Annotated in this window: 200 protein-coding genes, 3 rRNA genes and 13 pseudogenes (1 of these 216 running past the window's edge); 81 read left to right on the top strand and 135 right to left on the bottom strand. The window is 71.4% G+C overall.

The genetic code is table 11. From position 1 onward, the window contains the following. Positions 1-52: 52 nt before the first annotated feature. On the bottom strand, positions 53-451 hold the full coding sequence (locus CCZ36_RS13630; RefSeq protein ID WP_128817748.1) for a hypothetical protein: 399 nt from the start codon (positions 449-451) through the stop codon (positions 53-55). Between the two features lie 72 nt (positions 452-523). Here CCZ36_RS13630 and CCZ36_RS13635 point away from each other — a divergent pair, with 72 nt between their 5' ends. Beyond that, a complete protein-coding gene (locus tag CCZ36_RS13635; protein WP_128817749.1) occupies positions 524-1,459 on the top strand; it encodes a TetR/AcrR family transcriptional regulator in 936 nt (311 codons plus the stop codon). A 40-nt stretch (positions 1,460-1,499) separates the two neighbouring features. Here CCZ36_RS13635 and CCZ36_RS13640 read toward each other — a convergent pair whose 3' ends face one another. Next, the gene (locus CCZ36_RS13640; RefSeq protein ID WP_335755844.1) at positions 1,500-2,438 is read right to left on the bottom strand and encodes an NAD(P)-dependent oxidoreductase; all 939 of its coding nucleotides are present in this window, start codon (positions 2,436-2,438) and stop codon (positions 1,500-1,502) included. A 110-nt stretch (positions 2,439-2,548) separates the two neighbouring features. Between CCZ36_RS13640 and CCZ36_RS13645 the strand changes: the two genes are divergently transcribed. Then, the gene (locus tag CCZ36_RS13645; protein ID WP_443069841.1) at positions 2,549-3,514 is read left to right on the top strand and encodes a GlxA family transcriptional regulator; all 966 of its coding nucleotides are present in this window, start codon (positions 2,549-2,551) and stop codon (positions 3,512-3,514) included. A 13-nt stretch (positions 3,515-3,527) separates the two neighbouring features. Here CCZ36_RS13645 and CCZ36_RS13650 read toward each other — a convergent pair whose 3' ends face one another. Next, on the bottom strand, positions 3,528-4,385 hold the full coding sequence (locus tag CCZ36_RS13650) for an NPP1 family protein (RefSeq protein WP_128817750.1): 858 nt from the start codon (positions 4,383-4,385) through the stop codon (positions 3,528-3,530). 514 nt (positions 4,386-4,899) lie between these two features. On the opposite strand from CCZ36_RS13650, the gene CCZ36_RS13655 reads away from it, so the two are divergent. Next, entirely contained in the window at positions 4,900-5,949 is a 1,050-nt protein-coding gene (locus CCZ36_RS13655) for an aldo/keto reductase (protein WP_069737129.1), read from the top strand. 18 nt (positions 5,950-5,967) lie between these two features. On the opposite strand, the gene CCZ36_RS13660 is transcribed toward CCZ36_RS13655, so the two are convergent. Then, entirely contained in the window at positions 5,968-6,663 is a 696-nt protein-coding gene (locus CCZ36_RS13660; RefSeq protein ID WP_128817751.1) for a class I SAM-dependent methyltransferase, read from the bottom strand. Between the two features lie 25 nt (positions 6,664-6,688). On the opposite strand from CCZ36_RS13660, the gene CCZ36_RS13665 reads away from it, so the two are divergent. Next, positions 6,689-6,955 (top strand): hypothetical protein, encoded by a 267-nt coding sequence (locus CCZ36_RS13665; protein ID WP_237302657.1) that lies wholly within the window; start codon positions 6,689-6,691, stop codon positions 6,953-6,955. Positions 6,956-7,004: 49 nt separating this feature from the next. Here the strand turns inward: CCZ36_RS13665 and CCZ36_RS13670 are convergent, their stop codons facing one another. Next, positions 7,005-9,593, bottom strand: coding sequence for a bifunctional FO biosynthesis protein CofGH (locus CCZ36_RS13670; protein ID WP_128817752.1), 2,589 nt, complete (start codon positions 9,591-9,593; stop codon positions 7,005-7,007). 150 nt (positions 9,594-9,743) lie between these two features. Here CCZ36_RS13670 and CCZ36_RS13675 point away from each other — a divergent pair, with 150 nt between their 5' ends. Further along, positions 9,744-10,502, top strand: coding sequence for an HAD family hydrolase (locus CCZ36_RS13675; protein ID WP_128819480.1), 759 nt, complete (start codon positions 9,744-9,746; stop codon positions 10,500-10,502). Between the two features lie 21 nt (positions 10,503-10,523). Here CCZ36_RS13675 and CCZ36_RS13680 read toward each other — a convergent pair. Continuing rightward, a pseudogene (locus tag CCZ36_RS13680) lies at positions 10,524-10,616 on the bottom strand (Lrp/AsnC family transcriptional regulator); the annotation flags it as partial. 12 nt (positions 10,617-10,628) lie between these two features. Between CCZ36_RS13680 and CCZ36_RS13685 the strand changes: the two are divergent. Then, positions 10,629-10,754, top strand: a pseudogene (locus CCZ36_RS13685) (SMP-30/gluconolactonase/LRE family protein); the annotation flags it as partial. 111 nt (positions 10,755-10,865) lie between these two features. Here CCZ36_RS13685 and CCZ36_RS13690 read toward each other — a convergent pair. Together CCZ36_RS13690 and CCZ36_RS13695 are read right to left on the bottom strand one after the other, a co-directional pair. Further along, positions 10,866-11,330 (bottom strand): LIC_13387 family protein, encoded by a 465-nt coding sequence (locus CCZ36_RS13690; protein ID WP_237302658.1) that lies wholly within the window; start codon positions 11,328-11,330, stop codon positions 10,866-10,868. Further along, on the bottom strand, positions 11,324-12,580 hold the full coding sequence (locus tag CCZ36_RS13695; RefSeq protein ID WP_128817753.1) for an FAD-dependent monooxygenase: 1,257 nt from the start codon (positions 12,578-12,580) through the stop codon (positions 11,324-11,326). Before CCZ36_RS13695 ends, CCZ36_RS13690 begins: the two co-directional genes overlap by 7 nt. Positions 12,581-12,649: 69 nt before the next feature. On the opposite strand from CCZ36_RS13695, the gene CCZ36_RS13700 reads away from it, so the two are divergent. Beyond that, positions 12,650-13,249, top strand: coding sequence for a TetR/AcrR family transcriptional regulator (locus tag CCZ36_RS13700; RefSeq protein ID WP_128817754.1), 600 nt, complete (start codon positions 12,650-12,652; stop codon positions 13,247-13,249). A 202-nt stretch (positions 13,250-13,451) separates the two neighbouring features. Here CCZ36_RS13700 and CCZ36_RS13705 read toward each other — a convergent pair whose 3' ends face one another. Both CCZ36_RS13705 and CCZ36_RS13710 read right to left on the bottom strand, forming a co-directional pair. After that, positions 13,452-14,936 (bottom strand): peptidoglycan D,D-transpeptidase FtsI family protein, encoded by a 1,485-nt coding sequence (locus CCZ36_RS13705; RefSeq protein WP_069737123.1) that lies wholly within the window; start codon positions 14,934-14,936, stop codon positions 13,452-13,454. 114 nt (positions 14,937-15,050) lie between these two features. After that, positions 15,051-15,896: an LLM class F420-dependent oxidoreductase gene (locus CCZ36_RS13710; RefSeq protein ID WP_069737122.1), complete on the bottom strand. Its 846-nt coding sequence runs from the start codon at positions 15,894-15,896 to the stop codon at positions 15,051-15,053. Between the two features lie 123 nt (positions 15,897-16,019). Between CCZ36_RS13710 and CCZ36_RS13715 the strand changes: the two genes are divergently transcribed. Further along, positions 16,020-17,609: a CehA/McbA family metallohydrolase gene (locus tag CCZ36_RS13715; protein WP_128819484.1), complete on the top strand. Its 1,590-nt coding sequence runs from the start codon at positions 16,020-16,022 to the stop codon at positions 17,607-17,609. A gap of 56 nt (positions 17,610-17,665) precedes the next feature. Then, on the top strand, positions 17,666-18,142 hold the full coding sequence (locus CCZ36_RS13720) for a sel1 repeat family protein (protein WP_069742126.1): 477 nt from the start codon (positions 17,666-17,668) through the stop codon (positions 18,140-18,142). A gap of 86 nt (positions 18,143-18,228) precedes the next feature. Here the strand turns inward: CCZ36_RS13720 and CCZ36_RS13725 are convergent, their stop codons facing one another. After that, positions 18,229-21,150: a GNAT family N-acetyltransferase gene (locus tag CCZ36_RS13725; protein WP_128817755.1), complete on the bottom strand. Its 2,922-nt coding sequence runs from the start codon at positions 21,148-21,150 to the stop codon at positions 18,229-18,231. Positions 21,151-21,276: 126 nt separating this feature from the next. On the opposite strand from CCZ36_RS13725, the gene CCZ36_RS13730 reads away from it, so the two are divergent. Continuing rightward, on the top strand, positions 21,277-22,005 hold the full coding sequence (locus CCZ36_RS13730) for a siderophore-interacting protein (protein WP_069737120.1): 729 nt from the start codon (positions 21,277-21,279) through the stop codon (positions 22,003-22,005). 133 nt (positions 22,006-22,138) lie between these two features. Here the strand turns inward: CCZ36_RS13730 and CCZ36_RS13735 are convergent, their stop codons facing one another. From CCZ36_RS13735 to CCZ36_RS36945, 4 genes and pseudogenes are all read right to left on the bottom strand, one after another. After that, positions 22,139-22,507 (bottom strand): DUF6463 family protein, encoded by a 369-nt coding sequence (locus CCZ36_RS13735; protein ID WP_069737163.1) that lies wholly within the window; start codon positions 22,505-22,507, stop codon positions 22,139-22,141. Between the two features lie 74 nt (positions 22,508-22,581). Continuing rightward, positions 22,582-24,162 (bottom strand): APC family permease, encoded by a 1,581-nt coding sequence (locus tag CCZ36_RS13740; RefSeq protein WP_069737119.1) that lies wholly within the window; start codon positions 24,160-24,162, stop codon positions 22,582-22,584. 248 nt (positions 24,163-24,410) lie between these two features. Continuing rightward, positions 24,411-24,685 (bottom strand): annotated as a pseudogene (locus tag CCZ36_RS36940) (aldehyde dehydrogenase family protein); the annotation flags it as partial. Then, positions 24,567-24,953, bottom strand: coding sequence for an aldehyde dehydrogenase family protein (locus CCZ36_RS36945; RefSeq protein WP_443069808.1), 387 nt, complete (start codon positions 24,951-24,953; stop codon positions 24,567-24,569). The gene CCZ36_RS36945 and the pseudogene CCZ36_RS36940, both read right to left, overlap by 119 nt. A 336-nt stretch (positions 24,954-25,289) precedes the next feature. Between CCZ36_RS36945 and CCZ36_RS13750 the strand changes: the two genes are divergently transcribed. Next, positions 25,290-26,837: a pectate lyase family protein gene (locus CCZ36_RS13750; protein ID WP_128817756.1), complete on the top strand. Its 1,548-nt coding sequence runs from the start codon at positions 25,290-25,292 to the stop codon at positions 26,835-26,837. A gap of 143 nt (positions 26,838-26,980) precedes the next feature. Here CCZ36_RS13750 and CCZ36_RS13755 read toward each other — a convergent pair whose 3' ends face one another. The 12 genes from CCZ36_RS13755 to CCZ36_RS13810 form a co-directional block, all read right to left on the bottom strand. After that, entirely contained in the window at positions 26,981-28,087 is a 1,107-nt protein-coding gene (locus CCZ36_RS13755) for a pectinesterase family protein (RefSeq protein WP_128817757.1), read from the bottom strand. Positions 28,088-28,311: 224 nt separating this feature from the next. Further along, entirely contained in the window at positions 28,312-29,655 is a 1,344-nt protein-coding gene (locus CCZ36_RS13760; RefSeq protein ID WP_128817758.1) for a pectate lyase family protein, read from the bottom strand. Positions 29,656-29,751: 96 nt separating this feature from the next. Beyond that, entirely contained in the window at positions 29,752-30,591 is an 840-nt protein-coding gene (locus CCZ36_RS13765; RefSeq protein ID WP_128817759.1) for a rhamnogalacturonan acetylesterase, read from the bottom strand. Between the two features lie 117 nt (positions 30,592-30,708). Next, positions 30,709-32,043 (bottom strand): ABC transporter substrate-binding protein, encoded by a 1,335-nt coding sequence (locus CCZ36_RS13770; RefSeq protein WP_069737114.1) that lies wholly within the window; start codon positions 32,041-32,043, stop codon positions 30,709-30,711. 55 nt (positions 32,044-32,098) lie between these two features. Next, complete coding sequence (locus CCZ36_RS13775) at positions 32,099-33,664, bottom strand: glycoside hydrolase family 43 protein (RefSeq protein WP_128817760.1); 1,566 nt, start codon at positions 33,662-33,664, stop codon at positions 32,099-32,101. Continuing rightward, a complete protein-coding gene (locus tag CCZ36_RS13780) occupies positions 33,661-34,551 on the bottom strand; it encodes a PmoA family protein (protein ID WP_128817761.1) in 891 nt (296 codons plus the stop codon). The genes CCZ36_RS13775 and CCZ36_RS13780 overlap by 4 nt, the downstream gene beginning before the upstream one ends. Then, on the bottom strand, positions 34,548-35,750 hold the full coding sequence (locus tag CCZ36_RS13785) for a Gfo/Idh/MocA family protein (RefSeq protein WP_128817762.1): 1,203 nt from the start codon (positions 35,748-35,750) through the stop codon (positions 34,548-34,550). Before CCZ36_RS13785 ends, CCZ36_RS13780 begins: the two co-directional genes overlap by 4 nt. Continuing rightward, positions 35,747-36,658 carry a carbohydrate ABC transporter permease gene (locus CCZ36_RS13790; RefSeq protein WP_069737110.1) on the bottom strand — a complete coding sequence of 304 codons (912 nt, stop codon included), beginning with the start codon at positions 36,656-36,658 and terminating at the stop codon, positions 35,747-35,749. The genes CCZ36_RS13785 and CCZ36_RS13790 overlap by 4 nt, the downstream gene beginning before the upstream one ends. Further along, entirely contained in the window at positions 36,655-37,587 is a 933-nt protein-coding gene (locus CCZ36_RS13795; protein WP_069737109.1) for a carbohydrate ABC transporter permease, read from the bottom strand. The genes CCZ36_RS13790 and CCZ36_RS13795 overlap by 4 nt, the downstream gene beginning before the upstream one ends. A gap of 160 nt (positions 37,588-37,747) precedes the next feature. Next, the gene (araD, locus tag CCZ36_RS13800; protein ID WP_069737162.1) at positions 37,748-39,517 is read right to left on the bottom strand and encodes an L-arabinonate dehydratase; all 1,770 of its coding nucleotides are present in this window, start codon (positions 39,515-39,517) and stop codon (positions 37,748-37,750) included. Continuing rightward, the gene (locus CCZ36_RS13805; RefSeq protein WP_128817763.1) at positions 39,514-40,416 is read right to left on the bottom strand and encodes a dihydrodipicolinate synthase family protein; all 903 of its coding nucleotides are present in this window, start codon (positions 40,414-40,416) and stop codon (positions 39,514-39,516) included. Before CCZ36_RS13805 ends, araD begins: the two co-directional genes overlap by 4 nt. Positions 40,417-40,469: 53 nt before the next feature. Further along, positions 40,470-41,126, bottom strand: coding sequence for a GntR family transcriptional regulator (locus CCZ36_RS13810; RefSeq protein ID WP_069737108.1), 657 nt, complete (start codon positions 41,124-41,126; stop codon positions 40,470-40,472). A gap of 341 nt (positions 41,127-41,467) precedes the next feature. Between CCZ36_RS13810 and CCZ36_RS13815 the strand changes: the two genes are divergently transcribed. The 3 genes from CCZ36_RS13815 (at position 41,468) to CCZ36_RS13825 (ending at position 43,720) form a co-directional block, all read left to right on the top strand. Further along, positions 41,468-42,277 carry an NAD-dependent epimerase/dehydratase family protein gene (locus CCZ36_RS13815; RefSeq protein WP_128817764.1) on the top strand — a complete coding sequence of 270 codons (810 nt, stop codon included), beginning with the start codon at positions 41,468-41,470 and terminating at the stop codon, positions 42,275-42,277. A gap of 144 nt (positions 42,278-42,421) precedes the next feature. Further along, complete coding sequence (locus CCZ36_RS13820) at positions 42,422-42,811, top strand: VOC family protein (RefSeq protein ID WP_069737106.1); 390 nt, start codon at positions 42,422-42,424, stop codon at positions 42,809-42,811. Positions 42,812-42,880: 69 nt separating this feature from the next. Then, positions 42,881-43,720, top strand: coding sequence for an aldo/keto reductase (locus CCZ36_RS13825; RefSeq protein WP_128817765.1), 840 nt, complete (start codon positions 42,881-42,883; stop codon positions 43,718-43,720). 207 nt (positions 43,721-43,927) lie between these two features. Here the strand turns inward: CCZ36_RS13825 and CCZ36_RS13830 are convergent, their stop codons facing one another. From CCZ36_RS13830 to CCZ36_RS13850, 5 genes and pseudogenes are all read right to left on the bottom strand, one after another. Beyond that, complete coding sequence (locus CCZ36_RS13830) at positions 43,928-44,413, bottom strand: DUF6924 domain-containing protein (protein WP_069737104.1); 486 nt, start codon at positions 44,411-44,413, stop codon at positions 43,928-43,930. Between the two features lie 6 nt (positions 44,414-44,419). After that, positions 44,420-44,740 (bottom strand): MafI family immunity protein, encoded by a 321-nt coding sequence (locus CCZ36_RS13835; protein ID WP_069737103.1) that lies wholly within the window; start codon positions 44,738-44,740, stop codon positions 44,420-44,422. Between the two features lie 125 nt (positions 44,741-44,865). Beyond that, positions 44,866-45,490: pseudogene (locus tag CCZ36_RS13840) on the bottom strand (phosphotransferase); the annotation flags it as partial. Positions 45,491-45,526: 36 nt separating this feature from the next. After that, positions 45,527-45,697, bottom strand: coding sequence for a DUF397 domain-containing protein (locus CCZ36_RS13845; RefSeq protein WP_370738524.1), 171 nt, complete (start codon positions 45,695-45,697; stop codon positions 45,527-45,529). A gap of 48 nt (positions 45,698-45,745) precedes the next feature. Then, the gene (locus CCZ36_RS13850) at positions 45,746-46,615 is read right to left on the bottom strand and encodes a helix-turn-helix domain-containing protein (RefSeq protein WP_069737101.1); all 870 of its coding nucleotides are present in this window, start codon (positions 46,613-46,615) and stop codon (positions 45,746-45,748) included. A gap of 239 nt (positions 46,616-46,854) precedes the next feature. On the opposite strand from CCZ36_RS13850, the gene CCZ36_RS13855 reads away from it, so the two are divergent. Together CCZ36_RS13855 and CCZ36_RS13865 are read left to right on the top strand one after the other, a co-directional pair. Continuing rightward, a complete protein-coding gene (locus CCZ36_RS13855; RefSeq protein WP_128817766.1) occupies positions 46,855-47,277 on the top strand; it encodes an ATP-binding protein in 423 nt (140 codons plus the stop codon). A gap of 346 nt (positions 47,278-47,623) precedes the next feature. Then, positions 47,624-48,166 (top strand): hypothetical protein, encoded by a 543-nt coding sequence (locus tag CCZ36_RS13865; protein WP_128817767.1) that lies wholly within the window; start codon positions 47,624-47,626, stop codon positions 48,164-48,166. A gap of 21 nt (positions 48,167-48,187) precedes the next feature. Here the strand turns inward: CCZ36_RS13865 and CCZ36_RS13870 are convergent, their stop codons facing one another. After that, positions 48,188-48,442 (bottom strand): DUF6332 family protein, encoded by a 255-nt coding sequence (locus CCZ36_RS13870; RefSeq protein ID WP_079149542.1) that lies wholly within the window; start codon positions 48,440-48,442, stop codon positions 48,188-48,190. A gap of 156 nt (positions 48,443-48,598) precedes the next feature. Between CCZ36_RS13870 and CCZ36_RS13875 the strand changes: the two genes are divergently transcribed. The 3 genes from CCZ36_RS13875 (at position 48,599) to CCZ36_RS13885 (ending at position 51,331) form a co-directional block, all read left to right on the top strand. Continuing rightward, on the top strand, positions 48,599-49,747 hold the full coding sequence (locus CCZ36_RS13875; RefSeq protein ID WP_128817768.1) for a glycoside hydrolase family 43 protein: 1,149 nt from the start codon (positions 48,599-48,601) through the stop codon (positions 49,745-49,747). A gap of 564 nt (positions 49,748-50,311) precedes the next feature. Next, positions 50,312-50,662, top strand: coding sequence for a hypothetical protein (locus CCZ36_RS35690; RefSeq protein WP_234428007.1), 351 nt, complete (start codon positions 50,312-50,314; stop codon positions 50,660-50,662). Positions 50,663-50,845: 183 nt separating this feature from the next. After that, complete coding sequence (locus CCZ36_RS13885) at positions 50,846-51,331, top strand: hypothetical protein (protein ID WP_128817769.1); 486 nt, start codon at positions 50,846-50,848, stop codon at positions 51,329-51,331. Between the two features lie 176 nt (positions 51,332-51,507). Here CCZ36_RS13885 and CCZ36_RS13890 read toward each other — a convergent pair whose 3' ends face one another. Both CCZ36_RS13890 and CCZ36_RS13895 read right to left on the bottom strand, forming a co-directional pair. Then, positions 51,508-52,377: an MOSC domain-containing protein gene (locus tag CCZ36_RS13890; protein WP_069737095.1), complete on the bottom strand. Its 870-nt coding sequence runs from the start codon at positions 52,375-52,377 to the stop codon at positions 51,508-51,510. 176 nt (positions 52,378-52,553) lie between these two features. Continuing rightward, the gene (locus CCZ36_RS13895) at positions 52,554-53,387 is read right to left on the bottom strand and encodes a M23 family metallopeptidase (RefSeq protein WP_069742105.1); all 834 of its coding nucleotides are present in this window, start codon (positions 53,385-53,387) and stop codon (positions 52,554-52,556) included. A 334-nt stretch (positions 53,388-53,721) separates the two neighbouring features. Between CCZ36_RS13895 and CCZ36_RS13900 the strand changes: the two genes are divergently transcribed. Continuing rightward, the gene (locus tag CCZ36_RS13900; RefSeq protein WP_128817770.1) at positions 53,722-54,330 is read left to right on the top strand and encodes a hypothetical protein; all 609 of its coding nucleotides are present in this window, start codon (positions 53,722-53,724) and stop codon (positions 54,328-54,330) included. 179 nt (positions 54,331-54,509) lie between these two features. On the opposite strand, the pseudogene CCZ36_RS36690 reads toward CCZ36_RS13900, so the two are convergent. Together CCZ36_RS36690 and CCZ36_RS13910 are read right to left on the bottom strand one after the other, a co-directional pair. Beyond that, positions 54,510-56,431: pseudogene (locus tag CCZ36_RS36690) on the bottom strand (AMP-dependent synthetase/ligase). 92 nt (positions 56,432-56,523) lie between these two features. Next, positions 56,524-57,819, bottom strand: coding sequence for an acetyl-CoA C-acetyltransferase (locus tag CCZ36_RS13910; RefSeq protein WP_069737086.1), 1,296 nt, complete (start codon positions 57,817-57,819; stop codon positions 56,524-56,526). A gap of 100 nt (positions 57,820-57,919) precedes the next feature. Between CCZ36_RS13910 and CCZ36_RS13915 the strand changes: the two genes are divergently transcribed. After that, positions 57,920-59,242 carry a 3-oxoacyl-ACP reductase gene (locus CCZ36_RS13915; RefSeq protein WP_128817771.1) on the top strand — a complete coding sequence of 441 codons (1,323 nt, stop codon included), beginning with the start codon at positions 57,920-57,922 and terminating at the stop codon, positions 59,240-59,242. A gap of 5 nt (positions 59,243-59,247) precedes the next feature. Continuing rightward, positions 59,248-60,087, top strand: a complete 840-nt coding sequence (locus CCZ36_RS13920) for a MaoC family dehydratase (RefSeq protein ID WP_128817772.1) — start codon at positions 59,248-59,250, stop codon at positions 60,085-60,087. A gap of 230 nt (positions 60,088-60,317) precedes the next feature. Here CCZ36_RS13920 and CCZ36_RS13925 read toward each other — a convergent pair whose 3' ends face one another. The 3 genes from CCZ36_RS13925 to CCZ36_RS13935 all read right to left on the bottom strand — a co-directional run bounded on the left by CCZ36_RS13925 (position 60,318) and on the right by CCZ36_RS13935 (position 63,888). Beyond that, a complete protein-coding gene (locus CCZ36_RS13925; protein WP_128817773.1) occupies positions 60,318-61,442 on the bottom strand; it encodes an HBL/NHE enterotoxin family protein in 1,125 nt (374 codons plus the stop codon). A gap of 30 nt (positions 61,443-61,472) precedes the next feature. Continuing rightward, entirely contained in the window at positions 61,473-62,570 is a 1,098-nt protein-coding gene (locus CCZ36_RS13930) for a hypothetical protein (RefSeq protein ID WP_069737082.1), read from the bottom strand. A 673-nt stretch (positions 62,571-63,243) separates the two neighbouring features. After that, on the bottom strand, positions 63,244-63,888 hold the full coding sequence (locus CCZ36_RS13935) for a TetR/AcrR family transcriptional regulator (protein WP_069737080.1): 645 nt from the start codon (positions 63,886-63,888) through the stop codon (positions 63,244-63,246). Positions 63,889-64,081: 193 nt separating this feature from the next. Here CCZ36_RS13935 and CCZ36_RS13940 point away from each other — a divergent pair, with 193 nt between their 5' ends. Further along, entirely contained in the window at positions 64,082-65,383 is a 1,302-nt protein-coding gene (locus CCZ36_RS13940; RefSeq protein ID WP_128817774.1) for an alpha/beta hydrolase family protein, read from the top strand. Positions 65,384-65,465: 82 nt separating this feature from the next. Here the strand turns inward: CCZ36_RS13940 and CCZ36_RS13945 are convergent, their stop codons facing one another. The 5 genes from CCZ36_RS13945 to CCZ36_RS13965 all read right to left on the bottom strand — a co-directional run bounded on the left by CCZ36_RS13945 (position 65,466) and on the right by CCZ36_RS13965 (position 70,030). Beyond that, positions 65,466-66,854 (bottom strand): dicarboxylate/amino acid:cation symporter, encoded by a 1,389-nt coding sequence (locus tag CCZ36_RS13945; RefSeq protein WP_069737078.1) that lies wholly within the window; start codon positions 66,852-66,854, stop codon positions 65,466-65,468. A gap of 403 nt (positions 66,855-67,257) precedes the next feature. Next, positions 67,258-67,551 carry a DUF4229 domain-containing protein gene (locus CCZ36_RS13950; protein WP_010071144.1) on the bottom strand — a complete coding sequence of 98 codons (294 nt, stop codon included), beginning with the start codon at positions 67,549-67,551 and terminating at the stop codon, positions 67,258-67,260. Between the two features lie 75 nt (positions 67,552-67,626). Next, complete coding sequence (locus tag CCZ36_RS13955; protein ID WP_069742099.1) at positions 67,627-68,166, bottom strand: GNAT family N-acetyltransferase; 540 nt, start codon at positions 68,164-68,166, stop codon at positions 67,627-67,629. Positions 68,167-68,316: 150 nt separating this feature from the next. Beyond that, a complete protein-coding gene (gene mqnE / locus CCZ36_RS13960) occupies positions 68,317-69,480 on the bottom strand; it encodes an aminofutalosine synthase MqnE (protein WP_069737157.1) in 1,164 nt (387 codons plus the stop codon). Between the two features lie 94 nt (positions 69,481-69,574). Continuing rightward, a complete protein-coding gene (locus CCZ36_RS13965) occupies positions 69,575-70,030 on the bottom strand; it encodes an Lrp/AsnC family transcriptional regulator (RefSeq protein WP_010063935.1) in 456 nt (151 codons plus the stop codon). 121 nt (positions 70,031-70,151) lie between these two features. Here CCZ36_RS13965 and CCZ36_RS34765 point away from each other — a divergent pair, with 121 nt between their 5' ends. Then, positions 70,152-70,298 (top strand): hypothetical protein, encoded by a 147-nt coding sequence (locus CCZ36_RS34765; RefSeq protein ID WP_164873450.1) that lies wholly within the window; start codon positions 70,152-70,154, stop codon positions 70,296-70,298. A 10-nt stretch (positions 70,299-70,308) separates the two neighbouring features. On the opposite strand, the gene CCZ36_RS13970 is transcribed toward CCZ36_RS34765, so the two are convergent. Beyond that, the gene (locus CCZ36_RS13970) at positions 70,309-70,992 is read right to left on the bottom strand and encodes a UbiX family flavin prenyltransferase (protein WP_128817775.1); all 684 of its coding nucleotides are present in this window, start codon (positions 70,990-70,992) and stop codon (positions 70,309-70,311) included. Positions 70,993-71,113: 121 nt separating this feature from the next. Between CCZ36_RS13970 and CCZ36_RS13975 the strand changes: the two genes are divergently transcribed. Continuing rightward, positions 71,114-71,746 carry a rhomboid family intramembrane serine protease gene (locus tag CCZ36_RS13975; protein ID WP_069737075.1) on the top strand — a complete coding sequence of 211 codons (633 nt, stop codon included), beginning with the start codon at positions 71,114-71,116 and terminating at the stop codon, positions 71,744-71,746. 24 nt (positions 71,747-71,770) lie between these two features. On the opposite strand, the gene mqnP is transcribed toward CCZ36_RS13975, so the two are convergent. Both mqnP and CCZ36_RS13985 read right to left on the bottom strand, forming a co-directional pair. Continuing rightward, complete coding sequence (mqnP, locus tag CCZ36_RS13980) at positions 71,771-72,691, bottom strand: menaquinone biosynthesis prenyltransferase MqnP (RefSeq protein WP_069737074.1); 921 nt, start codon at positions 72,689-72,691, stop codon at positions 71,771-71,773. Then, on the bottom strand, positions 72,688-74,145 hold the full coding sequence (locus CCZ36_RS13985) for a menaquinone biosynthesis decarboxylase (protein WP_069737073.1): 1,458 nt from the start codon (positions 74,143-74,145) through the stop codon (positions 72,688-72,690). The genes mqnP and CCZ36_RS13985 overlap by 4 nt, the downstream gene beginning before the upstream one ends. A gap of 154 nt (positions 74,146-74,299) precedes the next feature. Here CCZ36_RS13985 and CCZ36_RS13990 point away from each other — a divergent pair, with 154 nt between their 5' ends. Beyond that, positions 74,300-74,656 (top strand): PLD nuclease N-terminal domain-containing protein, encoded by a 357-nt coding sequence (locus CCZ36_RS13990; protein WP_079134068.1) that lies wholly within the window; start codon positions 74,300-74,302, stop codon positions 74,654-74,656. Positions 74,657-74,732: 76 nt separating this feature from the next. On the opposite strand, the gene ccsB is transcribed toward CCZ36_RS13990, so the two are convergent. From ccsB to hemL, 7 genes are all read right to left on the bottom strand, one after another. Next, complete coding sequence (gene ccsB / locus CCZ36_RS13995) at positions 74,733-75,815, bottom strand: c-type cytochrome biogenesis protein CcsB (RefSeq protein ID WP_069737071.1); 1,083 nt, start codon at positions 75,813-75,815, stop codon at positions 74,733-74,735. Further along, positions 75,812-77,638, bottom strand: a complete 1,827-nt coding sequence (gene resB / locus CCZ36_RS14000) for a cytochrome c biogenesis protein ResB (RefSeq protein WP_128817776.1) — start codon at positions 77,636-77,638, stop codon at positions 75,812-75,814. The genes ccsB and resB overlap by 4 nt, the downstream gene beginning before the upstream one ends. A gap of 5 nt (positions 77,639-77,643) precedes the next feature. Then, a complete protein-coding gene (locus CCZ36_RS14005) occupies positions 77,644-78,366 on the bottom strand; it encodes a cytochrome c biogenesis CcdA family protein (protein WP_069737156.1) in 723 nt (240 codons plus the stop codon). 64 nt (positions 78,367-78,430) lie between these two features. After that, the gene (locus CCZ36_RS14010) at positions 78,431-79,033 is read right to left on the bottom strand and encodes a TlpA family protein disulfide reductase (RefSeq protein WP_069737069.1); all 603 of its coding nucleotides are present in this window, start codon (positions 79,031-79,033) and stop codon (positions 78,431-78,433) included. A gap of 67 nt (positions 79,034-79,100) precedes the next feature. Next, entirely contained in the window at positions 79,101-80,363 is a 1,263-nt protein-coding gene (locus CCZ36_RS14015; protein WP_128817777.1) for a hypothetical protein, read from the bottom strand. Positions 80,364-80,809: 446 nt separating this feature from the next. Continuing rightward, the gene (locus CCZ36_RS14020; RefSeq protein WP_069737067.1) at positions 80,810-81,538 is read right to left on the bottom strand and encodes a histidine phosphatase family protein; all 729 of its coding nucleotides are present in this window, start codon (positions 81,536-81,538) and stop codon (positions 80,810-80,812) included. Continuing rightward, positions 81,535-82,842, bottom strand: a complete 1,308-nt coding sequence (hemL, locus tag CCZ36_RS14025; RefSeq protein ID WP_176734574.1) for a glutamate-1-semialdehyde 2,1-aminomutase — start codon at positions 82,840-82,842, stop codon at positions 81,535-81,537. Before hemL ends, CCZ36_RS14020 begins: the two co-directional genes overlap by 4 nt. A 296-nt stretch (positions 82,843-83,138) precedes the next feature. Here hemL and CCZ36_RS14030 point away from each other — a divergent pair, with 296 nt between their 5' ends. Continuing rightward, the gene (locus tag CCZ36_RS14030) at positions 83,139-83,723 is read left to right on the top strand and encodes a hypothetical protein (RefSeq protein WP_073780093.1); all 585 of its coding nucleotides are present in this window, start codon (positions 83,139-83,141) and stop codon (positions 83,721-83,723) included. Between the two features lie 430 nt (positions 83,724-84,153). Then, entirely contained in the window at positions 84,154-84,522 is a 369-nt protein-coding gene (locus tag CCZ36_RS14035; protein WP_128817778.1) for a hypothetical protein, read from the top strand. On the opposite strand, the gene CCZ36_RS14040 is transcribed toward CCZ36_RS14035, so the two are convergent. Next, complete coding sequence (locus tag CCZ36_RS14040; protein WP_069737065.1) at positions 84,419-85,030, bottom strand: TIGR03086 family metal-binding protein; 612 nt, start codon at positions 85,028-85,030, stop codon at positions 84,419-84,421. The two genes, CCZ36_RS14035 and CCZ36_RS14040, sit on opposite strands and share 104 nt — an antisense overlap. A 100-nt stretch (positions 85,031-85,130) precedes the next feature. Here CCZ36_RS14040 and CCZ36_RS14045 point away from each other — a divergent pair, with 100 nt between their 5' ends. The 3 genes from CCZ36_RS14045 (at position 85,131) to CCZ36_RS14055 (ending at position 87,613) form a co-directional block, all read left to right on the top strand. Continuing rightward, positions 85,131-85,952: an AraC family transcriptional regulator gene (locus tag CCZ36_RS14045; protein WP_128817779.1), complete on the top strand. Its 822-nt coding sequence runs from the start codon at positions 85,131-85,133 to the stop codon at positions 85,950-85,952. Between the two features lie 75 nt (positions 85,953-86,027). After that, positions 86,028-86,762, top strand: coding sequence for a Mut7-C RNAse domain-containing protein (locus tag CCZ36_RS14050; protein WP_128817780.1), 735 nt, complete (start codon positions 86,028-86,030; stop codon positions 86,760-86,762). A gap of 92 nt (positions 86,763-86,854) precedes the next feature. Then, entirely contained in the window at positions 86,855-87,613 is a 759-nt protein-coding gene (locus CCZ36_RS14055; RefSeq protein WP_069737062.1) for an SDR family NAD(P)-dependent oxidoreductase, read from the top strand. Between the two features lie 166 nt (positions 87,614-87,779). Here the strand turns inward: CCZ36_RS14055 and CCZ36_RS14065 are convergent, their stop codons facing one another. From CCZ36_RS14065 to CCZ36_RS14080, 4 genes are read right to left on the bottom strand one after another with little or no spacing between them, the layout of a single operon-like run. Continuing rightward, positions 87,780-88,853, bottom strand: coding sequence for an ABC transporter ATP-binding protein (locus tag CCZ36_RS14065; RefSeq protein WP_069737061.1), 1,074 nt, complete (start codon positions 88,851-88,853; stop codon positions 87,780-87,782). Continuing rightward, entirely contained in the window at positions 88,850-89,698 is an 849-nt protein-coding gene (locus tag CCZ36_RS14070) for an ABC transporter permease (RefSeq protein WP_069737060.1), read from the bottom strand. The genes CCZ36_RS14065 and CCZ36_RS14070 overlap by 4 nt, the downstream gene beginning before the upstream one ends. Next, on the bottom strand, positions 89,686-90,648 hold the full coding sequence (locus CCZ36_RS14075) for an ABC transporter permease (protein WP_107403593.1): 963 nt from the start codon (positions 90,646-90,648) through the stop codon (positions 89,686-89,688). The genes CCZ36_RS14070 and CCZ36_RS14075 overlap by 13 nt, the downstream gene beginning before the upstream one ends. A 2-nt stretch (positions 90,649-90,650) precedes the next feature. Then, positions 90,651-91,799 carry an extracellular solute-binding protein gene (locus CCZ36_RS14080; protein WP_069737059.1) on the bottom strand — a complete coding sequence of 383 codons (1,149 nt, stop codon included), beginning with the start codon at positions 91,797-91,799 and terminating at the stop codon, positions 90,651-90,653. 310 nt (positions 91,800-92,109) lie between these two features. Between CCZ36_RS14080 and CCZ36_RS14085 the strand changes: the two genes are divergently transcribed. From CCZ36_RS14085 to CCZ36_RS14095, 3 genes are all read left to right on the top strand, one after another. Further along, positions 92,110-92,850 carry a GntR family transcriptional regulator gene (locus CCZ36_RS14085; protein WP_069737058.1) on the top strand — a complete coding sequence of 247 codons (741 nt, stop codon included), beginning with the start codon at positions 92,110-92,112 and terminating at the stop codon, positions 92,848-92,850. 169 nt (positions 92,851-93,019) lie between these two features. Beyond that, a complete protein-coding gene (locus tag CCZ36_RS14090; RefSeq protein ID WP_128817781.1) occupies positions 93,020-93,631 on the top strand; it encodes an HAD family hydrolase in 612 nt (203 codons plus the stop codon). 81 nt (positions 93,632-93,712) lie between these two features. Beyond that, positions 93,713-94,330 (top strand): dihydrofolate reductase family protein, encoded by a 618-nt coding sequence (locus CCZ36_RS14095; protein WP_128817782.1) that lies wholly within the window; start codon positions 93,713-93,715, stop codon positions 94,328-94,330. Positions 94,331-94,372: 42 nt separating this feature from the next. On the opposite strand, the gene CCZ36_RS14100 is transcribed toward CCZ36_RS14095, so the two are convergent. Further along, positions 94,373-95,566 carry an RtcB family protein gene (locus CCZ36_RS14100; protein WP_069742084.1) on the bottom strand — a complete coding sequence of 398 codons (1,194 nt, stop codon included), beginning with the start codon at positions 95,564-95,566 and terminating at the stop codon, positions 94,373-94,375. Positions 95,567-95,738: 172 nt separating this feature from the next. Between CCZ36_RS14100 and CCZ36_RS14105 the strand changes: the two genes are divergently transcribed. From CCZ36_RS14105 to CCZ36_RS14115, 3 genes are all read left to right on the top strand, one after another. Beyond that, complete coding sequence (locus CCZ36_RS14105; RefSeq protein ID WP_128817783.1) at positions 95,739-96,578, top strand: DUF3558 domain-containing protein; 840 nt, start codon at positions 95,739-95,741, stop codon at positions 96,576-96,578. Positions 96,579-96,775: 197 nt separating this feature from the next. Further along, positions 96,776-97,633 carry a DUF3558 domain-containing protein gene (locus CCZ36_RS14110; protein WP_128817784.1) on the top strand — a complete coding sequence of 286 codons (858 nt, stop codon included), beginning with the start codon at positions 96,776-96,778 and terminating at the stop codon, positions 97,631-97,633. A 211-nt stretch (positions 97,634-97,844) separates the two neighbouring features. After that, positions 97,845-99,317: a DUF2637 domain-containing protein gene (locus CCZ36_RS14115; RefSeq protein ID WP_128817785.1), complete on the top strand. Its 1,473-nt coding sequence runs from the start codon at positions 97,845-97,847 to the stop codon at positions 99,315-99,317. A gap of 80 nt (positions 99,318-99,397) precedes the next feature. Here CCZ36_RS14115 and lysS read toward each other — a convergent pair whose 3' ends face one another. Continuing rightward, positions 99,398-101,164 (bottom strand): lysine--tRNA ligase, encoded by a 1,767-nt coding sequence (gene lysS / locus CCZ36_RS14120; protein WP_128817786.1) that lies wholly within the window; start codon positions 101,162-101,164, stop codon positions 99,398-99,400. 136 nt (positions 101,165-101,300) lie between these two features. Between lysS and argS the strand changes: the two genes are divergently transcribed. Then, positions 101,301-103,073, top strand: a complete 1,773-nt coding sequence (argS, locus tag CCZ36_RS14125; RefSeq protein WP_069737051.1) for an arginine--tRNA ligase — start codon at positions 101,301-101,303, stop codon at positions 103,071-103,073. 80 nt (positions 103,074-103,153) lie between these two features. Here the strand turns inward: argS and CCZ36_RS14130 are convergent, their stop codons facing one another. From CCZ36_RS14130 to CCZ36_RS14145, 4 genes are all read right to left on the bottom strand, one after another. Beyond that, entirely contained in the window at positions 103,154-103,528 is a 375-nt protein-coding gene (locus CCZ36_RS14130) for an antibiotic biosynthesis monooxygenase family protein (RefSeq protein ID WP_443069842.1), read from the bottom strand. A 64-nt stretch (positions 103,529-103,592) separates the two neighbouring features. Continuing rightward, positions 103,593-104,036, bottom strand: a complete 444-nt coding sequence (locus CCZ36_RS14135; RefSeq protein ID WP_069737050.1) for a hypothetical protein — start codon at positions 104,034-104,036, stop codon at positions 103,593-103,595. 95 nt (positions 104,037-104,131) lie between these two features. Then, positions 104,132-105,379: a phospholipase D-like domain-containing protein gene (locus CCZ36_RS14140; protein WP_079149537.1), complete on the bottom strand. Its 1,248-nt coding sequence runs from the start codon at positions 105,377-105,379 to the stop codon at positions 104,132-104,134. 143 nt (positions 105,380-105,522) lie between these two features. Next, positions 105,523-106,929: a helix-turn-helix domain-containing protein gene (locus CCZ36_RS14145; RefSeq protein WP_128817787.1), complete on the bottom strand. Its 1,407-nt coding sequence runs from the start codon at positions 106,927-106,929 to the stop codon at positions 105,523-105,525. Between the two features lie 195 nt (positions 106,930-107,124). On the opposite strand from CCZ36_RS14145, the gene CCZ36_RS14150 reads away from it, so the two are divergent. The 3 genes and pseudogenes from CCZ36_RS14150 to CCZ36_RS36950 all read left to right on the top strand — a co-directional run. Continuing rightward, a complete protein-coding gene (locus CCZ36_RS14150) occupies positions 107,125-107,832 on the top strand; it encodes a DUF4232 domain-containing protein (RefSeq protein WP_128817788.1) in 708 nt (235 codons plus the stop codon). 156 nt (positions 107,833-107,988) lie between these two features. Further along, positions 107,989-108,396, top strand: a pseudogene (locus CCZ36_RS35705) (Scr1 family TA system antitoxin-like transcriptional regulator); the annotation flags it as partial. Beyond that, positions 108,397-108,558, top strand: a pseudogene (locus tag CCZ36_RS36950) (DUF397 domain-containing protein); the annotation flags it as partial. It lies immediately after the preceding pseudogene. A gap of 10 nt (positions 108,559-108,568) precedes the next feature. Here the strand turns inward: CCZ36_RS36950 and CCZ36_RS14160 are convergent. Both CCZ36_RS14160 and CCZ36_RS14165 read right to left on the bottom strand, forming a co-directional pair. Then, on the bottom strand, positions 108,569-109,138 hold the full coding sequence (locus CCZ36_RS14160) for a dihydrofolate reductase family protein (protein WP_128817789.1): 570 nt from the start codon (positions 109,136-109,138) through the stop codon (positions 108,569-108,571). Positions 109,139-109,157: 19 nt separating this feature from the next. Beyond that, on the bottom strand, positions 109,158-109,883 hold the full coding sequence (locus CCZ36_RS14165) for a DNA alkylation repair protein (RefSeq protein WP_128817790.1): 726 nt from the start codon (positions 109,881-109,883) through the stop codon (positions 109,158-109,160). A 156-nt stretch (positions 109,884-110,039) separates the two neighbouring features. On the opposite strand from CCZ36_RS14165, the gene CCZ36_RS14170 reads away from it, so the two are divergent. The 4 genes from CCZ36_RS14170 to CCZ36_RS14185 are packed head-to-tail and all read left to right on the top strand — an operon-like array spanning position 110,040 to position 113,845. Beyond that, positions 110,040-110,897, top strand: a complete 858-nt coding sequence (locus CCZ36_RS14170) for a DUF4253 domain-containing protein (RefSeq protein ID WP_128817791.1) — start codon at positions 110,040-110,042, stop codon at positions 110,895-110,897. Next, positions 110,876-112,912, top strand: a complete 2,037-nt coding sequence (locus CCZ36_RS14175; protein ID WP_128817792.1) for a hypothetical protein — start codon at positions 110,876-110,878, stop codon at positions 112,910-112,912. The genes CCZ36_RS14170 and CCZ36_RS14175 overlap by 22 nt, the downstream gene beginning before the upstream one ends. A gap of 48 nt (positions 112,913-112,960) precedes the next feature. Further along, positions 112,961-113,338: a hypothetical protein gene (locus CCZ36_RS14180; RefSeq protein WP_128817793.1), complete on the top strand. Its 378-nt coding sequence runs from the start codon at positions 112,961-112,963 to the stop codon at positions 113,336-113,338. Positions 113,339-113,356: 18 nt separating this feature from the next. Then, the gene (locus tag CCZ36_RS14185; protein ID WP_069737043.1) at positions 113,357-113,845 is read left to right on the top strand and encodes a hypothetical protein; all 489 of its coding nucleotides are present in this window, start codon (positions 113,357-113,359) and stop codon (positions 113,843-113,845) included. A gap of 12 nt (positions 113,846-113,857) precedes the next feature. Here the strand turns inward: CCZ36_RS14185 and hemB are convergent, their stop codons facing one another. From hemB to CCZ36_RS14215, 6 genes are all read right to left on the bottom strand, one after another. Then, positions 113,858-114,862 carry a porphobilinogen synthase gene (gene hemB / locus CCZ36_RS14190; RefSeq protein ID WP_128817794.1) on the bottom strand — a complete coding sequence of 335 codons (1,005 nt, stop codon included), beginning with the start codon at positions 114,860-114,862 and terminating at the stop codon, positions 113,858-113,860. A gap of 155 nt (positions 114,863-115,017) precedes the next feature. Further along, entirely contained in the window at positions 115,018-116,688 is a 1,671-nt protein-coding gene (locus CCZ36_RS14195) for a uroporphyrinogen-III synthase (RefSeq protein WP_069737041.1), read from the bottom strand. Further along, complete coding sequence (gene hemC, locus CCZ36_RS14200; protein ID WP_069737040.1) at positions 116,685-117,671, bottom strand: hydroxymethylbilane synthase; 987 nt, start codon at positions 117,669-117,671, stop codon at positions 116,685-116,687. Before hemC ends, CCZ36_RS14195 begins: the two co-directional genes overlap by 4 nt. Further along, the gene (locus tag CCZ36_RS14205; protein ID WP_128817795.1) at positions 117,668-119,179 is read right to left on the bottom strand and encodes a glutamyl-tRNA reductase; all 1,512 of its coding nucleotides are present in this window, start codon (positions 119,177-119,179) and stop codon (positions 117,668-117,670) included. The genes hemC and CCZ36_RS14205 overlap by 4 nt, the downstream gene beginning before the upstream one ends. Beyond that, positions 119,176-119,937 carry a redox-sensing transcriptional repressor Rex gene (locus CCZ36_RS14210; protein WP_069737038.1) on the bottom strand — a complete coding sequence of 254 codons (762 nt, stop codon included), beginning with the start codon at positions 119,935-119,937 and terminating at the stop codon, positions 119,176-119,178. The genes CCZ36_RS14205 and CCZ36_RS14210 overlap by 4 nt, the downstream gene beginning before the upstream one ends. Before the next feature lie 257 nt (positions 119,938-120,194). Beyond that, complete coding sequence (locus tag CCZ36_RS14215; protein WP_069737151.1) at positions 120,195-120,485, bottom strand: glutaredoxin family protein; 291 nt, start codon at positions 120,483-120,485, stop codon at positions 120,195-120,197. A 159-nt stretch (positions 120,486-120,644) separates the two neighbouring features. Between CCZ36_RS14215 and CCZ36_RS14220 the strand changes: the two genes are divergently transcribed. The 3 genes from CCZ36_RS14220 to CCZ36_RS14230 all read left to right on the top strand — a co-directional run bounded on the left by CCZ36_RS14220 (position 120,645) and on the right by CCZ36_RS14230 (position 124,237). Continuing rightward, positions 120,645-121,592, top strand: a complete 948-nt coding sequence (locus CCZ36_RS14220; RefSeq protein WP_069742068.1) for an HAD family hydrolase — start codon at positions 120,645-120,647, stop codon at positions 121,590-121,592. Positions 121,593-121,980: 388 nt separating this feature from the next. Further along, the gene (locus tag CCZ36_RS14225; protein ID WP_032766607.1) at positions 121,981-122,760 is read left to right on the top strand and encodes an ECF subfamily RNA polymerase sigma factor, BldN family; all 780 of its coding nucleotides are present in this window, start codon (positions 121,981-121,983) and stop codon (positions 122,758-122,760) included. Between the two features lie 265 nt (positions 122,761-123,025). After that, complete coding sequence (locus CCZ36_RS14230; protein ID WP_069740628.1) at positions 123,026-124,237, top strand: DUF5667 domain-containing protein; 1,212 nt, start codon at positions 123,026-123,028, stop codon at positions 124,235-124,237. Positions 124,238-124,297: 60 nt separating this feature from the next. On the opposite strand, the gene CCZ36_RS14235 is transcribed toward CCZ36_RS14230, so the two are convergent. The 16 genes and pseudogenes from CCZ36_RS14235 to CCZ36_RS14315 form a co-directional block, all read right to left on the bottom strand. Next, positions 124,298-125,386 (bottom strand): lysophospholipid acyltransferase family protein, encoded by a 1,089-nt coding sequence (locus CCZ36_RS14235; RefSeq protein ID WP_128817796.1) that lies wholly within the window; start codon positions 125,384-125,386, stop codon positions 124,298-124,300. Between the two features lie 15 nt (positions 125,387-125,401). Then, positions 125,402-126,490, bottom strand: coding sequence for an NAD-dependent epimerase/dehydratase family protein (locus CCZ36_RS14240; protein ID WP_069742066.1), 1,089 nt, complete (start codon positions 126,488-126,490; stop codon positions 125,402-125,404). Positions 126,491-126,678: 188 nt separating this feature from the next. Then, positions 126,679-126,777: a 30S ribosomal protein bS22 gene (locus CCZ36_RS14245; protein WP_003948845.1), complete on the bottom strand. Its 99-nt coding sequence runs from the start codon at positions 126,775-126,777 to the stop codon at positions 126,679-126,681. Between the two features lie 110 nt (positions 126,778-126,887). Then, positions 126,888-127,100: a helix-turn-helix domain-containing protein gene (locus tag CCZ36_RS14250; protein ID WP_003968329.1), complete on the bottom strand. Its 213-nt coding sequence runs from the start codon at positions 127,098-127,100 to the stop codon at positions 126,888-126,890. Positions 127,101-127,227: 127 nt separating this feature from the next. Next, positions 127,228-128,042, bottom strand: a pseudogene (locus CCZ36_RS14255) (phosphatase). Positions 128,043-128,187: 145 nt separating this feature from the next. Beyond that, a complete protein-coding gene (locus CCZ36_RS14260; protein ID WP_128817797.1) occupies positions 128,188-129,357 on the bottom strand; it encodes an acetoin utilization protein AcuC in 1,170 nt (389 codons plus the stop codon). Continuing rightward, a complete protein-coding gene (locus CCZ36_RS14265; RefSeq protein WP_128817798.1) occupies positions 129,326-130,543 on the bottom strand; it encodes an MFS transporter in 1,218 nt (405 codons plus the stop codon). The genes CCZ36_RS14260 and CCZ36_RS14265 overlap by 32 nt, the downstream gene beginning before the upstream one ends. An 88-nt stretch (positions 130,544-130,631) precedes the next feature. Then, positions 130,632-131,276, bottom strand: coding sequence for an HAD family hydrolase (locus CCZ36_RS14270; protein WP_128817799.1), 645 nt, complete (start codon positions 131,274-131,276; stop codon positions 130,632-130,634). A 72-nt stretch (positions 131,277-131,348) separates the two neighbouring features. Continuing rightward, a 5S ribosomal RNA gene (rrf, locus tag CCZ36_RS14275) occupies positions 131,349-131,465 on the bottom strand. 78 nt (positions 131,466-131,543) lie between these two features. After that, positions 131,544-134,667 (bottom strand): 23S ribosomal RNA (locus CCZ36_RS14280). 297 nt (positions 134,668-134,964) lie between these two features. Further along, a 16S ribosomal RNA gene (locus CCZ36_RS14285) occupies positions 134,965-136,492 on the bottom strand. Together the 16S, 23S and 5S rRNA genes form the textbook arrangement of a ribosomal RNA operon. 705 nt (positions 136,493-137,197) lie before the next feature. Further along, positions 137,198-138,007, bottom strand: coding sequence for a pyrroline-5-carboxylate reductase (gene proC / locus CCZ36_RS14295; RefSeq protein WP_069740563.1), 810 nt, complete (start codon positions 138,005-138,007; stop codon positions 137,198-137,200). Between the two features lie 84 nt (positions 138,008-138,091). Then, entirely contained in the window at positions 138,092-138,814 is a 723-nt protein-coding gene (locus CCZ36_RS14300) for an ABC transporter permease (protein ID WP_032766529.1), read from the bottom strand. Between the two features lie 105 nt (positions 138,815-138,919). Further along, positions 138,920-139,718, bottom strand: a pseudogene (locus CCZ36_RS14305) (ABC transporter ATP-binding protein); the annotation flags it as partial. Positions 139,719-139,840: 122 nt separating this feature from the next. Then, complete coding sequence (locus CCZ36_RS14310) at positions 139,841-140,371, bottom strand: hypothetical protein (protein WP_069740561.1); 531 nt, start codon at positions 140,369-140,371, stop codon at positions 139,841-139,843. A 57-nt stretch (positions 140,372-140,428) separates the two neighbouring features. Continuing rightward, entirely contained in the window at positions 140,429-140,791 is a 363-nt protein-coding gene (locus CCZ36_RS14315) for an SH3 domain-containing protein (protein WP_069740560.1), read from the bottom strand. 134 nt (positions 140,792-140,925) lie between these two features. Here CCZ36_RS14315 and CCZ36_RS14320 point away from each other — a divergent pair, with 134 nt between their 5' ends. Further along, positions 140,926-143,106 carry a protein kinase domain-containing protein gene (locus tag CCZ36_RS14320; protein ID WP_128819493.1) on the top strand — a complete coding sequence of 727 codons (2,181 nt, stop codon included), beginning with the start codon at positions 140,926-140,928 and terminating at the stop codon, positions 143,104-143,106. A gap of 200 nt (positions 143,107-143,306) precedes the next feature. On the opposite strand, the gene ilvD is transcribed toward CCZ36_RS14320, so the two are convergent. From ilvD to CCZ36_RS14340, 4 genes are all read right to left on the bottom strand, one after another. Next, entirely contained in the window at positions 143,307-145,157 is a 1,851-nt protein-coding gene (gene ilvD / locus CCZ36_RS14325; protein WP_128817800.1) for a dihydroxy-acid dehydratase, read from the bottom strand. A gap of 148 nt (positions 145,158-145,305) precedes the next feature. Continuing rightward, positions 145,306-145,926: a TetR/AcrR family transcriptional regulator gene (locus CCZ36_RS14330; RefSeq protein WP_128817801.1), complete on the bottom strand. Its 621-nt coding sequence runs from the start codon at positions 145,924-145,926 to the stop codon at positions 145,306-145,308. Positions 145,927-145,939: 13 nt separating this feature from the next. Beyond that, a complete protein-coding gene (locus CCZ36_RS14335) occupies positions 145,940-146,773 on the bottom strand; it encodes a sugar phosphate isomerase/epimerase family protein (protein ID WP_206515801.1) in 834 nt (277 codons plus the stop codon). A 144-nt stretch (positions 146,774-146,917) separates the two neighbouring features. Continuing rightward, the gene (locus tag CCZ36_RS14340) at positions 146,918-147,868 is read right to left on the bottom strand and encodes a Ppx/GppA phosphatase family protein (protein ID WP_128817803.1); all 951 of its coding nucleotides are present in this window, start codon (positions 147,866-147,868) and stop codon (positions 146,918-146,920) included. Between the two features lie 39 nt (positions 147,869-147,907). Here CCZ36_RS14340 and CCZ36_RS14345 point away from each other — a divergent pair, with 39 nt between their 5' ends. Continuing rightward, on the top strand, positions 147,908-148,771 hold the full coding sequence (locus CCZ36_RS14345; protein ID WP_069740554.1) for a hypothetical protein: 864 nt from the start codon (positions 147,908-147,910) through the stop codon (positions 148,769-148,771). Positions 148,772-148,858: 87 nt separating this feature from the next. Here CCZ36_RS14345 and CCZ36_RS14350 read toward each other — a convergent pair. Next, a pseudogene (locus CCZ36_RS14350) lies at positions 148,859-150,783 on the bottom strand (BACON domain-containing protein). Between the two features lie 219 nt (positions 150,784-151,002). Between CCZ36_RS14350 and radA the strand changes: the two are divergent. Next, entirely contained in the window at positions 151,003-152,415 is a 1,413-nt protein-coding gene (gene radA / locus CCZ36_RS14355) for a DNA repair protein RadA (protein WP_069740378.1), read from the top strand. Between the two features lie 80 nt (positions 152,416-152,495). Then, complete coding sequence (disA, locus tag CCZ36_RS14360) at positions 152,496-153,620, top strand: DNA integrity scanning diadenylate cyclase DisA (RefSeq protein WP_069740377.1); 1,125 nt, start codon at positions 152,496-152,498, stop codon at positions 153,618-153,620. A 226-nt stretch (positions 153,621-153,846) separates the two neighbouring features. Here disA and CCZ36_RS14365 read toward each other — a convergent pair whose 3' ends face one another. Continuing rightward, positions 153,847-154,605: a hypothetical protein gene (locus tag CCZ36_RS14365; protein ID WP_128819495.1), complete on the bottom strand. Its 759-nt coding sequence runs from the start codon at positions 154,603-154,605 to the stop codon at positions 153,847-153,849. A gap of 304 nt (positions 154,606-154,909) precedes the next feature. Here CCZ36_RS14365 and CCZ36_RS14370 point away from each other — a divergent pair, with 304 nt between their 5' ends. The 5 genes and pseudogenes from CCZ36_RS14370 to cseC all read left to right on the top strand — a co-directional run bounded on the left by CCZ36_RS14370 (position 154,910) and on the right by cseC (position 159,575). Beyond that, a complete protein-coding gene (locus CCZ36_RS14370; RefSeq protein ID WP_128817804.1) occupies positions 154,910-155,821 on the top strand; it encodes an A/G-specific adenine glycosylase in 912 nt (303 codons plus the stop codon). A gap of 169 nt (positions 155,822-155,990) precedes the next feature. Continuing rightward, positions 155,991-156,662, top strand: coding sequence for a SigE family RNA polymerase sigma factor (locus CCZ36_RS14375; RefSeq protein ID WP_069740374.1), 672 nt, complete (start codon positions 155,991-155,993; stop codon positions 156,660-156,662). An 83-nt stretch (positions 156,663-156,745) separates the two neighbouring features. Beyond that, positions 156,746-157,413 (top strand): annotated as a pseudogene (locus tag CCZ36_RS14380) (hypothetical protein). A gap of 34 nt (positions 157,414-157,447) precedes the next feature. Beyond that, the gene (gene cseB, locus CCZ36_RS14385; protein WP_128817805.1) at positions 157,448-158,161 is read left to right on the top strand and encodes a two-component system response regulator CseB; all 714 of its coding nucleotides are present in this window, start codon (positions 157,448-157,450) and stop codon (positions 158,159-158,161) included. A gap of 76 nt (positions 158,162-158,237) precedes the next feature. After that, positions 158,238-159,575, top strand: a complete 1,338-nt coding sequence (gene cseC, locus CCZ36_RS14390) for a two-component system sensor histidine kinase CseC (RefSeq protein ID WP_069740371.1) — start codon at positions 158,238-158,240, stop codon at positions 159,573-159,575. 300 nt (positions 159,576-159,875) lie between these two features. On the opposite strand, the gene CCZ36_RS14395 is transcribed toward cseC, so the two are convergent. Next, positions 159,876-160,550, bottom strand: a complete 675-nt coding sequence (locus CCZ36_RS14395) for a M23 family metallopeptidase (RefSeq protein WP_128817806.1) — start codon at positions 160,548-160,550, stop codon at positions 159,876-159,878. Positions 160,551-161,008: 458 nt separating this feature from the next. On the opposite strand from CCZ36_RS14395, the gene CCZ36_RS14400 reads away from it, so the two are divergent. Both CCZ36_RS14400 and CCZ36_RS14405 read left to right on the top strand, forming a co-directional pair. Next, a complete protein-coding gene (locus CCZ36_RS14400; protein ID WP_069740369.1) occupies positions 161,009-161,365 on the top strand; it encodes a trypco2 family protein in 357 nt (118 codons plus the stop codon). Then, complete coding sequence (locus CCZ36_RS14405) at positions 161,362-164,622, top strand: serine protease (protein ID WP_128817807.1); 3,261 nt, start codon at positions 161,362-161,364, stop codon at positions 164,620-164,622. The genes CCZ36_RS14400 and CCZ36_RS14405 overlap by 4 nt, the downstream gene beginning before the upstream one ends. A gap of 94 nt (positions 164,623-164,716) precedes the next feature. On the opposite strand, the gene CCZ36_RS14410 is transcribed toward CCZ36_RS14405, so the two are convergent. Further along, on the bottom strand, positions 164,717-167,245 hold the full coding sequence (locus CCZ36_RS14410; RefSeq protein ID WP_069740367.1) for an ATP-dependent Clp protease ATP-binding subunit: 2,529 nt from the start codon (positions 167,243-167,245) through the stop codon (positions 164,717-164,719). 450 nt (positions 167,246-167,695) lie between these two features. On the opposite strand from CCZ36_RS14410, the gene CCZ36_RS14420 reads away from it, so the two are divergent. After that, the gene (locus CCZ36_RS14420; RefSeq protein WP_069740366.1) at positions 167,696-168,310 is read left to right on the top strand and encodes an SCO3374 family protein; all 615 of its coding nucleotides are present in this window, start codon (positions 167,696-167,698) and stop codon (positions 168,308-168,310) included. On the opposite strand, the gene CCZ36_RS14425 is transcribed toward CCZ36_RS14420, so the two are convergent. From CCZ36_RS14425 to CCZ36_RS14470, 10 genes are all read right to left on the bottom strand, one after another. Continuing rightward, positions 168,289-168,624 (bottom strand): histone-like nucleoid-structuring protein Lsr2, encoded by a 336-nt coding sequence (locus tag CCZ36_RS14425; protein ID WP_006125504.1) that lies wholly within the window; start codon positions 168,622-168,624, stop codon positions 168,289-168,291. The genes CCZ36_RS14420 and CCZ36_RS14425 overlap by 22 nt on opposite strands. Before the next feature lie 144 nt (positions 168,625-168,768). Continuing rightward, positions 168,769-169,338: an amino-acid N-acetyltransferase gene (locus tag CCZ36_RS14430; RefSeq protein WP_069740365.1), complete on the bottom strand. Its 570-nt coding sequence runs from the start codon at positions 169,336-169,338 to the stop codon at positions 168,769-168,771. 9 nt (positions 169,339-169,347) lie between these two features. Continuing rightward, complete coding sequence (locus CCZ36_RS14435) at positions 169,348-169,830, bottom strand: BlaI/MecI/CopY family transcriptional regulator (protein WP_079134363.1); 483 nt, start codon at positions 169,828-169,830, stop codon at positions 169,348-169,350. Between the two features lie 131 nt (positions 169,831-169,961). Continuing rightward, entirely contained in the window at positions 169,962-170,141 is a 180-nt protein-coding gene (locus tag CCZ36_RS14440; RefSeq protein ID WP_006125507.1) for a hypothetical protein, read from the bottom strand. 81 nt (positions 170,142-170,222) lie between these two features. After that, the gene (locus CCZ36_RS14445) at positions 170,223-170,807 is read right to left on the bottom strand and encodes a hypothetical protein (RefSeq protein ID WP_128819497.1); all 585 of its coding nucleotides are present in this window, start codon (positions 170,805-170,807) and stop codon (positions 170,223-170,225) included. A 161-nt stretch (positions 170,808-170,968) separates the two neighbouring features. Continuing rightward, a complete protein-coding gene (locus CCZ36_RS14450) occupies positions 170,969-171,766 on the bottom strand; it encodes a type III pantothenate kinase (RefSeq protein WP_069738707.1) in 798 nt (265 codons plus the stop codon). Next, positions 171,766-172,827, bottom strand: a complete 1,062-nt coding sequence (gene nadC / locus CCZ36_RS14455; protein ID WP_069738708.1) for a carboxylating nicotinate-nucleotide diphosphorylase — start codon at positions 172,825-172,827, stop codon at positions 171,766-171,768. Before nadC ends, CCZ36_RS14450 begins: the two co-directional genes overlap by 1 nt. 160 nt (positions 172,828-172,987) lie before the next feature. Then, a complete protein-coding gene (locus CCZ36_RS14460) occupies positions 172,988-174,673 on the bottom strand; it encodes an L-aspartate oxidase (RefSeq protein WP_128817808.1) in 1,686 nt (561 codons plus the stop codon). Then, positions 174,670-175,689, bottom strand: coding sequence for a pantoate--beta-alanine ligase (gene panC, locus CCZ36_RS14465; RefSeq protein WP_069738710.1), 1,020 nt, complete (start codon positions 175,687-175,689; stop codon positions 174,670-174,672). Before panC ends, CCZ36_RS14460 begins: the two co-directional genes overlap by 4 nt. After that, entirely contained in the window at positions 175,686-176,636 is a 951-nt protein-coding gene (locus CCZ36_RS14470; protein WP_069738711.1) for a Rossmann-like and DUF2520 domain-containing protein, read from the bottom strand. The genes panC and CCZ36_RS14470 overlap by 4 nt, the downstream gene beginning before the upstream one ends. A gap of 168 nt (positions 176,637-176,804) precedes the next feature. On the opposite strand from CCZ36_RS14470, the gene CCZ36_RS14475 reads away from it, so the two are divergent. Beyond that, on the top strand, positions 176,805-177,959 hold the full coding sequence (locus CCZ36_RS14475; protein WP_128817809.1) for a threonine aldolase family protein: 1,155 nt from the start codon (positions 176,805-176,807) through the stop codon (positions 177,957-177,959). Positions 177,960-178,058: 99 nt separating this feature from the next. Here CCZ36_RS14475 and CCZ36_RS14480 read toward each other — a convergent pair whose 3' ends face one another. After that, positions 178,059-178,232, bottom strand: a complete 174-nt coding sequence (locus CCZ36_RS14480; protein ID WP_164873504.1) for a hypothetical protein — start codon at positions 178,230-178,232, stop codon at positions 178,059-178,061. Positions 178,233-178,337: 105 nt separating this feature from the next. Between CCZ36_RS14480 and CCZ36_RS14485 the strand changes: the two genes are divergently transcribed. After that, positions 178,338-179,450: a DUF5937 family protein gene (locus CCZ36_RS14485; protein WP_069738713.1), complete on the top strand. Its 1,113-nt coding sequence runs from the start codon at positions 178,338-178,340 to the stop codon at positions 179,448-179,450. Between the two features lie 28 nt (positions 179,451-179,478). On the opposite strand, the gene CCZ36_RS14490 is transcribed toward CCZ36_RS14485, so the two are convergent. Beyond that, entirely contained in the window at positions 179,479-180,153 is a 675-nt protein-coding gene (locus CCZ36_RS14490) for a response regulator transcription factor (RefSeq protein ID WP_010063746.1), read from the bottom strand. Positions 180,154-180,273: 120 nt separating this feature from the next. Continuing rightward, complete coding sequence (locus tag CCZ36_RS14495; protein ID WP_069738714.1) at positions 180,274-181,476, bottom strand: sensor histidine kinase; 1,203 nt, start codon at positions 181,474-181,476, stop codon at positions 180,274-180,276. A 96-nt stretch (positions 181,477-181,572) separates the two neighbouring features. On the opposite strand from CCZ36_RS14495, the gene CCZ36_RS14500 reads away from it, so the two are divergent. Both CCZ36_RS14500 and CCZ36_RS14505 read left to right on the top strand, forming a co-directional pair. Beyond that, positions 181,573-182,610, top strand: a complete 1,038-nt coding sequence (locus CCZ36_RS14500) for an SAM-dependent methyltransferase (protein ID WP_128817810.1) — start codon at positions 181,573-181,575, stop codon at positions 182,608-182,610. A 53-nt stretch (positions 182,611-182,663) separates the two neighbouring features. Beyond that, complete coding sequence (locus tag CCZ36_RS14505) at positions 182,664-183,806, top strand: NADH-quinone oxidoreductase subunit D (RefSeq protein ID WP_069738716.1); 1,143 nt, start codon at positions 182,664-182,666, stop codon at positions 183,804-183,806. A 37-nt stretch (positions 183,807-183,843) separates the two neighbouring features. Here CCZ36_RS14505 and CCZ36_RS14510 read toward each other — a convergent pair whose 3' ends face one another. The 4 genes from CCZ36_RS14510 to CCZ36_RS14525 all read right to left on the bottom strand — a co-directional run bounded on the left by CCZ36_RS14510 (position 183,844) and on the right by CCZ36_RS14525 (position 187,681). After that, positions 183,844-184,983: a hypothetical protein gene (locus CCZ36_RS14510; protein WP_164873505.1), complete on the bottom strand. Its 1,140-nt coding sequence runs from the start codon at positions 184,981-184,983 to the stop codon at positions 183,844-183,846. 207 nt (positions 184,984-185,190) lie between these two features. Continuing rightward, the gene (locus tag CCZ36_RS14515) at positions 185,191-186,165 is read right to left on the bottom strand and encodes an ABC transporter substrate-binding protein (RefSeq protein WP_069738718.1); all 975 of its coding nucleotides are present in this window, start codon (positions 186,163-186,165) and stop codon (positions 185,191-185,193) included. A 100-nt stretch (positions 186,166-186,265) separates the two neighbouring features. Next, the gene (locus tag CCZ36_RS14520) at positions 186,266-186,940 is read right to left on the bottom strand and encodes an ABC transporter permease (RefSeq protein WP_069738719.1); all 675 of its coding nucleotides are present in this window, start codon (positions 186,938-186,940) and stop codon (positions 186,266-186,268) included. A 3-nt stretch (positions 186,941-186,943) separates the two neighbouring features. Continuing rightward, positions 186,944-187,681 (bottom strand): ABC transporter permease, encoded by a 738-nt coding sequence (locus tag CCZ36_RS14525; protein ID WP_128817811.1) that lies wholly within the window; start codon positions 187,679-187,681, stop codon positions 186,944-186,946. A 153-nt stretch (positions 187,682-187,834) separates the two neighbouring features. Here CCZ36_RS14525 and CCZ36_RS14530 point away from each other — a divergent pair, with 153 nt between their 5' ends. Then, on the top strand, positions 187,835-189,016 hold the full coding sequence (locus CCZ36_RS14530; protein ID WP_128817812.1) for a betaine/proline/choline family ABC transporter ATP-binding protein: 1,182 nt from the start codon (positions 187,835-187,837) through the stop codon (positions 189,014-189,016). A gap of 13 nt (positions 189,017-189,029) precedes the next feature. Here CCZ36_RS14530 and CCZ36_RS14535 read toward each other — a convergent pair whose 3' ends face one another. Continuing rightward, positions 189,030-190,160, bottom strand: a complete 1,131-nt coding sequence (locus CCZ36_RS14535; protein ID WP_069738722.1) for an alpha/beta hydrolase — start codon at positions 190,158-190,160, stop codon at positions 189,030-189,032. A gap of 163 nt (positions 190,161-190,323) precedes the next feature. Between CCZ36_RS14535 and CCZ36_RS14540 the strand changes: the two genes are divergently transcribed. From CCZ36_RS14540 to CCZ36_RS14565, 6 genes and pseudogenes are all read left to right on the top strand, one after another. After that, entirely contained in the window at positions 190,324-192,153 is a 1,830-nt protein-coding gene (locus CCZ36_RS14540) for a phosphatidylglycerol lysyltransferase domain-containing protein (RefSeq protein WP_128817813.1), read from the top strand. Between the two features lie 28 nt (positions 192,154-192,181). Next, complete coding sequence (folP, locus tag CCZ36_RS14545; RefSeq protein ID WP_443069809.1) at positions 192,182-193,042, top strand: dihydropteroate synthase; 861 nt, start codon at positions 192,182-192,184, stop codon at positions 193,040-193,042. Beyond that, complete coding sequence (locus CCZ36_RS14550; RefSeq protein WP_069738725.1) at positions 193,039-193,509, top strand: nuclear transport factor 2 family protein; 471 nt, start codon at positions 193,039-193,041, stop codon at positions 193,507-193,509. The genes folP and CCZ36_RS14550 overlap by 4 nt, the downstream gene beginning before the upstream one ends. Positions 193,510-193,781: 272 nt before the next feature. After that, positions 193,782-194,140 (top strand): annotated as a pseudogene (gene folB, locus CCZ36_RS14555) (dihydroneopterin aldolase). Then, a complete protein-coding gene (folK, locus tag CCZ36_RS14560) occupies positions 194,137-194,748 on the top strand; it encodes a 2-amino-4-hydroxy-6-hydroxymethyldihydropteridine diphosphokinase (RefSeq protein WP_069738726.1) in 612 nt (203 codons plus the stop codon). Before folB ends, folK begins: the two are co-directional and overlap by 4 nt. 74 nt (positions 194,749-194,822) lie before the next feature. Further along, positions 194,823-195,311 carry a DUF3180 domain-containing protein gene (locus tag CCZ36_RS14565; protein ID WP_069738727.1) on the top strand — a complete coding sequence of 163 codons (489 nt, stop codon included), beginning with the start codon at positions 194,823-194,825 and terminating at the stop codon, positions 195,309-195,311. 65 nt (positions 195,312-195,376) lie between these two features. On the opposite strand, the gene folE is transcribed toward CCZ36_RS14565, so the two are convergent. The 6 genes from folE to dacB all read right to left on the bottom strand — a co-directional run bounded on the left by folE (position 195,377) and on the right by dacB (position 203,057). Beyond that, entirely contained in the window at positions 195,377-195,982 is a 606-nt protein-coding gene (gene folE / locus CCZ36_RS14570; protein ID WP_069738728.1) for a GTP cyclohydrolase I FolE, read from the bottom strand. Positions 195,983-196,148: 166 nt separating this feature from the next. Next, positions 196,149-198,209 (bottom strand): ATP-dependent zinc metalloprotease FtsH, encoded by a 2,061-nt coding sequence (ftsH, locus tag CCZ36_RS14575; protein ID WP_069738729.1) that lies wholly within the window; start codon positions 198,207-198,209, stop codon positions 196,149-196,151. A 183-nt stretch (positions 198,210-198,392) separates the two neighbouring features. Continuing rightward, entirely contained in the window at positions 198,393-198,932 is a 540-nt protein-coding gene (hpt, locus tag CCZ36_RS14580) for a hypoxanthine phosphoribosyltransferase (RefSeq protein ID WP_003968263.1), read from the bottom strand. A 108-nt stretch (positions 198,933-199,040) separates the two neighbouring features. Continuing rightward, positions 199,041-200,150, bottom strand: coding sequence for a tRNA lysidine(34) synthetase TilS (gene tilS / locus CCZ36_RS14585; RefSeq protein WP_069738730.1), 1,110 nt, complete (start codon positions 200,148-200,150; stop codon positions 199,041-199,043). Between the two features lie 197 nt (positions 200,151-200,347). Then, positions 200,348-201,481, bottom strand: a complete 1,134-nt coding sequence (locus CCZ36_RS14590) for a zinc-dependent metalloprotease (protein WP_069742450.1) — start codon at positions 201,479-201,481, stop codon at positions 200,348-200,350. Positions 201,482-201,581: 100 nt separating this feature from the next. Beyond that, positions 201,582-203,057 carry a D-alanyl-D-alanine carboxypeptidase/D-alanyl-D-alanine endopeptidase gene (gene dacB, locus CCZ36_RS14595; RefSeq protein WP_206515731.1) on the bottom strand — a complete coding sequence of 492 codons (1,476 nt, stop codon included), beginning with the start codon at positions 203,055-203,057 and terminating at the stop codon, positions 201,582-201,584. Positions 203,058-203,143: 86 nt separating this feature from the next. Between dacB and CCZ36_RS14600 the strand changes: the two genes are divergently transcribed. The 6 genes and pseudogenes from CCZ36_RS14600 (at position 203,144) to CCZ36_RS14625 (ending at position 209,900) form a co-directional block, all read left to right on the top strand. Beyond that, the gene (locus CCZ36_RS14600) at positions 203,144-203,638 is read left to right on the top strand and encodes an inorganic diphosphatase (RefSeq protein ID WP_003968257.1); all 495 of its coding nucleotides are present in this window, start codon (positions 203,144-203,146) and stop codon (positions 203,636-203,638) included. Between the two features lie 188 nt (positions 203,639-203,826). Continuing rightward, on the top strand, positions 203,827-205,530 hold the full coding sequence (locus tag CCZ36_RS14605; RefSeq protein WP_128817814.1) for a threonine/serine ThrE exporter family protein: 1,704 nt from the start codon (positions 203,827-203,829) through the stop codon (positions 205,528-205,530). 133 nt (positions 205,531-205,663) lie between these two features. Further along, the gene (locus CCZ36_RS14610) at positions 205,664-206,617 is read left to right on the top strand and encodes a DUF368 domain-containing protein (RefSeq protein WP_069738734.1); all 954 of its coding nucleotides are present in this window, start codon (positions 205,664-205,666) and stop codon (positions 206,615-206,617) included. Between the two features lie 198 nt (positions 206,618-206,815). Then, positions 206,816-208,099, top strand: coding sequence for an ion channel protein (locus tag CCZ36_RS14615; protein WP_128817815.1), 1,284 nt, complete (start codon positions 206,816-206,818; stop codon positions 208,097-208,099). Positions 208,100-208,307: 208 nt separating this feature from the next. After that, a pseudogene (locus tag CCZ36_RS35710) lies at positions 208,308-208,406 on the top strand (NAD(P)H dehydrogenase); the annotation flags it as partial. 66 nt (positions 208,407-208,472) lie between these two features. Then, positions 208,473-209,900 (top strand): glutamate decarboxylase, encoded by a 1,428-nt coding sequence (locus tag CCZ36_RS14625; protein WP_128817816.1) that lies wholly within the window; start codon positions 208,473-208,475, stop codon positions 209,898-209,900. Positions 209,901-209,915: 15 nt separating this feature from the next. Here the strand turns inward: CCZ36_RS14625 and CCZ36_RS14630 are convergent, their stop codons facing one another. From CCZ36_RS14630 to CCZ36_RS14645, 4 genes are all read right to left on the bottom strand, one after another. Beyond that, positions 209,916-210,743: an ABC transporter permease gene (locus CCZ36_RS14630; RefSeq protein ID WP_128817817.1), complete on the bottom strand. Its 828-nt coding sequence runs from the start codon at positions 210,741-210,743 to the stop codon at positions 209,916-209,918. After that, a complete protein-coding gene (locus CCZ36_RS14635) occupies positions 210,740-211,705 on the bottom strand; it encodes an ATP-binding cassette domain-containing protein (protein WP_069738738.1) in 966 nt (321 codons plus the stop codon). Before CCZ36_RS14635 ends, CCZ36_RS14630 begins: the two co-directional genes overlap by 4 nt. 95 nt (positions 211,706-211,800) lie before the next feature. Next, positions 211,801-212,442 carry a PadR family transcriptional regulator gene (locus CCZ36_RS14640; RefSeq protein WP_069738739.1) on the bottom strand — a complete coding sequence of 214 codons (642 nt, stop codon included), beginning with the start codon at positions 212,440-212,442 and terminating at the stop codon, positions 211,801-211,803. Between the two features lie 15 nt (positions 212,443-212,457). Continuing rightward, positions 212,458-213,765, bottom strand: coding sequence for an MFS transporter (locus CCZ36_RS14645; RefSeq protein ID WP_128817818.1), 1,308 nt, complete (start codon positions 213,763-213,765; stop codon positions 212,458-212,460). 64 nt (positions 213,766-213,829) lie between these two features. Here CCZ36_RS14645 and CCZ36_RS14650 point away from each other — a divergent pair, with 64 nt between their 5' ends. Continuing rightward, positions 213,830-214,837, top strand: coding sequence for a GlxA family transcriptional regulator (locus tag CCZ36_RS14650; protein ID WP_128819503.1), 1,008 nt, complete (start codon positions 213,830-213,832; stop codon positions 214,835-214,837). 7 nt (positions 214,838-214,844) lie between these two features. Here the strand turns inward: CCZ36_RS14650 and CCZ36_RS14655 are convergent, their stop codons facing one another. Both CCZ36_RS14655 and CCZ36_RS14660 read right to left on the bottom strand, forming a co-directional pair. Continuing rightward, a complete protein-coding gene (locus CCZ36_RS14655; RefSeq protein ID WP_128817819.1) occupies positions 214,845-216,302 on the bottom strand; it encodes an aldehyde dehydrogenase family protein in 1,458 nt (485 codons plus the stop codon). Between the two features lie 58 nt (positions 216,303-216,360). Beyond that, positions 216,361-217,224 (bottom strand): helix-turn-helix domain-containing protein, encoded by an 864-nt coding sequence (locus CCZ36_RS14660; RefSeq protein ID WP_069738743.1) that lies wholly within the window; start codon positions 217,222-217,224, stop codon positions 216,361-216,363. A gap of 357 nt (positions 217,225-217,581) precedes the next feature. Here CCZ36_RS14660 and CCZ36_RS14665 point away from each other — a divergent pair, with 357 nt between their 5' ends. Next, positions 217,582-218,079, top strand: a complete 498-nt coding sequence (locus CCZ36_RS14665; protein ID WP_069738744.1) for an ATP-binding protein — start codon at positions 217,582-217,584, stop codon at positions 218,077-218,079. 46 nt (positions 218,080-218,125) lie between these two features. On the opposite strand, the gene CCZ36_RS14670 is transcribed toward CCZ36_RS14665, so the two are convergent. After that, positions 218,126-218,368: a DUF397 domain-containing protein gene (locus tag CCZ36_RS14670; protein WP_003968242.1), complete on the bottom strand. Its 243-nt coding sequence runs from the start codon at positions 218,366-218,368 to the stop codon at positions 218,126-218,128. A 220-nt stretch (positions 218,369-218,588) separates the two neighbouring features. On the opposite strand from CCZ36_RS14670, the gene CCZ36_RS14680 reads away from it, so the two are divergent. Then, the gene (locus CCZ36_RS14680) at positions 218,589-219,104 is read left to right on the top strand and encodes a hypothetical protein (RefSeq protein ID WP_069738745.1); all 516 of its coding nucleotides are present in this window, start codon (positions 218,589-218,591) and stop codon (positions 219,102-219,104) included. A 93-nt stretch (positions 219,105-219,197) separates the two neighbouring features. Here the strand turns inward: CCZ36_RS14680 and CCZ36_RS14685 are convergent, their stop codons facing one another. Together CCZ36_RS14685 and CCZ36_RS14690 are read right to left on the bottom strand one after the other, a co-directional pair. Continuing rightward, positions 219,198-221,324 (bottom strand): FUSC family protein, encoded by a 2,127-nt coding sequence (locus tag CCZ36_RS14685; protein WP_069738746.1) that lies wholly within the window; start codon positions 221,322-221,324, stop codon positions 219,198-219,200. Between the two features lie 38 nt (positions 221,325-221,362). Next, positions 221,363-222,553 carry a DUF2786 domain-containing protein gene (locus CCZ36_RS14690; protein WP_128817820.1) on the bottom strand — a complete coding sequence of 397 codons (1,191 nt, stop codon included), beginning with the start codon at positions 222,551-222,553 and terminating at the stop codon, positions 221,363-221,365. Positions 222,554-222,645: 92 nt separating this feature from the next. On the opposite strand from CCZ36_RS14690, the gene CCZ36_RS14695 reads away from it, so the two are divergent. Beyond that, positions 222,646-224,337, top strand: a complete 1,692-nt coding sequence (locus tag CCZ36_RS14695) for a bifunctional 3'-5' exonuclease/DNA polymerase (RefSeq protein ID WP_069738748.1) — start codon at positions 222,646-222,648, stop codon at positions 224,335-224,337. Positions 224,338-224,412: 75 nt separating this feature from the next. Here the strand turns inward: CCZ36_RS14695 and CCZ36_RS14700 are convergent, their stop codons facing one another. The 4 genes from CCZ36_RS14700 to CCZ36_RS14715 all read right to left on the bottom strand — a co-directional run. Continuing rightward, positions 224,413-225,333, bottom strand: coding sequence for a hypothetical protein (locus CCZ36_RS14700; RefSeq protein WP_128817821.1), 921 nt, complete (start codon positions 225,331-225,333; stop codon positions 224,413-224,415). 77 nt (positions 225,334-225,410) lie between these two features. Continuing rightward, a complete protein-coding gene (locus tag CCZ36_RS14705) occupies positions 225,411-225,920 on the bottom strand; it encodes a SigE family RNA polymerase sigma factor (RefSeq protein ID WP_069738750.1) in 510 nt (169 codons plus the stop codon). Between the two features lie 204 nt (positions 225,921-226,124). After that, positions 226,125-226,985 carry a dioxygenase family protein gene (locus CCZ36_RS14710; RefSeq protein WP_069742439.1) on the bottom strand — a complete coding sequence of 287 codons (861 nt, stop codon included), beginning with the start codon at positions 226,983-226,985 and terminating at the stop codon, positions 226,125-226,127. Positions 226,986-227,157: 172 nt separating this feature from the next. After that, a protein-coding gene (locus tag CCZ36_RS14715; RefSeq protein ID WP_128817822.1) for an alpha-lytic protease prodomain-containing protein crosses the window boundary here: on the bottom strand, positions 227,158-227,442 show its final stretch. The gene runs 1,095 nt beyond the window's last position; only the last 285 of its 1,380 coding nucleotides appear in the window; its start codon lies off the right edge, out of view; its stop codon occupies positions 227,158-227,160.

The raw sequence follows: 227,442 nt of genomic DNA on the forward strand, positions 1-227,442 counted from the left end.
CCGGCTACCGGGAGACAGACGGCCCACTTTCAGCTCTCTCCGGGCTGAGCCCTCACTCCCTGATGCGCGCCTCCGCCCAGGCGCGGGCAGCCGCCACGTCCTGCGTGGCCGACGTCGGGCAGCCCCAGAGTTGCTCACCGCTGTGGATCGCCTCCGCGCGCTCCGCCGGGAGGTCCGCCGGCGCGACGAAGGCGAGCCCGCGGCAGAAGGCCGTGAGGCCGGGCCGGATCGACTTGAGGGTCCGGATGCGGTCGGCGGCGGAGGGCACGTCGCCGGACGTCGGCGGGGTACGCCCCTCCGGCGGTGCGGGCATCAGGAGGATCGCCGCGAACGGCTCCTCGTGGTTGGTCAGGGCGCGCAACTCATCGAGGATCACCGCCTGGGCGTGGTCCATGGGCAGCCCCGAGGCGTCGATCTCCCGTGGTTCCTGTACCGCTCTCCGTACGTCCATCGGGCGACCGTAGCAGCATTAGCGACCACTGGTCACTAATAGGAGCGCGCCTCCCTTGCGTACGCTGCCCCGATGAACAGCACCGGAGGGAACGCGCGGCCCGGACGGCCTCCGCGGCTGAGCCGGGAACGGATCGCCGAGGCCGCCCTGCGGGGGGACGTCGCGACGCTCACCATGCGGGAGCTCGCGACGAGGCTCGGGGTCTCGCACTCGTCGCTCTACCGGTGGGTGCCCGATCGCGACGGCGTGCTGGATCTCGTCAGTGGGGTCATGGTCGAGCGGGTGCTACCGGCGGACGAGCCGGATGCCGAGACCTGGTTCGACTGGCTGACACGGCTGGCGTGGGCGATGCACGACGAGTTCCTGGCGGTGCCGGGATACGCCGCGCACGTGGCCCGGCCGCACCGCCACCACCCCGAGTCGTTCGGGCGGCTGCGCGGCAGAGCGATCGTCGCGTTCCGCGCGGGCGGCGCCGACGCACAGCAGGCCGAGCAGAACTGGACCGTCTTCGGCCACGGTGTGGTCCGGTGGCTGGCCGCCGCGGGCGGTGCCCCGGCGGAGCCGCCGTTCGGCCGCTACCTCGACACGCTGCTGCGCGGTCTGCCCCGCCACGACGAGGCTCGTCCCCCGTCCCGGCCCCCGGAGGCGGCCGCGACCACGACCACCGCCGCCTCCCCCTCCGTCGGCGACGAGCATCTGCTCGCCCTCACCCGGAGCCTCGTGTCGGAATCGGCGAAGGACCGGGAGCGGGCGTGCGAGACGATCTCCGACTGGGTGCGGTCCTTCGACCGCAGGGAGGCCCGCACCCTGGCCTCCCTCCTCGCCTCGGCCGCCGTCCTGGAGCAGGACGCGGACTGCCTGGAGAGCGAGCTGAACGCACTCGGCGAGCTTTCGACGGCGGGCCTCTTCGACGCCGCGGACATCGCCACCCTGCGCCGCCTGCCGCGGGACTCCGTACGCCCGGCCGACGTCGAGCACCTGGACAACCTGATGGAGGAGCACTTCTGACGGCCCCCGTTGCCGCAGCGGCGCGAGGGCTCGGCCGCGGTCAGGCGGTGCCCGCCCCCTTCCTCAGGACCTCGATGACGCTGGCGTAGCTGCTGGATCCGTGGCCCGCGTCGCGGGTGCGTTCCATGGTGGCCTTGAGGAGTTCGGGCAGGGCGTTGTCGAGGCCGCGGGCGGCTGCCGCGTGGAGCAGGTGGTCGACGGTCGCGATCTGTACGTCGACGGTGGCGTCGTCGCCCGGGTAGTGACCGGAGTCGACCTGGGCGGCGTACGTGGTCATGAACCCGGTCACGGCGCTCAGCCAGCGGACGGCGACCGGGGTGAAGGCCGTGGCCTCGATCCTCTCCGCGCCGACGAGGGCCGTGCCGTGCAGCCAGCCGGTCAGGGTGGACCACATCAGGCCGAGCAGCGCGGCGTCGTAGAGGGAGGCCAGGCCGGGTTCGGCGCCCAGGTGCAGGGGGTCGCCCAGGGCTTCCAGGGCCGGGCGGTGGGTGTCGAGGACGGTCCGCGAGCCGCTGTAGAGGAACATCATCTCGGGGCTGCCGACACCCGGCGGGGTGGTCATGATCGCGCCGTCGAGGTAGTCGGCGGAGTGCGAACGGGCCCACACGGCGGCTTCCTGGGCCTGCTCGGGGGAGCCGGAGGTGAGGTTGACCAGGGATGTGCCCGCGAGGGAGTCCGCGACGGGGTCGAGGGTGGCGTGCAGGGCGTCGTGGTCCAGGACGCACACGATGATCAGCGGGCTCGCCGCGACGGCCTCCTCGGGCGTCGCGGCCTGCCGCGCGCCCCGGTCGACCAGCGGCCGCGCTTTCTCAGCCGAACGGTTCCACACGGTGGTCGGGTGGCCCCGCTCCAGCAGGGTGGCGGCCAGCGCCGATCCCATCTGCCCCAGTCCGATGACCGTCACGGCCGCACGCTCGGTACCCATGTCCCGCCAACTCCCTTGCCTCTGCTGCCTCTGCCCACGTCCGGGCCGGTTGATCACGTACGACCACGCTCGCAGGACGGGAAGGCCGGGAGAAGTGACAGCGGTGACGGGTGCCACCAAATTCCTGCCATAGGCTGAGTCGCATGAACGCTGGTTCCGTGGCCGTGGTCGTGACCGAGGAGATGCACCTCCCCTCCTGGGACCTGTACGAACTGAGCATCCCCTGCACGGTGTTCGGGAAGCCGCAGCCCGACCTGGCGGACCCCTGGTACGACCTGCGGCTGTGCGGCATGCGGGAGCCGGGCTCCGCCGCGCACGACGGGGCCGGGCTGTCCCTGCACACCCCCTACGGCCTCGCCGATCTCGCCGCGGCCGACACGGTCATCGTGCCCTCGGTGCCCGACCCCTGCGTGGACGAAGGCCGGCCGCTGCCGCCGGAACTGATCACGGCCCTGCGCCGCGCCCACGACGCGGGTGCCCGCATGGTCTCCCTCTGCACGGGCGCCTTCGCGCTCGCCGAGGCCGGCATCCTGGACGGCCGCCGCGCCACCGCCCACTGGCTGCACACGTCGCAACTCGCGGCGCGCTACCCGAAGGTAAGGGTCGACGACTCGGTGCTGTACGTGGACGACGGCGACGTCCTCACCAGCGCCGGGCTGACCGCCGGGCTCGACCTCTGCCTCCACCTCGTACGCCGCGACCTCGGCGCGCACGTGGCGAACCAGCTGGCCCGCCGGATGGTGGTCCCGGCCCACCGTCCGGGAGGCCAGGCCCAGTTCATCGAGCAGCCCGTGCCCGCCACCGACGACAAGGGGCTGGCACCCGTACTGGACTGGGCCCGGGCGCACCTCGACCGCCCGCTGACGGTCGAGGACCTGGCCCGGCGGGCCGCGATGAGCCCGCGCACCCTCTACCGGCGGCTCCAGGCGGCCACCGGGGTGACTCCGCTGCAATGGCTGCTCAACCAGCGACTGCGGCGCGCCCAGGGCCTGCTGGAATCGACGGACCTGCCGATCTCCCGCATCGGTGAGCTGAGCGGCCTGGGCACCGCGAACAACCTCCGCCACCACTTCCTCAAGCAGATCGGGGTCTCGCCGAGCGACTACCGACGCGCCTTCCCTCCGGCGTAATGGCCCGCAGCCCTCAGGCCCAGGGGTCGAAGGGGATCCCGGCGGGCTTGGAGTTGTTGAGGAGGTTACGGAAGCGGTCGTCCTTGTCGGTGACCTTGATGGTCGCGGCCCCGAAGTCGGCGTTCATGAGCTTGTCGCGCAACTCCGTGCTGGGAAAGCCGTTCCAGTCGACGATCGGGGGGTAGCGCCAGTTGCCGTAGTGGTTCTCCGGCGGCTCGTCGTTGCCGTTGGCGAGCCGGAAGAAGTGCGTGCTCGGACCGTCCTTGTGGTAGACGGCCTTGGGGTGCGAACCGTCGAACCGCACCTGCGAGCGCGGATAGGTCTTGACGGTGCTGTGCTGGGTGGTCGAGACGTAATCCACCTGGTTGGACGCCTGGTTGACCCAGGAGATGACGTGCTCGAAGTCGTGCCGGTGCCCGCCGAGCCCACTGCCGTGGACGGCCTGGTCCTTCTCGAAGTAGCTCGCGTAGACGATGCCGCACCAGCCGTTGTTGCACGTGGAGCGGGCGTACGTCTGGGAGTTGTCCAGGTCCCACCGGTCCCGGCAACTGCCGTTGATCGCGCCGGTCGTCCTGAGCCCGGGAGCGAGGGTGCCGTCCGGGCCGATGGCGGGGGTGGCGTAGCAGCCGTCGCCGTCGTAGTCGTAGGCGGGCGAGAAGGCCTGCTCGTAACTACCCGCGTTCTGGGGGAGGCTGCCCGGCGGGTCGGCGTGGGCGGTGGAGGCGGTGCCCAGCACGAGGAGGCCTGCGGCGGCGAGGGTGGTGGCGGTGCGGCCGACTCTTCGGTTGCGCACGGGAAGTGAGCCGACCACGGCCGGGGCCGCCTTCCTGCGGACCTTACGGGGGAAATCCGGCATCGACGGGGTTCGCATGACTTATATCGCTCCTGACTCGGCAGCACGTCACGACAGGTGTGACTCCCGCAAGAATTGCCCGGGCCATGACAGAAAGAAACGGAAGGCCGCCCCCCGTCTGCCCGGCGTCATCCAGCAGTCGCCCGCCCAGCAAACGATCAAGGAGCAAAGACAACGTGGGTGAACAGGCAGCCGCAGAGCGGAAGAAGAAGCGACGTACGGCTTCACGGAGGACTCATGGCGTGGGGCGAGTGGGAGGAAGGCGAGGGCCCAGCCCGGGCCCGGTACCAAGCCCTGGTGACCGACAAGCACGATCCCTCGTGGGACGCGAAGTAGCTGAAGAGCGCCGTCGCATCCTGGAAGAGTTCCGGCGCTCCCAACCGCCCGTCGCCATGGAAGCGGAGGGCTGCCTCCCGTAAGGACGAGGTCGGGGCGGGCGGCGCGCTTGCCATCGAGTGCGCTCGAAGTCCTACAGTGCGCGCACGGATCCGGATCCCGTCCCAGCCACCCGCACCCACCAGGGAGCTCGACCATGCTCTACCGCACACTCGGCGGCACCGGCATCGAGGTCAGCGCGCACTGTCTCGGCACGATGATGTTCGGTTCGGTCGGCAACCCCGACCACGCCGACTCCGTACGCGTCATCCACGCCGCCCTCGACGCGGGCATCAACTTCGTCGACACGGCGGACATGTACTCCGCCGGTGAGTCCGAGACCATCGTCGGCAAGGCGCTGCAGGGGCGGCGCGACGACGTCGTCCTCGCCACCAAGGTCCACTTCCCGATGGGCGAAGGTCCCAACCGAGGCGGGAACTCCAGGCGTTGGATCGTCAAGGAGGTCGAGGAGAGTCTGCGTCGCCTCGGCACCGACTGGATCGATCTCTACCAGGTCCACCGCCCCGACCACACCACGGACATCGAGGAGACCCTCTCCGCGCTGACCGACCTCGTGCGGGCGGGGAAGATCCGCGCCTTCGGCTGCTCGACGTTCCCGGCCGAGGAGATCGTGGAGTCACACGTCGTCGCCGAGCGGCGCGGCCTCGGCCGGTTCCGGACCGAGCAGCCGCCGTACTCGATCCTCGCCCGGGGCATCGAGCGGGCCGTCCTGCCGACCTGCCGGCGGTACGGGATGGGCGTGCTGACCTGGTCCCCATTGGCCTCCGGCTTCCTGACCGGGAAGTACCGCAAGGGCGGGGCCATCGACCTGACCAGCGGGCGGGCGGCACTGCATCCGCACCGGTTCGACCCGGAGGCCCCGCTGACCGCCGCCAAGCTGGACGTCGTCGAGCAGCTCGTCGCCGTGGCCGACAGCATCGGGACGACCCTGCCCGAGCTGGCGGTCGCCTTCCCCCTCGCCCACCCCGCCGTCACCTCGGTCATCATCGGCCCGCGCACGATGGAACAGCTGGAGGGGCTGCTGAAGGGCTCCTCGCTCACGCTGGACGACGAGACGCTCGACCGTATCGACGCCATCGTCGCCCCCGGCACCGACGTCTACCCGCCGGACGGCGTGTGGACCCCGCCCTCCCTCACCGATGTCGGCCTGCGCAGGCGGCCCGTGGGCGAACGCTCGGCGGCGTGAGCCCGGTAGGAGGCACTTCTACGGTGCTTTCGCCGTGGCCGGCTTTCTCGCCAGGAAGCCGGCCACCGGCCGCTTCGCGCCCTCCTCCGGCGCTTGCAGCGTCTGCGCCGTGATCGCGAAGCCGGCCCGCTCCAGCAGCCCGGCGATCCGGTCCGCGGGCAGTCGGTAGCTGTCGAAGGGTGCGGGGTCGCCGTCGCCGTAGCCGTACGTACGGCGCTGATGCTCCTCCTCGCCGACCCGGGTGACGAGGAGCAGGTGCCCGCCGGGGGCCAGCACCCGGTGGAACTCCTGGTAAACAGACGGCAGTTCGGTCGGCGGCAGGTGGTGGGTGGAGTAGAACGCCAGGACACCGCCGAGTTCGCCGTCGCCCGACTCCAGCGCCGTCATCGAGCCGACCTCGAAGCGCAGCTCCGGGTGTGCGGCGCGGGCCAGGTCGATCATCCTCGGTGACAGGTCGATCCCGAAGGCGGAGACACCCAGTCCGGTCAGGAACGCGGTCACCTTGCCCGGTCCGCAGCCCACGTCCGCCGTCGGGCCGAGACCGGACGCCGTCACGGACTCGGCGAAGGCCGTCAGGACGGCGCGCGACACCGGGTCCAGCGCGCCGGGGTCCTTCACGAAGCGGGCGTAGTCGGTGGCGACGGTGTCGTACGACTGCCGGATCGCGTCCAGGTGCGCGCCCGCTTGCTCATCCCGGAGGGTGGGGTTCGTCATCCCGCGACGTTACGCCTGCCCCGGAGTGGGCGGCTACGGTGACCTGGCCGGCATCTCGGGATGCGGGGGTGCGGAGGAGTACACCGTCCCGAGCAAGGCCTGCGACCGGGACGTCAGCGACAACGCCGTGGTCTCCCCCACCCGGTCCGTGGTGATGGCCCCGTGCCCGAAGGCCGGAAGGAACTACATCCTCGACCTGGGGCTGCCGAACACCGAGGGCGACCACAGCGAAGACATCGAGCGGTTCGTCCGGTCGTACCTGCCGACCGGACTCGCCGCCATGGGCTGCTGAGCGGGGGCGGGGTGGGGGCGACCTCGGGCCCACCCCGCCCACAACTCCCTCAGTTCGGCAGCACCGGCAGCAGCTCCGGCAGGTGCCCGTCCGACGCCGTGGCCGCCGCGATGCGCTCGGCCGGGACCTCGCCGTAGAGCGTCGTACGGGGGCGGGACGGGCGGCCCGCAAGGTCGGCGATGGCCTTCAGGTCCTGGATCGAGCGGTACGAGCCGTAACTCGACCCGGCCATCCGGGAGATGGTCTCCTCCATCAGCGTGCCGCCCAGGTCGTTCGCGCCCGAGCGGAGCATCTCCGCCGCGCCCTCCGTACCGAGCTTCACCCAGCTCGTCTGGATGTTGGTGATGTGCGGGTGGAGGAGGAGCCGCGCCATCGCGGTGACGGCGCGGTTGTCGCGGGCCGTCGGGCCCGGGCGGGCGATGCCGGCCAGGTAGACCGGGGCGTTGGTGTGGATGAAGGGGAGCGTGACGAACTCCGTCAACCCGCCCGTCTCCTGCTGGAGTCGGGCCAGGGTGCGGAAGTGGCCGAGCCAGTGCCGGGGCTGGTCGACATGCCCGTACATCATCGTCGAGGACGAGCGCAGGCCCACCTCGTGGGCTGTTCTGATGACCTCCAGCCAGGTGGCCGTGGGCAGCTTGCCCTTGGTGAGGACCCAGCGGACCTCGTCGTCCAGGATCTCCGCCGCCGTGCCGGGGATGGAGTCAAGTCCCGCTTCCTTGGCGGCGGTCAGCCAGTCGCGGATCGACATCCCGGTGCGGGTCGCCCCGTTGACGACCTCCATGGGCGAGAACGCGTGGACGTGCATGCCGGGGACGCGTTCCTTCACCGCCCGCGCGATGTCGAAGTACGCCGTGCCGGGCAGGTCCGGGTGGATCCCGCCCTGCATGCAGACCTCGACCGCGCCGACGTCCCACGCCTGCGCCGCCCGGTCCGCGACCTGGTCCAGCGAGAGGGTGTACGCGTCGGCGTCCGTGCGGCGCTGGGCGAAGGCGCAGAAACGGCAGCCGGTGTAGCAGACGTTGGTGAAGTTGATGTTCCGCGTGACGATGTACGTGACGTCGTCGCCGACCACGTCCCGGCGCAGCGCGTCCGCGATCCGGCACAGCTCGTCCAGCGCCGTGCCGTCCGCGTGGAGCAGGGCGAGGGCCTGGTCGTCCGTGAGCTTCGTCGGGTCGTCGGCCGCCTGGCTCAGTGCCTGGCGTACGTCGGCGTCGATGCGGGACGGGACCATGCCGGGGGCCGCCGCCTCGCGGAGCGCCTCCCAGTCCCCGTACACCTCGTCGAAGTCGTCGCGGCGGTCGCCCGTGCGGCCCTCGGTGTCGATGGTGGCGTGCAGGTCGGTGCGGCCGGAGGAGGTGAAGCCCTCGTCCGGCTCCTGCCAGGGCAGGCCGGCGGGGATCGCGTCCTCGCGGGCGAGGCCCGTCTCCGGGTCGGCCAGGGCGCGGACGTGCGGGAGGAGCCGGGGGTCGAGCCAGGGCTCGCCGCGCTGGATGAACTCCGGGTAGATGGTGAGGCGTTCGCGGAGCTGGAAGCCCGAGTCCGCCGTCTTCCGGGCCAGTTCGTCGATGTGCGGCCAGGGGCGCTCGGGGTTGACGTGGTCGGGGGTGAGGGGTGAGACCCCGCCCCAGTCGTCGATGCCCGCGCCGATGAGGAGCGCGTACTCGGCGTCCACCAGGTTCGGCGGGGCCTGGATCCGGGCGGAGGGGCCGAGGATGTGCCGGGCCACCGCGATGGCTGCGGCCAGCTCCTCCAGCTCGGCGTCGGGCATGCCGCGCATCGCCGTGTCCGGCTTGGCGCGGAAGTTCTGCACGATGACTTCCTGGATACCGTGGTAGGCGCGGGCCGTCTTCCGCAGCTCGAAGAGGGAGTCGGCGCGCTCCTCGTACGACTCGCCGATCCCGATCAGGATGCCGGTGGTGAAGGGGACGTTGGAGCGCCCCGCGTCTTCGAGCACGCGCAGCCGTACGGCCGGTTCCTTGTCCGGGGAGCCGTGGTGCGGTCCGCCCGGCTCGGACCACAGGCGGGTCGCCGTCGTCTCCAGCATCATCCCCATCGAGGGGGCGACGGGCTTCAGCCTCTGAAGGTCGGTCCAGGTCATGACGCCCGGGTTGAGGTGGGGCAGCAGGCCCGTCTCCTCCAGGACCCGGATCGCCATGGCCCGTACGTACGCGAGCGTGTCGTCGTACCCCTCCGCCTCCAGCCACTCCCGCGCCTCCGGCCACCGGTCCTCGGGTCGGTCGCCGAGCGTGAACAGCGCTTCCTTGCAGCCCATCGCCGCACCCTCGCGGGCGATCTTCAGCACCTCGTCGGGGGACAGGAACATGCCGTGCCCCGCACGACGCAGCTTGCCGGGGACGGTGACGAAAGTGCAGTAGTGGCACCGGTCGCGGCAGAGGCGGGTGAGCGGGATGAAGACCTTGCGGGAGTACGTGATCACGCCCGGCCGGCCCGCGGCCTCCAGGCCCGCGTTCCGGACGCGGGCGGCGGACGCGGCCAGATCCCTGAGGTCGTCGCCGCGCGCCTGGAGCAGGACGGCGGCCTCGGTCACATCGAGGGCGACACCGTCTCGGGCACGTTTGAGCGCGCGCCGCATGGCGTTGGTGGTGGGACGTCCGCTCTGAGGATCGGGATCGGTCATGAACCGAGCATACGAGCGAGGCGCTTGCGCCGGACCAGGGCCTCGGTGGAGAAACCGCCGGTCGGGAGGTGGCCGTGGTCACTCGTGCGGGCCGACTCACCCGGACATGCGCCGCTTGACGGCGTCCGCGCGCCTAATGTCGGAGCGGTGATGGAAACGATCGTCCTCGACATCGGCGAAACCCTCGTACGCGACGACCGGCACTGGGCGTCCTGGGCCGACTGGCTCGGCGTACCACCGCACACGCTCAGTGCGTTGGTGGGCGCGGCGGTCTCCCAGGGCCGCGAGCCCACGGACGCGCTGCGGATCCTGAGGCCCGGCATGGACGTCGAGGAGGCCTGTCGCGCGCGGGCCGCCGCCGGGCGCGGCGAACACCTCGACGAGTCGGACCTCTACCAGGACGTCCGGCCCGCGCTGGGCGAACTGCGGGCCGCGGGCGTGCGGGTCGTGGTGGCGGGGGACGGCACCGCTCGGGCCGGGGAGCTGCTGCGGGGGCTCGACCTGCCCGCCGACCTGGTGGTCACCTCGGACGAGTGGGGCGTACGGAAGCCGGACCCGGAGTTCTTCGCACGGGTGGCCGAGGCGTCGGGCGCGGCCCCGGAGGCGACGCTGTACGTGGGCGACCACCCGGCCGACGACCTGTTCCCGGCCGCCGCGGCGGGGCTGCGGACGGCGCATCTGCGGCGGGGGCCGTACGGGCACTGGTGGGCGGACCACCCGGACGTGGTGGAGACGGCGGACTTCCGCATCGACGCGTTGACGGAGTTGGTGGGGCTGGTGGGGCAGGGGCCCGGTGGTGTGTCATCGGCCCCGGACCCGGGCGCCGCCCCCGAGCCGGGCTCGGCTTCGGCCTCGGCTTCGGTGGAGGCGAAAGTCGTGCGGCGGGGCACGTTGCGGTCGGTGCGCTGAGGCGGTTGCTCCTGGGCGGAGTTACGCCTCGGCCGTGGGCTCCAGCGGTACCGGGCGCTCGAAGAACGTCTCCAGCACGACCGTGGCCTGTGTACCGCTGACCCCGTCGATCCCGCCACGGGCGAAGTGCACCTGGCGGCGGACTGCTTCGGCGCGCCGAACGGGCTGGTGCTCTCGCCGGACGAGCAGAGGCTGTACGTCTCCGACACCAAGGACAACGTGATCCGCGTCTTCGACGTGCGGGAGGACGCGGAGCTGTCGGGCGGCCGGGTCTTCGCGGAGGGCGGGGCGGAGGGCGGGGCTCAGAACGGGGCGGTACGGCGGTCGGCGAGCGCCCGGACGTCCACAGGCCCCGCCCGTACGTCAGTCCGCGGCTCCTCTCCGCAGCGACAAGGCGAACGCGCAGCTGGTGATGGGCAGGATGACGATCGGCGGGGCGGGCAACAGGAGCAGCGCAAGCCCGAAAGCGGCCAGGGAGGTCACCAGGGACACCCGGCCGAAGGCGGTCCGCCGCCGGACGAGGTGAGGGGCGTGGCGGACGGCGGCGAGCATCAGCAGACCACAGGCGATGACGAAGAGAGCCATGGCGATGCTCATGCCGTGGGTGACGTCGAGGGTGGTGCGCTCCAGGCCGAGCAGGGTGAAGGTGGACTCCCGCATCGCCGTGTCGGCCGCACGTTGCTCGGGGGTCGGGGTGGCCGAGGCCCCTGCGGCGGTGAAGGCGAGGTGACCGGCCCCGAGCACGACGAAGCCGTACGCGCCGATCCTGAAGGGCCGTACGGGGTCCGCTCCGGTGGAAGTCCGGGCGGGCAGCGCGGTGTTCACCACTGCTGCTCCTCCTCGATGCCGACGGACCGGCGCCCGGCCCGGGCAGAACCAGGGACCGGGCCGGGCGAGGTCGGGCCGGACGGGGCCGGGCCGGGCGGGGGCTGCCAGCCGAGGAGCGTGTCCAGCCCTCGTGTCGTGACTGCCGACGGCGTGGCCCGTACGGCGAAGTTGCGGACGGAGACCGCCAGGGGATGGGAGAGCCGGGCGAGGTCCCCCATGCGCCGGGAACGGCGGCTGATCCGCGTCGTGCGCCCGTGCCGGGCCTCCGTATAGGCGGCGAGCGCGGCCGGTACGCCGGTGCCGCCCGCGAGGAGGTGCGCCAGGACGACCGCGTCCTCGATGGCCTGGCAGCCGCCCTGACCCAGGTTGGGTGTCATCGCATGGGCGGCGTCACCGAGCAGGGCCACCCGGCCGGAGTGGAACCGGGGCAAGGGCTCGGCGAGTTCGTGGAAGTCGTGGTGGAGGACGGTCACGGGGCCGGGCTCGCGCCGGTCCAGCCGCTCCAGCAGTGCCGGGATCGGATCGTGCCAGGCGCCGAAGCGGCGGATCAGCTCCGCACGGTGGTCGGCCGGCCGCGTACCGGGGCCGGTGACGGCGGTCGCGTACACATAGACCCGGCCGTCGGCGAGGGGGACGATCCCGAACCGCTCCCCCTTCCCCCAGGTCTCGGCGGCCGGGAGCGCGGGCAGGCCGGCGCCGGACAGCACCGCCCGCCAGCCGGTCTCACCGGCGTAGCGCGGACCGGGGTGCCGGGGAAAGAGCTGTCCCCGGAGCGCGCTGCGCAGTCCGTCGGCCGCCACGACCGCATCGGCCCGCAGCTCCCCCGCCGACGTACGCACCACGACCGCACCCTCGGCGGCCTCGACCACCCCGCCCACCGAGACGCCGAGGCGCAGCGCACCGGGCGGCAGGGCGGCGGCGAGGGCGTCGATCAGAAAGCCGCGGTGGACGGCGCGGGCGGGAGGCCCGTAGCGGGAGGCCGTGGCGCCGGTCCGGCTCAGCCACGCCCCGTCGGGGGTACGGAGTCCGAGCACACCGGCCAGGGGCTCGCCCGCCGACACCGCGGGCCCCAGGCCGATCGACTCCAGGGCACGCAGGGCGTTGGGGGCGAGCACGATGCCCGCTCCGATCCCCGTGAGGGCGGAGGCCCGTTCGCACACGGTCACCCGCCATCCGCGACGGCTCAGCGCCACCGCGGCGGTCAGGCCGCCGATCCCGCCTCCGGCCACGACAGCATGTCGAACACCCATAAGGACCGCCTCCCCACGCACGCCCTCTACATCCGTAGAGGGCCGTGGTCGGCACTCTACACCTATAGAGTGCGGACCATGCCTCCTCCCCTCCCCGACCGCCGGGACCTGATCGCCGACACCGCCATCGCCACGGTGGCCGCCGCAGGTCTGCGCGGCCTGACCCACCGCGCGGTCGACACGGCGGCGGGGCTGCCCGTCGGAAGTACGTCGTACTACTTCCGCACGCGATCCGCCCTGATCAGCGCCTGCTACCTCCGCCTGGCCACGCTGACGGTCACCGACGTGGACCGCTGGGAGGAGCGGCACGGGGTCCCGGACCCGGACTCCGCCGCCGAGGCCCTGGCCGCACTGCTGCACCGCTGGCTGACCACGGAACGGGACCGCCAACTGGCCCGTTTCGAGCTGAGCCTGGAGGCGACCCGCCGCCCGGAACTCCGCGCCGACCTGGAGACCGCCGGCCGCGCCGCACGCGCCAGGGCCGCCGCCCTGCTGGCGTCGCTCGGCGCCCCCGATCCGGAACAGGCGGCGGACCTGCTCGTCGCCTGGACGGACGGCCTGCTGTACGACCGCATCGTCGGCGCCCCGGCCGCGAGCCGCCCGGCACCGGACCCGGCCGAACTGGCCCTGGTCGTACGGCGGATGCTCACCGCCCTGCTCGCCCCCTGAGGGCACGAGAACGCGCGCGGCCGTTTCAGCCCGTCCGGCGATTGAGGACGGAACCGTCCAGGTGGGCCCGGGTGGTCCCGGCCGGGAGCATGCGCCCCAGGGCCTCGTCTCGCTCCGCACACCCGAACAGGGGTTCCGTCCTCAAACGCCGGACGGGCTGGGATCACGGGCCCGCGCCGGACGGGCTGAAGTGAGCGCCCCCTCAGTCCCCCAGCACCGCTTGCATCACGCTCTTCGCGATCGGGGCGCCCAGCCGGCCGCCCGAGATGTCCGAGCGGGAGATGTCCATGTCCGTCGGGTCGATGAACACCGCGACCGCCACCGAACGTCCGTCGTCCTTCTTGCCGTAGCTGACGAACCAGCCGTACGGGACCTCGTCGCGGACGTTCACGCCACGCTGGGCGGTGCCCGTCTTGCCGCCGACCGTGACACCGTCGATCAGGGCGCGCTGGGCGCTGCCCTCCTTCGCGGTGTGCTCCATCATCTCCTGGACCTTCTTCGCCGTCTCCGGCGAGACGGCCTGGCTCATCTCCATCGGCTCGTTCTTCTCCAGCGTGGAGAGGTCCGGGCCGCGCAGCTCGTCGACGATGTAGGGCTGCATCAGCTTGCCGTCGTTGGCGAGGGCCGCCGTGACCATCGCCATCTGCATCGGGGTGCTGGTCAGGCTGCCCTGGCCCATGCCGGTGAGGGCCGTGCCGGGCTTGTCGAGCTTCGGCGGGTAGAGGCTCTTCGTGGCGAGCATGTCGCCGAACTCGTCCGCGTACACGTCCTCGTTGAAGCCGAACTTCTCCGCCGTCTCCCGCATCCGGTCCTCGCCCAGCTCGGCGGCGGCGTCGAGGAAGACGTTGTTGCAGGAGTACTGCATGGCGGTCTTCATGGACGCCTTGCTGCACACGGCGTCGCCCGCCTCGCTGCCGATCTTGTTGGAGGAGAGCGGCAGCGGGTACGGCGAGACCGCGTCCGTCCGGGCGTCCACGTCGGTGACCACGCCGTGCTCCAGCGCCGCCGCGGCCGTGAGGATCTTGAAGGTGGAGCCGGGCGGGTACGTCTCGCGCAGCGGGCGGTTGGCCAGCGGCTTGCCCTTCTTCTTCTCCAGCGCGGTGAAGCGTTCGCTCTCCTTGTACGTGATGCCGGCGAAGACCTCGGGGTTGTACGAGGGGGTGGAGACCAGTGACAGCACCTTTCCGGTGCGCGGGTCCAGGGCGACCACCGCGCCCCGGGCGCCCAGGTCCGTCAGTCCCTTGTAGGCGGCCTTCTGCGCCTTGGCGTCGATCGTGGTGATCACATCGCCGCCGCGCCGGGGCTGCCCCGTCAGGACGTCCTTGGCGTGCCGGAAGGCGAACCGGTCGTCCTGGCCGCTGAGGATGCCGTCGTAGGTCCGCTCCAGCAGCGAGGTGCCCCGGGACTGGGAGGCGTAGCCGGTGACGGGCGCGTACATCGGACCGTTCTTGTAGGTCCGGCGGAACGCGTAGTCCCGGCTCTCGGTCTCCTTCGACCCGGTGATCGCCTTCCCGCCGACGATGATGTCGCCGCGCGGGGTGGAGAACCGCTCGAACCGCACCCGGGCGTTCTTCTCGTGCTGGGCCAGCTCCTGGCGGTCGACGTGCTGGAGCCAGTTCACCCGCAGCAGCAGGGCCAGCACCAGCAGCCCGCAGAAGATGGCTATGTGCCGCAACGGCCTGTTCATTCCACTCCCCACCCGGGCGGACCTCCGGCCCGCGTATGCGTTCCCCGGTGAGTAAGGATGCCTTGTCGGCGGGCCCGGTTGCACCGGCGGCCCCGGAGGGCCCCTGCGCGGAGGTCAGAGGTACGCGGCGTACGCGTCCAGGGTCCGCAGCACCTCCGGTTCGTCCGCCGGGGGCAGCTGGAGCACGACCTCCTCGATGCCCAGCTCCGCGTAGTGGGCGAGCTTCCCGGGGCTCGGCAGGACCGCGTACGGCACCACCTGGAGGCTCTTCGGGTCCCGCCCGGCCTCCTCCCACACCGCCCGCAGCTTCGGCAGGGACTGCGTGAGGCCCCCTCCGCCGATGGGCAGCCAGCCGTCGGCGTACTCCGCGATGTGCGCGAACAGCTTCGGGCCCGCGCCGCCGCCGATCAGGGTGCGCGGGCCGTTGACCGGGCCGCGGGGCCGCTGGAAGGGCTTCGGGTGTGCCTCGCTGGCCTGCACCGAGCCGGACGCGCCCGCGTATCCGGTGGGCTCGTCCGCCCAGAGGGCCCGCATCAGCGCCATCCGGTCCCGGACCCGGTCCCGGCGCGTCGCCCACTCCACCCCGTGGTCGGCGGCCTCCTCCACGTTCCAGCCGTACCCGACGCCGAGCGTGAACCGGCCGCCGGAGAGATGGTCCAGGGTCGCCGCCTGCTTGGCCAGGTCGATCGGGTCGTGCTGGGCGACCAGCGTGATGCCGGTGCCCAGGGCCAGGCGCTCGGTGACGGCGGCGGCCTGGCCGAGGGCGACGAACGGGTCCAGGGTGCGGCCGTACTCCCGGGGCAGCTCACCGCCCATCGGGTACGGCGTACGGCGGCTCACCGGGATGTGCGTGTGCTCGGGCAGATACAGCCCGCCGAACCCCCGCTGCTCCAGCTCGCGGGCGAGCCGGACCGGGGTCACCGTCTCGTCGGTGAGGAAGATCGTGGTGCAAATCCGCATCGAAGCCACCTCCGTGGTCGTCGCCGTTCCCTACGGCGTCTTGTTACGTCGTCCTTCTGTACGTCGTCCGTGCGAAGCGCCAACGTAAGCCGTATGTCGGCGAAATCCGAGACCGTGACGGCCATGAACCCCGCCGTGAACCCCGTCGTGAACACCGCCGTGAACCGGCGCGGCCTCCTCGCCGCGACCGCCGCCACCGGCCTGACGTTGGCCACCGTGAACTTCGCCCACGCCGAGGACCGCTCAGAGGGCCGCCCGGGGCCCGGCGCCGACGGCACCCACCGCACCCGGACCGTGCGCGGGACCCTGCCCGCCGGCTCGCCCGACTACGTGTACCTCCCGGTCGAGGTCCCGCGCGGGGCGGCCGAGTTCGCCGTCTCCTATACGTACGGCAGACCGCCCGTCCCGCCCGGCGCCCAGGGCAACGCGCTCGACATCGGCCTCTTCGACGAACGCGGTACGGCCCTGGGCGGGCGCGGCTTCCGGGGCTGGTCCGGCGGGGCGCGCACCTCGTTCTTCGTCCGGTCCGACGACGCGACCCCGGGCTACCTCCCCGGCCCCGTACGCCCCGGAACCTGGCACATCGCCCTGGCCCCCTACACCGTCGCCCCCGAGGGCCTTCCGTACGAGGTGACCGTCACCCTCCGCTTCGGCGAGCCGGCCCGCACGCCCGCGCCGGTCCACCCGCCCGAGCGGGCCAAGGGGCGCGGCCGGGCCTGGTACCGGGGCGACTGCCACGTCCACTCCGTCCACTCCGACGGCCGGCGCACCCCGGCCGAGGTGGCCGCCGCCGCGCGGGCCGCCGGGCTCGACTTCATCAACAGCAGCGAGCACAACACCACCTCCGCGCACGCCGCGTGGGAAGGGCTGTGGGGTGACGACCTGCTGATCCTGACCGGAGAGGAGATCACCACCCGCAACGGGCACGTGCTGGCCGTCGGCACCGACCCGGGCGTCTTCGTCGACTGGCGCTACCGGGCCCGCGACCACCGCTTCGGCCGGTACGCGCACCAGGTGCGGCGGGCCGGAGGGCTTGTCGTGCCCGCCCATCCGCACGCCACGTGCATCGGCTGCACCTGGAAGTTCGGTTTCGCCGACGCCGACGCGGTCGAGGTGTGGAACGGACCCTGGACCCCGGACGACGAGGTCGCCCTCGCGGAGTGGGACAACGCGCTGGTGGCCGCCGTACGGAACCCGGGCGACGGCGGCGACGGACCAACGCGCTGGCTCCCCGCCATGGGCAACAGCGACGCGCACCGCGAGCCGGACCGGGTGGGCCACCCGCAGACCGTCGTCCTGGCCGAGTCGCTGTCGCGGCGGGCTGTCCTCGCCGGCATCCGGGCGGGCCGCTCCTATCTCGCCGAGTCCGCCGCCCTGACCCTGTCCTTCGCGGCGACGGACGGGCGGGGCGGGCACGCGGGCATCGGCGAGCGGCTGCGGGCGGCGGCGGACGCTCCCGTGACCGTACGGCTGGAGGTGTCGGGGGCGGCCGCCGACTGCACGGTGCGCCTGGTCACCGATCAGGGGGTCCTGCTGACCTCCCCGCTGCCCGCGGCGGGTGCCGGCGTGGTGGAGTGGCGTACGACCCCCGCCCACGCCGCGTACGTGCGCGCCGAGGTCCGGCACGCACCGGCCGTCCCCGGGCTGCCGGGCGCGTTCGCGGCGCTCACCAATCCGGTGTTCCTCGACGCGAAGACCGGTACGGCGGGCTGAGAGGCGGGAAGGAACGAAGCACGCCTGGCGGAGAGGCCGGGCGGAGAGGAGCGGGCATGGGACCGGGAGTGGGGCCGGGGCTGGGGTACTTCCTGCTGCCGGCGGGCGGTGCGCTGAGCCTGACCGGGGTGATCACCGGCAACGGCACGCTGATCAGCCTGAGCTGGATCATGTGGGTGCTGGGAATCCTGCTGATCCTGGGCAACCGGTACCGCCGCCCCGCCGATCCGCGCGCGCTGGCGGCCGCGGCCGCGGCCGGGGACGCCCGGGCGGTGCGGGGGTTGCGGACGCTGGCCCTCACCGCCCGTGCCGAGGGGCGCCCCGACACGGCCGAGCGGCTGCTGCGGCAGGCGGTGAAGGCCGGTGACGTGGAGTCGATGTGGGAGCTGGGCCGCCTGGTCGAGCAGCGCGAAGGTCTGGCGGCGGCGGAGCCGTGGTTCCGGATGGCGGCGGAGCGCGGGCACGCGGTGGCCAGGCGGCTGTTCCGCCCGGGCGGCGAGCTGCACCCGGACGGGGCGGACCCGGCTCCGTGACTCCGCTGCGCCGGAGGGCCGTTGAAACAGACGGCCGTGACGACAGATGGCCGTCGCCCCGGAACGTTGTTACGCCCGCGACTCCGTTACGCCAGTCCCAGCGCCGCCCTCGTCAGGAACGCGAGCCGGGCCGTCTTCTCCGGCTTCCGGATCTCCGGGCCCAGCTCGAACCCGATCCGGACCATCCGGGCGATCGCCTTCTCGTTGCGGGTGTCGGGTTCCACGATGACCCGCAGGTGGGACGGGTCGCTGAAGATATAGGCGATGAACGCGGTGAGCAGGGCCTCCGTGTACCCCTTCACCGCTCCTTCGCCCTCGGCGGGGGCGATCAGCAGGTGGACGCCGAAGTCTCCGGGCTGTACGTCGTAGCACTCGCCGACCGGGTCGGCGTCCGGCTCGTACGTCTGGAAGAGCGCGGCCGGGACCCCGTCGCGCAGGGCGAGGTAGGCGTGGTGCGTGGGGAGCGAGTCGACGAACTCGTAGATCTCCCGGACCTGTTCGCGGGTGTGGTCGGCCATGCCCCAGAAGCGGGCCCGCTCCTCGGTGACCCAGCCGTGCAGCAGCTCGGCGTCGGCCGCCGGTTCGACCGGGACGAGACGGACGGTGCCGAAGCCCTCGACCTTCTGCTCGTGGACGGCCGGGCGGAGGGCGGGGGCGACGGGTTCGGCAACGGTCACGGCGGGGTTCTCCTCGGGATGGCGCGTCGTGCGGTGGGACGTCGTGCGGTGGTGCGTCGTGCTGTGGTGCGTCGTGCTGTGGTGCGTCGTGCGGTGCAGCAGGTTCCAGTCCGTGACGACCGGGGCGAGCTCACCCCGTACCCACAGGGGCGTCTGGTCGCGGTGATGGGCGGATCCGGGGACTCCGGACGCGCCGAACGGGACCGCCCACCGGCTGTCCTCGCGACGGGCCAGGTCCCAGACGTACCGGGCGGCCGGGCCCCGGGCGAACAGATCGGTGACGCCGGGGACGCTGGAGGTGGACAGCACGCAGTCGTGGTCGCCCGCGACCCCCGGCCGGATCGCCTCCGCGCCGGAACCGACGGAGCCGAGGGAGCCGTCAGCGCTGTCGGAGCCGGCGGGCGTGCGGTCCGGGAGGGCCTGCCAGGGGGAGAGCCGGTGCACCTCGCCCCACGGGCCGGGCGGGGTTTCCTCGGCCGCCCCCGCGACGGCCTCGGCCGAGGCGGCGACGAGCGCCAGCCGGTCCTCGTACGGCAGGAGTCCGACGGTGAGCAGGCTCTCCAGGGCGTAGCCGATCCGGGGAACGGCGGCGAGCCAGGGGCGGAAGAGCGCGGGGTAGGCGGGCGAGCGCCAGGGGTCGTCCTCGCCCGTGAGGCTCTTCAGGGCGGGGTGGGCGGCCAGCCGGTGGACGACGTCGCCGCGCAGGCGGGCGTAGAGGGTCGCGTCGGTGCTGTCCGCGTCCATGTGGCGGTCCCAGCGCAGCAGCCGGCCCCGGAGGTGGTCGGCGGCGGGGCCGAGGCCGGGGGCCTCGGCGAGCAGGGACAGCAGGGGGCGGGAGGAGGCGAGGAGGGTGTCGGTGTGGACGGCGGCCTGGGCGTCGGAGGTCCAGTCGGTGTCCGCGTCGAGCACCTCCCGGATCCGGCGGGCCCGGTGCGGGGGTGCGAACTCGACGCCGAGCGGGGCGGCGAGGCCGCGCTCGTTCGCCATCACCGCGATCCCGTCGGAGCCGCCGCCGTCGGAGCCGCCGGAGCTGTCGGAGCGGTCGACCTCGGTACGGGGCAGGGGGACGGCCTCGCCCTCGCGCCAGGCGTACGCCGGGTCCTCGGCGGGAACGACCCGCAGCCGGTTGGCGTACGGGCGCACGGGTACGTGCCCGGCGACGCGGTGCAGGGTGCCTCCGGCGGTGTCGGCGGCGAGGACCACGTTGACGGGTTCGACCCAGCGGTCGAGAGCGGTGTCGACATCGGCGACCGTACGGGCCCCGAGCAGCGCGGGGAGCGCGTCGAAGCCGAGCTCGCCGGTGACGCGGGGCGGGTAGCGCAGGCTGATGCCCTCCCCGGAGGCGGTGGACTCGGGGTCGCCTCCGATGATCACCGGCCCCCGGTCCGTCTCGATCACCTCGACCTGCTCCGGCTCCGCCCCCGCCACCTCGATCGTCTCGGTGTGGGCGTGGGCCCGGTACCAGCCGTCCGGGCCGAGCGCCTCCACTCCGCCGTCCGGGGTGCGGCGCAACCGCTCCCGGTAGAGGTCCTGGTAGTCGGCCATGGCGTTGGTGATCGCCCAGGCGACGTGGCCGGTGTGCCCGAAGTGGGCGATGCCGGGGATGCCGGGGACCGCGAGGCCGACGACGTCGAACTCGGGGCAGGCGAGGCGGATCTGCTGGTAGACGCCGGGGTCCTCGATGAAGCGGTGCGGGTCGCCCGCGACGATCGGGGCGCCGGTGGCGGTGCGGGCGCCGGTGAGCAGCCAGCCGTTGCTGCCCGCCGTGCCGGGGCCGTCGGTGGCGAAGAGGGTCATCCGGTGCTCGCCGAGCCGACGGGCCACCTCTTCGCGCCAGAGTTTGGTCGGGAACCCCGCGAACAGGATGTGGGTGGAGAGCCAGACGCCGAGCGGGGTCCAGGGCTCCCAGCGGCCGGGCGCGAGGCCCACGGCGACGAACTCGGGTGCCTGCGCGGCCCCTTCGGCGAGGCCTTCGTTGACGCCGTCGACGTACGCCGTCACCCAGGCGGCGGTCTGCGGTGCGAGGCGGTCGAAGCAGCGGCGGGCGGTGTCGGCGATCCGGGCCCGCCGGACGAACCGGTCCCAGTCGACGGCGTCCGCGCCGAGGTGGGAGGCGCTGGTGCCGAGCACCCGGTGCCGCTCGGTCTCCAGCTGCCAGGCCCGGTCGAGGGCGGTGGCGTGGCCCTGCGCGCGGGCCAGCGCGAGGGCGTCGGCGGCCCGCAGGTGGGGGATCCCCCAGTCGTCCCTGAAGACCTCGTGTCCCCCGGGCTCCTCGCCCCGCGCCCGGTTCCGTCTCTCGCCCGGCCTCTCGCCGTCGACGCCAGCGGTCATCGCCCTGCCCGTCCCCTGCTCCCGGTGGTTTTCAGCCACTCCCCAGCCCCTGAAATTTAGGCTAGCCTAACCTAAAGCGACCCTTTGGGCAGTGGGCCGGGGCGGTAGGAGAGGCTGGGGAGCACCGTGGGGCATGGCTGGGAAGGCGTCGTTCTCAAACTGTTCCGGGGACGGGATTTCACGTTCACCGTGACCGGCGCCGAGCAAGTCACCGACCGCTACCGCCGGGTGCACCTGACCGACGGCGGGCTGCTCGCCGCGACCGGCGGAGCGCACCCCACGATGTGGGTGCGGCTCTGGTTCGAGACGGCCGGAAAACCGCACCAGCGCGCCTACACCCTGGTCGACCCGGACCCCGAGGCCGGGACCTTCAGTCTGGAATTCGCCCTCCACGAGGGCCCCGCCTGCGACTGGGCGCGAGCGGCCGAGGCCGGCGACACGATCGACGCGACGCTCCAGGGCACCGGTTTCACGCTGCCCGACCCGGCGCCGAAGCGGCTCTTCGTGATCGGTGACGCGGCGGCGCTGCCCGCGATCAACTCCCTGCTGGACGCGGTCCCGTCCACCTCGGCGACCATCTGGTTCGAGACCGCGCACGAGGACGACCGGAAACTGCCGTTCCGCCTCGACGAGGCCCACCACACCCTGCACCACGTGGAGCGCCGCGAGGCGGGCGCACACCTGGTCGCCGAGGTGAAGGCGGCCCTGCCGGAGGCGCTGGGCGCGGACCACTCGGACGCGTACGTCTGGGTCGCCTGCGACACGTCGACGACCCGGACCCTGTCGGCGTACCTCCGCAAGGAGCTGGGCCTGCCCAAGGACCGGGTGAACGCGCTGGGTTACTGGCGGCCGTAGGACTCGCGGACCTGACGCCACCGCACGACGAAGGGCCCCGGCGAGCAAGCCGGCCGGGGCCTCTGCGCGCCCATGGACGGCAGCGACCACGCGCCCGTGCACGCAGCGACCACGCGCCCCTGAGTCGCGGCGACTACGCGCCCGTGGACCGCAGCGACCTGCGCAGCAGCACCCCGCCGATCCCCACGAGGCTCGGGAAGCCGCTCTTCGGCATGGCGACCGTGCCCACCGCGCCGACGGCGGCCAGGACGACACCCGCCGCGCGCTGGGCCGGCAGGTCCCCGCGCTCCTCGGCCGAGCGCAGCAGCCGGCCGCCCATCCACAGCGTGGGGGCGGCGGCCATGAACCAGAAGGCGGCGGCCCGGTCGCCCCGGTCGGGGACGGAGCCGACGACGGGCCCCCGCCCGATATCGGCGAACACATCGCGGTAGATCACCGCACCGATGGCGCCATGAGCGATTCCGACCACCTGGAGCAGGCGTCCCGCCGAAGCTCGTGTCATGGCCTCATCGTACGAGCGGACCTCCACGACCGAGGCCCCGCCCCGCGCCCCTCGCCCCTCGACCGCTTTGGACCTCAGTCCTCGACCACGAGCGCCGGCGTCTCCTTCGTGAGGACCTCACCCCGGAAGAACGCCGGGCTGCGGCGCTCCATCGCGACCATCAGCACCACGCCGAGGAGCAGCAGCCCCACCCCGATGACGAACACCGAGCCGACGCCGAACACCGAGGAGCCGGAGCCGTACGCCGGGTCCCACATGTCGTAGAGGGTTTTGGCGAAGACGGCGGCGAGCAGGATGCCGCCGAGCAGCGGGAAGAGGCCCTTGAAGACCAGGTCCCGGGCGGAGCGGGTCAGTTCGGCCCGGAAGTACCAGGCGCAGGCGAAGGCGGTCAGCGCGTAGTAGAAGCAGATCATGAGGCCGAGCGCGTAGATGGTGTCGACCAGGACGTGCTCGCTGACCAGCGTCATCACGGTGTAGAAGACGCCGGTGCCGATGCCCGCCGTGATCGTCGCCCGGCCGGGCGTCTTGAAGCGGGGGTGGACCTTGGCGTACGAGGCCGGCATCGCCTCGTACGCGGACATCGCGAGCACCGTGCGTGCGACCGGGATGAACGTGGTCTGGAGGCTGGCGGCGGCCGAGGCGAGGACCGCGAGGAAGAGCAGGACGCCGAGGCCGGGGCCCATCACCGGTCCGGCGAGGACGGCGAAGACGTTGTCGGAGGTGTCCGGGTTGGCGAGGCCGAGCCCGGAGGTGCCGGAGCCGACGGCCATCTGGGCGGCGACACCGGTGGCGAGGTAGGAGCCGACCAGGACGACCATGGCGATGAGGGCCGCGCGGCCGGGGGTCTTCTCGCTGCCGGTGGTCTCCTCGTTGGCGGTCAGACAGGCGTCCCAGCCCCAGAACATGAAGATGGAGAGGGAGAGGCCCGCCGTGAAGGCGGCGAAGGACTGGACGGCGAAGGGGTTCAGCCAGGACCAGGAGAAGTCGAGCGAGGACGCGAAGTCCGGGCCGCCGCCGCCGGCCTTGCCGAGCGCCATCGTCACGAACAGGGCGAGGACGACCAGCTGGAGACCGACCAGGGCGTACTGGATGCCCTTGGTGGCGGTCATGCCCCGGTAGCTGATCGCGGTGGCGACGGCGACGAGGGCGAGGCAGGTGATGATGTGGACGGGCTTGCTGTCGTCCAGGGCGGCCACCGAAGCGCTGCCGGTGATCTCACCCGCCAGCAGCCAGAAGTACGAGGTGGCGACGCCCGCCAGGTTGGACAGCACGATGATCGTCGCGATGACGAGGCCCCAGCCGCACATCCAGCCGACGCGCGGGCCGAACGCCTTCACCGTCCAGGTGAAGGAGGTGCCGCAGTCCGGCATCGCCCTGTTCAGCTCGCGGTAGGCGAAGGCCACGAGCAGCATCGGCAGGAACCCGGCCAGGAAGACGGCGGGCATCTGCACGCCGACCTCTCCGGCGGTGGAGCCGAGGGTGGACGTCAGGCAGTAGACGGGCGCGACGGTGGAGACGCCGATGACCGCGCTGCCCATGAGGCCGACGGAGTTGCCGCCGAGCCCTTTGCCGCGTACGCCGCCACTGCCACCGTCGGCCGAGGCGCTCCCCCGTACCGTGTCTCCGGCCCGTGGCCGCGCGTCCAGCTGAGTCATGAGAAGGACGCTATGCGCTGCGATATCCACATCCGGAGCGTGAGACTCCAACGTCTCACCCTTGGATGCAACAGCCAACTCCCCCGAAACACTTCATTAATGCAAGGTCACATTCGCGTGAAGCCTTGCAATGCATGCCACTCAGCCGAGCGTGGCGACGTACGGTAACCGTAGCCCTGTCCGTTTTGGGTGGGTTCAAAATTTTCCCGCGCCGCTCAGCGACAGGTTCATCCGGGCCAGACGATCGTCTATGTCTCGCTGTAGGCGTGCAGGGCGTACGAGCCCACGTCCCGCCCCACCCCGCTCTTCTTGAACCCGCCGAACGGGGCCTCCATGTTCCGCCCGACCGTGTTGACGCCGGCCCCGCCCGCAGCCGCCGGGCGACGCGGAAGGCACGGGCGACATCACCGGACCAGACGTAGTCGATGAGGCCGTAGTCGCTGTCGTTGGCCAGCGCGACGCCTTCCTCCTCGTCGTCGAAGGGGACGACCGCCACGACCGGTCCGAAGATCTCCTCGCGGACGACCCGCATGCCGGGGTGCAGCCGCTGAGGAGGGTGGGGGCCACGTAGAAACCCCGGTCCAGGTGGGCGGGCCGGGCGCCACCCGTGACCACCCGCGCGCCCTCCTCCGACCCAGCTCCACATACGCCTCCACCCGGTCGCGGTGGGCGGCGGAGATGACGGGGCCGACGACCGTGGCCCGGTCGGCGGGGTGGCCCACGGTGGCGGCCGCGACGGTGGAATGGGAGCGCTTCCATACGAGCGTTTCCACCGAGGCCCCCGAAGGCATGCGCGCCACCCGGCGGCGCGCGGCGCGCTCGGCGCATCACGCACCCCGATCGACCTCCGCCCCAGCGGCCGATCACCGAAGAAAACCCTCTCACCAGGCAGTTTTCGCGATCGCCAAAGTGTCGCACGGCGCGAGAATCCGGCAGCCGCACGCACCTTGCCAGAGCCGTTCACCCCCTCTATGTTCGCTGGACAGGAACAGGGAAAGCGCTTTCCAGCCGCGGCCGAGAACCCCCTGAGCAACGGAGCCCGAGGACGCGTACGGGAGCGCTCCCTGAATGACATGCACCTGACATCAAGACAGCACCCCGCCACCCGAAGACACAGGGAGACGAACATGAGGCAACCCGTCACACGACGGCTGCAGGCGGCACTGGCCACCCTGGCTCTCGCTGCCGCGGCCGGCGGCATCGTCCTGACGGCGCCCGAGGCTTCGGCCGCGGCCGGCAGCGCCACGGGCTACGCCACCCAGAACGGCGGAACCACCGGCGGCGCCGGCGGGCAGACGGTACGGGCCACCACCGGCACCGCGATCCACACGGCCCTGTGCGGCCGCGCCACCGCCGGCACACCGATCGTCATCGAGGTCGAAGGCACCATCAACCACGGCAACACCAGCAAGGTCTCCGGGGGCAGCTGCAACACGGCCGACGGCGTGATCGAGCTGAAGCAGATCAGCAACGTCACGATCGTGGGCGTCGGCGGCGGCGCCGTCTTCGACCAGATCGGCATCCACATCCGCGAGTCCAGCAACATCATCATCCAGAACGTGACCGTCAAGAACGTCAAGAAGTCGGGTTCCCCCACCTCCAACGGCGGTGACGCCATCGGCATGGAGTCCGGTGTCCGGAACGTCTGGGTCGATCACACGACCCTGGAGGCGTCGGGCGGCGAGTCCGAGGGATACGACGGCCTCTTCGACATGAAGGCCGACACCCGCTACGTGACGCTCTCCTACAGCATCCTGCGCAACTCGGGCCGCGGCGGCCTGGTGGGCTCCAGCGAGAGCGACGTCTCCAACGGGTTCGTCACGTACCACCACAACCTGTACGAGAACATCGACTCCCGCGCGCCCCTGCTGCGGGGCGGCGTCGGCCACATGTTCAACAACCACTACGTGCGGATCAACTCGTCCGGCATCAACTCCCGCGCCGGTGCCCGCGCCAAGGTGGAGAACAACTACTTCGAGGACTCCAAGGACGTCCTCGGCACCTTCTACACCGACGCCGCCGGCTACTGGCAGACCTCCGGCAACACGCTGGACAACGTGACCTGGTCGAGCCCCGGCAAGGACAACAACCCGGCCGGGCCCGACATGAAGTCCACCACCACCGTCAGCATCCCCTACGCCTACTCCCCCGACGCGGCCGGCTGTGTGCCGGACGTCGTGAGCCGTACGGCGGGCGCCGGCAAAGGACTGAAGGTCTCGGACGGCAACTGCGCGACCCAGCCGCCGACCGAGCCCACGCCCGGCCCCACCGACCCGACCCCGGGCCCCACCGACCCCACGCCGCCCGGCGGTACCAACCTCAGCATCGGCGCCGGGTCCGACGGATCGAGCAAGGCATCCGGGACCAGCTTCGGCCATCTGCGGGACGGTGACCTGAACACCTACTGGTCGCCCGCCGGTTCGACCGGTCACGCCTCGATCAAGTGGGACTCCGCCACCGCCGTGTCCTCGGTCGTCATCCGGGAGGCGGCGGGATCCGCGGGCTCCATCAGGGCCTGGCGGCTTCTCGACGCCGACGCCGGGACCGTCCTGGCCTCCGGCGAGGGGGCGGGGGCCGTCTCCTTCCCGCGCACGACCCTGCGGAAGATCACCTTCGAGATCGTCAGCTCGACCGGCACCCCGAAGATCGCCGAGTACGAGACGTACGCGCGCTGACGGGTGGCGCCGGCCGGAGACCGGCCGCGCGGCGGCCGGCTCCGGCGGCCGCCTCCCCGCGCACCGGCAGAGGCCCGCACCCCCCGCTCGACGGGGGGTGCGGGCCCTGCTCGGTGCGGAACGCACGACGGCGGCGCTCCGGATCATCCGAGCGGCCGCCAGTCGCCCAGCCAGCGGGCCGGGGTGTGAGCGCGGGCCTCGGAGGCGCTGAGCTGGGGCCGGTTCGCCGGGACGGTGATCCGGGCACCGGGACCGGTGTTGCGGTGCTCGGCGAAGCGCTGTTCCTGCCACGGGTGGCCGGCGGCCATGGTGGCGTACGGTTCCGACGCGTCGATGCCGGCGCCGAGGCGGCTCTCGCGGACAGTGAGCATCGGGCGCGCGGTCGGGTCGGAGGACGGCACCCAGGGGCGCGCCAGCTTGTAGTACCCGTCGGGGGCCGTGCTGGTCACCCGCGAGCGCAGGACCAGGAAGCCGTGCGGGCCGGCCCCGGCGGTGCTGGGCGCGAAGACGAAGCCGTGGGGCGCTGAGGCCAGGTCGGGGCGGACCAGGGTGCGGAAGTGGCAGCGGTCGTAGACGGCGGAGGCCCGGCCGAAGACGAAGTCCACGTCGCCCTCCACGTAGCAGTCGCGGTAGTACTGCCGGGCGAACACGTCGAGGGAGGGCGAGTCGGCGTACAGCGTGTCCTGGTGGCCCAGGAACCGGCAGCCGTGGAACGCCGACCGGTCGCCCTGGACCTTGACCGCGACTGCCTGGGTGCCGGTGTACTCGGGGTTGTCGGAGCGCAGCCAGTCGTTGGCGAAGGTCAGGTCGCGGGCGGTGAAGCCCTCCGCTCTGATCGTGACGGAGGCCGATCCGCTGGTGCCCAGGGTCCCCGTGCCGTCCGGCCGGGGCGTGCCCGCCGCGTTGCCGTACACCAGGACCGTGTCGCGGGCGTCGGAGCTCGCGCCGATCAGCGTGAGGTCGCGGTGGGCGGCGCCGACGACGACCGTGGCCCGGTGGACGCCGGCGGCGATCACGATGGTGCGGCCGGTTCCGGTGGCCGCGTCGACGGCGGACTGGACGTCGGGGTGGTCGCCCCGGCCGTGCGCGTCGACGTACAGCGTGCGGGGGTCGAGGCGGCGGGCCGGTGAGCCGTAGCGGCCGAAGGGGCGAGGGTCGGCGGCGGACCGGGCGAGGGCGGCCGGTGCGGAGAGGGCGAGCGTGGCGCCCGTGCCGGCGATCAGGGACAGGGCGGTGCGTCGAGTGGGCATGGCGGTACTCCTCCGGACGAACGGCTACGGGTGACGGGCTACGGGTGACGGGCTACGGGAGGCCGGTGAACGGCCCTCTGTGAAAGGCGACTTGTGAAGGGCCGCGAGCGACAGGCGCGGGTAGAACGGTCCCGGATGAACGGCGAAGGGCCGGAGCGGCGCTCTCCGGGGTGATGGAAAGCATGCGGTGCCGCTCCGGCCGGTTCATCGGGGGTACGCGCCGGTCACCGGAGGCCGGACGCCAACCTGCCCGCCCCGGCCTTGAGGCCGACCAGCACGGGGACGGCCCAGGGGTGGTGGACCGTCGTGCGGAGTTCGGGGGTCCAGCCCGCGCCCTCGGCGAGCTGCTCGCCGGGAACTCCGGCGTTGTGCACGGCGATCAGATCGGTCCTGCGGCCGTTGACGTAGTTGTTCTCCGCGGTGAGCGGGGCCTCCGACCACTTCTTCAGGATGGTGGCACGGTCCACGTCGCCGGCGAGGGTGAACGCGTTGTGCTCGGCGACCAGGCGGGACTCGGCGCCGATGCCGTACGAGTAGCCGTAGGAACTGCCGCGCGTGGCCACGAAGTGGTTGTTGTACGAGTCGACCTGGCCGAAGCGGACGCGCGGAGCACGTTCCTTGACGTCCTTGAACAGGTTGTGGTGGAGCGTCACGCGGAGCTTGCCGCGGTCGGTCGCGCCGGCGCTGTCGCTGTTGCCGATGAGCATCGTCTTGTCGTGGTCCTTGAGGACGTTCCACGACACGGTGACCAGGTCGGAGCCGCGCACGATGTCGAAGAGCCCATCGTGCTGCTGGTACAACTGACCGAAGTAGCGCGGCTGTTCGGAGTCGGGGCGGTCGCCGTCGCTGAAGGTGTTGTGGTCGACCCAGACGTTCCGGGAGCCGTACACGACGAGGTTGTCGTACTCCGAGTTCCAGGCGCCCCCGCTGCCGTCCGTGGGGTCCCACTGGGGGAAGCAGTCGTAGGTGTCCTCGAACGAGATGTTGCGGACGATGACGTTGGAGACGTCCCGGACCTGCAGACTGGCGCCGATGATCTCGGGGTTCGCACCGACCCCGATCAGGGTGGTGTTGGACGGGACCCGGACGTTCACGGCGGCCTGCTGGAGCTTCGCCGAGGCCGCGCGGGCATCCTCCAGCGGGCCCTCGGGGACCCGGTCGCTGCCCCACACCGCCGGGTCGTAGGCGGCGAGGTACTTCTCCAGGGTGTAGCCGCCGGTCTCGTACCGCTCGCAGCCGATCGGGGTGCCGTCGGCATCGGAGTTGCCGTGGACGGTGCCGGCGACCCTGACGATCTTGGGCGCGTCGCCCGCCTCCTCGAAGGCCGCGACGAGCTCGGCCCGGTCGGTCACGGTGTAGATGTGCTCGGGTGCGGCGTCCGCGCCCCCGGTGGTGGAGCCTTCCGCGGCGGCCCAGCCGTCCCCGGCGGGCAGTACGGCGCGCTCGATCCCCGTGCCGTGGGGGCCCGGCCGAGGGGCGGCCTGGGCGGGGACGCTCAGCGCGAGGGCCAGCGAGGCGCAGCCCAGAGTGACGGCGACGGCCCGGGTGTGACGCGTGCGTGCGGGCATGGCGAAACCTTCTCTGTGGTCGGAGGAAGCGGAGAGGAGGGGTGGAGGAAGAGAAGAAGAGGGAAGAGGAGAAGGCGCGGCGTGGTGAGGTGCCGGTCAGGCAGGGCCGGCAGGCCCTTCCCAGGTGATCCACTCGTCCGGGACGTGGTCGCCGAGGCGGCGGAGGTCGCGGGCCGTGAGTACGCCTTCGTCCAACAGGGCGCGTGCCGTCATCCGGGCCGCTTCGATCGCGCCCGGCGGCCTGAAGTGCGTGTTGTCCTGCGCGCCGTCGGGGTAGTTGGGCGACTCTCCCGGCTTCAGCCACAGGAAGAGGGGCAGAGTGCCGTCGGGCCCCAGCTGGTGCCAGCGGGCGAGGGACAGTGCCTGGATGTCGAGGAGCGGGACGCCCTCCTCGGCCGCCAGGGCGCGCATCGCGGCGGGGTACTCGCCGTGGGTGGGCCGGGCGGCGCCGTCCGGGCCGAACCGGCGCCGCTCGACGGAGGTGAGGAGCACGGGCCGGGCCCGTCGGGCGCGGGCTCCCCGGATGTACTCGCGCAGGTAGGCGCGGTAGGTGGTGGAGGGGTCGGTGCCGCGGGCCGGGTCCTCGGTCTTCTCGTCGTTGTGCCCGAACTGGACGAGGAGCAGATCGCCGGGGCGGACCCCGCCCAGCAGTGCGGCGAGGCGGCCCTCGTCGATGAAGCTCTTGGAACTGCGGCCGTTCACCGCGTGGTTGGCGACGCGGAGATGGCCGGCGAGGAAGAAGGGGAGGGCCATGCCCCAGCCCGTCTCGGGCGCGGCGTCGGCGGACTTCGCGGCGGCCGTGGAGTCACCGGCGATGTGGAGCGTACGGGGGCGGGGGCGGCCGGCTCCACCGCCGTGGGCGAAGGCCGGCGTGGCGGTGAGGGCGAGGGGGAGGGTGAGCAGGGAGGTGGCTGTCTGTCTGCGGGTGAGTGACACGAGGTGCTGCCTCTCTCGAAGGGCGTGCTCGCGTACCTGCGGGGGGGAGGGGGAGCGGCGGCCGGGCGCGGCCCGGGCCGCCGCCGGTCCGTCATCGGGGCCGGAGGGGGCGGGGCCTCAGCCGTTGCCCAGTTCCTTCCACTCCTTGTTGGCGGCGTTCAGCTCCTCGGCCATCTTGTCCAGGAACTGCTTCGCCGTGATCTTGCCGAGGAGCAGCTTCTGGAACTCCGGCTCGTTGTCCGCCTTGCTGATGTTGTTCCAGTCGGGCAGGTAGTACGGCAGGTCGACGACCTTGGTGGAGCCGTCCGTCAGTGCCTTCGCGGCCAGCGCGGTCGACTCGGTCTCGTTGATCCACGGGTCCTTCGCCGCTTCGGTGTTGGCCGGGATCGCGCCCGCCGCCTCGTTCCATTTGCTGTTGGACTCGTGGGAGGCGGCGAACTCGATGAACTTCCATGCCGCGGTCTTGTTGTCGCTCGACCGGAAGAGACCGAGTCCGTCGACGGGGTTGGAGACCTGCACGCGGGTGCCGCTGTCCCCGATGGGGGCCGGGATGCCGGCGAACTTGTCGTCGCCCAGGGCCTTCGCGTGGTCCTGGTAGGAGCCGAGGTTGTGGCTCAGCATGCCGATGGTGCCGGTGTCCCACTGGGCGACCATCTTGGTGAAGTCGTTGTTGACGTCGGCGGCGGGCGTGGTCCGCTTGAAGAGGCCGGCGTACTTCTCCAGCGCGGCGACGTTCTTGGGGTCGTTGAGCGTCGTCCTGTCGCCGTCCCAGAACTCCGTGATGCCGGACTGCCCGTAGATGGCGTCCAGCGCCTGGGCGATGGAGCCGGCGCCGCCGCGGATGGTGTAGCCGAACTTGTTGTTCCGGGCGTCGGTGAGCTTCTCGGCCGCGGTGTAGAAGTTGGCCCAGGTGTCGGGGGCCTTCAGCCCGGCCTGCTCGAACAGGTCGGTGCGGTACCAGAGCACGCCGTTGTTGGCGGAGGTCGGTACGGAGTAGATGTCGTCGCCCCGGCCGGCGGCCGCTCTGACGCTCTCGACCATGGAGTCGACGAGCTTGCCCTCCAGGGCGGACCCCTTCAGCCGCTTGTTGACCGGTTCCAGGGCCTCCTGCGAGACCATGTTGGCGAGGTAGGCGGTGCCGACTCCGCCCACGTCGGGCAGTCCGCCGCCGGCGATCGCGGTGTCGTACTTGGACTGGACGTCGGCGATGGGGATCGGGACGTACTTCACCTTGATGTCCGGGTGCTGCTTCTCGAAGTCCTTGATGATCTCGGTCCAGATGGCGGTGCGCGGCCCGCCGTTGTTGTCCCAGAAGGTGATCTCGCCCTTGCCGCTCCCCTCCGTGCCGGCTCCGCTGCCGTCGTCACCGCACGCGGCGGCCGTCAGCGCGAGCGCTGCTACGAGGGAGACGGTGGACGCGGTGCGCCCCCGCCGGGTCTTCGAGATGGTCATGGTCGGCTCTTCCCTGTCGGATGTGTCGGGGTGGTTCTGCGCTTCTGCGGGGGGGTCAGTGGGTGGCGCGGAAGGTGGTGAACAGCGCCGTGCCGGCGGGGCCCGTCCCGGCCGGCGCGGTGGCGAAGAGGCCGAGGAGTGCGGCGACCCAGCGCCACGGGGTGGCGGCGAAGACCTGCCCCGAGGGCCGGAAGCCGTCTCCCGTGTCGGCGGAGAAGCGGCAGCGGGCCCCGGCCGTGACCTCGATACGCAACCGGGCCCGGCCGCCGGGCGAGGCGCGGGCCCCGGCCGCGTCGCGTTCGCTCTCCGCGGCGCCCTCGGCGTACCGGTGCACGAGCCGGGACGTCCCGTCCGCCCCGGCCTCCAGACCGATCCAGCAGAAGGCGTCCCCGAGCACGGCCAGGCCCGCCTTGGCGCCCGGCTCGTCGCTGTGCAGTTCGAGGTCCACCTCCACGGTGAACTCCTCGGCGGGCATCCGCTGGACCAGGACGTTGGGCAGCAGCCGCAGGTCGTGCGCGTCCGGCGTGCGGAGGCAGCTGAGGCGCAGCCCGTCGGCGGGGCGCCCGACATGCCCGGGGTCCTCGGACTGCCCGGACTCCTCGGTCCACGCGTCGGGGCAGGGGTTGGCCGTCCACTGCCACTGCTTGCCGTGGGCGCCGCCGGGGAAGTCGTCGTCCACGGCGGGCGCTGCCACGGGCTGTTCGGGGGCGGCCGGTTTACGGTGCGTGGAGACGGGTTCGCCCGCGTCGCCGATGACGGGCCAGCCCTCCGCGTCCCAGTGCATGGGCTGGAGGTGGACGACCCGCCCGTACGCACCGCGTGCCTGGAAGTGCAGGAACCAGTCCTCGCCGGCGGCGGTCCGCACCCAGCCGCCCTGGTGCGGGCCGTTGACGTCGGTGCGCCCCTGGGACAGCACGACGCGTTCCTCGTAGGGGCCGAAGAAGTCCCGCGACCGGAAGGCGCCCTGCCAGCCCGTCTCCACCCCGCCGGCCGGGGCGAAGATCCAGAAGTGATCGTCGTGGCGGTAGAGCTTGGGGCCTTCCAGGGTGAACCAGCCGGGTATCCGGTCGGCGTCGATCAGGGTCCGGCCCTCGTCGAGGAGTGTGCGGCCGTCGGCGCTCATACGGTGCCCGGTCAGCCGGTTCTTGATCCCGGAGCGGGACTTGGCCCAGGCGTGGACGAGGTAGGCCTCGCCGGTCTCCTCGTCCCACAGGGGGCAGGCGTCGATGAACCCGCGGCCGGGTTTGAGCAGGTGCGGCGCGCTCCACGGTCCTTCGACGCGCTCGGCGTTGATCTGCTGGACGCCGTGGTCGGGGTCGCCCCAGAAGATCCAGAAACGGCCCGCGTGGTGGCGCAGGGAGGGTGCCCACACCCCGGCGTCGTGGCGGGGCCGGGCGAAGTCGGCGGCGGGCTCGACGCGGTCCAGGGCGTGCCCGACGAGCGTCCAGTTGACCAGGTCGCGGGAGTGCAGGAGCGGCAGGCCCGGAGCCCGGCCGAAGCTGGACGCGGTGAGGTAGTGGTCCGCGCCGACCCGGACGACGTCCGGGTCGGACCAGTCGGCGTTCAGCACGGGGTTGCGGTACGTGCCGTCCCCGAGGTCGGCGGTCCAGGGCCGGTTCACGGGGTCACCGCCCGTCGGACGTACCCGGCGGCGGCCTCGGTGTCCAGCCTGCCGTCCGCGACGACGGTGACGATCCGGCGTACGACGGTGGCCCCGGCGGGCACGGGCAGCCGTTCGTCCGCCGCGAGGGAGGAGCCGACGCCCGGGTACTCGGTGGTCCGCACGAACCACGGATCGCGTCGGGTCTCCTCGCTCGCCCCGGCGAAGACGAGGGTCCAGCCGTCCCCGGCGAGCGCGAGCCAGTCGGCGGCCCGCCCGTGCACCGCCTCCTCGCCGGCACGGCCCGCGGTGAACACGTCCGGCGGAGCGGCCTCCTTGGGGGCGCGCCAGAAGAAGCCGCCGTAACCGGCTCCGGGGCGGCCGTTGGTGGCGGGGCTGCCGATGGAGAGGTCGTCGGCCGAGTGGTTGGTGAGCGCGAAGGAGAGATCCAGCGCCCAGGCCGTGCCGGAGAGTTCGACGGACTTCACCGTGCGGCGCTCCCGCAGCAGTTCGGCGCCGTCCGCCTCCCAGGCGAGCGACTGCGAGAACCCGCCGGGCCCGTGCCGCTCCAGGCCGAGGCAGCGCTGGACGCCGTGGTTGTCGAGCGCGGTGGGCCCCTGCCCCCGGACGTAGGTGCGCCCGCCCCAGAAGTTGCGGCCGGACACGTCGGGCACGGCGATGGAGACGCCCAGGTGGTGCCGGTGGTCGGCGGGGCGCTCCTGGGTGACGGTGCGGCCGGCGAGCGTGGTGACGGGGTGCAGGCGGGGGCGGCCGTCCGCCGCGGCCCCGTGACCGTAGTGGGCGACCGTGCGTCCGGCGCAGTCGAGGAGTTCGGGCGAGGCGGACTGCGCAGGCTGTACGGGGAGTGCGGACCGGGCGGCGGACGAGGCCGTGGCGCGTCGGTTCATGAGGCCGTCACCTCGCTGTTGCGGGCCCAGGCAATGCCCAGCTCCGAGAAGAGGGCGAGGGATTCGGCCCCGGCGGCGACCAGGCCGTCGATGCCGTGGACCGTACGCCGCGCGCCTCCGCCGGTGGCGTCGTACCGGGTCTCCCAGGCGTCGGCGGGCAGGGCGACGGGCTCGGGGGCGGTACGTACGGCCTCGACGACCCGCATGAACGCTCCGGTGCGCTCCGGCGGCGCCAGGAGCGGGGTGCCCTGCTCCAGATGGTCGACCAGGTTCTCCAGGAGGTCGGTCCGGCCGTGGACGCTCTCGTCGGGGCCGTGGCCGGCACGTTGGATCAGGACGCGGTCCTGCTTGTACCAGAAGGTGATCCGGCCCCGGTCGCCGTGGACGATCACATAGGGCTCCCCCGCCTGTTCCGCGCAGAGGGTGGCGGCGACGGTGACGGGCAGGCCGCCGATGGTGGTGACGCGGACGCAGCTGGTGTCGTCCGCCTCGATGTCATGGGCCCGGAACAGCTCGGTCTCCACGGACAGGACGTCCTCGGCCGCGCCCCGGTCCGCGAGTTCGAGCGCGGTGGCCACGGCGTGCGCCAGCGGATTGGTGAGGACGCCGTCGACCACGTCGGTGGAGCCGATCCTGCGCCGGCCGGACCAGGGCGCCCGGCGGAAGTAGGCGTCGTCGCGGACCCAGGCCCCGGCGGCGCCGATCCCCGTGAGCGTTCCGATCGCCCCGGTGCGGACCAGCTCCTGGATCGCGGGCACGGCGTGCGAACCGAACGACTGGAAGCCCACCTGACAGGCGGTGCCCGCCCGCCGTACGCCGTCGGCCATCCGGTCGTACGCGGCCCAGCTCGCGGCGGGCGGCTTCTCCAGCAGGAGGTGGACGCCCCGGGACGCGGCGGTCAGGGCCAGGTCGGTGTGGGTCGGGATGGGCGTGCAGATGACGGCGGCACGGGCTCCGGTGGAGTCGAGGAGCGCCCCGAAGTCGGCGGACTGTTCCGGTCGGGCGTCGCCCACGAGGTCGAAGGCGGCCAGTTCGTCGGCGGTCAGCGGCTCCAGTTCGCAGATGCCGGCCAGCCGTACCCGGCCCTGGTGCTGGAGCCGGCGGAGGTTGGCCAGGTGCCAGCGGCCGTGGCCCCGGGCGCCGGCCAGCACGACGGGGAGCGGCGCGGCTGCGGCTGTGCGGCGGGTGAGGTCGGTCATCCCTTCACCGCCCCCGCGCTGAAGCCCGTGACGAGCCACTTCTGGATGAACGCGAAGACGATCACCACGGGTACGGCGGCGATGACCCCGCCCGCCGCGAGTGCGCCGAGGTCGACGCTGTCCGCCCCGATCAGGGTGTTGAGGCCGACCGGGATCGTCTGCTTGTCCTGTTCGCTGAGGAACATCAGCGCGAACAGGAAGTGGTTCCAGCTGTGGACGAAGGCGAAGGAGCCGACGGCGATCAGTCCGGGGCGCAGCAGCGGCAGGACGACCGCGCGGAAGGCGGTGAAGCGCGAACATCCGTCGACCCAGGCGGCCTCCTCCAGGGAGACCGGGACGTTCTTGATGAATCCGCTGATCAGGATGATCGACAGCGGGAGCTGGAAGACGGTCTCCGCGATGACGACGCTCCACAGGGAGTTGATCATCTGGAGGTTGCGGAAGATCTCGAAGAGCGGCACGAGCATCAGGGCGCCGGGGATGAACTGCGAGCAGAGCAGCGCCAGCATGAACGCGCCCTTGATCCTGAAGTCGAACCGGGCCAGGGCGTACCCGCCGGCCAGGGCGACCAGGGTGGTGGCGATGAGGGTGGCGACGCCGACGATCATGCTGTTCTGGAAGAAGACGGCGAAGCTGCGCTCGTTCCAGACCTTGGAGAAGTGCTCCCCGGTCATCGGCCAGGGCACCAGCGCGGTGGAGCCGGCGGGCCGCAGGGCGAACAGCAGCATCCAGTAGAACGGGATGAGCGTGAACAGCAGGTAGAGGCCGAGCGGCAGGTAGATCTGCCAGCGCGGTACGTCGTCGAAGGCGCGCTCGCGTCCGGTGCGGCGGCGTGAGGAGGGCGGCGGGCCGCCGGAGTGGACGGGCGGCTGGGCGGCACCGCTCTTCTCGGTGAGTACGGCGGTCACTTGTTGTCGCCTCCGAACTTGCTCAGGCGCAGATAGACGATCGAGCAGAAGAGGAGGATCACGAAGGCGACGGTGGTGAGCGCGGAGGCGTAGCCGAAGTCGTGGCCCTCGATGCCGGTGTTGGCGACGTAGAGCGGCAGCGTGGTGGTCTCGCCGGCCGGTCCCCCGCCGGTGAGGGTGTAGAGGAGGTCGACGTTGTTGAACTCCCAGACCCCGCGCAGCAGGGTCGCGAGGATGATCGCGTCGCGCAGGTGCGGCAGGGTGATGTGGAAGAACTGCCGGAGCCTGCCCGCTCCGTCGACCGACGCCGCCTCGTACAGCTCCTTGGAGACGGACTGGAGGTCGGCGAGGATGAGGATGGCGAAGAAGGGCACACCGCGCCAGAGTTCGGTGACCGTGGCCGCCCAGAAGACGGTTCCGGTGTCCGAGAGCACCGAGGTGCCGTACTCCCCGATCCCGGCGTCCGCGAGGTATCGGCTGAAGCCCGTCGAGGAGTTGTAGAGCAGGATCCAGATGGTGCTGGTCAGCACGCCGGAGACGGCCCAGGGCGAGAAGACCATGGCCCGGGAGATGCCCCGGCCGATGAAGGTCTGATTGACGATCAGGGCCAGCGCGAGGCCGAGCACGAGCTGCAGGGAGACCTGGGTGAAGACCCACTGGGCGCTGAAGCCGAGCGTCGACCAGAACTGGTCGTCCTCGGTGAAGATCCGCCGGAAGTTGTCGAGCCCGGCGAAGCCGTTCCGCCACGGTTTGGTGACGTTGTAGTTCTGCAGGCTGTAGTAGAAGACGCTGAGCACCGGGTAGGCGATGAAGCCCAGCATCAGCAGGCCCGCGGGCGCGATCAGCAGATACGGCAGGCGGCGGGGTGTCGCCGTGCGGCGCCGGGGCGCCTTCGGCGGCGGGGTGGCCACGGCGGCGGGTTGGGCCATGACACGTCTCCGATCTCTGGTACGCGCTCGATGCGCTGGATGTGCGGTCCTGCTGTCGCATGCATGTGCGGAGTGGCTGCCGCCATCCAGGGCGGCAAGCGCTTTCTCATGGCCGCTGGGCGGCCCGGGCGCCCCGCCGCGCGGAGCCCCGTCGCCCGGTTCACCCCACGTACGGGTCGGGCACTTCTCCTTGCCGGGCCAGGAACGCGAAGTCGCATCCGGTGTCGGCCTGGGTGATCTGGTCCTGGTACAGCGCCCCGTAACCGCGCCCGTAGCGGGCGGGCGGCGGGCTCCAGGCGGCACGGCGGCGTTCCAGCTCGTCGTCGTCGACGCCGAGGTGGAGCAGGCGGGCCTCGACGTCCAGGGTGATGAGGTCCCCGGTGCGGACCAGGGCGAGGGGCCCGCCGACGAACGACTCGGGCGCGATGTGCAGGACGCACGCCCCGTAACTGGTGCCGCTCATCCGGGCGTCGGAGATCCGCACCATGTCCCGTACGCCCTGCTTCAGCAGGTAGTCGGGGATCGGCAGCATGCCGTACTCGGGCATGCCGGGCCCGCCCTGGGGCCCGGCGTTGCGCAGCACGAGGACGTGGTCCGAAGTGAGTGCCAGCGCCGGGTCGTTGATCGTGCGCTGCATCTCCCGGTAGTCGTCGAAGACGACGGCGGGCCCGGTGTGACGCAGCAGGTGCGGCTCGGCGGCGATGTGCTTGATGACCGCGCCGTCGGGGCAGAGGTTGCCGCGCAGGACCGCTACCCCGCCTTCCTCGGCCAGGGGTTCGGTGCGCTCGCGGATGACGGCGCTGTTGTGGACGGCCGCCCCGTCGAGCTGCTCGCGCAGGGTGGCGTGCGCGACGGTGGGCCGGTCCAGGTGCAGGACGTCGGCGATCCTGCTCAGGAAGCCGGGCAGGCCGCCCGCGAAATGGAAGTCCTCCATCAAGTACCGTCCGCCGGGGCGGAGATCGGCGAGGACGGGCACCGTACGGGCGATCCGGTCGAAGTCGTCCAGGGTGAGCTTCACCCCGGACCGGCCCGCCATGGCGATCAGGTGGATCACGGCGTTGGTGGAGCCTCCGAGCGCGAGGACGGTCGCGACGGCGTCCTCGTACGCGTCGGCGGTGAGGATGTGCGACAACGTCGTCCGCTGCTTCACGAGTTCGACGATCCGCAGACCGGAACCCGCGGCCATCCGATCGTGTCCTGAGTCGACGGCCGGGATCGAGGAGGCGCCGGGCAGGGTGACGCCCAGCGCCTCGGCGGCGGCCGTCAGCGTGGAGGCGGTGCCCATCGTCATGCAGTGACCGGCCGAGCGGGCGAGGCCGTTCTCCAGCTCCCCCATCTCGCAGTCGCCGATCAGCCCGGCCCGCCGCTCGTCCCAGTACTTCCACATGTCCGTGCCGGAGCCGAGGACCTCGTTGCGCCAGTGGCCCGGCAGCATCGGCCCGGCCGGCACGAAGACGGTGGGCAGGTCCACGGAGGCCGCGCCCATCAGCAGCGCGGGCGTCGACTTGTCGCAGCCGCCCAGCAGGACGGCCCCGTCGACGGGGTACGAGCGGAGCAGCTCCTCGGTCTCCATGGCGAGCAGGTTGCGGTAGAGCATGGGAGTGGGCTTCTGGAAGGTCTCCGAGAGGGTGGAGACCGGGAACTCCAGCGGGAACCCGCCCGCCTGCCAGACGCCCCGCTTCACCGCCTGCGCGCGTTCCCGCAGGTGGGAGTGGCAGGGGTTGATGTCGGACCAGGTGTTGAGGACCGCGATGACCGGCTTGCCGAGGTGCTCCTCGGGGAGGTAGCCGAGCTGACGGGTGCGGGCCCGGTGGCTGAAGGAGCGCAGCCCGTCGGTGCCGTACCACTGGTGGCTGCGCAGCTCCTCGGGCGCTACGGGGGCGGCTTTCCGGTCGTCCGTCTCCGCGACCGCTTTCCGGTGATCCGTCACAGCGCCCACGCCGCTATCTGCTCGGCGACCTCGGCGCGCCGCTCCTGCGGCAGGACCCGGCTCGGTGCGCGTACGTCACGGCGGCAGAGGCCGAGCACGGACAGGGCCTCCTTGACGACCGTGACGTTGTTGGCGGACTGCTCCTCGGCGCGGAGCTCCTCGAAACGGCGGATGCGCTCCCACACCTTCATGGCCGCCACGTAGTCCCCGGCGCGCAGCGCCTCCAGCATGTCGAGGGAGACGGCCGGGGCGACGTTGACGAGGCCGGAGGTGAAGCCGGTGGCGCCGGTGGCGAAGTAGGACGGGGCGTACAGCTCGGCGAGGCCGGCGACCCAGACGAACCGCTCCAGTCCGGCGTCGCGGGCGAAGGCCCCGAAGCGCGCCGCGTCGGGCACCGCGTACTTCACGCCGATGACGTTGGGGCAGCTGTCGGCGAGCGCGGCGAGCCGGTCGCCGGCGAGCAGCGGGTTGCGGATGTACGGGACGACGCCGAGCTCCGGGACGGCCTCGGCGATGGCCCGGTGGTAGTCGACCCAGCCCTCCTGCGCGACATAGGGGTGCACCGGCTGGTGGACCATCACCATCGCCGCGCCGGCCTCGGCGGCGTGCTCGGCGGCGGCGACGGCGGCCGGTACGTCGTGGCCGACGCCCACCAGGACGGTGGCGCGTCCGGCGGCCTCCTCGACGGTCAGCTCGGTGACCAGGCGCCGCTCGTCGGGGGTGAGCGCGTAGAACTCCCCGGTGTTGCCGTTCGGGGTGACGATGCGGACACCGCCGTCGAGCAGCCTGCGCGTCAGGGCGCGGTGGTTCGCGACGTCGATGCTGCCGTCCTCGGCGAACGGGGTCACCGGGATCGCCACGACGTCTGCGAGGGCCGCCTTCAGCGGAGAGAAGTCCATGCGGACCGGCCTTTCGTCGGATTGCTGGTGGTGGTGCGGTTCCAGCAGACGGTTCACGCGGCACCGCCCCCGTCCTCGTCGTCGGGGAAGGCGCGGCGTACGAACGATGCGATGTGATGGTGCAGAGCCGCGGCGGCGGCCTCCGCGTCGTCGGCGAGCGCGAGCCGCAGGATCTCCCGGTGCTCGGCCGCCTCGCGCTCCCAGGAGGGGACGGCCGACCAGGCCACCGTGGAGACGAGGGCCGCCTGGTCGCGGACCTCGTCGAGCATCCGGGCGAGCAGGGGGTTGCCGCAGGGCAGGTACAGGGCGCGGTGGAAATCCCGGTTGGCCAGCGACCTGTCGGCCTTGTCGAGCGCCGAGTCGGCCCGCTCCAGGGCCTCCTGGGCCGCTTCCAACGAGGCCTTGCGGTTGACGGACCGGCGCAGCGCCTCCGGTTCCAACAAGAGGCGTACGTCGTACACCTCCCGCGCCATGGTCGCGTCGACGAGCCGCACGGTGACGCCCTTGTACTGGCTCATGACCACGAGCCCCGTGCCCGCGAGGGTCTTGAGCGCTTCGCGGACCGGGGTCTTGGAGACTCCGAACCGAGCGGCGAGTTCCGTCTCCACCAGCGCCTGTCCCGGTCTCAGCTGCGCGGTGAGGATGGCGTGCTTGATGGCCTCCAGCACGTACTGGGTCCGGGACGGGATCGGGGCAGGGGCGAAGGTCATGGGTGACGGGCTCTCACATCTCGCGTATCGCGTCTCATATATGACGTACGAAGTACGACGCGATGAAGCTAGAGCCGCCCGGAACGCTTCGTCAACGCTTCGGACAGAACAACTTTCGAGATGTTCAGGCCGCTTGACGTAACCTCATGGACTTCTTAGCTTGTCCACGTATGCGAACGCGGTCCACGGCCGTGAAGGAGCGGGGCGTCACGATGCCTTGGGCGCCATGACGTCTTTGAGGCGTCCCGACACGCCTGGGAGTGTCCCGACGCCTCGGGATCCACGACGCCCGCCCGCCCGGTTCCGCGCCGCACCGCACCGCCCCCCGAGGAGACCTCCGTATGCCAGCTCCCCGTACCGTCCTGCTCACCGGCGCCGCGGGCGGCCTCGGCACCCTGATGCGAGGACTGCTTCCCGCGTACGGCTACGACCTGCGACTCTTCGACCTGGTCCCGGTGGACGACGAACCCCGGGCCATCACCGCCGACCTGAACGACCGGGAGGCACTGCGCGAGGCGGTACGCGGAGTGGACGCGGTCATCCACCTGGCCGGCATCTCCCTGGAATCCACGTTCGACAAGATCCTCAGCGCCAACATCCGGGGCACCCACGCGTTGTACGAGGCCGCGCGCGAGGAAGGCGTCCGCCGCATCGTGGCCGCCTCCTCGAACCACGCCGTCGGATACACGCCGCGCCCGCTCGCCGGGGACCCGCCGATCCCGGCCGACGCCCCGCACCGCCCCGACACCTTCTACGGCCTGTCGAAGTGCTTCGGCGAGGACCTGGCCCAGCTCTACTGGGACCGGTACGGCATCGAGACCGTCTCGGTACGGATCGGGAGCTGCTTCCCGGAGCCCACCTCGGTACGCATGCTGTCCCTGTGGATGAGCCCCGCCGACGGAGCCCGCCTCTTCCACGCCGCGCTCACCGCCGAGGACGTCGGCCACACCGTCGTCCACGGCTCCTCCGCCAACACCCGCCTGTGGTGGGACCTGTCCTCGGCACGGGCCCTGGGGTACGCACCGCAGGACGACTCGGAGCCGTACGCGGCGAAACTCATCGCCGAACAGGGCGAGCCGGACCTCGCCGACCCGGCGCAGACCCGTCTCGGCGGCCACTTCGTCACGGATCCGCCGATCTGGCCGCACTGAGGGGTGCTCCGGCGCGGGCACCGATGAGTTCCGGGCCCGGGGCGGGTCATGAGTGGTGGGACGCGTCGAGCGACCGGGACGGCCCGGCTCCCGAAGCGACCGGCAGACCGATCCACCGCCCCACCGACCGAGCGAGGAACCACCATGAACGCCTCCGCGACCGAAAACGCCGACAACATCACCGGGCTGGGGGTCATCCTCGGCAGCACCGACTCCGACGCCCTGATCTCCTGGTACCGCGCGGCGCTGGAGCCCTTGGGCGCCCGCTGGGCGGAGCACCTCCTGATCGTCGGCCCCGGAGCGATCATCGGCTTCGACGAGCGGGACGACGTCGCGGACAAGGCGGCCGAGCCGGGCCGGCAGATGATCAACATCACCGTGCGCGACGTACGGGCTGCCGAGAGGCACCTCAACACCCTCGGCGTCACGTGGGTGCGCCCGGTCGAGGAGGTCGGGGGCGGCTGGTTCTTCTCCACGATCGTGGACCCGGTGGGCAACTACCTCCAGATCCTCCAGGGCCCGGAAACGCCCTGACGCCCCCTGGACACCTCGCACGCCCCCTAGCCTGTCAAGCACATCCAAACCAGGGGGAGTTCAGAAACGATGCCATCGACGACGTTCCGTATCCGCGGAGACCTGACCGTGGGGCGACTGGGCTTCGGCGCGATGCACCTGCCCACCGAGAGACCCGAGGACCGGCCGTCGGCCGTCGCCGTGGCCCGCCGGGCGGTCGAGCTGGGCATCACGCTGATCGACACGGCCCACATGTACGGGGCCGGGGCCAACGAGGAGGTCCTCGCGGAGGCGCTCCACCCGTACCCGAAGGATCTCCTGATCACCACGAAGGTCGGGGTGGTCCGCTCCGCCGAGACAGGCGAGTGGGCCCTGAACGGCCGCCCGGAGTCCCTGCGCGCCGAGGTGGACCACGCCCTGCGCCGCCTCCGCGTCGACCGTCTGGAGCTGCTCCAGCTCCACCGCATCGACCCGGAGACCCCGCTCGCCGACCAGCTCGGCACCCTGCGGGACCTGCGCGACGAGGGCAAGGTGGCCCGGATCGGCCTCTCGGAGGTGACGACCGCCGAACTGGCCGAGGCCCGGCAGATCGTGGACATCGCGAGCGTCCAGAACCGATACAACCTCACCGACCGCGAACACGAGCCGGTCCTCGCGGCGTGCGAGGCGGCGGACATCGCGTTCCTGCCCTGGCGCACGGTCGCCTGGGGCAAGGCGGGCGACCGCGCGGAGGTGGCAGCCATCGCGGCCGAGCTGGACGCCACCCCCACCCAGGTCTGCCTGGCCTGGCTGCTGGACCGCTCCCCGGTCATGCTCCCGATCCCGGGCACGTCCAGCGTCGCCCACCTGGAGGAGAACACAGCGGCGGGGGACATCGTGCTCACCCCGGAGCTGCGGGCACGGCTGGACGGGATCGCGAGGGTGGCATGACCTCGTCGGCACAGCCGGACCCGACACCCGTTCCCGGGCAGAGCGAAACAGCTGGGACAGCTGAACGGGACGGCCGCACGGACGCCCCGCGCGACCCGCAGAACGGCGGCCTCGACAGGCACGTACTCCTCGACAACCGTCACCACCGAGGTGACCCGCGGGCATAGCCGCTGTTGATCGGTCCGTCCCCGGGCCCACCGGGGACGGTCACACGTCCCGGACGACACCATGCGGATCGGAGGCCGCGTCCTCGATGAACTCCGGGAAGTCCACATTGGCGAGCTGAAGGTTTCCGTGGACCATGTGCACGGCATCCGGCACGACACGCACTTCCCGGGGCTGCGGGGAGTCGATGATCTCCTGGTAGTACACCGGGTCGAGGTCCTCGTCATCATCGGCGCCGAGGTCGAGGGCGAGCAGCGGGCGCAAGGGTGAGCGCATGGTGACACCGTCGGCGAGGAACACCACGCTCAACTCTCCGTCCCACGCCGCGGCGGCGAGAGCCTCGTCGCCGGTGACCCCGTCCCACCGCCGGTCGTCGACGAGATGCACCGCCGCCTCCCACCCCTGCTCCCCCTCGACGGCACGCGCCAGCAGGGCAACGACCTCCTGCCATGCGGCGTCATCGGTGTAGTCGGTCCGGATGACGAGAGGCGCCCACTCATCGTCCCGAACGACCTCCGGCAATGTCACGACAGATCATTCCCGCTCGGAAGCCGCGGCGAGGTGACGAAGGCAGGAGGCGGAAGCCTTGCGGTGGGGCGTGTGCGGCTCATCGCTGTAGAGCCGCATCTCACGAGCTGCTCGATCCATGTGCTGCCAGAAACTGAGGGGCAGATCAAGGTCGTCAGCGAGATGGACCATGCAGTCGAAGGCGAGTCCCAGCTCGTTGTGCTCCAGGAACTCCCTCGTCGTTGAGAGATCGATGCCCGGCCGGTGCATGAGGTGGGCCCGGGCTGCGTCGAGATGGGCTCGGGTCCGCTTCCAGCTTGCCTGCAGGGCCTCACGGTCGTAGGTCATGGCATCAGTGTTGCGAGTGTCACCGACCGTTCACCAGCCGTTTATGGACGGCGCATTGCCCGCCCGGGAGATGGACTGCTCGACGCGTCAGGACGGACGCCTACGGGCAGCGGGGCCCGCGCGGCTCACATCCGGGATCTCAGTACGTCGACCTCACAGCCCGGCGCGAACGGATCGAAGCCGCTCGATCAGCCAGCGCACTGCCAGCAGGCTTCGCAACGCCCACCAGGCGCGGATCACTTCGAGGTCGACGTCGCCGCCGTAGCCGACGAGGACGTCGTCGAGGTGCTCCTCGTGTCCGAGCGTGAAGGTGGCAAGGTCGTACAGGGCGTCGCCCCGGCCCGCCTCGGACCAGTCGATGATGCCGGTGACCTCCTCACCTTCGACGAAGACGTGCGCGATCTGCAGGTCGCCGTGCGTGAACACCGGAGTCCACGGCCGGAGCGCGGCCTCGGCGACCTGGCGATTACGGGCCACCAGCTCGGCGGGCAGAAGGCCGTTCCCCACGAGCAACGCGCACTCGACGTCGAGCTCCGCAGCCAGCTCGCCGATGCCTCGGCCTGCCCGGCCGACCCCCGGCGGCAGTGGCGCGTCGTGCAGCTTCCGGATGGCGGCGCCCGCCGCGGCCCACGCCGCCGGTGACCCGGTCGAGGGCCCGCCGAGGCGCCCGAGCGTCGTCCCCGGGACGGCGGAGATCGCCAGCACGGGCGGCTTGCGCCACAGGACCTCCGGCGACGGTCGCGGAAGTCGCCGGGTTTACCGCACGCCGACACCCCTGGACGAGTCCTAGAGGGAGCCGTCCTGAACGGCAGTGACGAAGGCCCGCCACTGCTCGGGGCCGAAGGTGTGCGCGCCGAGGGCGCGGTCCTTGCTGTCGCCGACGGCGACGAGGCCGTCAGGCGTCGGCTGGGTCTCGATGCACGAACCGCCGTTGTCACCGCTGTACGAAGACTTCACCCAGGCACCGTCAGGCAGGCCGTATCGCGCCATCTGCTGTGTCCACCTCTACGCTCTGTTCACGAACTCTCGTTTCACAGCCGAGATTAGCTCCATGGACTGCCGCGATGTGAGTGCTGCCGCACGCAGTTCATCGAAGGCCAGTTGGTAGCGCCCCACGGATTCGTCTTCCTCCAGGTAGAGCGCGCCGTCGAGATACTCAAGGTTGACCACGTCCAGGTCCATCGGGTCGGGATAGCTGTAGACGTTGAAGGGGCCGTCCGCCCCGGCGTGCCAACCCTGGGCAAACGGCACCACCTGAATGGTGAGCTTCGGCGGATTGTTCATCTCCAGGATCTTGTCGAGCTGAGCCGCCATGACGGCAGGCCCGCCGACCTCTCGGCGGAGCACCGCCTCGTCGAGGAGACAGAGGTACTGCGGCGGGCTCTCCCGCGCGAAGATCTCCTGCCGGCTCTTCCGCACTTCCACGTAGGAGTCGATCTCCTCCTCGGTCGCGGTCTTGTTCACGGAGCGGATGACCTCCGTGGCGTACTCGACGGTCTGGAGCAGCCCCGGCACCAGCATCGGCTGGAACGCGAGGATCCGTGCGGCATCCGACTCGATCGACAGTCGCTCCTGAAAGCCGGCCGTGAGTATGTCGCTGTACTGCGCCCACCACCCCTTACGCCTCCCCTCGCGCGCAAGCGTGGTCAGCGCCGTACGCAGCCGCTCGTCCGAGACCCCGTACAGCGCGAGCAGCGCCTCGATCTCCAGCTTGCTGACGCCCTGGCGGCCGTTCTCCTGCCGGGAGATCTTGGGCTTGTCGCCGCCGATACGCTCGGCAGCCTCCTCCATCCTGACTCCGGCCTTCTCCCGGAGCCGCTTCAGCTCAGCACCGAGCCTTCGACGACGCACTGTTGGGCGTGGATGACTTGGCATGCGGGTCCCTCCCCTGACGTCCGTGGCTCAGTGTTACCCGCCGATGACGGGGTTTAGCAACTCCCGTGATATGCACAAGCGTTCACCCACACAGGCGAATCTACAATTTTGCAACTGAAGCGGTTGCGATGACCCCTCAAGACAGTCCACTCTGTTGCTCGCCACGCAAAGCGCTACCGCGACTACCCAGAGTCGCTATGCGTGGGCCCACTCCCCCTGCCCTCACGTCGGAGGAACCCATGACCGCCACCCCCACCACCGAGCCCGACCCGCCCGACTACCACCAGGAACTCGTCGCCCGTCCCGAAACGCTCGCGATCATGCGGCGCATCGTCAGCGCCCACCTCGACCTCTGGGACCTGCGCGAGCTGAGCGACGCCGCCATGCTCTGCGCCCACGAGTTACTCACCAACGTCATGCGGCACACCGGATCCCCGCTCTGCACGCTCACCCTGCGCCGCAGGCCCGACGGCGTACGCGTCACCGTGAGCGACTCCGACACCGCACCGCCCGGGCGGCGCGATCCCGAGTGGAGCGAGGAGAGCGGGCGCGGGGTCCTCCTGATCGCCGCGCTCGCGGCGCAGTGCGGCACGGTGATGCGGCGCGACGGCAAGGACGTCTGGGCCGACATCCGCACCACGACACCGGCGTACGCCACGTGAACGCGAACAGACTTCTGCCACGCACCTACTGGTGTCACGCGGACACCGACAGCGCACCGACCGTGCCACCCCCGGACGACCTCCTCACCACCGCACCGGGCCAGGCCCTGGCCTGGCTCCGCGCATCCGTGCGACGGCGGACTCCCGGGCTCGACCGTGACACCCGGTACCGGGCCAGGCTCTGGCTCGGCGATCGCCACGTCACCGAGGCCGCCATCCGCAGCCTGCGTCGCGGAGAGGGTTACGCCTACGAGCTGCCCGCCGCCAACGGAACCTGGCGCTGGACGGCGTACCCGGTGTCCACCCTCCCCTTGTTACCGACCGACCAGCCACCCAGGAGCCACGCATGACCGACATCGACGCGCGTACGCACCCGCCGACCCCGCCACCCCCTTCGGCGGAACTGCGGGCCGCACTCAGCGAGGCCGGTCTGAGCGCGCGCGTAACGGCACCGGATGCGGATGCGCAGAACCCCGTGCGGATCACCCTCCTCAGCCCCACCGACGCCCGCCAACTGGCCCGCCTCATCCGCACCGGAACCAAGCGCACGCTGAAGGCCGCCCGCACCCTGCGGGAGATCTGCGAGGGGTACCGGATCGGCCTCCCCGGCCTCCGGGTCGAGCAAGGCCGCATCACCCTCGGCCCCATCCGCATCGACGACGCGGCACGGCTGGCCCGGCTGCTCGATGCCGTACCGCAGGCCACCGAACCGCCGAGCACGACCGTCGACGCGACCACCGTCAAGACCCTGCTCGTCCACGCTTTCCCGCAGGCCACTGGTGGCGGCACCCTCTCCGTATCCGTACGGGAGAACACCGCCGACCTCCTGGACCTGGGCTCGATCGACGCCAGGACCGCACGACGCCTGATCCGTGCCCTCCAGTTCTGAGCGGCCTTCCGACCCCGGTCGTCAGTGGCCTTGACGACGCTCGGCGTCGAAGCGATACAGCACCACCACCAGACGCCACACTCCGACCGCCGCGCCCGCCAGGGCTCCCCCGGCCAGTACACCTTTGGATGCCGAACCGGACAGGTCAAAGGCGAAAGTGAGCGCCAGCGCGACGGCAAAGGCCGCGGCGGCGAGGACCGCAGCAGACACCAGGGCGAAGACGATCTCCACCGTCATCGCGTCCTTCTCCCACCGCGACTCGCGCCCCATGTCCATGCCGGAAGTCTCGCAGCAAGTTCAGTCCCCACCGCGGTCATTGACAGGTCTCGCCCCCGGCGGGATTCTGCGAGAGCGCTCTTCTATCGATGTAAATCGTCACCGCCGCCGTCGCCATCCGCCGTCATCGAATCCCCCCACCCAGGAGCGAGCCTCATGAGCGACCCCACACGCAAGCCCCTGCCCAGACCCAAGGCCAAGCCCAAGAGGCCCTTCCGCCGCTCCTCCGCCCTCGGCGCGCTCGCGCTGGTCGGTGCCCTCGCCGCGACGCTCTTCCTGTCGCCTCCCGGCACCGCCCAGGGCGCACCGCCCGCCCGTGAGGCCGCGCCGCAGGGGCAGACCAGCCTGCGGGCGGCCGACCCCAGCGTGTTGCGGGTGGGCAGTACATACGTCGGCGTCCAGTCGACCGGCGGCGGCATCGTCGTACGGCAGGCGTCGTCCACGGACGGCCTGGCCACCGCGCCCGCCCGACAGGTCTGGGCCGACAGCCGGGGGCGCGGGGAGGTCTGGGCCCCCGAGATCGTCATGGACGGCGGCCGGTACTACATCTACTTCACGGCCGGCGTCGGGGCCGCCCACCGCATGTTCGTCATCAGCTCCGCCTCACCGGACAGCGGCTACGGGACCGAGACCCAACTCGCCCTCCCCGACGACACATGGGCCATCGACGGCACCCTGTTCACCTTCGAGGGGCAGCGCTGGTTCGTCTGGTCCGGCTGGGCGGGCGACACCAACGTCGAGCAGAACCTCTACATCGCCCGGATGAGCAGCCCCACCCAGCCCACCGGCGCACGGTACGTCATCTCACAGCCCCGCGAGAGCTGGGAGCGGGTGGTCGGCAACCCGTTCATCAACGAGAGCCCCGAGGCGATCAAGGACCCGAACGGGCAGCTGCACATCGTCTACTCCGCGAACGGCAGTTGGAGCGAGCAGTACTGCCTGGCGGACCTGCGTCTCCGCAAGGGCGGCGACCCCACCCACGTATGGGACTGGTACAAGTCGAACGGCTGCCTGTTCGGGTCCAACCGTGCGACGATGATGGCCGGTTGGGATCCGACGCTCCACGTGAACGGGCCCGGCCACCACACCTTCGTCCTGCTCCACGGAGACATCAACACCAGCCCGCCCGCCGGCCCCAGGTTCCCGTCGATGTACCACGCGGTCGCGAAGGGCACCCCGTACTCCTGGGCCAACCGCCACTGGTACACCGGCACGTTCGTCTGGTGGGGCGACACGACGTACTCCCGCGCCAACGTCCCCGGCCCCACGTCCGACAAGGGGTGGAGCCTGAAGTTCTTCGAGTGACGGGCCGAGACCCCAGGGCCCGACGGGCGCGCCCGAGAGCGCTCTTTCATCGATATAAGTTGGCTTCGTGAAACCGCGCCCATGAACCGCCTACATGAAACGCCGTTCGCGCGCGGATGCCCCAGGAGCAGACCACCAGACTGATTCAAGGCCGTCCGATCCAAGCGCCTTGCATCTCAACTCCCTTCAAAAATAGGGCACCTGGCCAGCTCTCAGAGCGACCGCCAGTCGGCTGATCGGTCGTCAAGGAAACGTTTCCTCCCCGCCGCGACCTGTGTGTATTCTGTGACTGCCAGGGGGAGGCATGAGTACGTCGCGTTCACTCCCCCTGCGCCTATTCAGGTTCACCGGGGGGTATCTATGAATCGCTTTATACGTGCGTGCGCCATATTCGGCGCCGCTCTCGGCATATCGCTGACCACCGCACAGCCGGCATCGGCGAACAGCTTCGGTCCGGTGTTCGCGGACAACGGGGCACACAGCTTCTTCCTGGACGACGACCTTTCGTCCGGACAGAAATCCGGCATGGCTTGGGCACGCACCAACTCGCTCAATCCGACGGACATGACCACAAGCGTCAATGCGACCTACAACAAGCAGGTCGACGTCTGGGCTTACGGGACCTGGAAGCCGACGGGGGACCAGACGCGCTGGTACGCCTGGGCGAAGTGCGTGAAAATGGTGAGCGGCAGCTCGTCCAAGTGCGACCAGTTCACCATTGTCTTCAACCACAAGCTCCCCCACAGCAATTACAAGGCGCTCTCCTGCCACGAGACCGGCCACACCGTGGGCCTGGGGCACGAGTCGGGGAAGAACAGTAGTTTCACGTCCGCGGCCCGCTCCTGCCTGCGCGCGAGCCCTGACCACAACTACTACTCGAACCACGACAAGAGCCACATCAACGGCCGTTACTGATCGGGAGAGGGGAAACTTCTGATGCGTATGCGAATTCTTTCGATCGTCGGCGCCGCTGCCCTGACGCTGGGCGTCACAGCGTGTTCGTCCTCGTCGGACACCGGATCCACCGAATCCGTCCGCTCCGCCGGGGGGTTCTGGGGGTCTCACACGGCTCATGGGTCGTCCGAAGCCGATCCGCCGATGAGTCTCACCGCCATCGCCGAACGCGCGGACCTGGTCGTCCTCGGCACCATTGCGGGAGTGGAAGAGGGCAAGGACTACACCGAGGAGGGGAAGCCTCCGAACCGCACGTCGAACCTGAGCATCGGCGTGGAGCAGTCGAGCGACACCGGTGTGTCCGAAGCCGTGGTCGAGATCACCCGTGACACGGCCACGTCCCTGACCGATATCCAGGCCAACCTGCCGAAGGGGCGCTACGTCTTCTACCTCAGCAGCTGGTACGACGGCCCGGACGGCCCGGTCTACCGCTGCGCTTCTCCCGCCAAGTGTGTGGTCGGCGTCGAGGAGGGGGACCTGGAGACGCCGCGTGATCCGGAGGCGGCGGAGGAGCTGCGGGTGCCTGCGGAGGCCGACCGGCAGAAGGCCGCGAAGAACGACTCCCTGACGGTCGAGCAGGTCTACGACCTGAGCGCGGAAGCTGTGCCGGCCTCGGGCTCCGCGTCCTGACTGTTCACGGCCGAGCCTGACCCTGCCCGGGGACAGCCACCTGCCCCGGGGCACATCCCCTGCCAAAGGGCATCCCCTGAGCAGGACACCCCCCGAGCAGGGTCAGGAGCAGAGGCGGGGAGAAGCAGGGCCCCGGGGGAAGGGCCCCGAGAAGAGGCGGAGCCGAGGCCGGAGCATCAGGCCTCGGCCTCGCCCCACTCCTCCACCGTCACCTCGTCGCCCACCGACAGCTTGCCCGGCCGCACCACGGCGAACTTCGTGCCGAACACCACCCCGCCCGCCGAGAAGCGCCGGTAGCCCGCGAGCGTCCGCAGCGGCTCCGGCCCGCCCCGGGCCCCGGCCTCCTGATCGACCAGCGTGACCGCGCAGCGCACGGCGAGCTTGGTGTAGCCCAGCTCGGCCGCGCCGACGGTCGCGCGGCGGATCCGGTCCTCGGCGTGGGGTTCCGCCGCCCAGTCCTCCCCCTGGCACCCCTCGGGGAGGCTGTCGACGACGACGTTCGGGCGGAAGCGGTCCATGCCCAGCGGCGGGGCGCCGCACTCGGCCAACCGCGTGTGCAGAAGGGCGAGGGAGGCGCGGGACAGCAGGTGGAGGGCGCTGCTGTCGGCGTAGCCGGAGGTGCCGGGGGTCAGCCCGTCGGTCTTCCGGTCGTGCCCCGGCGGTACGCGGACCAGACGGCTCGGGGCGCCGAGGAAGTCCGTGAGCCAGGCCGCGGCCTCGTCGCCCTGGTCGATGCCCCGGTACGTCGCGCCGAACAGGTCGACGTCGCGCTCGGGCGCGGAGGTGGTGACGTCGAGGTGCACCGCGCCGTGACCGTCCCCCGGCTCGGCGGAGGCGAGCGTGAGCCTGCTGCCGTCGGCACTGACGGTGGGCCGGACAAGGGCGAGGCGAGGGTCGCGGCGCTGGGTGCGGTAGACCCCGTCGACGCTGACGACCATGAAACTGCGGTCGTGCGCGAGACCCGCCGGGGTGAGGTGCGTACTGTCCACGGCCGTTCCCGCGCAGCCCTTGACGGGATAGGTGATCAGATCGACGACCGTGGCCATGCGGCCTCTCCTTCGTGCTGCCCTGCCCGCGGATCTGCTGCCGCCGGGCCCGTACCGCAAGGGTGCCAGGCCGGGCGGACGGTGATCGACGCGTTTTGCGCCACACCCAGGGGGGTGTCACCGCGCCGGGCCGCGTGCGTCCCTGCCCCGCGCCGTCTCGGGGCAGGGACCGCGCGTCAGCAGTTCGGGATGACCGCCCCGTTGTTGTCGCGGGCCTCGTCGTTGCCCCAGCGGGAGAGGTAGTACGCGGAGACGTACGCGTTGCGGCCGTTCTTGCCCGCGTACACGACGTCGAGGTCGGTGCGCAGCCACCAGTGGTTGAACTGGGTCGCCGTGCCGACCCGTGCTCCCCACACCTTGCAGTACACGTAGTTGGTCCCGGCGTTGAGGATGCCCTGCGCGTCCGCGGTGTTGGCGGCGGCGTACCCGGTGGCGTTGGCGAAGGTGTCGACCCAGTACTTGCCGCTCCCGCCACCACAACCGTTGTCGCTGGTCAGGTACTTGCTGTAGTACGAGCCGGGATACGGGGCCAGGGAGCGGCCATTGATCACGATGGTCTGGCCGACGCCGTTGTAGAGCTGTTCGTAGTGGATGTGGGCGCCTGAGCTGTTGCCGGTGGAACCGGTGGTGCCGATCTGCTGGCCCTGGCCCACCTGAGCCCCGTTGGCGACGGAGAACGCGGCGAGGTGGAAGTAGTACGTCTTCCAGCCGCCGCCGTGCTCGATGGCGATGTAGTTGCCCGCACCGCTCGGCTGGGAGTAGCGGTACGCGGTCCCGCCGGCCGAGGCGAGGACCGGGGCGCCGGCCGTGCTCCCGCCGTCGGTGCGGACGAAGTCGAGGGCCTGTCTGACCTCGGCGGAGTGGTGGCTGTAGGTCCACTGCTGGCCGCAGGCGTAGGGCGCCTTGAAGTTCGGGGCGGCCGCGGCGGGGGACGCGGTGGCGGTGACGGTGAGCAGCCCTCCGAGGAGCGCGAGCAGGGCCAGGAGGCAGGTGCGGGGCGAGCGTCGCATGGGCGGGGAAGTCCTTCGGGTCGACAACCGGGCGGTGGAGCGCGAGGTGCGATGACGAAGTGCCTGGGCGCGCGATCCGCGGCGTGAAGCGGCTGCGCATCTACGCGAGTTGAACGGCACCAGAGTGCCGCAACCCGGGGCGGGACGACAGACCTGCGCGCCGTGCCTTCCCGGTCGGGCGCGGCGCACCCGCCCACGTGAGGTGCGGGTTCCGGGTCGCAGCCCGGCCCGGAGGAGAGCTGCCTTCACCCGGCGGAGTGGTGTCGGCCGGTGTCTGCGGCGTTCCGGCCCCGCCTTGCTCCGGTCTCGTAGCCGTGTGCAAAACGATGAGCGCATGTCACTGAACAGCCTGCGTTCGCCGGCCCGCCGCGTGGTCCCCGTGCTGCTGGTCGCCCAAGCCGTCTTCCTCCCGTCGCAGGCCGCCTCCGCCGCCCCGCACGCGGTACGCCCTTGCGGTGCGTCCGCCGGGTGCGGCTCGGCCGTCGTCGCCCCTGTCTCCCAGGAGCCGCCGGCCCACGGCGACTGCACCAGTCCGGAACCGGTCGTGTGTCTCATCCGGAGCGAAACCCCGCAGGAACGCGAGATCGCCCGGGGGCAGCGGATGCGGTATCACGCCCTCCTTGAGGACATGGAGCGCACGAAGTGCGCCATGCGCTCCGAGGGGCGCTCGGAGGAGGACATCGCGCGCACTCTGGTCCAGATGCGCAATGACGCCAAGGACGTCGTCCGCGCCGGGATGACCTCGGACCAGATCGCGGAGCTGGAGGCCCGCAACCAGAAGAAGTACGGCAACCCGCTCGGCCCGACCGCCGACCAGCTCCATCTGAAGTACGGATCCTGGGAGAAGGTGTCGGAGGCCGCCACGCGATCGAGTGCGGCCGTGGACCGGGAGCTCGGTCTCGCATTCCGCCACTGTTCCTGCGACGTGCTCCAGGCGGCCTGACCCGGAGCTGACGCCGCTGAAGGGCGCAAGCCGGCCTGATCCCGTCCACAGGATGCGGACAGGTCGAGCACCGCTCTCCTGAAGCGGGTGTAGCGCGTGGCGACGCCCCGGGGGGCGGGGCCCGACCCGGCCCCCGCCCCCGCCGCATGCCCTGCTCCCCCGGCACAACCCCTCCTGCCCTACTTCCGGTACAGCCCCTCGATCTCCCCCGCGAAGTCCCGCGCGATCGCGTCCCGCTTCAGCTTCAGCGACGGCGTCAAGTGGCCGTTCTCCTCCGTGAAGTCCACCGGCAGGACCGTGAACTTGCGGATCGACTCCGCACGGGACACCAGGCGGTTGGCCTCGTCCACCGCCTTCTGGAGCGAGGTGCGCAGGTCCTCGTCGTGGATCAGGTCGCGCATCGGGACGTCCTGCTTCTTGGTCATCCGGCGCCAGTGCTGGAGGCCGTCCGGCTCCAGGGTGATCAGGGCCGTGATGTACGAGCGGTTGTCTCCGACCACCATGCACTGGCTGACCAGGGGGTGGGCGCGCAGCCAGTCCTCCAGGGGGGCCGGGGTGACGTTCTTGCCGCCCGACGTGATGATGATGTCCTTCTTGCGGCCCGTGATCGTCAGGTAGCCGTCCTCGTCCAGCGCGCCCAGGTCGCCCGTCGGGAACCAGTCGTCCGCCAGCAGCGCCGGGGCCACCTCCGCCCGCTCCCCGTCCCAGTAGCCCCGGAACACCTGGCCGCCCCTCAGCAGCACCTCGCCGTCCTCCGCGATGCGTACCGAGGTCCCGGGCAGCGGCCAGCCCACCGTGCCCAGGCGGGGCTTGAGGGGCGGGGTCACCGTGTGGGCGGCCGTGGTCTCGGTGAGTCCGTAGCCCTCGAAGATGCCGATGCCCGCGCCCTCGTAGAACGCGGCGAGGCGCCGGCCCAGCGGGGAGCCGCCGCAGATCACGTACCGGACCTTGCCGCCCAGCGCCGCCCGGATGCGGCGGTAGACCAGCGGATCGTAGAGGGCGCGGGCCGCGCGCAGGCCGAGGCCCGGGCCCGGGCCCGTACCGTGTTCGGCGGCCTCGACCGCCTTGCCGTACCGCTGGGCGATCCGCGCCGCGCGGTCGAACGACGAGGCGCGGCCCATCTTCTCCGCGGTCGCCCGGCCCGTGTTGTAGACCTTCTCCAGGACGTACGGGATGGCCAGCAGGAACGTGGGGCGGAAGCCCGCCAGGTCGGCCAGGAGGTCTTCCGTCCGGATGGAGGGGGCGTGGCCCAGGCGGACCCTCGCCCGCATGCAGCCGATCGCCACCATCCGGCCGAACACGTGGGAGAGGGGAGGAAGAGCAGAGTCGAAGCCGGGTCCTTCGAGACGGACTTGAAGACCGGGTGGAGCAGCTCGATCGCGTTGTCGACCTCGGCGAAGAAGTTGCCGTGGGTCAGGACACAGCCCTTCGGGCGGCCCGTCGTGCCGGAGGTGTAGATGAGGGTCGCCGGGCTGTGCGGTTCCAGGGTGGCCCGGCGGGCCGCGACCGCCGCGTCCGGGATGTCCCTGCCGAGGGACTTCAGGTGGCCGATCGCCCCGGTGTCGAACTGCCACAGGTGCGCCAGGTCGCCGAGCTGCTTGCGCTCCTGGCTGATCAGGCGGCCCTGCTCCTTCGTCTCCACCGCGCACGCCACCGCGCCCGAGTTCTGGAGGATCCAGCGGGCCTGGAACGCGGACGAGGTCGGGTAGATCGGGACCGTCACCAGGCCCGCCGCCCAGGACGCGAAGTCCAGCAGCGTCCACTCGTACGTCGTCCGGGCCATGATCGCGACCCGGTCCCCCGCCCGCAGCCCCTCCGCCATCAGGCCCTTCGCCACCGCCAGCACCTCGGCGGCGAACTCGGCGGCGCTCACGTCCCGCCACGCGCCCTCGGCGTCCTTGCGGCTGAGGACCGGGTCCCCCGGCGCCTCCCGGGCGTTGTCGAACGGGATCTCCGCCAGCGAGCCGCGCTCCACGACCGGCGCGAACTTCGGTACGGAGACCTCCCGGACCCGGCCGTCCGGGCCGCGCTTCTTCGTCGGTTCGACCAGGACGGGCTGCGGAACGGCGGATGCGGATACGGCGGAAGGCGGCGTTGACACGTGCGGCTCCTCGGTTCGGGGGTCGGGCGGGTCGGTTCGCCGGGTCGTCCGTCCGGCAGGGGGAGAGGAAGGGCAGGAAGAGAGCAGCGGGACTACGCGCGCTCCAGAATCGCCGTCACCCCCTGCCCGCCCGCCGCGCAGATCGAGATCAGGCCCCGGCCCGGGCCCTCCCGTTCCGCCAGCAGCTTCGCCAGCGTCGCCACGATCCGGGCGCCCGTCGCGGCGAACGGGTGGCCGGTGGCCAGGGAGGAGCCGGCCACGTTCAGGCGGGTGCGGTCCACCGGGGCCAGGCCCTGCTTCTCCCAGGCGGCGAGGGTGGCCAGCACCTGGGAGGCGAACGCCTCGTGGATCTCGTACAGGTCGAAGTCCTCGATGCCGAGCCCGGCCCGCTCCAGCAGGCGCGGCACCGCGTACGCCGGGGCCATGAGGAGGCCGTCGTCGCCGTCCACGTAGTCGACCGCGCCCGTCTCGTACAGGGAGAGGTACGCCAGCGGTTCCAGGCCCCGGGCCCGCGCCCACTCCTCGCTCGCCAGCAGGACCGTCGCCGCGCCGTCCGTCAGCGGCGTCGAATTGCCGGCCGTCATGGTGGGGTTGGGGCCGTCGGTGCCGAACACCGGCTTCAGGCGCGCCAGTTTATCGGGCGTCGAGTCCGGGCGGAGGTTCTGGTCACGGTCCAGGCCCCGGTACGGGACCACCAGGTCGTCCAGGAAGCCCCGTTCGTAGGCGGCGGCCAGGCGCTGGTGGCTCGTGGCGGCCAGGTGGTCCTGGTCCTCTCGGGTGACCGCCCAGCGGCGGGCGGTGACGGCGGCGTGGTCGCCCATCGACAGGCCGGTGCGGGGTTCGGCGTTGCGCGGGATGTCCGGGACGAGGTGGCGTGGGCGTACGGCGGCGAGGGCCGCGAGGCGGGCGCCCGTCGTCCTCGCGCGGCGGGCGGCGAGCAGGATGCGGCGCAGGTCGTCGTTGACGCCGAGCGGGGCGTCGCTGGTGGTGTCGGAGCCGCCCGCGATGGCCGAGTCGACGGCCCCGAGCGCGATCTGGTTCGCGGCGGCGATGACCGCCTGGAGGCCGGTGCCGCAGGCCTGTTGGATGTCGTACGCGGGTGTGCGCGGGTCGAGCGTGGAGCCGAGGACGGTCTCGCGGGCCAGGTTGAAGTCGCGGCTGTGCTTGAGGACCGCGCCCGCGACGAACGCCCCGACCCGGTCCCCGGCCAGGCCGTACCGCTCGACCAGGCCGTTCAGCGCGGCCGTCAGCAGGTCCTGGTTGGAGGCGGTCGCGTACGGGCCGTCGGAGCGGGCGAAGGGGGTGCGGCTGCCGCCGAGCACCGCGACGCGGCGCGGCTGGGGCGGGGAGAGCGGCACGAACGGGTCCTGGCGCGTCATCGCGACCATCTCGTCTCGGTCGGTCCGGGATTGTTCATCTCGACCAGCTCCTGACTCTTGAGTAACCTTACTTCAGAGTAAATCTACGACCGAGCAGGGAGTCAGGACAATGGCCGATCGCTATCTGCACTTCACCGGCACAGCACCCGGCCGCTTCCTCACCCGCCGGCTCGGCCTGCCGCAGCCCGCCCCGCTGCGCCGCTGGACTCTGGACACCCCGCGCCTGGACGGGCCGCTGCTGCATCTGACCGCCGGAGACTCGGCGATCACCGACGAGCTGGCGAAGGCGCTGGCGACGACGGGCCTGACGGTCGACGCCCAGGCCGCGCGGCCGGCCGGGATCGTGCTGGACGCCACAGGGGTCAGCTCCGCGCGCGGTCTCGCCGAGGTGCACGCGGCCCTTCACCCTGTTGTACGGTCACAGGCTCCCGGTGGCCGGATCGTCGTCATCGGCGCGCCCCCGTCCTTCGAGGACCACCATCAGGCCGCTGCGCAGCAGGCGTTGGAGGGCTTCGTCCGGTCGCTGGGGAAGGAGATCGGGCGCGGCTCCACCGCACAGCTCGTGCGGATTCCGGCCGGGGCCGCGCCGGGGGCCGCCGAGTCCACCCTCCGCTTCCTCCTCTCCCCCCGGTCCGCCTACGTCAGCGGCCAGGTCATCGAGCTGACCACCGCCGCCCCGGACCCCGTGGCCGACCAGGACGCCCCGCTCACGGGGCGCACCGCCCTGGTCACCGGCGCGGCGCGGGGCATCGGCGCGTCCGTCGCCTCGGTGCTGGCCCGCGACGGGGCCCACGTCATCGTGCTGGACGTCCCCCGGGCCCAGGACGACCTGGTGCGCACCGCCGACCGGCTCGGGGCCACCGCCCTGCCGCTGGACATCACCGCGCCCGACGCCGCCGCCCGGATCGCCGCCGCCGCTCCGGACGGGCTCGACGTCCTCGTCCACAACGCGGGCATCACCCGCGACCGCCGCCTCGCCAACATGCCGGCCGAACGCTGGGCCCAGGTCATCGACGTCAACCTGGACAGCGTGCTCCGCACCACCGACGAACTCCTCACCTCGGGCACGCTGAACCGGGGCGGCCGGGTCGTCGCCACCGCCTCCATCGCGGGCATCGCGGGCAATCACGGCCAGACCAACTACGCGGCCAGCAAGGCCGGTGTCATCGGTCTCGTCCGCTCGCTCGGCCCGCGCGCCGCCGCCGGCCACGGGGTCACGGTCAACGCGGTGGCCCCCGGCTTCATCGAGACGAGGATGACCGCCGCCGTGCCGCTGTTCATCCGCGAGGCGGGCCGCCGCATGAACTCCCTCTCCCAGGGCGGGCTTCCGGTGGATGTCGCCGAGGCCGTCGCCTGGTTCGCGCAGCCCGGCTCCGCCGCCGTCAACGGCCAGGTGCTGCGCGTCTGCGGCCAGAGCCTGCTGGGGGCGTGAGAGCGGTGACCTCACTCAGCGCCTCGCTCGTGCGCGGGGCCCTCTCCTCCCCGTTCAAACGCGCCGGGCGACCGGACGCCACCCTGCCCCCGGACCGCCCGACCCGGCCGGCCGCGCCCGTCGCACCCGGGCCCCTGGCGGCGTACGCGAGGATCTGCGGGTTCAGGGAGTCCGGCCCGTTGCCCCTGACGTATCCGCATGTGCTGGCGTTTCCGCTCACCATGCGGCTGATGGCAGGGCGCGCCTTCCCGCTGCCGGTGCTCGGGCTCGTCCACACCTGGATCGAGATCACCCCGCACCGGGCCGTGCAGCCGACGGAACCGCTCGAACTGGCTGTGTACGCAGAGGGACTGACCCCGCACAGGCGGGGCACCGAAGTCACGATGACGACCGAGGCGCGGGTGGGCGGGGAGCTGGTGTGGGAGTCCCGCAGCGGCTATCTGTCCCGGCACGGGACGACGGGGGCTGCCGCGGCTGCCCCGCCCCGCGTCGACCCGGCCGCCGTCGGCGAGCTGCCGGCCCGCACCGAGTGGACGCTGCCCGGTGATCTCGGGCGGCGCTACGGTGCCGTCTCCGGGGACCGCAACCCCATCCACCTCCACCCGCTGACCGCCCGGCTGTTCGGCTTCCCCCGGGCCATCGCGCACGGCATGTGGACCGTCGCCCGCTGCCTGGCAGAAGCCGGGGACGCCGCCCACATCCGTTGCGTACGCGCAGAGTTCAGGGCCCCGGTCCTGCTGCCCGCCACCGTGACGTACGCCGCCGACGCCACCGGGAACGCCTTCGCGCTGCGCGGGGCGGAGGGGCGCGTGCACTTGGCGGGAACGGTGACGCGAGCTTCCTGAAACGGGCCCATCCGCTCCCACCGGCAGGACATCAGGAATCGGTGCGACAGGACGAGAACGTCCTGTCGCACCGATTCTTGAGCCGTCTCATAGGACCTTGAGCACGTCCCGCACGCCAGGTCCCCGCGGTACGCGGCCATCGGCCGATGGATCGTGGTGCCGTCCCACGGCGGGCCGGGGCCGCTCACGGCACAGCCCCGAGCGGCGGGGCGTGGATTTCCGGAGCGCTGTCATCGCGCCATTCGTGGGGGCTTCTGCATCTGGAACCGGATGAGGTCCCCGGTGTGGATGTTCGGCTGGGACACCGTCTCCATTCCGATGAGGGCCTTCCGCGTGTTCCTGAGCTGTTCAAGATTTCGCGGCAGGGACCTGTCGATGGTCCTCAAGAAGGTCTTTCGGAGGAAGTCCGACTGGGTCCTTCCAGCCTTTTCGATGTTGTCGGCGGCGGAGTTCAGCGATTCCTTGAGGATCGTCCAGCTGTTGGTGGTGTTCTGCAGCGCAGTGGCCACTCCGCCCGCCTGGGCGCCGAGGTCTTCCAGTCCGGCACTGCACGCCGTCAGCAGCTTCACCCCGCTTTCGATCCGTTGCTGCTTGGCGAGGAGGTTCCTCTTCTCGTCGTAGAGATTCGCCAGCGCGATCCCGCTGCCGATGCCCCCTGCGGTGCCACCGAGAAGCAGGACACCGCCACCGATGGCCACGGCAAGGCTCAGCCCGCCGGTGAGGAGGGAAGTGCAGCATCCGATGACAATGCATGCCGCACCCGCGAGAATGGCAGCCCCACTCACCCCCGCCCCGACGGTCGCGAGGGTGATCTTCGAGTTCACATCCTCCAGATCTCTCGCCAAGTCTCCCAGAATCCCACTCTCGCCGCCCACCATAGAGTTGATCTCCACCGCGCATTCAGTGAATTCCCGCTTGTCGTCACTGAAGGCGCTGACCATCTTGTCCGTGCTGGACGCGACCCTTCTCGTCTGATCCGTGAATTCGCCCGCCTGCTCCCGCAGGAACCTCAGCGTCTCCACCATGGCCTCCGGATCATGCTCATCCTTGAGAGACTCCGAGAAGGCGCCCAGCGTGACAAAGTAGTTCTCGACCTTGGACAGGAGCGCGATGGACTCGGGCTGCACCGCCCAGAGGTATTTTCCTGCATTTTCTGCCGATTTATCCAGTGCACCCTGAACCGTACCCTGAAATTTCCGGATCTTTTCATTGTCGATGTCGCTGAAGTCCGGCTTCGGCTGCTGCATGATACTGAGAGCGTGCGTCTGCACGAGTGCGGTCAGGGACCCCTGCGCGGCCACCTCCCCTCCGATTTCCTCCTGCTTTTCCAGGGCGGCGACAAGTGCGTCACTCATAGTCTTCTCCCAGTCGTCCAGTAGCGGTTTTCAGTTTCCGGTGATCATGGCGCGCAGTCGCTCCACCTGGCTCTGGACGGTTTTCCACTTGATGACGCTCCAGCTGATCTCCGTGGCCAGCCAGGCGCCTTGGTCCTTCTTCTTCGCCTGCTCTTCCAGCGTCGCCGCGAACGAGGCGACCACCTGGGTCCAGGCGTCTGCGATCTCCTGGGCCGGACGCACCACGTCACGCACGCTGCGGCCGTAGGCACCGCATTCCGAATCGATCTTCTTCACGGTCACCAGGCCCGACTTCAAACCGGCGATCTCCCGGTAGAGCGCTTCGACCTTCGCGCGATCCCTGCGGAGCTTCTGAAGGGCGGCACCAACGGCACCGGACGTGATGTCCTCGATCCCCCCGTGCACATCCTCCGAGGATTCCGGAGCGGATTCGCCGGAGGACGGCTTGTCCTCCTTCTTGCTCTTGCCGTCGTCCTCTCCCTTCTTCTTCGCGGCGTCCTTGAAGATGTCGAGGATGGTGTCGAGGATCTTCCGTGCACCCGCGCCCACCTTGTGGGAGGCGGAGATGACGGCATCCAGGTCCTTCCGCACCTCTTCCTGCATCGCCTCCAACTCCTTGGTCTTGGCGGCGATCCTGCCGTCGTCCCCGGAGATCTTCTTGATCTCGGCATGCGTCCGGCCGGCCAGGACTTCCAGCCGGGCCTCCGTCTCCCTGGAGAACTCCCCGTACTTGTCCGCGAGATCACGGGCGTGCTGCTCGTGCTCCTCGAAAATCGGCATCAGCTCGCCCAGAAAAGAGGCCACGCTCTCCGGGGACTCCACAGACCCCTCATGCAAGCTCTGGAGCAGGTCGGCCGCCCCCGCCATCAGGACAAGCTGGTGGATCACCGAGGGAAGCTGGACACTCCGGTAGGTCCGGGCGTTGCCCCTGACCTCCTCCTGCGCCGTGTTCATGGCGCGCTCATCGCTCGGGTCCGCCGTGCCGACGGACACCTGCGCTTCGAGAACCAGGGCCCACACCTGCGCGACCTGAGCAGCGGTCACCAACTGCTCCAGGGGCTCTTCGAGTCCGACCGGGTCAAGCGTGATCCTGGCCGGAATGCTGGAGGTGAGTTGCGATGACGTCATCGTGTCTCCGTTGGATACTCAAGGACGGGAAGGGCAGCGCAGAGCCGCCCGGTCGAGAACGCTTCTCGACCCGGCGCTCGGATGCGCCGAACGGACGGGCCGGGAAAGAGGAACGGTCAGGAGGCCGGGGGGCGGACGATCGTGTCCTCGCACGGACCCTCGGTGCGGACCACCTCGGCGCGGGTGTCCCACCCGACGCCCGGATCGTCGTCGGAACTGCCCGTGCGTGACCGATGAGCGGGCGCGACTGGTCCGGTCCTCCTCCGTGACCGGCACCAGGCCAACCGCGTCGGCCGGCACCGTCAACTCCGCCGCGGGGGCCGTCTCCACGGAAGGAGGCGAGAGAAGGGGAACGAGGGTGAGGGAGGGCGCGCCGAGGCCACGGCGTTCTTGATCACTATGGCGTTCTATCGGCCGCGCGCCATTCCGCGAAGCCCTTTGTCCCGTGCTCACCCACCCGGGGGAAGGGGTTCACCGCAGAAACGGTCCGCCGCGCTCCGCCGCTCCGAGGTGGAGCGGGAGCACTCAGCCTTCGGTGCGTCAGTGGCAACGACACGGAGGCGGACGCGGATGGCGAAGCCGACAGCAGCGAAGTCCTCGTCCTCCGCGGCTTCCGACAGCCGTGGCCCCGCAGGGGATGCGTCCGCCTCGTGGGCGCGGGAACGCGGAAGGATCAGGCGGCCGGGGGCGTCCACGGCCGGGCGTGCATCAGGTTCTCCAGGCCCGCCCAGGCGAAGTTCATCAGGGTCGCCGCGGCCTCCCGCGCCGAGACGTCCGGGGTGTCGTTGGCCCAGCCCGCCAGCGACTCCGCGGCCCCCACGAGGGCCTGGGCGAGGCCCGCCACATCCCGGTCCGCGAGGGCGGGGTCACTGTGGGCCTCGCGGGCGGCGGCTCCGATCAGGCCCGTCACGAACGCGACGATCTCGTCGCGCATGGAGCCGACCTCGCTGACGAACGGCTCCCCGTGCGAGCGGGCCTGACGGTGCAGGACCGACCAGGCGTCCGGGTTCTCGGCGGTGTGCACGAAGAACGCCCGCAGCCCGGCCCACAGTTGGGCGTCGGCGGGCAGCTCGGGGTCCACCCCGGCCCGTACCGCCTCCAGCAGAGACTGCGCCTCGCGGCGGATACAGGCGGAGAACAGGTCCTCCTTGGAATTCAGATACAGATAGACCAACGGCTTGGAGACGCCCGCCAGCTCCGCGATCTCGTCCATCGACGCGGCGCGGTAACCGCGCTGCCCGAAGGTCCGCACGGCGGCGTCCATCATCTGCTGCTCGCGCACGGCGCGCGGCATCCGCTTGCTCTTCACTGCACCCACGTCCGGCTTCCTCCCCCGCCCCCACTGCCCTGCTCCTCTTCTCACCCTACGGCGACGGGCGGCCGGGCGTCGCAGGGAGCGATCGGGGAGACGGCCGGATGATCCGGCCCCGAGGAACGTCATACCTCGGTCCTACACGGTTCCGACCGCCGTCCGACGCGGGCCGCCCGGGCCGCTGCCTAGCGTTGCGGGCATGACGATCTCCCTTCGCAACCGACGGGCCGGGGCCGCCGCGACCGCCACGGCACTGGCCCTGGCCTCCCTGGCCGCGCTCGCCGGGACGGCCACGTCCGCCTCGGCGTCCGGCCGGGCGACGACGGCGACGGCGACGGAAGCGGCTTTGGCGCCTGCGTCGGCCGCTGCCCCGAAGGCCGTCTCCCCAGCCGCCTCCGGCGACCCCGTCTCCGTCTCCGTCTCCGTCTTCGGGCTCACGCTCCCGCGCCCCACCGGCCCTTACGCCACCGGCCGCGACACCCTCTTCCTCACCGATCACGGGCGCGCCGACCCCTGGGTGCCGGCCGCCGGGCCGCGCCGGTTGCTGGTGTCACTGCACTACCCGGCCCGGCCCGGCAGCGGCGGAGAGCCCGCCCCGTACATGCCGGAAGCCGAGGCGCGGCCGATGCTCGCGCAACGCGGGCTCGACGACCCCGAGTGGCCCGGCCTGGTCGCCGCCACCCGCACCCATTCCCGTACGGCCGCCCGGCCGGCCCCGGGACGCTTCCCGCTGGTTCTACTCTCCCCCGGCTTCGGTACGCCCCGGGCCACGCTGACCGGGCTCGCGGAGGAGCTGGCGAGCCGGGGGTACGTCGTGGCGACGGCGGACCACGCGTACGAGTCGACCGGTACGGAGCTGCCCGACGGGCGGGTCCTCCCCTGTGCCGCCTGCGACGAGGTGGACGCGCAGCCCGACGAGGCCGGGCGGCGCAAGGTGCTGGCCGCCGTCGCCACCGGGCGGGCCGCCGACTTCTCGTTCCTGCTGGACCGGCTGACGGGGCCGCGCCCGGCCTGGCGGCACGCCGGGACGATCGACCCGCGGCGGGTGGGCATGGCGGGCCACTCCATCGGGGGCAACGCGGCCGCCTCCACGATGGCCGCCGACCGGCGGGTGGACGCGGGCGTCAACATGGACGGGGCGTTCTTCGAACCGGTCCCGGCCCGGGGGCTGGGCCGGCGGCCGTTCCTGCTGCTGGGGACCGAGGCGGGGCACGCTCCCGGCGCCGACACGTCCTGGGACGAGGTCTGGGGCCGGCTGGACGGCTTCAAGCGGTGGCTGACGGTCAGGGACTCCGGGCACTTCACCTTCACGGACACCCCGGTGATCGGGGAGCAGCTCGGCATCGTGGACCCGGGCGCCCCGCTCTCCGCGGCCCGTTCGACCACGATCACCCGCGCCTATGTGACCGCGTTCTTCGACCGGAGCCTGCGCGGCCGGCCGGCCCGGCTGCTGGACGGCCCGGCCCCGGCCCATCCCGAGGTGCTCTTCCGGCACCCCTGACGGGGGCGGACATGACAGCGCCCCCGGGCCGTCCACGTACGGGTACGTGGTGGCCCGGGGGCGCTGTCGGATGCGGCGGGCGCTACACGGTGGCGGGCACCGCGGTCTTCGGCTCCGCGTCGCGGATCTCGTCCCGGTCGGCGTCGTCGCCGAAGGAGTCGATCGGGGAGGGCGAGGCGGAGTTGTACGCGTCGTGGTCGAGGATCTTCTCGCGGGCCGCGACGATCACCGGGACCAGCGCCTGGCCGGCCACGTTGGTGGCGGTGCGCATCATGTCCAGGATCGGGTCGATGGCCATGAGCAGGCCGACGCCCTCCAGCGGCAGGCCCAGCGTGGACAGGGTGAGGGTCAGCATGACCGTCGCACCGGTGAGACCGGCGGTGGCCGCCGAGCCGATCACCGAGACGAAGGCGATCAGGAGGTAGTCGCCGATGCCCAGCTGCACGTCGAAGATCTGCGCGATGAAGATCGCCGCCAGCGCCGGGTAGATCGCGGCGCAGCCGTCCATCTTCGTGGTCGCGCCGAACGGCACGGCGAAGGAGGCGTACTCCTTGGGGACGCCGAGGCGCTCGGTGACCCGCTGGGTGACCGGCATGGTGCCGACCGAGGAGCGGGAGACGAAGGCCAGCTGGATCGCGGGCCAGGCGCCCTTGAAGAACTGGAGCGGGCTGACCTTGGCGACGGTGGCCAGGAGCAGCGGGTAGACGCCGAACATCACCAGGGCGCAGCCGATGTAGACGTCGGCGGTGAACGTCGCGTACTTGCCGATGAGGTCCCAGCCGTAGTCGGCGATGGCGTAGCCGATGAGGCCGACGGTGCCGATCGGGGCGAGGCGGATGACCCACCACAGGGCCTTCTGGAGCAGCTCCAGGACCGACTGGCTGAGGGTGAGGATCGGCTTCGCCCTGTCGCCGAGCTTGAGGGCGGCGATACCGGCGACGGCGGCCATGAAGACGATCTGGAGCACGTTCAGCTCGGTGAACGGCGTGATCACGTCGCCCGGCACGATGCCGGTCAGGAAGTCGATCCAGCTGCCCTTGGTCTCCGAGAGCGCGCCGTCCTTCGGCGTGAGGCCGGTGCCGGAGCCCGGGTTGGTGACCAGGCCGATCGCGAGGCCGATGGCGACCGCGACCAGCGAGGTGATCATGAACCAGAGCAGGGTGCGGGTGGCCAGCCGGGCGGCGTTGTTGACCTGGCGGAGGTTGGTGATCGACACGAGGATCGCGAAGAAGACCAGCGGGGCGACGGCCAGCTTCAGCAGCTGGACGAAGAGCGAGCCGATCTCGTCGAGCGCGGTGACGAGCCAGCCGAGGTCCTGGCTGCGGGCGAGCCAGCCGAGCAGCACGCCGAGGACCAGACCGGTGACGATCTGGGCCCAGAACGGGACCCTGGGTATACGGGGACGGGACCCGGAGCCGGAGCCTGTGGGCTGCTCGGCCTCGGGGGCGGTGGACGCGGGGTTCGCGGACACGGACACACTCCAGTGAGGACGCATCGGGACGCACGGAAGCCGTCCGTGCGGTCGTGCGGTGGAACGGGGACGGGGTCGCGGCGCCCGCGTCGGGGGCGGCGCCGCCGCATGATGCCGTATCAGACTTCGCGGCAACAGACCGCGGACATACAGCGGCAGAGATCGACATGCAGGCGCGCCACGAGCGGGATGCTCGCGGCATGGCGGAGGCGCACAGCTGTCTTCACATCGAATACGTTAACACTTGAACTTTGAGAAGCTCAAAGTCCTTCTTTGGCTCACATGTGGCTCTCCGGCCCCGCGTCTGTCCGGAAAACGCCGCGGACCCCGTATCGGAGCAGGTCGCTCCGGTACAGGGTCCGGCGGAAGGAAGAGGTCGCGCGCGGCGCGCGTGTGAGGAACCTTACTGAACGGCGTCCTCACGGGTGCGGTTGGCGTCCAGGCGCGCCTTGGTGCGGTCGACGCCGGCGACGATCTGCTGGGACATCTCGTCGCGCTGCTTGCGCAGCAGCACATAGCTGAGCGGGGCGGAGAGGACGAGGCCGAGGAGGATGACCCAGATCATGTTGGAGCCGCCGAGCCCCGAGGGGATCAGTCCGAAGTGGACGGCGACACCGGCGACGAAGAAGCAGCCGACGAAGATCAGCAGGCGCAACGCCGTGTAACGGATCATCGCGCTCGGCTTGGCAGCGGACACGGCTGGCCCTCTCTTCCCATGGACTGTCGGCACACTTCTGCCCGTCCAGTGAAGCATGGCCCGAATTCTCTCGGTTCAGGGGGTTGCCGCGGCCTCCAGCGGCAGCAGCATGAAGATGTCCTCCCGGTCGTCGCCGGGGGCGACGCGGATGGCGTCCGGGACCCGGCCGACCTCCTTGTATCCGCAGGCGGCGTAGAAGCGGTCGTTGCCGGTGCCGCCCCGGCAGGTGAGCCGGATGGCCTCGATGCCCTCGATGGACCGCGCGGCGTCGGCGGCGGCCGCCATGAGGTCGCGACCGCAGCCCCGGCCCTGGAGGCGGGGGTGGACCATGACCGTGTAGAGCCACAGCCAGTGCCTCATCAGCCGGTGCTCGTTGAGCGTGAGGAAGGCCGTGGCGACGACCTCACCGCCCTCGTCCCGGCCGATCAGGAGCCTGACCGTCCCCCTCTCCATGGCGGCGAGGTGCTTGAGCAGATCGGGCCGGATCTCCTCGGGGGTGACGGGCGGGACGAAGCCGACGGCTCCGCCCGCGTTGGTCACATCGGCCCACAGGGCGGTGATGCCGTCGCGGAGGGCCGGGGTGAACGGGGGATCCAGCTCAAAGGTAAGGGCCATAGAGCCAGATTAGCTATTACGCACGGGGTGGCTCAACCCCGGCCGGAGCGGGACGGAACCCCGGCCGGGACGCGAGGGGCCCCGGCCGGGACGCGCGAAAGCCCCGGCCGGGGACGGCGGCCGGGGCTTTCGTACGTCACGGGATACGTCTCAGACGCGCATGGGCTGCGGCGACTCGCGCAGGTCCGCGTCCGGGCCCGGGTACTCGCGCAGGATCTCGTACCGGGTGTTCCGCTCGACCGGCCGGAAACCGGCGTCACGGATCAGGTCGAGCAGGTCCTCGCGACCGAGCTTGTTCGGCGTACCGAAGTCGTCGGCGTCGTGCGTGATCTTGTACTCGACGACCGAGCCGTCCATGTCGTCCGCGCCGTGCTGGAGCGCGAGCTGGGCGGTCTGCACGCCGTGCATGACCCAGAACACCTTCACGTGCGGCACGTTGTCGAAGAGGAGACGGGAGACCGCGAAGGTCTTCAGCGCCTCCGCGCCGGTCGCCATCGTCGTGCGCGCCTGGAGCTTGTTGCGGACCTTGCCGTCCTTCATGTCCACGAAGTCGTGCTGGTAGCGCAGCGGGATGAAGACCTGGAAGCCGCCGGTCTCGTCCTGCATCTCCCGCAGCCGCAGCACGTGGTCGACGCGGTGACGGTGCTCCTCGATGTGCCCGTACAGCATCGTCGCGGGGGTCTTGAGCCCCTTCTCGTGCGCCAGGCGGTGGATGCGCGACCAGTCCTCCCAGTGGGTGCGGTGGTCGACGATGTGCTGGCGGACCTCCCAGTCGAAGATCTCCGCGCCGCCACCGGTCAGCGATTCGAGACCGGCCTCGATCAGCTCGTCGAGGATCTCGGAGGCCGAGAGCCCGGAGATCGTCTCGAAGTGGTGGATCTCCGTCGCCGTGAACGCCTTCAGCGCCACGTTCGGCAGGGCTTCCTTCAGCGCGCTGAGCGAGCGCGGGTAGTAGCGCCACGGGAGGGTCGGGTGGAGGCCGTTGACGATGTGGAGCTCGGTGAGGTTCTCGTTCTCCATCGCCTTGGCGAGGCGGACGGCCTCCTCGATGCGCATCGTGTACGCGTCCTTCTCGCCCGGCTTGCGCTGGAACGAGCAGTACGCGCACGAGGCGGTGCACACGTTCGTCATGTTGAGGTGACGGTTGACGTTGAAGTGCACCACGTCGCCGTTCTTGCGCGTGCGCACCTCGTGCGCCAGACCGCCCAGCCACGCCAGGTCGTCGGACGCGTACAGGGCGATCCCGTCCTCGCGGGTCAGCCGCTCGCCGGCCCGGACCTTCTCCTCCAGCTCGCGCTTGAGTCCCGCGTCCACCCGTCCGCCTCCCATGTCTCCGTGTATCAGGCTCCGACCCACGGTACTCCCCCACCCCTCGGGCGGGAGGTGCCCCCTCTACGGCGCTCCGCGCCTACGACTCCTCGGGAAGTTCCCCGACCCGGTTCTCCCACTTGGTGGAGAGCACGATCGTCGTACGCGTCCGCGAGACGCCCTTCGTACCGCTGAGGCGGCGGATCGTCTTCTCCAGGCCGTCCACGTCGCCGACGCGCACCTTGAGCATGTACGAGTCGTCGCCCGCGATGAACCAGCAGTCCTCGATCTCCGCGAGGTCCTTGAGGCGGCGCGCCACGTCCTCGTGGTCGGCCGCGTCCGAGAGCGAGATCCCGATCAGCGCGGTGACGCCGAGGCCGAGCGACGCGGAGTCGACGGTGGCGCGGTAGCCGGTGATGACACCGGCGGTTTCCAGCCGGTTGATGCGGTCGGTGACGCTGGGCCCGGAGAGCCCCACGAGCCGTCCCAGCTCGGCGTACGAGGCCCTGCCGTTCTCCCTGAGGGCCTGGATGAGCTGCCTGTCCACCGCGTCCATATGACTGAAACCTTCCATTGTTCAGCAGTACCGCGAGTTTACGTGTAGAATCTAAGGCATGCAGGGCCGACACCCTGCAAATCTTCTAGAACATCCAAGAAACGCTTTCGAATCTTCAGGAGTGAACTTCACCGTGTACACGATCGAGATGGCCTACGCCCGGATGCGCGAGCTGCAGGACCTGGCCAACCGCTCGCGTGCCCACCAGCCCGCCGCCGCGCACCGCGTCGACAAGACCCGCTCCCCGCGCTCGCACAAGAAGCGCTGACCCGGACCTCTCAGTCCTCGGGGCTGCGGGAGCCGCCACCGAGCTCTCCCTCCCAGCGGCGGTACAGCCGGTGTTCCACCCCGGCCGCGTCCAGCACCCGCCCCGCGACGAAATCCACCAGGTCCTGGATGTGCGTCGCGCCCGCGTAGAACGCCGGAGAGGCGGGCAGCACGACCGCGCCCGCCTCGTCCAGGGCCACCATCTGCTTCAGCGTCTGGCCGCTCAGCGGGGTCTCGCGCACCGCGACGACGAGCGGGCGGCGCTCCTTGAGCGTCACGCTCGCGGCCCGCTGGAGCAGATCCTTCGACAGACCGAGCGCCACTCCGGCCACACAGGCCGTCGAGGCCGGCACGATGAGCATCCCCTTCGCCGGGTACGACCCGGAGGACGGCCCGGCGGCCAGATCCCCGGCCGCCCAGTGGCGTACCCGCTCCAGCTCCGCCTCCCCCACCGCGAAGGCGTCCGGATTCCCGTCGGCGCCGCGATCCAGCCAGACCCGCAGGTCCTCGCGCCAGTGCCCGTCCCGGAAGGCGATGCCCGTCTCGTCCAGCAACGTGAGGCGCGAGGCCCGGCTCACCACCAGGTCGACGCTCTCGCCGGCCGCCAGGAGCCCGCGCAGAACGGCGGCCGCGAACGGGGTACCCGAAGCACCGGAGACCCCGACAATCCAAGGCCGTCGCCGCTGCTGAGTCATTGAAGTCCTGGATTCCACACCCGCGAGCCTATCCGGCGCGCCTTCGCGCACGGCACCCGGAACCGGGCGGGCGCCACAGACGTTCTCCGGGTGACGGGCAACCCGGGGGCAGGGGCAGACCATGGGCGATTACTGGACCACCGACCGCACCACGGACCACGGCACCACCGGCAGCGCGCGGGCCCTGACCGCCGGACTTCTGATGGCGGGCTGGGTGGCCCTGCTGTGGGTCCTCGAAGGGATCGACGTCGCCACCGGCCACGCCCTGGACACCTACGGCATCAGCCCGCGCGAGATGTCCGAGCTGCGGGACGTGGTGCCCGCCGCGTTTCTGCACAGCGGCTGGGAGCACGTGGCCTCCAACAGCGTCCCGCTGCTGGTCCTCGGCTTCATAGCCGCCCTCGCCGGGCTCCGCCGGTTCGCCGCCGTCGTATCCACGATCATCGTGGCCAGCGGCCTTGGCGTCTGGCTGACCGCCCCGGAGAACACGATCACGCTCGGCGCGTCCGGCGTGGTCTTCGGGCTGCTCGGCTATCTGCTGGTCCGCGGCTTCGTGGACCGCCGCCCCTGGGACATCCTCATGGGCGTCGGCGTCGCCGTGGTCTACGGCTCGCTGCTCTGGGGCGTCCTGCCGACCCAGTCGGGCGTGAGCTGGCAGGGGCACCTGTTCGGGCTGATCGGCGGTGTGGCGGCGGCGTTCCTCTTCCGCCGCCCGTCCACGCGTCGCGGCCCGGACAACCTGGTCACGGTCTGAGCCGACCCGCGCGTCCGAGACGCGTTACGGGGTCAGGCCCCGCACCAGCAGGTCCAGCAGCGCGCAGGCGAACAGCGCGATGCCGATGAAGCCGTTCACCGAGAAGAACGCCCGGTTCAGCCGGGACAGATCGTGCGGCCGCACGACCCGGTGCTCGTAGACGAACGCCGCGGCGACGACCGCCATGCCGATCCAGTAGAAGACCTCGGCGTCCGTGGCCAGCCCGAACCACACCAGCAGCCCGGTCGTGATCACGTGGCACACCCGCGCGCCCCACAGCGCGGCCGGGATCCCGAAGCGCGCCGGGAAGGAGAGCACCCCGTGCGCCCGGTCGGCCCGGACGTCCTGGCAGGCGAAGATCAGGTCGAAGCCGCCGATCCAGATCCCCACCGCGAGCCCGAGGATCACCGCGTCCCACGACCAGCTGCCGGTCACCGCGAGCCAGGCGCCGACCGGGCCGATGGCCTGCGCGAGCCCCAGGATGGCGTGCGGGAAGTTCGTGAACCGCTTGCCGTACGGGTAGACCACCATCGGGATGACCGCGACCGGCGCGAGCGCCAGGCAGAGCGGGTTGAGCAGGGCGGCGGCGCCCAGGAAGACGGCCAGCGCGACGACGGCCCCGGTCCACGCCGACTTCACCGACACCGCGCCCGTCACCAGCTCACGGCCCGCGGTGCGCGGGTTCCGGGCGTCGATCTCCCGGTCGATGATCCGGTTGGCGGCCATCGCGAAGGTCCGCAGCCCCACCATCGCCAGGGTGACCAGCAGCAGGACACCCCAGTGGATCGTGCCGTCCAGCCGGAACATCGCTGTCAGCGCGGCGATGTAGGCGAAGGGCAGCGCGAAGACCGAGTGCTCGATCATCACGAGCCGCAGGAACGCCTTCACCTTGCCGCTGGAGGGTGCGGGGCCCTGGACGGACGCCGCTTCTGCCGCACTGCTCACAGCCCGTATTCCTTCCAGCGGCGGTCGACCTTCGCCGCCGTCTCCGGGTCGGAGACGACCATCTCCGGCCAGCCGCCGTCCCGGGTGTAACCCTCGGTGGGCAGCTTCTTCGTGGCGTCGATGCCCGCCTTGCCTCCCCAGAACTGCTGGTACGAGGCGTGGTCGAGGTGGTCGACCGGGCCCTCGGTGACCGTGAGGTCGCGGGCGTAGTCGGTGTTGCCCAGCGCCCGCCAGGCCACCTCGTGCAGATCGTGGACGTCGCAGTCGGCGTCGACGACCACGATCAGCTTGGTCAGCGACATCATGTGCGCGCCCCAGATCGCGCTCATCACCTTCTGGGCGTGCTTCGGGTACTTCTTGTCGATCGAGACGATCGCGCAGTTGTGGAAGCCGCCCGCCTCGGGGAGGTGGTAGTCCACGATGTCCGGCACGATGATCTTCAGCAGCGGCAGGAAGAACCGCTCCGTGGCCCGGCCCAGCGGCCCGTCCTCGGTCGGCGGCCGGCCCACCACGATGGACTGGAGCAACGGCCGCTTGCGCATGGTGACGCAGTCGATGGTCAGTGCGGGGAACGGTTCCTGCGGGGTGTAGAAGCCGGTGTGGTCCCCGAACGGGCCCTCGGGCAGCATCTCGCCCGGCTCCAGCCAGCCCTCGATGACGACCTCCGCCTGCGCGGGGACCTGGAGCGGCACGGTCTTGCAGTCGACCATCTCGATCCGCTTGCCCTGGACGAACCCGGCGAAGAGGTACTCGTCGATGTCTCCGGGCAGCGGCGCGGTGGAGGCGTACGTGACGGCGGGCGGGCAGCCGAAGGCGATGGCGACGGGCAGCCGCTCGCCGCGCCGCGCCGCGACCTGATAGTGGTTGGCGCTGTCCTTGTGGATCTGCCAGTGCATCCCGATGGTGCGCTTGTCGTGGCGCTGGAGCCGGTAGAGGCCCAGGTTGCGGACGCCGTTCTCGGGGTGCTTGGTGTGGGTGAGGCCGAGGTTGAAGAACGAGCCGCCGTCCTCGGGCCAGGTGAACAGCGCGGGCAGCTGGTCCAGGTCGACGTCGTCGCCGGTCAGCACCACTTCCTGGACGGGCGCGTCGCCGGACTTCACCTTCTTCGGCGGCACGTGCACCATCGAGCCGAGCTTCCCGAAGGCCTCCCGTACGCCGACGAAGCCCTGCGGCAGCTCCGGCTTGAGGAGCCCGCCGATCTTGTCGCTGATGTCGCTGTACGACTTCAGCCCGAGCGCCTTGAGCAGGCGCCGGTCGGTACCGAAGACGTTCATGGCCAGGGGCATCGAGGACCCCTTGACGTTCTCGAACAGCAGGGCCGGCCCGCCCGCCTTGTTGACCCGGTCGACGATCTCGCCGACCTCCAGGTGGGGGTCGACCTCGACCTTGACGCGCTTGAGATCACCATCGCGCTCAAGAGCCCGGAGCAGGGAGCGAAGATCGTCGTAAGCCATGCGGTCCAGTTTGTCATCCCCGCCCCCGCGGGCCCGCCGGGGCTCCCCCGTCCCGCGCCCCGGATCCTCATCGCCGAGCCGGTACCCTGGCCGCGATACGGGGCAATCGTCCCGCCCGCCGCCACTTCCTGGGGGACGCACCATGAGAGCCCTGATGTTCATCGTCCCGCTGGCGCTGACGATCTACGCGTTCATCGACTGCCTGAACACGACGGAGGAGGACACCAAGCATCTGCCGAAGATCGCCTGGGTCTTCATCATCCTGCTGTTCTGGATCGTCGGCCCGGTCGTCTGGCTCGTCGCCGGCAAGAACCGCCACAACCGGGCCGCGGGCGCCGGGCCCGCCTCGTGGCAGCGGAACAGGCGGCAGCAGTGGGTGGCCCCGGACGACAACCCGGACTTCCTGAAGTCCCTCAAGGACGACCGCGAGCCCGAGGCGGAGACCGAGGAGGAGCCGGGCCGTCGCGACGGCGGTACGGGCCCCGACGACAAGACCCCGCCCACGTCCTGACGGCGCACCACCCGACGCGAAAGGCCCCCCGGACGGGATTCCGTCCGGGGGGCCTTTCGCGTCGTGCGTGGGTTGTTCAGACGCCCGCGTACGAGTGCAGGCCGGAGACGAAGATGTTCACGCCGTAGTAGTTGAACAGCCAGCAGGCGAAGGCGACGAGCGCCAGGTAGGCGGCCTTGCGGCCCTTCCAGCCGGCGGTGGCGCGGGCGTGCAGATAGGCGGCGTAGGCGACCCAGGTGATGAAGGACCAGACCTCCTTGGGGTCCCAGCCCCAGTACCGGCCCCAGGCGTCGCCCGCCCAGATCGCCCCGGCGATGATCGTGAACGTCCACAGCGGGAAGACGGCCGCGTTGATCCGGTACGCGAACTTGTCCAGCGAGGCCGCCGAGGGCAGCCGCTCCATGACCGAGGACGCGAACTTCCCGGGCGTGCCGCCGGAGGCGAGCTTGTTCTCGTAGCTGTCGCGGAAGAGGTAGAGGATCGTGCCGACCGCGCCGAGGTAGAACACGGCGCCGCAGAGGATCGCGGTCGAGACGTGGATCCACAGCCAGTACGAGTGCAGGGCGGGCACCAGCTGATCGCTGTCGGTGTAGAGCGTGGTGACCGCGATACCGAGGTCCAGCAGAACGGTGGTGACCAGCGGGAGGCCGATCCAGCGGACGTTCTTCTTCAGCGCGAGCAGCACCAGGTAGGAGCCGACCGCCACCGTGGAGAAGGTGATGGAGAACTCGTACATGTTGGCCCAGGGGGCCCGCTGCACGGACAGCGCGCGGGTGATGACCCCGCCCGCCTCGACGAGGAAGGCCACCACGGTCAGCGAGACCGCGATCCGGCCGTACAGGTCGCCCTTGAACGTGCCGCCCGCCGCACCCGGGCCGTCGGGCACGTCACGCGTACCGGTGGCGGAGCGGGTGATGACCTCGGGCCGCTCCAGCACGGCCGTGCCACCGGCCTGCGCCTTCACCGCGGGGGCGGCGGCGGAGGCCTTGGCCGAGGGGGCGGACAGCGCGGCGGCCGTGCGGCCGACCTTGCTGCGGCTGCCGAAGACCCACTCCGCGATGTGTGCGAAGAACGCCAGGGTGTAGACGGCCATCGACGAATAGATCAGCACATTGCTGGCTTCGGCCAGGCTCTCGTTGGTTGCGGCGGCGAGATTCACTTCTCAGCCCCTTCGGCAGGTGCTTCGGCAGGGTGTACGGGCCGGCTCCCGGCCTCGTTGGTGGCATCGGTCGCGGCGGACGCGCCGGCCCCGTCCGGTGTCTTCGGCGCTTCCGGTGTCTCCTCCGCGTCCGGTTCCTCCGGGGCGACGGGGGCGACGGGCGCCGTCGTGACGAGGGCGGCCGACAGGTCGCCCAGTTCCTCGGGGAGCTTCGCGGACTCGCTGCGTCCCAGGCCCGCCATCTCCACGACCGTGACGCCGTCGGCGCCCCGGACCGCCCGCACCCACACCCGGCGGCGCTGGATGAACAGCGAGCCGGCGAGTCCGGCGATGGCGGCCACGGCCCCGCCGAGCGCCCAGCCGTTGCCCGGCTGCTGCGAGATCTGGAAGCTGGCCCACTCCTCGACGCCGTCGAAGGTGATGGACCCGGCGCCGTCGGGCAGGTCGAGCTTCTCGCCGGGCATCAGCATCTTCTTGAGCAGCTCGCCGTCCTTGTCCTTGAACTCCTTCATCTTGGACGTGTCGAGCTGATAGACGTTCTGCGCGAGCCCGGAGTCGACACCGAGGGAGCCCTGGTAGGCACTGAGCGCCAGCACCGGGAAGTCCAGCGCCGGGAACTGCGAGAACATCTGGCCCTTGCCGTGACCGGCGAAGGTCGGCACGAAGAACGCCTTGAAGCCCAGCTGGGTCTTCCTGCCGTCCTTGTCCTTGTAGCCGTCCATCACCTTGATCGCGCCGGACGAGGTGATGTTGTTGTCGATCGGCAGCAGCGGCACGGCGGACTTCGAGACGACCTTGCCCCTGCCGTCCCGGACGGTGACGACGGGCGCGTAGCCGTGGGCGATCAGATAGACCTTGGTGCCGTCCACGACGAGCGGTTCGTTGACCTTGATGACGCCCTTGCGCTCCGCGCCATCGGCCCCCTCGGCGTACGTCACCCGGGCCTCGAAGGTCCGCGGGGTGCCGCGCTGCGGGCCGCTCTTCTCGTACGTACCGACGAAGTCGTCCAGGACGAAGCTGAACGGGGCCAGCGAGTCGGAGTCGTAGAGCGAGCCCGACTTGAAGTCGTCGTACTGGGTGAGCGTGTTGGAGAAGCCGTCGCCTTCGACGACCAGCTTGCCCCCCTCGGACTTGAAGAGCTGCCCGGAGGCGAAGGCGATCAGCATCACGATCAGGGCGATGTGGAAGACCAGGTTCCCGGCCTCGCGGAGGTAGCCCTTCTCGGCGGCGACCGCGTCGCCCACCTCGTGGCCGCGGAAGCGACGCCCGCGCAGCATCGCGAGGGCCGCCGCGCGGACCTCCTCGGGCTCGGCCTCCGTGCGCCAGGTGGTGTACGCGGGCAGCCGGGTCAGCCGTTTCGGCGCGCCCGGCGGGCGGCTGCGGAGCTGGCCGACGAACTGGCCGGTGCGCGGCACGATGCAGCCGATGAGCGAGACGAACAGCAGGATGTAGATCGCGGAGAACCACACGGAGCTGTAGACGTCGAAGAGCTGGAGCGCCTCGTAGATCGGGGTGAGCGTGGTGTGCCGCTCCTTGAAGGCCTGCACCTTCATGTCGTCGACGCTGGTCTGCGGGATCAGCGACCCCGGGATCGCCCCGAGCGAGAGCAGGAAGAGCAGGATCAGCGCCACCCGCATCGAGGTGAGCTGACGCCAGAACCAGCGCACCCAGCCGATCACGCTCATCGCGGGCACGCCCGCCCCCGTGTCGGGGCGCTCCTCGCGGGGCGCGGTGGAGAGCTGTTCCCCGGCCGCGCCGTGGGCGGAGCCCGGCTCGTGCTCCTCCTCGCGCTGTCGCGTCGTTGTGCTGTTCGCCTTGCTCATTGGACTCAGATCCCTACAACGAAGCCGCTGGACCAGCTCTGCATGTGCTGCATGAGCGTGGCCCACGCACCGGTCAGCAGCAGGATTCCGGTCACGATCATCATGCCGCCGCCGATCCGCATCACCCATGCGTAGTGGCGCTTGACCCAGCCGAACGCGCCGAGCGCCTTGCGGAAGGCGACCGCGGCCAGGACGAACGGGACACCGAGTCCGAGACAGTACGCGACGGTCAGTATCGCGCCGCGTCCGGCGGTGCCCTCGGTGAAGGCGAGCGTGCTCACGGCGGCGAACGTCGGGCCGATGCACGGGGTCCAGCCGATCCCGAAGAGGGCGCCGAGCAGCGGTGCGCCGGCCAGTCCGGTCACCGGCCGCTTGTGGAAGCGGAACTCGCGCTGCGTCACCCCGGGCAGGAGCCCCATGAAGAAGACGCCCATGAGGATCATCAGGACGCCGAGGATCCTGTTGAACAGCTCGGCGTGCATCTGGAGCTCCCGGCCGAAGTAGCCGAAGAGGGCCCCGCCGGAGACGAAGACGACGGTGAAGCCGAGGACGAAGAGGGCGGCGCCCGTCACCACCCGGCCCCGGCGCGCATCGGCGAGGTCGGTGCCACTGACCCCGGTGACGTAGCTGAGGTAGCCGGGCACGAGGGGCAGCACGCACGGCGAGAAGAAGGAGATGAGTCCGGCCAGCAGGGCGATGGGCAGGGACACCAGCAGGGTCCCGCTCATGACGGTCTCGTTGTACGCGGCCAGCGTGACGGTCTCGTGGGGGGCGGCGAGCGGGATCACCGGATCACTTCTCCGCGATGATCGGGTCGATCATCTTGCGCAGCTCGTCCGCGTTCAGCGCCTGGAGGGTGCGTGCCGCGATCTTCCCGTCCCGGTCGATGACCACGGTGGACGGGATGGCCTGCGGGTTCAGGGTGCCCTTGGGAAAGCGGAGGATGAGCTTGCCGATCGGGTCGTAGAAGCTGGGGTACTTCACCCCGTAGTCCTTCTCGAAGTTGATCGCCTTGTCCCGCTCGGGGTCCCGGGTGTTTATCCCGACGAACTCGACGCCCTGGTCCTTCGTCTCCTCGGAGACCTGCGCGAAGTACTTCGCCTCCAGCCGGCAGGGGCCGCACCAGGAGCCCCAGACGTTGAGCACGACGACCTTGCCCTTGTGGTCGGCGAGGTCGAGCGGCTTGCCCTCCAGGGTGTTGCCGTCGAGCTTCGGCGCGGCCACCCGGTCCGCCTTCGCGACGGTGGAGACGCCTCCGCTGCCGGTGATGAAGTTGGTGTTGCCGCCGCCCCCGGCCTTGTTGCCGTCGCCGCACGCGGACAACGTCAGGGCACCGGCCACGGCGGTGGCGGCGAGCAGGGTGAAACGGCGACGGGACGCGCGGCCAAAGCTCATGTGAAAAGTTTCGCATGGCAGTTTCCGGGGATCTGCGCGCCCCCCTCGGTGCCCGTAAAGCCCCTTGTCAAGCCTGTTTAAAGAAGGAGTTCCAGCCGCCGACGGGCGCCTGTCCGACGTCCAGCGTCCGGAGCTTGGTGAGCACGGCGGGATCCTGGGCGTCGAGCCAGTCGACGTACTGCCGGAACGAGACGAGACGGACGTCGTCCTTGTCCGCGACCTTCTTGATCACTTCTTCCACGGCGTCCATATAGATGCCGCCGTTCCACTCCTCGAAGTGGTTGCCGATGTAGAACGGCGCGCGATTCGACTCGTACGCGCGCTGGAATCCGGCGAGATAGGCGTCGGTCGCCTGCTTTCGCCAGCCGGGATAACGCGAGGGCATGCCCTTGGTCGAATTCTTCGACTGGTTGGCGAGGATGTTGTAGTCCATCGAGAGGACCTCGAAGGAGTGGCCGGGGAACGGCATCGCCTGGAGCGGCAGGTCCCAGACGCCGCCGCGCTTCACGGGCCAGGTCTGGCGGCCGCCGGGGGAGCTGGCGTCGTAGCGCCAGCCCAGCTTGCGCGCGGTCGGCAGGAGGTTGTCCTGGCCGAGCAGACAGGGGGTGCGGCCGCCGACCAGTTCCTTGCGATAGTCGAACGGGAGCGGCTCCTCGTTCTCCCAGCCGGTGTTGGTCCGCCATTCCGTGACGAACGACACAGCCTGATTGATCTCGCTGTGCCATTGGGCCGGAGTCCAGCGCTCCACGGATCCGGAACCGCCGCAGAAATGCCCGTTGAAGTGGGTGCCGATCTCGTGGCCGTCCAGCCACGCCTGACGTACGTACTTCAGCGTGTCCTTGACGTGGTCATCGGTGAGATAGCCGATGTCGGAGGCGCCGCGCGGGTTGTTCGGCGGACGGTAGAGGGACTTCTTCGACTCGGGCAGCAGATAGATGCCGGAGAGGAAGAAGGTCATCGCCGCGTCGTGTTCCTTGGCGAGTTCGAGAAAGCGCGGGAAGAGCCCGTTGCCGACCTCGCCCGCGCCGTCCCAGGAAAAGATCACGAACTGCGGCGGCTTCTGGCCGGGTTCGAGCGGGACGGGGGCCTCGGGCTGATGGGGCTGCTTGCCGGTGTCGGCCGTCGAGCCGTCACCGATCAGCCGGACCTTGTTCTTCGGCGAACCGTTTCCGCTGCCGTTGCCTCCGGTGCCGGAGTCACCCGACCCCGTGCCACCCCGGTCGGCCCCTCCGTCACCGGAGGAGCCCGAGGTGCCACAGGCGGCGAGCCCGATCGCGGCTGCGGCCCCGAGCCCTGCGCCGAGCAGGCCCCTTCGATCGATGTCGCGCATACCGTCCCCATCTGCGGTCGTTTTATCTCAAGCCCATACAAACTGCTGAAGGGTTAGATGGGGCGCGTAACACGTCGGTTCCGTGCATTTAGGGACTTTCTTTACGCTTTACCTTCCGATCGCGACGAGACGCCTGTACGGCTCCCGCACACCCTCACGAGCAACCCTGGAGGGGGACGCGGGAACGGCCCTCCGCAGTTCTGCCACCGGCCCGACCGATCGCGGATCGCGGATCGAACGGACCTCGGATCGACGGGTCGGCTTCCCCACCCCGTCGAACTCATGCGCGGTCGCGGGGATCGTTCGCCGTACCGGCCGGGGGCATCGCCGAGCGTTCGACGCGGGGAGCGGGCGACACGGGAAAAGGGACGGGACCGCCCGCCGCGGTGTGCGGCAGCCGGTCCCGTACGTCCGTCTCGTTCTTGTCGTCGTTCCGTGGCGTCCGACTACGCCCCGAACGCCTTCGACTGGCCCTTCGCGGCCTTCCCCTTCACCGGCTTGGCCCCGGCCAGCAGATGCACGGGCACCAGGTCCCGGGCCGGCTCCGAGTAGCCTACCGAGACGATCTTGTCGCCCCGGTAGGTGAAGCTGGTCAGCGAGGCCAGCGTGCACTGCCGCTTGCGCGGGTCGTGCCACAGGCGGCGGCGCTCCACGAAGGACCGCAGGATCCAGATCGGCAGCTGGTGGCTGACGCAGACCGCCTCGTGCCCGCGCGCCGCGTCCCGCGCCGTGTCGATCGCGCCCATCATCCGGACGACCTGCTCGATGTACGGCTCGCCCCAGGACGGCTTGAACGGGTTGGTGAGGTGCTTCCAGTTGTCCGGCTTGCGCAGCGCGCCGTCGCCGACGCCGAAGGTCTTGCCCTCGAAGACGTTGGCGGCCTCGATCAGCCGGGCATCGGTGGCCAGGTCCAGGCCGTGCGCCTTCGCGATGGGGTCGGCGGTCTCCTGGGCGCGCTCCAGCGGGGAGGCGACGACATGGGTGATGTCGCGCTTCTCCAGGTGCTCGGCGACCCGGTCGGCCATCTTCCGGCCCAGGTCGGAGAGGTGGTAGCCGGGGCGGCGGCCGTAGAGCACACCGTCCGGGTTGTGCACCTCGCCGTGCCGGACCACGTGCACCACGGTCAGCTGCTCGTCGCGGTCGGCGCTTTCGGGGCCGGTGCTCTTCCGGCTCATGCGGTGGCCTCCGACGCGGCGCGGGCGGCGGCGGGCAGGGCGGCGGCGATGCGCTCGACCGCCCGCTCGTCGTGGGCCGTGGAGACGAACCAGGACTCGAACGCCGAGGGCGGCAGATAGACGCCCTGCTCCAGCATGGAGTGGAAGAACGCGGTGAAGCGGAAGACGTCCTGCTTCTTGGCGTCGTCGTAGTTCCGCACCGGCTGGTCGGTGAAGAAGACGGAGAACATGTTGCTCGCGGCCGACACCGTGTGGGCGACGCCCTCCTTGGCCAGCGCGTCGCCCACCAGGGAGCGCAGCTCGGCGGAGACCGCGTCGATCTTCGCGTACGCCGCGTCGTCCAGCAGCCGCAGCTGGGCGAGCCCGGCGGCGGTGGCGACCGGGTTCCCGGAGAGGGTGCCCGCCTGGTAGACCGGGCCGGCCGGGGCCAGGTGCGCCATCACGTCGCCGCGACCGCCGAAGGCCGCAGCGGGGAAGCCGCCGCCCATCACCTTGCCGAAGGTCATCAGGTCGGGGCGGACGCCGTCGACGCCGTACCAGCCGGCCTTCGACGTACGGAAGCCCGTCATGACCTCGTCGGAGATGTACAGCGCACCGTTGGCCGCGCACAGCTCCTTGAGCCCGGCGTTGAAGCCGTCCGCCGGCGGGACGACGCCCATGTTGCCGGGCGAGGCCTCGGTGATCACGCAGGCGATCTCGCCCGGGTGCGCGGCGAACGCGGCACGGACCGCGTCCAGGTCGTTGTAGGGCAGCACGACGGTGTCCCCGGCCGTGGCGCCCGTGACACCGGGGGTGTCGGGCAGCCCGAAGGTGGCGACGCCCGACCCGGCGGCGGCGAGCAGCGCGTCCACGTGTCCGTGGTAGCAGCCGGCGAACTTCACGACCTTGGCCCGGCCCGTGAAGCCGCGGGCCAGCCGGATCGCGGACATCGTCGCCTCGGTGCCGGAGGAGACCAGGCGCACCTGCTCGACCGGCTCGATCCGCGCCACGATCTCCTCGGCGAGCGCGACCTCGCCCTCACCCGGCGTACCGAAGGAGGTACCCCGGGAGACCGCCTCCTGGACGGCGGCGATGACCTCGGGGTGAGAGTGGCCGAGAATCATCGGCCCCCACGAGCAGACGAGGTCGACGTACTCGCGGCCGTCGGCGTCGGTGAGGTACGGACCGGTGCCGGACACCATGAACCGGGGCGTACCGCCCACGGCCCGGAAGGCACGCACGGGAGAGTTCACGCCGCCGGGCGTCACGACGGACGCCCGGTCGAACAGCGACTGCGAAACTGGGGCTTCGTATGAATACGCCACTTTGGTCCTGATCTGCGATTCGGGTGTCGGGGGGCCGGGCCGGGAAATCCCTATCGATCTCGGCCACCGGTGAGCAGGGAGGGCGCTCCCCTCGTATCACGAAAGAGCGTCAGTGCTCTCGCGTCTGCGAAACTGGGGCGTCATAGGGAAAGCTCACACATGCCATGGTGTCAGAGGCACGGACGGTCTTTGCGGACAGGTGTTTCACCGCACGCCCGCGGGGGAGGTCACTGACACGATGATCGGGTTGCGCGGCGGGGGCTGTGTCTCCTAAGAAGTAGTCGGGTGGATGAGATATGCATCGCGGTGGCGGAGTGGGCGAAGGGACCGACGACCTGGGGCCCGAGCCTGCCCGACGAGGGCGGCACCGGCGCAGGGCCGAGCGCGCACAGAGCAGGGGCGCGGAGAGCACGCCGCCCCCCGGGACCAGGAGCGGGGGCGGGATGGGGGTGACGTACAAGTATTTCGGCGCGCCTGACGGCGCCACCGCCGCACGGGTGCCCATCTCGATGCGCCCGGAGGAGCTCGGCGGTGACGAGCTGGGCATGGGCGGCATGTTCACCAAGATCAAGCCGGAGACCGTGGCCGCCATGGTCCTCACCGGCATCCAGGGCATACCCCTGCACAAGGTCCCCCCGCTGGAACTGGTCGTCCTCCACCCCGACTACGCCGTGGTCAAGCTCCCGATGACCGTCGTCGACCCGCTGCGCGGCGTCGGCGAGGAGTCGGTCGGCGCGGCGGCCTTCATCTGGTCCACGGTCCCCGACCGCGGCGGCCCGCGCGACGCGTTCAACGTCTACCAGCTGCTCCACGAGTGGCAGGACTTCTCCCACCGCCTGCACGACGCGGGGCATCAGGCGTACTGCCTGGTCTGGCCCTGACAGCGGCTTCCACGCGGGCAGGCCGCCCCCGCCCATCCGGTCCGTGGCGGCGAACTGCGCCCAAGTAGGCGGTCGCCGTGGCCGACCGTGCGGCCTGCGCCCCGTCGAGCGGTTCGAAGAGGTCGTTCTCGAACAGGTGGGCCAGGTCGGCCATGTGGCCGGTGCCGAGCGGGAAGCTCGCCGGTCGCGGCACGTTCCCGAAGTACGGGACCCGGGCATCGGCGACGTCGCAGGCGTGCACGCGGGGCCGGCCGCGGCCACGTCGAAGCGTTGCGTTCACACAGTCGAACCCGCCCGAACAAGCGCACCCACGCGCACACATCCGGTCACGTTCCAGCCAGACCCTGGGGATGTTTGGCCGACGGCAGGTCTTCAGCCGACCCGCCCGGCACGCCGATGGACAGGACACCAACCATCGAGGAGGTCCGCCGTGGGCGATGTTCTGCTGGCCCTGTCCATCCCCGTCCTGGTCTTCGGCGGCGGCATCTACGCCGCCTGCGACTGCTGGTGGCGCCGCAGGCATCCGGCGCCACCGTCCCCGTACACCCACCGGGCGGCCCGGCTGGCGGAGCAGGAGATGCTGCTGCTGGCCGAGGAGATCGTCGACGACGCGTACGCCACGCTCGGCCCCCTCTACGACGCCCCGGCCGAAGCAAGCCCCACCTCCCCGGGCCCCGGCGGCCCGCCCACCGGGCTCAGCTCCCGCTCGCCCCGCCCGCCCCGCTCCCCCCGGCCGTCCTCCCCGGAGTCCACCCCGGATCGCGCCCCGTCACCGCCAGCAGCCGTTCGAAAGCCGTAGCGCTCTCCGGCACCGGGAACGGCTCGCCGAACATACGCATCTCCCGGGCCTGCGGAGCCATCGCCGCCAGCCCCGGGCCCACCTCGTCCAGCACGCTCCGCTCCGGCACGAAGTCCCCGCCCGTCGCCCGCGCCAGGTCCCAGGCGTGCACGGTCAGATCGCCGAGCACCATGAGCCCCACCGTCCGGGCCGGCAGCCCCATCCGCCCCGTCGTGCCCTCCTCGACGCCCGGCACGCTCCACGCCGCCACCAGCCGGGCCGTCTCGTCGCCGAACCTGCCCCGCCAGTCCCCCGTCACGAACTCCGGCTCCTGGCCGAAATCCACGTCCTCACGGGCCGCGAGCGCCTGGAAGTTCACGACCACCAGAAACAGGTGGTTCAGCAGCGCCCGTACGTCGTACTCGGCGCAGGGCGTGGGGCCGCCCAGTTGCCCGTCGTCGATCCCCCGCACCACGGGCAGGGCCCGGTCCGCGGCCGTCTCCAGCAGTTCACCGATCGTCTGAGTCATGCCCCCACCCTGCGCCGGTCGCCCGGCCCGCGTCTTGAAGAAACACGACAGGGGACACGACCGGCGCGCCGGAGGAGGGCCCGCGGCCTACCATCGGGGCATGACCGCCGGCCCCCGCCGCGACACCCGGGGCATCGTCGACGCCCCGGACCTCTTCGCGCGCGTCCGCTTCCGCCGCCGCGAGCCCGCCGCCGCGCTGCGCCCGTACCTGGAGCACTACTGGCTGATCGACTGGGACCTCGCCGAGCCGTACGCCGCCCACGTCGTCCCGCACCCGTCGGTGAACCTGGTCTGCCAGCGGTACGAGGCCGGGGACAGCCCCCGGGAGCGGTCCGGGTACGCCGAGGTGGCGGGCGTCGACCCCGGGCTCTTCACCCGGAAGCTGGCCGGGCGCGGCCGGGTCTGCGGAGTGCAGTTCCGGCCCGGCGGCTTCGCCCCGTTCGCCCCCGGGCGCCCGGTCTCCGCCTGGACCGGGCAGCGGGCCGACGCCGCCGAGGTGCTGCGGCTGCCGCCACCCGTCGACGCGGTCCTCGGCCCGGACGACGAGGACGCCCGGGTCGCGGCGCTGGACGCCTTCCTGCTGGCGCTGGAGCCGCGCCCCGATCCCCGGGCGGATCTCGCGATGGCCGCCGTCGAGCGGGTCCGTACGGACCGCACGGTCCGCCGGGTGGACGGGCTCGCCCGGGACACCGGACTCTCCGCCCGCTCCCTGCAACGGCTGTTCTCGGCGTACGTCGGCGTCGGCCCCAAGTGGGTCATCCTCCGCTACCGCATCCACGAGGCGCTGGAGGCCGCCGAGTCCGGCCCGGCAGTCGACTGGGCGCGGCTCGCAACGGACCTGGGCTACAGCGACCAGGCCCACCTGGTGCGGGACTTCACCGCGACGGTGGGCGTACCCCCGACGGCGTTCGCACCGCACTGAACCGGCCGGGACGCACCCCCGCGCGCCCCGCCACATACCTGGCAGACCGTCCCGCCCCGGTGGCATCCTGACCGGGTGAACGGACCCGAGATCACCCTCGAAGTAGCCCCCGAGCTGCGGCTCTTCGTCCCGCATGACCGACGCGGCGGGCCCACCCCCCTCGTCACCGACGGCTCCTCGACCCTCGGCCATGTCATCGAGTCCCTCGGCGTCCCGCTCACCGAGGCCGGAACGCTGCTGGTGAACGGCTCCCCGGTGGGCCGCTCGCACGTGCCCGGCCCCGGCGAACACGTCGACGTACGCGCCGTGGAACGCCCCCAGCGGGTCCCCGGCGCACCCCTGCGCTTCCTCCTGGACGTCCATCTCGGCACACTGGCCCGCCGGCTGCGGCTCCTGGGCGTCGACGCCGCGTACGAGAGCGAGGACATCGGCGACCCCGCCCTGGCGGCCCTCTCCGCACGCGAGCGGCGCGTCCTGCTCTCCCGGGACCGCGGGCTGCTGCGCCGCCGCGAGATCTGGGCGGGGGCGTACGTCTACAGCGACCGCCCCAAGGAGCAACTCCGCGACGTGCTCGGCCGCTTCGCTCCGGCCCTGGACCCGTGGTCCCGCTGCACCGCGTGCAACGGAACCCTGGCCGGGGCCGCCAAGGACTCCGTGAGCGGACTGCTGGAGCACGGCACGCAGGAGGCGTACGACGTGTTCGCCCAGTGCACGGAGTGCTCCCGGGTGTACTGGCGGGGCGCCCACCACGGCCACCTGGAGACGATCGTGTCCGAGGCCGTCCGCGAGTTCGGGGGCACACCGGCGTAACGGCGCGCACCAGGCACCACGCACGGGGCGGTCCGCGACGCCTGCCTATCCTTGCCCCGTACCCGATCAGCAGCCGCCCGAGGAGATCCGCCATGGCCGCCACCCCCATCGCCGTCGTCACCGGCGCGAGCAGCGGCATCGGCGCCGCGACCGCCCGTACGCTGGCCGCCGAGGGCTTCCGCGTCGTCCTCACCGCGCGCCGCAAGGACCGCATCGAGGCGCTGGCCGCCGAGCTCACCGATGCCGGTCACCAGGCGACGGCGTACGCGCTGGACGTCACCGACCGGGCGGCGGTCGACGAGTTCGCCACCGCGTTCCGCTCCCTCGCCGTCCTCGTCAACAACGCGGGCGGGGCGCTCGGGGCCGACCCGGTGGCGACCGGCGACCCCGCCGACTGGCGCCAGATGTACGAGACGAACGTGATCGGCACGCTCAACGTCACCCAGGCCCTGCTGCCCGCCCTCACCGCGAGCGGCGACGGCACGATCGTGATCCTCTCGTCGACCGCGGGGCTCTCCACGTACGAGGGCGGCGGCGGCTACGTCGCGGCCAAGCACGGCGAGCACGTCCTGGCCGAGACCCTGCGGCTGGAGATCGTCGGCACCCCCGTCCGCGTCATCGAGGTCGCCCCCGGCATGGTCAGGACCGAGGAGTTCGCCACCACGCGCTTCCGCGGCGACACCGAGAAGGCCGCCAAGGTCTACGCGGGCGTCGACGCCCCGCTGACCGCCGAGGACGTGGCCGACACGATCGGCTGGGCCGTCACCCGCCCCAGCCACGTCAACATCGACCTCCTGGTGGTCCGCCCGCGCGCCCAGGCCTCCAACACGAAGGTGCACCGCACGCTGTGAGCCGGTGAGCAAGGGGCCGGCCCGGGGCCGGTGCTTCTTGATCACTGCGGGCTGCGTGGCCGGGCCGTCGTCTACCTCGGCACCGCCGTGCCACAGGTTCAGGGTCATCACGCGCAGCCCGCTCGCGGCGGCCGGCTTCCCGGCCCTCGCGGACTCACTCCTTCGTCTACCCCTGGACGGACGGGGCGCCGGCTCGCTCGGCGACGAGCACGGGGTGCTCGTGCGGGGTGATCGTGCAGCGTGCTCCCGGAGCCAGGGCGGTCGCCTCCCAGCTGGGCAGGTCGGCCTTGCACGCGACTCCGGAATCGGTGGTGAGGTGCAGCCGGGTGGTGGGCCCGAGGAAGGTCGCCACCCGTACGGTCGCCAAGGTCCCCGCCCCGTCGTCGGCGGCGCCCACAGCCAGCCCCTCGGGGCGCAGCAGGACGTCGACCTCGGCGCCGGCGGCGGGCCGCTCGCCGTGGACGGGCAGCCGCCGCCCGAACAGCTCGACGACCCCGCCGTCCCGGACGGTGCCCGGCAGCCGGTTCATGGTGCCGACGAACTCGGCGACGAACGGCGTGGCCGGGCGGTCGTACAACTCGCCGGGCGCGGCGCACTGTTCGAGCCGCCCGTCCTTCATCACGGCGACGCGGTCCGCCATGGACAGCGCCTCCTCCTGGTCGTGGGTGACGAAGACGGTGGTGATGCCCAGGTCCAGCTGGATGCGGCGGATCTCCTCGCGGAGGCTGAGCCGCACCTTGGCGTCCAGGGCGGACAGCGGCTCGTCCAGGAGCAGCACCCTGGGGCGGATCGCCAGGGCGCGGGCGAGGGCGACACGCTGCTGCTGGCCGCCGGAGAGCTGGTGCGGGTAGTGGCCCTCACGGCCGGGCAGCCCGACCAGATCCAGCAACTCCGCCGCCCGCTCCTTGCGTGTCGCGGCGCCCCGGCCCCGTACCCGCAGGCCGTACGCGATGTTCTCGGCGGCCGTCATGTTCGGGAACAGGCTGTACGACTGGAACACCATGCCGATGTCCCGGCGGTTGGCCGGGACGGAGGTGACGTCCTCGCCGCCCATCAGCAGCTCGCCGCCGTCGGGGGTCTCGAAGCCCGCGACGATGCGCAGCGCGGTGGTCTTCCCGCAGCCGGACGGGCCGAGCAGGGCGACCATCTCGCCCGCGGCGATGTCCAGGTCGAGCCCGTCGAGCGCGACCGTGGAGCCGAACTTCCGGCGCAGTTGCTTGAGGTGCACGGGGACGGTCATGACACGGTCTTCTTTCGGTTCTCGCGGACGGAGCCCGGGTGCGTACGACGGCGGCTGCGGCCACCGGCCAGGGTGGTGAGCAGGAGCAGCAGCCCCCAGGTGATCAGCAGGCTGAGCATCGCGGCCGCCACCGAGAGCTGTGCCTCGGAGTCCTTGATCTCCACCATCCAGACGGAGAACGGGCGGTAGGAGAGCACGGAGGCGACGGTGTACTCGCCGAGCACCATGGCCAGGCTGAGGACCGCGCCGCCCACCACGGCGGTCCGCAGGTTCGGCACGATCACCTGCCACAGGGTCTGGAGCCGGGAGGCACCGAGCGAGCGGGCGGCCTCGACGAGCGTGCGCAGATCGACGGCGCGCAGCCCGGCGTCCAGCGAGCGGTACAGGAACGGCAGGGACATGACCGTGTAGACGAGGACGAGGACCAGCGGGAAATTCTCGTCCCGCAGCATCTGGAAGGTCATGTAGAGGGGCGTGTCGGCCAGGTCCTGTTCCCAGGACAGCACCGTGGTCACCCCCGCGACCAGCGCGATCGGCGGGACGACCAGCGGCATCATGCACAGGATCTCGACGGTCCGGCGCAGCCCGGGCAGATAGAGCGCGACCGCGACCAGGGTCGGCACCATCAGCAGCAGCCCGCAGACGATGGTGGCCAGGCCGAGACGCACCGAGAGCATCAGGCTGGTGGTCAGCCCCTCGGTGCCGAGCCCCTGGGTGTACGCGTCGAAGCTGATGCCCTCGACCTCGTTGACGCTGAACCAGATCGAGGCGCCGATGGGGACCAGGAAATACAGCGCGGCGAGCGGCAGGACGACGGCCCGCGAGGTCAACTTCATCCGAGCCATCGGGCACTCCTGCGCTGCAACGGTATCTGTACGGCCATCACGAGCAGCGCGATCACGACCATGTTGAGGCTCATGGCAAGGGCCAGGTTCTCCTGCCCCACCAGGACGTTGCCGTTGAGCGCGTTGGCGATCTGGATGGTGATCAGCGGCTGCGAGGAGCCGACCATCACGGCGGCGGTGGCGTGCGAGGCGAACGCCGTACCGAACATCAGCACCGCGCCGCCGAGCAGCGACGGCGTCAGCACCGGAACCCCGACGTGGCGCCAGTACTGCCCCCGGGTCGCCCCGCAGGACGCGGCGGCCTCCTGCCACTGGGAGCGCAGCCCGTCGAGCGCGGGCAGCACGGTCACCACCATCAGCGGGACCATGAAGTAGAGGTAGGCCAGCACCAGACCGGTGAAGCTGTAGAGGCTGAAGCCGGTCCGGTCGAGGTGGAGGAGCTGGGTGACGGTGCCGGTCGTACCGAGCGTCGCGATGAACGCGAAGGCGAGCGGCGCACCGGAGAAGTTGGCGAGCACCCCGCTCGCCGAGACGACGATCCCGCGCAGAGCCGGGCGCGGCGATGTGACGACGGCCTGGGCGATCAGCGTGCCGATCACGGTCGCCAGCAGAGCGGTCACGACCGAGAGTTCGACGCTCCCGGTCAGCCCGGTGGCGTACGCCCCGGACAGCGAACCGCTGACGTTCTCCGTGGAGAAGCGGCTCGCACCGCTCTCCGGGTCCAGGACGGTGAACGCCCCGTACACCATGGTCCCCGCGGGCAGCCCGAAGCACACCGCGAGAAACGCGAAGAACGGGACGACGACGGGCCACCGGTGCCGCCGAGCCCCACGGCGGCGGGGGGCGCCATCGCCCCCGGCGGCGGCCGGGGCGGGCGGCGCGGGGGCGGCCGCGCCCGCCACGGGCACGGAGCCCGTGACGGGGGCGGGAAGTGCGGTCTGGTCGGGCATGGTCAGCTGACCGCCTTGCCCCAGCCCTGGACGACGGTCTCCTTGGCCTTCGCCTCCTGCTCCACGGTCGGCTCCTGGGGAGTGCCGTGGACCTCGGGGATCCGGGCGACGGCGGCCTTGTCGGCGCTGCCGTCCTTCTTCATCGCCTCCAGGAGCGCCGGACGGGAGAAGCCCTTGAGCCAGATGTTCTGGCCCTCGGGGCTGTAGACGAACTCCAGCCACAGCCGGGCGGCCGCCGGGTGCGGGGCGTACTTGTTGACGCCCTGGTTGTAGTAGCGCGAGTACAGGCCGTCGGCGGGCACCGCGACCTGCCAGTCGACGCCCTTCGGCTCAAGCTTCTGGCCGTACCCCAGGTTGAGGTAGTCCCAGTCGATCGAGATCGGCGTCTCGCCCTGCTGGATGGTGGCCAGCGTGGACTTCGCGGGAACGAAGTTGCCCTTCTTCCTCAGCTCCTGGAAGAAGTCGAGCCCCGGCTGCGCGTCGTCGAGGGAACCGCCGTTGGCGAGCGACGCCGCGATCACCGCGGCCAGCGCCGAACTGGACTCGGTCGGGTCGCCGTTGAGCGCGACCTTGTTCCGGTACTCGGGCTTGAGCAGGTCCTTGAACGTCTCCGGGCAGTTCTTCACGGCCTTGGCGTCGCAGCCGATGGATATGTAGCCGCCGTAGTTGTTCATGAAGGAGGCGTCCGGCTGCTTCTGCGCGTCCGGGATGTCGCCCCAGCCCTTGACCTTGTACGGCGCGAGCAGGCCCTGCTTCTTGGCCTCCTGCATGTACGAGGTGCCCAGGTCCAGCGCGTCCACGGCCCGCTCCTGGCCCTTGCGCTTGGCCGCCGCGTTCAGCGCGCCCTGGCTGCTGCCGCCCGGGTCCTCGTTGTTGACCTCGATGGCGTACTTCTTCTCGAACGCCGCGATCATCTCGCCGTAGTTGGCCCAGTCCGGCGCGAGGGCGTAGACGTTGAGCTTGCCCTCCTTCTCCGCCGCCGCGACGAGCTTCTCCATACCGCCGAGGTCCGCCGCCGACTCCGCCTCCGCCGCCTTGCTGTCCCGCCCGCCGGCGTTGTCGGGGGCGGAGCCACAACCGGTGGCCACCAGGGCGGTGAGGCCGACGAGGGCCGCGGCGGTCAGGACGCGGCGGGGATGGTGTGCCTTCACGATGCGTACTCCTGGGTCTGCGGCGAGCCACCTGTATGGACAAGCCGTCGTCAGTAAGCGAGCTGAAGCTAGCAGCAGGATGACCGGCAGGTAAAGGCTTCGGAAGGGAAAAAGCGCAGGTCAGAAGCGTTATCAAGACGTAGGTTTACGTTCCTCGAAACTGGTAAGACGCAGGGTTCGCACTTCGGCGGGAGACGCCGATTGCGCGCAGCTCCAAGGATGCGGAACACCTCGCACGGATGACATGATCACCCCTGGCCATCCACCCCCCGCGCCGCCCCGAGGCCCCATGACGCCCCCTAGGAGAGACGTGACCCGACGGCACCAGCAGATCGCCGAGGAGCTGCGCCTCGCCATCGCCGACGGCACCTACCCCGTGGGCTCCGAGCTGCCGTCCGAGTCCGAACTCGCCCTGGCCCACGGCGTTTCGCGGGGCACCCTCCGGCAGGCCTTCGGCACGCTCCAGTCGGAGGGCCTGATCGGCTCCCGGCAGGGCGCCCGCCGCACGGTCCTGTCCACCACCCCCAGCCAGAGCTTCGCCGAACTGCGCAGCTTCGCCCAGTGGGCCAGGGCGGGCGGGCGCACCCCCGGCGGCCTGGTCCTCGGCTCCCGCCACGCGAAGGCCACCGAGACGGAGGCCGCCCAGCTCCACCTCACCCCCGGCGACGCGGTCCTGCACGTCCTGCGGATCCGCACCCTGGACGGCGAACCGGCGCTCCTGGAACGCACGGTGTACGCCGGGTGGGTCGCGGCAGCCGTCGAACGCCTCCCGGACGACTGCGAGTCGGTCACCCAGAGCCTGTACGACGAGGCGGGCGTGGTCATGAGCCACGGCGAACACCACCTGGACGCGGTCGCCGCGGGCACCACGGACGCCCGGGAGCTGGCCGTACGACGCGGCGCACCGCTGCTGCGGGTACGCCGCACCACGACCACCCCGGACGGCCGCCCGGTGGAGACGTCGGACGACCGCTACAAGCCGGAGTCGGTGGTGTTCACCGTACGCAACTCGGTCCAGGCGAACCCGCTGGTACGCACGGCACCGGACTGAGGCCCGGGCCCGCCGCGGCAGCCGACGCGGCTTCCCGCCCCCGGGCCCGCCGCACGCGCCTTCCCTCCCCCCGACTCCCGACCCCAGGAACAGCGAGCCCAGCCATGCCCCCGATCCCCCAGCACGCCCAGCTCCCCCCGCTCCCCGCCCGGCGGCCCTGCTCTGCGACATGGACGGCACCCTCGTCGACACCGAGCACGCCTGGCTGGACACCGTCGCCGGCTTCCTGCGGACGCAGGGCTCCCCGGCCGACGCGGGCACCCTCGCCCCGTTCGCGGGCGCCGCACTGGCCGACGCGGCCGGCCTCCTCGTACGCGACGGCCTCACCACGCTGTCCCCCGCACAGGCGGCGGCCCGGCTGGACCGGGAGTTCACGGCACGGGTGGCGGCGGGGGTGGCCGTCCAGCCGGGCGCCCTCCGGCTCCTGGACCGGGCACGGGCCCTGGGCGTACCGACGGCCCTGGTGACCGCGTCCGAGCGGCACGTGGCCGACCTGGTGCTGGACACCCTGGGCCGGCACCGCTTCGACACGTCGGTTGCCTCGGGCGAGACGGCACGCGGGAAGCCGCACCCCGACCCGTACCTGGCCGCGGCGGCCGCCCTCGGTGTGGCAGCACCCGACTGTCTGGCCGTCGAGGACACCCCCACCGGAGCGGCCGCCGCCCTGGCCGCCGGGTGCCGCCTGCTCGCGGTCCCGTCGGTACCGGGCATCGAACCGGGTCCGCGCACGGTCCTGGTGACCTCGCTGACGGAGGCGGACCTGGCGGACGCGGCGTGCTGAGCCGCGCGCCGTGCGGGTGGCCGTGCTAGTAAGAAGGGCGGCCCCGACCGGCGGGCCCCGAGGTGGAGGAGGGCGCACGCGATGAAGCTGGTGGTGCAGGAGTTCCTGACGCTCGACGGCGTCTCGCAGGGCCCGGGGGCGCCGGACGAGGACACCAGCGACGGGTTCACCCGGGGCGGCTGGTTCGTGCCGCACCTGGACGAGGCGTTCGAGGCCCTGGCCGCCGAGTGGCTGGCCGAGGCGGACGCGTTCCTCTTCGGCCGCCGCACCTACGAGAACTTCGCCCGGGACTGGCCGCGGATGACCGGCCACCCCTTCGCGGGCATCCTGAACGGCCTGCCGAAGTACGTGGCCTCGAACACCCTGACCGAGGCCGGGGCCACGTGGAACCCGACGACGATCCTGTCCGGTGACGTCGCGGCCCAGGTGGCCGACCTGAAACGGCAACCGGGCCGGGACCTCCAGATCCACGGCAGCGCCCGCCTGGCCCAGTCCCTCCTGGCCGCGGGCCTGGTCGACGAACTACGCCTCGCCATCGCTCCGGTGGTGGTGGGCGAGGGCCGCCGCCTGTTCCCGCCCGGCACCACCCCGACGGGCCTGCGCCTCACCGGACAGCGGACGACCCCGGCGGGCCTCTCCGTCCACATCTTCACGGTGACGGGGACGCCGGACTACGCGACGTACGGGGGCGGGGAGTAGGCGGATCTCCCCAGGGGGGATCCGCCTCGAACCGGAAAGGCCTCAGCCCTTGATGCAGATGACCTGCTTGAGCTTCGCGACGACCTCGACCAGGTCCCGCTGCTGCTCCATGACCTGGTCGATCGGCTTGTACGCGGCCGGGATCTCGTCCAGGACACCGGAGTCCTTACGGCACTCCACGCCGCGCGTCTGCTCCTCCAGGTCGCGCACCGTGAACCGGCGCTTGGCCGCGTTCCGGCTCATCCGGCGGCCGGCGCCGTGCGAAGCCGAGTTGAACGCCTTCTCGTTGCCGAGGCCCTTCACGATGTACGAGCTGGTCCCCATCGAACCGGGGATGATCCCGTACTCCCCGGAACCGGCGCGGATCGCTCCCTTACGGGTGACGAGCAGGTCGGCCCCCTCGTACCGCTCCTCCGCCACGTAGTTGTGGTGGCAGGAGATCTCCTGGTCGAAGACCGGCTTCGCCTTCTTGAACTCCCTGCGGACCACATCCTTGAAGAGCGCCATCATGATCGCGCGGTTGTACTTGGCGTACTCCTGCGCCCAGTAGAGGTCGTTCCGGTAGTCGGCCATCTGCGGGGTGTCCGAGACGAAGACCGCCAGATCCCGGTCGACGAGGCCCTGGTTGTGCGGAAGTTTCTGCGCGATGCCGATGTGGTGCTCGGCGAGCTCCTTGCCGATGTTGCGGGAGCCCGAGTGCAGCATCAGCCACACCGCACCATCACTGTCGAGGCAGAACTCGATCATGTGGTTGCCCGAGCCGAGCGTCCCCATCTGCTTCGTGGCACGTTCCTGACGGAACTTGACCGCGTCCGCGATCCCCCCGAACCGCCCCCAGAAGTCGTCCCAGCCCGCCGTCGGGAACCCGTGCAGCCTCCCCGGGTCCACCGCGTCGTCGTGCATCCCCCGGCCGACCGGGATCGCCTGCTCGATCTTGGAGCGCAGCCGTGACAGGTCGCCGGGGAGATCGTTCGCGGTGAGGGACGTCCTGACGGCGGACATCCCGCAGCCGATGTCCACCCCGACCGCCGCCGGGCACACCGCGCCCTGCATCGCGATCACCGATCCGACCGTCGCCCCCTTGCCGAAGTGGACGTCCGGCATGACGGCCAGGCCCTTGATCCACGGCAGCGTCGACACATTGCGCAGCTGCTGCATCGCCACGTCCTCGACCGACGCGGGGTCCGTCCACATCCGGATGGGAACCTTCGCCCCTGGTACCTCTACGTACGACATAACTCCTCGATTCCCCCGAAAAGACTGAAAGCGCAAAACCGGTGCCAAGGTCGGCAAACCCGTCGGCCGACCGGCAATCACAGCAGCGCGTGCGATACACATTGTGTCCATCGGCCGCCTTCGAGCGGCAACTCGTTTTCCGTACCGAAGGGAGCCTGGGACGGTGCGACACATGGCGTACGTACCCGGCGTCGCGCTTCTCGCAGCGCTCGTCGTCGGCTGCAGCGCCGGCGCCGACAGCAACGCGAACGGCGCCGACAGCAAGGCGGGCAGCCCGACGGTCACCCCCGCGCCCCCCGGCAAGTACCTCACCCTGCCCGCCCCCTGCCGGGCCGTGCCGCGCTCCACGCTGAAGGACCTGCTCCCCGGCGCCGCGGAACTGCCCGGGGACCAGCAGGACAAGGTGTTCCGGGGCTCCGCGGCCGTCACGTACGACACGGACCGCAAGGTCGGCTGCAGCTGGAAGGCCGACGGGCCGAACGCCACGCGGAGCCTGTCCATCGACTTCGAGCGCGTCGTCTCCTACGACCCCGCCGTCAGCGACGACGACCGCGCCGACACCGTGTACGCGAAGAAGGAGAAGGCCGCCGGCCTGTCCTCGGCGACCCCCGGGCCGCCCGACGAGAAGGGCGAGGCGGGCGAGAAGAGCGGGACGGCGAAGGATCCGGCCGACGGCGACGCCGACGCCACGGATTCCGCCGGCCCCTCGCCCTCCGGAAGCAGCGGCGAAAGCACCGGCGGGGCCCCCGGAAGCGGCAGCCCGGAGGAAGCCCTCCCCTCCCGCATCCTCGACAACCTCGGAGATGCCGCATTCCTGAAGGATCTGCCCAAAAAGGCGGGTTCCACCGCACAGCACCACACGGTGAGCGTGGTGTTCCGCACATCGAACGTGGTCGTGACCGTCCGGTACGCCGAGCAGCCGGCCCTCGTCACCCAGGTGCCCGACGGCAAGGAACTCCAGGAGAAGGCCCAGGCACTGGCCCGGAAGCTGGCCGAGACGCTCAGCGAATAGACCCCCTCCGAGGAGCCCCCACCGGCCGGATCTCCGGTCTCCGGGGGCTCTCGGCGGCGGCACGGCACATCGGCCGCCCGTCGTACGGTGGCTGTCCGGAAGACGTACCGACCCGCTACCGAGCCCGCCCGTACACCGCACGAACCGAGACCTCCAGCACCGAGGGCTCCCCTCCGTGCCATCCGAGTGAAGGAACCATGCACCGATCTGCCCCGCGCCTGTCCCGCATCCTCGCCTGCGCCGCCGTCCCGGTGATGCTCGTAGCCGTCGGCTGCTCGTCGGACTCCGGCTCCGACGGCAAGAAGAGCGCGGGCTCCTCGTCGTCCGGCACGGCCGGCCCCAAGCCCTCGGAGCCCACCGTCGAGCCGGCGAAGTTCACCGATCTGCCCGACCCGTGCGCCTCGATCGGGAAGAAGACGATCGAGGACCTGGTGCCCGACGCCAAGAAGAAGGGCGGCACGGCGGGCGGGTCCACCGACCTGTCGGTCCGCAGCAGCTGCTCCTGGAACGGCCTGGACGACCAGGGCGTCAAGGGCTCGCAGTACCGCTGGATGGACGTCGGCTTCACCCGGTTCGACTCGGACCAGTCGCTGGGCAGCGGTGCCAAGCGCGCCACCGCGGACTACACGAAGCAGGTCACCAAGGCGAAGGAGTCCGAGGGCGCCGAGAAGGTCGCCACGGAGCCCGCGGCCGGCATCGGCGACGAGGCGACCCTGGTGACGTACGGCCTCAGCAAGACGGACGAGGACTTCGTGTACGCCACCGTCGTGGCGCGTACGGGCAACGTCGTCGTCACCCTGACGTACAACGGCGCGGGCTACGCCGGAGCGAAGACCCCGTCCTCCGGGGACATCGTCAAGGGCGCGCAGAAGGCGGTGAAGGAAGCGGTCGCCGCGGTCGAGAAGACCGCCGCCGGCTCCGAGGACGCCTCCTCGGCCGGCGGCGACGCGAAGGGCGACGCGACAGACGGCTCCGAGGACACGAAGAAGGACCGGGCCGACGCGAAGGGTGACGCCGGGAGCGAGGACAGCCCCAAGTCCAAGGCCAAGTCGTGACCTGACAGCCCCGCGGATCGCCAATCCACAGGTCCAGCACGTGCGTTGGAAAGCCCGGCCCTCCTCGGAGGCCGGGCTTTCCCCCTCCCCGCGCAACGAAACTCGTACACATGTGCCAGGCTGTGCCATCGCTGGACGTGGGTCGTCCGGTTGAACACCGAAGCCGGGCACGGAAGTCGGTTCGAGTACGAGGTCGGGGAGGGGATCGCTGGTGGCCGCGATGCAGCTGACACGCACGCACCGCATACTCATCGGGGTCGTCGTCGCGGGTGCGGTGGTCATCGCCGCGATCGGGTTCGCGGGTTCCTACGCCGCCGTGCGCGAGCTCGCGGAGGAGAAGGGCTTCGGTTCGTTCTCCCTGGTCTTCCCGATCGGCATCGACGCGGGCATCTGCGTCCTGCTCGCCCTGGACCTCCTGCTGACCTGGATGCGGATCCCGTTCCCGATGCTCCGCCAGACGGCGTGGCTGCTGACCGCGGCGACGATCGCGTTCAACGGCGCCGCCTCCTGGCCCGATCCGCTGGGCACCGCGATGCACGCGGTGATCCCGGTGCTGTTCGTCGTCTCCGTCGAGGCAGCCCGGCACGCGGTGGGCCGGATCGCGGACATCACGGCCGACAAACACATGGAGGGTGTCCGCCTCACCCGCTGGCTGCTCTCGCCGATCCCCACGTTCAAGCTGTGGCGGCGGATGAAGCTGTGGGAGCTGCGCAGTTACGAGCAGGTCATCAAGCTCGAACAGGACCGGCTGATCTACCAGGCCCGCCTCCAGGCCCGCTTCGGCCGCAACTGGCGGCGCAAGGCCCCGATCGAGTCGATGATGCCGCTGCGCCTGGCGAAGTACGGGGTTCCGCTCGCCGAGACCGCCCCGGCCGGCCTGGCCGCCGCCGGCATCGAGCCGGTTCTGCTGCCGCCGGTGCCCGTCGTGGCCGACCGCCCGAAGGCCGAGCTGAGCCCCGCCGGGCCGGACGGGGCCGCCGAGCCGGTTCACGCCGAGCTGCCCCACGGACCGCGGCCCAGCACCGAGCACGGGCAGCAGGACGGCCAGGAGCACGGGCAGCACGACCAGGGCCGGCACGACCAGGGCCGGCACCCGGAGCACGCCCAGCCCCACCCTCAGCCCCAGCAACACCCCCACCCTCAGCCCCAGCCCCAGCCCCAGCCCCAGCAACAAGAGCCCCACCCCGCCTCGCTCCAGAAGCAGGACCCGCCCGTCCCGCCCACCCACGACAGCCCCTGGTTCGCCGCCCAGAAGCTGCCGGACAACGGCCACGAGAGCACGTACGACCCGCAGTACGTCGAGGGCCCGGAGCCGGGCCCGGTCCAGATCCCCGCGGGCCCCGGCCGCACCCGGCCGCTCGGTGACGTCGGCACGATCGGCGCGGTCCCGCACCCCCGCCAGGAGGAGCAGGCCCCCGAGCCGCCCGAGGTCCCCGACCCCGAGGAGGCCCCGCAGGTGGAGCAGTGGCCCATGGAGGACACCGACTTCGCCCGTGAGGCGTACGAGGTGTTCAGCGAGTACACGGACGCGCAGGGGCAGTTCCCGTCCGTGGAGGTCCTGGACATCCACCTCGCCGACACGCGCAACGTCCGCCACCCGCGCTCGACGGAGCTGCTCCAGCAGCTGATGCCGCAGTTCAGGGACGCCTACGCGCAGCGGCCGACCGCCGAGCAGCCCGCCTGAGGCACCGGCGTACGACAGACGGCGGAGGGCCGCCGCCCGGGGAATACCCCCGGGCGGCGGCCCTCCGCCGTTGTCGGGTGTTACGCGCCCAGCAGCCCGCGCACCCGGTCCGCCCCCACCGCGAGGAGCAGCGTGGGCAGGCGCGGGCCCGTGTCGCGGCTGACGAGGAGGCGGTAGAGCAGCGCGAAGAAGGACCGCTGCGCGGCCTTCAGCTCGGGCGTCGGCTTGGCGTCCGGCTCCAGGCCCGCCAGCACCTTCGGCACGCCGTAGACGAGCGTGGTGAGCCCGTCCAGCGACCAGTGCGTGTCCAGACCCTCCAGGAGGAGGCGCAGCGACTCGCGGCCCTGGTCGTCGAGCGAGCCCAGCAGCTCCTTGTCGGGCTCGTCCCGGACGATGGTGCGGGCCTCGGCCGGGACCTGGGTGGTGATCCAGTTCTCGGCCCGGTCGAGGCGCGGGCGCGCCTCGTCCAGGGAGGTCAGCGGGTTCTCGGGGTCCAGCTCGCTGAGGATGCGCAGCGTCTGGTCCTCGGCGCCGGCGGTGATGTCGGCGACCGAGGCGAGCGTCCGGTACGGCAGGGGGCGCGGGGTGCTCGGAAGCTCCCCGGCGGCCGTGCGGACGGCCCGGGAGTACGCGGCGGCGTCGGCGGGCAGCACCGTGCCGTCGGCGACCTTGCGGCCCAGCGAGTCCCACTCGTCGTACAGCCGCTGGATCTCCTGGTCGAAGGCGATCTTGAACGACTGGTTGGGCTTGCGGCGGGCGTACAGCCAGCGCAGCAGCGGCGCTTCCATGATCTTCAGCGCGTCGGCCGGGGTGGGCACCCCGCCCTTGCTGCTGGACATCTTGGCCATGCCGGAGATGCCGACGAAGGCGTACATCGGCCCGATGGGCTGGACGCCGTCGAAGACCTCGCGGACGATCTGGCCGCCGACGACGAAGGAGGAGCCGGGCGAGGAGTGGTCGACGCCGCTGGGCTCGAAGATCACGCCCTCGTAGGCCCAGCGCATCGGCCAGTCGACCTTCCAGACCAGCTTGCCGCGGTTGAACTCGCCCAGCCGGACCGTTTCGGCGAAGCCGCACGCCGAGCAGGTGTAGTTCAGCTCGGTGGTGTCGTCGTCGTAGGAGGTGACGACGGTGAGGTCCTTCTCGCAGTTGCCGCAGTAGGGCTTGTACGGGAAGTAGCCGGCGCTGTTGCCGCTGCCGTCGTCCTCGTCGGCGGCGCCGGAGCCCTCGGCGGCCTCCAGCTCGGCCTCGTCGACCTTCTTCTGCTGCTGCGGCTTCTTGCCGCCCTTGCCCTGCGCCGCCGCCGGGTCCTTCTTGGTGCGGTAGCGGTCGAGGACGGCGTCGATGTCGGCGCGGTGCTTCATCGCGTGCAGGATCTGCTCGCGATAGGTCCCGGAGGTGTACTGCTCCGTCTGGCTGATCCCGTCGTACTCGACGCCCAGCTCGTCCAGGGCCGCCGTCATGGCGGCCTTGAAGTGCTCGGCCCAGTTCGCGTACGCCGATCCGGCCGGGGCGGGCACCGAGGTCAGCGGCTTGCCGATGTGCTCGGCCCAGGACGCGTCGACGCCCGGGACGCCGCCCGGGACCTTGCGGTAGCGGTCGTAGTCGTCCCAGGAGATCAGGTGGCGCACGGTGTACCCGCGGCGGCGGATCTCGTCGGCGACCAGGTGCGGGGTCATGACCTCGCGGAGGTTGCCGAGGTGGATCGGGCCCGACGGGGACAGACCGGAGGCGACGACGACCGGTTTGCCAGGCGCACGACGCTCCGATTCGGCGATGACATCGTCCGCGAAGCGGGAGACCCAGTCGGTCTCGGTGCTGGTCTGACTCTCGGCCACGGTCGGCACGTCCTTCTCTCGTCTGTCGATTCCCGATGGGGTACGGACCATTCTCCCAGCTACCCCCCGCAGCGCGAAAACGGCTTTACACCCCGTGGGATACTGGACCGATCCCTCGTACCCCTACGGAAACGGCAGCCAGACCATGGCCTCGGTCCCTTCCCTCGCTTCCACGCTCCAGCAGCAGCTGGCGGACGCCCTGACGGCAGCGCTGCCGGATGCCGGCACCGCGGACCCGCTGCTGCGCCGAAGCGACCGGGCCGACTTCCAGGCCAACGGCATCCTGGCGCTCGCCAAGAAGCTCAAGGGCAACCCCCGGGAGCTGGCCGGCCAGGTCACCGCCGCCCTCCCGGCGGGTGAGCTGATCAAGGACATCGAGGTCTCCGGCCCCGGCTTCCTCAACATCACGCTCGCGGACCGGGCCATCGTCGAGACGCTGGCCGCCCGGGCGGCGGACGGCGAGGGCCGGCTCGGCGTGCCGCTGAGGCCGGAGGCGGGGAAGACCGTCGTCGACTACGCCCAGCCCAACGTGGCCAAGGAGATGCACGTCGGCCATCTGCGGTCGGCGGTCATCGGCGACGCGATGGTCAACATCCTGGAGTTCACCGGCGAGGACGTCGTCCGGCGGCACCACATCGGCGACTGGGGCACCCAGTTCGGCATGCTCATCCAGTATCTGATCGAGCACCCGGGCGCCCTGAAGCACGAGGGCGGCGCCACGGACGGCGAGGCGGCCATGTCGACGCTGAACCGCGTCTACAAGGCGTCCCGGGCGCTGTTCGACTCGGACGAGGAGTTCAAGGCCCGGTCTCGGGACCGGGTGGTGGCCCTCCAGGCCGGTGACCCGGAGACGCTGGAGCTGTGGCAGGGCTTCGTCGACGAGTCGAAGATCTACTTCCACTCGGTCTTCGACAAGCTCGACATGGAGGTCCGTGACCCCGACATCGTCGGTGAGTCCGGCTACAACGACATGCTGGAGGAGACCTGCCGGATCCTGGAGGAGACGGGTGTCGCCGTCCGCTCCGAGGGTGCGCTGTGCGTGTTCTTCGACGATGTGAAGGGCCCGGACGGCAATAAGGTCCCGCTGATCGTGAAGAAGACGAACGGCGGCTACGGCTACGCGGCCACCGACCTCTCCGCGATCCGCAACCGGGTCCAGGACCTCAAGGCCGACACCCTGGTGTACGTGGTGGACGCCCGGCAGTCGCTGCACTTCAAGATGGTCTTCGAGACGGCCCGCCGGGCGGGCTGGCTGAACGAGGACGTCAAGGCCGTGCAGCTGGCGTTCGGCACGGTCCTCGGCAAGGACGGCAAGCCGTTCAAGACCCGTGAGGGCGAGACGGTGCGGCTGGAGGACCTCCTCGACGAGGCGGTCTCGCGGGCCACGGCGGTCGTCCGGGAGAAGGCCGAGAAGGTGGGCCTGTCCGAGGACGAGATCGTCGAGAACGGCCGGTACGTCGGCGTCGGCGCCGTGAAGTACGCGGACCTGTCGACCTCCGCCGTGCGGGACTACAAGTTCGACCTGGACCAGATGGTGTCGCTGAACGGCGACACGTCGGTGTACCTCCAGTACGCCTACGCGCGGATCCAGTCGATCCTGCGCAAGGCCGGGGACGCGGTCCCGGCCGCCCACCCGGAGCTGGAGCTGGCCCCGGCGGAGCGGGCGCTCGGTCTGCATCTGGACCAGTTCGGCGAGGTGCTGGCCGAGGTGGCGGCGGGTTACGAGCCGCACAAGCTGGCCGCGTATCTGTACCAGCTGGCGTCGCACCTGACCACGTTCTACGACCAGTGCCAGGTGCTCAGCGCGGACAACGCCCCGGAGGTCGTCGAGAACCGGCTCTTCCTGGTGGACCTCACCGCCCGGACCCTGCACCGGGGGATGGCGCTGCTGGGCATCCGGACGCCCGAGCGCCTCTGACCGCGTCCGCCGCGCAGGCACGTACGTCGGCCCCGGCACCTGTTCCGCAGGTGCCGGGGCCGATCGCGTACGGGAAGGCCTCAGGGTGCGGTGAGTTCCACGACGACGTCGTAGACCGCCGGGTTCGGGGTGACCGGCTGTTTCGTCTCCTCGCGCGCGGCCCGGGTCCGGGAGGCGAAGTCGGGGTCGGCGGTCGCCGCCTCCCACGCCGCCTGGCTCTCCCAGTGGGAGACGTTGACGAGCTGGAAGCGGGAGTCCGAGGAACGGGCCCGGTGCATCCGGGAGTCGATGAAGCCGGGCTTGTCCCGCATGAGGCGGGCCCGCTGGGCCCACTTCTCGACGAACGCGTCGAGTTCGTCGGCGGCTATCTCGAAGACGTTGATGAAGGTGACGGACGAGTCGGTGGGGTCGGCGGTGTCAGTGGTGTCGGCGGTCACGCCGTTCTCCGTGGTCACGCCGTTCTGCGTGGTTAAGCCGTTCTGCGTGGTCATACGGCAACCCTAGGGTGCTGCCGACCGGCTACTGGGGACGGCCCAGCGCCCACCCCGACACATCGGAGAGCCGCCCGCGCCACAGGGTCAGGGAGACGGGGGTCCGGGACCCGGTGACGAGGGTGACGTCGCGCAGATGGATCCAGCGAGGCAGCCGGGCCGCCCCGGCACCGTCCTCCTCCTCCGCGCGCAGCTCCCGGACGCCCTGGTCGACGGTCTCGGGGAACTCGGCGAGCAGGTCTGCCCCCTCGCCTTCCACCTGACGCAGGCTTCTGGCCCAATCGGCCTTCCATTGCTCGTGCCCGATGACGTCTCCGTGCAGGATGCCACCGGGGTGCGTGAGAGTGAGGGGCAGGCTGGAGCGGGGGTCCTCGTCGAGGAGCTGGATGAGCAACTGGAGCTGGAGGTCGGGCAGGGGTTCGGTGATCACCGCGGCGGACGGTGCGGACGAGGTCTCGGCGGTGGCGCTCATGGGCCCTTCCCCTCACATGTCGGGCGGCGGTCGTCCTCCCCCGTCTGCCCGCCGAACGCGCGGCCACGCCTCGGCAGGCCCGGGGCCTCAGCGGATCAGAGGAAGCGGCGGATCGGTAGGACGGCCGCTTCCCGGGCCCGCTGGAGGAGATCGCGGCGCTTCCACCGGCCGTGCTCGATCAGCACGCTCTTCGCCCGGTCCTCCTCGAAGTGGCCGTCGAGGGTGGCGGTGAAGTCCCGGTCGAGGACGGCGAGCATGACTTCCTCGTCGTGGTCGAGGGAGCGCCGGTTGAAGTTGGTGGAGCCGATGAGCGAGGCGACCCGGTCGACGGTGAGCGTCTTGGTGTGCAGCATCGTCGGCTGGTACTGGTGGATCTTCACTCCGCAGGCGGTGAGGTCCTCGTAGAAGCGCTGCCCGGCGAGCTGGCAGACCCGCTTGTCGGTGTGCGGCCCCGGCAGCAGGATCTCGACCTCGACGCCACGCCGGGCGGCGTCGCAGAGGAGCCCCGTGAAGTAGGCGTCGGGGGCGAAGTAGGCGGTGGTGAGACGGATGCGCTCCTCGGCGGACTCCAGGACGACCCGGATCAGGGTCTGCATGTCCTGCCAGCCGAAGGAGGCGGAGCCGCGCACCACCTGGACGACGGCGTCCCCGTGGTGCTCCTCGTCGATGAAGCGGTCACGCTCGTCGAACAGCTCCGCGTGGCACTCGGCCCAGTTCTGCGCGAACGCGGCGGCCAGGCCGTCGACGGCGGGCCCGGTGACCTGGACGTGGGTGTCGCGCCACTCGTGCTCGTTGCGGGCGTCGCCGCACCATTCCTCCGCTATCCCGACGCCGCCGGTGAAGGCGGTTCGCTCATCGACGACGAGGACCTTCCGGTGGCAGCGGTGGTTCTGCTTGAGCGGGGAGAGGTGGAGGGGCTTGCGGAACCAGGTGACGGTGACCCCGGCGGCGTCCATCAGGTCCAGCTGGTCCTGCTCGATGAGCCGCGACCCGAACCCGTCGAGCATGAGGCGCACCCGGACCCCGGCGCGGGCGCGGTCGGCCAGCGCCTCGGCGAACCGGAGAGCGATGTCACCCCGCCAGTAGACGAAGGTCATCAGGTCGACGGTGTGCTCCGCCTCCTCGATGGCCTTCAGCATGGCTCCGAAGATCGCGTCGCCGTTGCGGAGCGGGACGAGGGCGTTTCCCTCGGTGGCGGCGATGCCGATCAACCGCTCCAGTCTGCGTCTGAGCCGCAGGGACCGCTCCTCGCAGGTGCGATCGTCCAGAGCAGGTAGTTCGCCTGAGGCAGGTCGGTCGTCCGGGGCAGGTCGGTCGGTGGATTCGGCAGCAGTGGCGGACATGGATCACCTGTGGGCGCGGGGCGGGGCGGCCGGCACCGTCGTCGTGCGGCGGTGCGGCTGCCAGAACCTCGCAGACTGTACTCCCGCTTTCTGGACATGCGTACGAAAGCCTATCGGTCCGCCACCGGGACGGACCGCACATCTCACGGCTGACCGGCGCGCTCCCAGCCGTGGCCGGGGCCCCCGTGCACGTACTCCGGACGCCCCTTCATCCCGCTCAGGCGGAACGGCTTCCCGTGGTCGTCGATCCGCAGCGTCCCCTCGTTGCCGCCGCTGCTCCACTCCAGCTCCAGGTACCAGCTGACGTCGTAGTTCACGGCCGTCATCTCCAGGTTGAAGACCTCCACGTCCTCGGACGACACCTTGTACGGGAAGTCCACCGCCGGAACCTCGATGTCCCCCTGCTTCCCCGGCACCGCCCGGAGGGTGGGGTGCCCGGCGTCGAGGCCGGCGGCGAAGGTCTGCGGGGTGATCCCGCTGCCGCAGCCGTTGCCCATCAGATACGCCGACCAGGGCAGCGGTGCCTTCCGGGACACGACGCGGACGTTCATCCCCTTCAGGACGACCGCCTCGCGCGAGGTCCCCTGCACGGTGAGCTGGAGCCGGGTGACCCCGCCCTCGACCCCGCCGTACGACTCCGCCCAGCCGCGCCGGTCCTGCGGTGCGGGCGGCGGGTCGAGCTTGTCCGGGCCCTGGTTGACCAGAAAGTGCTGCCCGCAGGGTTCATCCCAGTTGTACGAGGAGATGTTGACGGTCGGCGGAGCGCCGAGGCCCGTACCGCCGGCGCCCGCCGCACCGCCACCGCTCTGCGGCTGCCCCGGCCCGGAACCTCCCGGCTGCTTCGCGGACGGCTGCCCGGACGGGGAAGCGGACGCGCCCGCCGAGGAGCCGGACGGGCTCGGGCTCGCGGAGGGCCGGGGCGTACCGGAAGCGGAGCCTTCCGGAGCCGCGGCGAGGCCCCCGCCCGCGTCCTCCACCCGGTCCGCGGCGCTCCCGCCGCCGTCCTTCCCCGACCCGACGAGACCGACGGCGACGATGGTGCCGGGCACGAGGAGCGCGGCGACTCCGGCGGCGGCGATGAGCACCCGCGTACGCCGGGAGAGCCGGGCCCAACGGGAGCCAGGGCCCGACTCGGGTTCCCAGCGCACCTCCGGTGCCCGGCGCACCTCGGGTGCCCGGGACGGCTCAGGTTCCCCGGACGGCTCGGGCTCCCGGGATGCCGGGGTCGGCTCACTCGCCTCGCCCCTCCCGGGAACGGCGTCAGGCACGACAGCAGGCGCGGCGGCTCCCGCCGGAGCCCGCCGCCGGGCCGCGTCCGCCACGATCCACCGCCGGTGCACCTCCACCAGCTCGTCGCCCGACGCCCCGCACAGCCGCGCGAACCGCTCGATCGGCGCGTACTCGTTCGGCACCGCGTCCCCGTTGCAGTACCGGTGGAGGGTCGACGTACTGACGTGCAGCCTCCCGGCCAGCACCCCGTAGCTACGCCCCGAACGGTTCTTCAGTTCCTTCAGCAGGGCCGCGAAATGCTCGGCCTCAGGCGTCGCCACGACGGCGTTCCCCTCCCTCGTCCGTCCCGGAACGGCGTTCCAGGGACGCGGAATTCCCGCAGGTCACCGTACGCGTAGACGTTCCAGCATCCCCAATGGTTCGGCAGGCGTTGCGGCCGGATTCCGCCACCCCACAAGCTCGGACCAGACCACAGCAGGACCGCAGATCAACCGAGTACGGGGAGTACCACCGCCATGCGCACCAACCGCATCCGCACCACCGCCCTCGCCGCCACCGCCCTCGCGGCCGCCCTCTCGCTGACCGCCTGCGGCGGGGACGACAAGGCCATGGGGACCAAGCCGGCCGTCGCCGCCGAGACGGCGACCCCTGCGGCGACGAACACCGACGGCAAGGCACCGACGGACGCGCCGGAGGCCGGCGCACCCGAGACGCAGACCGTGCCCACCGAGGGGAAGCACGCGGGCGGCAACGGCGACAGCCGCGCCAAGAAGCCGGAGACCGCGCAGAACGCGGAGGCGGCGGCCTCGATCCCGGCCTGTACGCCCAAGAACTCCACGATCAAGGTCTCCTCGGTGAGCCGCCCGATCAACCACCTGCTGCTCACGGTGACCAACACCGGCTCCAAGGACTGCGCCGCGTACTACGCGCCGTTCCTCCGCTTCGACGACGCGCAGGCGGTGTACCCGATCCTCGACGACAGCAAGCCGCAGTCGGTCGTCGTGCTCTCTCCGGGTGAGAAGGCGTACGCGGGCATCGGCCTGCTCGGCGAGCCCGGCGAGAACGAGCCGGTCAAGAGCGACAACCTCGGCGTGATCATGGTCGACAAGAACAACAAGCCCAAGGGCGAGGCCACGCTGAAGCTCCCGGCGGAGACGTACACGGACAGCCTGGGCTTCGTCACCTACTGGCAGTCGGACATCGAGACCGCACTGATGTTCTGAGCGTACGAGGCGCCCCGGGCCAGTGCCTGACGTGCCGTAACCATGCGCGACCCGTACAGATGTGTTGTACGGGTCGCGCATGCGTGAAGCGAGGTCCGGGGTGGGAGGGGGAACCGTATGCACCCCAGAAAGCGGCAGCGCAAAAACGCGTCGACGATGAAGCTCGTGGGCAAGCTCCTGGCCCGGTTCCGCGCCGAGGCGGGCATGACCCAGGTCGAACTGGCCCTGGCGGCAGGCGTACAGGAGGGCACGATCGCCTCCATCGAGCAGGGCAGACGCTCGCTCGTGCCGGATCTGGCGGAAACGATCGACGATCTGCTGGACACCAAGGGCGCGTTGGCGACGGCGGTCGACAACATGCCGGAATACGACCTGATTCCGCTGTGGGCCGAGCACTACCTCAACATGGAGCACGAGGCGCTGGCGCTGTCCTGGTACGACAACCAGGTCATCCCGGGCCTGCTCCAGACGAAGGCGTACGCGGACGCGGTGTTCAGCAACGAAATCCCCGCCTACAGCCCGGAGGAGATCGAGACGCAGACAGTCGCCTACGACTGGCGGAAGTCGAGCTACAGCTCCGACGAAGGCGGGGCCTGCGTCGAGATCGCCGCGCACCCCGCCGCCGTCCACGTCCGTGACTCGAAGGACATCGAGGGCCCGACATTCACCGTCGCGCCTTCCGCTTGGTCGGCGTTCGCCGCCTACGCGGCCACCGCCACCGCCTGACGCTCTCCGGTCATCCCGCCCGGACCGTCTCGTAACGGAGCAGGACGACTCCGTTCCCGAAGGTCCGGGTCTCCAGCAGCCGGAGCATCTGCCGCTCCTCCGCGTCCCGGAAGAAGGGGCGGCCCCGGCCGAGGATGACGGGGTGGATGTAGATCCGGTACTCGTCGATCAGATCGGCCTGCCGAAACGACTCCAGCAGATCTGCCCCGCCGACCACCAGATCCCCCGAGGCGGCGTCCCGCAGGCCGCGCACCTGCTCGGGGTCGACCTCGTGCAGCAGGGTCGCGTTCGGCCCCACGCTCTCCAGCGTCCGCGAGAAGACGAACTTCGGCATGTCCCGCCAGATGCCCGCGAATTCGGCCATCGGGCCCTCGTTGTCCGGGTCCTGATCGGCGGTCGGCCAGAACTCCTCCATCAGCTCGTAGGTGACACGCCCTTCCACGAACCCGCCCATGGTCCGGAAGTAGTCGTTGAAGTGCTGGTGCACCTCCTCGTCGACCGTGTGCCAGTCGATGTCCTGGTCGGGCCCTTCGAAGAAGCCGTCGAGGGAGAGCGAGATGGACGTGACGATCCTGTTCACGGAGACTCCTGGGGGTTCGTTAGGTGACTCGCGGGGTGGCTCGCGAGGTGGCTTCTTCCTGGCGTCGCACCATCTCGGCGATCCAGGCGGGCGCGTACGGGGACGTGCAGTTCGGCGGGGCCGGGTAGTCCTTGAGGACCTCCAGACGCTCACCGATGGCGATGGCACGGGCGCGGTGTCCGGGGTGCTGGATGCCGATCTGGGCCAGGCAGTGGTTCATCGCCCACTGGAGCCGGTCCGGGGCGTCCTTCATCTCCGCCTCGACGGTGTCCAGCAGCCCGGCGAGGTCCAGCCCTTCGGGCTTCTTCACCACCCGCTCGGTGGTCAGCGCCCACCCGGCGCTCGCGACCACGGGGTCGGGGTCCTCGGTCCAGGCGAGGCGCAGCTCCTCGGCGTGCGGGCTCTTCTTCACCACGTAGTTGACGAGCCAGTCGTGCACCTTGGGGGCGCGCGCCTCCCGGAGCATGGTGTCCAGCTCCTCGCGCCCGAAGGCCTTCGGGCGGCAGATCAGGAGCGCCAGGAGGCGGGCCGCGGTGTCGTCAGTGGCCCAGAGGTCGCGGGCGAGGTCCTGCTGCGTCTTGAGCCGCTTGGCCAGTGCGCGCAGCCTGCCGAGGTTCACGCCGTGGTCGTCGCCGTGCCGCTCGTTGACCGCGCGCGTCTTCGGGTTTTCCAGCCCGGCCAGCTCCGCCATGACCTGCGCCGCAGTCGTTCCGGTCGTCCCGGACTTCGCGGTCCCCGCTGTCATCGCGGTCTCCTTCCCGTGGCCGTGCTCGCGTCGCACGGCATTTTTCAGCCTATGACCGACAGGGGCCGCCCGCTCCCGCTCGGCCTCCGGTCGGCACAAGCTGTCCGTAACCGCTGTCCGTACCCACTGTCAGTGCCCCCGCCTAGGCTCCCCATCATGGCGACGCTCCCGAATCCTCTGCCCTCCCTGGCCTCCTCCGGCCTGGATCTCCCGCCCGGCTCCCTCGTGGACGCCACGCTGGACGGCCCCTGGCACGAGCCGCTGCTGTGGTACGCGGACGGCCCGGCGGCCCCGCGCGACTGGCCGGACCTGCGGGCGGCCGGGCGGCGGCTCGGGCTGCTGCCGGTGCTCGTCACCGGCGGCTCGCGCGACCAGTGGCCCGAGGACTGGGACCTCTGCCCGGACGACACCTCGTATCCCGGCGACCACGACGCCGACGAGGTCCTCGCGGGGTACTGGACGGACTACGCGGACGATGAGGTCGGCGGCGTGACGGCCGACGAGACCGGCGAGGAGAGCAGGGAGGACGGGGACAACGGGGAACAGTCCGGCGGCGCCGGCTCCTGGCCCGGCCTCGCGCCCGTCCCCGCCCGGGAGGCCCCCGAGGACCCGGACGCGGTGGCGGCAGGGCTCGCGGGAGTCATCGCCGCCGACGCCGACGCATGGCTCGGCGGAGCCCGCATCGCCCTCGTCCCGGCCCGCCGCAGCGCCGACATACCGGCGGCGATCGGCTGGTCGGGCCCGATGAACCACGAGAACGACGTGGCCCGGCTCTGCGCGGTGCTCCGCTCCTGGGAAGACCGCTACGACGCCCGGGTCGTGGTGCTCGGCTTCGACACGATGATCGTCTCCGTGGGCCGCCCGCCCGCCACGATCGAGGAGGCCCGCGCCCTGGCCGCCGAGCACTACGCGTTCTGCCCGGACAACATCGACCAGTCCCCGCCGTACGACCTCGACGCCTACGCCGAGAAGGCCGTGCTCAACCAGGAAGCGTGGTCGTTCTGGTGGGACTGAGCACGGACCTCGGCAAAATCAAGGCCTGGTGGCGCACGCTCGGCGGCGACCGCTTCGCCGTCCTGCCTCCCCCCACCCGCGGCCGCTACACCCAGTCGGACGGCCACGAGGACGCGGCGGAGATGTTCGCGTCCCGGGGCATCGCCACCGACACTTCCTTCGCCTACTGGCACTGGCAGTCCCATGACGCCTTCGCCCGCTCCGGCGAACTGACCGGCGTGCTCTACCTGCACTGGGGCGGCGACCACGCCACGGTCGCCGCCGGTCTCGGGGAGGGCCCGCCCGGCTACCGGATCGTCGACAACGGTCCGCAGGGGGCCTTCCAGCTGGACAAGGTCACGGCGACGGACGCCGACGGGCTGCCCGACCCCGAAGACACCGCGGGCGTACGCCAGTTCCTCGCCCGCGTCGACGAACCGCGCAGCCGGAGCACCCGGTCCACGGAGTACGACCCGCTGACCGCCGCCGAGGAACGCTGGCTCCACGACCGGCTGGCGGACCCCGTGGACCCGGCCACCGCCCACCGCTTCGCCGCCCCGCTGGAACACCGGCGGGCGCTGACCCCGGACGAGACGGCACGGCTGCTGTCCGCCTGGCGGGAGACGTACGCCGGACGGCTCACGGCGTGGCGCGGCTGGCGTTCCGTGCTCCTCGCGCTGCTGCGCCAGGAGCACCCGGAGGCCTGGGAGGTGGCCGCCGAGCTGGGAGCCGACGCGTCCCACGCCCTCGCCGCGCATCCGTCCCCGCGCTCGCTGGAGCTGCTCCGTGCGTGGGCGCTGACCGGTGACGGCGGTGCCGTACGCGGCTGGTTCCGCGCCCACCGCGCCCTGCGCGAACCGGACCCGGTGCGCGCCGCCGCCGCGCTCTCCGAGGAGCTGACGGCGCACACCGCACCCGAGACCGCGCAGACCGGCCTCCTCCACGCGCTGCGGGAAGCCGTCACGGCCGAGCACCGCACCCCCCGCCCGCCCACCTCCGACGGGTTCTTCCCGCTCCTGCTCTCCACCGTCCGGTTCGCCACGGACGAGCGGCTGCCGCGCCCGCTGCGGGTCGCCGCGGCGAAGGCCGCCGCCGACACGGCCGGCCGCGTGCGCGAAGCGGCCGGCCGACTCACCGACCCCGCCGAAACGGCCGACGCACTGGCGGCCGTCGACCGCTACGAGACCGCCCGCGACGACCTCCTCGCGGGCACCGGCCCCGACCTCACCGGCTACGAGGGCGGCCTCGGCGACATCTGGCACCGCTACCGCACCCTCGCCCCGTCCGACGTCCAGTGGCTCCGCGACCGGCTGGCCGACCCGTCCACCGGCGTCCAGGGCATCGCGTTCTGCCTGGAGTTGCTGTACGCCCACGGCGAGGCCACGGAGACGGAACTCCAGGCGCTCCTCCCCCGCTGGAAGAAGGAGCTGACCAAGCAGTACCGCACCACGTACACCGAGTGGCGCCATCCGTTGGTCACCCTGACCTGCCTGGCGCTCGACCTGGAACACCCCGCCGCGGCCGACCTGCTGGCCTGGTGGGCGAAGCCCAAACCGCTCTGGAAGGGCCCGGTCCGGCTGCTCACCCACCTCGGCGCGCCCGACGAGGAGAAGGCCGCCGAGCTGTGGGAGTTCATCGTCTCCGGCGGACACGACACCGGGCACCTGACGACCTGGGTGCTGCTCCGCGCCCGCCTGGACGGCACCCACCCCCTGCACGTCGCGGAGCGGCTGATCGACGAGCCGGGCATCCGCGCGTACGTCCTGCACCGCGTCCTGATCGGGGTCGCCGACCCCGCCCAGCCGCTCTGGCACTACGCGATCGACCCGCGCAGCCACAGCTGGTGGCACCGCGCCCAGGAGGTGGCCGACCACCCCGCGCTCTCCGCCGGGGCCCGCGCGATCGGGCTGAAGGCGGCCCGCGAGCACTACGTCACGCGCCGCCCGGACCAGGTGCGCCCGGCCCTCACGGAAGGCGAGGTGAACGCGGCACGCGCCTGGCTGGCGGCCCGCGCCGACCGGACCGCCGCCGACTGAGCCCTCGTACTCATGCGGGCGGCGGCCCCGCACGGTTCACTCGGAGACATGAGCGACGACAGGCCCGGGACCGCCCCCGCACCCGCCCCCGACGAGACGCCCGACCCCCGTGCCTGGATCGCCCCGCTGATCTCCACGGTCGTCACCGTGCCGCTGGGGCTGCTCGCCCTGCTCTACGGAGCGCTCTCCCCCATGGAGTGCGACTCCTGCAACGGCGCGGTGGCCGACCGCTTCCACGACAGCTGGATGATCGGGTGGACCGTCCTGTGGATCGGCCTGCTCATCGCCCTGGCCGTGCTGATCGCGAGCTGGGCGGTCCCCCGCCGGCTCCGCTTCGCCGCCCGCCGCGTGGGGCTGGCCCTGGCCGCGCCCGCCACCGTGGGGGTCACTTTCGTAGCATTCATGGCACTGGTCGACTGGCCCTGACAGAAAGTGTCCACCCCCATGAACGACACGAGCGTCCCGACCACGACGGAAACCGCCTCCGCGACGGAAGCGGCCGAGGTCGCCGAACGCCTGATAGCCGAGTTCCGCGCGCTGCCACCGGGCAACGACCGCAAGCGGGAGATCATCACCGAGCTGGACGACAACGCCCAGGCGCTGCCGTTCCTCGTCTCGGTCGTCGCGGACCCGGGCGAGTACGACCTGGCCCGGGTCGAGAGCGCCACCGTCCTGCGCCTGTGGCCCCCGGCCGATCCTGCTCTGCGCCACGAAGCGGGCCGCGCCCTGCTCACCGCGCTGCGTGATCCGGCGGAGGACCTGGTCCGGCAGTACGCGGCGATGTCGCTGGCGCCCTACACCGACGACCCGGTCGTCGCCACGGTCCTGGACACCACCGCACGGGCCGACGAGGACCCGCTCGTCCGGGACAGCGCACGCTTCTCCATCAAGGAGGCCCACCGGCTCCAGGAGACCGGAGCGGGTGGGCCGTGATCACGCGGGGGCTCAGCCCCTGCCGCGTCCGAGCCACTGGGCCGCCTCGGTCGCCCAGTAGGTGAGGATCATCTGCGCCCCGGCCCGCCGGATCCCGGTCAGGCTCTCCAGGATCGCCTTGTCCCGGTCGATCCAGCCCTTCTCGGCGGCGGCCTCGATCATCGCGTACTCGCCGCTGATCTGGTACGCCGCGACCGGCACGTCCACGGACTCCGCGACCTTGGCGAGGATGTCCAGATACGGTCCGGCGGGCTTCACCATGACCATGTCCGCACCCTCGGCCAGGTCCAGCGCCAGCTCCCGCAGCGACTCGCGGGCGTTGGCCGGGTCCTGCTGGTAGGTCTTGCGGTCGCCGGTCAGCGAGGAGCCGACGGCCTCGCGGAAGGGGCCGTAGAAGGCGGAGCTGTACTTCACGGTGTAGGCGAGGATCGACACGTCCTCGTGGCCGGTCTGGTCCAGGGCGTCCCGGATCACGCCGACCTGACCGTCCATCATCCCGCTGGGGCCCACCACATGGGCCCCGGCGTCCGCCTGGACCTGGGCCATCTCCGCGTACCGCTCCAGGGTCGCGTCGTTGTCCACCCGGCCGTCGGCCGTCAGGACCCCGCAGTGGCCGTGGTCGGTGTACTCGTCCAGGCAAAGGTCCGACATGATCACCAGGTCGTCGCCGACCTCCTCGCGGACCGCGCGCAGGGCGACCTGGAGGATCCCGTCCGGGTCGGTGCCCGCCGTGCCCCGGGCGTCCTTCTTCCCGTCCTCCGGCACCCCGAAGAGCATGATCCCCGAGACCCCGGCGGAAGCCGCCTCGACGGCCGCCTTCCGCAGGGTGTCCAGGGTGTGCTGGTGCACGCCGGGCATGGCCGAGATGGCGACCGGGGCGTCGATGCCCTCCCGGACGAACGCGGGGAGGATCAGGTTCGCGGGGTCGAGCCGTGTCTCGGCGACCATCCGCCGCATCGCCGGGGTCGTCCGCAGCCGCCGGGGGCGGGAACCGGGGAAGTTCGCGTACGCAGTCATCCTTCGACGATAGACCCGTACGCCCCACGGTCTTACCGACACCGGTGCCGGGAAAGGCCCGCGAACAGGCCCCTGACAGGGCCCACACGCCCGGCCCGGAAAGGCGGCGGGCCCGGCCGCCGAAGCGACCGGGCCCACTCACCCGCGTACTGCCGTTACGTCGTCGTCCGGCGTCTGCGCGCACCGGGGCGGCGCTCGCTCGGCCGGGTCACCGGGTCGCCGGCGTCCTTCGCCGCGTCCCGGCGCTGCGCGCCGAAGGCGGCGAGCGCCTCGGCGAGCTTGTGCACCGACGGCTCGGGGGACAGCACGTCCACCCGGAGGCCGTGCTCCTCGGCGGTCTTCGCGGTGGCCGGGCCGATGCACGCGATCACGGTCACGTTGTGCGGCTTGCCCGCGATGCCGACCAGGTTCCGCACCGTCGAGGACGAGGTGAACAGGACCGCGTCGAAGCCGCCGCCCTTGATCGCCTCGCGGGTGTCGGCCGGCGGCGGCGAGGCGCGGACCGTGCGGTACGCGGTGACGTCGTCGACCTCCCACCCCAGCTCGATCAGCCCGGCGACCAGGGTCTCGGTGGCGATGTCGGCGCGCGGCAGGAACACCCGGTCGATCGGGTCGAAGACCGGGTCGTAGGGCGGCCAGTCCTCCAGCAGCCCGGCGGCGGACTGCTCGCCGGAGGGCACCAGATCCGGCTTGACGCCGAAGTCGATCAGCGCGGCAGCCGTCTGCTCGCCGACGGCGGCGACCTTGATCCCGGCGAAGGCCCGGGCGTCGAGACCGTACTCCTCGAACTTCTCCCGGACCGCCTTGACGGCGTTCACGCTGGTGAAGGCGATCCACTCGTAGCGTCCGGTGACCAGGCCCTTGACCGCGCGCTCCATCTGCTGGGGCGTACGCGGCGGTTCGACGGCGATCGTCGGGACCTCGTGCGGCACCGCACCGTAGGAACGCAGCTGGTCGGAGAGCGACGCGGCCTGCTCCTTGGTACGCGGGACGAGCACCCTCCAGCCGAACAGCGGCTTGGACTCGAACCACGCGAGCTGGTCGCGCTGGGCGGCGGAGCTGCGCTCTCCGACCACGGCTATGACCGGCCGGTGGCCCTCGGGCGAGGGGAGCACCTTGGCCTGCTTGAGGGTCTGGGCGATCGTCCCGAGGGTCGCCGTCCAGGTGCGCTGGCGGGTGGTGGTGCCCGCGATCGTCACGGTGAGCGGAGTGTCGGGCTTGCGGCCCGCCGAGACGAGCTCACCGGCGGCGGCCGCGACCGCGTCCAGGGTGGTGGAGACGACGGCGGTCGCGTCACTCGCGCCGACCTCGCTCCAGCACCGGTCGGAGGCCGTACGGGCGTCGACGAAACGGACGTCCGCGCCCTGCTCGTCGCGGAGCGGCACCCCGGCGTACGCGGGCACGCCGACGGCGTTCGCGATGCCCGGGACCACCTCGAAGGGCACCCCGGCGGCGGCGCAGGCGAGCATCTCCGCACCCGCGTCGCCGTCCAGACCCGGATCGCCCGCGACGGCACGGACCACCCGCCTGCCGCCCTTCGCGGCCTCCATGACAAGATTGGCCGCATCCCTGAGAACGGGTACACCGGCGCTTGTTGACGAGACGTCAACAAGCGTCAGCTCAGGCGTGCTCACGCCTTCCCGCGCATGGCTGCGAACGACGTCGAGCACATCGGGCTCGGCGACAAGGACGTCCGCGCTCGCGAGCGCTTCGACAGCGCGCAGAGTCAGCAGTCCCGGGTCGCCGGGACCGGCGCCGAGGAAGGTGACCTGGCCTTGGGCGGACAGGGCCGGAAAGTCGGATGCGGCGGGGCCGGTGGGGCTCAAAGTGCTCGCTCCCCCATAAGACCGGCCGCACCCTTGGCGAGCATCTCGGACGCGAGTTCGCGACCGAGGGCCGCCGCGTCGTCGTGCGACGTGGGGACGGGACCGGTGGTGGACAGCTGTACCAGCGAGGAACCGTCGGTGGAACCGACGACTCCGCGCAGGCGCAGTTCGTTGACAACATGCCCGTCGGCCAGGACGTCGGCCAGCGCACCCACAGGTGCGGAGCAGCCGGCCTCCAGGGCGGCGAGCAGGGCGCGCTCGGCGGTCACGGCGACCCGGGTGTACGGGTCGTCGAGCTCGGCGAGCGCGGCGGCGAGGTCGCCGCTGGACGCGGCGCACTCGATCGCCAGTGCTCCCTGGCCGGGAGCGGGCAGGACGGTGTCGACCGGCAGGAAGTCGGTCACCTCACCGCTCCGCCCGAGACGGCTGAGCCCGGCGGCGGCGAGGACCACCGCGTCGAGCTCGCCGTCGCGCACGAACCCGATCCGCGTGTCGACGTTGCCCCGGATGGGGACGGTCTCGATCCGCAGTCCGTGGGAACGGGCGTACGCGTTGAGCTGCGCCATGCGGCGCGGCGAACCGGTGCCGATGCGGGCGCCGTCGGGCAGCTGCTCGAAGGTCAGCCCGTCCCGGGCGACGAGCGCGTCGCGCGGGTCCTCGCGCTGCGGCACGGCGGCCAGCACGAGGTCGTCGGGCTGGCTGGTCGGCAGGTCCTTGAGCGAGTGAACGGCGAAGTCCACCTCGCCCCGCGCCAGCGCCTCGCGCAGGGCGGCGACGAAGACGCCGGTGCCGCCGATCTGCGCCAGGTGCTCGCGGGAGGTGTCCCCGTACGTGGTGATCTCGACGAGCTCGACGGCGCGCCCGGTCACCTCGCGGACCGCCTCGGCGACGAGCCCGGACTGGGCCATGGCGAGCTTGGAGCGCCGGGTGCCCAGCCGGAGCGGCGCGGCGCCCCGCGCTTCCGGCGATGAGTTGTCGGTCATGACCGCCCTCTATTCGGGTCGTTCAGGTCGGCCCGGGAGACGGCGGCCACCGTCTGCGGGTCGAGGTCGAAGAGTTCTCGCAGCGCGTCCGCGTACCCGGCGCCGCCGGGCTCGCTGGCGAGCTGCTTGACCCGCACGGTGGGCGCGTGCAGGAGCTTGTCGACGACGCGGCGCACGGTCTGGGTGATCTCGGCGCGCTGCTTCTCGTCCAGGTCGGGGAGGCGGCCGTCCAGCCGGGCGATCTCGCCGGCGACCACGTCGGCGGCCATGGTGCGCAGGGCGACCACGGTCGGGGCGACGTGCGCGGCGCGCTGGGCGGCGCCGAAGGCGGCCACCTCGTCGGAGACGATCGTGCGGACCCGGTCCACGTCGGCGGCCATCGGCGCGTCGGCGGACGCCTCGGCGAGCGACTCGATGTCGACGAGGCGCACCCCGGCGATGCGGTGGGCCGCGCCGTCGATGTCGCGCGGCATGGCGAGGTCGAGGAGGGCCAGCCGGACCGGGCCGGTGGACTGGGCGGGCACGGTGGCCCGGGGCGGCGCGGTCACCGGACCGGCGTGCGCGGCGGAGGCGGCGGAACCGTTCTCCACCCAGGCGGCATGCTGGTCGACGTCGCCCGGGGCCGGGGCGACGGCGGTGACCGCAGGTGCTTCGGGCGCGGCGTCCAGGGTCACACCCAGGGCGTCGGCGAGGGCGTCGGCGGTGAGCACGAGGCCGGTGGAGCCGGTGCAGGAGACGACGATGTGGGCACGTGTCAGTTCGTCGCCCACCGCGGACATCTCGACGGCGCGGGCGCGCACGGCGGTGTCGTCGCCCTGCTGGAGGATCTCCACGAGGCGGTCCGCGCGGGAGCGGGTCCGGTTGGCGACGACGATCTCGGCGACACCGGTGCGGGCGAGGGTCGCGGCGGCCAGCGAGGACATCGAGCCGGCGCCGATGACCAGGGCGCGCTTGCCCCCGGCCCACAGGGCGGGGTCGGCCCCGGCGGCGAGCTGCTGGAGCCCGAAGGTGACGAGCGACTGCCCGGCCCGGTCGATCCCGGTCTCGCTGTGGGCGCGCTTGCCGACCCGCAGGGCCTGCTGGAAGAGGTCGTTCAGCAGCCGTCCGGCGGTGTGCAGCTCCTGGCCGCGCGCGAGCGCGTCCTTGATCTGGCCGAGGATCTGGCCCTCGCCGACGACCATCGAGTCGAGCCCGCAGGCCACCGAGAACAGGTGGTGGACGGCCCGGTCCTCGTAGTGCACATAGAGATACGGAGTGAGCTCCTCGAGACCGACGCCGCTGTGCTGGGCGAGCAGGGTGGAGAGCTCGGCGACGCCCGCGTGGAACTTGTCCACGTCGGCGTACAGCTCGATGCGGTTGCAGGTGGCCAGCACGGCGGCCTCGGTCGCGGGTTCCGCGGCGAGGGTGTCCTGGAGCAGCTTGGCCTGGGTGTCGGCAGCGAGGGACGCCCGCTCCAGTACGGAGACGGGGGCGCTGCGGTGGCTCAGCCCGACGACGAGGAGGCTCATGCGGGCATCACGGCGGGCATGTCCCCGTCGGGTCCTTTCCGGCCGGTGGGCGTGGCGCGCATCGGGGGCGCGCCCTCGTCCTCGGCGGTGGCGTCCTCGCCCGCCTTGCGCTGCTCGTGGAACGCGAGGATCTGGAGCTCGATGGAGAGGTCGACCTTGCGTACGTCGACGCCCTCGGGCACCGACAGGACGGTCGGCGCGAAGTTCAGGATGGAGGTCACCCCCGCGGCGACGAGCCGGTCGCAGACCTGCTGGGCGGCGCCGGGCGGGGTGGTGATCACACCGATGGACACACCGTTCTCGCTGATGATCCGGTCGAGGTCGTCGGTGTGCTGGACGGGGATCCCCGCCACCGGCGTACCGGCCATGGCGGGGTCGGCGTCGATCAGCGCCGCGACGCGGAAGCCGCGGGAGGCGAAGCCGCCGTAGTTGGCGAGGGCCGCGCCGAGGTTACCGATACCGACGATCGCGACCGGCCAGTCCTGGGTGAGCCCGAGCTCACGGGAGATCTGGTAGACGAGATACTCGACGTCGTACCCGACACCCCGGGTGCCGTAGGACCCCAGGTAGCTGAAGTCCTTGCGCAGCTTCGCCGAGTTGACGCCGGCCGCCGTGGCCAGCTCCTCGGAGGAGACCGTGGGGACCGATCGCTCGGAGAGCGCGGTCAGGGCGCGCAGGTACAACGGAAGTCGGGCGACGGTGGCCTCGGGAATTCCTCGGCTACGGGTCGCCGGTCGGTGAGTTCGGCCAGTTGCCACGGTGCTCCTGCGGGATGAGCGGGGCTGCAGGCGGCCGTATGTCCCAAGACCGCCCCGTCGAATGCAGGCTATGTCTTTGTGAACGCGTGCACAAAGATTGTGTCCGTTTTGTCCGGTCAAAGTGACCGGGGTCACGCGCATTCCCCGCGCGATCCCGGAACCAGGGACCGCAACGGCCCGTTGCAGCCTCGAAGAGGGCAAAGCGGTACACACTCCTCACAACTAAGCCCCCGAGGCCACTCAAAACGCCCGCAATGTTAACCGGGTTTCGCGTCCGCACCCAGCGCCTTGCGCAGCCTGGCCGGGTCCACGCGCCAGAACGTGTGCTGTTCGCCATCGATCAGCACCACCGGAATCTGCTCCCAGTACTCCTTGTACAGCTCCTCGTCCTCGGTGATGTCCTTCTCCACCCACGACGCACCGGTCTCCGCGCAGACCGCGCCCACCACCGCCCGCGCGTCCTCGCACAGATGACAGCCCGGCTTCCCGACCAGCGTGACCACCCGCTCGGCGGGCTTCTTCTTCGTACGTCGCAGCAGAGGACTCATGCTCTCCATTCTGCGCCCGCCGCGCCCCCTTCCCGGGACTGCGCGACCCACCCCCGGGGCCGCCCGGAATCGACCGATTCACCATTCCGCCCCGAAGCGTTCACGCCACCGCATCACGGCAGGTCGGGCACGGACCGGCGGACTGGCTATGCTCACCGCATGGCCGCTCTTGGATGGCTCACCCCCCGTAGGCGCTCCGCGACTGCGCGCAGCGTCCTGGCAGGCGAGGCCGCCGCCGAGGCCGCGCGCAGGACCTCGGCCGCCGACGACGACGCCGCCCTGCTGACCGCCACCCCCGAAGAGGCGCCCGAGGAGCCCGCGTTCCCGGTCGCCGGGGACGTCCGCGCCGCCGCCTTCTTCGACCTCGACAACACCGTGATGCAGGGCGCCGCGATCTTCCACTTCGGCCGCGGCCTCTACAAGCGCAAGTTCTTCGAACGCCGCGAACTCACCCGGTTCGCCTGGCAGCAGGCGTGGTTCCGGCTGGCCGGCGTCGAGGACCCCGAACACATGCAGGACGCCCGCGACAGCGCCCTGTCCATCGTCAAGGGCCACCGCGTCTCCGAGCTGATGTCCATCGGCGAGGAGATCTACGACGAGTACATGGCCGACCGCATCTGGCCCGGCACCCGCGCCCTGGCCCAGGCCCACCTGGACGCCGGACAGAAGGTCTGGCTGGTCACCGCCGCACCCGTGGAGACCGCCACCATCATCGCCCGTCGCCTGGGCCTGACCGGTGCGCTCGGCACCGTCGCCGAATCGGTCGACGGCGTCTACACCGGCCGCCTGGTCGGCGAACCCCTGCACGGCCCCGCCAAGGCCGAGGCCGTCCGGGCCCTGGCCGCCGCCGAGGACCTCGACCTGGACCGCTGCGCCGCCTACAGCGACTCGCACAACGACATCCCGATGCTCTCGCTGGTCGGCCACCCCTACGCGATCAACCCGGACACCAAGCTCCGCAAGTACGCCCGCGCCCGCGACTGGCGGCTGCGCGACTACCGCACCGGCCGCAAGGCGGCCAAGGTCGGCATCCCGGCCGCCGCCGGGGTCGGCGCGCTCGCGGGCGGCACGGCCGCCGCGCTCGCCCTGCACCGCCGCCGCCGCTGACCCCACCCCCCGCTCCGCACCCCGTGCCCGCCCGCACCGTCCGGTCACGGCGCGCAGCCACGCCCGAAGCCCTACCGCCGGCCGAAAGCCGTTTCGCCGATCGCACCGACGCCCCCTCCGGCCAGCCGGATCGCCGACGCACGGCCACAACCCGTCGCCCCCATAGGCAGATCACGAAGTAATCCGATCAATAAACGGTCACCATGTGCGACTTGATACGTCACTTAGCGATAAGAGAAGCGACGGAACCGGTGATTTAGACAACTGGGTGTAGCGCTGCCTGCACGAAGCGTTATTCTCCTCAGACGCATCACGGAGACCGTCACCCGCTACCACGGGTGACGATTTTCGAACTGCTCGTGATGGAAGCTCTGCCTCTGGGAGTCCCGTGTACCCACACGTCGGGGTTGACGCCTCGGGCCTGGCTACGCTGCGTGCATCGGTCATTGACCGCTTGCGCGGCTTCGTCCCCACCGCGTACGCCGTCCCCGCCTTTGCCACCCCTGCACCTGCCGGCCCCTGCTACGCCCTGGCCGAACGCAGTGCGGCGGTCGGAAGACGCAGCACCCGCGCCGCCTCGACCACCACGTCGACCGTCCGCCGTCCCACGGCCGACAGCGACAGCGCGCGCATGATGGATCTCGTCGAGCGCGCACAGGCCGGTGAGGCGGACGCCTTCGGCCGCCTGTACGACCAGTACAGCGACACCGTGTACCGGTACATCTACTACCGCGTGGGCGGCAAGGCGACCGCGGAGGACCTCACCAGTGAGACCTTCCTCCGCGCTCTGCGCCGTATCTCCACGTTCACCTGGCAGGGCCGCGACTTCGGCGCCTGGCTGGTCACGATCGCTCGCAACCTGGTCGCCGACCACTTCAAATCCAGTCGTTTCCGACTGGAAGTGACCACCGGCGAAATGCTCGACGCCAACGAGGTGGCGCGCAGCCCGGAGGACTCCGTTCTGGAGTCCCTCTCCAACGCCGCTCTGCTCCAGGCCGTCCGGCGACTCAACCCCCAGCAGCAGGAGTGCGTCACCCTTCGGTTCCTCCAAGGGCTCTCGGTCGCCGAGACAGCCCGCGTGATGGGCAAGAACGAGGGCGCGATCAAGACCCTCCAGTATCGAGCCGTGCGGACGCTCGCCCGGCTCCTGCCGGACGACGCCCGCTGACGCCCCCTGCCGACCGTCCCCCGCCCACGACCCCTTGCCCCCGACCCCCCTGTTCACCAGCCTTGCGTGACCGCTCCGTCACGCACTGGTCCGATCATCTTTCGTGCGTAACCCAAGTGCCGCGCGCGTCGTTGTGCCGGTTGCAGGCCCCCTGTCGTCACCACCTGTCCGTCTCCGCTCACTCCATCGAGTGGAAACGCTCAAGGTGCGCAACCTTCCGGACCGCCAGGGGAGTCGACCGTCATGACGAGAGGAGGTGCCGCCAGTGATCGCAAACGTTTCGGCACACCGGCGGGCGAACGCCTTCGCCCAGGCCCTGGAGGAGCAGACCCCCCAGGGTGCGGCGGCCGCAGAGCCCGCGGAGCCGGCCGACCAGGCCGACCGCGGACCGCTGTTGGCCCTGGCGAACGGCCTCGGTGAGCTACCGAAGCCGCAGTTGGACCCCGAGGTCAAAGTGGTGCAGCGAGCCCAGCTCGTCGCCGCCATGGAGGCCATGTTCGCCGAGGGCGGCGCGTCCACGGGCCCTACGGTGCCCGTGCAACGGGGCAAGGGGGCCCACCGGGCCTCACCACTGCGGAGACTGCGCCCCCGCTCCCGCTGGGCGAAGGGGCTCACCGCCGGCGGGCTCACCGTCGGCGTGGCCGCGGGAGCCTTCGGCGGAGTGGCCGCCGCCAGCTCCGACGCCCTCCCCGGTGATTCGCTGTACGGGCTCAAGCGCGGGATGGAGGACATCAGCCTCGGCATGGCCAAGGGCGACGCCGACCGCGGCGAGGCCTATCTCGACCAGGCCTCCACCCGGCTCAGCGAGGCCCGCAGACTCATGGAGCGCGGCCGCTCCGGCAGCCTGGACCACGAATCCCTCGGCGCTGTCAGACGCGCACTCAACGGCATGTCCCACGACGCCTCCGAGGGCCACCGCCTGCTCCGCTCCGCCTACCAGCGCGACGGAGCGATCGGCCCCATGCAGACCCTGGACACCTTCTCCCGGTCGCACCGCGACACCTGGAGCAGCCTCCGCGACCGGCTGCCCGTCCAGCTCACCGACGTCCGCGACGAGGTCACCTCCGTCTTCGACGCCATGGACGAGGAAGTCGCACCGCTCCAGTCCCTCCTCCCCCGTCCCCCGGGCGAGGACCGGGGCACCGGCCGCTCCGACACCACCACCCCCGGCAAGGGCTCGCCCCGCACCGACGCCACCGCACCTCCGGCCTCCCCCGAGAAGCCCGGAGACCGCACCGACGGCAGCGCGGACCCCAAGCCCTCCGACTCGTCGGGCTCCTCCGACGCCACCCCGGACGACGGCCTGCTCGGCGGCGGCACGGACGGCCTGCTGGACGAGCTCCCCACCGACGAGCTCACCCCGCAGCCCTCCGAGAACCGCCCGAGCGCACCCGCCGCCCCGGACGTCACCCTGCCCCCGCTCCTCCCGGGGCTCCTCCCGGGCCTCGGCATCGACGGCGAGAACCTCCGGCCGTAAGACCCACGGAAGAAGGGGCCGGTACGCGGATCGCGTACCGGCCCCTTCTTCGTCACAGCCTCAGAAGAAGACCGACCGCCGCTGCACCAGCAGCTTGTACAGCGTGTGCTGGATCTGCTCCCGCACCTGGTCCGTCAGGTTGAACATCAGCATCGGATCCTCCGCCGCCTCCGGCGGATAGCCGTCCGTCGGGATCGGCTCACCGAACTGGATCGTCCACTTCGTCGGCAGCGGCAACGCACCCAGCGGCCCCAGCCACGGGAACGTCGGCGTGATCGGGAAGTACGGGAAGCCCAGCAGCCTGGCCAGCGTCTTCGCGTTGCCGATCATCGGGTAGATCTCCTCCGCCCCCACGATCGAGCACGGCACGATCGGCGCGCCCGCCCGCAGCGCCGTCGACACGAACCCGCCCCGCCCGAAGCGCTGAAGCTTGTAGCGCTCGCCGAACGGCTTGCCGATGCCCTTGAACCCCTCCGGCATCACCCCGACGATCTCGCCCATCTCCAGCAGCCGCTGCGCGTCCTCCGCACAGGCCAGCGTGTGACCGGCCTTGCGCGCCAGCTCGTTGACGACCGGGAGGTGGAAGACCAGATCGGCGGCGAGCAGCCGCAGATGCCGCTCGGCCGGATGGTTGTCGTGCACCGCGACCTGGAGCATCAGCCCGTCCAGCGGCAGCGTCCCGGAGTGGTTGGCCACGATGAGCGCCCCGCCGTCCGACGGGACGTTCTCGATGCCCTTCACCTCGACCCGGAAGTACTTCTCCGCCAGCGGACGCAGCGCCGACATCAGGACCTGGTCGGTGAGCTCCCGGTCGTACCCGAACTCATCGACGTCGTAATCACCGGTGACCCGCCGCCGCAGGAACGCCAGCCCGCCCGCGATCCGCCGCTCCCAGCCCCCGGCCGGCGAACGGCCCTCGTCCGGACCCGGCACCCCCGTCTCCCCTGCCCCCGGGGAACGGTCGGACCGGGCGTCTGACGGGACGTCGCCCGGCCCGGGAACCTGCGCCCCCGGCAGGGCGCTCACCGGAGCGGCGGAGCCGTCACCCCGGCCGCTGCCGCCCGCCCCCGTCCGGCGCCGCGCCGGACGCGCACCGCCACCGGACCGCGAACGGTCGTCGTCGAACGGAAGGACCTTGGCATCCGCCATCGTCGGTGCGCTCCTCTACCTGGCGCCGTGAGTCGTCTGTACCGCACCGGCCCCGCGCTCCCGCGGTCCGGCACCTCCCGGCAGCGGCAACGCCGCCAGCCGGTCCACCGCCCTGCCCACCGTCTCCGGCGGCAGCAGCCCGGGCCCCCGGCTCCGCGCGAACTCCGCGAAGGTCTCCGCCGTGGTGAACGCCGGCCGGAAACCGAGGGTCTCGCGCATCTGCACCGTCGAGACCACCCGGCCGTGGGTGAGCAGCCGGATCTGTTCCGGCGAGAAGTCGGTCATGCCGATCGTACGGAGCGCGGAGCCGACCCAGGTGACGGCGGGCAGCAGTACGGGGACGGTCGGCTTCCCCAGCCGCCGCGAGCACTGCGACAGCAGCAGCACCCCGTCGCCGGCGATGTTGAACGTGCCGCTGTTCAGCGTTCCGCGCCGGGGCTCGCTCGCCGCGATCCCGAGGACGTCGATCACATCGTCCTCGTGCACGAACTGGAGTCGCGGGTCGTAGCCGAAGACGGTCGGCAGGACGGGCAGCGACAGATAGTCGGCGAGCGGCGAGTCCGGATGCGGGCCCAGGATGTTGGCGAACCGCAGCACGCACACCGCCACGTCCGGGCGGCGGCGGGCGAAGCCCCGTACGTACCCCTCGACCTCCACCGCGTCCTTCGCGAAGCCACCGCTGGGCAGCGACTTGGGCGGGGTGGTCTCGGTGAACACGGCCGGATCGCGGGGCGCCGACCCGTACACGCTCGTACTGGACTTCACCACGAGCCGCTGCACCGTCGGCGACTTCTGGCAGGCGCCGAGCAGCTGCATGGTGCCGATGACGTTGGTCTCCTTGATCGCCGTCCGGCCGCCGGCGCCGAGCGCCTTGCCGGAGACGTCCAGGTGAACCACTGTGTCGACGGCGTACTCGGCCAGGATCCGCGCTATGGCCGACTGCCGGATGTCGGCGCGGACGAACTCCGCGTCGCCCAGCCGGTGCGGGGGCACGACGGCGTCGACCGCGATCACCCGGTCCACCCCGGGATCGCGCTGGACACGCCGGACGAAGCGGCCCCCCAGCTGCCGGGCCACTCCTGTGACGAGGACGACCTTCCCCAAGACCAGCGCCTTCCGTCGGCATGGGAAGCCGAACCCTGCTTCCCTGTTCCCCTGCTTCCCGCGGTAACTTCCCTGGCGGTCACCGTAGCGGGTGGACGCCGCCCTGTGACGCCCCCATGCCCCGAAACGCACCGCAGCCCTCCCACCATGACGGCGGGAGGGCTGCGGATCTCACGAACTGCGTTCGCTTACTTCTTGTTGCGACGCTGAACGCGCGTGCGCTTGAGCAGCTTGCGGTGCTTCTTCTTGGCCATCCGCTTGCGCCGCTTCTTGATAACAGAGCCCACGACTACCCTCGCTCACTTCTTCTTCACTGGTGCGGGGCGTCTGGGCCCACACGACCTACGTCGGCCTAGCCTACCCGCCACCGTCCGAGGGACGTAATCCGCGGGCAACCTCAGGCTGATTCCACCCCCACGAACGACTCGCGGAGATACGCGTGAACCGCTTGCTCCGGCACCCGGAAGGACCTGCCCACCCGGATCGCCGGCAGATGACCGCTGTGCACCAAGCGGTACACCGTCATCTTCGACACTCGCATGACCGAGGCGACTTCCGCCACGGTCAGAAACTTGACCTCATTGAGAGGCCTCTCGCTGCCAGCAGCCATGACCCACCTGTCCCTCCGCACCGGACGCGCACCGGCTTCCCCTCCGGTGACTCTTCGTCGTTGTGCGCTCACTCACCAGATTAGGGGCGGGTGGTGCGAGTGGGGAAGAGGGGAGGCGATCGACGGCTTACTGTGACAGACAGGCCCGATTGAGCACATAGCGCGTCAACGGCCGGTAGAACGGCGCCCGTACGCCGTCGTCGAGCGGTACGACCACGGACACCCTCCCCTCGGCCTCCCCCACGAACAGCGCCGGATCGTCCGTGTCCGCCGGCCCGATCGCCTCGATCCCCAGCTGACCTGCGCCGCAGACCCAGCCGTGATCCCCGATCACCAGCTCGGGCAGCACCTTGAGCCGCTCCGCCGCGTCCTGGAGCGCGAGCCGTACGGGAAGCGGCGAGTGCGTGTGTGTGCCGGTCTCGCCCCCGGTGGGCCGCCCCCGGGTTCGCGCACCAGGGCGACACCCCGTACGTAGTCGAGACGGTACGTACGTACGCCAAACCGGGTCGTTATGTCGACACATCTCCCCTGCGCGGGGGTGAGAACAGGACAGCCCGCCGCCGACAGGGCGTCTGCCAGCCCGGCGTAGAAACCGAGCAGCCGGTGCGGATGCCCGGTCCCCAGCAGCACCGGAGCCCGCCGCTCGGCCACCAGCGCCAACCGCTCGGCGAACGCGTCCAGCGCGGCCACCGTCCGGTCCGGATCGATCGCGTCGGGGCCGCTCACATGCGCGGGATCGGCCGAGACCCCGCACCGGTCCGCCATCAGCCGCAACAGCTCGCCCTCGCCCCACGCCCGCTCGGGCGCGAGCCCCAGCATCACCCGCGGATCCCCGGCGGCGAACAGCCGGTAGCTGCGCAGACTGGTCTCGCGCGACGTGGCCACGGGCCCGGCCAGCCGGGCCGCCAGCAGATGGGCGCGCAGCGCCCCGGTGCTCAACACCCCTGGGATGCTGCCGTATCGCGGAGCAGGAGCGGGCGGGAATTCCGTTACGCCCCACCGTTGGCGTAACGGAAGGCACAATGCCCCCCGCGGCGCCCGGACCGCGGACGTACGCGCATGCGGACCGGCAGCGGCCCGCCGCACCTCAGGTCAGCAGCCCCCGCAGCGGGAAGGCCGCCTTCCGGGACGCCAGCACCGCCTGGTCCAGCCGGTCCGCCGGGTCGTAACCGTCCTCCCACGCCTTCCACGACGGCGTACGCCCGTCCGTCATCCGGCCGGGCCCCAGCTGCCGCGTACGGGCGTACACGAGATCGCGCCAGGACGGCGGCACCACCGACTCCGGATCGACGGGGGCGTGCGCGGCGATCCCCACGAGGTGCGTCCACGACCGGGGCACCACGTCCACCACCGCGTACCCGCCGCCGCCGAGCGCCACCCAGCGCCCGTCGGCGTGGTCGTGGGCGAGCCGGTGGCAGGACTCCATGACCGCCCGCTGCGCGTCCAGCGACACCGCGAGATGGGCGAGCGGGTCCTCGAAGTGCGTGTCGGCCCCGTGCTGGGTGACGAGCACCTGGGGCCGGAAGTCGGCCAGCAGCTCGGGCACCACCGCGTGGAAGGCCCGCAGCCACCCCTGGTCCCCGGTCCCGGCCGGCAGCGCCACGTTCACCGCGGAGCCCTCGCCGTCCCCGGCCCCGGTCTCCTCCGGCCACCCGGTCTGCGGGAAGAGCGTCCGGGGGTGCTCGTGCAGCGAGACCGTCAGGACGCGCGGGTCCTCCCAGAACGCGGCCTGCACCCCGTCCCCGTGGTGGACGTCGACATCGACGTACGCGACCCGCTCCGCGCCCAGCTCCAGCAGCCGGGCGATGGCGAGGGCCGCGTCGTTGTAGACGCAGAACCCGGCGGCGGACCCGGGCATGGCGTGATGCAGCCCCCCGGTGAAGTTCACCGCGTGCTCGGTCTCGCCCCGCCACACGGCCTCGGCGGCTCCGACGGAGAGCCCGGCGATCAGCGCGGACGCCTCGTGCATCCCGGTGAACGCCGGATCGTCGACGGTGCCGAGCCCGTAGCTCTGGTCGGCGGCCCGGGGGTCGGCGGAGGCGGCCCGCACCGCCGCCACGTAGTCCTGCCGGTGGACGAGTCCCAGGCTGGAGTCCCCCAAGGGCCTCGCCGACCGCAGGTCCACCGCCGAATCCAGCCCGAACGCCCGCACCAGCCCCATCGTCAGGGCCAGGCGGACCGGGTCCATGGGGTGGGTGTCCCCGAAGTCGTATCCCGTAACTGCGTCATCCCACATCAGCTGTGCGCGGCCGCTCATGCCCGCCACCGTATCGGGCGGGCTCCGGCCCGAACGCGCGGGCATACACGAGCGTCGCCAGCACCAGAACCATCGGTACGAGCATGGCCCCGCGATAGCTCCACGCATCCCCCAGAGCGCCCACGAGCGGCGAACCGACCAGGAACCCCACATAGTTGAAGATATTCAACCGGGCCACGGCAGCGTCGCTGTTCCCCGGGAACATCCGCCCGGCGGCGGCGAAGGTCTGCGGCACGATCACGCAGAGCCCGAACCCGAGCATCGTGAACCCGAGCATCCCCGTCCAGGCCCCGGGCGCCACCGCCACGACCGCGAACCCGCCGGCCGCCAGCAGACTCCCGCCCCGCACCACGGCGACCGCCCCGAACCGCCGCACCCCGAGGTCCCCCACGGCCCGCCCCAACAGGGTCGTCACCATGTAGACGTTGTACGGGACGGTCGCGAGCTGCTCGGAGCTGCCCAGCACGTCCTGGAGGTACTTGGCACTCCAGTTGGAGACCGTCGAGTCCCCGATGTAGGCGAAGGTCATGATGAGGCAGAGCGGCAGCAACAGCTTGAACGAGAGCGCCCCGCCCGCGCTTCCCGCCCCGGTCTTCGTACCGTCCGGCCCCGTCCCCTTCTCGCGCTTCCCTTCCGTGTACCACCGGCTCCCGACCAGCGCGGCGGGCAGCAGCACGGCGACGACGGGCAGGTAGGACGCGAGCAAGGACAGTTCCCAGCGCGCCCCCGCCCAGGCCAGGGAGGCACCTGCGATCCCGCCGAGGCTGTAAGCGGCATGAAAGCCGGTCATGATCGAGCGCCCGTAGGCGCGTTGGAGGCTGACGCCCAGCATGTTCATGGAGGCGTCGAGCGCCCCGACGGCCAGCCCGAACACGCCGAGGGCGACGGCGACGTGCCACATCTCCCGCCCGGCGCCCACTCCGAGGAGAGCGAGGAGGACGAGGGGCTGGGCCCACCGCAGGACGACGCCGGGCCGCACCCGCGCGACCACTTTCTCGGTGGCGACGCTGCCGGCCCCCGCCAGGATCGGGACAGCGGCGAGGAAGGCGGGCAGCAGCCCGTCGGATATCCCGTACCGGTCCTGAATGGCGGGGATACGCGTCACCAGAAGAGCGAACGCCACGCCTTGAACGCCGAAGCTCAGCCCCAGGGAGGCCCTGCCGTGCCGCAAGCCCGCATCAGTCATGGCGGCGAGCGTAGAGCCACCCGCTACCCATGGGTAGATGGATCAGCCGAGCAGTTTCCGGACGGGGGCGATGTCCCGACGGAGGGCTTCAGGCGAGGAGCTTGGGCAGCTGGGCCATGTCCGAGAAGTGCCCGGTCACCCCGACGAGCCGGTCGGCGGGCACCATCGAGGTGAACCCGTACACGTCCATCCCGGCCGCCCGTGCCGCTTCGACCCCGAGCGGGCTGTCCTCGATGACGACGCACCGCTCGGGTGCGACGCCCATGCGCTCGGCTGCGTGCAGGAACAGATCCGGCGCCGGCTTGCCCCGCCCGACGTCCTCCGAGCTGAAGATCCACTCCTCCTCGAACCACTGGTCGATCCCCGTCTTGCGGTGGCCGACCCGGATCCGCTCGTGGCTCCCGGAGGAAGCGACGCAGTAGTCCACCCCGTCCGCGACGAGCTTCCCGAGCAGTTCCTCGACTCCGTCGACGGCCACCAGTTCCTGCTGGAAAGCGGCGAAGGTACGGGTGCTGAGCGTGGAGTCGAAGTCCTCGGGCAGAAGCCGCCCGGTCCGCTCTTTGATGAGGTCATGGATCCGGTGCACCGCGGACCCCATGTAGTCACGGAGGGATTCCTCGTACGAGGTGGGGTGACCGAGTTCGGTCAGATAGCCGGAGAGGACGGTGTTGGCGATCGGCTCGCTGTCGACGAGCACACCGTCATTGTCGAAGATGACCAGTTCGTAGCGCATGGTCCGACCCTAGACGTTCAGAACGCAGAAAAGCCCCGTGCCACAAGGGCACGGGGCTTTCCCGGAAAGATTGTTCGGCGGCGTCCTACTCTCCCACAGGGTCCCCCCTGCAGTACCATCGGCGCTGAAAGGCTTAGCTTCCGGGTTCGGAATGTAACCGGGCGTTTCCCTAACGCAATGACCACCGAAACACTATGAAACTATGAACACCGGGCAACAACACAGCTGTTCGTTATTTCAGAACTAACACAGTGGACGCGAGCAACTGAGGACAAGCCCTCGGCCTATTAGTACCAGTCAGCTCCACCCGTTACCGGGCTTCCACATCTGGCCTATCAACCCAGTCGTCTACTGGGAGCCTTAACCCCTCAAGAGGGTGGGAATACTCATCTCGAAGCAGGCTTCCCGCTTAGATGCTTTCAGCGGTTATCCTTTCCGAACGTAGCCAACCAGCCATGCCCTTGGCAGGACAACTGGCACACCAGAGGTTCGTCCGTCCCGGTCCTCTCGTACTAGGGACAGCCCTTCTCAATATTCCTACGCGCACAGCGGATAGGGACCGAACTGTCTCACGACGTTCTAAACCCAGCTCGCGTACCGCTTTAATGGGCGAACAGCCCAACCCTTGGGACCGACTCCAGCCCCAGGATGCGACGAGCCGACATCGAGGTGCCAAACCATCCCGTCGATATGGACTCTTGGGGAAGATCAGCCTGTTATCCCCGGGGTACCTTTTATCCGTTGAGCGACAGCGCTTCCACAAGCCACTGCCGGATCACTAGTCCCGACTTTCGTCCCTGCTCGACCCGTCGGTCTCACAGTCAAGCTCCCTTGTGCACTTACACTCAACACCTGATTACCAACCAGGCTGAGGGAACCTTTGGGCGCCTCCGTTACTCTTTAGGAGGCAACCGCCCCAGTTAAACTACCCATCAGACACTGTCCCTGATCCGGATCACGGACCCAGGTTAGACATCCAGCACGACCAGAGTGGTATTTCAACGACGACTCCACAACCACTGGCGTGGCCGCTTCACAGTCTCCCACCTATCCTACACAAGCCGAACCGAACACCAATATCAAACTATAGTAAAGGTCCCGGGGTCTTTCCGTCCTGCTGCGCGAAACGAGCATCTTTACTCGTAGTGCAATTTCACCGGGCCTATGGTTGAGACAGTCGAGAAGTCGTTACGCCATTCGTGCAGGTCGGAACTTACCCGACAAGGAATTTCGCTACCTTAGGATGGTTATAGTTACCACCGCCGTTTACTGGCGCTTAAGTTCTCAGCTTCGCCACCCCGAAGAGCAGCTAACCGGTCCCCTTAACGTTCCAGCACCGGGCAGGCGTCAGTCCGTATACATCGCCTTACGGCTTCGCACGGACCTGTGTTTTTAGTAAACAGTCGCTTCTCGCTGGTCTCTGCGGCCACCCCCAGCTCACCGAGTAAATCGGATCACCAGTGATGGCCCCCCTTCTCCCGAAGTTACGGGGGCATTTTGCCGAGTTCCTTAACCATAGTTCACCCGAACGCCTCGGTATTCTCTACCTGACCACCTGAGTCGGTTTAGGGTACGGGCCGCCATGAAACTCGCTAGAGGCTTTTCTCGACAGCATAGGATCATCCACTTCACCACAATCGGCTCGGCATCAGGTCTCAGACTTATGCACGACGGATTTGCCTACCGTGCGTCCTACACCCTTACCCCGGGACAACCACCGCCCGGGCTGGACTACCTTCCTGCGTCACCCCATCGCTTACCTACTACAAGTCTGGTTCATCGGCTCCACCACTACCCTCAACTCCGAAGAGATCGGGCCGGCTTCACGGACTTAGCATCGCCTGATTCAGTACTGGGCGTTTCAAAGCGGGTACCGGAATATCAACCGGTTGTCCATCGACTACGCCTGTCGGCCTCGCCTTAGGTCCCGACTTACCCTGGGCAGATCAGCTTGACCCAGGAACCCTTAGTCAATCGGCGCACACGTTTCTCACGTGTGTATCGCTACTCATGCCTGCATTCTCACTCGTGAACCGTCCACAACTCGCTTCCGCGGCTGCTTCACCCGGCACACGACGCTCCCCTACCCATCCATACAGGCGTTGGCCCTATGTGTATGAATGACACGACTTCGGCGGTACGCTTGAGCCCCGCTACATTGTCGGCGCGGAATCACTTGACCAGTGAGCTATTACGCACTCTTTCAAGGGTGGCTGCTTCTAAGCCAACCTCCTGGTTGTCTCTGCGACTCCACATCCTTTCCCACTTAGCGTACGCTTAGGGGCCTTAGTCGATGCTCTGGGCTGTTTCCCTCTCGACCATGGAGCTTATCCCCCACAGTCTCACTGCCGCGCTCTCACTTACCGGCATTCGGAGTTTGGCTAAGGTCAGTAACCCGGTAGGGCCCATCGCCTATCCAGTGCTCTACCTCCGGCAAGAAACACACGACGCTGCACCTAAATGCATTTCGGGGAGAACCAGCTATCACGGAGTTTGATTGGCCTTTCACCCCTAACCACAGGTCATCCCCCAGGTTTTCAACCCTGGTGGGTTCGGTCCTCCACGAAGTCTTACCTCCGCTTCAACCTGCCCATGGCTAGATCACTCCGCTTCGGGTCTAGAGCGTGCAACTCAAACGCCCTGTTCGGACTCGCTTTCGCTACGGCTTCCCCACACGGGTTAACCTCGCTACACACCGCTAACTCGCAGGCTCATTCTTCAAAAGGCACGCAGTCACGACGCACCGAGCAAGCTCGATGCGCGACGCTCCCACGGCTTGTAGGCACACGGTTTCAGGTACTATTTCACTCCGCTCCCGCGGTACTTTTCACCATTCCCTCACGGTACTATCCGCTATCGGTCACCAGGGAATATTTAGGCTTAGCGGGTGGTCCCGCCAGATTCACACGGGATTTCTCGGGCCCCGTGCTACTTGGGTGTCTCTCAAACAAGCCGCTGATGTTTCAGCTACGGGGGTCTTACCCTCTACGCCGGACCTTTCGCATGTCCTTCGCCTACATCAACGGTTTCTGACTCGTCTCACAGCCGGCAGACCGTGAAAGAGAGATCCCACAACCCCGCATGCGCAACCCCTGCCGGGTATCACACGCATACGGTTTGGCCTCATCCAGTTTCGCTCGCCACTACTCCCGGAATCACGGTTGTTTTCTCTTCCTGAGGGTACTGAGATGTTTCACTTCCCCTCGTTCCCTCCACACTGCCTATGTGTTCAGCAGCGGGTGACAGCCCATGACGACTGCCGGGTTTCCCCATTCGGAAACCCCCGGATCAAAGCTTGGTTGACAGCTCCCCGGGGACTATCGTGGCCTCCCACGTCCTTCATCGGTTCCTGGTGCCAAGGCATCCACCGTGCGCCCTTAAAAACTTGGCCACAGATGCTCGCGTCCACTGTGCAGTTCTCAAACAACGACCAGCCACCCATCACCCCACCCGCAAAGGTGAGTTCACTGGGACCGGATCAGAAGGAACAACCTTACGGCCGCACCCTCAGACACCCAACAACGTGCCCGACACAACCGATCCCTCACCACGTTCCACGCCGAAGCAGTACTAGCAGTAATGAACCTGTCGTGCCGAATAGTCAACGTTCCACCCATGAGCTGACCACCGTCGAACATTTGCCGACGTAGTGGCTCTGGACCCCCGAAAGGGTCTAGATGCTCCTTAGAAAGGAGGTGATCCAGCCGCACCTTCCGGTACGGCTACCTTGTTACGACTTCGTCCCAATCGCCAGTCCCACCTTCGACAGCTCCCTCCCACAAGGGGTTGGGCCACCGGCTTCGGGTGTTACCGACTTTCGTGACGTGACGGGCGGTGTGTACAAGGCCCGGGAACGTATTCACCGCAGCAATGCTGATCTGCGATTACTAGCAACTCCGACTTCATGGGGTCGAGTTGCAGACCCCAATCCGAACTGAGACCGGCTTTTTGAGATTCGCTCCGCCTCGCGGCATCGCAGCTCATTGTACCGGCCATTGTAGCACGTGTGCAGCCCAAGACATAAGGGGCATGATGACTTGACGTCGTCCCCACCTTCCTCCGAGTTGACCCCGGCAGTCTCCTGTGAGTCCCCATCACCCCGAAGGGCATGCTGGCAACACAGAACAAGGGTTGCGCTCGTTGCGGGACTTAACCCAACATCTCACGACACGAGCTGACGACAGCCATGCACCACCTGTATACCGACCACAAGGGGGGCACCATCTCTGATGCTTTCCGGTATATGTCAAGCCTTGGTAAGGTTCTTCGCGTTGCGTCGAATTAAGCCACATGCTCCGCTGCTTGTGCGGGCCCCCGTCAATTCCTTTGAGTTTTAGCCTTGCGGCCGTACTCCCCAGGCGGGGAACTTAATGCGTTAGCTGCGGCACCGACGACGTGGAATGTCGCCAACACCTAGTTCCCAACGTTTACGGCGTGGACTACCAGGGTATCTAATCCTGTTCGCTCCCCACGCTTTCGCTCCTCAGCGTCAGTAATGGCCCAGAGATCCGCCTTCGCCACCGGTGTTCCTCCTGATATCTGCGCATTTCACCGCTACACCAGGAATTCCGATCTCCCCTACCACACTCTAGCTAGCCCGTATCGAATGCAGACCCGGGGTTAAGCCCCGGGCTTTCACATCCGACGTGACAAGCCGCCTACGAGCTCTTTACGCCCAATAATTCCGGACAACGCTTGCGCCCTACGTATTACCGCGGCTGCTGGCACGTAGTTAGCCGGCGCTTCTTCTGCAGGTACCGTCACTTTCGCTTCTTCCCTGCTGAAAGAGGTTTACAACCCGAAGGCCGTCATCCCTCACGCGGCGTCGCTGCATCAGGCTTTCGCCCATTGTGCAATATTCCCCACTGCTGCCTCCCGTAGGAGTCTGGGCCGTGTCTCAGTCCCAGTGTGGCCGGTCGCCCTCTCAGGCCGGCTACCCGTCGTCGCCTTGGTAGGCCATTACCCCACCAACAAGCTGATAGGCCGCGGGCTCATCCTTCACCGCCGGAGCTTTCAACCCCGTCCCATGCGGGACAGAGTGTTATCCGGTATTAGACCCCGTTTCCAGGGCTTGTCCCAGAGTGAAGGGCAGATTGCCCACGTGTTACTCACCCGTTCGCCACTAATCCGCCACCGAAGCGGCTTCATCGTTCGACTTGCATGTGTTAAGCACGCCGCCAGCGTTCGTCCTGAGCCAGGATCAAACTCTCCGTGAATGTTTACCCGTAATCGGGTGCACACACACGAGAGCGGAACAACCGGTCGGAATAAGACCCGTTGTTCACAGCGTCCTCGCTGTGTATTGCCTACCGCCGCACATGGCGACCGTAGGACTTTCAAAGGAACCACCAACCTGCCGAAGCAGGCCGGGGTATCAACATATCTGGCGTTGACTTTTGGCACGCTGTTGAGTTCTCAAGGAACGGACGCTTCCTTCGGTCCCGTATCACCGGGGCCCTCCGGGCGCTTCCCTTCATTTACTTCTTTGTCCCGCTGTCTTGCGTTTCCGACTCTATCAGACTCTTTCGTGTCCGATTCCCGGTCGAAGCGGGCCATGCAGTTTCGCTTTCCAGGTTCTTCGCTTTCGCGTTTTCCCTTTCCGGCGAGTCCGACTCTATCAGATCCTTTCGGGCCTGATTCCCAGTCAGCGGGGCTTGTCCTCCCGGCTGTTGGGCCGTTCCGACGAGTGAGACTTTAGCGGAGTCCTGGGCCCCGACGCTAATCGGGGGCGTTCTCTCGAACGCGGATTCCTCATTTCGCGTAGGCGCACGAAAAGGCATACGACGTGATGTCGCGTGTCTTCTCGTGGTTACTGCGGAATGGCTGTCCGGGGACCGACCGGGGTCGGCGCTCACGTCGGACAACTCGGAGCACACTACGTACCCGCCGGAGGCGTGTCAACCCCCGGCGGGAGCCAGGGGTCAGCCGTTGCCGGAGGCCAGTTCGCGGCTGCGGTCGCGTGCTGCCTCCAGGGCGGCGATGAGGGCCGCCCGCACCCCGTGGTTCTCCAGCTCGCGGATCGCGCTGATCGTCGTGCCTGCCGGGCTGGTCACGGCTTCCCGGAGCTTGACCGGGTGTTCGCCGCTGTCCCGGAGCATGACGGCGGCGCCGATGGCGGCCTGGACGATGAGGTCGTGGGCCTGGGCGCGGGGCAGGCCGAGCAGGATGCCGGCGTCGGTCATGGCCTCGACCAGGAAGTAGAAGTAGGCGGGGCCGGAGCCGGAGAGGGCGGTGGCCGCGTCCTGCTGGGACTCCGGTACGCGCAGGGTCTTGCCGACGCCGCCGAAGATCTCCTCGGCGGTGGCGAGGTGCGCGCCGGTGGCGTGGCTGCCGGCGGAGATGACGGACATGCCCTCGTCGACGAGGACCGGGGTGTTGGGCATGACGCGGACGACCGGGGTGTCCGGGGTGAGCCGGTCCTCGATGAACGCGGTGGTGATGCCGGCTGCCGCGCTGATGACCAGTCGGTCGGCGGTGACGTGCGGGGCGAGTTCGTCCAGGAGCTTGCCCATGTCCTGGGGCTTCACGGCGAGGATGAGGATGTCGGCGTGTCTGGCCGCCTCCGCGTTGGTGACGGACTCGACCCCGTACCGCGTGTGCAGTTCCTGGGCCCGGTCGCCGCGTCGGGTGGTCACCAGGAGGTCGGCCGGTCGCCAGCCCGCCCGGATCATCCCGCTGAGCAGGGCCTCGCCGATCTTGCCGGTGCCGAGGACTGCGACTGTCTGGGTCATGCGTTCACCCTCCGGGCGGTGCTGGGGCGTGCTGTGCTGTGGGCCGGGCTGTTGCTGCTGCCCGTCATCCTCGCATCGGGCCGTTCACGGCGTACGGCGGCGGAGGGTGATCGCGCCGAGGCAGAGGACCAGCAGGGCGCTCCCCGCAACCACGGCGATGTCGCGGACGAAGTCGCCGGTGATGTCGGGGTGCTGGAGGACCTGGTTCATGCCGTCGACGGCGTACGACATGGGCAGGACGTTCGAGATCGCCTCCAGGACGGGGTGCATCGCCTCGCGCGGGGTGAACAGGCCGCACAGCAGGAGCTGGGGGAAGATCACCGCCGGCATGAACTGGACCGCCTGGAACTCGGACGCGGCGAACGCGGAGACGAACAGGCCGAGCGCGGTGCCGAGCAGGGCGTCGAGCAGGGCGACCAGGAGCAGCAGCCAGGGGGAGCCGACGACGTCCAGGCCCAGCAGCCAGACGGAGACGGCCGTGGCGAGCGCCGACTGGACGACCGCGACCGCGCCGAACGCGAGGGCGTACCCGCCGATCAGGCCGCCCTTGCCGAGCGGGAGGGCGAGGAGGCGTTCGAGGGTGCCCGTGGTGCGTTCGCGCAGGGTGGCGATCGAGGTCACCAGGAACATCGTGATGAGCGGGAAGATGCCGAGGAGGGAGGCTCCGGTCGCGTCGAAGGTGCCGGGGGCGCCGTCGAAGACGTAACGGAGCAGGGTGATCAGCAGGACCGGGACGATCACCAGGAGCGCGATCGTGCGGGGGTCGTGGGTCAGCTGGCGCAGGACGCGGCCCGCGGTGGCGGTCATCGGGGGCCTCTTCGGTGGTGAGGGGGGCGGCGGTCGGGGCGGCGGGGTGCTCGGCGGTCCGGTGCTCCGCTGTCGTGTGGTCTCCGGTCCGGTGCTCGTCGGCCCGGTCCGCGTCGACCAGGTGGAGGAACGCCTCCTCGACGGTGGCCGTGCCGGTGCGGTGCCTGAGCGCGTCGGGGGTGTCCTCGGCGAGGATCCGGCCGTCGCGCATCAGGAGCAGGCGGTGGCAGCGTTCGGCCTCGTCCATGACGTGGGACGAGACGAGCAGCGCGGTGCCGCGGTCGGCCAGGCGGTGGAAGAGGTCCCAGAGGTCCCGGCGGAGTACGGGGTCGAGCCCGACGGTCGGTTCGTCCAGGACCAGCAGGTCCGGGGTGCCGAGCAGGGCGACGGCCAGCGAGACGCGGCTGCGCTGGCCACCGGAGAGCGCGCCGGCGAGGGCGTCGGCGCGAGTGGTCAGGTCGACGTCGTCGATGGCGCGGGCGACGGCCTCGCGGCGGGCGGCCCGGTGGGCGCGGCCCGGGTTCAGGACCGCGGCGAAGTAGTCGAGGTTCTGCCGGACGGTGAGGTCGGTGTAGACGGAGGGCGCCTGGGTGACGTAGCCGATGCGGGGGCGCAGGGCCGGATCTCCGGCGGGGTGGCCCAGGACGTCGAGGACGCCGGTGACCTTGGCCTGGGTGCCGGCCACCGCCCGCATGAGGGTGGTCTTGCCGCAGCCCGAGGGGCCGAGGAGGCCGGTGATGCTGCCGGAGGGGACGGTGAAGTCGAGGGCGTGCAGGACGGTGCGGGTGCCTCGGACGGCGGTGAGGCCGCGGGCGGCGATCGCCGAGGTCGGTGGTGGGAGTGTGTCCGGGCTCGGGTGCGTGGTGGGGGTGGCCGGTGCCGCCCCGGGTTCATAATTCATCATGTGATGAATTCTTCGCCCGGCGGTGCCGTCCGTCAAGAGGAAGAGGGCAGCGGAAACGACTCGGCCCGCCGACGTGGTGTCGGCGGGCCGAGTCGTTCGTGCGGTGGGCGGGGCTTCGGGCCTCAGCCGCGCTTCGGGCGCTTGCGGCCGGAGGCCTTGCGGGCCGCCGGGTTGCCGGTGCGGGTCGAGCGGCGCTTCTCGAACTGGGCGCGGGCCCTCTCGTACTCGGTGCGGCGCAGCTTCTCGCCCGGGGCCTCGGTGAGCGAGCGGACGAAGTAGGCGAGGAGCGAGCCGATGAAGCCGATGGACTTCAGGCCGCGCAGGGCGTCCTCGCGGGACGGGTCCTCGGGGCGGGCGCCGAACCCCTCCCAGGTCTTGCGGAACGCGATGGCGCTGCAGATCGAGAACATCGCGATGACCAGCACCCCGACGAAACCGCCGACCTCCGCGATCTCCAGCCCCTCGTAGGCGAAGCGCAGGACGAAGCAGGCGGCCACGGCGGCGGCCAGGGAGCCGACGGCGACGCCGGCGCGGCGGAGCCCGTAACCGCCGTCGTGGTCGACCCACGTCGTGCCGAAGAAGCGGATCGGCTCGGGCTGCGGCCCCGGGGCCGTGGCGGGCGGGGTGCCGGGGGCTGCGCTGTTCTCGCTCACGGGGCCGATTATCCCCCGCCGCCCCCGGTCCCCCGGCGGTCGCCCCGGGTGGTGCCGTCAGTCGCAGCGCGGTGCGATGTAGCCGTCACGCCCCGTGTAGACGTAGGCGTCCGAGACGAACTGACCGTTGGCGATGTTGTCCCAGAGGTTCGACGTGCCGTACGGGCCGGTGACCCGCTCCCCCGGCTTCTGGCAGTAGATCGGGATCTTCTGTCCGTACGGCAGGGTCCTGACGATGCGGTAGGCGGTACCCGGCCCGGTGCGGACGTTGACCCGGTATCCCGGGGCGATCGGGTAGCGGGTGCCGGACGCCGTGGTCTCGATCTCCCCCGCCGCCGCCGCGAGGTCCGCGGTCGCCGCTTCCGTCCCGTCCGTGGCGGTGGTCGCCACCGGTCCCTGCGTGTGCTCTTCAACGCCCATGTGGGCCTCCCCCGTTGAGATGTCCCGTACGCGCCTGGGCGTACGACGCGCAGGCTAGCAAGCACCGTGCCTCTCGCACGCACCATCGACTAGGCTCCGTGCGTCGCATGCGCGTGAACACACGGGGGTGGGCCATGCCGCCGCTGCGAGAGCCCGGAGCGCATCCGGAAGCGGAGTTTCCGCAGTACGCCGGCGCCTACCGACTCGAAGCCCGTCTCGGCTCGGGCGGCATGGGGGTCGTGCATCTGGCGCGCTCGGCCTCGGGGATGCAGCTCGCGGTGAAGGTCGTACACGCGCCGTATGCGGCGGATCCCGAGTTCAGGGCGCGGTTCCGGCAGGAGGTGGCGGCCGCGCGGCGGGTGAGCGGGGCGTTCACCGCGCCCGTCGTCGACGCCGATCCGGAGGCCGACCGGCCCTGGATGGCCACCCTCTACGTGCCCGGCCCCACGCTTGCCGAGCAGGTGAAGCGGAACGGCCCGATGGCTCCCGCCGCGCTCCGCAGGCTGATCGCCGGGCTGGCCGAGGCGCTGCGGGACATCCACCGGGCGGGCGTGATCCACCGCGACCTGAAGCCGAGCAACGTGCTGCTGACGGACGGGGGCCCCAAGGTCATCGACTTCGGGATCTCGCGGCCGTACGACAGTGATCTGCGCACCGAGACCGGCAAGCTGATCGGCTCACCGCCCTACATGGCTCCCGAGCAGTTCCAGAGGCCGCGCGAGGTGGGGCCGCCGGTCGACGTGTTCGCGCTGGGGGCCGTGATCGTCCACGCGGCGACGGGCCGGGGGCCGTTCGACTCGGACAGCCCGTACATCGTGGCGTACCAGGTGGTGCACGACCAGCCGGAGCTGGGCGGGGTGCCCGAGGAGCTGGCTCCGCTGGTCGCCCGGTGTCTGGCGAAGGACCCGGCGGACCGGCCGACGCCGGACGAGGTGATGGCCGCGCTGGGGCCCCCGTCGTACGAGGCCGAGGCGTTCGTACCGGCGCAGCGGCGGCGGGCGGTGGTCGCCGCGGCGGTGCCGGCCGTGCCGGACGGGGAGCGGGACGGTTCGGAGGAGGACACGCATGTGCGGGCCGCGCCGCCGGTCCGCCGCCGGTGGCTCCCGCGGGCCCGCCCGGTCGTGGCGGCGGCGGTGCTTCTGGTTGTGGCGGGTGCGGGGGCGTACGCGGTGGGGGGCGGGGGCGGTACGGAGGTGAGCCCTCGCGGGCCGGGGGCGGACGCCGATGCGGGTGGGGCGAAGGGCGGGGACGCCGTCGCTCCGTGGCGTACCGAGCTCCGGACCTCCGGGAGCGCCACGCCCGTCTGTGCCGGCGCCGGGGCCGGGGGCGCGCTGTACTGCTCGGTGGCCGGGACCGGAACGGTCAGGATCGATCCGGCGGACGGGCGGGTGGTCTGGTCGGCCCGGTCCTCCTCGGGCGGGGGCGCCCATGCCCCGATCGTCTCGGGTGCGGTCGTGCTGGCCGGCGGCCCGGACGGGAAGCTGCGCGCGTTGGACCCGGTGAAGGGGTCCGCCCTGCGGGACACCTCGCTGTCGGCGAGCCCCGGGGCGGCGTTCCCGGCGGGCGACACCCTGCTGGCCGTCGCGGACGACGGGACGGTCGCGGCGCTGGACGGGGCGAGCGGGGCGGCCCGCTGGAAGAAGCCGCTGGCGGGGCACGTACGGCCCGACTTCGCGCTGTACGACGGTGGGTCCGGGCTCGCCTACGCCTTCGAGCACGCGCCCTCGGGTGCGTCGACCCTCGTCACGGCGGTGGACGCGGCAAGCGGCCGGGCGTCCTGGCAGCGGCGGCTGGACGGGGTGCTGACGCCGGTGTCCACGGCCGGGGCGGGGGAGCTGGTGCTGACGGCGATGGACGAGAACTCGGACACCGCCGAGCTGGTCCGGTACGCCCCCGTGTCCGGTGCCGCCGCCCGGATCGCGCTGCCCTTCACCCTGGACGGGCCGCAGGTGGTGATGGCCGGGGACGTCGCGTACCTGCTGGGGCGGGGCGGGTCGCTGCTGGCCGTCGACACGAGGGCGGGCGGCGGAACGGGGGCGGAGTTGTGGCGGCTGGAGACCGGGGTGGGGCGGGCGTCCGCCCCGGTGCTCGGGGAGGGCGGGCACCTGTACTTCTCCGCGGCGGACGGGCGGCTGCTGGCCGTCGACACGGAGCGGGGGGCGCTGGTGGGGCAGACGCGGGCGCGGCTGAGCGGGGGGAAGCTGACGTACGCGTCGGACCTGCCCGCGCCGGTGGTGGCGGGGCGGGTGGTGGTGGGGGCGGCGCCGGACGGGTCGGTGTTCGCGGTGGACGGGGCGGATCCGGGGGGCTGGTGAGGGCCGCGCTAGTGTTCCCGGGGCTCTGCCCCGGACCCCGCTCCTCAATCGCCGGAGGGGCTTGAATTGGTTGGCCGGATGCGCTGGGAGCATCGGCACAAGGCTTGATATTGGTGCCCGGAGCCGTGGAATGCTTCGGCCCCTCCGCCGGAAGTGCCGGTGGAGGGGCCGAAGGTGCCCGGAGGCGCCAGGCGGAAGCGTCAGCCGAGCTTCGAGATGTCGCGGACCGCGCCCCGGTCCGCGCTCGTCGCCATCGCCGCGTAGGCGCGCAGCGCGGCCGAGACCTTGCGGTCGCGGTTCTTCGGGGCGTACACCCCGTTCAGCGCCTCGCGACGGGTGGCCAGTTCGGCGTCGTCGACGAGCAGCTCGATCGAGCGGTTCGGGATGTCGATGCGGATCCGGTCGCCGTCCTCGACCAGCGCGATGGTGCCGCCGGAGGCCGCCTCGGGCGAGGCGTGGCCGATGGAGAGGCCCGACGTACCGCCGGAGAAGCGGCCGTCGGTGACCAGGGCGCAGACCTTGCCCAGGCCCCGGCCCTTGAGGAAGGACGTGGGGTAGAGCATCTCCTGCATGCCGGGGCCGCCGCGCGGGCCCTCGTAGCGGATGACGACGACGTCGCCCGGCTCGATCTCCTTGCGGAGGATCTTGTCGACGGCCTCGTCCTGCGATTCGCAGACGACGGCCGGGCCCTCGAAGGTCCAGATCGACTCGTCGACGCCGGCGGTCTTCACGACACAGCCGTCCTCGGCGAGGTTGCCCTTGAGGACGGCGAGGCCGCCGTCCCTGGAGTAGGCGTGCTCGACGTCGCGGATGCAGCCGCCCGCCGCGTCCAGGTCGAGGGTGTCCCACCGCTCGGACTGGGAGAACGCGGTCGCGGAGCGGACGCAGCCGGGGGCGGCGTGCCACAGCTCGACGGCCTCGGGGGACGGGGAGCCGCCACGGACGTCCCAGTCCTTCAGCCACTCGGCGAGGGTGTCGGAGTGCACCGAGTGCACGTCCTCGTTGAGCAGGCCGCCGCGGTGCAGTTCGCCGAGGAGGGCGGGGATGCCGCCGGCGCGGTGGACGTCCTCCATGTAGTACGTGCCGCCGGGGGCGACGTTGGGGGCGACCTTGGCGAGGCACGGGACGCGGCGCGAGACCTCGTTGATGTCTTCGAGGTCGTAGGCCAGCTCGGCCTCCTGGGCGGCGGCCAGCAGGTGCAGGATCGTGTTGGTCGAGCCGCCCATGGCGATGTCCAGCGCCATCGCGTTGTCGAACGCGGCGCGGGTGCCGATGGAGCGCGGCAGGACGGTGGCGTCGTCCTGCTCGTAGTAGCGCTTGGTGATCTCGACGATCGTGCGGCCGGCCTCCTCGTACAGCGCCTTGCGGGCGGTGTGGGTGGCGAGGACCGAGCCGTTGCCGGGGAGGGAGAGGCCGAGGGCCTCGGTCAGGCAGTTCATCGAGTTGGCGGTGAACATGCCGGAACAGCTGCCGCAGGTGGGGCAGGCGTTCTCCTCGATGCGGAGGATGTCCTCGTCGGAGATGGACTCGTCGACCGCGTCGCTGATCGCGTTGACCAGGTCGAGTTTTCGCACGGTCCCGTCGACGAGGGTGGCCTTGCCGGCCTCCATCGGGCCGCCGGAGACGAAGACGGTCGGGATGTTGAGGCGCATCGCGGCGTTCAGCATGCCCGGGGTGATCTTGTCGCAGTTGGAGATGCAGATCAGGGCGTCCGCGCAGTGCGCCTCGACCATGTACTCCACGGAGTCGGCGATCAGGTCGCGGGAGGGCAGGCTGTAGAGCATGCCGCCGTGGCCCATCGCGATCCCGTCGTCCACGGCGATCGTGTTGAACTCGCGCGGGACCGCGCCCGCGGCCTGGATCGCCTCGGAGACGATCCGGCCGACCGGGGCGAGGTGGGTGTGGCCGGGGACGAACTCGGTGAACGAGTTGGCGACGGCGATGATCGGCTTGCCGATGTCCGCGCTCGCTACGCCCGACGCGCGCATAAGGGCGCGCGCGCCCGCCATGTTGCGTCCGTGGGTGACCGTGCGGGACCTCAGCTGGGGCATCGTCGCTCGCTCCTTCGGCAGGGGGCCTGCCTCCGACAGTTGAAGAAAAGGCTGTCTTCGAGCGTACGCCCCGGATCCAAGATCTGGACAGGCTGTCCGCAATACGGGATGCGATGGCCGGTGGGCGGTCAGCGCCCGGCCCCTCTCCTCAGCCCTCGCCCAAGTATCTCTGGAGCGTGGGCGCCACCATCGCGACGATCTCCTCCGGGTCCGCGGAGGCGAGCGGCTCGGCCCGGACGACGTACCGGAGCATCGCGATGCCGAGCATGTGCGACGCGGCCAGCTCGGCGCGGAGGGTGGGGTCCGGTACGTCGAGCTCCGCCGCGATCCGCTCCAGCAGCCGGCGCAGCACGAAGTCGCGCAGGACGTTCGCGGCCGCCTCGTGGCTGACCGCCGAGCGCAGGATCGCCAGCAGGGGCGTACGGGTGCCGGGGTCCTCCCACACGGAGAGGAAGAAGCGCGCCAGCCGCTCCCCCAGGCCCTCCGGCGGGCCGCCGAGGACGGTGGGGATCACCAGGGCGGGCTCGAAGGTGACCTCGACGGCCGCGGCGAAGACCTCGTCCTTCGTGCCGAAGTAGTGGTGGACGAGGGCCGCGTCGACCCTCGCGGCCTTGGCGATGCCCCGGATCGACGTCTTGTCGTAGCCGCGCTCGGCGAACTCCGTACGGGCCGCCTCCAGGATGCGCGTCCGGGCGTCGGGTCCTTCGGACGCGGCCTTGCGGGAGGGTCGGCCCCGGCGACGCGGGGCGGCGGGAGCGTCGTCGGTCATGGCCGCTCCTGAGTCACGGGCGGTGGATGTTCGGGGACGGGTCGGGGGCGGCGGCGGAGGCGGCCAGGTGGAGGCGGGTGAAGGCCAGCGCCTCCGCGAGATCGGCCTCGCGTTCGGCGGAGGACATCGCGCGCCGGGTGTTGACCTCGATGACGACATGGCCGTCGAAGCCCGTACGGGCCAGACGCTCCAGCAGCTCCGCGCACGGCTGGTCGCCCCGGCCGGGCACCAGGTGCTCGTCCTTGGCCGAGCCCCTGCCGTCGGCGAGGTGGACGTGGGCGAGCCGGTCGCCCATCCGGTCGACCATGGCGAGCGCCTCGGTGCGGGCGGTAGCGGTGTGCGAGAGGTCGACCGTGAAGTGCCGGTAGTCGTCGTTGGTGACGTCCCAGTCGGGGGCGTACGCGAGCATCTCGCGGTCCCGGTAGCGCCAGGGGTACATGTTCTCGACGGCGAACCGGACGTCGGTCTCGCCGGCCATCCGCCAGATCCCGGTCACGAAGTCGCGGGCGTAGTTGCGCTGCCACCGGAACGGGGGGTGCACCACGACGGTGGAGGCGCCGAGCTTCTCGGCGGCGGCCTTCGCCCGCTGGAGCTTGACCCAGGGGTCGGTGGACCAGACGCGCTGGGTGATCAGGAGGCAGGGGGCGTGCACCGCGAGGATCGGCACCCGGTGGTAGTCGGAGAGCCGGCGCAGGGCCTCGATGTCCTGGCTGACGGGGTCGGTCCAGACCATGACCTCGACGCCGTCGTACCCCAGGCGCGCGGCGATCTCGAAGGCCGTCGCCGTGGACTCGGGGTAGACCGAGGCCGTCGACAGGGCGACCTTCGCATCGGGGATGCGCACCACTGGTTCTGCCACCTGGACAGCGTACGGGCAGTGATGCGCCACTCCGCCTGGTCCTGGCCGAAAGTGATCAGGGCCATGGAGACGTGACCGTACGTCACCGATGCGGTGCGTCCCGTACCGTTCCGCCCCGCCCCGTGTCTCGCCTCACCCGGGCAGAGCGGCCCGTTCCACCGGGAGGTGGTCCAGGCGGCGCAGGATGACGCCCTCGCGCAGGGCCCAGGGGCAGATCTCCAGCTCCTCGACGCCGAAGAGGTCCATCGCGCCCTCGGCCACCAGCGCCCCGGCGAGCAGCTGGGCGGCCCGGCCCTCGGAGACTCCGGGGAGCCGGCCGCGCTCCTCGACGGTCATCGCCGCCAGTTTGGGCACCCAGTCCTCCAGCGCCTTGCGGCTCAGCGAGCGCTGGACGTACAGGCCCTCGGTGGAGCGGGCGGCTCCGGCGATCCGGGCGAGCTGCTTGAAGGTCTTGGAGGTGGCGACGACGTGGTCGGGGCGGCCGGCCCGGGCGAACTCGCCCACGGTCCGCGCGATGCTCGCCCGGACGTGCCGTCGCAGCGCCCTGACCTGTTGGGGGTCGGCCGGGTCGTCCGGCAGCCAGGCACCGGTGAGGCGCCCCGCGCCGAGCGGCAGGGAGACGGCGGTGTCGGGCTCCTCGTCGATACCGAAGGCGATCTCCAGCGAGCCGCCGCCGATGTCCAGGACGAGGAGCTTGCCCGCGGACCAGCCGAACCAGCGGCGGGCGGCCAGGAAGGTGAGCCGGGCCTCCTCCTCGCCGCTGAGGACGGCGAGGTCGACGCCGGTCTCGACCCGTACCCGCTCCAGCACCAGGTCCGCGTTGGTGGCCTCGCGCACCGCGGAGGTGGCGAACGGCAGCACGTCCTCGCACCCCTTGTCCTCGGCGGCCTGGACGGCGCCGGCGATCGTCGACACGAGCCGGTCGATACCGAGGGGGCCGATCGCGCCGGTCTCGTCGAGGAGTTCGGCGAGCCGGAGCTCGGCCTTGTGCGAGTGCGCGGGCAGCGGGCGGGCGCCGGGGTGGGCGTCGACCACCAGCAGATGAACGGTGTTCGATCCCACGTCGAGGACTCCGAGTCTCATACGGGAACGCTACTGCGCCATCGGACTTACGCTGTCCGCGTGCCAAAGACGAAAAAGGCTAAGCAGGACAAAGCCACGAAGAAGCCGAAGTCGAACAAGCAGGAAGCACGACCGGAGGCGAGCGGACCGGACCCGTCCGACGAGAAGGGCCTCGACTTCGCGCGGGCCTGGGTGGAGTTCCCCGACCCGGCGGACGACGAGCAGGTCTTCCGCTGCGACCTGACCTGGCTGACCTCCCGGTGGACCTGCATCTTCGGCAGCGGCTGCCAGGGCATCCAGGCGGGCCGCGCGGACGACGGCTGCTGCACGCTGGGCGCGCACTTCTCCGACGAGGACGACGAGAAGCGGGTCGCGGAGCACGTGGCGCGGCTCACGCCGGAGCTGTGGCAGTTCCACGACGTCGGTACGGAGACGGGCTGGGTCGGCGTCGACGAGGACGGCGAGCGCCAGACGCGCCGCTGGGAGGGCTCCTGCATCTTCCAGAACCGGCCCGGGTTCCCCGCCGGGGCCGGCTGCTCCCTGCACATCCTGGCGCTGCGGGAGGGCAAGGAGCCCCTGGAGACCAAGCCGGACGTGTGCTGGCAGCTGCCGGTGCGGCGGACGTACGACTGGATCGACCGGCCCGACGACACCCGGGTGCTCCAGGTGACGATCGGGGAGTACGACCGCAGGGGCTGGGGTCCGGGCGGCCACGATCTGCACTGGTGGTGCACGTCGGCCACCTCGGCGCACGGGGCCGGTGACCCGGTGTACGTGAGCTACCGGCCGGAGCTGATCGAGCTGATGGGCAAGGAGGGCTACGACCGGCTGGTCGAGCTCTGCGAGGAGCGACTGTCCTCGCTGCTGCCGATGGCCCCGCACCCGGCGGACCCGCCGCTGCCCGCGGCGACGAAGAAGCGCTGAAGGAGAAGCGCTGAGGTCCTGGGGCCCGGCGTTCCGCCCCGCCGGGCCCCGGCCGCGTCAGCCCGCCGGGCCCCGGCCGCGTGGTCCTCAGCCCGCCGGGGCCGGGTCGGCCGGATCGGGGTCCGTGGGGCTCGGGCCGGTCGGGTCCGGCGTCGGTCCGGGCGGCTCCGTGGGGTCGGGCGGATCGGTCGGGTCCGGCGGGTCCGTGGGGTCCGGCGGGTCCGTGGGGTCGGTGGGACCGGGGTCGGTGGGGCCCGGGTCCGTGGGACCGGGGTCGGTCGGGCCCGGATCGGTCGGCCCGGGGTCCGAGGGACCCGGGTCCGTGGGGCGGGGAGATTCCGTGCCGGGGCGGGTGGGGCGCGGGCCGCCCGCAGTCGGGGCGGTGACCCCGTGACCGTCGATGAGTACGGCGGAGCCCGAGGGGGTCAGCGAGATCCGGGCCCGCCACGGACCGGCCGGCTGTGCGTCCCGGATCACCGAGACCGCGATCGTGGTGGACTCTCCGGCCGCGAGCGTGCCCGACGTACGGCTGAGTCGCAGCCACGGGGCGTCCGTCGACGCGGACCAGCCGACCGGTCCCCGGCCGGACGCGGTCAGCGTGATCGTCGTGACGGCCCCGGAGGTCCGGGCCGTCACCGCAAGCCGGGCGTCGCCGTGCCGCGCACCGCCGGTGCTGACGACCTCGGCGGTGACGTCCGGGACGCGGGCGCCGAAACGGTCGCCGGGGCGGCCGTGGCCGGTGTTCTCGTAAGAGGGGTGGGGGTCGCCGCTCATACCGCCCGCGCCGTCCACCTCCGTGGCGGTGACCGAGGTGCCGTCGTGGCCCTCGCCGGTCTGCGGCGCTCCCCGGTACGCGGCCCAGAGGGCGATGACGGGGGCGGCGACCACCGTCGCGACGACCGTGGTCGTCACGACCCGGGCGCGCAGCCGGTCCCGGCGGGCGGCCTGGTCCTTGGGGTCGAGCGGGTATCCGCTCCGGTCGAAGCGCGGGCCCGCGGCGCGGGAGCGGTGGGCCTGGGCCATCGCGACGCGGACGGAGGGGCGGGGGGCCTCCACGAGGGGCAGGGAGGCGGCCGGCGTCAGGGCCGCTCCGGGCCAGGGCCCCGCCGCGTCCGCCCGTTCGGCGGCGCGGCGGCAGCGGGGGCAGTCGTCGACGTGCCGGACGAGCTCGCGGCGCAGGGCGGCGGAGAGCAGCACCTGGTGGTCGCCGGTGAGCCGGGCGACGGTGGGGCAGTCGCCACCCTCGACGACGGCGAGGGCCGCGCGGGTCCGCTCCACCTCGCAGGCCGCGGCGGCCAGCAGCTCCCGGGCGGTGGCGGGCTCCAGACCGAGCACGGTGGCGACGGCGCGCGGGGGGAGACGGTGGCGGACGGCCAGTTCGAGGGCTTCGCGCTGCTCCGGGGTGGTGCCCGCGGCCTCGGGCCAGGCGAGCGTGGCGAGCTCCCGGCGGCGGGCCTCGGCGGCCGGTGACTCGGCGGGGGCCGGGGTGGTGGCGTCCTCGGGGTGGCGGGGGCGGCCGGGGCCGCGGGCGGGGTCCGCGGGGAGACGGCCGGGGCGGTGTGCTCCGGCGTGCGCCGAGCGGCGCGCGCCCCTTTTGCGGTCACGGGCCCGGTGCCGGGCTCGGACTCCCTGGCCATGCCGGTCCCGGAGGCCTTGGCCGTACGGCGAGGTTTGACCGCCCCCGAAGGTCGGCGGTGGGCCTGACGGCCGCGCCCGCGCTCGGTGAGCGCCCGCAGGCAGGTCCACCGGGCCAGGGCGTACAGCCAGGATTTACGTTCCTCCTCGGCCGCGGGGCCCCGGGCCTCCTGCCGGTCCGCGATCGCCAGGACGGCGCCGAGCGCTTCGGTGGCCGCGTCGTGGTCGCAGAGCACGGAGAGGCAGTACGTGAAGAGGCCGTCGAGATACGGCTCGTAACGTGCGGGCGATCGCTGTGCCGGGGCGTCGGTGCCTCGGCGGTGCGCCCGGTGTGCGCCGGTGGTGTGCGTCGGGGTCTCCAGCCTGCTGCTCGTCACCCGGCGACCGTAGGCAAAGGAGCGCATACCTCAAGCGCCCCTTGGGTGCATTTAATCCTTACGGGTGAATGTATCCCTCGAAAGAGTTGTGAAAGCGGACAGAGGTCACGGATTCCGCCCGTAGTGCTCCGGAGTGCTTCCGCGCGCCCTGCGCGCGGCGGGGCGGTGCGCGCCGACCGCCGGTGCGGCGTTGTCGTACCCCACCTATACGGTGACGCCATGGCTGCCCGTACGAAATCCGCGAAGGACCGGCCGTCCTACCGCTGCACCGAATGCGGCTGGACGACCGCCAAATGGCTCGGCCGTTGCCCCGAGTGCCAGGCGTGGGGGACGGTCGAGGAGTTCGGCGGCGCCCCCGCCGTGCGCACGACGGCGGCGGGCCGGGTCTCCACCGCCGCCCTGCCGATCGGCCAGGTCGACAGCCGCACGGCCACGGCCCGCTCCACCGGTGTCGGCGAGCTGGACCGGGTGCTGGGTGGTGGGCTCGTGCCGGGCGCGGTCGTGCTGCTGGCCGGCGAGCCGGGGGTCGGCAAGTCGACGCTGCTGCTGGACGTGGCGGCCAAGGCGGCGAGCGACGACCACCGCACGCTCTATGTGACCGCCGAGGAGTCCGCGAGCCAGGTCCGGCTGCGGGCCGACCGGATCAAGGCGATCAACGACCACCTCTACCTCGCGGCGGAGACCGATCTGTCGGCGGTGCTCGCGCATCTGGACGAGGTCAAGCCGTCGCTGCTGGTCCTGGACTCGGTGCAGACGGTCGCCTCGCCCGAGATCGACGGCGCGCCCGGCGGGATGGCGCAGGTCCGGGAGGTCGCCGGGGCGCTGATCCGGGCCTCCAAGGAGCGTGGGATGGCCACGCTGCTGGTCGGCCATGTAACGAAGGACGGCGCGATCGCCGGACCCCGGCTGCTGGAGCACCTGGTGGACGTGGTGCTGTCCTTCGAGGGCGACCGGCATGCCCGGCTGCGGCTGGTGCGCGGCGTCAAGAACCGTTACGGGGCGACCGACGAGGTCGGCTGCTTCGAGCTGCACGACGAGGGCATCACCGGTCTCGCCGACCCGTCGGGCCTCTTCCTGACCCGCCGCGACGTGGCCGTGCCGGGCACCTGCCTGACGGTGACGCTGGAGGGCAAGCGGCCGCTGGTCGCCGAGGTCCAGGCGCTCACCGTCGACTCGCAGATCCCCTCGCCCCGGCGCACGACCTCCGGTCTGGAGACCTCCCGGGTCTCGATGATGCTCGCCGTGCTGGAGCAGCGGGGCCGGATCAGCGCGCTCGGCAAGCGGGACATCTACAGCGCGACGGTGGGCGGCGTGAAGCTCACTGAGCCCGCCGCCGACCTGGCGGTCGCGCTCGCGCTGGCCAGCGCGGCCAGCGACACCCCGCTCCCGAAGAACCTGGTCGCGATCGGCGAGGTGGGGCTCGCGGGCGAGGTCAGAAGGGTCACCGGGGTGCAGCGGAGGCTGGCCGAGGCACACCGTCTGGGCTTCACCCATGCCCTCGTACCGACCGATCCGGGGCGGGTTCCGGCCGGTATGAAGGTCACGGAAGTCGCCGACATGGGCGACGCTCTGCGGGTCCTCCCGCGCCGCTCTCGCCAGGAGGCACCACAGGAGGACAACGCGCGCCGGTAGACTTTGCCCTGGTCTCGCCCGCCCGTGGACACGGCATGGGGGACGCAAGGGCACCGCAAACCTGTGACCGGAGGAGTGCAGTGGCAGCCAACGACCGGGCGACGACGCCCGGAAAGTCCGGCCAAGGCACCGGTAACGAGGCGCTGATGCGCGCCTCGCTGAGCGCGGTCGCGCCCGGTATGGCCCTGCGGGACGGCCTGGAGCGCATTCTCCGCGGCAATACCGGTGGCCTGATCGTGCTGGGCATGGACCGGACCGTCGAGTCGATGTGCACCGGCGGATTCGTGCTGGACGTGGAGTTCACGGCGACGCGGCTGCGCGAGCTGTGCAAGCTCGACGGGGCGCTGATCCTCGACAAGGACATGACCAAGATCCTGCGGGCCGGCGTGCAGCTGGTCCCGGACGCGTCGATCCCCACGGAGGAGACGGGCACCCGGCACCGTACGGCGGACCGGGTCTCCAAGGCGTGCGGCTTCCCCGTCGTCTCGGTCTCCCAGTCGATGCGGCTGATCGCGCTGTACGTGGACGGGGAGCGGCGGGTCCTGGAGGAGTCCTCCGCGATCCTGTCCCGGGCCAATCAGGCGCTCGCCACGCTGGAGCGGTACAAGCTCCGCCTCGACGAGGTCGCGGGCACGCTGTCCGCGCTGGAGATCGAGGACCTGGTCACCGTCCGGGACGTGACGGCGGTGGCGCAGCGGCTGGAGATGGTGAGGCGGATCGCGACGGAGATCGCGGAGTACGTGGTCGAGCTCGGCACCGACGGACGGCTGCTCTCCCTCCAGCTGGACGAGCTGATCGCGGGTGTGGAGCCGGAGCGGGAGCTGGTCGTCCGGGACTATGTGCCCGAGCCGACGGCGAAGCGGTCGCGCACGGTGGCCGAGGCGCTGACCGAGCTGGACGCCCTGAGCCACACGGAGCTGCTGGAGCTGCCGGTGGTGGCGCGGGCGCTGGGCTACAGCGGCTCGCCGGAGACGCTGGACTCGGCGGTGTCCCCGCGGGGCTTCCGGCTGCTGGCGAAGGTGCCGCGGCTGCCGGGGGCGATCATCGAGCGGCTGGTGGAGCACTTCGGTGGGCTTCAGAAGCTCCTCGCCGCGAGCGTGGACGATCTCCAGACGGTGGACGGGGTCGGCGAGGCGCGGGCGCGGAGTGTCCGCGAGGGGCTGTCGCGGCTGGCGGAGTCATCGATCCTGGAACGCTACGTCTGAGGCCTGGCAGCGCCATTTCCCGCCTGTCCGGCGTCCGAGGGCTGAGCCCGGACTGCCTCCAGCCGTCCGGCGGTTGAGGACGGAACGCCGCTGCCCGGCGGGCGGTGGCTCTACGGGCCGGCCCGGATTTTGTGGCGCAGCGCCCGCCCACCTGGACGGTTCCGTCCTCAACCGCCGGACGGGGCTGGGGCTGGGGCCGTCGCCGGACGGGCTGGGGTACGGGCCGTCAGTCCTTCGCCAGGACGAACGACGCTCGCTGGACCGGTTCTCCCGGCGCCTTCGCCTCCAGGAGATATGTTCCCGGGCCCGCCTTCCCCGACGGCGGCGTCGCGCACCCGGGCGCGGACAGGGTGCGGTTCCAGTCCACCGTGTGGATCACCGTCGCCCCCGCCGGCACCTTCAGGAACAGCGGGCCCGCCGCCGCGGGGCAGTCCTTCGAGGACCAGATCGGGTCGTCGTCCTCGCCCCCCGCCTCCGTCACCGTGAGCACCGCGCTCTTCGGGCCGAAGTCGGCCTTGCACGTGGCCGAGGACGTGTTCTTCGCGATCAGCTCGAACTTCGGCTTGTCGTCGGGGCCGTAACTGACCTTCGTCCGCAGGCTCAACTGCACGGCCGAAGGCTTGCACTCGGGGAGCGGGGACCCGGCGGGGACCTGCTGGCCCGCACTGCCGCCGCCGCCCGAACCGGCCGTGTCCGCACCGGACGAATCGCCGGCACCCGTGCTCGTACCGTCTGTTGACGAACCGTCGGGCGAACCGCCGTCGGACGAACCGCCCGAGGACTCACCCGAGCCGTCGGAGCCGCCCGTACCGCCGGAGCCGTCCTCGTCGTCCGACTCGTCGCGGCCGCCCGGCTGTTGGCTGATCGCGGGACCGGAGCTGCCCGGGCCGGGGGTGATCGACTCGACCGGGTCGGAGCCGCCGGGCTTGGCGTCGTCCTTACCGCCTCCACCGCCGCCGGACGTCACCGCCCAGGCGATCAGCACGGCGAGCAGCGCAACCAGAAGTCCCGCTACCGCCCTTCGTCGCCAGTAGATGCTGGAGGGAAGCGGACCGACCGGATTACGCATAGATCCCACGGGCCGAACTCTACGAGAGATCCGGACCGAGTCCGGCCCCACCCGCCGCTCCGCTCACAAGTTTTGCCGATCATCATCACGGGAAGAGGGTCGCGACCCGGTCACAGGGGACAGAACGGGTGGCGTTGTCACCCCCTGGGCCCGCCGCGCGGGCCGACACCCCCGCGTCCGTGACGCCCGCCCCGTCTTCCGTGCCAGGATCGTCAGTGCCATGACTGCCATGACTTCCCCTTCACCCCAGACGCCCCCCGCCGCCTCCCTCCACACCCCCGTCATCGGGTGGTTCGAGCAGCATGCCCGCGATCTGCCCTGGCGCCGCCCCGAGGCGGGCGCCTGGGGCGTGATGGTCAGCGAGTTCATGCTGCAGCAGACCCCGGTGAGCCGGGTCCTCCCGGTGTACGAACAGTGGCTCGCCCGCTGGCCCCGCCCCGCCGACCTGGCCGCCGAGGCGCCCGGCGAGGCGGTCCGCGCCTGGGGCCGGCTCGGCTACCCGCGCCGCGCGCTGCGGCTGCACGGGGCCGCGCAGGCGATAACGGAACGGCACGGCGGTGACGTACCGAGCGAGCATGCCCAGCTGCTGGCGCTGCCCGGGATCGGCGAGTACACGGCGGCGGCCGTGGCCTCGTTCGCGTACGGACAGCGGCACGCGGTGCTCGACACGAACGTCCGCCGGGTGTTCGCCCGCGCCGCGACCGGGGTCCAGTACCCGCCGAACGCGACGACGGCCGCCGAGCGCAAGCTCGCCCGGGCGCTGCTCCCGGACGAGGACGAGCGGGCGGCGAAGTGGGCGGCGGCCACGATGGAGCTGGGCGCCCTCGTGTGCACCGCGCGCAACGAGGACTGCGACCGGTGCCCGATCGCCTCGCGGTGTGCCTGGCGGCTGGCCGGGAAGCCCGCGCACGAGGGTCCGCCGCGCAAGGGCCAGACGTACGCCGGTACCGACCGCCAGGTGCGCGGACGGCTGCTGGCGGTGTTGCGGGACGCGGTGAGCCCCGTACCGCAGGCCGCCCTGGACGCGGTGTGGGAGGAGCCGGTGCAGCGGGCCAGAGCGCTGGACGGGCTGGTCGCCGACGGTCTGGTCGAGCCGCTGGCCGACGGGCGGTACCGGCTGCCGCTGACCTGATCCCGCCGGGCACGCCCTGGCTCCCGGGGCCTCGGCCCCGCGCTGTTACACAACCGATGGGCAGCCGTGCACCGGCCTACGGCTGCTCCGCACATCGCCGTGACAACGCCTCCGTAGCGTCTGCGACAGCAGTGACCACGGGGATTCATCGGGGACGGAGGCGGTTGTCATGGCGCAGGGCGAGGTGCTCGCGTTCGAGGACTACGTACGCACACGGCAGGACGCGCTGCTGCGCAGTGCGCGTCGGCTGGTCCCCGACCCCGTCGATGCCCAGGACCTGCTGCAGACCGCCCTGGTGCGTACGTACGGCCGCTGGGACGGCATCGCCGACAAGTCCCTGGCCGACGCCTATCTGCGCCGCGTCATGATCAACACCCGCACGGAGTGGTGGCGGGCGCGCAAGCTCGAAGAGGTCCCGACCGAGCAGCTGCCCGACGCGAGCGTAGACGACGGCAGTGAGCAGCGTGCCGACCGCGCCCTGCTGATGGACATCCTCGGGATTCTGGCTCCGAAGCAGCGCAGCGTCGTCGTGCTGCGACACTGGGAGCAGATGAGCACGGAGGAGACGGCCGCTGCGCTCGGCATGTCGGCCGGTACGGTCAAGAGCACGCTGCACCGGGCCCTGGCGCGACTGCGTCAGGAGCTGGAGAGCCGCGAGCTGGACAGTCGCGAGGCGGTCGCCCGGGAGCACCGGGGTCCGAGGGGCGCGGCGCCGGCCGCCTCCGCCCGTGTCCCCGCCCAGCGGTCGCCGCTGACGTCGGTGCCGGGGGCGAAGGCACACACACCGGCGCAGCGGAACGGGCGTCACGACGAGCGGGGGATGGAGCGGTGCGCGGCCTGAGTGGCAGCAGCGGTGGGGGCGGCGGCCTCGGGGACGGCGACGGACCGGGGAGTCCGGTCCGGAGGCCGCGCTTCCGGGGCGGCATGGCGGCGAGTGGCACGGTCTTGGCCGGACTCGTCGCCTTCGGGCTGTTCGGCGTCGGCTGCTCCTCGGGCGGCACCGGCACCCGGGACGAGGGTCCCGCCGGCAGTCAGCCGGTCGCCCAGATCACCCAGCAGCCCAGCCCGTCCGGCACGACCCCGGCCGTGCGGCGGGTCGACGCCGTACGGCTCCTCAAGAGCGATCCCAAGGTGGGCGAGCGGGTCCGGGAGGGGCTGAAGCCCTGCGCGGGCAAGGCCTATCCGATCGACACCTCGTACGGCTCGATGACCGGCGGCCGCACCGCCGACGTGGTGGTCAACGTGATGAGCTGCGCCGACTCGGTGAGCGTCGGGACATATGTGTACCGGGCGGACGACGACGGCTCCTACAAGAACGTCTTCGCCGCCGAGGTCCCCGCCGTGTACGGAACGATCGACCGGGGGATCTGGTGGTGACGACCCAGGTCTACGGTTCGAAGGATCCGCTGGCGTCCCCGTCCGGCTCGGAAGTGGTCACCTACCGTTGGGCGAGCGACCGCTTCACCGAGCACGACCGGGTGCACAACGACTTCAGCCGGGCCGTCGAGGGCACGGACGGCGACCTGCCCGTGCAGTCGGAACCGGTGGAGCCGGAGCCGGCGGACGAACCGGCGCAGCCGGGCAGAAACTGACACCGGGCGGGAACGGAAAGCGAGAAGCAGCCCCATGGCCGAGACCCACGTCCTCTTCGTCGAGGACGACGACGTGATCCGCGAGGCCACCCAGCTCGCCCTGGAGCGGGTCGGTTTCACGGTCACCGCGATGCCCGACGGGCTCTCCGGTCTGGAGGCGTTCCGCGCCGACCGGCCGGACATCGCCCTGCTCGACGTGATGGTGCCGGGTCTGGACGGGGTGAGCCTGTGCCGCCGCATCCGGGATGAGTCGACCGTACCGGTGATCATGCTCTCCGCACGGGCCGACTCGATCGACGTGGTGCTCGGCCTGGAGGCCGGAGCCGACGACTACGTCACGAAGCCCTTCGACGGGGCGGTCCTGGTCGCCCGCATCCGGGCGGTGCTGCGCCGCTTCGGCCACGCGGCCGGACCGGACGGCGCGGGGTCGGGCGGTACGGAGGCGGCGGACGAGGCGCTCGGCGGGGTGCTGGTCTTCGGCGATCTGGAGGTCGACACGGACGGCATGGAGGTGCGGCGCTCCGGTGAGCAGGTGGCGCTGACGCCCACCGAGATGCGGCTGCTGCTGGAGTTCTCGTCCGCGCCGGGCACGGTCCTCTCCCGCGACCGGCTGCTGGAACGGGTCTGGGACTACGGCTGGGGCGGGGACACCCGGGTCGTCGACGTCCATGTGCAGCGGCTGCGCACCAAGATCGGCCAGGACCGGATCGACACGGTCCGCGGCTTCGGCTACAAGCTGCGCGGATGAGACGGCCACAGGTGCGGCCGACAGGGCCACAGGTGCGGTCGAGGGGGCCACAGATGGAGCGGCCGGTGGTGGGCCCATGAAGCGGTTGGCTCTGCGGACCGGTGTCCGCTGGAAGATCAGCATCGCCATCGCGGCGGTCGGCGCGCTCATCGCGGTGGCCCTGAGCCTCGTCGTGCACAACGCGGCCCGCGTCTCGATGATCGAGAACGCCCGCGAGGTGCAGTTGGAGCGGCTGCTGGGCGCGCAGCGGTTCTACGAGGCGACGAACATGCAGAAGGGCGGCCCGAAGTTCGGGGCGAAGCTCAACGACCCGACGATCCCGCAGAGCCTGCGCGACGAGGTGCGCAAGAACCGCCGGGCCACTCATGTCGAGCAGGGGGCCGACGGGGTCCCCGAGGTCTGGGCGGCGGTGCCCCTGCCGGGCGGGAACGTCCTGTCGCTGCACACCCGGTTCGCGGACCGCTCCGCCACGATCATGGACGATCTGGACCGGGCCCTGATCATCGGCTCGGTCTCGGTGGTCTTCGGCGGCTGCGCGCTCGGGGTGCTCATCGGCGGCCAGCTCTCGCGCCGGCTGCGCAAGGCGGCGGCCGCGGCGGGCCGGGTCGCCCAGGGGCAGACGGACGTACGGGTCAGGGAGGCCGTCGGCGGGGTCGTCCGCGACGAGACGGACGAGCTGGCACGGGCGGTCGACGCGCTGACCGACGCCCTGAACGAGCGGATCGAGGCGGAGCGCCGGGTCACCGCGGACATCGCCCATGAGCTGCGTACCCCGGTGACCGGGCTGCTCACGGCGGCCGAGCTGCTGCCTCCGGGCCGCCCCACCGAGCTGGTACGGGACCGGGCCCAGGCAATGCGGACGCTGGTCGAGGACGTCCTGGAGGTGGCCCGCCTGGACAGTGCCTCGGAGCGGGCGGAACTCCAGGAGCTGCCGCTCGGGGAGTTCGTCAGCCGACGGATCGGGCTGCTGAACCCCGATGTGACCGTGCGGGTGATCCATGAGTCGTGGGTCTCCACCGATCCGCGCCGGCTGGAGCGCATCCTCGGCAATCTCCTGGGGAACGCCGCCAAGCACGGCTCGACCCCGGTGGAGGTCTCGGTCGAGGGCCGGGTGGTCCGGGTCCGCGACCACGGTCCGGGGTTCCCGGAGGAGCTGCTGCGGGACGGGCCGAGCCGGTTCCGTACCGGAAGCGTGGACCGGGCCGGGCACGGGCACGGGCTGGGGCTGACGATCGCGGCGGGCCAGGCGAGGGTGCTCGGGGCCCGGCTGACCTTCCGGAACGCGGCGCCCTCGGGTGCGGCGGAGGGTACGGGCGGGGCGATCGCGGTGCTGTGGCTGCCGGAGCACGCGCCGACGGTGACGGGGAGCTTCCCGGTGCTGCGGGTGGCGGACCAGCGGCAGCCGTCGGACTGAACGGCACCCCACGAACTGGGCGGCACCTCGGACTGAACGGCACCACGCGGTCTGAGCGGCAGCCCTCGGACTGAGCCGTACCGCGTGGTCCTGGAGAGAAACGCCGACGGCGACCCCGAGGAGTGAGCCGTGAGGCTGTCCTCGACGTCGCCGTCGGTGGGTGACCCGGGCGCACGCCCCGGGTACCGGGGTGTAACGGGTCCACTGAACGCTCTTCGGTTGTGCTGCGCGGCCGCCGGGTGCCGTGCGGCGCTGGGCGCCCGGTCTCCGGCTGCGGGCCGCGCGGTTACGCCGGCCGGATCAGATGGAGACGTGCACCGAGCGGAGGAACGCGGCCGGGTTCAGCGCCGAGCCGTAGTTCGGGGTGGTGCGGATCTCGAAGTGCAGGTGCGGGCCGCTGGAGTTTCCGGTGTTGCCGGACAGGGCGATCTTCTGGCCCGTCTTGACCTGCTGGCCGATCTTCACGTTGACCTTCGACAGGTGCGCGTACTGCGAGTACTTGCCGTTGGAGTGCTTGATCACGACGGCGTTGCCGTACGCGGGGCCGTCACCGGCGCCGTTCGGGCCGGCCTTCACGACGGTGCCGGTGTGGACGGCCGAGACCGGGGTGCCGATCGGCACGGCGAAGTCCTGGCCGGAGTGCTTGGCGGCCCAGCGGGCGCCGCCGGTGCCGTAGCTGGCGGTCAGCTTGTACTTCTTGACCGGGGCCTTCCAGGAGGCGGCGTTCTTCTTCGCGGCCTTCTTCGCGGCCGTCTTCTTCGCCGCGTCCGCGGCCTTGGCCTGCGAGGCCGCCTGCTGGGCGACCGACTCGGCGGTCGTGCTCGCGGCAAGGGGGGCAGCGGCGGCGGAGCCGCTGGAGGCGAACGCCGTTCCGGCACCCAGCACCACGGTCGCCCCCAGGCCGGCGGCCAGGACGGCGCCACGGACGCGGAAGGCGGACGGGCGGATGGTGTGCTGGTTCGTTGCGCGCTTCATACGAGGAAGTCCTCCGAAGGTGAGTGGACCCGGCGTGCTGTCCGGGCTTGCTCAACCTTGGTAACCCGCGCCCCGGCCGATGCTCAAACACCCCATCTACGAAGAAAAGCCGTAGAGAGGGCAGGGGGAATTGACCGAGGTTGTCCCCCCATGAGGGGCGGGCGGAGGCCACGAAATCCTTCGCGCGAAAGACGTTTAACGCCTGTTCCGTGGGCTCTTTTCCGGACATGGCACCGCGAAACGGCTGTATCGCCCAGAACCTCAGAAGGGCCCGGCGACGCCGGGCCGAAGGTCCCGCGGCCGATCACGGCCCTCTCTCCTAGCGCGAGTAGTAGGCCTGTTTCGGGCTGTGCGCCTTGTCACCGCCGGTGGGACCTAAGTCCTTCCGATTCGGGACCTTCGGCCCGCTGGTTCACTACGCTGACGGGAAAGCGGCACCGCACCCCCGGGGGACCCCCATGACGGCCGAGAACACCCACGCGCTGGACGGCATCGAGCTCGCGGACGCCGTGGCGTCCATCCGTAACCAGCTCATCGACGCGGCGACCCGGGGCACCGACCACCCCGTGTCCTTCGCGGTCGGCGACATCCAGATGGAGTTCACCCTCGAACTGCGCCGGGAGGCGAAGGCGGGCGGCAAGGTGAAGGCCTGGGTGGTGGAGGCGGGCGCGGACGCGTCCCGGGCCACGGGGCGCACGCACAAGGTCGCCTTCACCCTGACCCCGCGCAACGCGAGGACGGGCGAGGCGTGGGAGATCGGTACCGAGGACGACGGGTCGACGGCGGGGTTCGGTGACGGGGCCTCCCGTACATGAGCCCGGCCGTCGTCCATCCCGCCGACCGCACGGTCGTCGTCTCCGCGATCCAGCAGGGCAGCGGCGTCCTGATCGCCGACCGGCTCGTCCTGACCTGCGCCCATGTGGTCAAGTCCGGGTCCGTCCTCGTCGCCCACCCCGCGCTCGCGGACCGGATACGGGCCACCGTCGCCTGGATCGACTACCAGTTGGACGTGGCCCTGCTGGAGACGGTCGAGCCGGTGCGCCCGGTCCTGCCCGTGCGGCTCGGCGTGATCGACAGCAGCCAGGCGATACCCGGCTGCGAGATCACCGGCTTCCCCCGCGTCCAGCGGTACGGCCCCGACCGGCGGCTGGAGGCGGACCAGTACACGGCGACGGTCCTGCCCGGGGCGGGCCGGGTCCGCGGCCTCTTGGTCTGTGAGCTGGACGGCCCGCCCGCCGCCCGCCCGGACGACGAGCCGGCGGCGCTCTCCGGGCTCTCAGGCGGTCCCGTCTTCATGGGGGACGTCCTGCTGGGCGTGGCCCGCCAGGTGCCCCGGCAGCGCGACGGCCACCGGGTCGAGTGCGTGCCGCTGGGGCCGGTCCTCGCCGCGAAGCCCTTCCGGCTCGTCTGTGAGCGGACCGGGGTCGGCCTGCGCCAGGAACGCGTCCACGGCAGCTTCCCGCGCGACCTGCGGTACGAGGCGGAGTACGCGCAGGCGCTCGGTGTCGCCTACCGCCGTACGAAGATCTTCGGCCTGGACGAGCTGAGCCGCCACGACCGGGAATGGGACCTGGACACCGCCTACCTCAGCCTGGAAGCCCAGGCCCAGGCCCAGGCCCAGGACCGGGCCGCGCCGGGCCCGCCCCTCCCCCGGCGCATCGACGACCTCCTCGCCGACCGCCCCCGGGTGCTGCTCCGCGGCGACGCGGGCGCGGGCAAGACGACGCTGCTGTGGTGGCTCGCCGCGCACGCCTCTGCCCGCACCCTGGGCGACGCCCTGGCCCCGCTGAACGGCCTGGTCCCCTTCGTGGTGCCCCTGCGCACCCTGAGGGCCCGCGGGGGTACGTTCCCGGGCCCGGCCGAGCTGTCGGGTGCGGCGGGGCTGGTGGTCGATACGGCCCCGGAGGGCTGGGCGGGCCGGGTCCTGGAGTCGGGCCGGGCACTCCTGCTGGTGGACGGGCTGGACGAGGTGCCGCCGGAGGAGCGCGAGCAGGCGCACACCTGGCTCTCGCAGCTGCTGGCCCGCTACCCGGAGACCCGGTGCGTGGTGACCGTACGGCCGCTCGCCGTCGAAGCGGACTGGCTGCGCTCCGAGGACTTCGCGGAGTTGCGCCTGCTGCCGATGCGGAACGAGGACATCCAGGCGTTCGTGGGCTCCTGGCACCGGGCGGCCCGGCTGTCCGAGCAGGACGACCACGACCGGCTGGACGAACTGGAACGCGATCTCTCCCGCCAGTTCGACCAGAACCCCACCCTCCGTGACCTGGCGCGTACGCCGCTGCTCTGCGCGGTGATCTGCGCCCTGCACCGCCTGCGCGACGGCCTCCTCCCGGAGACCCGCTGGAAGCTCTACCGCTCGGCCCTGGAGATGCTCCTCGGCCACCGCGACGACCGCCGCCGGCTCGGGCAGCCCGAGGGCGTCGGTCTGGAGGTCGAGGAGCACACGCAGCTCCTCCAGCGGATCGCGGTGTGGCTGGTCCGTGAGGGCCAGTCGGAGTTCACCCGGCCCCAGGCCCTGCGCCAGCTGCGGCGCGCCCTGGCCGGGATGGAGCGGGTCAGCGTCCAGGGCCCGCCGGAGAAGATCCTCACGCACCTGCTCAACCGCAGCGGGCTGCTCCAGGAGCACGGGGACGACACCTACCAGTTCATCCACCGGACCTTCCAGGACTATCTGGCCGCGAAGGAACTCGTCGAGGACGAGCACCTGGGCGAGCTGCTGCGCCACGCGGGCGAGGAGTCCTGGCAGGACGTGATCCTGCTGGCGGCGGGACACTGCGGACGGCGTGAACTGGCCGCGCTGGTGACAGGGCTGCTGGACGCGGGCCAGCAGCACGGAGCGGGGACGATCGGGCGCACCGATCTCCATGTCCTCGCCGCTCTGTGCGCCCAGCACGCGACCTGGCTGGACGGGACGGTACGGGACCGGGTCCGGCGGAGCACGGCGTCACTGTTCCCGCCGGCCGACGAGGCCCACGTACGCTCGCTGACCCGGCTGGGACCGGCCGCGCTGGAGTTCCTGCCGGAGCCTCAGGAGGTGCCCGGCGAGAGTCCTGGCGCCAAGCACGCGGCCCGGCTGATCGTACGGATCGGAGGGGCCTCAGCCGTCCCCCACGCTCGCACGTGGATACGGGCGTATCCGCACCTCAGCCACACCTTCGTGAACGCGTGGGACCGCTTTCCACCCGACGAGTACGCCACCGAAGTGCTGGTCCACGGCAACCTCCAAAGCTCCGTTCTCATGGCCAGCGACCTCGGGCAGCTGAGGGCACTGCGGCACCTGCCGCCGCTGTACGCCCTGTCGCTGTACGGGGATCTTCCCGACGCGGAGATCAGCGCGGCCATGGAAGAACAACGGGTCCGGATGCTCGCTATCGGCCCGAACGCGCTCCTCTCCGGGGTCTCCTGGCTCAGTCCCCTCAAAGCCGGCTTGCGGATGCTGATCATCACGCAGTGCCCCGAGGTCCGGGATCTGGCACCGCTCACCGAGCTCGACGAGCTCGCAGCCCTGACCCTGGACGTGCGGACGATGCAGCCCCGGGACCTGGCTCCGCTGACCGGACTTCGCCGCCTGGAGCGCCTCAGCCTGGACCGGCTCGCGGTCGACCGGCTGAGCGAGATCGCCGCCCACCCCGGCGTCACCAGACTGATCGTGGCGAACCGCCGCCCGTTCGTGCTGGACGGACTCGGCGCCTGGACATCGCTCGAGGAGCTGAGCATCTCCGAGCCCGCAGGGTTCGACGACGCCCTTACCGCCCTGCGGGAACACTCCCGGATCACCCGTCTCCACCTCACCTCGTTCCCTTGGGCGCACCAGCCGGACCCGAAGCACTGCGCCCCCGCCATCGAGCAGCTGACCGTGCAGGCCCCCCACCACGGCAGGGACATGGGCATGCTGCGCAAGCTCTTCCCAGGAGTCACCAACCTCATCGTGGAAGCCTCGGAACGGCGCGTCCTGGACCTCACGTCCCTGCACTCCTGGCCGGACCTCCGGGTGGAGGTGACCGGGCTGGGGAAATCCCGCCTCATCGGGGCGGCGGAACTGGGCGATCGGCTCACGGTCGATCCCTACTGACCCGGAACACGAAAAGGGGCTGCCCCGGACCGGTACGGATACCGATTCCGGGGCAGCCCCTCACGCGCGCTCGGGCTCACGCCCTACCTGCGCGTCACGCGTCCTTCGACAGGTTCGGGCCGGCGCCGCCTGCCGCCTGCTCGATCGGGGGGACGTCGGGCAGAGCCGACTTCTCCTCGCCGCGGAAGGTGAACGTCTTGTCGTCGCCCTCGCCCTCCGTGCCCACGACCACGATGTGACCGGGACGCAGCTCGCCGAAGAGGATCTTCTCGGAGAGGACGTCCTCGATCTGCCGCTGGATCGTCCGGCGCAGCGGCCGAGCGCCCATCACGGGGTCGTAGCCCTTCTTGGCGAGCAGCGTCTTGGCCTCGCCGCTGAGCTCGATGCCCATGTCGCGGTCCTTGAGACGCTCGTCGACCTTGGCGAGCATGAGGTCGACGATCTGGATGATGTCTTCCTCGGTCAGCTGGTGGAAGACCACCGTGTCGTCGACACGGTTGAGGAATTCCGGCCGGAAGTGCTGCTTGAGCTCTTCGTTGACCTTGACCTTCATGCGCTCGTAGTTGGTCTTGACGTCGCCCTGGGCGGCGAAGCCCAGGTTGAAGCCCTTGGAGATGTCCCGGGTCCCGAGGTTGGTCGTCATGATGATGACCGTGTTCTTGAAGTCCACGACCCGACCCTGGGAGTCGGTCAGGCGACCGTCCTCCAGAATCTGGAGCAGGGAATTGAAGATATCGGGGTGGGCCTTCTCGACCTCGTCGAAGAGCACGACGGAGAACGGCTTGCGGCGCACCTTCTCGGTGAGCTGGCCGCCCTCCTCGTAGCCCACGTAACCGGGGGGCGAACCGAAGAGGCGGGAAACCGTGTGCTTCTCGCTGAACTCCGACATGTCGAGGGAGATCAGCGCGTCCTCGTCGCCGAAGAGGAATTCGGCGAGCGTCTTGGACAGCTCGGTCTTACCGACACCGGACGGGCCGGCGAAGATGAACGAGCCACCGGGGCGCTTCGGGTCCTTCAGCCCGGCTCGCGTACGGCGGATCGCCTGCGAGAGGGCCTTGATGGCGTCCTTCTGGCCGATGACGCGCTTGTGGAGCTCGTCCTCCATGCGCAGCAGACGGGAGGACTCCTCCTCCGTCAGCTTGAAGACCGGGATACCGGTGGCGGTGGCCAGGACTTCGGCGATCAGCTCGCCGTCGACCTCGGCGACGACGTCCATGTCGCCGGCCTTCCACTCCTTCTCCCGCTTGGCCTTCGCCGCCAGCAGCTGCTTCTCCTTGTCGCGGAGGGAAGCCGCCTTCTCGAAGTCCTGGGAGTCGATGGCCGACTCCTTGTCGCGGCGGACACCCGCGATCTTCTCGTCGAACTCGCGGAGGTCCGGCGGCGCGGTCATCCGGCGGATGCGCATCCGGGAGCCGGCCTCGTCGATCAGGTCGATCGCCTTGTCCGGCAGGAAGCGGTCCGAGATGTACCGGTCGGCCAGGGTCGCGGCCTGGACGAGGGCCTCGTCCGTGATGGAGACCCGGTGGTGGGCCTCGTAACGGTCGCGCAGACCCTTGAGGATCTCGATGGTGTGCGGCAGCGACGGCTCCGCGACCTGGATGGGCTGGAAGCGGCGCTCAAGAGCGGCGTCCTTCTCCAGGTGCTTGCGGTACTCGTCGAGCGTGGTGGCGCCGATGGTCTGGAGCTCACCGCGCGCCAGCATGGGCTTGAGGATCGAGGCCGCGTCGATGGCGCCCTCCGCGGCACCCGCACCGACCAGCGTGTGGAGCTCGTCGATGAACAGGATGATGTCGCCGCGGGTGCGGATCTCCTTGAGGACCTTCTTCAGGCGCTCCTCGAAGTCACCCCGGTACCGCGAACCGGCGACCAGGGCACCCAGGTCCAGGGTGTAGAGGTGCTTGTCCTTGAGGGTCTCGGGCACCTCGCCCTTGACGATCGCCTGGGCCAGGCCCTCGACGACCGCCGTCTTGCCGACACCGGGCTCGCCGATGAGGACGGGGTTGTTCTTGGTACGGCGGGACAGCACCTGCATGACCCGCTCGATCTCCTTCTCGCGCCCGATGACCGGGTCGAGCTTGGACTCACGAGCGGCCTGGGTGAGATTCCGGCCGAACTGGTCGAGCACCAGGGACGTGGAGGGCGTGCCCTCGGCGGGGCCGCCCGCGGCCGCCGTCTCCTTGCCGCCCGAGTACCCGGAAAGCAGCTGGATGACCTGCTGCCGGACCCGGTTCAGGTCGGCGCCCAGCTTCACGAGGACCTGGGCGGCGACGCCCTCGCCCTCGCGGATCAGGCCGAGCAGGATGTGCTCGGTGCCGATGTAGTTGTGGCCCAGCTGAAGGGCCTCGCGGAGCGACAGCTCCAGGACCTTCTTGGCTCGCGGGGTGAAGGGGATGTGCCCGGAAGGAGCCTGCTGCCCCTGCCCGATGATCTCCTCCACCTGCTGGCGGACCGCCTCGAGCGAAATCCCGAGGCTCTCCAGGGCCTTAGCGGCGACACCCTCACCCTCGTGGATCAGGCCCAGGAGGATGTGCTCGGTGCCGATGTAGTTGTGGTTGAGCATCCGGGCTTCTTCCTGAGCCAGGACGACAACCCGCCGCGCGCGGTCGGTGAACCTCTCGAACATCGTTAATCGCTCCTCAGAGCGGTCGGTCAGTGAGGGGTCGGTCCCCTCCCAGTCCTTCCGCATGCTAGTCCCGCAGGACGGGACAGCTCATTCCAACTGCCGACATCCGTCCGGATCACCCCGCGCCGGGCGGGGATTCTTACTGCCGAACAGCTGACAACTGCTCCAACCCGATGGTGCGAGACGATGTTCCCGCAGGCCAGGCAGATACCCCTTTCGCCAGTACGCCGATGGCGAACGCGAGACGCCTCGGCCAGCGTGTCGCCCCTTCCCACTAGGAAAGTCTTACCCGCAATCACTGACAGTCCATGCGGCGCGCCCCGGTTCCCTCCGCTACGGGCGAACATCCTTGCGCTGCGACACGCTCCCGAGCGCCCCCTTCGCACGAACACGGAGTGATCGCACCCGAACTTTCCGTAACTCCGCGGAGGGTTCGGCGGTTCATCGGACATGACCCGCACCGTGCCGCAGCCCCGATCGTCGCCCGATGCCGCTCCGGCTTGCGCCGATGCCGCTCTCGCCCGGCGGTACGCGCGGGAGCTGGGCTGGGCCACCGAGGGGCGCGACCCGCTGCGCCTGCTGACCGGGGAGTCCTTCGACGTCCTGGAGCTGCCCGCCGAGGCCGGTCACGCCGTGCTGCGGCGCGGTGTCCGCACCGGCCCGGTGCTGCTGTCCGGTACGCGGATGGGGCTGCTGGTCGCCGCGGGCGGCGCCGATGAGCTGCCGGGGCTGCTCGACTGGCTGGAGTGGAGTCCCCTCACGCCGGACCTGACCGCCGTGGGCGCGGGGGGCCGGGTCACGGCCCCGCCCCTCCCGGGCTCCCCGGGGGACTCGACGGGGGCCGCTGTGTGGCTGCGGCCCCCAGAGCCGAGGCGTGCGCCCGGGCCGGCACTGCCGGCCCTCGCAGGCTTCGGGAGCAGTGGTGGGGATGCTCCCGATCTCGTACGCCTGGTGGACGCGGCGGCCACGGAATGCCATCGGGTCCGGTTGTCACACGCCCGTTCCGGCGTGCCGACAGGGGTGCTGACAAGGGGTTCGGCGGATCAGCCGTTGGCCTTCTCGTAAGCCTCACGGATCTCGGCGGGAACGCGGCCGCGGTCATTCACATTGTGGCCGTTCTCCCGCGCCCACCGGCGGATTTCCGCGGTGTCCTTGTTACCGCCGGCGGCGGCACGGCCCTTGCCGCGGCCCGTGGCGGCACGGCCACCGGTGCGACGTCCACCCTTGGTGTAGGGCTCGAGAAGGCCGCGAAGCTTGTCCGCGTTGGCCGTGGTGAGGTCGATCTCGTACGTCTTGCCGTCGAGGGCGAACGTGACGGTCTCATCAGCCTCGACACCGTCGAGGTCATCGACAAGAAGGACCTGAACCTTCTGTGCCACGGGTTTTCCTTTCATCGAAAATGGAGTACGCGGAAAGGAAACCGCTTTTCCCCGGAAAACACAAACCCTCGGGAGAGGTTCAGGGGGCCGGGAAGACGGGAAACATGCGCGATTCGGACATAGGGATGCAGGTCCTTCTGTCGATCACAGGTGCAGAAGCATCCGGCTGTTGCCCAAGGTGTTCGGCTTCACTCGTTCGAGACCGAGGAACTCCGCGACACCCTCGTCGTAGGAACGCAGCAGCTCACTGTAGACATCGGTGTCGACGGGCGTCTCTCCGATCTCGACGAAGCCGTGCTTGGCGAAGAAGTCCACTTCGAAGGTGAGACAGAAAACCCTGCGGACACCGAGCCATCGCGCGGTCTGCAAGAGCTTCTCCAGCACCTGATGCCCGACTCCCGCGCCCTTCATGCGGGGGTCGACGGCAAGGGTCCGCACCTCTGCCAGGTCTTCCCACATGACATGAAGTGCGCCGCAGCCGATGACGGCCGCGTCCTCGTCGCGTTCCGCGACCCAGAACTCCTGGATGTCCTCGTAAAGAGTGACGGTCGCTTTGTCGAGCAGGATGCCCCCGGACACGTACCCGTCGAGGAGTCGTCGTACCGACCCGACATCACTCGTCCTGGCCCGGCGGACGGTGATGGCGGGCTTATTTACCGACGGGTCGGTATGGAGTTCGGTTTCCGGATCGCTTTGCGGCTGCTCTGAGGACATGCCCCGACGCTATCGCCCGCTCTCCGGCGTCGCGTCATCGGTCGGGGAGTCATCTCCCGGGGTGGTGGCGGTCGGTTCCGCGGGGCTGCCCGGGGCGGTTTCGGCAGTCGGATCAGGGGTGGTTTCCGTGAGATTGGGGGAAACCATACGAACGGCGTCCTGCAACGCTTCGCGCTGCTCGGCGGACATCATGCCGAAGAACGCGACAAGCGCTGCGGCGGGGTTGTCGCTCTGTGACCAGGCTTCGTTCATCAGTGCGGCCGAGTAGGCGGCCCTGGTGGAGACGGCCGTATATCGATAGGCGCGGCCGTCGACTTCCCTGCGGACCCAGCCCTTCTGATGGAGATTGTCCATTACCGTCATCACGGTCGTGTAGGCGATGGACCGTTCCTGCTGAAGGTCCTCAAGGACTTCCCGCACCGTGACCGGTCGGTTCCATTGCCAGACGCGCGTCATCACGGCGTCTTCGAGGTCTCCCAATTGACGGGGCACGCGATCACTTTAGTGCCATATGTCCCGAATGTTCTGCTCCTTGGGCAGCAAAAAGCGCACGACTCGTGAGAGAGCCGTGCGCTCGGGGAACGTGCGCCGGGAAGGCGCGGCGGACGGAGCCGCTCGCGCGGTCAGACATTCTCCGGACGAGCGGTCTGCTTTGCGGACTCCGCGCGGGCGATCGCCGCGTCCACCGCGTCGTCCTCCTTGGTCTTGTTCGGACCACCCTGGCTCTTGACGATGATCACGATCAGGGAGACGAAGAAGACGGCCATCACCACGGGGGGCACGAGCGCGGATACATAGTCCATACCGTCCAGAGTAGCGAGCCCGGAACGGCCCGATGCGGCGACCTCCCGGTGGAGGGCGCCGCATCGGAACACGCCGGAGGGTCAGCCGGCCGCCCGCTCCTCGGACGGGGGCGGTGCGGGCCGTCGGCGCGGCGGGAAGACCTCGGAGGGCTTGGGCATCGGGCGCTCGCCCGGCTTCTGCGGCCTGCCCGGCGCGGCCGGGGTCCTGGGCCGGTCCGGCTCCCGGGCCGCGGCGCGGCCGCCGGGCAGGGCGAGCAGCCGGCTGCGGGGGCCGGGTGCCGCCGCGCCGGCGGAGCGGCCGGCGAGCCGGGCCCGTACGGAGCGCTCGGCGAGCACCTGGCAGCGTTCCAGGAGGGCCGCCGCGAGGGGCCCGCCGCGCAGGGCCCGCAGGGCGGCCAGATCGTCCGGGCGGGGGTCGTAACCGGCCGCCAGGGCGTCCTGGAGCAGTTCCAGGTAGCCGGCGGCGGAGCCGGGGAGGGCGTTGCGGTAGCGGGCGAGGTCGGCGAGGAGGAACGCTCGCAGCCGACCCGCCTCGCCGACCGCCTCGTCCACGGAACCCGCGAGCCGCAGGCAGTCCTGGACGTCCTCGTCGGACAGGGGCGTGGGGTGGAGGGCGATGGCGAGGGCACGTCGGAGCACCCGCAGCTCGTCCGCGCTGAACGCCATGCCGCCTCGTGAACCGTAGGGCGTGGGCATAACGCGACAATACGTGCTAAATGGACAAAATCCGTTTAACTGGTCGTCGGTGGCGCGGCGCGGCGGAACGGTGCGACAGTCCCCGGCCCCGGGCGTTCCCGCAGGTACGCCGGGGTCGCCTGCGGCCTCTCCTACGCGCGGGACACGTTTCGCTCGTACACCAGGCGCAGCCCGATGAGCGTCAGCCACGGCTCGTGCTCGTCGATCACCGAGGACTCCCCCAACACCATCGGAGCAAGGCCGCCCGTCGCGATCACGGTGACGTCGTCCGGGTCGGCGGCCAGCTCCTTCTTCATCCGGGCCACCACCCCGTCGACCTGGCCCGCGAAGCCGTAGATGATGCCGGACTGCATGGCCTCGACGGTGTTCTTGCCGATCACGCTGCGCGGCCGGGCCAGCTCGATCTTGCGGAGCTGGGCGCCCTTGACGCCGAGCGCGTCGACGGAGATCTCGATGCCGGGGGCGATGACCCCGCCCGCGTACTCTCCGCGCGGGGAGACCGCGTCGAAGGTGGTGGCGGTGCCGAAGTCGACGACGATCGCCGGGCCCCCGTACAGCTCGACGGCGGCGACCGCGTTGATGATGCGGTCGGCGCCGACCTCCTTGGGGTTGTCCATCAGGACCGGCACGCCCGTCTTGACCCCGGGCTCGACCAGTACGGCGGGGACGTCGCCGTAGTAGCGACGGGTGACCTCCCGCAGCTCGTGCAGGACCGAGGGGACGGTGGCGCAGATCGCGATGCCCTCGATGCCGTCGCCCAGCTCCATGCCGAGCAGCGGGTGCATGCCCATCAGGCCCTGGAGCAGGACGGCCAGCTCGTCCGCGGTGCGGCGGGCGTCGGTGGAGATCCGCCAGTGCTCGACGATCTCCTCACCGTCGAAGAGGCCGAGGACCGTGTGCGTGTTGCCGACGTCGATGGTGAGCAGCATCAGGCGTCGTCCCCGGCGGAGGGGGACGCGTCCGCGTCGCGGAAGTCCAGGCCGATGTCGAGGATCGGCGAGGAGTGGGTGAGCGCGCCGACCGCGAGATAGTCGACGCCCGCGTCGGCGTAGGCGCGGGCCGAGTCGAGGGTGAGGCGGCCCGAGGACTCCAGGATCGCCCGGCCGTCGACCAGGGCGACCGCCTCGGCGGTCTCGGCCGGGGTGAAGTTGTCCAGCAGGATCAGGTCGACGCCCGCGTCCAGTACCTCGCGGACCTGCTCCAGCGTGTCGACCTCGACCTCGATGGGCAGCTCGGGGAACTCGGCGCGCACCCTCCGGAACGCCTCCGCGACTCCCCCCGCGGCGATCACGTGGTTGTCCTTGACCAGGGCCGCGTCCGAGAGCGACATCCGGTGGTTGACGCCGCCGCCGCAGCGCACCGCGTACTTCTCCAGGGCGCGCAGGCCCGCCGTCGTCTTGCGGGTGTCGCGGACCTTGGCCTTGGAGCCCTCCAGCACGTCCGCCCAGGCGCGGGTGGCGGTGGCGATGCCCGAGAGGCGGCAGAGCAGGTTGAGCGCGCTGCGCTCGCCGGTCAGCAGGTCCCGGGTGCGGGTGGTGACGGTCAGCAGCTTCTGGCCGGGGACGATCCGGTCGCCGTCCTCGACATGCCGCTCGACCTCGAACTCCTCGGTGCAGACGATCGACAGGACCGCCTCGGCGACCCGCAGCCCGGCGACCACGCCGGCCTCGCGGGCGGTGAAGTCACCGGTGACCACGGCGTCCTCGGGGACGGTCGCCACGGTCGTGACGTCCACCCCGCCGTCAAGGTCCTCCTCGATCGCCACATGCGCGACGTCCTCGACCTGGACGGGGTCGAGCCCCGCCTCGGCCAGCAGCAGGGCGAGCGCGGGGTCGAGGCCGCACTCCAGGGCGTCGGGGTCGAAGCCCTCGCCGCAACCGCAGCCGTCGCCGCAGCCGCCTTCCGGGGCCTCGGACGATGCGGGCGCGCCGACGCTGATCAGCGGTACGTCCACGGGAGTGGGGCGCGGATTCTCTTCGGGCGTGCTCACGGTGTCGGCTCCTCGGGGACGTGGCTGGTGGTGCGGGTGCGGCTGGTGCTTCGGGTGGTGCCGATGGTGCGGGGTTGCCGATGCTGGGTGTGGCCGGTGCTGGGTGTGGCCGGTGCTGCTCCGCGCGGGGGCGGCGGAGCGGCTGCTTCCAGCAGTCTGCTCAATCCGACGGGCGTACGGGCGGGAATGCGGCGGTCTCCGTGCGGTGGACGACCGGGGTGCGGTCCGGCGCGATGCGGACGACCAGGTGGCGGCGGCCGTGGGCGTCGTCGCGGTCGGGCCGGTCCTCGCGCCAGTGGCAGCCGCGGGTCTCCTCGCGTTCCCGGGCGGCGGCGACCAGGACCCGGGAGACCAGGAGCAGATTGGTGGCCTCCCAGGCGTCGACCCCGGGGACGACCGCCTTGGCCCCGTCCGCCTCCGCGGCGGCTTCCCGGTGCAGGGTCTCCAGCTCCTCGACGGCGGCGGCCAGGGAGTCGGCGGAGCGCAGGACTCCGGCGCCCCGGGTCATCGTGCGCTGGATCGCCGTGCGGGCCTCGGGTGCCAGCAGCGGGACCAGGTCGCCCACCGCCCGGGAGGACTCGGCCGGTTCCGTGCGGGGCGGGCGGACCTCGGCGATGTCGGCGGCGATGCGCTCGGCGAAGACCAGGCCCTCCAGCAGGGAGTTGGACGCGAGGCGGTTGGCCCCGTGGACTCCGGTGCAGGCGACCTCGCCGCAGGCGTACAGGCCGGGGACGGTGGTGCGGCCGCGCAGGTCCGTGCGGACGCCGCCGGAGGCGTAGTGCGCGGCCGGGGCGACCGGGATCGGCTCGGTCACCGGGTCGATGCCGTGGGACCGGCAGGCGGCCAGGATGGTGGGGAAGCGCTGCTCCCACATGGCCGCCCCGAAGTGCCGGGCGTCCAGATACATGTGCTCGGCGCCCTTCTCGTGCATGCGGCGCGTGATGCCCTTGGCGACGATGTCGCGCGGGGCCAGCTCGGCCAGCTCGTGCTGTCCGAGCATGAAGCGGACGCCGTCGGCGTCGACGAGATGCGCGCCCTCGCCCCGTACGGCCTCGGAGACCAGCGGCTGCTGACCTTCGGAGTCCGCGCCGAGGAAGAGGACCGTGGGGTGGAACTGGACGAACTCCAGGTCGGAGACCTCCGCTCCGGCCCGCAGCGCGAGCGCCACGCCGTCGCCGGTGGAGACGGAGGGGTTGGTGGTGGCGGAGAAGACCTGGCCCATCCCGCCGGTGGCGAGGACCACCGAGGGGGCCCGGACCGCGCCGACGCCGTCGTGCTGCCCCTCTCCCATGACGTGCAGCGAGACGCCCGCCGTACGGCCTTCGGCGTCCGTCAGCAGGTCCAGGACGAGGGCGTTCTCGATGGTGTGCAGGGTGGCTTCGCGGACCGCCTCGACCAGGGCGCGGGAGATCTCCGCGCCGGTCGCGTCGCCGCCCGCGTGGGCGATGCGGCGGCGGTGGTGGCCGCCCTCGCGGGTGAGCGCGATGTCGCCGCTGTCGGTGGTGTCGAAGTGGGCGCCGGTGGTGATCAGCCGGCGTACGGCGTCGGGGCCCTCGGTGACCAGGGTGCGCACGGCCTCCTCGTCGCAGAGGCCCGCGCCCGCGACGAGGGTGTCGTCGAGGTGCTGCTCGGGGGTGTCGCCCTCGCCGAGCGCCGCGGCGATGCCGCCCTGGGCCCAGCGGGTCGAACCGTCGTCGAGCCGGGCCTTGGTGACGACGACGGTGTCCAGGCCGGCGGCGGCGCACCGCAGGGCGGCGGTGAGCCCGGCGACGCCGGAGCCGACCACCACGACGTCCGCGTCGATGGCCCAGCCGGGGGCGGGGGCGGTCAGCCGTATTCCGGTCACGTCAGGGCTCCGAAGGTGAGGGGGATGTTGTCGATGAGGCGGGTGTTCCCGACCCGGGCCGCGACGGCGAGGATCGCCTCCCCGCTCTCGCGGTCGTCCGGGATCTCGGTGAAGTCCGCCGGGTCCACCAGGGCCAGGTAGTCCAGGACGAGCGGGACCCGGTCGCGGGCGGCGGCCTCGTCCAGGATCGTCCGGGCGGCGGCGCGGACGGCTGCGGGCGCCCCGCCCGGCCGGACCAGCGCCACGGCCTGGGCGTCGGCGGCGGCCCGGGCCTCGCCCAGTCTGTTGAGCCCGGCGGCCCGGTCGCCGCCGGGCGCGGTGGCCCTGGCCCGCTCGTGCAGGGCCTGCTGGGCGGCGAGCCGGTCCTGGGCCGCGAACAGGGCGCGGGGCAGGGCCAGGGCGGTGTGCCGCTCCTGCGGGGAGAGGAAACGGTTGCGGCTGGAGAGCGCGAGGCCGTCCTCGTCCCGGACGGTGGGGACGCCGGTGATCCGGACGCCGAAATTCAGGTCCCGGACCATACGGCGGATCAGGGCGAGCTGCTGGGCGTCCTTCTGCCCGTAGAACGCCTCGTCGGGGCGGGTGAGGTGGAGGAGCTTGGCGACGACGGTGAGCATCCCGTCGAAGTGGCCGGGGCGGGACGCGCCTTCGAGGCGCTCGCCCATGGGGCCCGCGGTGATCCGGACCTGGGGTTCGCCGCCCGGGTAGACCTCGTCGACGCCGGGGGCGAAGACCGCGTCGGCGCCCGCCGCCGCGGCGGTCTCCAGGTCGGCGTCCAGGGTGCGCGGATAGCGGTCCAGGTCGGCGGCCTCGCCGAACTGGAGCGGGTTCACGAAGACGGTGACCACGACCTGGCCGTGCGGTCCTGCCGCTTCCCGGGCCGCGCGGATCAGGGTGGCGTGGCCGTCGTGCAGCGCGCCCATCGTCATGACGACGGCCCGCTCGGCCCCGGCGGGGCGGGGCAGCGCGTCGAGCTCGGCGGCCGTGCGCAGGAGGGTGGTCCGCACCGTGCGTGTCATCGGGTCTCCCCCGGTCCGGCGCCGCCGGGGCGGCGCTCCTGGTCGGCCAGGACGACGAGGAGGTCCTCGGCCAGCTCGGCCTTGAGCAGGCCGTGGGCGAGCGCCCGGTCGGCCGTGGCGCGGGCCATCGCGACATATCCGGCCACCGCCTGCGGGGCATGGGCGCGCAGCTCGCCGATGTGGGCGGCGACCGTGCCCGCGTCCCCCCGGGCGACCGGGCCGGTCAGCGCGGCGTCACCGGAACGCAGGGCGTTGTCCAGGGCGGCGCCGAGCAGCGGGCCGAGCATCCGGTCCGGGGCGGCGACCCCGGCCTTGGTCAGCAGCTCCATCGACTGGGCGACCAGGGTGACCAGGTGGTTCGCACCCAGCGCGAGGGCCGCGTGGTAGAGCGGGCGCGACTCCTCTGCGATCCACTCGGGCTCGCCGCCCATCTCGATGACCAGGGCCTCGGCCGCGAGCCGCAGCCCCTCGGGAGCGGTGACGCCGAAGGAGCAGCCCGCGAGCCTAGGGACGTCGACGGCGGTGCCGGTGAACGTCATCGCGGGGTGCAGCGCGAGCGGCAGCGCCCCGGCCCGCAGCGCGGGGTCCAGCACCTTCGCCCCGTACCGCCCGGAGGTGTGGGCGAGGAGCTGGCCCGGCCGGACGGCGCCGGTCTCGACGAGGCCCTCGACCAGCGTGGGCAGCACGTCGTCGGGGACGGTCAGGAGCACCAGCTCGGCGCGGGCCAGCACCTCGGCGGGCTCCACCAGGGGCACGTCGGGGAGGAGGGCCGCGGCGCGGCGGCGGGAGGCGTCGGAGACGCCGGACACGGCGACCGGGCGGTGCCCGGCGAGCTGGAGCGACGCGGCGAGGGCGGGTCCGACCCGGCCCGCGCCGACGACGCCGACCGTGAGACGGGCGGGGCGGTCCCTCGCGTCGAGGGGTTCCTTCGAAACTGATGCGTTCACGCGGCGATGGCCTTCCGTTCCAGTCCGCAGGGGGTACCGGACGACTTCTCTGCATGCTACGCCAGCGTTTCGGAGGAGCCCCGCCCCCGCCCACAGCCTGTGGATAACTTTCCGGGCGGGACGGAATCGCGCGGGCGCTCCGCCGGAGGTCCGGGTGATGATCGTCCCATGGCGACCATGGATGAGCAGGAGCAGCGGCGGCGCAGGCTGACCGCGTGGCGGGGTGCGCGGCGGGTGCTGGCCCGGGTGGGCGCGGACGGCACGCTCGGCGAACGGCTGGCGGCGCTGGCCGCCGACGCCCCGTCCGTACACGATCCGGACGACTGGACCGATGTGTACGGGGGCGGGGTCGTCGCCGATCTGGAGCGGCGGGCGGCCGGGCTGCTGGGGATGGAGGCGGCGGCGTTCTTCCCGACCGGGACGATGGCCCAGCAGGTCGCGCTGCGGTGCTGGGCCGGCCGCACGGGCAACGCGACGGTGGCGCTGCATCCCCTGTCCCACCCGGAGGTGCACGAGGGCGGGGCGCTGGGAGTGGTGAGCGGACTGCGCACGGTGCATCCGACGTCGGAGCCGCGGCTGCCGGACGCGGAGGAGGTCCGGGGGTTCCCGGAGCCGTTCGGCACGCTGATGCTGGAGCTGCCGTTGCGGGACGCCGGGTTCGTCCTGCCGTCCTGGGAGGAGCTGACGGCGGTGGTGGACGCGGCCCGGGAGCGGGACGCGGTCGTCCACTTCGACGGGGCGCGGCTGTGGGAGTGCGGTCCGCACTTCGGGCGCGAGCTGTCGGAGATCGCGGGTCTTGCGGACAGCGTGTACGTGTCCTTCTACAAGTCGCTGGACGGGCTGTCCGGGGCGGTGCTGGCGGGGCCCTCGACGCTGGTGGAGGAGGCGCGGGTGTGGCGTCACCGGTACGGGGGCCAGCTCTTCCAGCAGTTCCCGGCGGCGCTGTCCGCGCTGGTCGGACTGGAGCGGGAGCTGCCGCGCCTCCCGTCGTACGTGGCCCACGCGAAGGTGGTGGCCGGGGCGCTGGCGGACGGGTTCGCGGCGGCGGGGGTGCCGTGGTTCCGGGTGCATCCGGAGCCGCCGCACACGCATCAGTTCCAGGTCTGGCTGCCGTACGGGACGGAGGTGCTGGACGAGGCGTCGGTGCGGCAGGCGGAGGAGACGGGGGTGGCCCTGTTCCGGCGCTGGTTCGCGGGGACGGGCGGGGCGGGGCTGCCGCCGGGGACGTCGTTCACCGAGGTGACGGTGGGGGGCGCGGGGCTGGAGTGGTCGGCGGGGGATGTGCGGGATGCGGTGGCGGGGTTCGTGGGGTTTGTGAGTTAGGCCGCGGCCTCGTGGGGGGGGCGGCCTCGTTCGGGGCGGGGCCCCCGGGCTGCCCGGGGTCCTGTTCAGTGCCGGCCCCCGGGCCCCGGGGTTCCGCCCTCAAACGCCGGACCGGCTGGACGGGGCGGTGCGGCGAGTCGGCGGGTGTGTGAGCCAGTGTCTGTACAGGTCGCGCAGGACCGAGCGGTCGTGGCGGCCCGGGGGCGGCGGCGCGGGCTCCGACCGCTGGGCCGCGCGGTAGGTGTCGAGCATGTGCTGCTGGATGGCGTCCATGCTGTTCAGCCTGCGCGGCCCGTGGTGGGCCCGCGCGTTGATTGACGGCCACCGTCAATCGGAACGTCGGGCCCGGGACCATACCCCCACTATGGAGGGGTGAGCGTGCACATAGACATCGCGGGACTCCCCGCCGACCGCGTCGTTTTCGCGACCTCTCCCCTGGCCGAGCTGGGCCTCGCCCTGCATGCGCTCTCCGAGCCCGGCCACCATCCGGGGCTGCACGGCTGGACCACCGCGACCGCGGCGGCCCTGGAGCCCGACCTCGCGGACCGGCTGCTGGAGGCGGAGTTCCTCTGGCGGAACACCTTCGCCGACATCTTCCTGCCGTTCTCCGGCATCCGCGGCGGCGACGGCAGGACCGGGGCGACCCTCGCGGAGGACCTGGACATCCTGGACCGGCTCGACGACGAACGGTTCGTCACGGCGGCCACCGAGTTCACCTGCTCCAGCATGTACGGGGCCGACGCCCCGTCACCGCTGGTGGACGCGGGGATGCGGGCCCGGGTCCTGGACATGGCGGCGGCGCGCGGCCCGCGCCAGGTGGAGTTCACCAAGCGGCTGCTGGCCGACCCCGTCTCCGTACGCGGATGGATCCGGCGGCTTCTGGAGGACTGCGACCAGGCGTTCTTCGCCGACACCTGGCGGCGGGTCTCCGTCCAGCTGGTCGCCGACGCCCGGCACAAGACGGAGTTGCTGCGACGCAAGGGGCTCGCCGACGCGATCGGCGCCGTCTCCTCGGCCGTGGCCCTGGACGAGGCCGCGGAGCGGATCACCGTCGACAAACTGACCGAGGGCCGGACCACGGCCGTCGCCCCGGAGGTCGGCCTCGGCCTCACTCTCGTCCCCACCAGCTTCGGCTGGCCGCACCTGACCGTGCTGCACGCCCGCCACTGGCGCCCCGTGATCCACTACCCGGTCCGGCTGCCCGACCTGCCGTCGCCCGCCTCCGTGGAACAGCTCCAGCGCCGGATGGAGGCCCTGGCCCACCCGATGCGGATGCGGCTGTGCCGCAACCTCGCCCGCTCCCCGTACACCACGGGCGAACTGGCCGAATCGCACAGCATCACCGCGCCCGAGGTGTCGCGGCACCTCTCGGTGCTCAAGAAGGCGGGCCTGGTCACCACGCGCCGCCGGGGCCGCTATGTCCTGCACCAGCTGGACCTGACGGTCGTCGCCCGGCTCGGCAGCGACTTCCTGGAGGGCGTCCTGCGCTGAGCCCGCCGGGCCGCTCCCCGGTCTCCCCTCAGCCCGCGCCGCCGCCGGCCCTGACCAGGCCGGTCTCGTAGGCGAGGACGACGACCTGGACCCGGTCGCGGAGGTTGAGCTTGGTGAGGATGCGGCCGACGTGCGTCTTGACCGTGGCCTCGGAGAGTACGAGCCGGGCCGCGATCTCCCCGTTGGAGAGACCCTGGGCGACCAGGAGCATGACTTCCCGTTCGCGTTCGGTGAGCTTGCCGACGTGCTTGTTCTTCGGCTCCTTCTCGCCACTGGGCAGCATCGGCGAGAAGCGGTCGAGCAGCCGGCGGGTGGTGGAGGGGGCGACGACCGCGTCGCCGCTGTGCACCGAACGGATCGCGGCGAGCAGCTCGGCGGGCGGCACGTCCTTGAGCATGAAACCGCTGGCCCCCGCCTTCAACCCGGAGAAGGCGTACTCGTCGAGGTCGAAGGTGGTCAGGATGAGCACCTTCGGCGGGTCCTGCTGCGCGCAGATCCGGCGGGTCGCCTCGACGCCGTCCAGCCGGGGCATGCGGACGTCCATCAGGACCACGTCGACGGCGGTGGACCGCAGCATCTCGATCGCCTCCGCCCCGTCACCGGCCTCGGCGACCACCTCCATGTCGGGCTGGGCGGCGAGCACCATCCGGAAGCCGGTCCGCAGCAGCACCTGGTCGTCGACGAGCATCACGCGGATGGCCATGGTCATGGGAACGTGTCCTGTCCTGAGGTCAGTCGATCGGTCGGTCGTCGGGGCGGGCGTCGGGCCGGTCGTGGTCTGATCGGTCGTGGTCGGGCCGGGGCCGGGAAGTCGTGGGGCGGGTCAGTCCGAGGGCTTCAGCGGCAGCAGCGCGCTGATCCGGAAGCCGCCGCCGGGCCGGGGCCCCGCGTCCAGGGTGCCTCCCACCATGCCGACCCGCTCCCGCATCCCGATCATCCCGTGTCCGGCGCCGTCCGCGCCGCCGTCCTCGTACAGCTCGTGCGCCGCGCCCCGGCCGTCGTCCTCGATCAGCAGCCCGAGACCGTCGTCGAAGTACACCAGCCGGACGCTGGCCCCGGCGTCGGGGCCGCCGTGCTTGCGGGTGTTCGTCAGGGCCTCCTGCACCACCCGGTACGCGGTCAGCTCCACGCCGCTGGGCAGCGGACGCGGGGTGCCCTCGACCTTGAAGTCGACCTCCAGGCCGGTCTGCCGCACCTGCGCGACCAGGTCCTCGATCTGTTCGACGTCGGGCTGGGGGACGTACTCCCCGCTCTCCGGGGCGTCACCGGTCCGCAGCACACCGAGCAGCCGCCGCATCTCCGCGAGCGCCTGGCGGCCGGTGCTGGAGATGGTCTCCAGGGCCTGCTTGGCCTGGTCGGGGGCGGCGTCCATGACATAGGCGGCACCGTCGGCCTGGACGACCATCACGGACACGTTGTGCGCGACGACGTCGTGCAGCTCCCGGGCGATCCGGGCCCGCTCGGCGGCGACCGCGACCTTGGACTGCGCCTCGCGTTCCCGCTCCAGGCGGGCGGCACGCTCCTCCAGCTGGTCGAAATAGGCGCGCCGGGTGCGCAGCGAGTCCCCGAGCACCCAGGCCAGCACGAACGGCACGGTCATGATGATCGTCACGAAGACCTTCTCGGCCCAGGACGCGCCGGGCTCGGCGTCCCACCGCAGCTGGGACAGGGCCCCAGCGCTCATGCTGCAGATCAGCGCGAGCCGGGACGCCCAGCGCTCGCCCACCGTGGCCACGGTGTACGTGATCACCAGCATCGCGAAGTTCCCGATGCCCGGCCGGACGTTGAACACCAGCTGCACGACGCCCACCAGGATGGCGAGCAGCAGCATCTTCTCGGGGGCCTTGCGGCGCAGCGCCACGACGGTGGAGAGCCCCAGCGCGACCGGGACCGCGACGAGCTCCTCGCGCCCGGCGTCGTACGCGCCCGACACCATCGACATGCCGGAGAGCCCGAGGAGGAAGACGGCCCAGAAGACGTCGACGCCCGTCGGGTGTCTGCGGATGAAGTCGTAGAGGCGCTGCACGTGACTAAGCGTAGGGACAGGTGATCGGTGCCCGGGTCAACCGGAGGGTCGATCCGGGTCCTGGGACCGTACTCCCCAAGGTGGAGACTTGCCTACGTGACGGACGAATGGCGCGGTTGGCGGGAGGCGGCTCAGGCCGCTCTGTACGGGGATGTGGGCTTTTATCGCAGCCCGGCGCGGAGCCCGAAGGGACCCGCGGGCCACTTCCGTACCTCGGTGCACGCCTCGCCGCTCTTCGCGGGCGCGGTGGCCCGGCTGTTGACCGGAATCGCGCGGGAGCTGAACACCGGGACGGTCGCACTGGTCGATGTGGGGGCGGGGCGCGGCGAGCTGCTGACCGGAGTGCTGGCCGCGCTGGCCGCACGGCCGGAGGCGCCGGACGTGACCCCGTACGCCGTCGAGGTCGCCGCCCGGCCGCCGGGACTGGATCCCCGGATCGAGTGGTGCGCCGAGCCGCCGGCCGGGGTCACCGGTCTGCTGTTCGCCAACGAGTGGCTGGACAACGTTCCGGTGGAGGTGGCGGAGGCGGACGCGGAGGGTGTTCCCCGGTACGTCCAGGTGCGGACCTCGGACGGTGCGGAGCGCCTGGGCGCTCCGGTGACCGGGGCGGACGCCGCGTGGCTGGAGCGCTGGTGGCCGCTGTCCGTGCCGGGCGAGCGGGCGGAGATCGGCCGCCCCCGGGACGCCGCCTGGGCCGGAGCCGTGGGTTCCCTGGCCGCCGGTCTCGCGGTGGCGGTGGACTACGCGCACGGGCAGGACGCCCGCCCGCCCTTCGGGACGCTGACCGGCTTCCGGGGCGGGCGCGAGGTGCGCCCGGTGCCGGACGGGTCCTGCGACCTGACCGCGCATGTGGCGCTGGACGCCTGCGCGGCGGCGGTCACGGAGCCGGTCGCGGAATCGGTCACGGCGGCGGGGACCGACGCGAGCACCGAGCTGACCGACCAGCGGGCCGCGCTGCGCCGCCTCGGTGTCGGCGGCGACCGGCCGCCGCTGAGCCTGGCCACCACCGACCCGGCGGGTTACGTACGCGCGCTGGCGGCGGCGGGCGAGGCGGCGGAGCTGACCGCGCGCGGCGGCCTCGGCGACTTCGGCTGGCTGCTGCACCGGGTGGGGCTGCCGGCCCTGCCCCCGTGACACCCGCCGCCCGCCCCCGTCAGGGAACGAACGGTCAGGGAATACTGTCCCGCATGACGGAGACGACGATCGGCATCGGCGGAGCGGCGGAGAGCACCGACATGGTGCTCAACATCGGCCCCCAGCACCCCTCGACGCACGGGGTCCTCCGGCTGCGGATCGTGCTGGACGGCGAGCGCGTCCAGCACGCGGAGCCGGTCATCGGCTATATGCACCGGGGCGCGGAGAAGCTCTTCGAGGCCCGTGACTACCGGCAGATCGTCATGCTGGCCAACCGCCACGACTGGCTGTCCGCGTTCTCGAACGAGCTGGGCGTCGTGATGGCCGTCGAGCGGATGCTCGGCATGGAGGTCCCCGAGCGCGCCGTGTGGACGCGGACGCTGCTCGCCGAGCTGAACCGGGTCCTCAACCATCTGATGTTCCTCGGCTCCTACCCCCTCGAACTCGGCGGCATCACCCCGGTCTTCCACGCCTTCCGGGAGCGCGAGGAGCTCCAGGCGGTGATGGAGGAGGTCTCCGGCGGGCGGATGCACTACATGTTCAACCGGGTCGGAGGCCTGAAGGAGGACATCCCGGCGGGCTGGACCGGCCGGGTCCGGGACGCCGTCGCCTCCGTCCGCTCCCGCATGGACGTGTACGAGAACCTGGTCCTCGGCAACGAGATCTTCCGGGGCCGTACGCGCGACGTGGGCGTACTGTCCGCCGAAGCGGTGCACGCGTACGGGGTGTCGGGGCCGATCGCCCGCGCCTCGGGCGTCGACTTCGACCTGCGGCGCGACGAGCCGTATCTGGCGTACGGGGAGCTGCGGGACACCCTGAAGGTGGTGACCCGGCCCGAGGGCGACTGTCTGGCCCGCTTCGAGTGCCTGCTGGAGCAGACGCTCAACTCCCTGGATCTGGCGGACGCCTGTTTGGACCGGATGGCCGGACTGGCGCCGGGGCCGATCAACCAGCGCCTGCCCAAGGTGCTCAAGGCCCCCGAGGGCCACACCTACGCCTGGACGGAGAACCCGCTCGGCGTCAACGGCTACTACCTGGTTTCCAAGGGCGAGAAGACGCCCTACCGGCTGAAGCTGCGCTCCGCCTCGTTCAACAACATCCAGGCGCTCACCGAGCTGCTGCCGGGCACCCTGGTCGCCGACATGGTGGCGATCCTGGGCTCGCTGTTCTTCGTCGTCGGGGACATCGACAAGTAGCGGGCCCCGTGGCGGGCGGGGCCGGGCCCCGCCGGGCTCAAGAGACCGCGCCGCGCAGTTGGGCCACGTCGATCTGCTCGGTCTCGTCGTGCGCGGTGAGGTCGATGACCTTGCCGACGGCCCGGTTGTCCACGACCGCCGTGCGGTGGGCGGCGAGCGCCTCCTCGCCGACGACGTCCGCGAGGTCCTCGTTCTGCACGGACTCGATCGCGGCCTTCGTCCGCTGGGCGTTCTGGGTACCGAAGAAGTCGAAGTTTCCCTGAGGGACCAGCTGGCGGCGGGCGGCGGGCGGGACGACGGCCGAGGCCGCGGCGATCGCTCGCGGCGCCCGCACCGGCGCGATGGAGGCCGGGGCGGTGTTCTGTGCCGTGCTCTGCGCGTTGCTCTCCGCCGTGTTCTGCTCGTCCGTGGCCGGGGTGGTGCTCTGTGCGGGGTGCTGCGCGTTCGTGGCCGGGGCGGGCGGGGTGGTCGAAGGGCGGCCGTGCTGGTGGGCCCGGTGCTCGCCCGCCCCGGTGGCCGCCGCCCGCTTCCCCTCCGGGCTCTCCGCCTCCCCATCCCGGTGCCGCTCGGCGACGGCGAGCTGACGCTGCCGGACCGCCTCCACCGTGCGGCGGGTCTCCTGGGGCGCCGCGTTCCGCGTGAGGTTCATCAAGGCCTCGTCCGCGCGCCGGTACGACTCGGGGGTCGGCGTGGACCGCGCGGGCAACAGCTCCTTGGGGGCCGCGGCCTCGATGGCGAGCTGCCTGCGGCCCTCCAGCGCGCTGGCCCGCTCGGCCTCGGCGTTGGCGTAACGGCGGAGCAGTCCGGCGTGCTCCCCGCGCAGCCCCGCGAGCTCCACCCGCTTGCGCCGGAGCTTGGTCTCCAGACGGGTGCGCAGCTCGCGCGACTCCTCCAGGTCCTGCTCCAGCTCGGCTATCCGCTCCTCGGCCCGCCATTCGTCACTGGCCCGGGCGCGGGTCAGCTCGGCGACGCGCAGCCCCGCGGCCCGGTCCCAGCTGCGCATCAGATACGCGCCGGTGACGGCGGCGGCCGCCACGGCGGCCACCAGGCCGCGCAGGGCCAGGGGTTCGGCCAGCAGCCAGGCGCCGGCGGCACCGACGACCGACACACCCGCCACCACGGAGGGCGGCAGGATTCTGTGGAGAGGCGGCGAATGGCGGTGGCGTCCACGTGGCATGGCCTGAAATTTACCGTGTGTGCGGGCCACTTGGGGAGCCGCCCGGGAATCTGTTCCCCGCCGGTTACCTCGCGGCCCCCCAAAGCACGCCGCAGCCACTCCGCCCGGACCCTTTTCCGGGTTCGCAGAGATCTCCGGGTCGCAGAGATCTCCGGGTCGCAGAGATCTCCGGGCTCGCAAGGATCTCCCGGACCTCCCTGATCGACGCTACTTCTTGATCAGGTTCTTCGACTCCAGATACTCCTTGGCCACATCGGCCGGCTTGGCGCGCTCGGCGTCGACCTTCCGGTTCAGCTCGGCGAGGTCTTCCGTGGTGAGCGCGGCGGTGATCCTGCCGAGGGCGTCGGCGATCTCCGGGTCGCCCGCGTCCTTGGCATTCAGCACGGGAAGAACGTTGTCCGCGTTCTGGAGCTTCTTGTCGTCCTCCAGGAACACCAGCCCGTCCAGCACCGCGTCCGTGGTGGTCGTCAGAACCAGCTGGACCTTGCCGTCCCGGACGGCCTGCTTGGACACCGGGGTGCCGACGCCCTTGGGGTCGATCCCGGTGACGTCGATGCCGTACGTCTTCTTCAGACCGGGTGCGCAGAACGGCCGCACCTCGCACTCGTCGCCCGCCGCGATCTTCACCTTCAGCTTCGACTTCCCGAGATCGGAAAGCGTCTTGAGGCTGTTCTTGTCGGCGAATTCCTTCGACACCGCGAAGGCGTTCTGGTCCACGGCCTTTCCGGCCGGGAGGACCGTGAGGCCCAGCGGCTCGGCGAGCTGCTTCAGCGCGGAGACCGTGGCCTCGACGTCCCCGGAGGCCACGGGCTCGGCCTGGGCCTTGTCGGCTCCGTTGACCTTGGCGTTGAGGAACTCGGCGAGCGTGGCCGCGTACTCCGGCACGACGTCGATCTCGCCCTTCTCCAGCGACGGCTCGTACAGCTCACGGTTCTTCACCGTGGTGACCGAGGTGCTGTACCCGGCGTCGCCGAGGACCTGGGCGTACAGCTCGGCCAGCACCTTGGACTCGGTGAAGGAGGCCGACCCGACGACCAGGGCCCCCTTCTTGCCGTCGCCGCCGGCCGAGGAGCCGGAGCCGCTCTTCTCCTGCTCCAGGCTGTCGCCACCACAGGCCGCGAGCGACCCGGCCAGCGCCACCATGCCGATGACCGCTCCGGCTATCCGCGAGGTCCTGCTCATGAGTTGTTCTCCGTCCGAACAGAAGGAAAGTGACCAGAAGAAAGGTGATCCGAAACGAGATGATCTGGAACGAGGTGAGCCGGAACGAGGTGATGTGCGCTCACGCGGGCCTGCGGCGGCGCAGCGGGGACAGCAGCCGGTCGAGGCCCACCAGCACGCCCTCCACCACCAGGGCGAGACCGGCGACCAGGACCGCGCCCGCGAAGACCTGGGCGGTGTCGTAGGTGTTGAACCCGGCGGTGATGATCCGGCCGAGACCGCCGAGACCGACCATGGCGGCGATCGACGCGGTGGCCACGACCTGGACGGCGGCGGACCGCAGCCCGGTCATGATCATCGGGTAAGCGAGCGGCAGCTCGACCCGGACGAAGAGCTGCCCGCCCGACATCCCCATGCCGCGCGCGGCCTCCACCACGGCCCGGTCCACCTCCCGCATGCCGACATAGGCATTGGTCAGCAGGGGCGGCACCGCGAACAGGACCAGCGCGATGATCGTGGGCCAGTACCCCGAGTTGCGCAGGGACGTGACCATGAACAGGGCCAGCACCGCGAAGACCGGGACGGCCCGCCCCACGTTGGAGAGGTTCACGGCGAGCGCGCCGCCCTTGCCGATGTGCCCCAGATACAGGGCGATCGGCAGGGCGATCGCGCAGGCCACCGCGAGGGCGACCCCGCTCACGTACAGATGCTCGCCGAGCCGGTGCGCGGCTCCGCCGTCGCCCGACCAGTTGGCCCCGGTGGTCAGCCAGGTCCAGGCGTCGCCGATGACTCCCACGGGTCAGCCCACCTCCACGGTCGCCGGGGCGGGCGGTCCCGCGTCCGTCTTCGCCGGGGCGGCCCCCGCACCCCCGGATATGCGGGTCCAGGGCGTCAGCAGCCGCTGGAGGCCGAGCAACAGCAGGTCCGCCACCACCGCGAGCAGCACACACAGGACCGATGCGGCGAGCACCTGGGCCTTGAAGAAGCTGGGCAGCGCGTCCTCGATGAGATTGCCGAGGCCCCCCTTGCCGACGAGCGAGCCGACCGTGGTCAGCGCGACCGTCGACACGGTGGCTATCCGCAGTCCGGCCATCACCGCGGGCAGCGCCAGCGGGAGCTCCACCTCCCACAGCAGCCGGGCCGGCCCGTACCCCATGCCGCGGGCGGCCTCCCTGGCCTCCTGCGGCACCGCCGCGAGCCCGGCCAGGATGTTGCGCACGAGGATGGTCAGCGAATAGAGCACCAGGCCCGTCACCACGAGCGCGGCCGACAGCCCGAACAGGGGCAGCAGCAGCGAGAACATCGCCAGCGACGGCACGGTGTAGAGCACGGTCGTCAGCCCGAGCACCGGTCCGGCGAAACGCGGGCCCCGGCGGGCGAGCAACGCCAGCGGGAGGGCCACCGCGAGCCCGATCAGCACCGAGACCACCGTGATCCCGATGTGCTGCACGGTCGCGTCGGTCAACTCCTGACTGCGGGAGCGCAGATACTCCCCGCAGATCCAGTCGTTCGTCACCAGGCAACTCTGCTCGGCCATCCGCCCCCCACCTCCCGCTTTCCCTCGTCTGCCCGGGATCTCCCCGGATCGAACTGATGACTGACGAGCCTATCCTCGACCACTGACCATCGCGGAGGGGTGTCGCATTCCGGCAACATGCTCTTCACCAAACGCCCTCCACAATGGGGAACCATGATCCGTTTCGAGCACGTCACCAAGCGGTACGCCGATGGCACCACCGCCGTCGACGACCTTTCCTTCGAGGTCGCCGAGGGTGAACTGGTCACGCTCGTCGGACCTTCCGGATGCGGCAAGACGACCACCATGAAGATGGTGAACCGGCTGATCGAACCGACCGAGGGCGGGATATTCCTCGACGGGGACGACATATCCACCATCGACCCCGTCCACCTGCGCCGTCGCATCGGCTATGTGATCCAGCAGGTGGGTCTCTTCCCGCACAGGACGGTGCTGGAGAACACCGCGACCGTTCCCCATCTGCTGGGCTGGAAGCGCGGAAAGGGACGCGAACGCGCTGCCGAACTCCTCGACCTCGTCGGACTCGACCCGTCCGTTTATGGTGACCGCTATCCGGAACAGCTTTCCGGCGGTCAGCGCCAACGCGTCGGTGTGGCCCGCGCATTGGCCGCCGATCCGCCCGTTCTCCTGATGGACGAGCCTTTCGGGGCGGTCGACCCGGTCGTCCGCGAACGACTCCAGAACGAATTCCTGAAACTCCAGGCCCAGGTCCGCAAGACCGTGCTGTTCGTCACGCACGACATCGAGGAGGCCGTCCGCCTCGGCGACCGCATCGCCGTGTACGGGCAGGGCCGCATCGAGCAGTTCGACTCCCCGGCCACCGTGCTCGGCGCCCCCGCCACCCCGTACGTGGCCGACTTCGTCGGCGCGGACCGTGGGCTGAAGCGGCTCTCCGTGACGCCCATCGAGGAGAGCGACCTCGACCAGCCGCCGGTCGTCCACCTCGACGACCCGCTGGCCACGGCCACCGAACGGCTCAGGTCCGAGGGCGCGCGCTGGGCGGTCGTCCTGGACGGCCGGGACAACCTCCACGGCTGGATCCCCGCCGACGCCGCCACCGGCGCCACGGCCGAGGGAACCGTCCGCGAGCACGCCCGCCGGATGGAGGCCTGGCTGCCGCTCGGCGCGCCCCTCAAGCAGGCGTTCGCCACCATGCTCCAGCACGACGCGGGCTGGATCGCGGTCATCGACAAGGAGAGCGAGGGCCGCTTCCTCGGCGTGCTGACCCCCGCCCGGCTGCACGAGGCCCTGCGCCGCTCGATCGACGCCGACGCCCAGGACGTACCGCGCGCGGAGGTCGCGGTGGAGACGGTGGCGACGATCACCACCGTATGAGGGCCGCCCCGGTTCAGTCCTCGCCGAGCCGGGCACTCAGCCACTGGAGGGCCGGCGGGATCTCCCGCCGCCAGGTCGTGAAGTTGTGCCCGCCGCTGTCGAGCACGATGGAGGACACCTTCGCGGGCGCCTTCACCTTCTCGATGAACTTCATCGTGCTCCCGAGGTTGTCCTCGCCCTGCCGGGACGTCGTCACCAGGAACGAACCGCCCGACGGCGGCCGGTTCTCCAGGGTCCACAACAGATCGGCGCGGTCGCGCAGCGCCTGTTTCCCATGGAACAGATCGCCCGTCGTCGGGTCCTCGGCCGCCTTGTAGTACGCGGAGAGCCCGGCGCTCGCCGCGTACCGGTCCGGGTGGTGCAGTCCGATCTTCAACGCGCAGTAGCCGCCGGTGGAGTTGCCGATGATGCCCCAGTCACGGGCCTCCTTCCCGGCCCGGTAGGACCCCGTGACCGCCTCCGGGAGGTCCTTCGCGAAGAACGTCTCGGTCTGCGGGCCGCCGGGGATGTCCACACACTCGGTGTCCCGGGGCGGCGCGACCGTCGGCCGCAGCATCACCAGGATCATCGGCCGGGCCTTCCCCGCCTTCACCAGGTCATGCGCGGTCTGCGGATAGCGCAACCCCTTCAGCAGGTTCTCGGCCGTGCCCGGGTAGCCGGTGAGGACCACGGCCGCCGGGAACGTCCGCCCGGCGTGCGCCGCCCGGAAGTACTCCGGCGGCAGATAGACGTACGCCGGGGACTCGATGCCCGACCTGCGCCCCGAGATCACCACCTTGTCGATCCGCCCGCCGACCGAGGGCACCCGGCCGCCCGGCACGTCCGGGTGCTGGATGCCGACGCGCGCCATGTGCCGGGAGCCGGCCGCGTCCGTCTCCCCGTCCACGTGGTCGGTGACGACGCCCAGGTCCTGCTGCCGCCCGAAGAGATCGGCCCAGGAACCGTAGAAGAGGAAGGCGTTGTTGGCCGCCAGGCCCACCGCGGCGAACAGCGTCAGCTGGGTCGCCAGCAGCAGCCCGATCCGGCCCGACACCGCGGCCGCGCCGGGCCGCCCGAGACGCGGCCAGAGCCCGACCGTGGCGGCGAACAGCGCGACGGCCAGCGCCGCCACGACCGCCAGAACTGCTGTGCTGGTGAGACCCATGAATGAGCTTTCTCTGCGATTCCGTACCGGCTCGGATGCGGGAAATTTCCGGAATGTGAGTGAACCCGCACTCCACAACCCACGTCCTAGAGGGCGCACATCGTCCGCAGGGCCCGGCCCACGGACGGACCCAAGAGAATCTCTCGCAAAGCCACGGGAAACGATGTCTGTCACGCTAGATGGGGATAAGTCGATATCGGTTCCGCAGCGCGTACGCCGGTTGCTGCGCGGGCCGCGCCCGGAATCCGTACCGTCCCTCGTCGGTACCGCCTGCACCGTCGTCGGGCTGATCGACGTCGCCGCCGGCGTCTTCCCCCGCTTCCGCCACAGCCGGGTGCACAGCCTCGCCGAGGTGCTCCCCGGGGCGCTCGGGCCGTTCGCCGCCGCGCTCTCGCTCAGCGCGGGCATGCTGCTGCTCCTGCTCGCCCACGGGCTGAAGCGGCACAAGCGGCGGGCCTGGCGGGCGGCGGTGATCCTGCTCCCCGTGGGGGCCCTGGCCCAGTTCGCGTACCGCCACTCGATCGTCGGGGTGCTCGTCTCGCTGACGCTCTGCTGGCTGCTGGTGCGTCACCGCGACCAGTTCCGGGCGCTGCCCGACCCGCGCAGCCGCTGGCGCGCGCTTGCCAACTTCGTGCTGCTCGGGGCCGGTTCGCTGGGGCTCGGGCTGATCGTCGTCAGCGTCCACCCCGGCCGGGTCGTCGGTGACCCGTCCATCGCCGACCGCCTCCAGCACGTGCTGTACGGCCTGTTCGGCGTCGAGGGCCCCGTCGACTACGCCGGCAGGACCGGCTGGACCGTGGCCTACTCGCTCGGCGCGCTCGGTCTGCTGACCGCCGTCACCACCATCTACCTGGCCTTCCGCCCCGAACACCCGGCCGCCCGCCTCACCGAGGACGACGAGAGCCGGCTGCGGGAGCTGCTGGACCGGCACGGCGGCCGGGACTCGCTCGGCCACTTCGCGCTCCGCCGCGACAAAGCCGTCGTCTTCTCCCCCAGCGGCAAGGCCGCCGTCTGCTATCGGGTCGTCTCCGGGGTGATGCTGGCCGGCGGCGACCCCATCGGCGACGTGGAGGCCTGGCCGGGCGCGATCGAACGCTTCATGGACGAGGCGCAGGCCCACTCCTGGACCCCCGCCGTGATGGGTTGCAGCGAGACCGGCGGCCAGGTCTGGACCCGCGAGACCGGGCTCACCGCCCTGGAGCTGGGCGACGAGGCGGTGGTCGACGTCGCGGATTTCTCCCTCGCCGGACGGGCCATGCGGAACGTGCGGCAGATGGTCAAGCGCATCGAACGCGGCGGCTACGAGACCCGGGTCCGGCGGGCGCGTGACATCGGCGACGCCGAACTGGACCGGATCCGCCGCGCCGCCGCCGACTGGCGCGGCACCGACACCGAACGCGGCTTCTCCATGGCGCTCGGCCGGATCGGCGACCCGGCCGACGGCGACTGCGTGATCGCCACCGCCCACCTGCCCGGCTCCGGTGCGGAGGACGCCCCGCACGGCGACCTGAAGGCCGTCCTCCACTTCGTCCCGTGGGGGCGCGACGGGATGTCCCTGGAGCTGATGCGCCGCGACCGCTCGGCCGACCCCGGCATGAACGAACTCCTGATCGTCGCCTCCCTCCAGGCCGCCGGGAAGCTCGGCGTCGAGCGGGTCTCACTGAACTTCGCGATGTTCCGCTCGGCGCTGGCCCGCGGCGAGCGGCTCGGCGCGGGGCCGGTGCTGCGCTGCTGGCGTGGACTGCTGATCTTCCTCTCGCGCTGGTTCCAGATCGAGTCGCTGTACAAGTTCAACGCCAAGTTCAAGCCACGCTGGGAGCCCCGCTTCGTGGTCTTCCGCACCAGCCGGGACCTGCCCCGCATCGGGATCGCGGCGATGCGCGCGGAGGGCTTCGTGAACCTCTCGCCGCCCCGCCCGTTCCGGCCCCGCACGCCCCGCCCGTGCGGTCACACCGCGCGTACGCGCCCGGAGCACGAGGTGAGCGCGGCGTGATCCGAACGCCACGCCCTAGTCTGGTCGTATGAGTACGTCACGCACGCGGGGCACGGTCCGAGGGCTGCCGGAGTGGGACCGCTGCGCGGTCATGGGGGTCGTCAACGTGACGCCCGACTCCTTCTCCGACGGCGGTCGCTGGTTCGACACCACGGCCGCGGTCAAGCACGGCCTGCATCTGGTCTCCGAGGGCGCGGACCTGGTGGACGTGGGCGGCGAGTCGACCCGCCCGGGCGCCAGCCGGGTGGACGAGTCCGAGGAGCTGCGCCGGGTGATCCCGGTCGTGCGGGGCCTGGCCTCCGAAGGCGTCACCGTCTCCGTGGACACCATGCGCGCCCGCGTCGCCGAACAGGCCGTCGCCGCCGGGGCCGCCCTGGTCAACGACGTCAGCGGCGGCCTCGCCGACCCGGACATGATCCCGGCCGTCGCCGCCGCCGATGTCCCGTTCGTCGTGATGCACTGGCGCGGCTTCAGCGAGTCGATGAACAGCCGCGCGGTGTACGAGGACGTCGTCGCCGAGGTCCTCGACGAGCTGCGGCGGCGGATGGACGCGGTGGTCGCGGGCGGGGTCGCCCCGGAACGCGTTGTGATCGACCCCGGCCTCGGCTTCGCGAAGGACGCCGCCCACGACCTGAAACTCGTCGCGCACCTGGCGGAGCTGCACACCCTGGGCCGCCCGCTGCTGGTGGCCGCCTCCCGCAAACGTTTCCTCGGCCACGTCCTGGCCGGGCCGGGCAGCCCCCCGCCGCCCGCCCGCGAACGCGACGCGGCCACCGCCGCCGTCTCCGCCCTCGCCGCTCAGGCCGGCGCCTGGGCGGTCCGGGTCCACGAGGTACGGGCCACCGCCGACGCGGTCCGCGTCGCCCGCGCGGTCGAGGGAGCCGCGTGAACGAGGAGCACGCACAGGCCGCCGCCGACATCGCGGAGGTCGAGGCGGCGAACACCGCCTTCTACGAGGCGCTGGAACGCGGCGACTACGAGGAGCTCTCCGGCAGCTGGCTGCCCGGCGAGGACCTCACCGTCTCCTGCGTCCACCCCGGCTGGCCGGTGCTCACGGGGCGGGGCGAGGTGCTGCGCAGCTACGCCCTGATCATGGCGAACACCGAGTACATCCAGTTCTTCCTGACCGACGTCAACATCGCGATGACCGGCGACACCGCCCTGGTGACCTGCACGGAGAACATCCTCAGCGGCGGCCCGGCCGAGGAAGGCAACGCGCTGGGCCCGCTGGTGGGCCAGCTGGTCGTGGCGACGAACGTGTTCCGGCGCACCGCCGACGGCTGGAAGCTCTGGTCCCACCACGGATCGCCTGTCCTCACGGAGTCCGACGAGGACGAGGAGGAATCCCCCTCCTGACGAAACCCTCTCCGGCGGCCCCCCCCCTCCCGGGAAATCCCCTTCCGGAGGAATCCCTTCCGGAGGAGGAAACACCCTCCCGAGTGGGTACGGGACCGATAGGGATTCGAACCGATCGCCAAGGGGTAGGGGCGGCTTCCGGCCCGGTGAGGCGCTGTCCGGGCACCCACGGGCGAGCACTGTCGGTGCTCGCAGGTAGATTCGAAAGAAGGCACCTCGCCGCCCGCACGCGGCCGGGTGCCTCTCGACCAACGACAGCAGGAGTGATTCGCGTGGATCGTGTCGCGCTGCGCGGCCTCAAGGCCCGTGGGCACCACGGCGTCTTCCCCGGGAGCGGGAAGAGGGCCAGACCTTCATCGTCGACCTGGTGCTCGGCCTCGACACCCGCCCCGCGGCAGCCACCGACGACCTGGCCCGCACCGTGCACTACGGCGTGGTGGCCGAGGAGGTCGTCGACGTGGTGACGGGCGAACCGGTGGATCTGATCGAGACGCTCGCCGAGCGCATCGCCCAGCAGTGCCTGAAGCACGAAGGCGTCCAGGAGGTCGAGGTCGTGGTGCACAAGCCGGACGCGCCGATCACCGTCCCCTTCGACGACGTGACCATCACCATCACCCGGAGCCGAGCATGACCGCATTTTCGACCGAGGGGCAGAGCGACCCGACCGTACAGCCGGTTCCGACCGCCGTCGTCCGGCAGGTGGACGCCGCCGACGTCACGCTCTCCAACCCCAAGATGGCCGTGATCTCCCTCGGCTCCAACCTGGGCAACCGCCTGGAGACCCTCCAGGGGGCCGTCGACGCCCTGGAGGACACCCCGGGCCTGCGGGTCAAGGCCGTCTCCCCGGTGTACGAGACGGAGCCCTGGGGCGTCGAGGCGAACTCGCAGCCCTCCTACTTCAACGCGGTCATCCTGGTGAAGACGACCCTGCCGCCCGCCTCCCTGCTGGAGCGCGGCCAGGCCGTCGAGGAGGCCTTCGACCGGGTCCGCGAGGAGCGCTGGGGCCCGCGCACCATCGATGTCGACATCGTGTCGTACGCCGACGTCCTCTCCGACGACCCGGTTCTCACCCTCCCCCACCCGCGCGCCCACGAGCGGGCCTTCGTCCTCGCCCCCTGGCACGACATGGACCCCGAGGCCCAGCTGCCCGGCGCCGGACCGGTGGCGCAGCTCCTCGAGCGGGTCGGCCGCGACAGCGTGCTGCCCCGGGCCGACCTGGAACTGCGCCTGCCGGAGTAATCGTTAGGCTCGACGGACGGCGGTCCGGCGTACGGCCGGACCGGGCACAGACGGCGCGAAGGGCGGCTCACGCGGTGAAGCAACTACGGCTCGGGGTACTGGCGGGCCTCTTCGCCGCCGCCGGTGTCCTCTCCTGGGGCGGGGCCCGCCTCTGGGACTCCTTCGGCACCCTGCCGAGCGTCCCGCTGGCCGCGTCGATCGTGCTCGCCGTGATCGCGGTGATCCTCCTCGCGACCGCCCTCTCCACCCGCGCCCGGCTGCGCGCCCAACGCGAGCGCCGCCCCGGCGCCAAGGGCGTCGAGCCCCTGTTCGCGGCCCGCGCGGTCGTCTTCGGCCAGGCGAGCGCCCTGGTCGCCGCCCTGGTCGCCGGGATGTACGGCGGCACGGGCGTCTTCCTCCTGAGCTACCTCGACATCCCGCCCCGCCGCGACCAGGCCATCTACGCGGGCGCGGCGGTCATCGCCGGCATCGGTGTCATCGCGGCCGCCCTGTTCCTGGAACGCGTCTGCCGCCTTCCGGAGGACGGCAACGACCACGACGGCACGGGCACGGCTGCGGCGTAACGCCGACGAGGGCCCGGCTGCCGCTCGTCAGCGGCAGCCGGGCCCTCGTCACGTGTTCCGGGGCGTCAGCTCGCCATGATGAGGCTCATCGCCTCGGCGCGGGTCGCGGGGTCGCGGAGCTGGCCGCGCACCGCGGAGGTCAGGGTCTTCGCGCCCGGCTTGCGGATCCCCCGCATGGACATGCACATGTGCTCGCACTCGATGACGACGATGACGCCACGCGGTTCCAGGATCGACATGAGGGACTCGGCGATCTGGGTCGTCAGCCGCTCCTGGACCTGCGGGCGGCGGGCGTAGACGTCGACCAGCCGGGCCAGCTTGGACAGGCCGGTGATCTTGCCGGTGGAGGCGGGGATGTAACCGACGTGCGCGACGCCCCTGAACGGCACCAGATGATGTTCACAGGTCGAGAACACCTCGATGTCCTTGACCAGCACCATCTCGTCGTGACCCAGGTCGAACGTGGTCGTCAGGACGTCCTCGGGCTGCTGGTACAGGCCCGCGAATATCTCCTTGTACGCCCGCGCCACCCGCCCCGGCGTCTCCCGCAGGCCCTCGCGGTCCGGGTCCTCTCCGACGGCGAGCAGCAGTTCGCGTACGGCCGCCTCGGCCCGCTTCTCGTCGAATTCGCCGATCGAACCCTGGCCGTCCAGCGTCACCGGGTCGGTCATCTGTGCCTCGTTCCTCTGTGCTGTCCGATGCGCGGATTTGCGCTCGGACCTCGCAGGCATACGGAAAAGCCGCGCCCCCACAGGCTAGAACCCGGGGGGCGCGGCGTGCATTCCGGAACCGGTGCGGCGGCCCGTGACGGGCGTCTCACCTGGCGTGGAGTGCGGACTAGCTGTTGTTGTCCGGACGGTCCTCGGGGATCGCCTCGGTGGACGGGGCGATGTCCTTGGTCAGGTCCGCCGTCGGGGCGATCTCCGGCGGGGTGGCCGAGCCGTTGGCGCTGCCGTTGGTGAGGGCCAGCTCCTTGGGCGAGAGCACCGGGGGACGCGTCGACGGGGTGCGCCGGGCGGATCCGGTCCAGGCCGGGCGGGCCGGGCGCTTGACGATCGGGGCGAAGATCTCGGCGATCTCGTCCTTGCCCAGCGTCTCCTTCTCCAGCAGTTCGAGCACCAGGGCGTCGAGGATGTCGCGGTTCTCGACGAGGATCTCCCACGCGTCGTTGTGGGCGGTCTCGATGAGCTTCTTGACCTCCTCGTCGACCAGGGCCGCGACCTCTTCCGAGTAGTCGCGCTGGTGGCCCATCTCTCGGCCCAGGAAGGGCTCCGAGTTGTCGCCGCCGAACTTGATCGCGCCGAGACGCTCCGTCATGCCGTACTGCGTGACCATCGCGCGGGCCGTCGCCGTGGCCTTCTCGATGTCGTTCGCCGCACCCGTCGTCGGGTCGTGGAAGACCAGCTCCTCGGCCGCGCGCCCGCCCAGCATGTACGCCAGCTGGTCGAGCATCTCGTTGCGGGTCGTGGAGTACTTGTCCTCCTCCGGCAGCACCATCGTGTAACCGAGGGCGCGGCCGCGGGAGAGGATCGTGATCTTGTGGACCGGGTCCGACTGAGGGGAGGCCGCCGCGACCAGGGCGTGTCCGCCCTCGTGGTACGCGGTGATCTTCTTCTCCTTCTCGGACATGATCCGGGTCCGCTTCTGCGGGCCCGCCACGACGCGGTCGATCGCCTCGTCGAGGCTCTCGTTGTCGATGAGCTTCTTGTCGCTGCGCGCCGTCAGGAGCGCCGCTTCGTTCAGCACGTTCGACAGGTCGGCGCCGGTGAAGCCGGGCGTGCGCCGGGCGACGGCGCCGAGGTCGACGCCCTCCGCGACGGGCTTGCCCTTCTGGTGCACCTTGAGGATCTCCAGGCGGCCCTGCATGTCGGGGCGGTCGACCGCGATCTGCCGGTCGAAGCGGCCCGGGCGCAGGAGCGCCGGGTCGAGGATGTCCGGGCGGTTCGTGGCGGCGATCAGGATGACGCCGCCCTTCACGTCGAACCCGTCCATCTCGACGAGCAGCTGGTTGAGCGTCTGCTCGCGCTCGTCGTGACCGCCGCCCATGCCGGCGCCGCGGTGGCGGCCGACGGCGTCGATCTCGTCGACGAAGACGATCGCCGGGGCGTTCGCCTTGGCCTGCTCGAAGAGGTCACGCACGCGGGAGGCACCGACACCGACGAACATCTCGACGAAGTCGGAACCGGAGATCGAGTAGAACGGGACGCCCGCCTCGCCGGCGACGGCGCGGGCGAGCAGCGTCTTGCCCGTACCGGGCGGGCCGTAGAGCAGGACGCCCTTGGGGATCTTGGCGCCGACGGCCTGGAACTTCGCCGGCTCCTGGAGGAACTCCTTGATCTCGTGGAGCTCCTCGACGGCCTCGTCGGACCCCGCCACGTCGGCGAAGGTCGTCTTCGGGGTGTCCTTGGTGATCAGCTTGGCCTTGGACTTGCCGAACTGCATGACCTTGGACCCGCCGCCCTGCATCTGATTCATCAGAAACAGGAAGACGACCACGATGAGGACGAAGGGCAGCAGCGAGAGGAGGATCGAGACGAACGGGGACTGCTTCGACGGCGAGACGGTGTAACCCTTCTCGATGTCACCCGCCTCGAACTTCGTCTGCAGCGTGTCGGCGAGCTCGACGCCCTGGTTGCCGATGTAGCTCGCCTGGAACTTGCTGCCGGACTCGCCTTCGAGCTTCTGGCCGTCCTTCAGTTCGATCTTGAGGATTTGTTCGTCACCGGTGGTCAGCTTGGCCTGCTCCACCTGGTCCTTGCTGATCGCCTGGATCACCTTGCCGGTGTCCACCGTCTTGTAGCCGCCCGACGAGCCGACGACCTGCATCAACACGACCACGGCGAGGACGGCCAGCACGATCCACATGACCGGCCCACGGAAGTATCGCTTCACGTCCATCCATACGGAGCGAAGACGCCCCGTCCCTCCTGCCCGTAGGTAAATGCTGCTGTTTGAAAAGAGTGTTCTTCGGACGGTACCTCAGCATGGGCACCAGCGACCGCTGGGTGCAGCGGAGAAACCTGCTTTCGAAGCTCCAACGGCCCGGAGGCGGTGAGGGTTCCCCGGCGGCCCGCCCGGGGGTCAGCCGCCGTAGACGTGCGGGGCCAGTGTCCCGACGAAGGGCAGGTTGCGGTACTTCTCCGCGTAGTCCAGCCCGTAGCCGACGACGAACTCGTTGGGGATGTCGAAACCGATCCACTTCACATCGATCGCGACCTTTGCGGCATCCGGCTTGCGCAGGAGTGTGCAGACCTCCAGCGAGGCCGGTTCCCGGGAGCCCAGGTTGGACAGCAGCCAGGACAGCGTCAGTCCGGAGTCGATGATGTCCTCGACGATCAGGACGTGCTTGCCCTTGATGTCGGTGTCGAGGTCCTTGAGGATCCGCACGACGCCGGAGGACTGGGTGCCCGCTCCGTACGAGGAGACGGCCATCCAGTCCATCGTGACGGGGGTGGACAGCGCGCGCGCCAGGTCCGCCATGACCATCACCGCGCCCTTGAGGACGCCGACGATCAGCAGGTCCTTGCCCGCGTACTCCGCGTCGATCTTCGCGGCCAGCTCGACGAGCTTCGCGTCGATCTCTTCCTTGGTGAGGAGCACCGACTGAAGGTCGGTACCCATGTCCTTCTCGTTCACCCACGTCTCTTTCTGTGCTGCCGACGCCCCGGTCCGCCGGTCCGGGTGTGCCCGGGCCGGCGGCGGTTCGTCTGCACTTCAGCCGCTCGCGCGTCAGCTCTGCCGAATGACCAGTCTGCCACCCTGCCGCAGCGCCTCGACGCGGCCGGGCAGGTTGATGGCCCGCTGGCCGCGCCAGCCGGTGATCAGGCGGTCGACTTCTTCGAGGTGCCGGGCGAAGAGGGAGCCGGCGGGTGCCCCGGCCTCGATCAGGGCGCGGCGCAGCACCCGGCGGCGTACGGCGGGGGGCAGGGCGTAGAGCCCCGCGCACTCCAGGCGGCCGGTCTCGTCGCGTACGGACAGCTCGGCCTCGGCGGCCCAGGTGTCCAGGGCGTCGGCGTCGTCGCGGGAGAGCTGGGCGGTGCGGGCGAGGGCTTCGACGACGCCCTTGCCGAGCGCCTTCTCCAGGGCGGGCAGCCCTTCGTGGCGGAGCCGGGAGCGGGTGTAGGCGGGGTCGATGTTGTGCGGGTCGTCCCACACGGGGATCGACTGGACGAGGCAGGCCTTGCGGGCGGTCTGCCGGTCGAGCTGGAGGAAGGGGCGGCGGTAGCGGCCGGCCGGTCCGGAGGCGGCGGCCATGCCGGAGAGCGAGCGGATGCCGGAGCCGCGGGCGAGGCCGAGGAGGACGGTCTCGGCCTGGTCGTCGCGGGTGTGGCCGAGGAGGACGGCGGCGGCGCCGTGGCGCTCGGCGGCGGCGTCCAGCGCGGCGTAGCGGGCGTCGCGGGCGGCGGCCTCGGGGCCGCCCTCGCGTCCGACGTGCACGGCGACGGCCTCGACGGGGTCGAGGTCCATGGCGGTGAGCCGGGTGACGACCTCGGCGGCGCGGAGGCCGGAGCCGGGCTGGAGGTTGTGGTCGACGGTGATGCCGCCGGCCCGGACGTCGAGCTTGCGGGCCTCGAAGGCGAGCGCGGAGGCGAGCGCCATGGAGTCGGCGCCGCCGGAGCAGGCGACGAGGACGAGCGGGGTGTCGGGCCGTTCGGGGAGGGCGGTGCGGGAGCCGCCCGCGGCGGCCTCGGCGTAGGGGGAGCCGACGGCGTGCGCGGGGCGCCGGGCCGCTTCGGCGGGCCGGTCGGGGCCGGCGTCGCGCTGGAATTCGGTGATGACGTCGTGGAGTACGCGGCGGACCGCCAGGCGTATCGCCGCGACCGCAGGATGGGGACCCATGTCCGGTGCCCTTCGTGGAGTTCGGGAGGAGCGTTGAGCGCCGGAACGCGTGAGTCCCGTCACTCAGAGTGCGTCGATGGTGACAGAGGCAAGCTGTTCATCGAGCATTGCACGCCTTCCCGGGCCTCCATGGTCCCTCGGATGGGTGATTGGGGGGCGAATATCGGTCCTTCGGGACTGCCCGGGGCGCCCGGTGGTCAGGATTCGGCCTTACGGTGCACGCGCGCGACCCAGTCGGCGGGCTTGGCGATCTCCGCCTTCGTCGGGAGGGTGTTGGGCGAGGTCCAGACGCGGTTGAAGCCGTCCATGCCGACCTCGTCGACGACCGACCGTACGAACTTCTCGCCGTCCTTGTACTGGCGGAGCTTGGCGTCGAGGCCGAGGAGCTTGCGCAGGGCCTGGTCGAGGCGGCCGGCGCCCTGGGCGCGGCGCTGCTGGAACTTCTCGCGGATCTCGGAGACCGAGCCGACGACGTCGGGGCCGACGCCGTCCATGACGTAGTCCGCGTGCCCTTCGAGGAGCGACATGACGGCGGTGAGGCGGCCCAGGACCTCGCGCTGGGCGGGGGTCTGGACGATGTCGACGAGGCTGCGGGTGTCGCTCTCGCCCTGTTCGCCCTCGGGACGGCCGCCGGAGAGGGACTGTGCGGCCTCGCGGAGGCGCTCCAGGAAGGTCATCGGGTCGACGTCGGTCTCGTCGAGGAACGACTGGATCTCGCCCCGGAGGTGGTCGCGGAGCCAGGGCACGCCGGTGAACTGGGTGCGGTGGGTCTCCTCGTGGAGGGCGACCCAGAGTCGGAAGTCGTGCGGGTCGACGTCCAGCTCGCGTTCGACATGGACGATGTTGGGCGCGACGAGCAGGAGCCGGCCGCCGCCGTCGGCGGACGCGGGCAGTTCCCGGGTGGCCGGGGCGAACGTCTCGTACTGGCCGAGCACCCGGGAGGCGAGGAACGAGAGCAGCATGCCCAGCTCGACGCCGGTGACCTTGCCGCCGACCGCGCCGAGGACGGCGCCGCCGGGTCCGCCGGAGCGGCGGCTCTCCATCTTGGCGAGCAGGGGCTGGAGGAGTTCGCGGAAGCCGGCGACGTTGGCCCTGATCCAGCCGGGGCGGTCGACGACGAGGACGGGGGTGTCCTCGGGTTCGGTTCCCTCGGGGATCATCCGGGTGAAGAGCCGGACGTGCTCCTCGGAGGCCTTGGCGTGCCGCCGGAGCTCCGCGACGACGGCGCGGGCCTCCTCGCGGCTGATGTCGGGCCCGGGCCGTACGAGCCGGGTCGCGGTCGCCACCGCGAGATTCCAGTCGACCATCTGGGCACCACCGATGCTCGTCATGCGTCAACCGTACGTGAGCCTGTCGTCCCTTGGTGAGGTCTTGGGGACGCCTTGCCGGTCAGGCGCCCCCCGCACCGCTCCTCGGGTCGGGGCCCCGTGCTCAGCCGCCCGTTCCGGCGACGGCGGTGGCCAGGGCGTCCAGGGCCGGCTCGGCCTCTCTCGCGGTCAGGCTGCCGGAGGCGAGGAAGGCGAAGGCGAGCAGCCGGCCCTGGCGGTCGACGACGGTGCCGGCGAGGGAGTTGACGCCGAAGAGGGTGCCGGTCTTGGCGCGGATCAGGCCGGTGCCCTCGGCGTCGGGCGCGTACCGGTCGCCGAGGGTGCCGCTGAAGCCCGCGATCGGGAGGCCGGTGAGGACCGTGCGGAGTCCGGGGCGGTCGGGGTCGGCGGCGCGGGCGAGGAGGGCGGTGAGCAGGGCGGGGGTGACCCGGTCCGCGCGGTCCAGGCCGCTGCCGTCGGCGAAGTGGGCGCCGGCCACCGGGACCTCGAGCTTCTTCAGCTCGTTGGTGACGGCGCGGCGGGCCCCGGCGAACGAGGCGCTCTCGCCCTTGGCGATGGCGGTCTGCCGGGCGAGGGCCTCGGCGATGTCGTTGTCGCTGTTGGTGAGGGTGCGTTCGACGAGGGCGGCGAGCGGGGCCGAGCGGTGGGTGGCGACGGTGCGGGCCTCGTCGGCCGCGCGGGCCTCGCGGGGGGCGCCGGTGACCCTGACGCCCGCCTTCTCCAGCGCGGCGGCGAAGGTGCGGGCGGCGTCGCCCGCGGGGTCCTCGGTGCGCTTGGCGGGGCCGCGGTCCGTGTCGTTGACGCGGCCCTCGTTGACCATCAGGGCGGTGACGGGCGCGATGTTCTCGTTGGGGCTGATCGGGTGGAGCACGGGGCCGGTGTAGCGGGAGACGTCGTACGTGAGCCGAACGGAGCCCCGGTCCTTCTCGCGCAGGGCGTCGGCGGTGTCGGCGGCCATCTCGCGCAGGGCCGCCCTGCTGAGCGTGGGGTCGCCGCCGCCGACGAGGGTGACGGTGCGGGAGTCGGGGGACAGGGCGGCGGTCGTGGCGATGCGGTGGTCGGGGCCGAGGACGGAGAGGGCCGCGGTGGCGGTGGCGATCTTGACGGTGGAGGCCGGGGTCATCGGGGTGGTGGCGCCCTGCCCGTACAGCTGCTCGCCGGTGGCGGTGTCGATGACGGAGGCGGCGACCTTGTCCCCGAGTCCGGGGTCCCCGATGAGCGGGGCGAGGGTGTCGCGGAGTGCGGCGGGGTCCTGGGGGGCGTCGTGGGTGGTGGTGCCGAGGGCGGGCAGGACGGCCGGGGCGCTGGGGGCCGGGCGGGGGCCGTCGGGCGTCGGGCGGCCGTGATGTGCGCCACCTGTACGGTCACCGGCGGCTGCGAGTGCCCGCTCGGCCTTACGCTGACCGTTGTCCCAGGGGCCGGCGGCGAGGACGGCGCCGGCGGCGACGACCAGGCCGAGCGTGGCGGAGCCTGCGATCACCTGCCAGGTGTACGCCCCGTTGCGCTTCTTCGTCAGGATCTTCGGCCCGCCCCACGGGTCCGAGGGGCGCATCGACGGTTCTTCCACCTGCTCGGCCACCGCTGACCAGCCCCTTTCGCGAGCACACTTCTGCGTGGGGGACACTTAATCACCAGTCGTATGTGTTGATCATGGAGGAGCCACCCGTGGAGTTCGACGTCACCATCGAGATCCCGAAGGGTTCGCGGAACAAGTACGAGGTGGACCACGAGACCGGTCGGATCCGCCTGGACCGTCGACTCTTCACCTCGACCAGCTACCCGGCCGACTACGGCTTCGTCGAGAACACCCTCGGCGAGGACGGCGACCCGCTGGACGCGCTGGTCATCCTGGACGAGCCGACCTTCCCCGGTTGCCTCATCAAGTGCCGTGCCATCGGCATGTTCCGGATGACCGACGAGGCGGGCGGCGACGACAAGCTGCTCTGCGTCCCGGCGTCCGACCCGCGCGTCGAGCACCTGCGCGACATCCACCACGTGTCGGAGTTCGACCGCCTGGAGATCCAGCACTTCTTCGAGGTCTACAAGGACCTGGAGCCGGGCAAGTCCGTCGAGGGCGCCGACTGGGTCGGCCGCGCCGAGGCGGAGGCCGAGATCGAGGCATCCTACAAGCGTCTTGAGGCGCAGGGCGGCGCGCACTGACGTCCCTCTTCCGGTTCCGTCCGTGAGCCGGACGGCCGTCTCCGAACGGGCGGTACACCTTCGCGGGTGTGCCGCCCGTTTCGCTGTCCGCACTTCCACGCGTGCGGGGCCCATGGCGGTGGCCATACTGGGCACACGTGCGGCGGGGCGACCCCCAGTGACGTGCAGTCGAGCAGGAACGAGGTCGAGTGGTGGCGGAACCGGGCGGTCCTGAGGACCAGAAGCCCCAGTCCGACGAGGCGCGGAGCGCTTTCGCTCCGCCCGCCGGGACGATGCATCCGGTCTCACCGCCCGAGGAGGACCATCCGACGTCGGAGTTCGCGCTCCCGACCGGGGTGCAGCAGGAGCCGCCCGGTCCGGCCGGCCCGGGCGGCGGTTCGGGGGGCGGTTCGAACTCCGACACGCTGAGTTCCGCTTTCACGCCGCCGAGCACCTACCGGGCCCAGCAGTCGCCGCCCGTCTTCACCCCGGCGCAGGGCATTCCGATGGTCAAGCTGACCAAGGAGGCGCCCTGGCAGGACCGGATGCGCACGATGCTGCGGATGCCGGTGACCGAGCGTCCGGCGGCCGAGTCGATCCAGCGCACCGACGACGAGACGGGTCCCGCCGTGCCGCGCGTGCTCGACCTGACGCTGCGTATCGGGGAGCTGCTGCTGGCGGGCGGGGAGGGCGCCGAGGACGTCGAGGCGGCGATGTTCGCGGTGACCCGGTCCTACGGCCTGGACCGCAGCGAGCCCACGGTCACCTTCACCCTGCTGTCCATCTCGCACCAGCCGTCGCTGGTCGACGACCCGGTAACGGCGAGCCGTACCGTACGCCGCCGGGGCACCGACTACACGCGGCTCGCGGCGGTGTTCCGGCTGGTCGACGACATCACGAGCACGGACACCGAGGTGTCGCTGGAGGAGGCCTACCGGCGGCTCGCGGAGATCCGCCGTAACCGTCACCCGTACCCGGGCTGGGTGCTGACGGCGGCCGCCGGGCTGCTGGCCGGTTCGGCCTCCGTGCTGGTCGGCGGTGGGTTCCTGGTGTTCATGGTGGCGGCGGCGGGCGCGATGCTCGGCGACCGGCTGGCCTGGCTGTGCGCCGGGCGCGGGCTGCCGGAGTTCTACCAGTTCACGGTGGCCGCGATGCCGCCCGCAGCGATGGGGGTGGCGCTGACGCTGACCCATTCGACGGACGTCCGCCCGTCCGCCGTGATCACCGGTGGGCTGTTCGCGCTGCTGCCGGGGCGGGCCCTGGTGGCGGGGGTGCAGGACGGGCTGACCGGTTACTACATCACCGCCTCGGCCCGGCTGCTCGAAGTCATGTACTTCTTCATCGGGATCGTCGCGGGCGTGCTGATCGTCCTGTACCTGGGGCTCCAGCTGGGGGCGCAGCTCAACCCCGAGGCCCGGTTCACGCCGTACGACGAGCCGGTGGTCCAGATCCTGGCGTCGATGGCGCTGAGCCTGGCCTTCGCCGTGCTGCTCCAGCAGGAGCGGTCGACCGTGCTGGCGGTCACCCTGAACGGCGGCGTCGCCTGGATCATCTTCGGGGCGATGGCCCGGACCGGGGGCATCTCACCGGTCGCGGCGACGGCGGTGGCGGCCGGGCTGGTCGGCCTGTTCGGCCAGCTGTTCTCGCGCTACCGGTTCCACTCCTCGCTGCCGTACATCACGGCGGCGATCGGGCCGCTGCTGCCCGGTTCGGCGACGTACTTCGGTCTGCTGGGCGTGGCGCAGAACGAGCTGGTCACCGGGCTCACCTCGCTGTCCACTGCGGTCGCGACGGCGCTGGCCATCGCGATCGGGGTGAATCTGGGGAGCGAGATCTCGCGGCTGTTCATGGGGCTGCCGGGGGCGATCGGCGGGGCGAGCCGCCGGGCGGCGAAGCGGACCAGGGGGTTCTGAGGGGGCGGCGGCGGTCCAAGGCCCTCCCCTCTCGTACGGGTCCCCGCGACGCGCCGCCTAGGATGGTCGCCTGCTCCCCTCAGCGGCCGGAAGCCGATCCGTGGCAGAGAGCCGTCAGTCGAAACAGGAGATCATGGCGAAGCCAGCCGGTCACCACGTCTTCAACGCCTTCCGTGGCGCTCTCATCGGCACGGCGGAGGCCGTCCCCGGCGTCAGCGGTGGCACCGTCGCACTGATCACCGGCGTGTACGAGACGCTGATCGGCGGCGCCGGTCACCTCACCAGCGCCCTGCGGATGGCCGCGACCGATCTGCCGCGCGGCCGCGGGGCCGCGCGCGCCAGGGCGGAGCTGAGGAACGTCGACTGGATGGTCCTGCTTCCCCTGCTGGCCGGTATGGCGGTGGCCCTGGTGCTCGCGGCCAAACTGATCGCGCCGCTGGTGGAGGAGCATCCTCAGTCCGCCTACGCCCTGTTCTTCGGGCTGGTGCTGGCGTCGCTGTGGGTGCCGTACTCGGGTTCCGGCCAGCGCTGGAGCGTCGGGAACTACGCTCTCTGCGTCGTCGTCGCGGCGGCCGCCTTCACGCTGACGGGACTGCCGCCCGGCGAGATGCCGACCCATCCGGTGGTGGTCGCGCTGTCCGGTTCGATCGCGATCTGCGCGCTGGTGCTGCCCGGCATCTCCGGTTCGTTCCTGCTGCTGACCATGGGGCTGTACGAGCCGACGATCGACGCCGTCAACGAGCGTGACTTCGGTTATCTCGCCGCCTTCGCGCTGGGCTGCGCCGTGGGGCTGGCGCTCTTCGTCAAGCTGCTGAAGTGGCTGCTGGAGAACCACCACCACATGACGCTGGTCGTGATGACCGGCCTGATGGCCGGTTCCCTGCGCGCGCTGTGGCCGTGGCAGGACGATGACCGCGGGCTGCTCGCGCCCAGCGGCTCGGTCGGACTGAGCATCGCCCTGTTCGCGCTCGGCGCCGCCGTGGTCGTCGCCGTTCTGGTGGTGGAGCACCGGGCGCAGGCCAGGCTGGCCAAGGAGACGGAGCAGCCCCCCGCCGCGCCGAAGCGCGGCCGTCACGCGCGCACGTGATCCCGGGCCCCGGGCGGGGCTGAATCCGGCGCGCCGGGCCCCTGGGGCGGGCGGCTCGCCCGCCCGCTCCGCCCACGGCCCTGCCGGATCCCGGCCACGGGCGGCAGCGCGGAGAGCGGCGGGATCAGGGCCGTGACGGCTCAGCGACGTCGAGGCGTTATGCCCGGTTCGCGAATTCTGTGAACCTAGGGTGAGCCGATGACCGCCCCGGAATCCCCCGCACCCCCGCACCCCGCTCCCGCCCCCGCCCGGCGGCTCGCGCTGCTCGCCCTCCCCGCGATCGCGGTCGGCGTCGCCTGCGCGCTGATCCTGCTCGGGGTGAGCCTCCTGGCCGAGCAGCTCCAGGACGTGCTCTGGGAGTCCCTGCCCTACGCGCTCGGGGTGGGGCGGTTCTCCTCGCTGTGGATGGTCGCGATGCTCACCGCGACCGGCCTCGCGGTGGGGCTCGCCCTCCGTGCCGTGCCCGGTCACGGCGGGCCCGATCCGGCCACCACCGGGCTGGTCGACGCCCCGATGCGGCCCGGCGTCGTCCCCGGGCTGCTCCTGGTGACGACCCTGGCGCTGGCGGGCGGGGTGAGCCTCGGGCCGGAGAACCCGATCACCGCCGCCAACATCGCCCTGGCCTTCTGGCTGGGCCGGCGGTTCGCGCCCGGCGCCCCGGGCGAGGTGTGGGTGGCGCTCGCGGCGGCCGGAACGATCGGGGCCCTCTTCGGCACGCCGGTCGCCGCCGCGCTGATCCTCTCCGAGGTGCTGGCCACGCAGCCGGGCCCCGGGGCGTTCTGGGACCGGCTGTTCGCCCCGCTCGCGGCCGGTACGGCGGGCGCGCTGACCATGTCGCTGATCGCGGAGCCCAGCTTCGACCTGTCCCTCCCCGCGTACGCCGGACCGCACTGGGGCGATCTGCTCTCCGCCCTGCTGATCGCCTCGGTGGGCGCACTCCTCGGGCTGCTCGCGGTGTACGCGTTCCCGGTGGCGCACCGGGTCTTCGCGGCGCTGCGGCATCCGGTGCTCGCCCTGACGGCGGGCGGTCTCGTGCTGGGGCTGCTGGGCGCGCTGGGCGGCCATCTCACCCTGTTCAAGGGGCTCGACGAGGTGAAGACGATCGCCGGGGACCCGGACGGCTGGTCGGCCGGAGAGTTCGCGGGGATGGCGATCGTGAAGATGGCCGCGCTCGTGACCGCGGCCGCCTGCGGCTTCCGGGGCGGCCGGATCTTCCCGGCGGTCTTCGCGGGGGTGTCGCTCGGGCTGTGCGCCCATGCGCTGGCCGACGCGGTCCCCCCGTCACTCGCGGTGTCCTGCGCGGTGCTGGGTGTGCTGCTCGCCGTCACCCGGCAGGGCTGGGTGAGCCTGTTCACCGCGGCGGTGCTGGTCAGCGACGCGTCCGTGCTGCCGCTGCTGTGCGCGGCGACCCTGCCCGCGTGGCTGCTGGTCACGGGGCGGGCCCAGATGCAGCTGGACGCGGATGGCAAGTCGCTGCGGTGAGCCGGGGGCGTACGGAGCGGGCGCGGTGAGCGGGCCGCGCCGATGCGCCGACGGCGTACGCGGTCACGGGGAGGGGCCCGTCCGGCGCGCCGGACGGGCCGAACCTCCGTATCGTCTGATTCGTGCGCTTTGCGCCATCCCGCACCGGTCCCGCTTCGACGGAGGTCCTCCGCGTGTCCACGCCCGTCAATGTCGCCGTCGCCTCTTCCCGGTCGGTGATCAGACGCTCACCGCCGCCCGCGTACAGGCCGAGCGGGTCGTGAAGTTCGCCCGGGCCATCAAGGCGGGCCTGGCCGCCGAGAGCTGACCCCGTCCCCGCGGACGCCCACGGACGCGTACCGACCCCGTCGGCCGAGAGAAGGGCTTTCCCACCATGCCGCTCCACCGCGGTGCCCAACCGGAACATGACGAGCCCTCCGACGAGCGGCGCAGGCTCGCGCTGAACCCGTTCTTCGGCGAGGCGGACCCGACAGCCGCGATGAACACCGCGCCGCCCCGGCACCGGCTCCCCGACGGGCCGCTGCCGCCGATGACGGCGTACCGGCTGGTCCACGACGAGCTGATGCTCGACGGCAACTCCCGGCTCAACCTGGCCACGTTCGTCACCACCTGGATGGAGCCGCAGGCCGGCGTCCTGATGGGCGAGTGCCGGGACAAGAACATGATCGACAAGGACGAGTACCCGCGCACCGCCGAGCTGGAGAAGCGCTGTGTGGCGATGCTCGCCGACCTGTGGAACGCGCCCGACCCGGCGGCGGCCGTGGGGTGTTCGACCACCGGGTCGAGCGAGGCGTGCATGCTCGCGGGGCTCGCCCTGAAGCGGCGCTGGGCCAGGCGGAACGCGGACCGCTATCCGGCGACGGCCCGGCCCAATCTGGTGATGGGCGTCAACGTGCAGGTCTGCTGGGAGAAGTTCTGCAACTTCTGGGAGGTGGAGGCCCGGCAGGTCCCGATGGAGGGCGGGCGCTTCCACATCGACCCGCAGGCCGCCGCCGAGCTCTGCGACGAGAACACCATCGGGGTCGTCGGCATCCTCGGCTCCACCTTCGACGGGTCCTACGAGCCGATCGCCGACCTCTGCGCGGCCCTGGACGCCCTCCAGGAGCGCACCGGCCTCGACATCCCCGTCCATGTGGACGGGGCGTCCGGCGCGATGGTGGCGCCGTTCCTCGACCCGGATCTGGTGTGGGACTTCCGGCTGCCGAGGGTCGCGTCGATCAACACCTCGGGCCACAAGTACGGCCTGGTCTATCCGGGAGTCGGCTGGGCACTGTGGCGCACGCCGGACGAACTGCCGGAGGAACTGGTCTTCCGGGTCAACTACCTGGGCGGCGACATGCCGACGTTCGCCCTGAACTTCTCCCGGCCCGGGGCGCAGGTGGTCGCGCAGTACTACACGTTCCTGCGCCTCGGGCACGACGGCTACCGGGCGGTCCAGCAGGCCTCCCGGGACGTGGCCCGCGGGCTCGCCCGCGCGGTGGAGGACCTCGGCGACTTCCGACTCCTCACCCGGGGCGACGAGTTGCCGGTGTTCGCCTTCACAACGACCCCCGAGGTCCACACGTACGACGTCTTCGACGTGTCGCGGCGGCTGCGGGAGCGCGGCTGGCTGGTCCCCGCGTACACCTTCCCCGCCAACCGGCAGGACCTGTCGGTGCTGCGGGTGGTGTGCCGCAACGGCTTCTCCTCCGACCTGGCCGAGCTGCTGATCGAGGACCTGAAGCTGTTCCTGCCCGAACTGCGGGCGCAGAAGCACCCGGTGAGCCATGACCGGAAGGCGGCGACGGCCTTCCACCACTGAGTCGGCGGCCCGCCGCTACCGGCTCAGCCGCGCGAACTTCCCCACGGCCAGCGGGAAGAACACCACGATGATCGCCACCGGCCACAGCACCGCCAGGAGTTCGGCGTGCTCCGCCGCCCACGAGCCGGAGGCTCCGCCCGGGTTGCCGAACAACTCCCGTACGGCGGTGGCGGTCGCGGACAGGGGGTTCCACTCGACCACCGCGCCCAGCCAGCCCGGCATCGACGCGGGAGTGGCGAAGACGTTGGAGAGGAAGCCGACCGGCCAGACCAGGATCTGGACCGCCGTGACCATCTCCGGCCTGCCCGCCACCATGGCGAGGTGGATGCCGACCCACAGCATCGCGAACCGCAGCAGGAGCAGCAGACCGACCGCTGCCAGCGCGGCCGCCGCCCCGTTGTGCCAGCGCCAGCCGACCGCGTAACCGACCCCGGTCATCACGGCGAGGGAGAGAACCGACTGGAGCATGTCCGCGGCGCTGCGGCCCACCAGCACCGCGCCGGGAACCATCGGCATCGAGCGGAAGCGGTCGATGACGCCCTTGCCGAGGTCCTGGGTGACCGCGAGCATCGTGGCCTCCAGGCCGAAGGCCATGGTCAGCGCGAGCATCCCGGGGACCAGGTACTCGGTGGGGTCGCCCGGCACGCCCCGGCCGCCGCCCACCAGATAGGTGAACATCAGCAGCAGCATCACCGGGAACACCAGGTTGACGAGGACCTCGACGGGCTGCCGGGCCCAGTGCGCCAGTTCGCGGCGGGTCATCGTCCAGGAATCGGCCAGCGCCCAGCCCAGCCGGGAGGCCGCCCCGCCCGGGCCGGGGGCCGTCGTCGTCGCCGCGCTCATGCCGCCACCTCCGTCTTCTCCGTACGCCGCTCCTCGGCGGGCCGCCCGGTCAGGGACAGGAACACCTCGTCCAGGGTCGGGCGGCGCACCGCGATGTCCTCCGCCTCGATGCCCGCCTCGTCCAGTACCCGTACCGTCCGGGTCAGGGCCGCCATCCGGTCCGGGGCGGGCGCGCCGATCCGCCGCCGGTCCGGGTCGAGCGTCAGGCCCTCGCCGCCGAGCAGCTCCGCCGCCCGGGCCAGCCGGGACGCGTCCCGCAGGACGATGTCGACGCGGTCGCCGCCGACGCGGGCCTTCAGCTCGTCGGGGGTCCCCTCGGCGACCGACCGGCCGTGGTCGATGAGGGAGATCCGGTCGGCCAGCTGGTCCGCCTCCTCCAGATACTGGGTGGTCAGCAGCACGGTGGTGCCGCCTCCTACCAGGGACCGCACCGCGTCCCACACCTCGGTCCGGCCGCGTGGGTCGAGGCCGGTCGTCGGCTCGTCCAGGAACAGCACGTCCGGATCGGTGATCAGCGACGCGGCGAGGTCCAGGCGCCTGCGCATGCCGCCGCTGTACTGCTTGACCGCCTTGCGGCCGGTGTCCGCGAGGCCGAACCGCTCCAGGAGCTCGTCCGCCCGGCTGCCCGCCCGGCGGGCGCCCAGGTGGTACAGCCGCCCGAACATCTCCAGGTTCTGCCGTCCGCCGAGCTGTTCGTCCACCGCCGCGTGCTGCCCGAGCAGCCCGATCCTGCGCCGTACCTCGCCCGCCCGCTCGCGGACGTCGAGGCCGGCCACGGTGACCCGGCCCTCGTCGTGGCGCAGCAGCGTCGACACGATCCGTACGGCGGTGGTCTTGCCCGCCCCGTTGGGGCCGAGCACCCCGTGGACGGTGCCGCGGCCGACGACCAGGTCCAGTCCGTCCAGGGCGCGTTTCTCCCCGTACCGCTTGTGCACTCCGTCCATGACGATCGCTTCCGTCACGTTCCCCGCCGCCCTTCCACGCCTTCACAACTCTTGTAGTCAAACTTGACTAGCAGCTCGAAGATAAACCCCGGTCCGGCATTCGTCAAACTTGATTACTCGTGGTCCCCGGGGTCGGGCACCCCGGTGGCGTAGGGGTTCTCCTCACCTTCGGCGAGCACCCCGACGAAGGGGTCACCCTCGCCCGCGAAGGTGTACGCGCCGCCCTCGATACGGGCGATCAGACCCCGGGTCCACTCGGCGCCGCTGTCCGCCGAGCACACCCACAGGTTCATGATCTCGCCGATATGGCCGAGGGATTCGGGCCCCTCCTCGGGGGTGTAGTACTCGGTCACCGTGTCCCGCCACTCGCGGATGCCCTCGATCCGCTCCTTCAGCAGCGCGATCGCCTCCTCGCGGGGCAGGTCCACGATGAAGCCGATCGCCGCCGAGAGGACGTCCATGTTCCGGTCGTAGGAACGGATGGCGTCCCGCAGCAGGGCGCGGTATTCCTCGAGCCCCTTCCCCGTGACCTCGTACTCGGTGCGCGGCGGGCCGCCGGCCGTGGAGGGGGCCGTCTCGTGCGCGAGGAGCAGCCCCTGCTTCGCCATCTGCTTCAGGGCGTGGTAGATCGACCCGGGTTTGGCGTTGGACCACTCGTGCGCGCCCCAGTACTCCAGGTCGTTGCGGACCTGATAGCCGTGCGCGCGGCCGTGCATGCGCACCGCGCCGAGGACCAGCAGCCGGATCGCGGACATGGCACTCCTTCGTATTCAACTTTGACTAGGGTAGCCCCGTCCGCTTGCGTCCGGGCGGCAGGTGTGTCCTCGCGTCCGCACGGCGGAGGCCAGCAGGGCCGCGACCAGGCATCCGGCCGCCAGCGCCGCCCACACCACGTCGTAGCTGCCGGCCGTGTCCCGGGCGGTGGCCCCGAGGAACGCCGACGCGCCCGCGCCCAGTTGGTGGGCGGCGTTCGCCCAGCCGAAGACGACGGGGCCGTCCTCCCCGTACACGCGGCGGGCCAGCTCGATGACGGGCGGCACGGTCGCGACGTCCACGAGCCCGTAGGCCGCCACGAACAGCAGCATCGGGACGGTGACCGTCGAGGCGAACACCAGGGGCAGAGCGAGGAGGGTGAGCGCGCGGACGGCGAAGCAGACGGTGAGCACACGGCGCGGGTCGAACCGGTCGGTCAGCCAGCCGGCCAGCAGCGCACCGAGGGCGGAGAAGATCCCGATCAGGGACAGCAGCGAGGCCGCCGCCGTGGCCCGCATGCCGTGATCGTGCGCGGCGGGCGCCCAGTTGGACCACATGATGCCGTTGGTGGACGCCCCGCAGAGCGCGAACGCCCCGGCCAGCAGCCAGAACGGGCCGGAGCGCGCCGCCCGCAGGAGCACCTTCAGCGTGCGCGCCGCCGCTCCGGCGGCCGGGGGCGGAACCGGCAGGAACTCCGTTGCCCCATAAGGCTTCACGCCCGCCTCGGCCGGGTGGTCGCGCAGCAGCAGGAACACCAGGGCGGCCGCCGCCAGGGCCGCCAGCGCCAGGGTCACCACCGGCGGACGCCAGCCGTGGCGGTCGACGGACCAGGCGAGGAGGGGAAGGAACAGCAGCTGGCCCAGGTGGCTCGCGGAGCTGAGCGCGCCCGTCACCAGGGAGCGCCGCCGGTCGAACCAGCGGGCGGTCACCCCGGCGGCGAACGTCATGGTCAGACAGCCGCTGCCGAGGCCGATCAGCACACCCCAGTACGCGACCAACTGCCACGGCCGCGTCATCACCCCGGTGAGCAGCGCCCCTGCCGCGACCAGCAGCAGCGCGCCCGTGGCCACCCGGCGGGCCCCGATCCGGTCCATCAGCGCCGCCGCGAAGGGGGCGGTGAGGCCGTAGAGCACCATGTTCACCGAGGCGGCGAGCGCGACCTGGCCGCGCTCCCAGGCGTACTCCTGGTGCAGGGGCGTCACCAGCAGACCGGGGACGGTGGTGAACGCGCCCGCCGTGACGATGGCCGCGCCGGCCGCGGCGGCCGTCAGCCATGCGCGGTGGACAGGGGCGGACCCGGTGCTGGTCGAGGTCGAGGAGGTCATACAGGCAGCCTCGCGAGCAGGACCCCGCCCTCACAGTGTCCCGATGGACCAGGTGCGCAAGGATATGGCCATGACGGTCTTCACCCACCCCGGGCGGCACCGGGTCGCCGTGCTCGCCCGCGCGGTCCTGCTCCCCATCGAGCTGGGCATCGTCCACCAGCTCTTCGGCCAGGCCCGGCAGGGGGCGTCGGCGGACGGCGAGCCGTTGTACGAGGTCGCCACCTGCTCCCCCGCGCCCGGCGACGTCACGACGGACGGCGACTTCACCGTGGCCGTCGCGCACGGGCCCGAGGCGCTGGCCGAGGCCGACACGGTGATCGTGCTGTCGTCGTACGAGGACTACGTTCAGCAGACGCCCGCGCTCCCGGCCCCGCTGGCCGAGGCTCTCGCGCTGATCCGGCCCGGCGTCCGGGTGGCCTCGATCTGCACCGGCGCGTTCGTTCTGGCCTCGGCCGGACTCCTCGACGGGCACACGGCCACCACGCACTGGCGGTACACGGAGCTGTTCGCCCGGCTCTTCCCCCACGTCGGACTGGACCCGGACGTGCTCTACACCGACGGGGGCTCCGTCCTGACCTCGGCGGGCTGTGCGGCCGGGATCGATCTGTGCCTGCACATGATCCGGTGCGACCACGGGACGGCCGTCGCGAACGATGTGGCCCGGCGCACGGTCGTACCGCCCCATCGCGAGGGCGGCCAGGTGCAGTACATCCGGCGGCCGGTGCCCGGGCGGTCGGCCCCGGGGACCTCGGCCGCCCGCGAGTGGGCGCTGCGACGGCTCCAGGACCCCATCACGCTGGGGCAGTTGGCGGCCCGGGAGTCGATGAGCGTACGGCACTTCACCCGGCGGTTCCGGGAGGAGTCCGGCCTGACGCCCATGGCCTGGCTGACTCGGCAACGGATCGAGCTGGCCAGGGAGTTGCTGGAGGAGTCGGACACACCCGTGGAGCAGGTGGCCGCCCGCACCGGGCTCGGTACGGCGGCCAATCTGCGCCGGCACTTCCATAAGGCGCTGGGCGTCTCGCCGAGCGCCTACCGCACCACGTTCCGGGGGCCCGGGCCCCGCACGTGACGCAGCGTCAGTACGGGAAGACCGAGCGGCCGTGCTGGATCGACATCCACCGCTGTGTGGTGAACGCCTCCACCACGGCCTCGCCGTTCAGCCGCCCCACCCCGGACGTCTTCTCGCCGCCGAACGCGACCAGCGGATCGTCCTGCACGGTCGAGTCGTTGACGTGGAACATCCCGCTGACGATGCGCTGGGCGAACTTCACACCGCGCTCCGCGTCCCGGGTGTGGACCGCGCCGCTGAGGCCGTAGGGGCCCTCGTTGACGATCCGTACGGCCTCCTCCTCGCCGTCGAACGTCATCAGCAGGGCCACCGGGCCGAGGATCTCCTGCCGAAGCAGCGGGGAGTCCTCCGCGAGCCCGGTGAGGACGGTGGGCCCGACGACATTGCCGACGGTCCGGCCCCGGACGAGGGCCGTCGCGCCGTCCGCGACCGCCCGGTCCACCAGGGCGTCCAGCGCGTCGGCCTGGAAGGCGTTGATGACGGGCCCGATCCGGGTCTCCGGGTCCCTCGGGTCGCCGGCCCGGAGCGCGGCCACCTCGGCGGTGAACTTCGCGGTGAACTCCTCGGCCACGCACCGGTCCACCAGGATCCGGTTGGCCGCCATGCTGACCTGCCCCTGGTGCAGGAAGCGGCTGAAGACGGCGGACCGGACCGCGTACTCGACATCGGCGTCCTCCAGAACCACCAGGGCGCTGTTGCCGCTCAGTTCGAGGATGGTCCTCTTGAAGGAGCCCGCCGCCGTGGCGGCTATGTGCCGGCCGACCCGGTCGGAGCCGGTGAAGGAGATCACCTTGGGCACGGGGTGTTCGATGAACGCGTCGCCTATCTCGGCGCTGTCGGTGATGACGACGTTGAGCAGCCCGGCCGGCAGCCCGGCGTCCTCGAAGATCTTCGCTATCAGACCGCCGCCGACGACGGGCGCGTTCTGATGGGGTTTCACGACGACCGCGTTGCCGAGCGCCAGGGCGGGCGCGACGGACTTCATCGTCACCAGGAAAGGGAAGTTGAAGGCGCTGATGACCCCGACGACGCCGACGGGCAGCCGGTAGAGCCGGTTCTCCCGGCCGTCCCCCACGGCGGGCAGCAGGCGTCCGGTGGGGCGCAGCGCCTGACGGATCGCCTCACGCAGGAACTCGGTGGCGCTGTCGACCTCGTACCGCGCGCGGGGACGGGTGCCGCCCAGCTCGTCGATGATCGCCTCGGCGATCTCCTCGGCCCGCTCGCCGGTGATGCGGAGCGCGCGTTCGAGGACGGCGCGCCGCTCGTACGGGTTGACCGAGGCCCATTCCCGCTGCGCCCGCTCGGCGGCCCGGTAGGCCCGGTCGACCTCCAGCGCGGTGGCCACGGTGACGGCGGCGAGTTTCTCACCGTTGTAGGGATTGAAATCGATGATGTCCCACGAGCCGCTGCCGGTCAGCCACTCGCCGTCGATGTACTGGTGGGCCAGTTCATGGAAGAAGGACATGCAATCCCTTACTGCAGGCGTTCGCAGACTCCTGATGCAACGTCATCGTAACGAGAAATTACGTCAGTTGGAGTAGTCCGCGCAGAAGATCCCGGCTCTCTTCCGGGGACGGGCCCTCCTGGGCGAGAGCCGCCATCGCCTTTTCGTACTGCGCGACTTCTTCGGGCTTGTCCAGATAGAGCGCACTCGTCAGCTGCTCCAAATAGACAATGTCCGACAGATCGGATTCCGGAAAACGCAGCATCGTGAATGCGCCACTCTCGCCCGCGTGGCCGCCGTGACTGAAGGGCATGACCTGGAGCGTGATGTTCGACTGCTCCGACATATCGATCAGATGCCGCAATTGGGCACGCATCACCTCGCGGTCGCCGTACGGGCGGCGCAGCGCCGCCTCGTCGAGCACGGCGTGGAACGCCGGGGCCCGCTCCGACACGAGAACCTTCTGGCGCTCCAGGCGCAGGGCGACGCGGCGGTCGATCTCGGCGGGCGAGGCTCCGCGCATCCCGCGCGAGACGACGGCATGGGCATACGCCTCGGTCTGCAACAGCCCGTGCACGAACTGGACTTCATAGATGCGGATGAGGGACGCGGCGCCCTCCAGGCCGACGTACGTCTGGAACCACCCGGGCAGCACGTCACCGTAACTGTGCCACCAGCCCGCCACGTTGGCCTCGCGAGCCAGGCCGAGGAGGGAGTCCCGCTCCGCCTCGTCCGCCACTCCGTAGAGCGTGAGGAGGTCCTCGACGTCCCTGGCCTTGAAGCTCACCCGTCCCAACTCCATGCGGCTGATCTTCGATTCGGAGGCCCGGATCGAGTAGCCGGCCGCCTCACGGGTGATACCGCGCGACTCCCGCAGTCTCCTGAGCTGAGAGCCCAGGAGGATGCGCCGCACCACCGATCCACTCGACTCACCTGCCGACACTGGTCCGACCCTCCCCATCGCCTTCCCTGGCACCCGGAGCCCCCCGAACCCCGACTGCCGGATTCTGCCACCAAAACGCTTCAGCCCGTACTCATTCGATTACGGAAATGGGAAGACGTCCGGAAAGCTCCGAAACTGACCTCGGGAAGAAATGCCCCGCAACCACCACGGTATCGGGCAGGTCCGGCGCGTGCACGTGCATCTGCCCTTGCATCTGCTGTGCGCATTCGGAACCATGGTCCCCGCGCACCTGCGTGCTCGTGTTGTGCCGCTGTACCCCCCGCAGTACCGCTACAGGCAGTGCCGCTACAGCCGCGAATCCCGGGAGTGCCTCGTATGGGGACGAATGGATCGACGATGCTCGAGCCGTTACGGCAGGGGCTTCCCCCCACCGACCCCTCAGGGGTTGCCGGATCGGCCTCGTGCGCCCTGCCTGCGCGTTACGAAGCGGTCGGCGGGGCACGGAAGTTCACCCGGACCACGCTGGAGCGGTGGGAGCTGGGCGACCGGTTCGACGATGTCGCCCTGGTGGTGTCCGAACTCGTCACCAACGCCCTGCGCCACGCGCTGCCCGCCGATCCGCCGCGGGAGTTCCAGGACCCGCCGGTGCGGCTGCATCTGATGCGGTGGACCTCGCGGCTGGTGTGCGCGGTGCGCGATCCCAGCCGCGAAAGCCCGGTGGCGGGCGAGGCGGCGGATTCCGCCGAATCCGGCCGCGGACTGTTCCTGGTGGAATGCGTCAGCGACAGCTGGGGCTGGCACCCCTCCCCCGTGCCGCTCGGAGAGCTGCCCTCGGGACCGCTGTACGGCAAGGTCGTCTGGGCCCTTTTCCGACTGCCGGAAAAGGCGGAGTAGGACTCACGGAAGCCCGGGTCCGGCCCCCCATGGGCCGGGCCCGGCGTCAGGCGCCTGCCGCGAGATGATCGAACTCGCCGTCCTTGACGCCCAGCAGCAACGCCTCGATCTCCGCGGGCGTGTAGACGAGGGCGGGCCCGTCGGGATGACGGGAGTTCCGCATCGCCACATTTCCTCCGGGCAGCCGCGCGAACTCCACGCAGGATCCCTGGGAGTTGCTGTGCCTGCTCTTCTGCCAGACGACTCCGCGAAGCTCTGTGGCCGCCATGCCGTTGTACACGTGGTGCACAGGACGCTCCCCGAGTTGCAAGGTGCAAGTGTCAACTAGCTCGGATCATAGCTCTGTTCATATGCCAATGCATGAGCAGATGCACGTGCACGCGGGGTGTTCCTTCGATTACAAGACGAACGGCGCGTCTATTTCGCTCCCACTTACCGGAGTTGATCGTTGCGGACCTTGGTAACGTGGCGCGGTCTTTCGACCGGAAAACAACAAGGGGGAACTCCACGTGACCAGGTCTCTACGCACCGGCGTCATCGCGGTGGCCGCTCTGGCCGCCTCGTTCGCGCTGACCGCCTGCGGCAGCGACGACGCGGAGAAGGACGCCGGCGCGGACGCGTCGGCGAGCGCGACGCCCGGCGCCGGCGGCGGCGAGGACTCCGGGGAGTCCGGCGGGGGCTCCGTCGACGCCGGCGCGCTGGAGGGCACCTGGGTGGGGCTGACGGACGGCAGACACGTCACCGTGTCCATCGCCGCCCGCAAGGTCGCCCTCGTCGCCGACAAGTCCGTGTGCCAGGGCGACGTGAAGGACATGGGCGGTGAGCCGATGCTCGCGCTGAAGTGCACCGACGGCGGCACCGAGCGCACGATGGGCGCGATCGACTCCGTCGACGGCTCGAAGCTGGTCGTCTCGTGGGACGGCGGCGCCAAGGACACCCTCGCCAAGGCGGAGGCGGGCAAGCTGCCGAGCGGCATGCCCTCGCTCCCCGACCTGGGAGACCTGCCCGAGGTGCCCGCGCCGTAGGTCCACCGCGATCCGGGGCCCCCGCACCCGTGGGGCCGCCGCGGCCCGAGGCCCCGTGCCGTGAGGCCACCGCCGGACTCGCCGGGGGCGCTCTCAGCCCTCGGCGAGGACACTGCTGACGCGGGTGGAGCCGCCGCGCTCGTCCAGGGCGCGGGTGAACTCCTCCAGCGCGTCCAGGAGCAGCGCCGCGCCCCGGCGCACCACCGGATCGCCGACCGGTGTCGTGCCGTCGTCCGTCGGGGTGGGCATGTCCCAGTGGGCCACCGCGTCCGCCACCGGCTGCCAGTCGGGCAGCCGCCGCTCCCGTACCGCCTTGGCGCCCCTCTCGGTGGCCCGGCGCAGCGCCTCGGCCAACTCGGCTGCGCCGGGCACCGGATCGGCCGACCGGGCCGGCAGATGGGCCTCCAGGACCATCGCGGACCGGCCCAGCTGGGCCAGCGCGTGCTGGGCGTCGGTGGCGGCGGCCCGGGAGATGCCCCGGTGCCGTACGGGTTCGTGCTGGGCCGTCGCCAGCGCCTCCTGCCACGCGACACGGGCCTCCCGGGTGGCGATCAGCGCGTCCCGGACGTCTTCGTTGTCGCGGGACGCGGGGTCGGCGTACCGGTCGACGACCGTGGCGGCGTACCGTCCGTCCGCCACCAGCCACTCGGCCAGCCGGTTGCGCAGCCGCGGGGTCTCCCAGGCCGGGTAGAGGGCGTACGCGATCATCGCGAGGAGTCCGCCGACGAGGGTCAGCACGATGCGTTCGGTGACGGTCTGGGACCAGTCGTCGCCGGCCATGCCGAGCAGGAAGACGACGTACGCGGCGACGCAGACCTGGCCGACCGCGTAGCCGGTCCCCATCAGCAGGTACATCAGCCCGGCGCAGATCACCGCGAGGAGCGCGGAGAGCCGGGCGTCGGGGTGCGCGGTCTGCACGATCGCGGTGGCGAGCCCGACCCCGACCAGGGTGCCGCCGAAGCGTCCGGCGGAGCGGGCGTACGTCTGCGAGAACTCGGGCCGCATCACCATGACGGCGGTCATCGGCGCCCAGTAGCCGTGGCCGAGCGGGACGGCCTCGCCGACGAAGTAGCCGGAGACGGCGACCACCGCGACCCGGATCGCGTGGCGCAGGATCGGTGAGCCGAGGTGCAGCTCGCGGCGCATCGCGGCCAGCACCACCGGGACCAGCTTCAGCAGCGAGGGCCGGTGCCGGGTGTCCGGGGCGAGGTCGGTGGGAATGCCGCTGTCGGTGCCGGTGCCCTCCGCGATCTCCAGGACGTCGTCGAGCAGCGCCGCGAGCCGGTCGGCGGCGCGGCGGGCCGGGCCGACGAGGATCACGTCGTTGTCGGGGGTCTTCAGGACGCCCAGGTCGGTGGCGGAGAGATGGACGGGTTCGCCGTGCCGGACGGCCCGCGCGGCGGCGTCCAGGACCGATCCGGCCGCGCCCAGCAGCTCGTTCACCCAGAGCCGCTCCAGGCCGTCGCCGGGCACCCCCATCGCCGGGTCCGCCAGCGAGGCCAGCACCGGGCGCAGCCGCTCGGCGACGCCCCGCGCCCCGCGCAGCTCGGCGGGGCGGCGGCGGGCCTCGCGCGAGGTGACGGCGGCGGCGCTGCGGGCGGTCATCAGGGGCAGCGGGTCGAAGGGGGCGACCGGGTCGTGGCGCAGCCGGCGGGCGTAGTCGGCCTCGGCGGCCAGGGCGTCGGCGAGCGCGTCGCGCTGGGCGCCCCATCTGCGGACCGGGAAGAGGACGATCAGCGCGGCCTGCACGAGGCCGCCGACGGCGATCATCCCCGCGTGGGCGGCGGCGTCCACGACCGAGGTGGGCAGGGTGATGGTCACCAGCATGATCGCGACGTTGGACGCGGCGATGATGCCCGCCGTGGGGCCCGCCGCCCAGGCGAGCCCGGCGAGGAAGGTCCAGAGGCCGAGCAGGCAGAGGAAGAGCACGACGTGCGCGCCGCTGACGTACCCGACGAAGGTCGAGACGGCGAGGCTCGCCCCCGAGACCAGGGCGAGGACGGGGCGCGGCCGCCAGCTGCGCTGGAAGGTGGCGATGGCCGCCTGGAACGCGCCGAACGCGGAGCTCGCCGCGATCTCCGGGCCGAACAGCACGAGGCTGATGCCGATGACGAGGGCGAGACCGGCCGCACCGCGCAACGCGATGAGAGGTTCCAGTTTCTGCCGCTCGATCTCCAGCCCCGAGCGGGCGGTCTCCTTCAGCGCCCGGAGCCAGCTCATGGGCCGAGCCTAACGGGGCAATCCCGAACAAGCTCGACTTACGCCGTGATGTCCCCGTCGGGTCGGTGGAACGTGCCGCCCCGCGCACCGCCCACCCGGGCCCGGTCGGCGGCCTCGGTGCCGTGCGTCCAGCCCGCCAGGTCCAAGACGCCGCGGAGCCGGGTGGTCGTGGTCCTCGGGAACATCCGCTCGGCGGTGTCGGCGACCGCGACGTCCCGGGCGGCGAGGACGGGAAGCAGTCCGCCGCCCTCTCCCGTCGTGCCGGTACCGGTCTCCGCTTCCGTCGTGACCCGCTCGGCGTCGGCGGCCAGCCGGCGGCCGAGGCGCTGGGCGTACCCCATCCAGAACGCCTGCCGGAAGGTCTTGGTCCGCTTGCGGCCCCCGGCGCGCTGTCCGGCCTCCGCCCGGGTCATCGCCGTCGTCCCCTGGACGAGCAGCGAGGTGAACAGCAGCTCGACCGCCTCCAGGTCCGCCTCGAAGCCGACGACCGTGGAGAAGTCGAAGTCCTCGTTCCACACGGCCCGGCAGCGGTTCGCGGAGGCGACGGCGTCCAGCAGGACCGCCTTGGCGCTCTCGTACGGGGGCTCCACCCCGATCCGGCAGGCTCCCGGCGTCTCGCGGCTCCCCGTCCGGGCGGCGAGGAGGGCTTCGTCGATGGTGTGCCGGGCCATCAGCTCCTGGGCCTTGGTGGTCAGCGCCTCGGCCTCCTCCGGAAAACCGGTCGCCTCGGCCTTCGCCAGCAGCGCCCGGATCCGGGTGAGCATCCGGGGCTCGTCGGCGGCGGGCGGCCGGTGCAGGTGGTCGGCGGCGGCGCCGGGCGTCGGGCCCACCGGCTCGATGGCGGGCAGCCGCAGCAGCACCCGGTAGAGCTCCAGCAGATCGGCGGCGTAACCGAACCGGTCGGGGCGGTTGCGCTCCACGGTCGGCGGAAGCCCGGCGAGCTGCTGCCGCCACCGGGGCGGCAGCTCCGCGTACCGGGCGGTCTCGGCGGCGATCAGGGTCCCGGCCAGCGCCGCCCGCCGCTCGTCCAGCTCCCGGCGGACGAACCGGACCAGGTCGGCGGGGTGCCAGCCGCGCTCCCACGCCCGGCGCACGAACTCCTCGCCGCGCCGGTGCGCCGCGTCATCGGCGTCCGGGGCGGCGGCGAGCAGGGAAGCGCCGGTGTCCAGGGCGGCGTCGCCCTCCGCGTAGAGGGCCGCCGCGCACGCCCGGTCGATCACGGATTCCATCCGGCCAAGGGTAGGCGCGCGGCATCCGGGCCGCGGGACGGGGAGGGTGCGGCTCCGGGGCACTGTCAGTGGCGGGTGCCAGACTCGCACCCATGACCGAACGGTGGGCGGTGGCGGCCGCGGACGGAGGCGGGGCGCTGCTCGCGCCGCTCGCCCGCGACGGCACGCCCGCCGGTCCCGTCGTCGCCGAGCCCGACCTCGTCGAGGCGGTCCGCTCCCGCCCCGACGTGGTGCGCTGGGTGTGGCGGTCGACCGCCGAGATCTACCCCCGGCTGCTCGCCGCCGGGGTCCGGGTCGAGCGGTGCTACGACATCGAGTGCGCCGAGCTGCTGCTCCTCGGGCACGCCGGGCGGCTCGGCGAGCCCCGGTCGGCCGCAGCCGCGCTGGCCCGCCTCGACAACGCGCCGGTGCCGCCGGACCCGCCCGCCCGGTCCGCCGAACCCGGCGCCCAGTCCTCCCTCTTCGAGCCGTCGTCGGGGGCCGGTGTGCCGTTCGACGGGCTCCTGCGGGTCTACGCGGACCAGGTGCGCCGCCATGGTGCGGCGGAGCACCCGGACCGGATGCGGCTGCTGACCGCGTCCGAGTCGGCGGGGATGCTCGTGGCCGCCGAGATGCACCGGGCCGGGCTGCCCTGGCGCGCCGACGTCCACCGGGAGCTGCTGAACGGCCTGCTGGGCGAGCGGTACGCGGGCGGCGGCGAGCCCCGCAGACTCGCCGAGCTGGCGGACCGGGTGTCGGCCGCGTTCGGCAGACGGGTCCGCCCGGATCTGCCCGCCGATGTGGTGAAGGCGTTCGCTCAGGCGGGGATGCCGGTGAAGTCGACCCGGCGGTGGGAGCTGGCGGAGCTGGACCATCCGGCGGTCGAGCCGCTGATCGCGTACAAGAAGCTGTACCGGATCTGGACCGCGCACGGCTGGTCCTGGCTCCAGGACTGGGTGCGCGAGGGCCGGTTCCGCCCTGAGTACCAGCCGGGCGGCACGGTCAGCGGCCGCTGGACGACCAACGGCGGCGGGGCGCTCCAGATCCCCAAGGTGATCCGGCAGGCCGTGATCGCCGATCCGGGGTGGCGGCTCGTCGTCGCGGACGCCGACCAGATGGAGCCCCGGGTGCTGGCGGCGATCTCCCGCGACCGGGGCCTGATGGAGGTGGCCGGGCATGACGGCGACCTCTACAAGGCCCTGTCGGACCGGGCGTTCTCCGGCGACCGCGAGCACGCCAAGCTGGCGCTGCTCGGCGCGATCTACGGCCAGACCTCCGGCGACGGGCTGAAGAACCTGGCCGCGCTGCGCCGCCGCTTCCCGCTCGCCGTCGCGTACGTCGACGACGCGGCGCGGGCGGGCGAGGAGGGGCGCGTGGTGCGGACCTGGCTGGGCCGCACCAGCCCGCCGGTCGTCTCGGCGGGCCAGGACGAGGAGGCGGGCATCCCCCAGGAGGACCCGGAGGGCGCCGGTGACGCCCAAGGCCCCGCCGGGTCCGGGGGCGGCGCGGCACGGGCCCGGGGGCGCTTCACCCGCAACTTCGTGGTGCAGGGCAGCGCGGCCGACTGGGCGCTGCTGCTCCTGGCCGGGCTGCGCCGGACGCTCTTCGAGCGGGGACTGCGGGCGCAGCTGGTGTTCTTCCAGCACGACGAGGTGATCGTGCACTGCCCGGCCGAGGAGAGCGCCGCCGTCGCCGAGGCGATCCGCGCGGCGGGCGAGCTGGCCGGGCGGACCGCCTTCGGGGAGACGCCGGTGCGGTTCCCCTTCACGGTGGCGGTGGTGGAGCGGTACGCGGACGCGAAGTGACGTCCGTGGCGCGGCTCCCCGGGCCCGCAGCGCCTCGGCCCCGCGGCCGGCCGGGCCCTGACCCGCCGGACACCTCTACCGCTGCTGGAGCCCCGGCCACTCCGGGCTGGTGACGAGGGCGATGAGCTGGTCCATGGTGAGCGCGGGCGCCTTGCGGGTGGCGGGACTCGACTGCTCGCCGGAGTTGAAGGCCGAGACGAAGACCCGCATACCGTCCGGGCGCATGCTGTCGGCCGTCCACATCACGACGCCCGAACCGCCCTTCTCGCCGGGCTTCTTCGAGGTGGCGAGCAGGGTGCCGTCGGGCAGCGTGGTCGCGTCGCCGTACAGCTGGTGGGCGACGTCCCGCATGTCGTGCTGCACATTGATCTGCACGAGGGAACGGCCCTTGCCGTCGTTCACGACGACCGAGGCGAACTCGCCCCCGCTGTCCGTCACGTCCGTCACGGTCAGCCCGTCGGGCAGCAGGGCGCGGAAGGTGGGCATCAGCAGCGTGTAGTCGAGCGGCGGCGCCGGAATCCCGGCGTCGTGCGTTCCGCGCGAGGAGGGGTCCGGCGAGGGCTCACCGGTGCCCGCGTCCGCCGTGGGGGTGGCGGTGGCGCCGTCCGCCGGTGCGTCCGAGGGCGAGGGGGTGGACTTCGCGGTCTTCTCGGGCGTGCCCGTCGGCTCGGGCGTGGCGGCGTCCGTGGCGGTCGGCGGCGGGGGCGTCGCCGTCTGACCGACCGGGCCGCTGCTCGCGACGTTCACTGTGTCGCCGGAGGTGCCCAACTGCCCGGTGGCGAAGGTGACCCCGCCGCCGACGAGGGCCAGGGTCAGCACGCTTCCGGCCACGGCGGCGGTCCGGCGGCGACGCACGGTGCGCCGGCCGTGTTCCAGGGCGCCGTCCACCAGGGCGGCCCGGCCGGACAGCTCGAAGGTCTCGCCGACGCGGCGCATTTCCGTACCGAGGCTGTCCTCGAACGGGGGCTTGTCTTCGCCGGGCATTTCGCTGGGCATGGGGAACCACCACTTCTCGTACTCGTATCGGATTGCTCGACAGTTCTCCGGGCGCAGGGGCACGGGGATGCGTTACGTCAGCGGGCGGCGAACTCCGCGATGCTGCCGCCCAGGTGTTCCCGCAGCCGGCCGAGTGCCCGTACACAGCGGGTCCGTACGGCGGCCGGGCTGACCCGGAGGGCGGCGGCGGTCTCCTCGATGCTGCGGTCCTCCCAGTACCGCAGGACGACGACCGCGCGGTCCTTGGGGGCCAGTTGGGACAGGGCGCGCAGCAGCGTCATCCGCAGCGCCGGATCGTCGCGGTCGGCCGAAGTGGCCTCCGGCAGTTCGGCCAGTGGATGTTCGCTCGCGGAGCGGCGGCGGCGATGGGTCAGGAAGGTCCTCACCAGCACGGTCTGTGCGTACGCCGCCGGGTTGTCGATCCGGCGGGCGCGGCCCCACGTCACGTACATCCGGCTCAGGGTCTCCTGCACCAGATCCTCGGCCAGATGCACATCTCCGCTGGTCAACAGGCAGGCAGAGCGGAACAGAGGGCCGGCCCGGCCGGCCGCGAACACTCTGAACTCGTCGGTACGCGCAGCCTTCATGTTCTCCCCCGTCCGTCCGTCACGCCCTTCCTCCTCTACGACGCGACGGGGCCGGGCAAATGTTTCAGGCGGTCCGCGAGAACTTTCCCGATGCTCAGAGACGCACAGGCGCACAGACACGCAGAGACGCAGAGAAGCGCCCCGTTCACGCGCCGGACGGCGTGAACGGGGCGCGGGCGGTGGTGCGCTCGCTGCCTCTGTCGTCTACCCGCGTTCCCACAACGCGGGGACGTTCGGCGGCTCCCAGCCGGAGACGGCCCGGTGCGCCTGCAGACAGCGGTAGGCGACCCCGCCGTAGGTCACGCGGTCACCCGCGCGGTAGGAGGTGCCGGCGGCCCAGCTGGTCCCCGGCTCGGTGGGCGGATCGGTGGGCGGATCGGTCGGCCCGGGCGTCTGGGCGACGTCCAGGACGAAGTCGAAGGTGCCCTGGCGCCCGTTGCCGACGTTGCGGACGTTCATCAGCAGCTCGGGGTCGAACAGGGCGTCGGTGTTGTTGCGCGGCTCGTTCGGGAAGTACAGCTGGGTCGTGAGGATGCGGCCGCCGGGCGCCTGCGCCTTCACGTGGATGTGGCGCGTACGGCCCGGGTAGAGGCCCGGCACGACCGTGGTGAGGCTGAACGAGCCGTCCGCACCGGTGAACTGATGCCCCCGGAAGTTGAACCGGGCCATGTCGTAGGCCCCGTTCGTGTCCGCCTGCCAGAAGTCGAGCAGAGCCCCGGAGACGGGTCGGCAGGCCCGGCCGAAGACGTAGCCGCTCACGGTGAGCGGTACGCCGGGGGTGCTCGGGGTCACCAGGCTGGTGCGGCGCGGCGAGTTGGGCTTGAAGTACGGGCCCTCCATCTGCGGCGGCGTCAGGTCGTCGCCGTCGTCGCACTCCGGGGTGAGGGCCAGGGGCCCGTCCCCGGTGGCGGCTGCGTCGCGGGCGAGCGCGACGCCTCCGCCGGCGAGCAGGGGCGCGGCGCTCGCGACCAGTGCGGCCTTCAGGAGACCTTTGCGGCTGATCCGCCGCCGGTCGCCCGACGCCTCGTCGGACGCGTTCGGCTCGTGGGGGGTTGCGTTGTCCATGTGTGGGGTCATGACGTTTTCCTCGGAGTCCTCGGGGAGCCCCGACGCGGGGAGGCGGGAGGCGGGGAGGTTCAGGAGGTGCTGCTACGGGGGTGCGGGCCGGGGCCCGGCCCGCGCCCCCGTGCGGGCCCGGCCGGCCGGGCCGCGGCGGACCGGACCGGGCCCGGGTCGGTCAGACGCGCTGCCAGAGCGCCGGAACGGCCTCGGGGGTCCAGCCGGGCTGGGCCGTGTGGGCCTGGAGGCAGCGGTAGGTCGCTCCGCCGTACGTCACCGTGGCTCCGGCGGCGTACGCGGTGCCGGCCGCCCAGGTGCCGCCCGGCGGGTCGGTCGGCGGGTCGGTCGGCGGCGTGGTGGGCGGGTCGGTGGGCGTACCGCTGGTGACCAGCGTCAGCCCGTACGCCTGGAGCAGCGGGTTGAGCGGCTGGAAGTACGTCGTACCGCCGGTGCGGCAGTTGCC

It is taken from the genome of Streptomyces sp. S063 (genome assembly GCF_002832675.1).
Classification (GTDB): Bacteria; Actinomycetota; Actinomycetes; order Streptomycetales; family Streptomycetaceae; genus Streptomyces; species Streptomyces sindenensis.

Coding starts and splice junctions, on each gene's coding strand:
- CCZ36_RS13815 (WP_128817764.1), top strand. CDS start 41,468: ATGCCAGCTCCCCGTACCGTCCTGCTCACCGGCGCCGCGGGCGGCCTC.
- CCZ36_RS14250 (WP_003968329.1), bottom strand. CDS start 127,100: ATGGCTGCTGGCAGCGAGAGGCCTCTCAATGAGGTCAAGTTTCTGACC.
- folP (WP_443069809.1), top strand. CDS start 192,182: ATGAGTACGTCACGCACGCGGGGCACGGTCCGAGGGCTGCCGGAGTGG.
- CCZ36_RS13870 (WP_079149542.1), bottom strand. CDS start 48,442: ATGGACATGGGGCGCGAGTCGCGGTGGGAGAAGGACGCGATGACGGTG.
- CCZ36_RS14235 (WP_128817796.1), bottom strand. CDS start 125,386: ATGGCGGATGCCAAGGTCCTTCCGTTCGACGACGACCGTTCGCGGTCC.
- CCZ36_RS14375 (WP_069740374.1), top strand. CDS start 155,991: ATGGCGCAGGGCGAGGTGCTCGCGTTCGAGGACTACGTACGCACACGG.
- CCZ36_RS14165 (WP_128817790.1), bottom strand. CDS start 109,883: ATGACAGCGGGGACCGCGAAGTCCGGGACGACCGGAACGACTGCGGCG.
- resB (WP_128817776.1), bottom strand. CDS start 77,638: ATGAGCAAGGCGAACAGCACAACGACGCGACAGCGCGAGGAGGAGCAC.
- CCZ36_RS14665 (WP_069738744.1), top strand. CDS start 217,582: ATGCTCGAGCCGTTACGGCAGGGGCTTCCCCCCACCGACCCCTCAGGG.
- CCZ36_RS13710 (WP_069737122.1), bottom strand. CDS start 15,896: ATGCGGATTTGCACCACGATCTTCCTCACCGACGAGACGGTGACCCCG.
- CCZ36_RS14655 (WP_128817819.1), bottom strand. CDS start 216,302: ATGTCCTTCTTCCATGAACTGGCCCACCAGTACATCGACGGCGAGTGG.
- CCZ36_RS13770 (WP_069737114.1), bottom strand. CDS start 32,043: ATGACCATCTCGAAGACCCGGCGGGGGCGCACCGCGTCCACCGTCTCC.
- CCZ36_RS14140 (WP_079149537.1), bottom strand. CDS start 105,379: ATGTCCGCCACTGCTGCCGAATCCACCGACCGACCTGCCCCGGACGAC.
- CCZ36_RS14690 (WP_128817820.1), bottom strand. CDS start 222,553: ATGGAATCCGTGATCGACCGGGCGTGCGCGGCGGCCCTCTACGCGGAG.
- CCZ36_RS14410 (WP_069740367.1), bottom strand. CDS start 167,245: ATGTTCGAGAGGTTCACCGACCGCGCGCGGCGGGTTGTCGTCCTGGCT.
- CCZ36_RS14700 (WP_128817821.1), bottom strand. CDS start 225,333: ATGCCCAGCGAAATGCCCGGCGAAGACAAGCCCCCGTTCGAGGACAGC.
- CCZ36_RS13675 (WP_128819480.1), top strand. CDS start 9,744: ATGGAAACGATCGTCCTCGACATCGGCGAAACCCTCGTACGCGACGAC.
- CCZ36_RS13785 (WP_128817762.1), bottom strand. CDS start 35,750: ATGACCGACCTCACCCGCCGCACAGCCGCAGCCGCGCCGCTCCCCGTC.
- CCZ36_RS14185 (WP_069737043.1), top strand. CDS start 113,357: ATGAACGACACGAGCGTCCCGACCACGACGGAAACCGCCTCCGCGACG.
- CCZ36_RS14220 (WP_069742068.1), top strand. CDS start 120,645: ATGGCCGCTCTTGGATGGCTCACCCCCCGTAGGCGCTCCGCGACTGCG.
- CCZ36_RS14150 (WP_128817788.1), top strand. CDS start 107,125: ATGCGCACCAACCGCATCCGCACCACCGCCCTCGCCGCCACCGCCCTC.
- CCZ36_RS13780 (WP_128817761.1), bottom strand. CDS start 34,551: ATGAACCGACGCGCCACGGCCTCGTCCGCCGCCCGGTCCGCACTCCCC.
- CCZ36_RS14330 (WP_128817801.1), bottom strand. CDS start 145,926: ATGACCGACGACGCTCCCGCCGCCCCGCGTCGCCGGGGCCGACCCTCC.
- CCZ36_RS35690 (WP_234428007.1), top strand. CDS start 50,312: ATGACCACAAGCGTCAATGCGACCTACAACAAGCAGGTCGACGTCTGG.
- CCZ36_RS14615 (WP_128817815.1), top strand. CDS start 206,816: ATGACCGCCCCGGAATCCCCCGCACCCCCGCACCCCGCTCCCGCCCCC.
- CCZ36_RS14010 (WP_069737069.1), bottom strand. CDS start 79,033: ATGAGCTTTGGCCGCGCGTCCCGTCGCCGTTTCACCCTGCTCGCCGCC.
- CCZ36_RS14440 (WP_006125507.1), bottom strand. CDS start 170,141: ATGGACTATGTATCCGCGCTCGTGCCCCCCGTGGTGATGGCCGTCTTC.
- CCZ36_RS13985 (WP_069737073.1), bottom strand. CDS start 74,145: ATGGCTTACGACGATCTTCGCTCCCTGCTCCGGGCTCTTGAGCGCGAT.
- CCZ36_RS14070 (WP_069737060.1), bottom strand. CDS start 89,698: ATGGCTCGGATGAAGTTGACCTCGCGGGCCGTCGTCCTGCCGCTCGCC.
- CCZ36_RS14540 (WP_128817813.1), top strand. CDS start 190,324: ATGTCTGTCACGCTAGATGGGGATAAGTCGATATCGGTTCCGCAGCGC.
- radA (WP_069740378.1), top strand. CDS start 151,003: ATGGCTGCCCGTACGAAATCCGCGAAGGACCGGCCGTCCTACCGCTGC.
- CCZ36_RS14480 (WP_164873504.1), bottom strand. CDS start 178,232: ATGGACGCCATCCAGCAGCACATGCTCGACACCTACCGCGCGGCCCAG.
- CCZ36_RS14370 (WP_128817804.1), top strand. CDS start 154,910: ATGACTGCCATGACTTCCCCTTCACCCCAGACGCCCCCCGCCGCCTCC.
- CCZ36_RS14015 (WP_128817777.1), bottom strand. CDS start 80,363: ATGCGCGACATCGATCGAAGGGGCCTGCTCGGCGCAGGGCTCGGGGCC.
- CCZ36_RS13990 (WP_079134068.1), top strand. CDS start 74,300: ATGTTCATCGTCCCGCTGGCGCTGACGATCTACGCGTTCATCGACTGC.
- CCZ36_RS14020 (WP_069737067.1), bottom strand. CDS start 81,538: ATGAGCCGGAAGAGCACCGGCCCCGAAAGCGCCGACCGCGACGAGCAG.
- CCZ36_RS13820 (WP_069737106.1), top strand. CDS start 42,422: ATGAACGCCTCCGCGACCGAAAACGCCGACAACATCACCGGGCTGGGG.
- argS (WP_069737051.1), top strand. CDS start 101,301: ATGGCCTCGGTCCCTTCCCTCGCTTCCACGCTCCAGCAGCAGCTGGCG.
- cseB (WP_128817805.1), top strand. CDS start 157,448: ATGGCCGAGACCCACGTCCTCTTCGTCGAGGACGACGACGTGATCCGC.
- CCZ36_RS14395 (WP_128817806.1), bottom strand. CDS start 160,550: ATGAAGCGCGCAACGAACCAGCACACCATCCGCCCGTCCGCCTTCCGC.
- CCZ36_RS13720 (WP_069742126.1), top strand. CDS start 17,666: ATGGGACCGGGAGTGGGGCCGGGGCTGGGGTACTTCCTGCTGCCGGCG.
- CCZ36_RS14710 (WP_069742439.1), bottom strand. CDS start 226,985: ATGGACAACGCAACCCCCCACGAGCCGAACGCGTCCGACGAGGCGTCG.
- CCZ36_RS13895 (WP_069742105.1), bottom strand. CDS start 53,387: ATGCGACGCTCGCCCCGCACCTGCCTCCTGGCCCTGCTCGCGCTCCTC.
- CCZ36_RS13670 (WP_128817752.1), bottom strand. CDS start 9,593: ATGACCGATCCCGATCCTCAGAGCGGACGTCCCACCACCAACGCCATG.
- folK (WP_069738726.1), top strand. CDS start 194,137: ATGACCGCATTTTCGACCGAGGGGCAGAGCGACCCGACCGTACAGCCG.
- hemC (WP_069737040.1), bottom strand. CDS start 117,671: ATGACCGACAACTCATCGCCGGAAGCGCGGGGCGCCGCGCCGCTCCGG.
- CCZ36_RS13930 (WP_069737082.1), bottom strand. CDS start 62,570: ATGACGTCATCGCAACTCACCTCCAGCATTCCGGCCAGGATCACGCTT.
- CCZ36_RS13805 (WP_128817763.1), bottom strand. CDS start 40,416: ATGGACTTCTCTCCGCTGAAGGCGGCCCTCGCAGACGTCGTGGCGATC.
- CCZ36_RS14105 (WP_128817783.1), top strand. CDS start 95,739: ATGGCGTACGTACCCGGCGTCGCGCTTCTCGCAGCGCTCGTCGTCGGC.
- CCZ36_RS14525 (WP_128817811.1), bottom strand. CDS start 187,681: ATGGCCGAGCAGAGTTGCCTGGTGACGAACGACTGGATCTGCGGGGAG.
- CCZ36_RS14260 (WP_128817797.1), bottom strand. CDS start 129,357: ATGAGCGGCCGCGCACAGCTGATGTGGGATGACGCAGTTACGGGATAC.
- CCZ36_RS14535 (WP_069738722.1), bottom strand. CDS start 190,160: ATGGGTCTCACCAGCACAGCAGTTCTGGCGGTCGTGGCGGCGCTGGCC.
- CCZ36_RS13965 (WP_010063935.1), bottom strand. CDS start 70,030: ATGGACGCGGTGGACAGGCAGCTCATCCAGGCCCTCAGGGAGAACGGC.
- CCZ36_RS14040 (WP_069737065.1), bottom strand. CDS start 85,030: ATGACTCAGACGATCGGTGAACTGCTGGAGACGGCCGCGGACCGGGCC.
- CCZ36_RS13850 (WP_069737101.1), bottom strand. CDS start 46,615: ATGCCAAGTCATCCACGCCCAACAGTGCGTCGTCGAAGGCTCGGTGCT.
- CCZ36_RS14215 (WP_069737151.1), bottom strand. CDS start 120,485: ATGAGTCCTCTGCTGCGACGTACGAAGAAGAAGCCCGCCGAGCGGGTG.
- CCZ36_RS13750 (WP_128817756.1), top strand. CDS start 25,290: ATGAGGCAACCCGTCACACGACGGCTGCAGGCGGCACTGGCCACCCTG.
- CCZ36_RS13725 (WP_128817755.1), bottom strand. CDS start 21,150: ATGACCGCTGGCGTCGACGGCGAGAGGCCGGGCGAGAGACGGAACCGG.
- CCZ36_RS13630 (WP_128817748.1), bottom strand. CDS start 451: ATGGACGTACGGAGAGCGGTACAGGAACCACGGGAGATCGACGCCTCG.
- ftsH (WP_069738729.1), bottom strand. CDS start 198,209: ATGGACGTGAAGCGATACTTCCGTGGGCCGGTCATGTGGATCGTGCTG.
- CCZ36_RS14315 (WP_069740560.1), bottom strand. CDS start 140,791: ATGGGCGTTGAAGAGCACACGCAGGGACCGGTGGCGACCACCGCCACG.
- CCZ36_RS13735 (WP_069737163.1), bottom strand. CDS start 22,507: ATGACACGAGCTTCGGCGGGACGCCTGCTCCAGGTGGTCGGAATCGCT.
- CCZ36_RS14045 (WP_128817779.1), top strand. CDS start 85,131: ATGACCGCCGGCCCCCGCCGCGACACCCGGGGCATCGTCGACGCCCCG.
- CCZ36_RS13740 (WP_069737119.1), bottom strand. CDS start 24,162: ATGACTCAGCTGGACGCGCGGCCACGGGCCGGAGACACGGTACGGGGG.
- CCZ36_RS14705 (WP_069738750.1), bottom strand. CDS start 225,920: ATGAAGGCTGCGCGTACCGACGAGTTCAGAGTGTTCGCGGCCGGCCGG.
- CCZ36_RS14100 (WP_069742084.1), bottom strand. CDS start 95,566: ATGTCGTACGTAGAGGTACCAGGGGCGAAGGTTCCCATCCGGATGTGG.
- CCZ36_RS14645 (WP_128817818.1), bottom strand. CDS start 213,765: ATGACCTCCTCGACCTCGACCAGCACCGGGTCCGCCCCTGTCCACCGC.
- CCZ36_RS13715 (WP_128819484.1), top strand. CDS start 16,020: ATGAACCCCGCCGTGAACCCCGTCGTGAACACCGCCGTGAACCGGCGC.
- CCZ36_RS14300 (WP_032766529.1), bottom strand. CDS start 138,814: ATGACCGCCACCGCGGGCCGCGTCCTGCGCCAGCTGACCCACGACCCC.
- CCZ36_RS14170 (WP_128817791.1), top strand. CDS start 110,040: ATGGCGACGCTCCCGAATCCTCTGCCCTCCCTGGCCTCCTCCGGCCTG.
- CCZ36_RS13760 (WP_128817758.1), bottom strand. CDS start 29,655: ATGCCCGCACGCACGCGTCACACCCGGGCCGTCGCCGTCACTCTGGGC.
- CCZ36_RS13900 (WP_128817770.1), top strand. CDS start 53,722: ATGTCACTGAACAGCCTGCGTTCGCCGGCCCGCCGCGTGGTCCCCGTG.
- CCZ36_RS13955 (WP_069742099.1), bottom strand. CDS start 68,166: ATGGCCCTTACCTTTGAGCTGGATCCCCCGTTCACCCCGGCCCTCCGC.
- CCZ36_RS13925 (WP_128817773.1), bottom strand. CDS start 61,442: ATGAGTGACGCACTTGTCGCCGCCCTGGAAAAGCAGGAGGAAATCGGA.
- CCZ36_RS14055 (WP_069737062.1), top strand. CDS start 86,855: ATGGCCGCCACCCCCATCGCCGTCGTCACCGGCGCGAGCAGCGGCATC.
- CCZ36_RS13890 (WP_069737095.1), bottom strand. CDS start 52,377: ATGGCCACGGTCGTCGATCTGATCACCTATCCCGTCAAGGGCTGCGCG.
- CCZ36_RS14075 (WP_107403593.1), bottom strand. CDS start 90,648: ATGCCCGACCAGACCGCACTTCCCGCCCCCGTCACGGGCTCCGTGCCC.
- CCZ36_RS14515 (WP_069738718.1), bottom strand. CDS start 186,165: ATGAGCAGGACCTCGCGGATAGCCGGAGCGGTCATCGGCATGGTGGCG.
- CCZ36_RS13655 (WP_069737129.1), top strand. CDS start 4,900: ATGCTCTACCGCACACTCGGCGGCACCGGCATCGAGGTCAGCGCGCAC.
- CCZ36_RS14505 (WP_069738716.1), top strand. CDS start 182,664: ATGACGGAGACGACGATCGGCATCGGCGGAGCGGCGGAGAGCACCGAC.
- CCZ36_RS14065 (WP_069737061.1), bottom strand. CDS start 88,853: ATGACCGTCCCCGTGCACCTCAAGCAACTGCGCCGGAAGTTCGGCTCC.
- CCZ36_RS14340 (WP_128817803.1), bottom strand. CDS start 147,868: ATGAGACTCGGAGTCCTCGACGTGGGATCGAACACCGTTCATCTGCTG.
- folE (WP_069738728.1), bottom strand. CDS start 195,982: ATGACCGACCCGGTGACGCTGGACGGCCAGGGTTCGATCGGCGAATTC.
- CCZ36_RS14610 (WP_069738734.1), top strand. CDS start 205,664: ATGGCGAAGCCAGCCGGTCACCACGTCTTCAACGCCTTCCGTGGCGCT.
- CCZ36_RS14685 (WP_069738746.1), bottom strand. CDS start 221,324: ATGAGCTGGCTCCGGGCGCTGAAGGAGACCGCCCGCTCGGGGCTGGAG.
- CCZ36_RS13825 (WP_128817765.1), top strand. CDS start 42,881: ATGCCATCGACGACGTTCCGTATCCGCGGAGACCTGACCGTGGGGCGA.
- CCZ36_RS13635 (WP_128817749.1), top strand. CDS start 524: ATGAACAGCACCGGAGGGAACGCGCGGCCCGGACGGCCTCCGCGGCTG.
- CCZ36_RS14530 (WP_128817812.1), top strand. CDS start 187,835: ATGATCCGTTTCGAGCACGTCACCAAGCGGTACGCCGATGGCACCACC.
- CCZ36_RS14650 (WP_128819503.1), top strand. CDS start 213,830: ATGGCCATGACGGTCTTCACCCACCCCGGGCGGCACCGGGTCGCCGTG.
- CCZ36_RS14430 (WP_069740365.1), bottom strand. CDS start 169,338: ATGTCCTCAGAGCAGCCGCAAAGCGATCCGGAAACCGAACTCCATACC.
- ilvD (WP_128817800.1), bottom strand. CDS start 145,157: ATGCCCCAGCTGAGGTCCCGCACGGTCACCCACGGACGCAACATGGCG.
- CCZ36_RS14640 (WP_069738739.1), bottom strand. CDS start 212,442: ATGTCCGCGATCCGGCTGCTGGTCCTCGGCGCGGTGCGCATGCACGGC.
- CCZ36_RS13695 (WP_128817753.1), bottom strand. CDS start 12,580: ATGGGTGTTCGACATGCTGTCGTGGCCGGAGGCGGGATCGGCGGCCTG.
- proC (WP_069740563.1), bottom strand. CDS start 138,007: ATGACCCAGACAGTCGCAGTCCTCGGCACCGGCAAGATCGGCGAGGCC.
- CCZ36_RS14475 (WP_128817809.1), top strand. CDS start 176,805: ATGGCGACCATGGATGAGCAGGAGCAGCGGCGGCGCAGGCTGACCGCG.
- CCZ36_RS13940 (WP_128817774.1), top strand. CDS start 64,082: ATGACGATCTCCCTTCGCAACCGACGGGCCGGGGCCGCCGCGACCGCC.
- CCZ36_RS14090 (WP_128817781.1), top strand. CDS start 93,020: ATGGACGGCACCCTCGTCGACACCGAGCACGCCTGGCTGGACACCGTC.
- hemB (WP_128817794.1), bottom strand. CDS start 114,862: ATGACTGCGTACGCGAACTTCCCCGGTTCCCGCCCCCGGCGGCTGCGG.
- CCZ36_RS13970 (WP_128817775.1), bottom strand. CDS start 70,992: ATGACTCAGCAGCGGCGACGGCCTTGGATTGTCGGGGTCTCCGGTGCT.
- CCZ36_RS14320 (WP_128819493.1), top strand. CDS start 140,926: ATGCCGCCGCTGCGAGAGCCCGGAGCGCATCCGGAAGCGGAGTTTCCG.
- CCZ36_RS14625 (WP_128817816.1), top strand. CDS start 208,473: ATGCCGCTCCACCGCGGTGCCCAACCGGAACATGACGAGCCCTCCGAC.
- CCZ36_RS14265 (WP_128817798.1), bottom strand. CDS start 130,543: ATGACTGATGCGGGCTTGCGGCACGGCAGGGCCTCCCTGGGGCTGAGC.
- CCZ36_RS13660 (WP_128817751.1), bottom strand. CDS start 6,663: ATGACGAACCCCACCCTCCGGGATGAGCAAGCGGGCGCGCACCTGGAC.
- CCZ36_RS13975 (WP_069737075.1), top strand. CDS start 71,114: ATGGGCGATTACTGGACCACCGACCGCACCACGGACCACGGCACCACC.
- CCZ36_RS13810 (WP_069737108.1), bottom strand. CDS start 41,126: ATGACCTTCGCCCCTGCCCCGATCCCGTCCCGGACCCAGTACGTGCTG.
- CCZ36_RS14030 (WP_073780093.1), top strand. CDS start 83,139: ATGCATCGCGGTGGCGGAGTGGGCGAAGGGACCGACGACCTGGGGCCC.
- CCZ36_RS13910 (WP_069737086.1), bottom strand. CDS start 57,819: ATGGTCGCGATGACGCGCCAGGACCCGTTCGTGCCGCTCTCCCCGCCC.
- CCZ36_RS14205 (WP_128817795.1), bottom strand. CDS start 119,179: ATGAGCCTCCTCGTCGTCGGGCTGAGCCACCGCAGCGCCCCCGTCTCC.
- CCZ36_RS13855 (WP_128817766.1), top strand. CDS start 46,855: ATGACCGCCACCCCCACCACCGAGCCCGACCCGCCCGACTACCACCAG.
- CCZ36_RS14180 (WP_128817793.1), top strand. CDS start 112,961: ATGAGCGACGACAGGCCCGGGACCGCCCCCGCACCCGCCCCCGACGAG.
- CCZ36_RS14590 (WP_069742450.1), bottom strand. CDS start 201,481: ATGACGAGCATCGGTGGTGCCCAGATGGTCGACTGGAATCTCGCGGTG.
- CCZ36_RS14420 (WP_069740366.1), top strand. CDS start 167,696: ATGACCCGCACCGTGCCGCAGCCCCGATCGTCGCCCGATGCCGCTCCG.
- CCZ36_RS14450 (WP_069738707.1), bottom strand. CDS start 171,766: ATGCTGCTCACCATCGACGTCGGCAACACGCACACGGTCCTCGGCCTC.
- CCZ36_RS13865 (WP_128817767.1), top strand. CDS start 47,624: ATGACCGACATCGACGCGCGTACGCACCCGCCGACCCCGCCACCCCCT.
- tilS (WP_069738730.1), bottom strand. CDS start 200,150: ATGGGTCCCCATCCTGCGGTCGCGGCGATACGCCTGGCGGTCCGCCGC.
- CCZ36_RS36945 (WP_443069808.1), bottom strand. CDS start 24,953: ATGCCTTCGGGGGCCTCGGTGGAAACGCTCGTATGGAAGCGCTCCCAT.
- CCZ36_RS13705 (WP_069737123.1), bottom strand. CDS start 14,936: ATGAACAGGCCGTTGCGGCACATAGCCATCTTCTGCGGGCTGCTGGTG.
- cseC (WP_069740371.1), top strand. CDS start 158,238: ATGAAGCGGTTGGCTCTGCGGACCGGTGTCCGCTGGAAGATCAGCATC.
- CCZ36_RS13755 (WP_128817757.1), bottom strand. CDS start 28,087: ATGCCCACTCGACGCACCGCCCTGTCCCTGATCGCCGGCACGGGCGCC.
- CCZ36_RS13915 (WP_128817771.1), top strand. CDS start 57,920: ATGGCCGATCGCTATCTGCACTTCACCGGCACAGCACCCGGCCGCTTC.
- CCZ36_RS14135 (WP_069737050.1), bottom strand. CDS start 104,036: ATGAGCGCCACCGCCGAGACCTCGTCCGCACCGTCCGCCGCGGTGATC.
- CCZ36_RS14630 (WP_128817817.1), bottom strand. CDS start 210,743: ATGAGCGCGGCGACGACGACGGCCCCCGGCCCGGGCGGGGCGGCCTCC.
- CCZ36_RS13835 (WP_069737103.1), bottom strand. CDS start 44,740: ATGACCTACGACCGTGAGGCCCTGCAGGCAAGCTGGAAGCGGACCCGA.
- CCZ36_RS13795 (WP_069737109.1), bottom strand. CDS start 37,587: ATGGCCCAACCCGCCGCCGTGGCCACCCCGCCGCCGAAGGCGCCCCGG.
- hpt (WP_003968263.1), bottom strand. CDS start 198,932: ATGGGTACCGACCTTCAGTCGGTGCTCCTCACCAAGGAAGAGATCGAC.
- CCZ36_RS14095 (WP_128817782.1), top strand. CDS start 93,713: ATGAAGCTGGTGGTGCAGGAGTTCCTGACGCTCGACGGCGTCTCGCAG.
- CCZ36_RS14405 (WP_128817807.1), top strand. CDS start 161,362: ATGAGCCCGGCCGTCGTCCATCCCGCCGACCGCACGGTCGTCGTCTCC.
- CCZ36_RS14510 (WP_164873505.1), bottom strand. CDS start 184,983: ATGCCACGTGGACGCCACCGCCATTCGCCGCCTCTCCACAGAATCCTG.
- CCZ36_RS13885 (WP_128817769.1), top strand. CDS start 50,846: ATGAGTCTCACCGCCATCGCCGAACGCGCGGACCTGGTCGTCCTCGGC.
- CCZ36_RS13875 (WP_128817768.1), top strand. CDS start 48,599: ATGAGCGACCCCACACGCAAGCCCCTGCCCAGACCCAAGGCCAAGCCC.
- CCZ36_RS14400 (WP_069740369.1), top strand. CDS start 161,009: ATGACGGCCGAGAACACCCACGCGCTGGACGGCATCGAGCTCGCGGAC.
- CCZ36_RS14445 (WP_128819497.1), bottom strand. CDS start 170,807: ATGGCGTTCAGCGCGGACGAGCTGCGGGTGCTCCGACGTGCCCTCGCC.
- CCZ36_RS14270 (WP_128817799.1), bottom strand. CDS start 131,276: ATGCGCTACGAACTGGTCATCTTCGACAATGACGGTGTGCTCGTCGAC.
- CCZ36_RS14005 (WP_069737156.1), bottom strand. CDS start 78,366: ATGAGCGGGACCCTGCTGGTGTCCCTGCCCATCGCCCTGCTGGCCGGA.
- panC (WP_069738710.1), bottom strand. CDS start 175,689: ATGACACGCACGGTGCGGACCACCCTCCTGCGCACGGCCGCCGAGCTC.
- CCZ36_RS14110 (WP_128817784.1), top strand. CDS start 96,776: ATGCACCGATCTGCCCCGCGCCTGTCCCGCATCCTCGCCTGCGCCGCC.
- CCZ36_RS14695 (WP_069738748.1), top strand. CDS start 222,646: ATGACCGAACGGTGGGCGGTGGCGGCCGCGGACGGAGGCGGGGCGCTG.
- CCZ36_RS13650 (WP_128817750.1), bottom strand. CDS start 4,385: ATGCGAACCCCGTCGATGCCGGATTTCCCCCGTAAGGTCCGCAGGAAG.
- CCZ36_RS14490 (WP_010063746.1), bottom strand. CDS start 180,153: ATGGCCATCCGCGTGATGCTCGTCGACGACCAGGTGCTGCTGCGGACC.